Origin of the sequence: Paraburkholderia sediminicola, from assembly GCF_046026855.1 — a bacterium.
Classification (GTDB): domain Bacteria; phylum Pseudomonadota; class Gammaproteobacteria; order Burkholderiales; family Burkholderiaceae; genus Paraburkholderia; species Paraburkholderia sediminicola_A.
Map to the genome: position 1 here is coordinate 1 of NZ_JAQQET010000006.1, position 230,686 is coordinate 230,686.

At 61.6% G+C, this 230,686-nt stretch carries 211 protein-coding genes, 1 tRNA gene and 2 pseudogenes (1 of these 214 cut by a window edge); 103 read left to right on the forward strand and 111 right to left on the reverse strand.

Annotation, left to right across the window (positions count from 1 at the left end; translation table 11 throughout):
• Nucleotides 1–525: 525 nt before the first annotated feature.
• Entirely contained in the window at nt 526–2,166 is a 1,641-nt protein-coding gene (locus tag PQR40_RS08120; RefSeq protein ID WP_408239675.1) for a methyl-accepting chemotaxis protein, read from the reverse strand.
• 304 nt (nt 2,167–2,470) lie between these two features.
• Here PQR40_RS08120 and PQR40_RS08125 point away from each other — a divergent pair, with 304 nt between their 5' ends.
• Entirely contained in the window at nt 2,471–3,271 is an 801-nt protein-coding gene (locus tag PQR40_RS08125) for a bestrophin-like domain (RefSeq protein WP_408239672.1), read from the forward strand.
• An 83-nt stretch (nt 3,272–3,354) separates the two neighbouring features.
• Here PQR40_RS08125 and PQR40_RS08130 read toward each other — a convergent pair whose 3' ends face one another.
• Entirely contained in the window at nt 3,355–3,897 is a 543-nt protein-coding gene (locus tag PQR40_RS08130; RefSeq protein ID WP_408508748.1) for a single-stranded DNA-binding protein, read from the reverse strand.
• A gap of 203 nt (nt 3,898–4,100) precedes the next feature.
• Entirely contained in the window at nt 4,101–5,291 is a 1,191-nt protein-coding gene (locus PQR40_RS08135; RefSeq protein ID WP_408239666.1) for an MFS transporter, read from the reverse strand.
• Between the two features lie 354 nt (nt 5,292–5,645).
• On the opposite strand from PQR40_RS08135, the gene uvrA reads away from it, so the two are divergent.
• A complete protein-coding gene (uvrA, locus tag PQR40_RS08140; RefSeq protein WP_408239663.1) occupies nt 5,646–8,519 on the forward strand; it encodes an excinuclease ABC subunit UvrA in 2,874 nt (957 codons plus the stop codon).
• 34 nt (nt 8,520–8,553) lie between these two features.
• A complete protein-coding gene (locus PQR40_RS08145) occupies nt 8,554–9,639 on the forward strand; it encodes an AI-2E family transporter (RefSeq protein ID WP_408239660.1) in 1,086 nt (361 codons plus the stop codon).
• Between the two features lie 78 nt (nt 9,640–9,717).
• Here PQR40_RS08145 and PQR40_RS08150 read toward each other — a convergent pair whose 3' ends face one another.
• Nucleotides 9,718–11,886 carry a TonB-dependent siderophore receptor gene (locus PQR40_RS08150; protein ID WP_408508749.1) on the reverse strand — a complete coding sequence of 723 codons (2,169 nt, stop codon included), beginning with the start codon at nt 11,884–11,886 and terminating at the stop codon, nt 9,718–9,720.
• A 325-nt stretch (nt 11,887–12,211) separates the two neighbouring features.
• Between PQR40_RS08150 and PQR40_RS08155 the strand changes: the two genes are divergently transcribed.
• A complete protein-coding gene (locus PQR40_RS08155; RefSeq protein ID WP_408508750.1) occupies nt 12,212–13,447 on the forward strand; it encodes a PepSY-associated TM helix domain-containing protein in 1,236 nt (411 codons plus the stop codon).
• A 101-nt stretch (nt 13,448–13,548) separates the two neighbouring features.
• Here PQR40_RS08155 and purU read toward each other — a convergent pair whose 3' ends face one another.
• The 5 genes from purU to PQR40_RS08180 form a co-directional block, all read right to left on the reverse strand.
• Nucleotides 13,549–14,418, reverse strand: a complete 870-nt coding sequence (gene purU / locus PQR40_RS08160; RefSeq protein WP_408508751.1) for a formyltetrahydrofolate deformylase — start codon at nt 14,416–14,418, stop codon at nt 13,549–13,551.
• 110 nt (nt 14,419–14,528) lie between these two features.
• Nucleotides 14,529–15,377, reverse strand: coding sequence for an NUDIX hydrolase (locus PQR40_RS08165; protein WP_408239648.1), 849 nt, complete (start codon nt 15,375–15,377; stop codon nt 14,529–14,531).
• Between the two features lie 67 nt (nt 15,378–15,444).
• Nucleotides 15,445–16,059, reverse strand: coding sequence for a LysE family translocator (locus PQR40_RS08170; RefSeq protein WP_408404139.1), 615 nt, complete (start codon nt 16,057–16,059; stop codon nt 15,445–15,447).
• 45 nt (nt 16,060–16,104) lie between these two features.
• Complete coding sequence (locus PQR40_RS08175; protein WP_325047558.1) at nt 16,105–16,671, reverse strand: adenine phosphoribosyltransferase; 567 nt, start codon at nt 16,669–16,671, stop codon at nt 16,105–16,107.
• A gap of 132 nt (nt 16,672–16,803) precedes the next feature.
• Nucleotides 16,804–18,807 carry a monovalent cation:proton antiporter family protein gene (locus tag PQR40_RS08180; protein ID WP_408239746.1) on the reverse strand — a complete coding sequence of 668 codons (2,004 nt, stop codon included), beginning with the start codon at nt 18,805–18,807 and terminating at the stop codon, nt 16,804–16,806.
• 149 nt (nt 18,808–18,956) lie between these two features.
• Between PQR40_RS08180 and kdsD the strand changes: the two genes are divergently transcribed.
• The 11 genes from kdsD (at nt 18,957) to PQR40_RS08235 (ending at nt 28,400) form a co-directional block, all read left to right on the forward strand.
• Nucleotides 18,957–19,940 carry an arabinose 5-phosphate isomerase KdsD gene (gene kdsD, locus PQR40_RS08185; protein ID WP_408239639.1) on the forward strand — a complete coding sequence of 328 codons (984 nt, stop codon included), beginning with the start codon at nt 18,957–18,959 and terminating at the stop codon, nt 19,938–19,940.
• Entirely contained in the window at nt 19,940–20,500 is a 561-nt protein-coding gene (locus tag PQR40_RS08190; RefSeq protein WP_408388204.1) for a KdsC family phosphatase, read from the forward strand. The genes kdsD and PQR40_RS08190 overlap by 1 nt, the downstream gene beginning before the upstream one ends.
• The gene (gene lptC / locus PQR40_RS08195; RefSeq protein ID WP_325047561.1) at nt 20,497–21,105 is read left to right on the forward strand and encodes an LPS export ABC transporter periplasmic protein LptC; all 609 of its coding nucleotides are present in this window, start codon (nt 20,497–20,499) and stop codon (nt 21,103–21,105) included. The genes PQR40_RS08190 and lptC overlap by 4 nt, the downstream gene beginning before the upstream one ends.
• A 20-nt stretch (nt 21,106–21,125) precedes the next feature.
• Nucleotides 21,126–21,797 carry a lipopolysaccharide transport periplasmic protein LptA gene (gene lptA, locus PQR40_RS08200; RefSeq protein WP_408239633.1) on the forward strand — a complete coding sequence of 224 codons (672 nt, stop codon included), beginning with the start codon at nt 21,126–21,128 and terminating at the stop codon, nt 21,795–21,797.
• Complete coding sequence (gene lptB, locus PQR40_RS08205) at nt 21,794–22,579, forward strand: LPS export ABC transporter ATP-binding protein (RefSeq protein WP_074285507.1); 786 nt, start codon at nt 21,794–21,796, stop codon at nt 22,577–22,579. The genes lptA and lptB overlap by 4 nt, the downstream gene beginning before the upstream one ends.
• Nucleotides 22,580–22,765: 186 nt before the next feature.
• Nucleotides 22,766–24,283: an RNA polymerase factor sigma-54 gene (locus PQR40_RS08210; protein WP_408239630.1), complete on the forward strand. Its 1,518-nt coding sequence runs from the start codon at nt 22,766–22,768 to the stop codon at nt 24,281–24,283.
• A 170-nt stretch (nt 24,284–24,453) separates the two neighbouring features.
• Nucleotides 24,454–24,810: a ribosome hibernation-promoting factor, HPF/YfiA family gene (gene hpf / locus PQR40_RS08215; RefSeq protein WP_168792503.1), complete on the forward strand. Its 357-nt coding sequence runs from the start codon at nt 24,454–24,456 to the stop codon at nt 24,808–24,810.
• Between the two features lie 288 nt (nt 24,811–25,098).
• Entirely contained in the window at nt 25,099–25,614 is a 516-nt protein-coding gene (locus tag PQR40_RS08220) for a PTS sugar transporter subunit IIA (RefSeq protein ID WP_408214054.1), read from the forward strand.
• Nucleotides 25,615–25,756: 142 nt separating this feature from the next.
• Complete coding sequence (gene hprK / locus PQR40_RS08225) at nt 25,757–26,725, forward strand: HPr(Ser) kinase/phosphatase (protein WP_007179412.1); 969 nt, start codon at nt 25,757–25,759, stop codon at nt 26,723–26,725.
• A gap of 112 nt (nt 26,726–26,837) precedes the next feature.
• A complete protein-coding gene (gene rapZ, locus PQR40_RS08230; RefSeq protein ID WP_408214057.1) occupies nt 26,838–27,731 on the forward strand; it encodes an RNase adapter RapZ in 894 nt (297 codons plus the stop codon).
• Between the two features lie 39 nt (nt 27,732–27,770).
• A complete protein-coding gene (locus tag PQR40_RS08235) occupies nt 27,771–28,400 on the forward strand; it encodes an LON peptidase substrate-binding domain-containing protein (protein ID WP_408508752.1) in 630 nt (209 codons plus the stop codon).
• Nucleotides 28,401–28,428: 28 nt separating this feature from the next.
• On the opposite strand, the gene mutY is transcribed toward PQR40_RS08235, so the two are convergent.
• Nucleotides 28,429–29,490 (reverse strand): A/G-specific adenine glycosylase, encoded by a 1,062-nt coding sequence (mutY, locus tag PQR40_RS08240; RefSeq protein ID WP_408239624.1) that lies wholly within the window; start codon nt 29,488–29,490, stop codon nt 28,429–28,431.
• Between the two features lie 61 nt (nt 29,491–29,551).
• Nucleotides 29,552–30,382, reverse strand: a complete 831-nt coding sequence (mutM, locus tag PQR40_RS08245; protein ID WP_408508753.1) for a bifunctional DNA-formamidopyrimidine glycosylase/DNA-(apurinic or apyrimidinic site) lyase — start codon at nt 30,380–30,382, stop codon at nt 29,552–29,554.
• Between the two features lie 87 nt (nt 30,383–30,469).
• On the opposite strand from mutM, the gene PQR40_RS08250 reads away from it, so the two are divergent.
• From PQR40_RS08250 to hisC, 8 genes are all read left to right on the forward strand, one after another.
• A complete protein-coding gene (locus PQR40_RS08250; RefSeq protein WP_408239619.1) occupies nt 30,470–32,311 on the forward strand; it encodes a tetratricopeptide repeat protein in 1,842 nt (613 codons plus the stop codon).
• Nucleotides 32,311–32,943: a lipoprotein insertase outer membrane protein LolB gene (gene lolB / locus PQR40_RS08255; protein ID WP_408239616.1), complete on the forward strand. Its 633-nt coding sequence runs from the start codon at nt 32,311–32,313 to the stop codon at nt 32,941–32,943. The genes PQR40_RS08250 and lolB overlap by 1 nt, the downstream gene beginning before the upstream one ends.
• A 65-nt stretch (nt 32,944–33,008) precedes the next feature.
• Nucleotides 33,009–33,890, forward strand: coding sequence for a 4-(cytidine 5'-diphospho)-2-C-methyl-D-erythritol kinase (ispE, locus tag PQR40_RS08260; protein ID WP_408388200.1), 882 nt, complete (start codon nt 33,009–33,011; stop codon nt 33,888–33,890).
• A gap of 50 nt (nt 33,891–33,940) precedes the next feature.
• A tRNA-Gln gene (locus tag PQR40_RS08265) sits at nt 33,941–34,017 on the forward strand.
• A gap of 45 nt (nt 34,018–34,062) precedes the next feature.
• Nucleotides 34,063–35,019 (forward strand): ribose-phosphate pyrophosphokinase, encoded by a 957-nt coding sequence (locus PQR40_RS08270; RefSeq protein ID WP_006048037.1) that lies wholly within the window; start codon nt 34,063–34,065, stop codon nt 35,017–35,019.
• Between the two features lie 164 nt (nt 35,020–35,183).
• Nucleotides 35,184–35,810 carry a 50S ribosomal protein L25/general stress protein Ctc gene (locus PQR40_RS08275; RefSeq protein ID WP_408508754.1) on the forward strand — a complete coding sequence of 209 codons (627 nt, stop codon included), beginning with the start codon at nt 35,184–35,186 and terminating at the stop codon, nt 35,808–35,810.
• A 142-nt stretch (nt 35,811–35,952) separates the two neighbouring features.
• Nucleotides 35,953–36,555: an aminoacyl-tRNA hydrolase gene (pth, locus tag PQR40_RS08280; RefSeq protein WP_091796808.1), complete on the forward strand. Its 603-nt coding sequence runs from the start codon at nt 35,953–35,955 to the stop codon at nt 36,553–36,555.
• A 74-nt stretch (nt 36,556–36,629) separates the two neighbouring features.
• Entirely contained in the window at nt 36,630–37,709 is a 1,080-nt protein-coding gene (gene hisC, locus PQR40_RS08285) for a histidinol-phosphate transaminase (protein WP_408508755.1), read from the forward strand.
• Nucleotides 37,710–37,809: 100 nt separating this feature from the next.
• On the opposite strand, the gene PQR40_RS08290 is transcribed toward hisC, so the two are convergent.
• From PQR40_RS08290 to rsmD, 3 genes are all read right to left on the reverse strand, one after another.
• Entirely contained in the window at nt 37,810–38,067 is a 258-nt protein-coding gene (locus PQR40_RS08290) for a YfhL family 4Fe-4S dicluster ferredoxin (RefSeq protein WP_325044733.1), read from the reverse strand.
• Between the two features lie 63 nt (nt 38,068–38,130).
• A complete protein-coding gene (coaD, locus tag PQR40_RS08295; RefSeq protein WP_408231932.1) occupies nt 38,131–38,646 on the reverse strand; it encodes a pantetheine-phosphate adenylyltransferase in 516 nt (171 codons plus the stop codon).
• Nucleotides 38,647–38,758: 112 nt separating this feature from the next.
• Nucleotides 38,759–39,373 (reverse strand): 16S rRNA (guanine(966)-N(2))-methyltransferase RsmD, encoded by a 615-nt coding sequence (gene rsmD, locus PQR40_RS08300; protein ID WP_408339541.1) that lies wholly within the window; start codon nt 39,371–39,373, stop codon nt 38,759–38,761.
• Between the two features lie 241 nt (nt 39,374–39,614).
• Here rsmD and ftsY point away from each other — a divergent pair, with 241 nt between their 5' ends.
• On the forward strand, nt 39,615–40,781 hold the full coding sequence (gene ftsY / locus PQR40_RS08305; RefSeq protein ID WP_408508756.1) for a signal recognition particle-docking protein FtsY: 1,167 nt from the start codon (nt 39,615–39,617) through the stop codon (nt 40,779–40,781).
• Between the two features lie 80 nt (nt 40,782–40,861).
• On the opposite strand, the gene maiA is transcribed toward ftsY, so the two are convergent.
• Both maiA and PQR40_RS08315 read right to left on the reverse strand, forming a co-directional pair.
• Nucleotides 40,862–41,506, reverse strand: a complete 645-nt coding sequence (gene maiA, locus PQR40_RS08310; RefSeq protein ID WP_408231923.1) for a maleylacetoacetate isomerase — start codon at nt 41,504–41,506, stop codon at nt 40,862–40,864.
• Between the two features lie 25 nt (nt 41,507–41,531).
• Nucleotides 41,532–42,230 carry a fumarylacetoacetate hydrolase family protein gene (locus tag PQR40_RS08315; protein ID WP_408231920.1) on the reverse strand — a complete coding sequence of 233 codons (699 nt, stop codon included), beginning with the start codon at nt 42,228–42,230 and terminating at the stop codon, nt 41,532–41,534.
• A 229-nt stretch (nt 42,231–42,459) separates the two neighbouring features.
• Between PQR40_RS08315 and ybiB the strand changes: the two genes are divergently transcribed.
• Both ybiB and PQR40_RS08325 read left to right on the forward strand, forming a co-directional pair.
• Complete coding sequence (ybiB, locus tag PQR40_RS08320; protein ID WP_408231917.1) at nt 42,460–43,422, forward strand: DNA-binding protein YbiB; 963 nt, start codon at nt 42,460–42,462, stop codon at nt 43,420–43,422.
• 512 nt (nt 43,423–43,934) lie between these two features.
• Nucleotides 43,935–44,915: pseudogene (locus PQR40_RS08325) on the forward strand (2-isopropylmalate synthase); the annotation flags it as partial.
• Nucleotides 44,916–45,017: 102 nt separating this feature from the next.
• Here the strand turns inward: PQR40_RS08325 and PQR40_RS08330 are convergent.
• Entirely contained in the window at nt 45,018–45,401 is a 384-nt protein-coding gene (locus PQR40_RS08330) for a nuclear transport factor 2 family protein (RefSeq protein ID WP_408231914.1), read from the reverse strand.
• Between the two features lie 43 nt (nt 45,402–45,444).
• Nucleotides 45,445–46,008 carry an acyloxyacyl hydrolase gene (locus PQR40_RS08335; protein WP_408231911.1) on the reverse strand — a complete coding sequence of 188 codons (564 nt, stop codon included), beginning with the start codon at nt 46,006–46,008 and terminating at the stop codon, nt 45,445–45,447.
• 363 nt (nt 46,009–46,371) lie between these two features.
• Between PQR40_RS08335 and rpoH the strand changes: the two genes are divergently transcribed.
• The 5 genes from rpoH (at nt 46,372) to cydX (ending at nt 50,812) form a co-directional block, all read left to right on the forward strand.
• Complete coding sequence (gene rpoH, locus PQR40_RS08340; RefSeq protein ID WP_408231908.1) at nt 46,372–47,307, forward strand: RNA polymerase sigma factor RpoH; 936 nt, start codon at nt 46,372–46,374, stop codon at nt 47,305–47,307.
• 349 nt (nt 47,308–47,656) lie between these two features.
• Nucleotides 47,657–47,917, forward strand: coding sequence for a cytochrome oxidase putative small subunit CydP (gene cydP, locus PQR40_RS08345; RefSeq protein ID WP_408231905.1), 261 nt, complete (start codon nt 47,657–47,659; stop codon nt 47,915–47,917).
• A complete protein-coding gene (locus PQR40_RS08350) occupies nt 47,907–49,496 on the forward strand; it encodes a cytochrome ubiquinol oxidase subunit I (RefSeq protein WP_408231902.1) in 1,590 nt (529 codons plus the stop codon). The genes cydP and PQR40_RS08350 overlap by 11 nt, the downstream gene beginning before the upstream one ends.
• 34 nt (nt 49,497–49,530) lie before the next feature.
• Nucleotides 49,531–50,667 carry a cytochrome d ubiquinol oxidase subunit II gene (cydB, locus tag PQR40_RS08355; RefSeq protein WP_408339549.1) on the forward strand — a complete coding sequence of 379 codons (1,137 nt, stop codon included), beginning with the start codon at nt 49,531–49,533 and terminating at the stop codon, nt 50,665–50,667.
• A 28-nt stretch (nt 50,668–50,695) separates the two neighbouring features.
• Nucleotides 50,696–50,812 (forward strand): cytochrome bd-I oxidase subunit CydX, encoded by a 117-nt coding sequence (gene cydX / locus PQR40_RS08360; RefSeq protein ID WP_325046259.1) that lies wholly within the window; start codon nt 50,696–50,698, stop codon nt 50,810–50,812.
• A gap of 132 nt (nt 50,813–50,944) precedes the next feature.
• On the opposite strand, the gene nagE is transcribed toward cydX, so the two are convergent.
• The 5 genes from nagE to PQR40_RS08385 all read right to left on the reverse strand — a co-directional run bounded on the left by nagE (nt 50,945) and on the right by PQR40_RS08385 (nt 58,367).
• Entirely contained in the window at nt 50,945–52,720 is a 1,776-nt protein-coding gene (gene nagE / locus PQR40_RS08365; protein ID WP_408508757.1) for an N-acetylglucosamine-specific PTS transporter subunit IIBC, read from the reverse strand.
• 95 nt (nt 52,721–52,815) lie between these two features.
• Nucleotides 52,816–55,380: a phosphoenolpyruvate--protein phosphotransferase gene (gene ptsP / locus PQR40_RS08370; protein ID WP_408508758.1), complete on the reverse strand. Its 2,565-nt coding sequence runs from the start codon at nt 55,378–55,380 to the stop codon at nt 52,816–52,818.
• A gap of 38 nt (nt 55,381–55,418) precedes the next feature.
• Entirely contained in the window at nt 55,419–56,426 is a 1,008-nt protein-coding gene (locus PQR40_RS08375; protein WP_408484338.1) for an SIS domain-containing protein, read from the reverse strand.
• Nucleotides 56,419–57,522, reverse strand: coding sequence for an N-acetylglucosamine-6-phosphate deacetylase (gene nagA, locus PQR40_RS08380; RefSeq protein WP_325046262.1), 1,104 nt, complete (start codon nt 57,520–57,522; stop codon nt 56,419–56,421). Before nagA ends, PQR40_RS08375 begins: the two co-directional genes overlap by 8 nt.
• Before the next feature lie 110 nt (nt 57,523–57,632).
• On the reverse strand, nt 57,633–58,367 hold the full coding sequence (locus tag PQR40_RS08385) for a GntR family transcriptional regulator (protein ID WP_408231890.1): 735 nt from the start codon (nt 58,365–58,367) through the stop codon (nt 57,633–57,635).
• A 370-nt stretch (nt 58,368–58,737) separates the two neighbouring features.
• On the opposite strand from PQR40_RS08385, the gene PQR40_RS08390 reads away from it, so the two are divergent.
• Nucleotides 58,738–59,703, forward strand: a complete 966-nt coding sequence (locus tag PQR40_RS08390) for a bifunctional helix-turn-helix transcriptional regulator/GNAT family N-acetyltransferase (protein WP_408484320.1) — start codon at nt 58,738–58,740, stop codon at nt 59,701–59,703.
• On the opposite strand, the gene PQR40_RS08395 is transcribed toward PQR40_RS08390, so the two are convergent.
• Nucleotides 59,675–60,487 carry a MetQ/NlpA family ABC transporter substrate-binding protein gene (locus tag PQR40_RS08395; RefSeq protein WP_408508759.1) on the reverse strand — a complete coding sequence of 271 codons (813 nt, stop codon included), beginning with the start codon at nt 60,485–60,487 and terminating at the stop codon, nt 59,675–59,677. The two genes, PQR40_RS08390 and PQR40_RS08395, sit on opposite strands and share 29 nt — an antisense overlap.
• Before the next feature lie 266 nt (nt 60,488–60,753).
• On the opposite strand from PQR40_RS08395, the gene PQR40_RS08400 reads away from it, so the two are divergent.
• On the forward strand, nt 60,754–61,044 hold the full coding sequence (locus PQR40_RS08400) for a YciI family protein (RefSeq protein WP_408231881.1): 291 nt from the start codon (nt 60,754–60,756) through the stop codon (nt 61,042–61,044).
• Nucleotides 61,045–61,109: 65 nt separating this feature from the next.
• Here PQR40_RS08400 and PQR40_RS08405 read toward each other — a convergent pair whose 3' ends face one another.
• The 5 genes from PQR40_RS08405 to PQR40_RS08425 form a co-directional block, all read right to left on the reverse strand.
• Nucleotides 61,110–61,739: an SCO family protein gene (locus PQR40_RS08405; protein WP_408508760.1), complete on the reverse strand. Its 630-nt coding sequence runs from the start codon at nt 61,737–61,739 to the stop codon at nt 61,110–61,112.
• Between the two features lie 5 nt (nt 61,740–61,744).
• Nucleotides 61,745–62,650 carry a heme o synthase gene (cyoE, locus tag PQR40_RS08410; protein ID WP_408231875.1) on the reverse strand — a complete coding sequence of 302 codons (906 nt, stop codon included), beginning with the start codon at nt 62,648–62,650 and terminating at the stop codon, nt 61,745–61,747.
• 6 nt (nt 62,651–62,656) lie between these two features.
• A complete protein-coding gene (locus PQR40_RS08415) occupies nt 62,657–63,766 on the reverse strand; it encodes a COX15/CtaA family protein (RefSeq protein ID WP_408388185.1) in 1,110 nt (369 codons plus the stop codon).
• A 22-nt stretch (nt 63,767–63,788) separates the two neighbouring features.
• Nucleotides 63,789–64,451 carry an SCO family protein gene (locus tag PQR40_RS08420; RefSeq protein ID WP_408231869.1) on the reverse strand — a complete coding sequence of 221 codons (663 nt, stop codon included), beginning with the start codon at nt 64,449–64,451 and terminating at the stop codon, nt 63,789–63,791.
• A 70-nt stretch (nt 64,452–64,521) separates the two neighbouring features.
• Nucleotides 64,522–65,238 (reverse strand): SURF1 family protein, encoded by a 717-nt coding sequence (locus tag PQR40_RS08425; protein ID WP_408388182.1) that lies wholly within the window; start codon nt 65,236–65,238, stop codon nt 64,522–64,524.
• Nucleotides 65,239–65,352: 114 nt separating this feature from the next.
• On the opposite strand from PQR40_RS08425, the gene PQR40_RS08430 reads away from it, so the two are divergent.
• Complete coding sequence (locus PQR40_RS08430) at nt 65,353–65,562, forward strand: twin transmembrane helix small protein (RefSeq protein ID WP_007179452.1); 210 nt, start codon at nt 65,353–65,355, stop codon at nt 65,560–65,562.
• 177 nt (nt 65,563–65,739) lie between these two features.
• On the opposite strand, the gene PQR40_RS08435 is transcribed toward PQR40_RS08430, so the two are convergent.
• The 8 genes from PQR40_RS08435 to PQR40_RS08470 form a co-directional block, all read right to left on the reverse strand.
• Nucleotides 65,740–66,597 carry a cytochrome c oxidase subunit 3 gene (locus PQR40_RS08435; protein WP_408231863.1) on the reverse strand — a complete coding sequence of 286 codons (858 nt, stop codon included), beginning with the start codon at nt 66,595–66,597 and terminating at the stop codon, nt 65,740–65,742.
• A 141-nt stretch (nt 66,598–66,738) separates the two neighbouring features.
• On the reverse strand, nt 66,739–66,948 hold the full coding sequence (locus PQR40_RS08440; RefSeq protein WP_408231860.1) for a DUF2970 domain-containing protein: 210 nt from the start codon (nt 66,946–66,948) through the stop codon (nt 66,739–66,741).
• A gap of 33 nt (nt 66,949–66,981) precedes the next feature.
• Nucleotides 66,982–67,596 carry a cytochrome c oxidase assembly protein gene (locus tag PQR40_RS08445; RefSeq protein ID WP_408231857.1) on the reverse strand — a complete coding sequence of 205 codons (615 nt, stop codon included), beginning with the start codon at nt 67,594–67,596 and terminating at the stop codon, nt 66,982–66,984.
• Between the two features lie 42 nt (nt 67,597–67,638).
• On the reverse strand, nt 67,639–67,773 hold the full coding sequence (locus tag PQR40_RS08450; protein ID WP_211607278.1) for a cytochrome oxidase small assembly protein: 135 nt from the start codon (nt 67,771–67,773) through the stop codon (nt 67,639–67,641).
• A gap of 120 nt (nt 67,774–67,893) precedes the next feature.
• Nucleotides 67,894–69,507 carry a cytochrome c oxidase subunit I gene (ctaD, locus tag PQR40_RS08455; protein WP_408214149.1) on the reverse strand — a complete coding sequence of 538 codons (1,614 nt, stop codon included), beginning with the start codon at nt 69,505–69,507 and terminating at the stop codon, nt 67,894–67,896.
• 44 nt (nt 69,508–69,551) lie between these two features.
• Nucleotides 69,552–71,195: a cytochrome c oxidase subunit II gene (coxB, locus tag PQR40_RS08460; RefSeq protein WP_408508761.1), complete on the reverse strand. Its 1,644-nt coding sequence runs from the start codon at nt 71,193–71,195 to the stop codon at nt 69,552–69,554.
• Nucleotides 71,196–71,262: 67 nt separating this feature from the next.
• Nucleotides 71,263–71,736, reverse strand: a complete 474-nt coding sequence (locus PQR40_RS08465; protein WP_408508855.1) for a DUF2244 domain-containing protein — start codon at nt 71,734–71,736, stop codon at nt 71,263–71,265.
• Between the two features lie 323 nt (nt 71,737–72,059).
• On the reverse strand, nt 72,060–73,025 hold the full coding sequence (locus tag PQR40_RS08470; RefSeq protein ID WP_408231848.1) for a methyltransferase domain-containing protein: 966 nt from the start codon (nt 73,023–73,025) through the stop codon (nt 72,060–72,062).
• Nucleotides 73,026–73,109: 84 nt separating this feature from the next.
• Between PQR40_RS08470 and PQR40_RS08475 the strand changes: the two genes are divergently transcribed.
• Together PQR40_RS08475 and trmL are read left to right on the forward strand one after the other, a co-directional pair.
• Nucleotides 73,110–73,904: a ComF family protein gene (locus PQR40_RS08475; protein WP_408231845.1), complete on the forward strand. Its 795-nt coding sequence runs from the start codon at nt 73,110–73,112 to the stop codon at nt 73,902–73,904.
• 18 nt (nt 73,905–73,922) lie between these two features.
• Nucleotides 73,923–74,393, forward strand: a complete 471-nt coding sequence (gene trmL / locus PQR40_RS08480) for a tRNA (uridine(34)/cytosine(34)/5-carboxymethylaminomethyluridine(34)-2'-O)-methyltransferase TrmL (protein ID WP_408339568.1) — start codon at nt 73,923–73,925, stop codon at nt 74,391–74,393.
• On the opposite strand, the gene PQR40_RS08485 is transcribed toward trmL, so the two are convergent.
• The 5 genes from PQR40_RS08485 to PQR40_RS08505 all read right to left on the reverse strand — a co-directional run bounded on the left by PQR40_RS08485 (nt 74,366) and on the right by PQR40_RS08505 (nt 77,350).
• Nucleotides 74,366–74,914, reverse strand: a complete 549-nt coding sequence (locus tag PQR40_RS08485) for an O-acetyl-ADP-ribose deacetylase (RefSeq protein ID WP_408388177.1) — start codon at nt 74,912–74,914, stop codon at nt 74,366–74,368. The genes trmL and PQR40_RS08485 overlap by 28 nt on opposite strands.
• A gap of 100 nt (nt 74,915–75,014) precedes the next feature.
• Complete coding sequence (locus PQR40_RS08490) at nt 75,015–76,013, reverse strand: NAD(P)H-dependent glycerol-3-phosphate dehydrogenase (protein WP_408231837.1); 999 nt, start codon at nt 76,011–76,013, stop codon at nt 75,015–75,017.
• Between the two features lie 21 nt (nt 76,014–76,034).
• Complete coding sequence (secB, locus tag PQR40_RS08495; RefSeq protein ID WP_054035743.1) at nt 76,035–76,505, reverse strand: protein-export chaperone SecB; 471 nt, start codon at nt 76,503–76,505, stop codon at nt 76,035–76,037.
• A 162-nt stretch (nt 76,506–76,667) separates the two neighbouring features.
• Nucleotides 76,668–76,928, reverse strand: coding sequence for a glutaredoxin 3 (gene grxC, locus PQR40_RS08500; RefSeq protein WP_028199035.1), 261 nt, complete (start codon nt 76,926–76,928; stop codon nt 76,668–76,670).
• Nucleotides 76,925–77,350 carry a rhodanese-like domain-containing protein gene (locus PQR40_RS08505; RefSeq protein ID WP_408231834.1) on the reverse strand — a complete coding sequence of 142 codons (426 nt, stop codon included), beginning with the start codon at nt 77,348–77,350 and terminating at the stop codon, nt 76,925–76,927. Before PQR40_RS08505 ends, grxC begins: the two co-directional genes overlap by 4 nt.
• Before the next feature lie 137 nt (nt 77,351–77,487).
• Between PQR40_RS08505 and gpmA the strand changes: the two genes are divergently transcribed.
• The 3 genes from gpmA to PQR40_RS08520 all read left to right on the forward strand — a co-directional run bounded on the left by gpmA (nt 77,488) and on the right by PQR40_RS08520 (nt 81,058).
• Entirely contained in the window at nt 77,488–78,234 is a 747-nt protein-coding gene (gene gpmA, locus PQR40_RS08510) for a 2,3-diphosphoglycerate-dependent phosphoglycerate mutase (RefSeq protein ID WP_408231831.1), read from the forward strand.
• 302 nt (nt 78,235–78,536) lie between these two features.
• On the forward strand, nt 78,537–80,123 hold the full coding sequence (gene ctpA / locus PQR40_RS08515) for a carboxyl-terminal processing protease CtpA (RefSeq protein ID WP_408231828.1): 1,587 nt from the start codon (nt 78,537–78,539) through the stop codon (nt 80,121–80,123).
• 176 nt (nt 80,124–80,299) lie between these two features.
• On the forward strand, nt 80,300–81,058 hold the full coding sequence (locus tag PQR40_RS08520; RefSeq protein ID WP_408508762.1) for a HesA/MoeB/ThiF family protein: 759 nt from the start codon (nt 80,300–80,302) through the stop codon (nt 81,056–81,058).
• 77 nt (nt 81,059–81,135) lie between these two features.
• On the opposite strand, the gene ptsP (PQR40_RS08525) is transcribed toward PQR40_RS08520, so the two are convergent.
• The 7 genes from ptsP (PQR40_RS08525) to PQR40_RS08555 form a co-directional block, all read right to left on the reverse strand.
• Nucleotides 81,136–82,884, reverse strand: coding sequence for a phosphoenolpyruvate--protein phosphotransferase (ptsP, locus tag PQR40_RS08525; protein ID WP_408231822.1), 1,749 nt, complete (start codon nt 82,882–82,884; stop codon nt 81,136–81,138).
• Nucleotides 82,885–83,174: 290 nt separating this feature from the next.
• Nucleotides 83,175–83,444, reverse strand: coding sequence for an HPr family phosphocarrier protein (locus PQR40_RS08530; RefSeq protein WP_133650007.1), 270 nt, complete (start codon nt 83,442–83,444; stop codon nt 83,175–83,177).
• 110 nt (nt 83,445–83,554) lie between these two features.
• Nucleotides 83,555–84,082: a PTS sugar transporter subunit IIA gene (locus PQR40_RS08535; RefSeq protein ID WP_408231818.1), complete on the reverse strand. Its 528-nt coding sequence runs from the start codon at nt 84,080–84,082 to the stop codon at nt 83,555–83,557.
• A 331-nt stretch (nt 84,083–84,413) separates the two neighbouring features.
• The gene (gshB, locus tag PQR40_RS08540; protein WP_408508763.1) at nt 84,414–85,370 is read right to left on the reverse strand and encodes a glutathione synthase; all 957 of its coding nucleotides are present in this window, start codon (nt 85,368–85,370) and stop codon (nt 84,414–84,416) included.
• A 100-nt stretch (nt 85,371–85,470) separates the two neighbouring features.
• A complete protein-coding gene (gene gshA / locus PQR40_RS08545; RefSeq protein ID WP_325043265.1) occupies nt 85,471–86,760 on the reverse strand; it encodes a glutamate--cysteine ligase in 1,290 nt (429 codons plus the stop codon).
• A gap of 239 nt (nt 86,761–86,999) precedes the next feature.
• Nucleotides 87,000–88,508, reverse strand: a complete 1,509-nt coding sequence (locus tag PQR40_RS08550; RefSeq protein WP_408231812.1) for an ammonium transporter — start codon at nt 88,506–88,508, stop codon at nt 87,000–87,002.
• Between the two features lie 43 nt (nt 88,509–88,551).
• Nucleotides 88,552–88,890: a P-II family nitrogen regulator gene (locus tag PQR40_RS08555; RefSeq protein ID WP_144111091.1), complete on the reverse strand. Its 339-nt coding sequence runs from the start codon at nt 88,888–88,890 to the stop codon at nt 88,552–88,554.
• A gap of 399 nt (nt 88,891–89,289) precedes the next feature.
• On the opposite strand from PQR40_RS08555, the gene PQR40_RS08560 reads away from it, so the two are divergent.
• Complete coding sequence (locus PQR40_RS08560; RefSeq protein ID WP_408231809.1) at nt 89,290–89,547, forward strand: accessory factor UbiK family protein; 258 nt, start codon at nt 89,290–89,292, stop codon at nt 89,545–89,547.
• 121 nt (nt 89,548–89,668) lie between these two features.
• Nucleotides 89,669–91,288, forward strand: a complete 1,620-nt coding sequence (locus PQR40_RS08565) for a YifB family Mg chelatase-like AAA ATPase (protein ID WP_408388171.1) — start codon at nt 89,669–89,671, stop codon at nt 91,286–91,288.
• 332 nt (nt 91,289–91,620) lie between these two features.
• Here PQR40_RS08565 and PQR40_RS08570 read toward each other — a convergent pair whose 3' ends face one another.
• Nucleotides 91,621–92,205 carry a hypothetical protein gene (locus PQR40_RS08570; protein ID WP_408231803.1) on the reverse strand — a complete coding sequence of 195 codons (585 nt, stop codon included), beginning with the start codon at nt 92,203–92,205 and terminating at the stop codon, nt 91,621–91,623.
• A 256-nt stretch (nt 92,206–92,461) separates the two neighbouring features.
• On the opposite strand from PQR40_RS08570, the gene PQR40_RS08575 reads away from it, so the two are divergent.
• Nucleotides 92,462–92,992, forward strand: coding sequence for a TlpA disulfide reductase family protein (locus PQR40_RS08575; protein ID WP_408231800.1), 531 nt, complete (start codon nt 92,462–92,464; stop codon nt 92,990–92,992).
• A gap of 89 nt (nt 92,993–93,081) precedes the next feature.
• Here the strand turns inward: PQR40_RS08575 and PQR40_RS08580 are convergent, their stop codons facing one another.
• The 8 genes from PQR40_RS08580 to ugpQ all read right to left on the reverse strand — a co-directional run bounded on the left by PQR40_RS08580 (nt 93,082) and on the right by ugpQ (nt 103,283).
• Nucleotides 93,082–94,434, reverse strand: a complete 1,353-nt coding sequence (locus PQR40_RS08580; protein WP_408231797.1) for a sigma-54-dependent transcriptional regulator — start codon at nt 94,432–94,434, stop codon at nt 93,082–93,084.
• A gap of 17 nt (nt 94,435–94,451) precedes the next feature.
• Entirely contained in the window at nt 94,452–96,488 is a 2,037-nt protein-coding gene (locus PQR40_RS08585; protein WP_408508764.1) for a sensor histidine kinase, read from the reverse strand.
• Between the two features lie 46 nt (nt 96,489–96,534).
• On the reverse strand, nt 96,535–97,815 hold the full coding sequence (locus PQR40_RS08590) for a dicarboxylate/amino acid:cation symporter (protein WP_408508765.1): 1,281 nt from the start codon (nt 97,813–97,815) through the stop codon (nt 96,535–96,537).
• Between the two features lie 483 nt (nt 97,816–98,298).
• Nucleotides 98,299–99,369 carry an ABC transporter ATP-binding protein gene (locus tag PQR40_RS08595; protein WP_408231788.1) on the reverse strand — a complete coding sequence of 357 codons (1,071 nt, stop codon included), beginning with the start codon at nt 99,367–99,369 and terminating at the stop codon, nt 98,299–98,301.
• Nucleotides 99,370–99,401: 32 nt separating this feature from the next.
• Nucleotides 99,402–100,193, reverse strand: coding sequence for an ABC transporter permease (locus PQR40_RS08600; RefSeq protein WP_408214207.1), 792 nt, complete (start codon nt 100,191–100,193; stop codon nt 99,402–99,404).
• Nucleotides 100,190–101,128: an ABC transporter permease gene (locus PQR40_RS08605; protein WP_408231785.1), complete on the reverse strand. Its 939-nt coding sequence runs from the start codon at nt 101,126–101,128 to the stop codon at nt 100,190–100,192. The genes PQR40_RS08600 and PQR40_RS08605 overlap by 4 nt, the downstream gene beginning before the upstream one ends.
• 158 nt (nt 101,129–101,286) lie before the next feature.
• A complete protein-coding gene (locus tag PQR40_RS08610) occupies nt 101,287–102,399 on the reverse strand; it encodes an ABC transporter substrate-binding protein (RefSeq protein ID WP_408338754.1) in 1,113 nt (370 codons plus the stop codon).
• A gap of 98 nt (nt 102,400–102,497) precedes the next feature.
• Nucleotides 102,498–103,283 carry a glycerophosphodiester phosphodiesterase gene (gene ugpQ, locus PQR40_RS08615; RefSeq protein WP_408231779.1) on the reverse strand — a complete coding sequence of 262 codons (786 nt, stop codon included), beginning with the start codon at nt 103,281–103,283 and terminating at the stop codon, nt 102,498–102,500.
• Nucleotides 103,284–103,847: 564 nt separating this feature from the next.
• Here ugpQ and PQR40_RS08620 point away from each other — a divergent pair.
• Nucleotides 103,848–104,618, forward strand: a complete 771-nt coding sequence (locus tag PQR40_RS08620) for a DeoR/GlpR family DNA-binding transcription regulator (protein ID WP_169485360.1) — start codon at nt 103,848–103,850, stop codon at nt 104,616–104,618.
• Between the two features lie 34 nt (nt 104,619–104,652).
• On the opposite strand, the gene PQR40_RS08625 is transcribed toward PQR40_RS08620, so the two are convergent.
• Nucleotides 104,653–106,320 (reverse strand): Na/Pi cotransporter family protein, encoded by a 1,668-nt coding sequence (locus tag PQR40_RS08625; RefSeq protein WP_408231776.1) that lies wholly within the window; start codon nt 106,318–106,320, stop codon nt 104,653–104,655.
• 249 nt (nt 106,321–106,569) lie between these two features.
• On the opposite strand from PQR40_RS08625, the gene PQR40_RS08630 reads away from it, so the two are divergent.
• Entirely contained in the window at nt 106,570–107,253 is a 684-nt protein-coding gene (locus tag PQR40_RS08630; RefSeq protein WP_408508766.1) for a histidinol-phosphatase, read from the forward strand.
• A 109-nt stretch (nt 107,254–107,362) separates the two neighbouring features.
• Here the strand turns inward: PQR40_RS08630 and PQR40_RS08635 are convergent, their stop codons facing one another.
• The 6 genes from PQR40_RS08635 to PQR40_RS08660 form a co-directional block, all read right to left on the reverse strand.
• Nucleotides 107,363–108,232, reverse strand: coding sequence for an ABC transporter permease subunit (locus tag PQR40_RS08635; RefSeq protein ID WP_408231770.1), 870 nt, complete (start codon nt 108,230–108,232; stop codon nt 107,363–107,365).
• Nucleotides 108,229–109,035, reverse strand: coding sequence for a taurine ABC transporter ATP-binding protein (locus PQR40_RS08640; RefSeq protein ID WP_408388167.1), 807 nt, complete (start codon nt 109,033–109,035; stop codon nt 108,229–108,231). Before PQR40_RS08640 ends, PQR40_RS08635 begins: the two co-directional genes overlap by 4 nt.
• Nucleotides 109,036–109,076: 41 nt before the next feature.
• Nucleotides 109,077–110,099 (reverse strand): taurine ABC transporter substrate-binding protein, encoded by a 1,023-nt coding sequence (gene tauA, locus PQR40_RS08645; protein ID WP_408508767.1) that lies wholly within the window; start codon nt 110,097–110,099, stop codon nt 109,077–109,079.
• A gap of 379 nt (nt 110,100–110,478) precedes the next feature.
• Nucleotides 110,479–111,486 (reverse strand): lipoyl synthase, encoded by a 1,008-nt coding sequence (gene lipA, locus PQR40_RS08650; protein WP_408508768.1) that lies wholly within the window; start codon nt 111,484–111,486, stop codon nt 110,479–110,481.
• A gap of 13 nt (nt 111,487–111,499) precedes the next feature.
• Complete coding sequence (gene lipB / locus PQR40_RS08655) at nt 111,500–112,225, reverse strand: lipoyl(octanoyl) transferase LipB (RefSeq protein ID WP_408508769.1); 726 nt, start codon at nt 112,223–112,225, stop codon at nt 111,500–111,502.
• Between the two features lie 74 nt (nt 112,226–112,299).
• Nucleotides 112,300–112,626 (reverse strand): DUF2917 domain-containing protein, encoded by a 327-nt coding sequence (locus tag PQR40_RS08660; RefSeq protein ID WP_408508770.1) that lies wholly within the window; start codon nt 112,624–112,626, stop codon nt 112,300–112,302.
• A 98-nt stretch (nt 112,627–112,724) separates the two neighbouring features.
• Here PQR40_RS08660 and gcvA point away from each other — a divergent pair, with 98 nt between their 5' ends.
• Complete coding sequence (gene gcvA / locus PQR40_RS08665) at nt 112,725–113,693, forward strand: transcriptional regulator GcvA (protein ID WP_408231752.1); 969 nt, start codon at nt 112,725–112,727, stop codon at nt 113,691–113,693.
• Nucleotides 113,694–113,715: 22 nt separating this feature from the next.
• On the opposite strand, the gene PQR40_RS08670 is transcribed toward gcvA, so the two are convergent.
• The 10 genes from PQR40_RS08670 to PQR40_RS08715 all read right to left on the reverse strand — a co-directional run bounded on the left by PQR40_RS08670 (nt 113,716) and on the right by PQR40_RS08715 (nt 122,477).
• Nucleotides 113,716–113,985, reverse strand: coding sequence for a DUF493 family protein (locus PQR40_RS08670; protein WP_408231749.1), 270 nt, complete (start codon nt 113,983–113,985; stop codon nt 113,716–113,718).
• Entirely contained in the window at nt 113,957–114,913 is a 957-nt protein-coding gene (locus PQR40_RS08675) for a D-amino acid aminotransferase (protein ID WP_408508771.1), read from the reverse strand. Before PQR40_RS08675 ends, PQR40_RS08670 begins: the two co-directional genes overlap by 29 nt.
• Before the next feature lie 13 nt (nt 114,914–114,926).
• Nucleotides 114,927–116,156: a D-alanyl-D-alanine carboxypeptidase family protein gene (locus PQR40_RS08680; protein WP_408231743.1), complete on the reverse strand. Its 1,230-nt coding sequence runs from the start codon at nt 116,154–116,156 to the stop codon at nt 114,927–114,929.
• A gap of 356 nt (nt 116,157–116,512) precedes the next feature.
• Entirely contained in the window at nt 116,513–117,157 is a 645-nt protein-coding gene (locus PQR40_RS08685) for an alpha/beta hydrolase (RefSeq protein WP_408508772.1), read from the reverse strand.
• An 8-nt stretch (nt 117,158–117,165) separates the two neighbouring features.
• Complete coding sequence (locus PQR40_RS08690; RefSeq protein WP_074285591.1) at nt 117,166–117,489, reverse strand: (2Fe-2S) ferredoxin domain-containing protein; 324 nt, start codon at nt 117,487–117,489, stop codon at nt 117,166–117,168.
• 143 nt (nt 117,490–117,632) lie between these two features.
• Complete coding sequence (locus PQR40_RS08695; RefSeq protein WP_408231737.1) at nt 117,633–118,790, reverse strand: VanZ family protein; 1,158 nt, start codon at nt 118,788–118,790, stop codon at nt 117,633–117,635.
• A gap of 31 nt (nt 118,791–118,821) precedes the next feature.
• Nucleotides 118,822–119,448, reverse strand: coding sequence for an ABC-type transport auxiliary lipoprotein family protein (locus PQR40_RS08700; protein WP_408338760.1), 627 nt, complete (start codon nt 119,446–119,448; stop codon nt 118,822–118,824).
• Nucleotides 119,449–119,477: 29 nt separating this feature from the next.
• Nucleotides 119,478–120,452: an MlaD family protein gene (locus tag PQR40_RS08705; RefSeq protein WP_408231731.1), complete on the reverse strand. Its 975-nt coding sequence runs from the start codon at nt 120,450–120,452 to the stop codon at nt 119,478–119,480.
• A gap of 16 nt (nt 120,453–120,468) precedes the next feature.
• Nucleotides 120,469–121,347, reverse strand: a complete 879-nt coding sequence (locus PQR40_RS08710; RefSeq protein ID WP_179735751.1) for an ABC transporter ATP-binding protein — start codon at nt 121,345–121,347, stop codon at nt 120,469–120,471.
• Complete coding sequence (locus PQR40_RS08715) at nt 121,344–122,477, reverse strand: MlaE family ABC transporter permease (RefSeq protein WP_408231727.1); 1,134 nt, start codon at nt 122,475–122,477, stop codon at nt 121,344–121,346. Before PQR40_RS08715 ends, PQR40_RS08710 begins: the two co-directional genes overlap by 4 nt.
• A 106-nt stretch (nt 122,478–122,583) precedes the next feature.
• On the opposite strand from PQR40_RS08715, the gene PQR40_RS08720 reads away from it, so the two are divergent.
• The 3 genes from PQR40_RS08720 to PQR40_RS08730 are packed head-to-tail and all read left to right on the forward strand — an operon-like array spanning nt 122,584 to nt 124,593.
• Nucleotides 122,584–123,489: a biotin--[acetyl-CoA-carboxylase] ligase gene (locus PQR40_RS08720; protein WP_408508773.1), complete on the forward strand. Its 906-nt coding sequence runs from the start codon at nt 122,584–122,586 to the stop codon at nt 123,487–123,489.
• Nucleotides 123,486–124,301 (forward strand): type III pantothenate kinase, encoded by an 816-nt coding sequence (locus PQR40_RS08725; protein ID WP_408508774.1) that lies wholly within the window; start codon nt 123,486–123,488, stop codon nt 124,299–124,301. The genes PQR40_RS08720 and PQR40_RS08725 overlap by 4 nt, the downstream gene beginning before the upstream one ends.
• 52 nt (nt 124,302–124,353) lie before the next feature.
• On the forward strand, nt 124,354–124,593 hold the full coding sequence (locus PQR40_RS08730; RefSeq protein ID WP_408194412.1) for a hypothetical protein: 240 nt from the start codon (nt 124,354–124,356) through the stop codon (nt 124,591–124,593).
• 89 nt (nt 124,594–124,682) lie between these two features.
• On the opposite strand, the gene rfaE2 is transcribed toward PQR40_RS08730, so the two are convergent.
• From rfaE2 to PQR40_RS08760, 6 genes are all read right to left on the reverse strand, one after another.
• The gene (rfaE2, locus tag PQR40_RS08735; RefSeq protein ID WP_408231719.1) at nt 124,683–125,165 is read right to left on the reverse strand and encodes a D-glycero-beta-D-manno-heptose 1-phosphate adenylyltransferase; all 483 of its coding nucleotides are present in this window, start codon (nt 125,163–125,165) and stop codon (nt 124,683–124,685) included.
• Nucleotides 125,166–125,365: 200 nt separating this feature from the next.
• Entirely contained in the window at nt 125,366–126,238 is an 873-nt protein-coding gene (locus PQR40_RS08740; RefSeq protein WP_408231716.1) for a ferritin family protein, read from the reverse strand.
• Nucleotides 126,239–126,823: 585 nt separating this feature from the next.
• Nucleotides 126,824–127,618 carry a PhaM family polyhydroxyalkanoate granule multifunctional regulatory protein gene (locus PQR40_RS08745; RefSeq protein ID WP_408508775.1) on the reverse strand — a complete coding sequence of 265 codons (795 nt, stop codon included), beginning with the start codon at nt 127,616–127,618 and terminating at the stop codon, nt 126,824–126,826.
• A 178-nt stretch (nt 127,619–127,796) separates the two neighbouring features.
• Complete coding sequence (locus PQR40_RS08750) at nt 127,797–128,693, reverse strand: enoyl-CoA hydratase/isomerase family protein (RefSeq protein ID WP_408338769.1); 897 nt, start codon at nt 128,691–128,693, stop codon at nt 127,797–127,799.
• An 86-nt stretch (nt 128,694–128,779) separates the two neighbouring features.
• Nucleotides 128,780–130,000: an ABC transporter substrate-binding protein gene (locus PQR40_RS08755; RefSeq protein WP_408338771.1), complete on the reverse strand. Its 1,221-nt coding sequence runs from the start codon at nt 129,998–130,000 to the stop codon at nt 128,780–128,782.
• A gap of 261 nt (nt 130,001–130,261) precedes the next feature.
• Nucleotides 130,262–131,245 carry a fumarylacetoacetate hydrolase family protein gene (locus PQR40_RS08760; protein ID WP_408231704.1) on the reverse strand — a complete coding sequence of 328 codons (984 nt, stop codon included), beginning with the start codon at nt 131,243–131,245 and terminating at the stop codon, nt 130,262–130,264.
• A 170-nt stretch (nt 131,246–131,415) separates the two neighbouring features.
• Here PQR40_RS08760 and PQR40_RS08765 point away from each other — a divergent pair, with 170 nt between their 5' ends.
• From PQR40_RS08765 to PQR40_RS08790, 6 genes are all read left to right on the forward strand, one after another.
• Nucleotides 131,416–132,303 carry an IclR family transcriptional regulator gene (locus PQR40_RS08765; RefSeq protein WP_408231701.1) on the forward strand — a complete coding sequence of 296 codons (888 nt, stop codon included), beginning with the start codon at nt 131,416–131,418 and terminating at the stop codon, nt 132,301–132,303.
• A 170-nt stretch (nt 132,304–132,473) separates the two neighbouring features.
• Entirely contained in the window at nt 132,474–133,760 is a 1,287-nt protein-coding gene (locus tag PQR40_RS08770) for a DUF3108 domain-containing protein (protein WP_408231698.1), read from the forward strand.
• A 533-nt stretch (nt 133,761–134,293) separates the two neighbouring features.
• The gene (locus tag PQR40_RS08775; protein WP_120344435.1) at nt 134,294–134,551 is read left to right on the forward strand and encodes a BTH_I0359 family protein; all 258 of its coding nucleotides are present in this window, start codon (nt 134,294–134,296) and stop codon (nt 134,549–134,551) included.
• Nucleotides 134,552–134,813: 262 nt separating this feature from the next.
• The gene (locus tag PQR40_RS08780; RefSeq protein WP_408231695.1) at nt 134,814–135,884 is read left to right on the forward strand and encodes a homocysteine S-methyltransferase family protein; all 1,071 of its coding nucleotides are present in this window, start codon (nt 134,814–134,816) and stop codon (nt 135,882–135,884) included.
• A gap of 91 nt (nt 135,885–135,975) precedes the next feature.
• Nucleotides 135,976–138,693 (forward strand): methionine synthase, encoded by a 2,718-nt coding sequence (gene metH, locus PQR40_RS08785; protein WP_408388159.1) that lies wholly within the window; start codon nt 135,976–135,978, stop codon nt 138,691–138,693.
• Between the two features lie 157 nt (nt 138,694–138,850).
• Nucleotides 138,851–139,060 (forward strand): acid-shock protein, encoded by a 210-nt coding sequence (locus PQR40_RS08790; RefSeq protein ID WP_408214292.1) that lies wholly within the window; start codon nt 138,851–138,853, stop codon nt 139,058–139,060.
• 131 nt (nt 139,061–139,191) lie between these two features.
• On the opposite strand, the gene PQR40_RS08795 is transcribed toward PQR40_RS08790, so the two are convergent.
• Nucleotides 139,192–139,518 (reverse strand): DUF1840 domain-containing protein, encoded by a 327-nt coding sequence (locus tag PQR40_RS08795; protein ID WP_325044450.1) that lies wholly within the window; start codon nt 139,516–139,518, stop codon nt 139,192–139,194.
• Between the two features lie 448 nt (nt 139,519–139,966).
• Here PQR40_RS08795 and argS point away from each other — a divergent pair, with 448 nt between their 5' ends.
• From argS to PQR40_RS08825, 6 genes are all read left to right on the forward strand, one after another.
• The gene (gene argS / locus PQR40_RS08800) at nt 139,967–141,757 is read left to right on the forward strand and encodes an arginine--tRNA ligase (RefSeq protein ID WP_408508776.1); all 1,791 of its coding nucleotides are present in this window, start codon (nt 139,967–139,969) and stop codon (nt 141,755–141,757) included.
• Between the two features lie 61 nt (nt 141,758–141,818).
• Nucleotides 141,819–142,631 (forward strand): SPOR domain-containing protein, encoded by an 813-nt coding sequence (locus PQR40_RS08805; protein WP_408231686.1) that lies wholly within the window; start codon nt 141,819–141,821, stop codon nt 142,629–142,631.
• A gap of 161 nt (nt 142,632–142,792) precedes the next feature.
• Nucleotides 142,793–143,431 carry a thiol:disulfide interchange protein DsbA/DsbL gene (locus PQR40_RS08810; RefSeq protein WP_408231683.1) on the forward strand — a complete coding sequence of 213 codons (639 nt, stop codon included), beginning with the start codon at nt 142,793–142,795 and terminating at the stop codon, nt 143,429–143,431.
• 15 nt (nt 143,432–143,446) lie between these two features.
• Entirely contained in the window at nt 143,447–144,220 is a 774-nt protein-coding gene (locus PQR40_RS08815) for an SDR family oxidoreductase (protein ID WP_408508777.1), read from the forward strand.
• Between the two features lie 3 nt (nt 144,221–144,223).
• The gene (locus PQR40_RS08820; RefSeq protein ID WP_408231677.1) at nt 144,224–145,057 is read left to right on the forward strand and encodes a helical backbone metal receptor; all 834 of its coding nucleotides are present in this window, start codon (nt 144,224–144,226) and stop codon (nt 145,055–145,057) included.
• Between the two features lie 347 nt (nt 145,058–145,404).
• Nucleotides 145,405–146,991 (forward strand): ABC transporter substrate-binding protein, encoded by a 1,587-nt coding sequence (locus PQR40_RS08825; RefSeq protein WP_408508778.1) that lies wholly within the window; start codon nt 145,405–145,407, stop codon nt 146,989–146,991.
• Between the two features lie 82 nt (nt 146,992–147,073).
• Here the strand turns inward: PQR40_RS08825 and PQR40_RS08830 are convergent, their stop codons facing one another.
• Nucleotides 147,074–148,144: an MBL fold metallo-hydrolase gene (locus PQR40_RS08830; RefSeq protein WP_408508856.1), complete on the reverse strand. Its 1,071-nt coding sequence runs from the start codon at nt 148,142–148,144 to the stop codon at nt 147,074–147,076.
• Between the two features lie 188 nt (nt 148,145–148,332).
• Here PQR40_RS08830 and PQR40_RS08835 point away from each other — a divergent pair, with 188 nt between their 5' ends.
• The 12 genes from PQR40_RS08835 (at nt 148,333) to bioB (ending at nt 162,915) form a co-directional block, all read left to right on the forward strand.
• On the forward strand, nt 148,333–148,737 hold the full coding sequence (locus tag PQR40_RS08835; RefSeq protein WP_408388147.1) for a MerR family transcriptional regulator: 405 nt from the start codon (nt 148,333–148,335) through the stop codon (nt 148,735–148,737).
• A 211-nt stretch (nt 148,738–148,948) separates the two neighbouring features.
• On the forward strand, nt 148,949–150,778 hold the full coding sequence (gene aceK / locus PQR40_RS08840; protein ID WP_408508779.1) for a bifunctional isocitrate dehydrogenase kinase/phosphatase: 1,830 nt from the start codon (nt 148,949–148,951) through the stop codon (nt 150,776–150,778).
• A gap of 103 nt (nt 150,779–150,881) precedes the next feature.
• Nucleotides 150,882–151,658: a carbonate dehydratase gene (can, locus tag PQR40_RS08845; RefSeq protein ID WP_408231662.1), complete on the forward strand. Its 777-nt coding sequence runs from the start codon at nt 150,882–150,884 to the stop codon at nt 151,656–151,658.
• Nucleotides 151,651–152,859 carry an acetyl-CoA C-acetyltransferase gene (locus PQR40_RS08850; protein WP_408508780.1) on the forward strand — a complete coding sequence of 403 codons (1,209 nt, stop codon included), beginning with the start codon at nt 151,651–151,653 and terminating at the stop codon, nt 152,857–152,859. Before can ends, PQR40_RS08850 begins: the two co-directional genes overlap by 8 nt.
• A gap of 39 nt (nt 152,860–152,898) precedes the next feature.
• On the forward strand, nt 152,899–153,576 hold the full coding sequence (locus PQR40_RS08855) for an SDR family oxidoreductase (RefSeq protein ID WP_408508781.1): 678 nt from the start codon (nt 152,899–152,901) through the stop codon (nt 153,574–153,576).
• 36 nt (nt 153,577–153,612) lie between these two features.
• A complete protein-coding gene (locus tag PQR40_RS08860) occupies nt 153,613–154,743 on the forward strand; it encodes an acyl-CoA dehydrogenase family protein (RefSeq protein WP_408508782.1) in 1,131 nt (376 codons plus the stop codon).
• 7 nt (nt 154,744–154,750) lie between these two features.
• A complete protein-coding gene (locus PQR40_RS08865; protein ID WP_408231650.1) occupies nt 154,751–155,200 on the forward strand; it encodes a YchJ family protein in 450 nt (149 codons plus the stop codon).
• 588 nt (nt 155,201–155,788) lie between these two features.
• Nucleotides 155,789–157,063, forward strand: a complete 1,275-nt coding sequence (locus PQR40_RS08870; protein ID WP_408508783.1) for a dienelactone hydrolase family protein — start codon at nt 155,789–155,791, stop codon at nt 157,061–157,063.
• A 1,464-nt stretch (nt 157,064–158,527) separates the two neighbouring features.
• Nucleotides 158,528–159,877, forward strand: a complete 1,350-nt coding sequence (bioA, locus tag PQR40_RS08875) for an adenosylmethionine--8-amino-7-oxononanoate transaminase (RefSeq protein ID WP_408484310.1) — start codon at nt 158,528–158,530, stop codon at nt 159,875–159,877.
• Nucleotides 159,877–161,061 (forward strand): 8-amino-7-oxononanoate synthase, encoded by a 1,185-nt coding sequence (gene bioF, locus PQR40_RS08880; protein WP_408508784.1) that lies wholly within the window; start codon nt 159,877–159,879, stop codon nt 161,059–161,061. The genes bioA and bioF overlap by 1 nt, the downstream gene beginning before the upstream one ends.
• A complete protein-coding gene (gene bioD / locus PQR40_RS08885; RefSeq protein WP_408484306.1) occupies nt 161,058–161,789 on the forward strand; it encodes a dethiobiotin synthase in 732 nt (243 codons plus the stop codon). The genes bioF and bioD overlap by 4 nt, the downstream gene beginning before the upstream one ends.
• Nucleotides 161,790–161,823: 34 nt before the next feature.
• A complete protein-coding gene (bioB, locus tag PQR40_RS08890; RefSeq protein WP_408338793.1) occupies nt 161,824–162,915 on the forward strand; it encodes a biotin synthase BioB in 1,092 nt (363 codons plus the stop codon).
• Nucleotides 162,916–163,062: 147 nt separating this feature from the next.
• On the opposite strand, the gene PQR40_RS08895 is transcribed toward bioB, so the two are convergent.
• Both PQR40_RS08895 and PQR40_RS08900 read right to left on the reverse strand, forming a co-directional pair.
• The gene (locus PQR40_RS08895) at nt 163,063–164,088 is read right to left on the reverse strand and encodes a sulfate ABC transporter substrate-binding protein (protein ID WP_408484304.1); all 1,026 of its coding nucleotides are present in this window, start codon (nt 164,086–164,088) and stop codon (nt 163,063–163,065) included.
• 182 nt (nt 164,089–164,270) lie between these two features.
• Nucleotides 164,271–164,873: an RBBP9/YdeN family alpha/beta hydrolase gene (locus PQR40_RS08900; protein ID WP_408231629.1), complete on the reverse strand. Its 603-nt coding sequence runs from the start codon at nt 164,871–164,873 to the stop codon at nt 164,271–164,273.
• 376 nt (nt 164,874–165,249) lie between these two features.
• On the opposite strand from PQR40_RS08900, the gene PQR40_RS08905 reads away from it, so the two are divergent.
• From PQR40_RS08905 to PQR40_RS08930, 6 genes are all read left to right on the forward strand, one after another.
• On the forward strand, nt 165,250–166,191 hold the full coding sequence (locus tag PQR40_RS08905; protein WP_408388129.1) for a 2-hydroxyacid dehydrogenase: 942 nt from the start codon (nt 165,250–165,252) through the stop codon (nt 166,189–166,191).
• Nucleotides 166,192–166,397: 206 nt separating this feature from the next.
• Nucleotides 166,398–167,324, forward strand: coding sequence for a hydroxymethylglutaryl-CoA lyase (locus PQR40_RS08910; RefSeq protein ID WP_408231623.1), 927 nt, complete (start codon nt 166,398–166,400; stop codon nt 167,322–167,324).
• Between the two features lie 43 nt (nt 167,325–167,367).
• Complete coding sequence (locus PQR40_RS08915) at nt 167,368–167,889, forward strand: YbaK/EbsC family protein (protein ID WP_408231620.1); 522 nt, start codon at nt 167,368–167,370, stop codon at nt 167,887–167,889.
• A gap of 4 nt (nt 167,890–167,893) precedes the next feature.
• Nucleotides 167,894–168,139, forward strand: a complete 246-nt coding sequence (locus PQR40_RS08920) for a DUF1289 domain-containing protein (protein ID WP_408388127.1) — start codon at nt 167,894–167,896, stop codon at nt 168,137–168,139.
• Nucleotides 168,136–168,609, forward strand: a complete 474-nt coding sequence (locus PQR40_RS08925; RefSeq protein ID WP_408231614.1) for a MaoC family dehydratase — start codon at nt 168,136–168,138, stop codon at nt 168,607–168,609. Before PQR40_RS08920 ends, PQR40_RS08925 begins: the two co-directional genes overlap by 4 nt.
• Complete coding sequence (locus PQR40_RS08930) at nt 168,606–169,526, forward strand: MBL fold metallo-hydrolase (RefSeq protein ID WP_408388125.1); 921 nt, start codon at nt 168,606–168,608, stop codon at nt 169,524–169,526. Before PQR40_RS08925 ends, PQR40_RS08930 begins: the two co-directional genes overlap by 4 nt.
• Before the next feature lie 337 nt (nt 169,527–169,863).
• On the opposite strand, the gene PQR40_RS08935 is transcribed toward PQR40_RS08930, so the two are convergent.
• Entirely contained in the window at nt 169,864–170,763 is a 900-nt protein-coding gene (locus PQR40_RS08935; protein WP_408508785.1) for a DMT family transporter, read from the reverse strand.
• Between the two features lie 114 nt (nt 170,764–170,877).
• On the opposite strand from PQR40_RS08935, the gene PQR40_RS08940 reads away from it, so the two are divergent.
• Nucleotides 170,878–171,348: an Lrp/AsnC family transcriptional regulator gene (locus tag PQR40_RS08940; RefSeq protein ID WP_408231605.1), complete on the forward strand. Its 471-nt coding sequence runs from the start codon at nt 170,878–170,880 to the stop codon at nt 171,346–171,348.
• Nucleotides 171,349–171,468: 120 nt separating this feature from the next.
• Here the strand turns inward: PQR40_RS08940 and PQR40_RS08945 are convergent, their stop codons facing one another.
• Nucleotides 171,469–172,359 carry an alpha/beta fold hydrolase gene (locus PQR40_RS08945; protein ID WP_408231602.1) on the reverse strand — a complete coding sequence of 297 codons (891 nt, stop codon included), beginning with the start codon at nt 172,357–172,359 and terminating at the stop codon, nt 171,469–171,471.
• Between the two features lie 311 nt (nt 172,360–172,670).
• Here PQR40_RS08945 and PQR40_RS08950 point away from each other — a divergent pair, with 311 nt between their 5' ends.
• A complete protein-coding gene (locus PQR40_RS08950) occupies nt 172,671–173,630 on the forward strand; it encodes an NAD(P)H-dependent flavin oxidoreductase (RefSeq protein WP_408231599.1) in 960 nt (319 codons plus the stop codon).
• Between the two features lie 74 nt (nt 173,631–173,704).
• Here the strand turns inward: PQR40_RS08950 and PQR40_RS08955 are convergent, their stop codons facing one another.
• From PQR40_RS08955 to PQR40_RS08970, 4 genes are all read right to left on the reverse strand, one after another.
• Nucleotides 173,705–177,295 (reverse strand): methylmalonyl-CoA mutase family protein, encoded by a 3,591-nt coding sequence (locus PQR40_RS08955; protein ID WP_408508786.1) that lies wholly within the window; start codon nt 177,293–177,295, stop codon nt 173,705–173,707.
• A 184-nt stretch (nt 177,296–177,479) separates the two neighbouring features.
• On the reverse strand, nt 177,480–178,424 hold the full coding sequence (locus PQR40_RS08960; protein ID WP_408231593.1) for a LysR family transcriptional regulator: 945 nt from the start codon (nt 178,422–178,424) through the stop codon (nt 177,480–177,482).
• Nucleotides 178,425–178,627: 203 nt separating this feature from the next.
• Nucleotides 178,628–179,719: a porin gene (locus tag PQR40_RS08965; RefSeq protein WP_408231590.1), complete on the reverse strand. Its 1,092-nt coding sequence runs from the start codon at nt 179,717–179,719 to the stop codon at nt 178,628–178,630.
• 510 nt (nt 179,720–180,229) lie between these two features.
• Nucleotides 180,230–180,772 (reverse strand): hypothetical protein, encoded by a 543-nt coding sequence (locus tag PQR40_RS08970; protein ID WP_408231935.1) that lies wholly within the window; start codon nt 180,770–180,772, stop codon nt 180,230–180,232.
• A gap of 557 nt (nt 180,773–181,329) precedes the next feature.
• On the opposite strand from PQR40_RS08970, the gene PQR40_RS08975 reads away from it, so the two are divergent.
• The 9 genes from PQR40_RS08975 to PQR40_RS09015 all read left to right on the forward strand — a co-directional run bounded on the left by PQR40_RS08975 (nt 181,330) and on the right by PQR40_RS09015 (nt 193,653).
• Nucleotides 181,330–182,358 (forward strand): bile acid:sodium symporter family protein, encoded by a 1,029-nt coding sequence (locus tag PQR40_RS08975; RefSeq protein ID WP_408338807.1) that lies wholly within the window; start codon nt 181,330–181,332, stop codon nt 182,356–182,358.
• Nucleotides 182,359–182,634: 276 nt separating this feature from the next.
• Nucleotides 182,635–184,488 (forward strand): EAL domain-containing protein, encoded by a 1,854-nt coding sequence (locus tag PQR40_RS08980; protein WP_408508787.1) that lies wholly within the window; start codon nt 182,635–182,637, stop codon nt 184,486–184,488.
• Nucleotides 184,489–184,709: 221 nt separating this feature from the next.
• Nucleotides 184,710–185,696 carry a LacI family DNA-binding transcriptional regulator gene (locus tag PQR40_RS08985; RefSeq protein WP_408231581.1) on the forward strand — a complete coding sequence of 329 codons (987 nt, stop codon included), beginning with the start codon at nt 184,710–184,712 and terminating at the stop codon, nt 185,694–185,696.
• Complete coding sequence (locus PQR40_RS08990; RefSeq protein ID WP_408508788.1) at nt 185,693–186,967, forward strand: AGE family epimerase/isomerase; 1,275 nt, start codon at nt 185,693–185,695, stop codon at nt 186,965–186,967. The genes PQR40_RS08985 and PQR40_RS08990 overlap by 4 nt, the downstream gene beginning before the upstream one ends.
• Before the next feature lie 5 nt (nt 186,968–186,972).
• Complete coding sequence (locus tag PQR40_RS08995; RefSeq protein ID WP_408338813.1) at nt 186,973–187,881, forward strand: carbohydrate kinase family protein; 909 nt, start codon at nt 186,973–186,975, stop codon at nt 187,879–187,881.
• Between the two features lie 134 nt (nt 187,882–188,015).
• Nucleotides 188,016–188,246 carry a hypothetical protein gene (locus PQR40_RS09000; protein ID WP_408388117.1) on the forward strand — a complete coding sequence of 77 codons (231 nt, stop codon included), beginning with the start codon at nt 188,016–188,018 and terminating at the stop codon, nt 188,244–188,246.
• Nucleotides 188,247–188,307: 61 nt separating this feature from the next.
• Nucleotides 188,308–188,553 (forward strand): hypothetical protein, encoded by a 246-nt coding sequence (locus PQR40_RS09005; protein WP_408214390.1) that lies wholly within the window; start codon nt 188,308–188,310, stop codon nt 188,551–188,553.
• Between the two features lie 235 nt (nt 188,554–188,788).
• The gene (locus tag PQR40_RS09010) at nt 188,789–189,757 is read left to right on the forward strand and encodes an ion channel (RefSeq protein ID WP_408231567.1); all 969 of its coding nucleotides are present in this window, start codon (nt 188,789–188,791) and stop codon (nt 189,755–189,757) included.
• Nucleotides 189,758–190,065: 308 nt separating this feature from the next.
• Nucleotides 190,066–193,653, forward strand: a complete 3,588-nt coding sequence (locus tag PQR40_RS09015) for an indolepyruvate ferredoxin oxidoreductase family protein (RefSeq protein ID WP_408508789.1) — start codon at nt 190,066–190,068, stop codon at nt 193,651–193,653.
• Nucleotides 193,654–193,769: 116 nt separating this feature from the next.
• On the opposite strand, the gene PQR40_RS09020 is transcribed toward PQR40_RS09015, so the two are convergent.
• Together PQR40_RS09020 and PQR40_RS09025 are read right to left on the reverse strand one after the other, a co-directional pair.
• Complete coding sequence (locus PQR40_RS09020; RefSeq protein WP_408508790.1) at nt 193,770–194,486, reverse strand: copper homeostasis protein CutC; 717 nt, start codon at nt 194,484–194,486, stop codon at nt 193,770–193,772.
• A 177-nt stretch (nt 194,487–194,663) separates the two neighbouring features.
• On the reverse strand, nt 194,664–195,932 hold the full coding sequence (locus PQR40_RS09025; protein WP_408508791.1) for a sensor domain-containing phosphodiesterase: 1,269 nt from the start codon (nt 195,930–195,932) through the stop codon (nt 194,664–194,666).
• A 405-nt stretch (nt 195,933–196,337) separates the two neighbouring features.
• Between PQR40_RS09025 and PQR40_RS09030 the strand changes: the two genes are divergently transcribed.
• The gene (locus PQR40_RS09030; RefSeq protein WP_408231555.1) at nt 196,338–197,993 is read left to right on the forward strand and encodes a Na+/H+ antiporter; all 1,656 of its coding nucleotides are present in this window, start codon (nt 196,338–196,340) and stop codon (nt 197,991–197,993) included.
• Between the two features lie 1,096 nt (nt 197,994–199,089).
• Here the strand turns inward: PQR40_RS09030 and PQR40_RS09035 are convergent.
• From PQR40_RS09035 to PQR40_RS09065, 7 genes are all read right to left on the reverse strand, one after another.
• Nucleotides 199,090–200,397, reverse strand: a complete 1,308-nt coding sequence (locus PQR40_RS09035; RefSeq protein WP_408508792.1) for a solute carrier family 23 protein — start codon at nt 200,395–200,397, stop codon at nt 199,090–199,092.
• A gap of 317 nt (nt 200,398–200,714) precedes the next feature.
• The gene (locus PQR40_RS09040; RefSeq protein WP_408508793.1) at nt 200,715–202,280 is read right to left on the reverse strand and encodes a methyl-accepting chemotaxis protein; all 1,566 of its coding nucleotides are present in this window, start codon (nt 202,278–202,280) and stop codon (nt 200,715–200,717) included.
• Between the two features lie 415 nt (nt 202,281–202,695).
• Nucleotides 202,696–203,310: a DUF2239 family protein gene (locus tag PQR40_RS09045; RefSeq protein WP_408508794.1), complete on the reverse strand. Its 615-nt coding sequence runs from the start codon at nt 203,308–203,310 to the stop codon at nt 202,696–202,698.
• 106 nt (nt 203,311–203,416) lie between these two features.
• Nucleotides 203,417–204,928: a sensor domain-containing diguanylate cyclase gene (locus tag PQR40_RS09050; RefSeq protein ID WP_408508795.1), complete on the reverse strand. Its 1,512-nt coding sequence runs from the start codon at nt 204,926–204,928 to the stop codon at nt 203,417–203,419.
• Between the two features lie 285 nt (nt 204,929–205,213).
• A complete protein-coding gene (locus PQR40_RS09055) occupies nt 205,214–205,915 on the reverse strand; it encodes an NAD(P)H-binding protein (RefSeq protein ID WP_408508796.1) in 702 nt (233 codons plus the stop codon).
• Between the two features lie 109 nt (nt 205,916–206,024).
• A complete protein-coding gene (locus tag PQR40_RS09060) occupies nt 206,025–206,900 on the reverse strand; it encodes an SDR family NAD(P)-dependent oxidoreductase (RefSeq protein ID WP_408508797.1) in 876 nt (291 codons plus the stop codon).
• A 55-nt stretch (nt 206,901–206,955) separates the two neighbouring features.
• Nucleotides 206,956–207,528 carry a TetR/AcrR family transcriptional regulator gene (locus tag PQR40_RS09065; protein ID WP_408240326.1) on the reverse strand — a complete coding sequence of 191 codons (573 nt, stop codon included), beginning with the start codon at nt 207,526–207,528 and terminating at the stop codon, nt 206,956–206,958.
• A 526-nt stretch (nt 207,529–208,054) separates the two neighbouring features.
• Here PQR40_RS09065 and PQR40_RS09070 point away from each other — a divergent pair.
• A complete protein-coding gene (locus PQR40_RS09070; RefSeq protein ID WP_408508857.1) occupies nt 208,055–209,728 on the forward strand; it encodes a methyl-accepting chemotaxis protein in 1,674 nt (557 codons plus the stop codon).
• Between the two features lie 77 nt (nt 209,729–209,805).
• On the opposite strand, the gene PQR40_RS09075 is transcribed toward PQR40_RS09070, so the two are convergent.
• Together PQR40_RS09075 and PQR40_RS09080 are read right to left on the reverse strand one after the other, a co-directional pair.
• Complete coding sequence (locus PQR40_RS09075; RefSeq protein ID WP_408508798.1) at nt 209,806–212,016, reverse strand: xanthine dehydrogenase family protein molybdopterin-binding subunit; 2,211 nt, start codon at nt 212,014–212,016, stop codon at nt 209,806–209,808.
• Nucleotides 212,017–212,018: 2 nt separating this feature from the next.
• A complete protein-coding gene (locus PQR40_RS09080) occupies nt 212,019–212,480 on the reverse strand; it encodes a (2Fe-2S)-binding protein (protein WP_408338835.1) in 462 nt (153 codons plus the stop codon).
• Between the two features lie 185 nt (nt 212,481–212,665).
• On the opposite strand from PQR40_RS09080, the gene PQR40_RS09085 reads away from it, so the two are divergent.
• From PQR40_RS09085 to PQR40_RS09100, 4 genes are all read left to right on the forward strand, one after another.
• Nucleotides 212,666–213,610, forward strand: a complete 945-nt coding sequence (locus PQR40_RS09085) for an AraC family transcriptional regulator (RefSeq protein WP_408240335.1) — start codon at nt 212,666–212,668, stop codon at nt 213,608–213,610.
• A gap of 296 nt (nt 213,611–213,906) precedes the next feature.
• Nucleotides 213,907–215,265 (forward strand): tyrosine-type recombinase/integrase, encoded by a 1,359-nt coding sequence (locus PQR40_RS09090; RefSeq protein ID WP_408508799.1) that lies wholly within the window; start codon nt 213,907–213,909, stop codon nt 215,263–215,265.
• 633 nt (nt 215,266–215,898) lie between these two features.
• Nucleotides 215,899–216,810, forward strand: coding sequence for a DUF4747 family protein (locus PQR40_RS09095; protein WP_408508800.1), 912 nt, complete (start codon nt 215,899–215,901; stop codon nt 216,808–216,810).
• A gap of 3 nt (nt 216,811–216,813) precedes the next feature.
• Entirely contained in the window at nt 216,814–217,473 is a 660-nt protein-coding gene (locus tag PQR40_RS09100; protein ID WP_408508801.1) for a hypothetical protein, read from the forward strand.
• Nucleotides 217,474–217,952: 479 nt separating this feature from the next.
• Here PQR40_RS09100 and PQR40_RS09105 read toward each other — a convergent pair whose 3' ends face one another.
• From PQR40_RS09105 to PQR40_RS09115, 3 genes are all read right to left on the reverse strand, one after another.
• Nucleotides 217,953–218,345: a hypothetical protein gene (locus tag PQR40_RS09105; RefSeq protein WP_408508802.1), complete on the reverse strand. Its 393-nt coding sequence runs from the start codon at nt 218,343–218,345 to the stop codon at nt 217,953–217,955.
• A 208-nt stretch (nt 218,346–218,553) separates the two neighbouring features.
• The gene (locus PQR40_RS09110; RefSeq protein WP_408508803.1) at nt 218,554–219,423 is read right to left on the reverse strand and encodes a PDDEXK family nuclease; all 870 of its coding nucleotides are present in this window, start codon (nt 219,421–219,423) and stop codon (nt 218,554–218,556) included.
• Between the two features lie 250 nt (nt 219,424–219,673).
• Entirely contained in the window at nt 219,674–220,693 is a 1,020-nt protein-coding gene (locus PQR40_RS09115; RefSeq protein ID WP_408508804.1) for a DNA-methyltransferase, read from the reverse strand.
• 409 nt (nt 220,694–221,102) lie between these two features.
• Here PQR40_RS09115 and PQR40_RS39070 point away from each other — a divergent pair.
• The 7 genes and pseudogenes from PQR40_RS39070 to PQR40_RS09145 form a co-directional block, all read left to right on the forward strand.
• Nucleotides 221,103–221,231: pseudogene (locus tag PQR40_RS39070) on the forward strand (PAAR domain-containing protein); the annotation flags it as partial.
• Between the two features lie 75 nt (nt 221,232–221,306).
• On the forward strand, nt 221,307–221,456 hold the full coding sequence (locus PQR40_RS09120) for a hypothetical protein (RefSeq protein ID WP_408508805.1): 150 nt from the start codon (nt 221,307–221,309) through the stop codon (nt 221,454–221,456).
• Nucleotides 221,457–221,588: 132 nt separating this feature from the next.
• On the forward strand, nt 221,589–221,870 hold the full coding sequence (locus PQR40_RS09125; protein WP_408508806.1) for a hypothetical protein: 282 nt from the start codon (nt 221,589–221,591) through the stop codon (nt 221,868–221,870).
• The gene (gene relB / locus PQR40_RS09130) at nt 221,867–222,241 is read left to right on the forward strand and encodes a type II toxin-antitoxin system RelB family anti-toxin (RefSeq protein WP_408508807.1); all 375 of its coding nucleotides are present in this window, start codon (nt 221,867–221,869) and stop codon (nt 222,239–222,241) included. Before PQR40_RS09125 ends, relB begins: the two co-directional genes overlap by 4 nt.
• Complete coding sequence (locus tag PQR40_RS09135) at nt 222,238–223,272, forward strand: ImmA/IrrE family metallo-endopeptidase (protein ID WP_408508808.1); 1,035 nt, start codon at nt 222,238–222,240, stop codon at nt 223,270–223,272. The genes relB and PQR40_RS09135 overlap by 4 nt, the downstream gene beginning before the upstream one ends.
• On the forward strand, nt 223,272–223,922 hold the full coding sequence (locus tag PQR40_RS09140; protein ID WP_408508809.1) for a C1 family peptidase: 651 nt from the start codon (nt 223,272–223,274) through the stop codon (nt 223,920–223,922). Before PQR40_RS09135 ends, PQR40_RS09140 begins: the two co-directional genes overlap by 1 nt.
• 2 nt (nt 223,923–223,924) lie before the next feature.
• Nucleotides 223,925–224,761 carry a thymidylate synthase family protein gene (locus PQR40_RS09145; RefSeq protein WP_408508810.1) on the forward strand — a complete coding sequence of 279 codons (837 nt, stop codon included), beginning with the start codon at nt 223,925–223,927 and terminating at the stop codon, nt 224,759–224,761.
• Here the strand turns inward: PQR40_RS09145 and PQR40_RS09150 are convergent.
• Genes PQR40_RS09150 through PQR40_RS09170 form a run of 5 tightly spaced genes read right to left on the reverse strand, consistent with a single transcriptional unit; the run spans nt 224,758 to nt 228,265 of the window.
• Nucleotides 224,758–225,432 (reverse strand): uracil-DNA glycosylase family protein, encoded by a 675-nt coding sequence (locus PQR40_RS09150; protein WP_408508811.1) that lies wholly within the window; start codon nt 225,430–225,432, stop codon nt 224,758–224,760. The two genes, PQR40_RS09145 and PQR40_RS09150, sit on opposite strands and share 4 nt — an antisense overlap.
• The gene (locus PQR40_RS09155; protein WP_408508812.1) at nt 225,429–226,700 is read right to left on the reverse strand and encodes a MazG C-terminal domain-containing protein; all 1,272 of its coding nucleotides are present in this window, start codon (nt 226,698–226,700) and stop codon (nt 225,429–225,431) included. Before PQR40_RS09155 ends, PQR40_RS09150 begins: the two co-directional genes overlap by 4 nt.
• 21 nt (nt 226,701–226,721) lie before the next feature.
• Nucleotides 226,722–227,234 carry a DUF4031 domain-containing protein gene (locus tag PQR40_RS09160; RefSeq protein ID WP_408508858.1) on the reverse strand — a complete coding sequence of 171 codons (513 nt, stop codon included), beginning with the start codon at nt 227,232–227,234 and terminating at the stop codon, nt 226,722–226,724.
• Nucleotides 227,209–227,706, reverse strand: a complete 498-nt coding sequence (locus tag PQR40_RS09165) for an SLATT domain-containing protein (protein ID WP_408508813.1) — start codon at nt 227,704–227,706, stop codon at nt 227,209–227,211. The genes PQR40_RS09160 and PQR40_RS09165 overlap by 26 nt, the downstream gene beginning before the upstream one ends.
• A gap of 43 nt (nt 227,707–227,749) precedes the next feature.
• Nucleotides 227,750–228,265: a hypothetical protein gene (locus PQR40_RS09170; protein ID WP_408508814.1), complete on the reverse strand. Its 516-nt coding sequence runs from the start codon at nt 228,263–228,265 to the stop codon at nt 227,750–227,752.
• 78 nt (nt 228,266–228,343) lie between these two features.
• Here PQR40_RS09170 and PQR40_RS09175 point away from each other — a divergent pair, with 78 nt between their 5' ends.
• Entirely contained in the window at nt 228,344–228,478 is a 135-nt protein-coding gene (locus PQR40_RS09175) for a hypothetical protein (protein ID WP_408508815.1), read from the forward strand.
• A 7-nt stretch (nt 228,479–228,485) separates the two neighbouring features.
• Here the strand turns inward: PQR40_RS09175 and PQR40_RS09180 are convergent, their stop codons facing one another.
• Nucleotides 228,486–230,686: the 3' portion of a UvrD-helicase domain-containing protein gene (locus tag PQR40_RS09180; RefSeq protein WP_408508816.1), read on the reverse strand. It continues 409 nt past the right edge of the window; 2,201 of the gene's 2,610 nt are visible here — the last part of the coding sequence; the start codon falls outside the window, past its right edge; it ends in the stop codon at nt 228,486–228,488.

The following is a 230,686-nucleotide window of genomic DNA, read 5'->3' on the forward strand; positions in this document are numbered from 1 at the left end:
CCCGCCAGCTCATAAGCGGGTCCCTCGTACAGTCGCGGTAGTGGTGCATCTGGAATCTGTGTTCCCGCGCATTCGGCGTGAGTGACAAGGGCGTCATACTTCCGGCGGCGCTGCGCGCGCCGAAACGCACTTCTTAAAACCGATTGCTGTGTTTTCGCACTCGTGCTCCCTTCGGCATTTCGCCGAGGCAAAGCCGATGGCTCCCACCGTACCCAAGCGGAGCCCATGTTTCCTGATGAACCCTTCCGGCGAGCGCGTAGTGCGAGGCGGGAAGTATGACTGCCTTGTCACAGGGCTGAATGTGCGGGAGCACGGATTCCAGATGCACCACTACCGCAACTGCGCGGGGGACCCGCTTAAGAATTAGCGGTTTGAGCCGCTTTCTCTTGCTTACTTCTCTTTGCGGCAGCAAAGAGAAGTAAGTGCCCGCCCCGCACAGGGGCGACGCTAATCAACCAATAACAATTCAAGGAAAGGCCAAGCCGTAGGCAAACAGACAAAACCCGCCGCGCAAGCAGAAAAACATCAAACCGTGACAGGCCCACCCAAGTCACCCATCGCAGGCACAGCCGCAAATCCACCCCGCCGAACGGCAGAAGAAGAAACCCCATTCCCCGTCTGAAACACAGCCACCGCCGAAGTCAACCTGCGAGCCTGCTCCTCCAGCGAACTAGCCGCAGCAGCAGCCTGCTCAACCAGCGCAGCATTCTGTTGAGTCACCTCGTCCATCTGCGCAACAGCCAGGTTCACCTGATCAATCCCGGTACTCTGCTCGATCGCCGCCGCCGCAATCTCACCCATAATCGAACTCACGCGGGAAATCGCCTCGACAATCTCGGTCATCGTCGAGCCCGAGCGTTCGACCAGTTGCGAGCCAGCCTGCACCCGCGCCGTCGAAGCATCGATCAACCCTTTGATCTCCTTGGCCGCCGCCGCGCTTCGCTGCGCCAACGACCGCACTTCGCTCGCCACCACCGCGAACCCACGCCCCTGCTCGCCCGCGCGCGCCGCTTCGACCGCAGCATTGAGCGCCAGAATATTGGTCTGGAAAGCAATGCCCTCGATCACGCCGACAATGTCAGCAATCCGCCGTGAATCGTCGACGATGCCATGCATCGTGCCCACCACCTGCTCGGTCAAATCACCGCCCTGCGCAGCAAGACTCGATGCACCCTGCGCCAGCGAGCTCGCCTGCTTCGCGTTGTCTGCCGTCTGCTTGACCGTCGAGGTCAGCTCTTCGATGCTGGCCGCCGTTTCTTCAAGCGATGCGGCCTGCTCTTCGGTACGTTGCGACAGATCGGTATTGCCCGCCGCGATCTCGCTCACGCCGGTATCGATGGATTCCGTGCCGTGACGCACGGCATTCACCGTCTCGATCAACGAGTTCTGCATCTTGCGCAATGCGTCAGCCAGGCGGCCCATTTCGTTATTGCTCGTCACGTCGATCTGGCTAGTCAGATCGCCATTGGCTATCCGCTGAAACTGCGCAATGGTCGCATTGACCGGGTTGACAATTGCCCGCACCATGACCGCCCGCCCGATCAAGGAGCCCAGCAGCGAGAGCGCCATACCGATCGCCACCGCAACGCAGATCGCGTAGAACAGATCCTGCGCATCCTGATAGCGCTGGGCACCGTGATCGAGTTGCAATTGCTCGAGCGTGAGCATGGCCTTTTCGTACGCGCTGTAGAGCGAAGGCAGTTTGTGCGCCTGCAACTGTTCGAATGCGGTCTTGTCTCCGGACTTGAGCGCAGCCAGTGCCGGATCAATGCCCTCGTGCAGGAAGGTGTCGCGCTTGTCCTGCATGTCCTTGATCAGGCGCTGTTCGTCAGCATCCGTGCTCGCACGGCTCACATAGTGGGCAAGACGGTCGTTCGATGATTTCTGGTACTGATCAAAGCGCTTGAGTACCGCGTTCGCGCCGTCCTGATCGTTCAGATCGACCAACGATGCGTAGGTCGCCAAAGCCAGACGCAGACGCAGCAGTTGTCCGGCACTCCCTTCGAGGTCGGCGACTGCGGGCGTATCCACGGTGTACATCTGCTGGAGCGACGCGTTGCTCGAACGCAACGACAACAGTCCGGCGGCGGCGCCGAACAGCAGCACGGCGCCGAAGAACATGATCATCAGGGTAAGGCTGGTTCGAATCGACAGATTTTTCAGCATCGGGCTTGTCTCCATTGGGCTGCCTGACCGACTGTTCAAAAAATTAGCCTCGGCCACGCGTGCTGCGCCCAAGCCCATCGGCCAGGTCCGCAACCCTTGTTTAAAAATTAAGCGAACGCCACACAGATGGTCTACGGCGGGATTACAGAAAACTTTATGGTTGATGGCGCATACGTTTGCGATACATCAACATACGAGACGAAGTCAGCGACCACTCGCGCAAGTACATTTGCGGGACTACCCGGGTCGTCGGCGGGCGGCGGTTGGTAGAAAGTGACGAAGCACGCGTCTCCGGAGCATTTCTATGTCAGAAATAGGCTCGGCTCTGCTGGTTTTCGCCTTATTGCTTGTTGGGACGGGCCTGGGCGTGTGGGTGCGGCCGTTGCTGCCTGAAGAGCACAAGGCGCACGAAACCGTGCAACTCATCCAACTGGTTATGGGCATGCTTGTGACGTTTGCCGCTTTGGTGCTCGGGTTGATGACGGCATCCGCGAAATCCAGTTTCGATACCGAATCGAACGATTTACGTACCTTTGCGGCTGACCTGATCGAGTTCGACACGACCTTGCGGGAATACGGCGGCGATACCAATGAGGCCCGGCACCTGCTGCGCGTGTACACGGCGGCGGCGATTGCGTCGACTTGGCCTGGCGAATTCGCTCCAGCCGGTGATTATCCGAGGGACATCGGGTCGCAGGACAACTCGCAGAAGCTGGAGAACGTGCGACTCGGCGATATGCTGACTGCGGTAGGCAGGCAGTTGCGGCAATTGCAGGCGCACGATCCGTTACAACAGCGCGCGCTCGATGACGCGTTGACGCAATATCGGCGGACTGTGGATGCTCGATGGAAAATCATCGAGGAAGCGCACAGTTCAATTTCCCAGCCGTTCTTCATGACACTGACGTTCTGGTTGTGCGTGATTTTTCTCAGCTTTGGATTGATCGCGCCGCGCAACGCGTTGGCGTTGGTCACCATTTCGCTTGGGGCAGTGTCGATTGCTTCTGCGATCTATGTGATCGTCGACCTGGATACGCCGTTTACCGGGCCGATTGTCATTTCCAGTGTGCCGATGAGAGATGCGCTGGAGCACCTCAGGCGGTGATGGTTTTTTGCCTTTGGGTGCTGAAGGCAAAAAAACCCCGCTCGAAAGCGGGGTTCTGGGTACTAACTCGGCGATAGCCGGGGTTAGAACGGAATATCGTCGTCCATCTCATCGAAGCCACCGCCGGCCGGCGCGCTCGGGCGGCTCGAACCACCACCAGCGCCACCACCGCTGCCGCCACGCGAGGCGCCGCCGCCCGAAACCGCACGACCGCCGCCACCACCGCCGCCGCTACGCTCCGACGGTTCGCCGCGGCTGTAACCACCTTCGTCGCCACCGCCCATCGCGCCGCCACGGCCACCCAGCATTTGCATCTGCTCGGCGACGATTTCGGTCGAGTAACGGTCGGTGCCGTCCTGAGCCTGCCACTTGCGGGTGCGGATGCGCCCTTCCAGGTACACGGACGAGCCCTTCTTCAGATATTCCGACACGATTTCCGCAAGTCGGCCGAAGAACGACACTCGGTGCCATTCGGTTGCTTCCTTCATTTCGCCGGACGTTTTGTCCTTGTACCGATCCGTCGTCGCAAGGCGGATGTTCGCCACTGCGTCGCCGCTCGGAAGATAACGGACTTCCGGATCGGCTCCGAGATTGCCGACGAGAATGACCTTGTTCACGGATGCCATGAGTTTCTCCTGTTAATTCCGTTGCGGGCGGCGCAGCAATGCGCGATTCACGTCTCAAGCCAGCGGGCCGGAGACCGGAACTGCGCCTCAGCCCGCCGCCGGGTGAGTTCTGTCAAGAAAGCGCCTGGCCGCCCCAGGTTTTCCGCACCGAAGGAAGTCCCCCTCGGGGGACCTGGTGCGAAGTGCCAGGGTTGGGGGCGCTGTTACGCCTTCCTGCGCGGCGGCTGTTTCATATTTGCCGCGATTATAAGCCAGCAAAACACCAGCCCCGAGCAAGTGAAAAAGACCGCGCTCTGGCCGTCCACCTTGAGCAGCCAGCCGCCAACCACGCCGCCCAGCGCAAGACCGATCGACTGGGTGGTGTTGTACACGCCGGCCGCCGCGCCCTTGCGGGTGCCCGGCGCCAGTTTCGACACCAGCGAAGGCTGCGACGCTTCAAGAATATTGAAGCCCAGAAAGTAGACAAAGAGGATCGCCGCCACACTCAGAATCGTATGCGGTGCGACGCCCAACAACAACTGTCCGATCAGGATAAGACCGATCGCCGACAGCAGCACGATTTTCATTTTTCCGCGCTTTTCCGCGGCGATGATCGCCGGGACCATCATCACGAACGAGAGGCCCATCACCGGCAAATACACCTTCCAGTGCGACGCGACCGGCAGGCCGCCGGCTTCGAGAATGCGCGGCACGACAAGGAACAATGCGGTCTGCGTCGCGTGCAGCACGAGCACGCCGAAGTTCAGGCGCAGCAGTTCGACGTTATGCAGCACCTCGGCGAACGGCGCGCGCACGTGCACAGGCTTGGGTGCATCGGGTACGACCCACAGCACCAGGCCGACCGCCAGAATCGAGAAGATACCGACCAGTGTGAACAGGCCGCTCATGCCGACCCACTGGAACACGATCGGCGCACCGACAATCGCCACTGCGAACGAAATGCCGATACTGCCGCCGACCATCGCCATCGCCTTGGTGCGATGCTCTTCAGAGGTAAGGTCGGCAATAAACGCGATCACCGCGGACGACACCGCGCCCATGCCCTGAATCACCCGGCCCACAATGATCCACGTCATGTCGTGCGCGCCTGCCGCGACGAAACTGCCTAGCGCGAAGATCAGGAGGCCGGTCGCAATGACCGGTTTGCGGCCGATCTTGTCGGAGACCCAGCCATAGAAGATGTACAGCATCGACTGCGTCACGCCGTACGCACCGAGCGCGATCCCCACCAGCAGCACGTTGTCGCCGCCGGGGATGGTCTTCGCGTAGATCGAGAACACCGGCATGATCATGAAGAGACCGAGCATGCGCAACGCGAAGATAGCGGCAAGCGACACGGTCGCGCGCATTTCAGGCGCGCTCATGCGTGAGGATGTAGCGGACGGATTGGACATCGGGAGCGTTCTTTGAATGATCGGGGCGGCACACCGCGGGCGGACCTTCCCCGCAGGACGGCCACACCCAGGCGGCTTACCACGGGACGGCAGGACGGCGGCAAGCATGCGACGCGGCATTCGGGCCAGCGGCCTTGCTGCACACGGCCCGCACGCCTCGCGGCGCCTTGTACTCGCGGAAAACGGCCCCAGTTAGACCTCTTCCCCACGGCGCTGGACTGCTGCCTTACAGCTTGCCTTGATGCCCGTTCAGGCTGTCAGGAAGCCGTAACAGCGGTCTTGAAAAGTCGTTATAGTAGCAGGTTTAGCCTCCTCCTCTTTCCGCCAGCTAATGGCCAGGTGATGGAATAACGCGTGGAACAAATCCGTATCCGTGGGGCTCGCACCCACAACCTGAAGAACGTCAATCTCGACCTCCCACGTCACAAGCTCGTCGTGATTACGGGCCTGTCCGGCTCGGGTAAATCGTCGCTGGCGTTCGACACGCTCTATGCGGAAGGACAGCGGCGCTACGTCGAAAGTCTCTCCGCTTACGCCCGCCAGTTCCTGCAATTGATGGAGAAGCCGGACGTCGATCTGATTGAAGGCCTGTCGCCGGCGATCTCGATCGAACAGAAAGCGACCTCGCACAATCCGCGTTCCACGGTCGGCACTGTCACCGAAATTCACGATTATCTGCGGCTGCTGTTCGCACGGGTCGGCACGCCGTACTGTCCGGACCACGAAATTCCGCTGGAAGCGCAAAGCGTCTCGCAGATGGTCGACGCGGCGCTCGCTTTGCCGGAAGAAACCAGGCTAATGATCCTCGCGCCAGTGGTGGCGAACCGCAAAGGCGAGCACGTCGAACTGTTCGAGGAAATGCAGGCACAGGGCTTCATCCGTTTCCGGGTGCGCTCAGGTGGCGGCACGGCCAACGAAGGCGTCGCGAAGATCTATGACGTCGACTCGCTGCCGAAGCTCAAGAAAAACGACAAGCACACGATCGACGTCGTCGTCGACCGGCTGAAAGTGCGCCCCGATATGAAGCAGCGCCTCGCCGAATCGTTCGAAACGGCACTGCGTCTCGCCGACGGCCGCGCGATTGCGCTGGAAATGGATACCGACAAGGAGAAGCTGTTCAGCTCGAAGTTCGCCTGCCCGATCTGCTCATATTCGCTGCAGGAGCTCGAGCCGCGCCTCTTCTCGTTCAACAACCCGATGGGCGCGTGCCCGGAATGCGACGGCCTCGGCCAGATCACCTTCTTCGATCCGAAGCGGGTGGTGGCGCATCCGTCGCTGTCGCTGGCGGCAGGCGCGGTGAAGGGCTGGGACCGGCGTAACCAGTTCTACTTCCAGATGCTGCAAAGTCTTGCGGCATTCTACGAGTTCGACATCGACACAGCCGTCGAAGATCTGCCGGAGAAAGTCCGCAAGATTCTGCTGTTCGGTTCGGGCAAGCAGGAAATTCCGTTCTCGTACATCAATGAACGCGGCCGCACTTCCGTGCGCGAGCATGTGTTCGAGGGGATCATCCCGAATCTGGAGCGGCGTTACCGCGAGACCGATTCGGTCGCGGTGCGCGAAGAGCTCGCGAAGTATCAGAACAACCAGTCTTGCCCCGCTTGCGCCGGCACGCGGCTGCGCCGGGAAGCGCGCTTCGTGCGGATCGGCACGGACAGCGACGCGCGCGGCATCTTCGAAATCAGCGGCTGGCCGTTGCGCGATGCGCTTGGCTATTTCCAGACGCTGCGGCTCGAAGGCTCGAAGCGTGAGATCGCCGACAAGGTCGTCAAGGAAATCGTCGCGCGCCTCATGTTCCTGAATAACGTCGGCCTCGACTACCTGTCGCTCGAGCGCAGCGCGGAAACGCTGTCGGGCGGCGAGGCGCAGCGGATTCGCCTCGCATCGCAGATCGGCTCCGGTTTGACCGGCGTGATGTACGTACTGGACGAACCATCGATCGGTCTGCATCAGCGCGACAACGACCGGCTGATCGCCACGCTCAAGCATCTGCGCGACCTGGGCAACTCGGTGATCGTCGTCGAACACGACGAAGACATGATCCGCATGGCCGACTACGTGGTCGACATGGGCCCCGGCGCAGGCGAGCACGGCGGCATGGTGATCGCCGAAGGCACGCCCAAGCAGGTGGAGGCGAACGCGGCGTCAATGACCGGGCAGTACATGTCCGGCGCCCGCAACATCGAATTCCCGGACGAGCGCAAGGCGCCGGACGAACGCCGTCTGCGCATCGTCGAGGCGTACGGCAATAATCTGCAGCATGTCTCGCTCGATCTGCCGGTCGGCCTGCTGACCTGCGTGACCGGCGTATCCGGTTCGGGCAAGTCCACGCTGATCAATGACACGCTGTACCACGCGGTCGCGCATCACCTGTATGGCTCGTCCGCTGAGCCGGCGCCGTACGAATCGATCGAAGGTCTGGAGCACTTCGACAAGGTCATCAACGTCGACCAGTCGCCGATCGGCCGCACGCCGCGCTCGAATCCCGCCACCTACACGGGCCTGTTTACGCCGATCCGCGAACTGTTCGCGGGCGTGCCTGCGTCGAAGGAACGCGGCTACGAAGCCGGCCGCTTCTCGTTCAACGTGAAGGGTGGCCGCTGCGAATCCTGCCAGGGCGACGGCGTGCTGAAGGTGGAAATGCACTTTTTGCCGGACGTGTACGTTCCCTGCGACGTCTGCCACGGCAAGCGCTACAACCGCGAAACGCTGGACGTCCAATACAAAGGCAAGAACATCAGCGAAGTGCTCGACATGACGGTGGAGAACGCCTACCAGTTCTTCAAGCCGGTACCGGTCGTCGCGCGCAAGCTGAAAACCTTGCTGGACGTGGGTCTGGGCTATATCCGGCTGGGCCAGTCGGCCACTACGCTGTCGGGCGGCGAGGCGCAGCGGGTCAAACTATCTTTGGAACTGAGCAAGCGCGACACCGGTCGCACTCTATACATTCTGGACGAGCCGACCACCGGTCTGCACTTTCACGACATCGCATTGCTGCTGGAAGTCATTCATCGTTTGCGAGACCAGGGTAATACCGTCGTGATCATCGAGCATAATCTCGATGTAATAAAGACTGCCGACTGGGTGATCGATCTCGGTCCCGAAGGCGGAGCCGGCGGCGGTCAGATCATCGCGCAAGGCACGCCGGAGCAGGTTGCCAAGTCGAAGGCAAGTTTTACCGGTAAGTATCTGGCGCCTCTGCTGAAACGCATTGCCAGCAAAAAGTAACGCTGCACAACACGGGTTGGAGACGGAATAAGCCATGGCCAAGCGGAATCAGGCGCGCGACGACGGGCAAGTGCAGGACCTACGCCCACGCCCGGTCAGGCTGACTAGCGACATGAGCCTGCCGAGACTGTCGGCGGTCGAAATCGGCAGTTACGTGCTGATGCTGTTCGGAATGTGGGCGGTCATCGAACTGAAGCTGCTCGGTGCCTTGCTGGCCGGGCTGCTGGTGTTCCAACTGGTGCACACCATCGCGCCGCGCATCGAGCGGCACATGTCGAGTCAGCGCGCGCGCTGGCTCGCGGTGGTGATCCTGTCGGTGGTGATAGTCGGCGCGCTGACAGGGCTGACGCTCGGCATCATCGAACATTTCGAGAACGACGTGCCGAGCGTGCAGAAGCTGCTCGACCAGGCAATGCAGCTGATCGACCAGGCGCGCGGCCGGATTCCGCAATTCGTCGCGAACTATCTGCCGGTCGATACCGAGCAGATGAAGGCGAAGGCGGCCGAACTGATGCAGACGCACGCGAACATGCTGCAGCAAAGCGGCAAGACCGCGGCGCGCGGCTTCACGCACATCCTGATCGGCATGATCATCGGCGCGATCATCGCGGTCGGGGCGCAGAAGCATATGCAACGGCTGCCGCTGTCCACGGCGTTCGTCACGCGCGTGACCCGTTTCGCCGATGCCTTCCGCCGCATCGTATTCGCGCAGGTCAAGATCTCGGCGATCAATGCGGTCTTTACCGGCATCTTCCTGCTGGTGATCCTGCCGATCTTTCACGACACGCTGCCGCTCTCCAAAACGCTGGTGCTGGTGACGTTTATCGTTGGGTTGCTGCCGGTGATCGGCAATCTGATCTCGAACACGATCATCGTCGCGGTGGCGCTCTCGGTGAGCTTTCCGGCGGCGATCATGTCGCTGGTATTCCTGATCCTGATTCACAAGCTGGAGTACTTCCTGAACGCGCGCATCGTCGGTGGTCAGATCGAGGCGCGCGCCTGGGAATTGCTGATCGCGATGCTCGTGATGGAAGCCGCGTTCGGCATCCCCGGCGTGGTCGCGGCACCGATCTTCTATGCGTACATCAAGCGGGAATTGATTTATCTGCGGCTGGTGTAAGGGACAACGGCCCACGCCCCGAAAAACGTGGGATTAGTCAGCAGTCTGAAGCGGCACCTGGTGCCGCTTTTTTTATGCTCAGAAGTCGATGCGCGCGTTCAGTGACAGCGTGCGTGGATCGCCCGGCGTCACGTAGTCCGCGTACTGATACTCCCAGTAACGGCGATTGAGCAGGTTGTCGATCGCCGCGCGGAACGTCACGTCGTAACCGCCTATGCGCGTGGCGTAACTCGCACCGAGGTTGACCAGCATGTAGCCCGGCGCGTTGAGATTGGCCGTGGGGCGCACGTTGGTATTGCCCGTGAACTTCGCGTCGGCACCGATGCGCAACCCCGGCACATACGGCACCGAGTACGTCGCATGGCCCGCTACGACGAACTGCGGCGCACCGGCCACGCGGTTGCCGTTGTTGGCCGCGCCCTTCTCGTATTGGGTGTTGATCCACATGAGGTCGCCGCCGACATTCCAGCTCGCGCCCAGACGTACGTCGCCGCCAAGTTCCACGCCCTGAAAGATCGACTCGCCGTCCTGCGTGAAGACGTTCGCACTGTTCGCATACGCCGAGCCGCGTTCGATCCGGAACAGCGCGGCCGTCGCGCTCCAGCGCGCATGCTCGCTCTTGATCCCCACTTCGTACTGCTTGCTGCGCAACGGCTTGAGCAATTCGCCCCGGTTCGCGTACGTGTCGCCCACCACGGTGCCCGCTTCCAGCGATTCGACGTAACTGGTGTACAGCGTGGTGGTCGGCGCCAGCTTGAACATCAGTGCGACGGCCGGCGTCACGACACCATTCTGGCTGTATGTCGACGTGGTCGCACCGGTGGTCGAGTAGCCGTGCTGTTCGTAGTTCGTGTAACGCACCCCGCCGAGTACCGACCAGCGCTGCGTCAGCTGGATCGTATCGCTCGCGAACAAGGCCTTTTGCGTGATGTCGCTGTCGCGATAGGTGGTGTAGTTGGGCGCACCGTCGAAGGTATTGGTGTTCGGCAGGTAGAGGTTGCCGGTGCCGATCTGACCGAAGAAACTGTTCGCGCCGTAGTCGTTGGTTTGCCGTTGATAAGCCGCGCCGAACACGAGCTGATGCTCGAACGGCCCGGTTTTGACGTTGCCTTGCGCCGACACCTGCCACAAGCTCAACTGGTGCCCCTCCTTGCCGGCGAAACGGCTATCCGTGTAATCGCCGGCGCCGTTCTGCAGATAGTACGTACTCTCGTTGCGATCGCGCGAGCTTTTGCTGTAGCTGTAGTTTGCGTTGACTGTCCAGTCCTGGCCGAGGTTGTATTGCACGCCTGCGGTGTAGAGCTGAACGTTCGTGTTCAGATGCTGGTCGGGACCGGAGAGATCGCCCGTCCCACCGCTTAAGGTGCGTGGAAGGCTCGTGCCGGTGTATTGCGCCGTCGAGATCGCCCCAGTGATGCCACTCGAATGACGCTCCTGATACAACGCGCCAAAAGTGGCCTTGAGGTCGCGGGTGATGCGGGCGTCGAGCGCCAGCGACACTGCATCGCGCCGCACATTACCTTCGTTATAGGTCTTGCCTTCTTCGTGCGTCGCATTCAGGCGGTAGCCGAACATGCCGTTCGGGCCGACACGTCCACCGAGATCCGCGTGCTCGGCCCACACACCATCGGTCTGATAGCCGATGTCGACGCTGCGCACCGGCGTGGCCGACACCGGCGGTTTTTTCGTCACGTAGTTGACCACGCCGCCCGGCGCGCCGAAGCCGTACATAAAGCCGGTCAGTCCCTTCAGCAGTTCTACTTTTTCGAGCTGCTCGTACGGCATCGTGATGCCATAGCTGTTGAAGGGCATGCCGTCGATCTTGAAGCCCGACTGCCAGTCGAGTTGCATGCCGCGCACTGTCACGTAGGTGGCCCATGCGTTGTAGGCGTTGCCGTTGTCGGATACGGAAGCGTCCGTGGCGAACACGGCGCCGAGTTTGGACGGCTGACGATCCTGCAATTCTTCGCTGGTGACCACGGTGGTGGAAAACGGCGTGTCGAGTTGTGAGCGCGCGCCGAGGGCCCCGCTGCTGACGTCTTCCCTCAGATGCTGTTCCGTGTCTTGCGCCGCCGTGACCTTGACCGTCGGCAGTGCTTTTTCGCTTGCGTCCGACACCGCCTGTGTCGTGGACGCCTGTTGCGCCCAAGCCCCGTGACTTGCTACAAATGCCAGACACGCAGCCATGTGGAATGGCCGCACCGACAGCCGTTTCTTCGGCTGTTTTACCCCGCTATTTACGCTCATCGCTAATCTCGATTTTTCTTAAACCCATCAAATGAGAATAATTCCCATTCACACAGGGTGCGATGATGCCGAAAAATTTATGCTAACTGTAAGCTTTGAGCTGCGACATTTTGCCGCATGCATCACATCTACCATGGCTCAAAGCCATACCAGATAGGAATCCGCTGGGTGCACGCAGACAGGTTGCCTCAGCGGCACCGCGTCGCACTTACGAGAAACTTGCAGCCGATGGCACGATTCCATAAGATGAGAACAATTCCCATTTGCACTACGTCTTTGCCGTGACATCCCGTCAGAATTCCCGCCGCCTTTCGCCGGCCTGCCGATGAGGCAGCAACTCGTTCGCCTGCACCGCTGGTTCGGTGTCGCCATTGCGTTGTTTCTGTTCGTCGCCGGCTTGACCGGCGCGATCATCGCGTGGGATCACGAACTCGATGCAGCGCTAAATCCGTCATTCTTCAAAGCGCGCACCGCCGGCCCCGCACTGTCGGGGCTCGAGTTGGCACGCCGCGTCGAAGCGGCTGATCCGCGCCTGCAAGTGACATATCTGCCGCTCTCGGCTGAACCCAGCCACACGTTGCAGATGATGGTGCTGCCGCGCATCAACCCCGCGACGCAGCAGCCCTACCCGCTCGACTTCAACCAGATCGCCGTCGATCCCGCCACCGGCGATGTCCAGGGGCGGCGCGAATGGGGCGCCGTTTCGCTCGCGCGGCTCAATCTGATTCCGTTCATCTACAAGCTGCACTACACGCTGCAATTGCCATTCACCGGCGGTGTCGATATCGGCACCTGGCTGATGGGCATCGTCGGGATCGTGTGGCTGTTCGATAGCATGATCGCGCTGTGGCTGTCGTTTCCGAGCTTCAAGGCATGGCGCAAGTCGTTTGCGTTTCGCCTGGGGCGCGGCGGCTATACGCTCACCTTCGATCTGCACCGCTCGGGCGGCGTGTGGATCTGGGGCTTGCTGGTGATCGTCGCGCTGACGTCGGTATCGATGAATCTCTCAGCGCCGGTCGTTCGGCCAATCGTGTCGCTGTTCTCGACGCTCACGCCCAATCCAGTCAACAACCCCGAAATCCTGCGCGCGCCGCGGCCCGGCGACCAGGTAGTGAGTCGCGAGCGCATCGTGCAATTAGCAGAGCAAACCGGTAAAGCGCAGAACCTGAAGGTGCCGCCGGGCGGCCTCTACTACGCGGAGTACCTGCACGCCTACGGTGTCGGCTTCTACGCAACCGGCAACGATCATGGCGATATCGGCCTCGGCAATCCCTGGATGTATTGGGACGCGGCCACCGGCAAGCTGCTCGGCGCGCAGATTCCCGGCAAGGGCACGGCGGGCGACATCTTCATGCAGGTGCAATTCCCGCTGCACTCGGGACGCATCCTCGGTCTCGGTGGACGGATTCTGATTAGTGCGATGGGGATTGCGGTCGCCGTGCTGAGCGCAACGGGACTGCTGATCTGGCTGAAGAAACTGAATGCGCGCCGCCGTTCGGCGCAAAACGCGCGGCTCGCACAGAACGCACGGGATGCGGGCGGGTCCGCCATGCGGTTCTGATCTGACGAGAGCACGCCAGACAGGCAGAGCCGAAGCAGGCTTGCAGCGGGGTCATGCGGCGGCGATTTGCCCGCCCCCACTGCAAAGCGCATCAACTACCCTTAACGAAACACCACCGTCTTGCTGCCGTTCAACACGACACGATGCTCAACGTGCCACTTCACCGCGCGCGCGAGCGTTACGCATTCGACGTCACGGCCGATCGCCGTCAGTTGCTCCGGCGTCATGCTGTGGTCGACACGCTCCACTTCCTGCTCGATGATCGGACCTTCGTCGAGGTCCGTCGTCACGTAGTGCGCGGTTGCGCCGATCAGTTTCACGCCGCGGTCGAACGCCTGGTAATAAGGCTTTGCGCCCTTGAAGCTCGGCAGGAACGAGTGGTGGATATTGATTGCGCGGCCGGCCAGGGATTCGCACAACTGCGGCGACAGAATCTGCATGTAGCGCGCGAGCACCACCAGATCGGCTTGATGCTCTTCGATTACTTCGAGCACACGTGCTTCCTGCGCAGCCTTCGCTTCCGACGTGGCGCCCATCAGCGGGAAGTGATTGAACGGAATGTCGTAGCTGGCTGCGAGCTGATAGAACTCCTTGTGGTTCGAGATGATCGCCGGAATCTCAATACCCAATTGACCGGTGCGATAGCGGAACAGCAGGTCGTTCAGGCAATGGCCGATCTTCGACACCATTATGACGACGCGCGGCTTCACCGACGCATCGTGCAATTCCCAGCGCATCCCGAACTGCTCAGCGAGCGTTGTGAACGAGGTACGCAATGCGTCCAGGCCCGGATCGCCGCCTACCTGCTGGAAATGCACGCGCATGAAGAACTCGCCGGTGCGGCTGTCGCCGAACTGCGCGGAGTCGAGAATATTGCTGCCACGCTCGAACAGAAAGCCCGAAACCGCGTGGACGATGCCGGGCCGGTCGGCGCACGACAGTTTGAGGATAAAGCTGTGATCGGTCGACATGACCTGGATGACTCCCTTCTTCAGTGCGTAGTTTGTTCGGTGTGTCCTGCCCGATGCAGCGTGCTACGGCATGACCCGGTTCGCTCGTCGCACCCGCGCCTCACTAGCGCTTATGCAAGCACCGGCGGCGCGAACAGCGTCTCGATGCCCGGACACGCGTCTTCGTCGATCCAGCGCCGGCGCAGCAGGCAATCCAGCGTAGCGAGACTCGCATCTACGGTCATCGCGCCTTCTTCAATCCAGCGCGCCACTTCGTCGATGCGCGCAAGCCGATGTTCACCCACTTCGCCGTCCTGATTGCGCGGCACGAAATCGGCCGGCAGCGCGAGATCGTAGATAAAAATCTGTTCGGCCTGCGTGCCTTCCGGCAACGATTGCAGCACGTGCGCGGTGCGGCCGGCCGTGGCGCGCGCGGCGATCTCCTCGGGAATGCCGGCTTCCTCCCAGCACTCCTTGATGATCGTCGCCTCGATGCCGAAGCCCCAGCCGATCCCGCCTGCCACGACATTGTCGAGCATGCCCGGGTCGGTCGCCTTGGTGTCGCTGCGGCGCGCAATCCACAATTGCGGGGCGCCATCCGCATATTCTACGACGCCGTTCAGATGCACCGCGTAGGTCATCGTCCCGAAGAAGCGCGACGCCGCGCGTTCGATGTACGCGAGCGGAGGTGCATCGAACGCATTGCGGATCGCGTAGGTCTCGTTGCGCCAACCGGGAATACGGCCCTCGGCGGCAAGCGCACCGATCACGGAACCGAGCGCCGCACTGCGCAGTTCGACGGTGTTCAACACGGTCGTGAGCGACACGCGCGTGCCATCGATTTCAAACACATCGGGCCAGCGCGCGAGCAACGGCACATCGGCTGAGCGAATCCAGCCGACCTGCTCGGCGTCGATCCAGAACGGCCGATGCGCGTGAACGTCGAAACGGCGCGCAGCGGTGATGCAAGGCAAAGTCATTTAAAGCTCCAAACTGGTCTTCAACCGCGCGCGGTTGTTGTCCGTCGGGTCAATCGGGTCAACCGCCTCAATCCCGCAAGGCGACGCGAATCCCAATCGCGATGAACGTCGCGCCGGCGAGTCGATCGAGCCACACGCCCACGCGCGGCCGGCGCTTCAGCCAGCCGCCAATCAATCCCGCGCACACCCCGAACAGCGAAAACACCACCACGGTCTGCAACATGAACAACACGCCGAGTTCGAGCATTTGCACCGTGACGCTTTGCGTGCCGTGCGGCTGCACGAATTGAGGCAGGAACACGACGAAGAACAGCGTCACCTTCGGATTCAGCAGATTGCCGAGAACGCTCTGACGAAACACCGCCATCAACGGTTGCGGCGCGCGTTCGTGCGCGGTGGCGAGGCCCTGGCTGCGCAGCGCCTTGATGCCGATCCAGATCAGATACGCGGCGCCGGCCAGCTTGATCACTTCAAACGCGACCGGCGACGAACGCAGCAATGCAGCCACGCCAAGCGCGGCCAACGTGGTGTGGAACGTGATGCCGGCCGCAAAGCCAAGCGCCGCGACGAGGCCCGCCGCGCGGCCTTGCGAGATGCCGCGCGCGAGCACTTGCAGATTGTCGGGGCCGGGCGCCATCGTGATAGCGATCGAAGTCGCGAGAAACAACAGGAAGTTGGGCATCTTTCTTACCTTCGTTGTGTGCGGGAAAAAGTTCGCATCCGGCGCTCAATGGCCGCCGAATTCAGTCACCGTATAGAGCGGCAAGCCCGCTTTGCGCAGCAGGGCCGAGCCGCCGAGTTCAGGCAGGTCGATAATTGCCGCACCTTCGACCACCACCGCGCCGAGCCGCTCGAGCAGAATTTTGCCGGCCATCATCGTGCCGCCGGTGGCGATCAGATCGTCGATGATCACGACGCGATCCCCCGGTTTGCAGGCATCCTCGTGGATCTCGACGGTCGCAGTGCCATATTCGAGCTCGTAGGATTGCGCGACACGCTTGTACGGCAGCTTGCCCTGCTTACGGATCGGGATAAAGCCGAGGTTCAGCTCATAAGCCAGAATCGGCCCGATGATAAAACCGCGCGCATCCAGCCCGGCGACGTAGTCGAGCTTCGCATCGATATAGCGCTGGACGAACAGGTCGATCAGTACGCGCAGCGACTTCGGTTCCTGCAGGAGCGGCGTGATGTCGCGAAACTGCACGCCCGGTTGCGGCCAGTCGGGCACCGTACGGATGTGGCTTTTGATGTAGTCGGCCGCATCGAGCGGCGCGCTCGTGAGCGCGTTGGACATGATGTCTCCGGATGGACCTCGACAGGTCCGATGAAAGGCTAAATCAGGCGCGGCCACACCGAATGCGCCGGGGCCGGGGCCGGCGCCGCGCCGCCCGGCCTGCCACACCGGCCGGCAGCGCCACGGCACGCATCACGCCGCAGCGGCTCCCGCACGGCGATGCTTGGAAAGCCGCTCTTCGGCTTCGGCCAACTGTTCGGGCAAACCGCGCAACACCACGATGTCGCTCGCGCGCAGCTTGGTAGACGGGTCCGGCTCGACGCCGCGAATCCCGTGGCGTCGAATGGCCGTCACCTCGACGCCCAGATCGAACAGGCCCAGATCCGCCAGCGTTCGGCCCACCGCGTCCGAGTTTTCGTCGACCGGCACCGATTGTAGCCGCACCTGTTCGTGGCCGTCGTCGTCTTCCATGTCATCCGCGCCGTGGAAATAGCCGCGCAGCAGTGCGTAGCGCTCGTCGCGCATTTCCTCGACTCGCCGCACCACACGCCGCATCGGCACGCCCATCAGCACCAGCGTATGTGAAGCCAGCATCAGGCTGCCCTCGACGATTTCAGGAATCACCTCGGTCGCGCCGGCGGCCAGCAGCTTTTCCAGATCGGCGTCGTCGACGGTACGAACGATCACCGGCAGCGTGGGCTCCAGTTCGTGAATATTGTGTAGCACGCGTAAAGCCGACGGCGTATTCGCGTAGGTAATCGCAATCGCCGCTGCGCGATGGATACCGGCGGCAAGCAGCGATTCGCGCCGCCCCGCATCGCCGAACACGACCGACTCACCCGCCGCCGCCGCGGCCTGCACGCGATCGGGGTCCAGGTCCAATGCGACGTACGACAAACCTTCATGCTCCAGCATGCGCGCCAGATTCTGACCGGCACGGCCATAACCGCAAATGATCACGTGGCCGCTCTGCTTCAGGCTCTGCGTCGCAATGCGCGTCATCTGCAAGGACTGCATCATCCATTCAGTCGACGACAGCCGCAGCACGATTCGATCCGCGTTCTGGATCATGAACGGCGCGGCCAGCATCGACAGCAGCATCGCCGCGAGAATCGCCTGCAACAGGGTGGCGTCGACGAGGTGCTTATCGAGAATCAGGTTCAGCAACACAAATCCGAACTCGCCGGCTTGCGCGAGACCGATACCGGTGCGCATCGCGACGCCCGGCGACGCACCGAACAGACGCGAAAGCCCCGTCACCATCACCGCCTTCAGCAGGATCGGGCCGACCAGGAAGCCGAGCACGATAAACGGGTGTTCCCAGATCACGCGCGGATTCAGCAGCATGCCAGTCGTGACGAAGAAGAGACCCAGCAGCACGTCGCGAAACGGCTTGATGTCCTCTTCCACCTGATGCCGGTAAGGCGTTTCAGCGATCAGCATGCCGGCGATGAACGCACCGAGCGCGAGCGACAGGCCGAATTTGTCCGTGATGAACGCCGCGCCGAGCGTCACCAGCAGCAGATTGAGAATGAACAGTTCCTGCGAGCGGCGCCGCGCCACCACGTTGAACCAGCGCGTCATGAAGCGCTGACCCACTATTAACAATAAGGCCAACGCCACAACGATCTTGATCGCGGCCACGCCGAGCGAGCTGACGAGATCTTTCGAATCACCGCCCAGCGCGGCGATGACGATCAACAACGGCACCACCGCCAGATCCTGGAACAGCAGCACGCCAAAAATGTTGCGGCCGTGCTCGGTTTCGATCTCGAGCCGCTCGGCCAGCATCTTGCTGACGATCGCCGTCGACGACATGGCGAGCGCGCCGCCCAGCGCCACGCTGGCTTGCCACGTGATGTGCACCCAGCGCTCAAGCACAAAACCGAGCGTGACCGCGACGACAATCGTACCGATCACCTGTAACAGCCCGAGGCCGAACACGAGCCGGCGCATGGAGCGCAATTTGGAGAGCGAAAACTCCAGCCCGATGGAAAACATCAGGAACACGACGCCAAACTCGGCGAGGTTCTGCGCGCCCGCCGAGTCGGGAATCAAACCGAACGCGTGCGGCCCGACGACGATGCCGACCGTCAGATAGCCGAGCATCGGTGGAAGATTCAGAAAGCGAAAGAGCACCACGCCTGCCACTGAAGCCAGTAGCAGGAATAGCGTCATTTCCAGCGGGGAAATCATCGGCAAAAACGCATCGGTAAAGCGTCCTCGTTCGTCAGCGGAACCGCGCACGCAAAAGGCCGTGCGACAAGGTTAAGGAGCCGGTTAAGGCAGCGGCTTGGCACAGCAGGCCCGGCGCGGCGAACAAGCGCCTTTGCTATACTCCGCGAATGATAGCGAAAATCAATGGCGACCGGGCACTCGCGCTCGCTCGTGACGTGCTCGACATCGAAGCGGACGCTGTACGCGCGCTTCGCGACCAACTCGACGATGGCTTCGTCGGGGCGATCGACTTCATCCTGGGCTGCCGTGGGCGCGTCGTCGTTTCCGGCATCGGCAAATCCGGCCACGTGGCCCGCAAGCTCGCGGCCACGCTCGCCAGCACCGGCACACCAGCGTTCTTCGTTCACCCGGCGGAAGCCAGTCATGGCGACCTCGGCATGGTCACGGCAGACGACGTGTTCCTCGCCCTGTCCAATTCCGGTGAAACTGAAGAACTCGTGGCGATCCTGCCGCTCATCAAGCGGATCGGCGCGAAGCTGATTGCAATGACGGGGCGTCCGTCGTCGAGTCTCGCACAACTGGCCGACGTGCATCTGAATTCCGGCGTGTCGAAAGAAGCCTGTCCGATGAATCTTGCGCCGACCGCCAGCACCACCGCCGCGCTCGCGCTCGGCGATGCGCTCGCGGTCGCGGTGCTGGACGCGCGCGGTTTTGGGCGGGACGACTTCGCCCGCTCGCATCCGGGTGGCGCGCTGGGCCGCCGCCTGCTCACTTATGTTCGCGACGTGATGCGCACCGGCGACCAGGTGCCGAAGGTAACGCCTGACGCGACCGTGCGCGACGCGCTGTTCCAGTTGACCGCCAAGCGCATGGGCATGACGGCGATCGTCGATCACAACGATCACGTGGCCGGCATTTTCACCGACGGCGACTTGCGCCGCGTGCTCGAACGCGACGGCGATTTCCGCGAACTCTCGATTGCCTCGGTCATGACCGCCGGCCCGCGTACCATCGGTCCGGATCACCTTGCTGTTGAAGCCGTGGAACTGATGGAGCGCCACCGCATCAATCAGATGCTGGTCGTCGACGAAGCAGGCAAGCTGATCGGCGCACTCAACATGCACGACCTGTTCTCGAAGAAGGTGATCTGATGGCCGTCGCCCCCCTTACCGCCACTGAACGCGCAAGCCGCGTCAAGCTGATGATTTTCGACGTCGACGGCGTGCTGACCGACGGCGGCCTGCTGTTCACGGCGGAAGGCGACACGATGAAAGCGTTCAACTCGATGGACGGCCACGGCATGAAGTTGCTGCGCCAGGCCGGCATCGAAACGGCGATCATCACCGGGCGCAAGTCGGGCATCGTCGCGGCGCGGGTCAAGGAAATGAACATCGCCCACGTCTACCAGGGCGTGCAAGACAAACCCCAGGCGTTCGCCGACCTGCTGAAGCAAACCGGCTTGACGGCCGAGGAATGCGGCTATATGGGCGACGACTGGGTCGATCTCGGCGTGATGCTGAAGGTCGGCTTCGCAGCGGCGCCGGCCAACTCGCATCCTGAAGTGATCGCGCGCGCCCACTGGGTCAGCGAGGCGCGCGGCGGCCATGGCGCGGCGCGTGAAGTCTGCGACACCCTGCTGCGCGCGCAGCACAAATATGAAGCGCTGCTCGCGGCAGCCTGTAGTGGCGAACAGCGAGGCCTCGTCGGATGAATCAGTTTCGCTGGACCTCGCTGATTCCGCTCGTCGCGATGGCGGCGCTCGCCGGCATTACGTGGTGGCTGCTGCAAGCCACGTTGCCGCGGCAGAACGAAGGCGTGGTGCGCCCCAAGGAGCACACGCCCGACTACTTCGCGGACAACTTCTCGGTCTCCGAACTCGATCAGTCGGGCTCGACACAATACCGCCTGACCGCCCAGTCCCTGATCCATTACGAGGACGACGAACTGAGCGACCTGGTCAAGCCGGCCATGCGCGCGTTCCAGCCCGGCAAGCCGATCGTCACCGCGACTGGCGACACCGGCAAGGTGAACGGCGACGCCTCGATCGTCGATCTGTACGACAATGCGCGCATCCTGCGGGCCGCCGGCAACGGCGATCCGCCGATGCAAGCGGATTCGCAGCATTTTAGGGTGCTGGTCAACGACGATGTGATCGAGACTGAAAAGCCGGTTAAACTTCAGCGCGGCATGTCTGTAATGACTGCCAGCGGCATGAACTACAACAACGTCACCCGGGTAATGCAGCTGTTCGGCAATGTGAAGGGCGCGATTGCCGCGTCCGAAGGCTCCGCCAGCTCGCCCAAGCAACCCGGGTAATCCATTCCAGGCGTGACTGCATGAACGAATCGTTCCCCCGTTTTGATACCGGCCGCTCGCGCACCCTGTCCGCGTGCCGCGCCGGACTCGCTGCGCTAATCGTCGCGCTGCCGCTCGCCGGCTTCGCGCCGCTTGCGCACGCCGACCGCGCCGACAAGGACAAGCCGCTGAACATCGAAGCGGACAACATGACTTACGACGACCTGAAACAGGTCAACATCTTCACCGGCCACGTGGTCGCCACCAAAGGCACGATCGTGATCAAGGCCGATCGGGTCGAAGTGACGCAAGACCCGCAAGGCTATCAATACGCCACCGGGACGTCGAGCGGCGGCAATCTGTCGTATTTCCGCCAGAAACGCGAAGGCCTCGACGAATACATCGAAGGCACGGCAATTCGTATCGACTACGACGGCAAGCAGGATCTGACCACGCTCACCACCAACGCCACCGTAAAGCGCCTGCAAGGCCTCTCGACAGTAATGGACCAGGTGCACGGCAGCGTTATCACGTATGACGGAGAGAACGACTTCTACACCGCGAAGGCAGGCAAGGACGTCGCCGGCCCGGGCAACCCGACCGGCCGCGTGCGCGCGATGCTGGCACCGCGCAACGGCGGCGCTGCGCCGCTGAACGGCGCGTCGGCTACGCTGGCGCCGTCCACCACGATCCAGGGAGCACCGAACCAGTGAGTTCCTCCGCGTCCCTCCCCAATCGCAAACCGGCCGGCACCAGCAGTTCGCTAGTGGTCCGCAACCTGAAGAAGCGTTACGGCTCGCGCACGGTCGTCAAAGACGTCTCGCTCGACGTGAAAAGCGGCGAAGTGGTCGGCCTGCTCGGCCCGAACGGCGCAGGCAAAACCACGTCGTTCTATATGATCGTCGGCCTCGTGCCCCTCGATGCGGGTGAAATCGATCTGGACGGCAAATCGATCAGCTTGCTGCCGATTCACAAGCGCGCGTCGCTGGGCCTGTCGTATCTGCCGCAGGAAGCTTCCGTGTTCCGCAAGCTCAGCGTCGAAGAAAATATTCGCGCGGTGCTGGAATTGCAGCATGAGGACAACGGCAAGCGGCTCAGCAAAGACACCATCACGAGCCGCACCGAGGCGTTGCTCGACGAACTGCAGATCGCTCACCTGCGTGAAAATCCGGCGCTGTCGCTGTCAGGCGGCGAGCGGCGACGGGTTGAAATTGCACGTGCGCTGGCCACCAATCCGAGCTTCATTCTGCTCGACGAACCGTTCGCGGGCGTCGATCCGATCGCGGTGCTGGAAATCCAGAAGATCGTCAAATTTCTGAAGCAGCGCAATATCGGCGTGCTAATCACCGACCACAACGTGCGCGAAACCCTCGGCATCTGTGACCACGCCTACATCATCAGCGACGGCAGCGTGCTGGCCGCCGGTGCGCCGAGCGACATCATCGAAAACGAAAGCGTGCGGCGCGTCTATCTGGGCGAGCACTTCCGCATGTAAGTGCACAAGGGATTGCCGGCGGTGCGAGCGCGCACCCGCCGGACCCTTTGCGGCATCCGCACATCAGCATTTTTGACCTGGGCCGTCCCGCGCCCAGCGCCGCCGGAAAACGGGCGCACGCGTAATTGCGAATGTCGCAAGGTATCGCGGTCGTGGCAAACTCTCTACAATGAATCTCAACTTGCCATGAAAGCCAGCCTCCAACTCCGCCTATCGCAGCATCTTGCGCTGACCCCACAACTGCAGCAGTCCATCCGGCTGCTTCAGCTGTCTACGCTCGAACTGCAGCAGGAAGTCTCCATGGCGATCTCGCAGAATCCGCTCCTCGAGAATGAGGATGACTGGATCGCGAGTCCCCTGCGCGTGGCGGCCGACGGTTCGCTGATCGCCCAGTCGCCCAATTCCTCCCCACCGCCCGACCAGATGGGCGGCAATACCTCGTCTTCGTCCACCAGCAGCAGCGAGCGCGCCGAGAACGGCGAGCCTCAGGGTGTCGACGAATACAACGGCCTCTCGAACGACAGCAACGGCGACGCGTCGCAATGGGATCTCGGCGACTACGGCCGCTCCGGCAATGCTTCCGACGACGACGATCTGCCGCCGCTGCAAATTCACGAATCGAGCACCTCGCTGCGCGATCACCTGATGGCGCAACTTCGCGTCACTCAGGCGAGCCAGCGCGACCGTGCACTGATCACCTTTCTGATCGAATCACTCGACGACGACGGCTATCTCGCCGCCACACTCGACGAAGTGCTGACCGACCTGCCTGAAGAGCTCGAAGTCGATCTCGACGAAATGAATGCCGCGCTTGCGCTCCTGCATAGCTTCGACCCTGCGGGGGTCGGCGCGCGCTCCGCGTCGGAATGTCTCAAGCTGCAATTGCTGCGGCTCGAACGGACGCCCACGCGCACGCTGGCGCTCGACATTGTTGCCCATCATCTGGAACTGCTCGCGGCACGCGACTTCACGCGCCTGCGCAAGCATCTGAAAGCAAATGACGACGATTTGCGCGATGCGCACATCCTGATCCGCTCGCTCGAGCCGTTTCCCGGCGCCGCTTACGGCAAGGCGGAAGCGGACTACGTTGTGCCGGACATCATGGTGCGCAAAACGGCACAGGGATGGCAGGCCGAGCTGAACCCGGAAGTGGTGCCGAAACTGCGCATCAACCATTTGTACGCGAATATTCTGCGCAATAACCGTGGCGATCCGGGCAGCGGATCGTTGCGCCAGCAACTGCAGGAAGCACGCTGGCTGATCAAAAATATCCAGCAACGTTTCGAGACGATCCTCAGAGTTGCGCAAGCCATTGTCGAGCGTCAAAAGAGCTTTTTTGTGCACGGCGAAATTGCCATGCGCCCCTTGGTTTTGCGAGAAATTGCTGATACGCTGGGCCTACACGAGTCAACTGTCTCGCGTGTGACAACCGGTAAATACATGCTGACCCCATTCGGGACGCTTGAATTTAAGTACTTCTTCGGATCACACGTTTCGACTGACACGGGCGGCGCGGCCTCTTCCACGGCCATTCGCGCGCTCATCAAGCAATTGATAGGAGCGGAAAACCCGAAATCTCCTCTTTCAGACAGCCGCATAGCCGAACTGCTGGCGGAACAGGGCTTCGTGGTCGCACGGCGTACCGTTGCGAAGTATCGCGAAGCGCTCAAGATTCCGGCAGTCAACCTGCGCAAGTCTCTGTAGCCCGCCGCCTCCCGCGACGGGCATTTACCGGCCGCTCCGCAGTTGGCGGACAGGCCGGCCGATGCGACCTGCCAGAAGTCAGTCACCGGGGGGCGACTCAGGCAAGCCGACAGATCGACCGGACCTTCGTCATCGTGCGGACCAAGCGGCCTTTAGCTTGGAGAAGCACTATGAATCTGCAGATCAGTGGACACCACCTCGAAGTAACGCCTGCGTTGCGCGAATACGTGATCACCAAACTGGATAGGGTGCTAAGACATTTTGATCAGGTAATTGACGGCAGTGTGGTCCTCTCGGTCGACAACCACAAGGAAAAGGAAAAGCGTCAAAAGGTTGAAATCAACCTGCATCTCAAGGGCAAAGATATCTTTGTCGAGAGCTGTGACAGCGATCTCTACGCTGCGATCGATCTGATGATCGACAAGCTCGACCGGCAAGTGATACGCCACAAGGATCGCCTGCAAGGCCATGCGCACGATGCGATCAAGTACCAGCCGGCGCCGCAACTGGACGTGCCGCCGCAATAAGGGAAATTAGAAGGTTTTCTTTTATTTTCCTGCAGTTTCCCTTATCCAGCCAAACCGCCCGAGACCGGGCGGTTTTTTGTTTCCCGGCACCCTTCCCGCGCGCCAGCGCCGCATGGCTCATGATTCAAATAAACCCATAATGCATCGATGGCGCGCCGCACCATCAGCGGCTACCCTGTTCTATAATGTTCCGGTTACCATCGGGGTCAAGTTAGCTCAAACGGAGATCGGTTGGCCGGGGTCCTGCGCTTTCGGACTCCAACGCACGTCGCCGTGAGCATCAAACGAATGGAATCCCAATCAAACGCCCCAGCGAGGAGAATCCAGGCCACGTTTTCGCCTGTCAACATGAATCGTTTAGCCAAATTTCTTCCCCTCGAGAACGTCGTCGTCGGACTATCGGTCACCAGCAAGAAGCGCGTATTCGAGCAAGCGGGCCTGATCTTCGAGAACCAGAACGGCATCGCCCGTAGCACGGTCACTGACAATCTGTTCGCGCGTGAGCGCCTCGGATCGACGGGGCTCGGCGAAGGTGTCGCGATTCCGCACGGCCGGATCAAAGGCTTGAAGCAGCCGCTCGCCGCGTTCGTTCGCCTCGCCGAACCTATCCCCTTCGAATCGCCTGACGGCCAGCCGGTCTCCCTGCTGATCTTCCTGCTCGTGCCCGAGCAGGCCACCCAGCAGCACCTTGAAATCCTTTCGGAAATCGCCCAATTGCTGTCCGATCGCGAGGCCCGCGAGCGGCTGCACACGGAAGAAGACCGCGAATCGTTGCATCGCCTGCTCACTCAGTGGCAACCTTGATGCATCGGCGGTTATCCGCACGCCGCTTATCCGCATGCCCGGTACCCGTCCGCATGCGGATACCGCCTGGCAAAATAAACGGCCCACATTAGCGCGACCACCCCTTTGCCCGGCAAGCGGCCCACACTGGAGTCACTGACTCATGGATACGTCCAGCATCAACGCCCAGAGCATTTTCGACGACAACGCCGCCACGCTGAAACTGAGCTGGCTGACGGGGCATGAAGGCTGGGAGCGCGGCTTTTCTTCGGAATCGGTCGCCAATGCCACGTCGAGCGCCGATCTCGTCGGCCACTTGAACCTGATCCACCCGAACCGGATTCAGGTGCTCGGCGACGCCGAAATCGACTACTACAAGCGCCAAACCGACGAAGACCGCTCACGCCACATGGCTGAGCTCATCGCGTTGGAACCGCCGTTTCTGGTGGTGGCGGGCGGTGTCGCCGCGCCGCCGGAACTGGTGCTGCGCTGCACGCGCTCGTCCACGCCGCTCTTCACCACGCCCATGTCCGCCGCCGCGGTGATCGACAGCCTGCGCCTCTACATGTCGCGCATTCTCGCGCCGCGCGCCACGCTGCACGGCGTATTTCTCGACATTCTCGGCATGGGCGTGCTGCTCACCGGCGATTCCGGCCTCGGCAAGAGCGAACTTGGGCTGGAATTGATCAGTCGCGGCCACGGCCTCGTCGCCGATGACGCGGTGGATTTCGTACGCCTGGGCCCGGATTTCGTTGAAGGGCGCTGCCCGCCGCTGCTGCAAAACCTGCTCGAAGTGCGTGGTCTCGGCCTGCTCGACATCAAGACGATCTTCGGTGAAACCGCGGTGCGCCGCAAAATGAAGCTGAAGCTGATCGTGCAACTGGTGCGTCGCCCCGACGGCGAGTTCCAACGCTTGCCGCTGGAAAGCCAAACCGTCGACGTGCTCGGCTTGCCAATCAGCAAGGTCACGATTCAGGTGGCGGCTGGCCGCAACCTCGCGGTTCTGGTCGAAGCGGCTGTTCGCAACACGATCCTGCAACTGCGCGGCATCGATACGCTGCGCGACTTCATGGATCGCCAGCGTCTGGCAATGCAGGATCCGGACAGCCAGTTTCCCGGCAAATTAATCTGAGTCCGCGACACCCCGCGGCACAGTGTCACGCCCGCAGCCAACGGCAGGCTGCGGCGGTGGCACACGTACGGGGACCAGATGCTATGATGAACTGTACGGATTTCACGACTCCATGCGCATAATTCTGATCACCGGTATTTCCGGCTCCGGCAAATCAGTTGCCCTGAACGCGCTTGAAGACGCAGGCTATTATTGCGTCGACAATCTACCGCCGCGTTTTTTGCCGCAACTGGCCAACTATCTCGCCGACGACGGCCAGGAACGCCTCGCGGTCGCGATCGACGCGCGCTCGAGTGCTTCGCTCGACGAAATGCCCGCGATGATCCGCGACCTGTCACGCGCCCACGACGTGCGCGTGCTTTTCCTGAACGCAAGTACGCAGTCGCTGATTCAACGCTTCTCCGAAACGCGCCGGCGCCATCCCTTGTCCGGCTCCACCGCGCATGATGCCGACGTCGGCTTGTTGACGTCGCTCGCCGAAGCGATCGAACGCGAACGCGAACTCGTGGCGGGCCTCGCCGAATTCGGCCATCAAATCGACACCAGCAATCTGCGCGCGAACGTGCTGCGTGCGTGGGTCAAACGGTTTATCGAACAGAAAGATGCTGGGCTCGTGCTGATGTTCGAGTCCTTCGGCTTTAAACGCGGCGTACCGCTCGACGCCGATTTTGTTTTCGACGTACGCACGCTGCCGAACCCGTACTACGATCATGAATTGCGGCCGCTCACGGGCCTCGACAAACCGGTAATGGATTTTCTCGATGCGCTGCCGGTCGTGCATGAAATGATCGGCGACATCGAAAAGTTTCTCGTCAAATGGCTGCCGCATTTCCGTGACGACAACCGCAGTTATCTGACGGTCGCGATCGGTTGCACGGGCGGCCAGCACCGCTCGGTGTTCATTGCGGAGACGCTTGCCGCGCGTCTCGCAACTTCGGCAAATGTCATTGTGCGGCACCGCGATGCGCCAGTTCATGCCGGCGAATCATCGAAGTTAGTGGCTTAACCGGCCGCTCCGCGCGGCCTCAACTCGAAGCGTTGCGCCATGCCTTCTACTGTGCTTGCCGATGTGCCGCTGTTTCCGCTGCATACGGTGCTGTTTCCCGGCGGACTGCTGCCGCTGAAAATCTTCGAAGCGCGCTACCTTGATATGGCGCGCGACTGTCTGCGTGAAAAAACGCCGTTCGGTGTGTGTCTGCTGAAAAGCGGCGCAGAAGTGGCGCGCGAAGAAGAGCCTTCGGTGCCCGAAACAATTGGTTGTCTCGCCGAAATCGAAGAGTGCGACGTCGAAGCCTTCGGCATGCTGTTGATTCGAGCGCGCGGCACGCGGCGGTTTCGCCTGCTGTCGCATCGCGTGGAAAGCAGCGGCTTGCTGGTCGGCATGGCCGAACCCCTCGGAGAAGACATACCGCTTGAGGGCAATGAACAACTGGCCAAATTCGGCGCGTGCGCGGAAGTACTTGAGCGGATCATCGCGACGATCCGTGAACGCGACCCGGACAGCTTGCCGTTCGCGGAGCCGTTCAGGCTGGAAGATCCGTCATGGGTGTCGAACCGGCTCGCGGAAGTACTGCCGATCGCCCTTCGTGCAAGGCAAAAACTGATGGAATTGCAGGACGCCGGCGCGCGAATCGACGTGGTTCATCACTATATGCAGCAGCATCAGCTGCTCTGATTTCGACGTGCTTTTTGCCCGGGATCTGCTACAACAGCGAACCGTGCAGACTATTCAACAGTTTGCGCACCGGTGCGGGCACACCGAACGAATCGAGATCGCTTAACGCGACCCACGCCGTGTCCGCATCGCCTAGCGCGGCCAATGCGCCGACACCGCGATCCAGTTCAGCGAGGCGCGGCTCGATATCCAGCTTGAAATGCGTGAAGACGTGCGTAAGCGGCGCGAGCGGCGAGACCGCTCCGTCGCCACCAAACGCGCGCGCACGCTCGGCGAGCGTGGCTTCGTCGGTGGCTTCGGGCAGGCTCCACAAGCCGCCCCAGATACCCGAAGGCGGACGCTTTTCCAGCATCACGGCGTTACCATCGCGCAGCACCAGCATCCATGTGCGGCGCGTCGGCACAGCTTTCTTCGGCCGTGCGGCGGGCAGTTCACGCTGACGCCCCGTGACGTTCGCCACGCAGTCGACGGCGAACGGGCAGCGCAGGCAGTCCGGCTTGCCGCGCACACACAACGTTGCACCGAGGTCCATCAGGCCTTGCGTGTACGCGCTGACACCGTCGTCCGATACGTTCGACGGCAGCAGCGATTCCGCCAGCGTCCACATCGCGTTCTCGACTTTCTTTTCACCCGGAAAGCCTTCGACGCCGAATACACGCGCCAACACGCGCTTCACGTTGCCATCGAGAATCGTGGCGCGCGCGCCGAACGCGAATGAGGCGATCGCCGCCGCCGTCGAGCGGCCGATGCCAGGCAATTCAGCGAGTTCGTCCGCCGAGGCGGGAAATGCGCCGCCATGCTGCTCGACCACCACCTGCGCGCAGCGGTGCAGATTGCGTGCGCGCGAGTAATAGCCGAGGCCTGCCCACAACGCCATCACATCGTCTGCCGGCGCGGCGGCGAGCGAGGCAACATCCGGGCAACGTGCAAGAAACTTTGCGTAGTACGGAATCACCGTCGATACCTGAGTCTGCTGCAGCATGATTTCCGACAGCCAGATGCGATATGGATCACGCGTGTTCTGCCATGGCAGGTCGTGACGGCCATGCTGGCGCTGCCACGCAATCAGTCGCGCGGAAAAATCGGACATGACCGGGAAAGCAGGCACAGCGGACGGGGCAGATGGGCTTAAACGAGAAGGCATTGAAAAGTTAGCGCTGGCAGGTGGGACAGAAATACGTAGAACGCTGCCCCTGCACGATCTGTTTGATCGACGTTCCACACACGCGGCATGGCAGCCCCGCGCGATCATAGACGAAATAGTCGAGCTGGAAGTAACCACTTTCGCCATCGCTGCCGACGAAATCGCGCAGCGTGCTGCCCCCCTTCTCGATCGCGGCGGCGAGCGTGACGCGCACTGCGTCCGCCAGCAGACCGTAGCGCACGAGCGAGACGCGGCCCGCTGCGGTGGTGGGCCGGATACCGGCGCGAAAGAGGCTTTCGGACGCGTAGATATTACCCACGCCGACCACGATCTCGCCCGCCAGCAACGCCTGCTTCACTGACACCTTGCGCCCACGCGTGAGCCTGTGCATCAACGCGCCGGAGAATGCCGGCGAAAACGGCTCAACACCGAGGCCCGCGAGCAGCGGGTGCTCGAGCACGTCGCCGGCTTCACGCGCGTGCCACAGCACAGCACCAAAGCGCCGCGGATCGCGATAGCGCAAAATGAATTCGTCGAAAATCCAGTCGACGTGATCGTGTTTCGCCGCGGCCGGCGGCTGCGGCAGATGGCGCAGCACACGCAGCGTGCCGGTCATGCCCAGATGCACAATGAACCAGCCGGCGTCGACTTCGAACAGCAGATACTTGCCGCGCCGCTCAACCTTGCGCACCACGCTGCCGCGCAAGGTTTTCGCAAGGTCCGCCGGAATCGGCCAACGCAGCGTGGGCGTACGCACATCGACGCGTTCAACCTTGCGGCCGGACACATACGGTTCGATTCCCCTTCGGGTAACCTCAACTTCTGGCAACTCTGGCATGTCTAACTGGTCTGCAACTTGCGTGAGTGGTTGTGCGCTTATTGTAGCGAGCGCGTTACAATCGTCCGAAACATTGAACGGATTTCCATGAACTTGTCCTTCGTGAAGCTGTTTTCGAAGCGCCCGGCTAGCGCATCCCGCGTGCCGCACGCCGTATCCGCTCGACGCATGCTCGGTGCCGCCGCACTCGCCGTCTGGGCGATGGCCGCCGTGCCCGCGCACGCGCAGGATCCATCGCCAGACTCGGATGACACCTCCGTCACCCTGCCGGACCCGCTCGGCCCGGCGACGGCAGAAGACCAGAAGTCTCTGCCGGGCGTGCCGCTGTCCAGCCAGATCGTATTCCAGGTGCTCGCCGCTGAAGTCGCCCTGCAACGCGACCAGCCGGCACCCGCCTACCAGACCTATCTCGCGCTAGCGCGCGACACGCACGATCCACGCATGGCGCAACGCGCCACGGAGATCGCGCTGGCCGCGCAAAGCCCGTCGGACGCTCTAGCCGCTGCGCAATTGTGGCAGCAGTATGCGCCGGATTCGGAACGCGCGGCGCAACTCGACGCGTCGCTGCTGGTGCTGTCCGGTAAGCCTGACGACGCCGAGCCGATCCTTGCTCGTGAACTCTCGAAAGTGCCCGCGGACAATCGCGGCAGCGCAATTCTGGCCCTGCAGTTGCTGCTCTCACGTGGTCCGAACCGGATCGGCGGCTTGCATGTGTTGCAAGACCTGCTGAAAGACGACCTGAACCGGCCGGAAGCGCAACTGGCCATCGCGCGCCAGCAGCTCGTTTCCGACGACGCGCCGGGCGCGCGGAAGTCGCTCGAGCAGGCGCTCACGCTCAAGCCGGATTATTTGCCGGCCGCGCTGATGCTGTCGCAAATGGGCCCGGAGGAGCGCAAGGAAGGCATTGCGTCGCTCGAAAAGTACGTGCAACAGAATCCGAAATCGCATGACGCGCGTCTCGCGCTCGCGCAGATGTACCTCGCGAGCGACCGTCTGGACGACGCGCAGAAGCAGTTCGAGATCATGCACAAGAACAACGCGGCCGACCTCACGCCGCTGATGGCGCTCGCGCTAATCAAGATCCAGCAGAAGAATTTCAACGAGGCGCAAACTTACCTCACCCAGTATGCGCAGCAAGCCGAAAAAACGCCGGGCGCCGATCCGGGCCAGGCGTATATCTATCTTGCGCAACTCTCGCTCGAGCAGAAGAACGAAGCGGCGGCGGGCGACTGGTTGAACAAGGTTTCGCCGTCGAGCCAGCAATACGTGCCGGCGCAGATCACGCGTGCGCAATTGCTCGCCAAGCAAGGCAAGTCTGAAGACGCGCGCAAGCTGCTGGCCGGCTTGCAGGCACCCGATCCGCGCGACCAGGCGCTGATTGCACGCACCGACGCGGCCATTCTGTTCGACGCGAAACGCTACCCGGAGGCGGAAACACGCTTGCAACAAGCAACCGCGAATTTCCCGGACGATCCCGATCTGACCTACGACTACGCCATGGCCGCCGAAAAGACCGGCCATTACGATGTCATGGAAGCGCAACTGCGCAAGCTGATTCAGACGCAGCCCGACAACCCGCAGGCATACAACGCGCTCGGCTATTCGCTGGCCGATCGTAATCAGCGCCTGCCGGAAGCGGACAAGCTGGTCGAGAAGGCCTCGTCGCTGGCGCCGAACGACGCCTTCATCATGGACAGCGTGGGCTGGGTCAAGTACCGGATGGGCGATACGTCGGACGCAATCAAGCTGCTGCGCAAAGCTTACGATCTCCAGCCGAACGCCGAAATCGGCGCGCACCTCGGGGAAGTGTTGTGGAAAACCGGAGCGCAGGATCAGGCTCGCGCCGCCTTCCGCGACGCGCGCAAGCTCGAACCGGACAACGACACGCTGGTTAAAACGCTGCAACGACTTCAGGTGAACGATCTTTGATGCGTCTTTCCCGCTTGATCTCCTATCCCCGGGTGCCGCGTGGCGCGGCGCTCGGATTCGTAGCGGCGGCGGTTGTCGCGTTGGCCGGTTGTGCATCGGTGAAGCCGCAAGGGCCGTCCACGTCGAACGCGGCGACGTCCGTCACTGCACAGACCACACGCGCTTATCAGGGCCGTTTCGCGATCCAGTACAACGATCAGAACGGCCAGCAGCGCAATGCCTACGGCAACTTCACCTGGCAGGAAACGGGTGACACAGTCACCCTGCAATTGCGCAATCCGCTCGGCCAGACGCTGGCGGTCGTGACTTCGTCGCCGGCTTCGGCCACGCTCGAACTGCCGAACCGTCAACCGCTCACCGCCGACAATGTCTCCACGCTGATGCAGAACGCGCTCGGCTTCTCGCTGCCGGTTGAAGGGCTGCGCTACTGGTTGCAGCCTTCGCCGGCGCCGACTTCGCGCGCCAGGACCGAGAAAGATCCGGAACAGCCCTCGCGTCTGAAGCAGATCACGCAGGACGGCTGGACGATCGATTACCTGGCCTATGCCGACGCGCCGGCCACTGGCGTGAAGCGCTTGAATCTGAGCCGCTCGGAACCGCCGCTCGACATCAAGCTCGTACTGGATCAGTAGTCGCGTCTGTTCGCGCAACCCTTGCCGCTTCTTCGGCGCCGCTATGGCGCATGTAGCCCTGACTCATGATTGAAACCACCGATTCGCTGCGCGATTGCCTCGCGCCAGCGAAACTCAACCTCTTCCTGCACATCACCGGCCGCCGGCCAGATGGCTATCACACGCTGCAAACCGTCTTCCAGTTGCTCGACTGGGGCGACACCCTGCACTTCAAGCGGCGCGACGACGGCCTCATTACGCGCAGCACCGAAATCGCCGACGTGCCGCCGGAGCACGATCTCACCGTACGCGCAGCAGCGCTCCTGAAGGCGCACACGGGTTCGCCCGAGGGCGTCGATATCGAAATCGACAAACGCCTGCCAATGGGTGCGGGCCTCGGCGGGGGCAGCTCCGACGCGGCCACCACGCTGCTCGCGCTGAATCGCCTCTGGAAGCTCGATTTGCCGCGCCTGGAGTTGCAGGCGCTGGCGTTGAAACTCGGCGCGGACGTGCCATTTTTTATTTTTGGGAAAAATGCATTCGCCCAGGGTGTTGGAGAAGCATTAGACGTTGTACAATTGCCGCCGCGTCATTTCCTGGTAGTGACGCCGAGGGTTCACGTTCCGACTGCAGCGATTTTCTCCGAAAAAACGTTGACAAGAGACTCGAAACCCCTCATAATTACGGACTTTCCTGCAGAACTTAGCTGCAACACTGAATGGCCAGAAAGTTTTGGCCGGAATGACATGCAGCAGGTTGTCGTGGGAAAATACGCGGAAGTAGCGCAAGTGCTGCGATGGTTTGAGAACATTGCACCAGCGCGGATGTCTGGATCAGGTGCAAGTGTATTTGCAGCGTTCCGTAGCAAAGCTGAAGCAGAAGCGGCGCAAGCCAAACTGCCCGGCGAATGGAGCAGCGCAGTAACTGCAAGTCTCGATCAGCATCCACTCTTTACTTTCGCGTCATAAGTTTTGCATCGTCGAACGGTCCCTCGTCCGGTGAAGCTCAAAGTTAGTGTAGGGGAGTCGCCAAGTTGGTTAAGGCACCGGATTTTGATTCCGGCATTCGAAGGTTCGACTCCTTCCTCCCCTGCCAAAAATTCTCGCATTTCCCTCGCCCCCAGCCTGAAGTAGGTGCACGATGAGCAGCCATGACGGCCTGATGGTTTTTACTGGCAACGCAAATCCCGCGCTTGCACAGGAAGTCGTCAAAATCCTCGGTATTCCCCTCGGCAAAGCAATGGTTAGCCGTTTCTCGGACGGCGAAATCCAGGTCGAGATTCAGGAAAACGTGCGTGGCAAGGATGTCTTCGTCCTTCAGTCCACCTGCGCGCCGGCGAATGACAATCTGATGGAACTGATGATCATGGTCGATGCGCTCAAGCGCGCATCCGCTGGCCGGATCACCGCAGCCATCCCCTACTTCGGTTATGCCCGTCAAGATCGACGCCCGCGTTCGGCGCGCGTCGCCATCTCGGCGAAGATCGTGGCGAACATGCTGGAAATCGCCGGCGTCGAGCGGATCATTACGATGGATCTGCACGCCGACCAGATTCAAGGCTTCTTCGACATTCCGGTCGATAATATCTACGCTACGCCCGTGCTGCTCGGCGATCTGCGCAAGCAGAACTACGAGAACCTGCTGGTCGTTTCGCCGGACGTCGGCGGCGTGGTGCGTGCCCGTGCATTGGCCAAGCAACTGAATTGCGATCTCGCGATCATCGACAAACGCCGCCCGAAGGCGAACGTTGCCGAAGTGATGAACATCATCGGTGAAGTCGAAGGCCGCACCTGCGTGATCATGGACGACATGGTCGACACCGCCGGCACGCTTTGCAAGGCAGCTCAGGTTTTGAAGGAACGCGGTGCGAAGCAGGTATTCGCTTACGCCACCCACCCGGTTCTGTCGGGCGGTGCAGGCGAGCGTATTGCAGCTTCGGCACTCGACGAACTCGTTGTTACCGATACGATCCCGCTCGGCGAAGAAGCCCGCTCGTGCGCCAAGATCCGTTCGTTGACCAGTGCCGGCCTGCTTGCCGAAACGTTCTCGCGGATTCGCCGCGGTGATTCGGTGATGTCGCTGTTCGCTGAAAGTTAAGTATTTGCGAAGGCGCAACGTGCATTGCAGTACCGCACGCTGCGCTTTTGCACAATTGGCATGAACGAACGAAGGTTCGTGCCATCGCTCTGGGGCCTCAGCCATAACGGCTTGGAGGCCCCGTTTTTACTGCCTGGTCGCGGGCAGTGCATTGGAGATTCAACATGAAAGTAGTCGCTTTCGAGCGTTCCCTGCAAGGTACGGGTGCGAGCCGCCGCCTGCGTATCTCGGGCAAGACCCCGGGCATCGTATATGGCGCTGGTGCTGACACGCAATTGGTCGAACTGGACCACAACGCACTGTGGCACGCGCTGAAGAAAGAAGTTTTCCATTCGTCGATCCTCGAACTGGAAGTGGCCGGCAAGTCGCAACAGGTTCTGCTGCGCGACGTGCAATACCACCCGTTCCGTCAGCTCGTGCTGCACGTGGACTTCCAACGTGTCGACGCGAAGAAGAAGCTGCACACCAAGGTGCCGCTGCACTTCATGAACCAGGAAACCAACCCGGCAGTGAAGCTGTCGAGCGCGGTGATCTCGCACGTCCTCAACGAAATCGAAATCGAGTGCCTGCCGTCGGCACTGCCGGAATTCCTCGAAGTCGACCTCGCGACGATCGAAGCTGGTCACTCGTTGCATGCCAAGGACATCGTCCTGCCGGCAGGCGTCGCACTGGTTGCTCACGTTGAAGCAGAAAACCCGGTCGTCGCAGCTGCAACGATCCCGGCTGGCGCAATCGCTGAAGGCGACGCTGCTGCTGCTGCTGCAAGCGAAGGCGAAACGCCGGCTGCTTAAGCTGCACTGAGCGAGCAATCCTCTCGATCCGTTTCAATGAAACGGTCGATGTGACCCGCCGAGGTTCGCCCCGGCGGGTTTTTTTTCGGTTTTTTTCGGCTCGGCTGCGTTCGGCTCCCGGGCCAGACGGACCTACGAAATCATGATCAAGCTGATCGTCGGGCTCGGCAATCCGGGCGCCGAATATACCGCGACGCGCCACAATGCTGGCTTCTGGCTAGTCGATCAATTGGCGCGCGAAGCAGGTACGACGCTGCGCGATGAACGGCGCTTCCACGGTTTCTACGCGAAGGCACGGCTTCACGGCGAAGAAGTGCATCTGCTGGAACCACAAACGTATATGAACCGCTCGGGACAATCGGTCGTAGCGGTGGCGCAGTTCTTCAAGATTCTTCCGGACGAAATTCTGGTCGCACACGACGAACTCGACATGCCGCCCGGCAGCGTCAAGCTGAAGCTAGGCGGAGGCAGCGGCGGCCATAATGGGCTGAAGGACATCACCGCGCATCTTTCATCGCAACAGTATTGGCGGCTGCGAATCGGCATCGGCCATCCGCGCGACCTGATTCCCGAAAGCGCGCGCGCCGGCGCCAAGCCGGACGTCGCCAATTACGTGCTGAAGCCGCCGCGGCGGGAAGAACAGGATGTGATCGACGCGTCGATCGAGCGTGCGCTGGCTGTGATGCCGCAGATCATCAAAGGCGAGCTCGAGCGGGCGATGATGCAGTTGCATCGCAATCCCTGAACGCCCCGCGTCCACACCCACGCACCCGGGTCCGTTTCGCCGTTTCGCCGTTTCGCCATCGACAGGAGATTCGCTTGAGCCGCTACTGGAGTGACATCGTTCACCGTCTGACGCCGTATGTGCCGGGCGAGCAGCCCGTCGCTGCGCATCCGGTGAAGCTGAATACCAACGAGAATCCGTATCCCCCGTCGCCGCGCGTGCTTGAGGCGATCCGGCGAGAACTGGGCGACGCGGGCGAGTCGCTGCGGCGCTATCCCGACCCGACGGCGCGCAAATTGCGCGAAACGGTTGCCGCGTACCACGGCATTCGCCCGGAACAGGTGTTCGCAGGCAACGGCTCGGACGAAGTGCTCGCGCTCACATTTCAGGCCTTGCTGAAACACGATAAACCGCTGCTGTTCCCGGATATCACGTACAGCTTCTACCCAACCTACGCGCGGCTCTTTGAAGTCGGCTATCGGGCCATCGCGCTCGACAACAGCTTCGCCATCCATGTCGACGACTACACAGCACCTAACGGCGGTGTACTGTTCCCCAACCCGAACGCGCCGACTGGACGACCGCTGCCGCTCGCCGATATCGAACGTCTGGTGGCGAGAAACACCGAATCGGTCGTGGTGATCGATGAGGCCTATGTCGATTTCGGCGCCGAATCGGCCATCACGCTGATCGACCGCTATCCCAACCTATTGGTCATTCAAACGGTATCGAAGTCGCGCTCGCTGGCCGGTATGCGCATCGGCCTTGCGTTCGGCAATCCGGAGTTGATCGACGCCCTGAACCGCGTGAAGGACAGCTTCAACTCGTATCCGCTCGACCGGCTGGCGCAAGTCGCGGCCGTCGCGGCATACGAGGACGATGCATGGTTCCGCGACAACTGCGCCAAAGTGATTGCTAGCCGTGAGCGGCTGGCGGCAGGGCTGACGGCACTGGGCTTCGAGGTGGTGCCGTCGGCGGCGAATCTGCTGTTCGCGCGCCACGAAGGCTACGATGCAGCGACGCTCGTGGCACGGCTAAGGGAAAAGGCAATCTTCGTGCGCCACTTCAAGGCGGCGCGAATCGAGCAGCATCTGCGAATCTCGGTCGGCACCGACGCCGAATGCGACATTCTGCTGGATGCACTGCGCGACATCTTCAGCGCTTACATCGGGTGACGATCGGATAACGATCGGGATAACTTCGCGCGCAATACAAAACGGCGCGGCAAAAGAAAACGGCGAGGCAAGCGCCTCGCCGTTTTCTATCATTCAACGCTCACGCGCCCTTCGCAACCTGCAATGCGTGGTACTTCGCCATCAAACCTTCCGCCGTCTCCAGGTGTTCAGGGTCGCGTGGAATGCACTCGACCGGGCAGACCTGAATACACTGAGGTTCATCAAAATGGCCGACACACTCGGTGCATTTCTTCGGGTCGATCACGTAGATTTCCGGGCCCATCGAAATCGCGTCGTTCGGACACTCGGGCTCGCACACGTCGCAATTGATGCACTCGTCGGTAATCATCAAGGCCATACTTCTCTCACTTCGCGCCGGCCAAAGCCAGCTTTGATCCGTCAATCCGACAGTTTACGCCGGTTACGGTTGCCCCGCCGAGACACCGTCATCCGGATCCAGCGCAGCAACCTTCTCCTTCAGCCATTGTTCGACCGACGGGAACACGAACTTGCTGACGTCGCCGCCCAGTTGCGCGATTTCACGCACGATGGTGCCGGAGATGAACTGATATTGATCGGACGGCGTCATAAACATGGTTTCGACGTCCGGCAGCAGATAGCGGTTCATGCCAGCCATCTGGAACTCATATTCGAAGTCCGAGACAGCGCGCAGGCCACGTACGATCACCCGAGCGTTATTGCTGCGGACAAAGTCCTTCAATAGCCCTTTGAAGCTCATCACCTGAACGTTCGGGTAGTGCCCGAGCACTTCATGAGCGATATCGAGACGCTCTTTCAGTGTGAAGAACGGCTTCTTGTTGCGGCTGTCGGCAACACCCACCACCAGCGTGTCAAAAATGCTCGACGCGCGTCGAACGAGGTCTTCGTGACCGCGCGTCAGCGGGTCGAACGTGCCCGGGTACACGGCGACTACCATGAGACTTCTCCTCTCTTCAGACAAAGGGGCACGTCAAAGCGTCCACGCGACGCATTTGGCACCGACCGCACGCGTGACGGTAACCCGCCCGCTGCTTGTTTTGGAACGCGCATTATTCCTTATTTTCGCGCTGCAGCAAATGAAAGTGGACAGCGCCCGCTTTGCCTTGCCGCACGATTTCCCAGCCGGCGAGAGTCTCGTTCCCATCTAGCTCGAGTGCGTCACCTGCTTCTACATACAGAAAGCCTTCAGGGCTCAGCAACGGAACGGCCAGCGCAAGCGCCTTGTCGAGCAGATCGCCACCGAACGGCGGATCGAGGAAAACCACGTCAAACGACCCAGGTGCGAGACTCGCCGCGAGGCGCAAGCCGTCGGCTTCCGCGATTTCGATCGTACGCGCCGACAGGCGTTCCTGGTTCGCACGCAACTGTTTGGCGGCCCGCGCATTGCGCTCGACCATCAACACTCGCGCTGCGCCGCGCGAGGCGGCCTCGAAGCCGAGCGCGCCACTACCGGCGAACAGATCGAGGCAGCGCTGGCCCTCCAGCCGTTGGCCGAGCCAGTTGAACAGCGTTTCGCGGACGCGGTCGGGCGTGGGGCGCAGGCCGTCGAGGTCGAGCACGGGCAACGGCGTGCGCTTCCAGTCGCCGCCGATGATACGGATGGCGTGCGGCTTGCCGCCTTTGGACGAAGCGCCATGGGCGCGTGAAGGAGCAGAACGGGGCATGCAGTTTCGATTACGTTATAGGGGCGCCCGCGACGCCGATGCATGCGGGCTGGAGCGCCAACGTTACCACAGGGGCGCACGGCGTCCAGCCTGGCCGTTCGGCCAATACGACGGGCGGCGGCGCGCCTGATAAAATGTGCGGCTTCCAGCGCCTTGCATCCCGCATCGCAACGCTGCCTGCCGCTCCCACCGGGCCCGTCCCGGCTACGCGCATCGGCGCGCGCTCTCACCATGCCAGATCATGTTCAGCTTTTTCAAACGATTCAAGGGTTCGAAAGAGTCCGATAACGCGCCAGAAGAATCGCAGACGGCGCCAGAAGCCTTGGCGCCTGAACCCGCAGTTGAGGTGCCGGCAGAGCCCGTCGCGCCGTCGGCGCCACGGCCGGCTGCTCCGGTTAGTGCCAATACGCAGCCGGCTACCGCCCAGCCCGCCAATGAGCCGGAACCCGAAGCGCCCGCGCCCGAAACGGTTGAAATCGTCCCCCCGCCCATGCAGGACGCGAGCGCGAAGCGCTCATGGCTGACTCGCCTGAAAACCGGTCTGTCGAAAACGAGCTCGAGCCTGACGGGCATTTTCGTCGGCGCGAAGATTGACGAGGATCTGTACGAAGAACTCGAAACCGCGCTGCTGATGTCGGATGCAGGCGTCGAAGCCACCGAGTTTCTGCTCGAATCGCTGCGCGAGAAAGTGCGCAGCGAGCGCCTCACCGATCCCCAGCAGGTGAAAGCGGCGCTGCGCACGCTGCTGATCGACCTGCTCAAACCACTGGAAAAATCGCTCATGCTCGGCCGCGCGCAACCGCTGGTCATGATGATCGCAGGCGTCAACGGGGCGGGCAAAACCACCAGCATCGGCAAGCTCGCCAAGCATCTGCAAAGCTTTGATCAGTCGGTGCTGCTGGCTGCGGGCGACACCTTCCGCGCCGCCGCGCGCGAGCAACTGGCGATCTGGGGCCAGCGCAACAACGTGACGGTGGTGTCGCAGGAAAGCGGCGACCCGGCGGCCGTAATTTTCGACGCGGTCGGCGCCGCGCGTGCACGCAAGATCGACGTCATGATGGCGGACACGGCCGGCCGCCTGCCGACCCAGCTGCATCTTATGGAAGAGCTGCGCAAGGTGAAGCGCGTGATCGGCAAGGCGCAAGATGGCGCGCCGCATGAGGTGCTGCTGGTGATCGATGCGAACACCGGCCAGAATGCCCTCACGCAAGTGAAAGCCTTCGACGACGCGCTCGGCCTCACCGGCCTGATCGTCACCAAGCTCGACGGCACAGCGAAGGGCGGCATTCTCGCGGCGATTGCGCGTCAGCGCCCGGTCCCGGTGTACTTCATCGGCGTCGGCGAAAAGGTCGAGGACCTTCAGCCGTTCAGCGCAGAAGAGTTTTCGGACGCGTTGCTGGGCGGTTGAACACCGCAGCGGTTGTCGCGGGACAAGCAAAAAGGGTGCTCTTCACTTCCGAGCGCCCTTTTTTCATTCAAATCACAGCATCATTCCGCGTCGGGCTGCGCACCAGGTGCCGCATGAGCAAACGCATCGAGTTGCATCGCATGATCATAGATGCGCTGAATCGTCGGAAACTTCGCTGTGTCGACCTTGAAGCGCTGCGCGTTGAACACCTGAGGAATCAGACATGCGTCGGCCAACGTGGGAGTGTCGCCGAAGCACAGCTTGCCGGTGCGCGGATCGCCCGCCAGATGCGCCTCGAGCGTCGCAAAGCCTGCTTCGATCCAATGCCTGTACCACGCGTCTTTCGCATCGTCGTCGACACGCAGCGTATGTTTCAGGTATTTCAGCACGCGCAGATTGTTGATCGGGTGGATCTCGCACGCCACTTGCAACGCCACCGAGCGCACATACGCGCGGTCGGCCGGCGTGCCGGGCAATAGCGGCGGCTCGGGATGCGTTTCCTCCAGATACTCGATGATCGCGAGCGACTGCGGCATCACTTCGTTGCCGTCGACGAATGTGGGCACGATACCGTCCACATTCACCTTGCGGTACTCGGACTTCAACTGCTCACCGCCATTGCGCACGAGGTGCACCGGCACGTACTCGTACGGCAGATTTTTCACGTTCAGCGCGATGCGCACGCGATAGGACGCCGAGCTACGGAAATAGCTGTAAAGCTTCATGTTGTGTGTCTCCTCCAACCGCGCTTCAGACGACGCGTACGCTGAGCTCGCCGAGCCCGTCTACGCCGCCTTTCATGAGGTCGCCCTGCACCACCGCGCCGACACCTTCCGGCGTGCCAGTGAAAATCAGATCGCCCGGTTGCAGTTCGAACAGCGTCGACAGATAGGCGATCGTCTCGGCCACCGACCAGATCAGTTGCGACACGTCAGAATTCTGCTTTTCCTCACCGTTCACCAACAACCAGATCGCACCCTTCCCGACATGGCCGACCGTCGTTGCCGGATGAATCGGGCCGAGCGGCGCAGAGTGATCGAAACCCTTCGCGGTATCCCACGGACGGCCCAGCTTCTTCGCTTCGGCCTGCAGATCGCGGCGCGTCATGTCGAGACCGAGCGCATAGCCGTACACGTGGTCGAGCGCGCTTTCCGCAGGAATGTTCTTGCCGCCTTTTCCGATCGCCGCCACCAGCTCCATCTCGAAGTGAACGTTCTTCGATTGCGTCGGATAGGGAAATTCGCCGGTCGCGCCAGGCGCGACGTACAGCACGGCATCGGCGGGCTTGGCGAAGAAGAACGGCGGTTCGCGGTCGGGATCGTGCCCCATCTCGCGCGCGTGCGCCTCGTAATTGCGACCCACGCAGTAGATGCGACGCACCGCGAACTGCTCGCTGGACCCCACGACCGGCACCGCGACCACCGGTGCGGGTGCAAATACGTAACTCATCCCGTTCTCCGTTTCCTGAATTGTGCCGCGCCCGCGCGGCGATAAAACGTTGAGTGTAACGCGCAGCAAAGCGCGGTGCAGCCAATCGGCACCGGCCCGCGCGGCCCGGCGGTTCCGGCACGTCATCTCGCGGGATTGCTATAGATGCGATACTCACACCAAATAGTGCCCTTTGAATACCGTGGCCAATCGCCCAAAGGCGGCACGCCACCCCGTCCCACTGCGCCCGATGACTGACTCTGCCAACCCTTTCCCCTGCGCCCGCTATATCAAGGAAATCGGCCGCGGCCCGAACGGCGCCCGCGCCCTGACCGCTGAAGATACGCGCGCGCTCTACACCGCGATGCTCGACGGCCGCGTGGCCGATCTCGAACTCGGCGCCGTGCTGCTCGCGTATCGCGTGAAGGGCGAAACCGCCGACGAACTCGCCGCCATGCTGGCTGGCGCGCATGCGTCGTTCGAACCGATTCATTTGCCGCGCGCGGCGTTCCGGCCCGTGTCGATACCCACGTACAACGGCGCGCGCAAACAGCCCAACCTGGTGCCGCTGCTCGCGCTACTGCTGGCACGCGAGGGTGTACCCGTGCTGGTGCATGGCGTCACCGAAGATCCGGGTCGCGTGACGAGCGCTGAAATCTTCACGCATCTGCAGATTCCGCACGCGCAATCGCACGCCGATATCGAGGACGGCCTCGCCGAGCGGCGTCTTGCGTTCGCGCCAATCGACGTGCTCGCGCCAAAGCTCGCGCGCCTTCTCTCGCTACGTCGGCGGATGGGCGTGCGCAATTCAACGCATACGCTCGTGAAAATCCTGCAACCGTTCGCGCCTGCGGGGCTGCGGCTCGTGAACTACACGCATCCTCCGTATCGCGACAGTCTCACGCAGTTGTTCAATACGCACCCGGACGCCGCAGACGGCGGCGCCCTGCTCGCGCGCGGCACCGAAGGCGAAGCGGTGGCCGACACGCGGCGCCAGGTGCAGGTCGACTGGCTGCACGACGGCATCTGCGAAACGCGCGTGCCGCATGAACGCTCGTCGCTCGACGCGCCTGAAGTCGACTTGCCTGAAGCTCGCGACGCCGCCACTACGGCCGCGTGGATCAGCGCCGTATTGCGCGGCGAAGCGCCCGTCCCGAGCGCGATCGAACGGCAGGTGGAGTTGATCGTGGATGTCGCGAAAACGCCCATGTAACCTGTGCGGCGGGAGTGCGGTACGGCGCTTACGGCGTCGCACGCCCGCCCCGAATAGGGCGGCCGCGGGTTGACACGCTACTGCGAGCCGTCATACATTAGACCTATGCGTTCCCTTCCGAACACCCTCCGAATTACCTTCGGCCGCCTGGCGCGGCCTCTATCGCTACGTCTAGCGTAAATCAGGCGTAGCGCCGCGCGCTGTCAACTTTCGTTGACCAAAGCGCGGTCCTCAAAAGCAGTTCCGCAGTTCCCGTTTCACCCCCGACCGTAGTTCTTCACAACCTGTAGTCGTTTGCATTCGTCCGTTTACCGTTCGGACGAAGCGCGAGGGTCAAATGCACGTTGCATGGGCATTATCCACGTTCGTTTTCGCCGTCACCATGACGTTGTTCGTTCGCGCCCGTTCGTTGTTACCGCTAGCCACCGGCTGGCGGGCCGTGCATCCGTGGCAGCCCGCCAGCCGCTCGAGGCCACACCCTTTCGCATACGACACAACGAACGAGGTTCATCATGTTGCGCAATCCCGCTGAAAAATACCGTCCCTTCCCCGCTGTGCGCCTCACCGGCCGCAAATGGCCAAGCCGCACGATCAACCAGGCACCCATCTGGATGAGCACCGATCTGCGTGACGGCAATCAGGCGCTGATCGAGCCGATGAATGCCGCGCAAAAGCTCGAATTCTTCGAAATGCTGGTGGCGATCGGCTTCAAGGAGATCGAAGTCGGTTTCCCGTCGGCCTCGCAAACCGATTTCGATTTCGTCCGCAAACTGATCGAAGAAAAGCGCATTCCCGATGACGTGACGATCGAAGTGTTCGTGCCGTCGCGCGCTGAACTGATTGCGCGCACGTTCGACTCGCTGGAGGGCGCACCGCGCGCCATCGTGCACCTGTACAACGCGATCTGCCCGTCGTTTCGCAAGATCGTCTTCAACCAGTCGAAGGACGAAATCAAGGCGCTGGCGGTAGAAGGCACGCGCCTCATCAAGGAACACGCCCAAGCGCGGCCCGATACGCGCTGGACCTTCCAGTATTCGCCCGAAACCTTCAATACGACCGAGCTCCCGTACGCGCGCGAAGTATGCGATGCGGTCGCGCAGACGTGGCAGCCCACACGCGATCACAAGATGATCGTCAACCTGCCCGCGAGCGTGGAGGCCGCGACACCGAACGTGTTCGCCGACCAGATCGAATGGATGGACCGCAATCTCGGCTATCGCGACAGCATCGTGCTGTCGGTGCATCCGCATAATGATCGCGGCACCGCCGTGGCCGCCACGGAACTGGCGCTGCTGGCGGGCGCGGATCGCGTCGAAGGATGTCTGTTCGGCAGCGGCGAGCGCACGGGCAACGTGGACCTCGTGACGGTCGCGATGAACCTTCACGCGCAGGGCATCGACCCGGGTCTCGACTTCTCCGATATCGACGCAGTGCGACACGTGGTGGAACGTTGCAATCAGATTCCGGTGCATCCGCGGCATCCGTACGCGGGTGTTGCGGCGCAGCGGCCAGTGCGGAGCGATGAGGATCTGCAGCGCGTAGCAGCTTGAGCGTTCACCAAACGCAAGCAGCGAAACGGAGTGAGCTCAAAAGGCTCACTCGATCGCGCAACGCGTCGCCTGCCAGGCGATCAGACGCCATTGCCCGTCTTCCTGCACATGAATCGCCGTATACGCAATTGGAAACAGCAGCGCCCCGTTATTCGCTTCCATTTCGATCAACGCGCGCCCGGTGACGACGCAGGTCTCACGCCCCACCGGCAACACTTCTTGCGACTGCACCTCGATCTGCCGATAGCGGCGGCGCCCGGCCGTAATACCGTCGATGAACTGCCGCTTCGTTTCGCGCTTGCCATTCGTATGGACATAGCTCACGTTGTCCGCGAGCAAGGTATCGAGCGACGGCCCGTCGCCGTCGACCATCGCACGAAAGCGCTCCCGCTCGAGCCCGCGAATCGCTTCGATTATCTTTGCCGCCATTGCTCAGCCCCTCGCACCGGTGAGCCGAACGTGGCCACGGTCGTCAGAAGTTATATTGCAAATATAGCTGGTGGAAATTTATACCAGGATTCGGCTCTTTGATACCGCCGTTGGAAATATGCTGGAAGCGGTAGCCCGCTTCGTACTGCTGGCGGCTGCCAAATTGCAGGCCGACGCCCGCCATGGGGGCGAATTGGAACGCTGTGGCGAGTGTGAGGTCAGAAGATATCCTCGGACTCGAAAGAAGCCGGATTCCGGCGCCCGCTTCGATATACGGGCGAATCGCACCCGCTCCGTCAATGAAGCGAATGATCGGCGTCACGCCGATTTCGCCGATATTTTCGTGCACAGTCCCTTCGTTGGTATGCCACCAGGCCACGTGTGCTTCGCCGATCAGCGAGAAATGCCAATCGCCGATCTGCCACCATGTCAGATTCGGATCCCAAACCAGGCCGAGATCGAGCTTTTTGATGTGGTGATCCCCGATGCCGCCAGCAATCTGCACGCCGAACTGGTCGGCTGCGGCCAGTCCTGAAGCGCTAAACAGAATAGCCGCCGAAGCACCTTTTAGAGCCAGACCACGCAACGCGCTTTTTTTGTTCTTCATTGAGCACCCGAGCTAGCCGAACGTTGATCAGCGGATCACTGTCCCGTTTATTTTAAAGATAATCTACATCCGGCGGATCGTATGAAGAAACCTAAATTCTCGCAATTAGTCACTTCAATTTTAGAAAAAATCGGTCACTTATAAGAATGGAGGCGCTTTGTCAGGTAAATCCTACGGCCCGCACGTGGCCGTTTGCAGAGGCATCACATGGCTATCAAAACCTAAATTTCAATAGGAATATGTGGAACTTGGATGCCCCTACAGCCTCTAAGTATTAGCACTCGGCAAATCAGAGTGCTAACATCCAACGCTGGAGTCGTTTAACTGAATACGCTTTTGTCTGATTCCAAAGGAGTTTCCTACGTGAGCCATGCAATGACCCTTCCGAGTACTCTGAGCCCGTCGTCGGCTAAGGCCGCTTCGGCAGGTGCACTGGCGCTCTCGCATTCCTCGCTGCTGCCCGGCCAACTGGGCAATATCGACGCCTACATCCAGGCCGTAAATCGGATTCCGATGCTGACGCCGGCGGAAGAACGCCAGTTCGCCACTGAATTTCGCGAGCAGGACAACCTCGAGTCCGCGCGCCGTCTCGTCCTGTCGCACCTGCGGCTGGTCGTCTCGATCGCGCGCAATTACCTTGGTTATGGACTGCCGCATGCCGACCTGATCCAGGAAGGCAATATCGGCCTGATGAAGGCCGTGAAGCGCTTCGACCCGGAGCAGAACGTACGGCTCGTGTCGTACGCCATGCACTGGATCAAGGCAGAGATCCACGAATACATCCTGCGCAATTGGCGGATGGTGAAGGTTGCCACCACCAAAGCGCAGCGCAAGCTGTTCTTCAACCTGCGCAGCCACAAGCAGGGCCTGGGCGCGTTCACGCCTGACGAGATCGAAGGTCTTGCCAAAGAGCTGAACGTGAAGCGCGAAGAAGTGGCCGAGATGGAAACGCGCTTGTCCGGCGGCGATATTGCGCTGGAAGGCCAGGTCGAAGACGGTGAAGAGTCGTACGCGCCGATCGCCTACCTCGCCGACTCGCATAGCGAACCGACTGCCGTGCTGGCTTCGCGTCAGCGCGACAAGCTGCAAAGCGACGGTATCGCGAGCGCGCTGGAAGCGCTGGACGCCCGCAGCCGCCGCATCATCGAAGCCCGCTGGCTGAAGGTGGAAGACGACGGCTCTGGTGGTTCGACGCTGCACGAACTAGCCGACGAATTCGGCGTCTCGGCCGAACGTATTCGTCAGATCGAGGCGAGCGCAATGAAGAAAATGCGCGGCGCTTTGGCCGAATATGCGTAAGGCTTAAAACCTTTAGTTGTGCCGGCTCGTCCGGCGTGCGCTGTTTAGTCGCAGAGCCCTGCCCTCGCAAGAAGGCAGGGCTTTTTTGTGCCCACTCGACGATGCATGCGCTCAATCGCAGACGCATGCGCACTCACTCAAGAACATACCCGCCCTGCACGCGTTTCTTGACGTATCACAAACCTCATAGCAATACTGTTCGCACAGGACAATGTTCGCGACCCAATGTCGCAGTGCCGAACTTACGCGTGCGAGGTCCTTGCTTCTAGAATCGGGATGCACTTGCCAGATCGCTCAGGCGACCTGGATCCAGCCGGAATCACCGGTATGAAGTCGCCTTCGACCGATCATGACCATAGCCTTGAATCCCGATAACAACCCTCGCTCGAGCCTACGCAAACGGTTCGGCGCCTGGGTGCGCGGTCCGACGCTGGCGCGGGATATCGCCATCGTGCTCGTCATCAAGTTCGCACTGCTGATGGCGCTCAAATACACATTCTTCAACCATCCGCAGGCGGAGCATATGTCGCTGCCGCCTGAACAAGTTGCGCAGGCGCTGCTGTCCGTGCCTGCCTCGCATCCGTCCCAAGGTGATCAACATGCCCGTTAGCGAAGTCGTAGAACTGTCGCGCCTCCAGTTCGCCATCACGGCGCTTTATCACTTTCTATTCGTGCCGCTTACGCTTGGTCTGTCGTGGTTGCTCGTCATCATGGAGTCCGTTTATGTGATGACCGGCAAGCAGATCTACAAGGACATGACCCAGTTCTGGGGGAAGCTGTTCGGCATCAATTTTGCGATGGGCGTTACCACCGGTCTCACGCTGGAGTTCCAGTTCGGCACCAACTGGTCGTACTACTCGCACTATGTCGGTGACATTTTCGGCGTGCCGCTGGCCGTCGAGGGTTTGATGGCGTTCTTCCTCGAATCGACCTTCGTCGGCTTGTTCTTCTTCGGATGGAACCGGCTCTCGAAAGTGCAACACGTGACCGTTACGTTCCTCGTCGCGCTCGGCTCGAACCTGTCGGCCCTGTGGATTCTGGTAGCCAACGGCTGGATGAACAATCCGGTCGGCGCCACCTTCAACTACCAGACCATGCGCATGGAACTCGACAGCATCTTCTCGGTGCTGTTCAATCCGGTCGCGCAAGTGAAGTTCGTGCACACCGTATCGGCCGGTTACGTGACCGCTTCGATGTTCGTGCTCGGTGTGTCGTCGTGGTATCTGTTGAAGCGCCGCGACACCGAGTTTGCCTTGCGCTCGTTCGCCATCGCCGCCGGCTTCGGTCTGGCGTCGACATTGTGCGTGATCGTGCTCGGCGACGAATCTGGTTACCGCACCGGAGAAGTTCAGCAGGTCAAACTGGCCGCCATCGAATCCGAATGGGAAACGGCGCCTGCACCCGCACCATTTACGATCATCGGCATTCCGAACCAGAAGGAAGAACGCACCGACTATGCGATTCGCATTCCGTATGCGCTCGGCCTGATCGCCACGCGCTCGATCGACGAACCGGTAGTCGGCCTGAAAGACCTGATGGCGCAAAACGAAGTGCGCATCAAGAACGGCATGCTCGCCTACGCCGCGCTGCAAAAGCTGAAGCTAGGGGATGCCACGGACGAAGCCAAAGCGGCCTTCGACGCACACAAGCAAGACCTCGGCTACGGCCTGTTACTCAAGCAGTTCACTCCGAACGTCACCGACGCCACGCCGGATCAGATCGTGCAGGCCGCCAAGAAGACGATTCCGCCGGTGGCGCCCGTGTTCTTCTCGTTCCGCCTGATGGTCGGCCTCGGCATCCTGTTCCTCGCGACCTTTGTACTGGCGTTCTGGTTCTGCGCACAACGCTCCTTACTGCTGGAGAAACGCCGCTGGTTCCTGCGCTGGGCCGTATGGGCGATCCCGTTGCCGTGGCTTGCTGCTGAATTCGGCTGGATCGTCGCTGAGGTGGGTCGCCAACCGTGGACCATCGCCGGTATTCTGCCGACCGCGTTGTCCGCTTCGAGTCTGACGCCGGGGGATCTCTACTTGAGCATTGGCGGCTTCGTTGTGTTCTACACGGTGCTGTTCATCATCGAAATCATGCTGATGTTCAAGTACGCGCGACTCGGACCTTCGTCGCTGCACACCGGGCGCTATCACCACGAACAGCCGCTGAATCAGCCGCTGCCGACCAACACGGCCGCATGATTCGCCGCCACTCTGTTCCAAGGGAAGGATCATCATGGATTACGCAACCCTCAAACTGATCTGGTGGGTATTGATCGGCGTACTGCTGATCGGCTTCGCCCTCACCGATGGCTTCGACATGGGCGCGGCGATTCTGCTGCCGTTCATCGCCAGGACCGACGCGGAGCGGCGCATCGTCGTGAACACGGTCGGCGCGACGTGGGAAGGCAATCAGGTGTGGCTCATCACAGCGGGCGGTGCGATGTTCGCCGCGTGGCCGCTGGTGTATGCCGCGTCGTTCTCCGGCTTCTACTTCGCGATGCTGCTGGTACTGTTTTCGCTATTCTTCCGGCCGGTCGGTTTCGACTACCGCAGCAAGCGTGAAGACCCGCGCTGGCGCAGCGCGTGGGACTGGGCTTTGTTTGTCGGCGGCTTCGTACCCGCGCTGGTGTTCGGCGTGGCATTCGGCAACCTGCTGCAAGGCGTGCCATTCTCGTTCGACACCGATCTGCGTGTCACGTATCACGGCAGTTTCTTCGCGCTGCTCAACCCGTTTGCCGTGCTGTGCGGGCTCGTGAGCGTGTCGATGCTGGCCGCGCACGGCGCAGCCTTCGTGAAGATGAAGGCAGACGACATCGTCGCCGAGCGTGCTTCGTTGGCGCTGCGGATCGCGTCGCTCGCCACCGTGGTGCTGTTCCTGCTTGCCGGCGCGCTGATCGCCACGATGATCGGCGGCTATCAGATCGTCGATGCCGCGCCGCTCGATACGGTTGCCAATCCGCTGCTGAAGAACGTGATCGGTGCGCCCGGCCTGTGGCTCACCAACTACGCAAACTATCCGTGGATGGTGATCGCGCCGGTGGCCGGCCTGGTCGGTGGCGTACTCGCCTTGTTGCTGGCACGCTCGCGCTTTGAAAAAAGCGCCTTTCTGTCGACCTCGCTAATGATCATCGGCGTGATCCTGACGGCGGGCTTCTCAATGTTCCCGTTCATCATGCCCTCCTCGCTCGACGGCCGCAGCAGCCTGACCGTGTGGGATTCGACCTCGAGCCGCCTGACGTTGCAGATCATGCTGATCGCCGTGATCATCTTCCTGCCGATCGTCCTGATCTACACGAGCTGGGTATATCGCGTGATGCGAGGCAAGGTAACCGCCGCGGCGCTCAAAGAAAATCACCATTCGATGTATTGATCAGGAATACGATTAACAGGAGTTTGTGATGTGGTATTTCAGTTGGCTTCTCGGCATTGGCGTAGCGTTGGCGTTCGGCATTATCAACGTGATGTGGCTGGAATCGCGCCGGCCTTTGGAAGCAGGCAAGCATAAGACGCATTGATGTAACCGTTGCCGGCCACGCGCTGGTAAACGCAAAAGCGGCACCTTGAATCAAGGTGCCGCTTTTTTATTGCCGTGCCGTCAGACGAGAAGCGCGGCAATGGAGCGGCGCAGGCCGCTCCTTAACCTTACATCACGCGGGCAGAGGCGTTGCGCCGCCGCCCGTTGACGACAGACGCGTCGCCATTTGTGCAGCGTAGCGTTGGGCTGCGTCGCCAACTACGATGTGGAACGTGTCCGCCGAGACCCACGCCGTATCGAGCGTAGCCATACGTTGACGGTCGACCGCCGACGGATCGCGAACCACAATACGCAGACGCGTTGCCGCCACAGCGTCCAGCGACACGACGTTGCCCGCGCCGCCGAATACGGCGAGCCAACGCAGCGGATCCGGGTCGAGCGGACCGCCTTCAGCACCGCTTACAGCCGCCACAGGCGCTGCAACGACAGCGGGCGCGGCAGCAGCCACCGGCTTCACCGCATCGCCACCGCCTTGCGCGATCACCGTGCGAATTTCATCGGCGATGATGTCCGCTTCCGGTCCGATGATCACCTGCACATTGGTCGAGCCGCGCTTGAGCACGCCGCGCGCGCCGATCGTCTTCAGTTCGCTTTCGGAGACCTTGTTCGTGTCGACCACCGACAGACGCAGACGCGTCGTGCAGGCATCTACCAGCGACAGATTCGACGCACCACCCAGCGCAGCAATATAACGCTGCGCGCGCGGCACGGCTGCACCGGCAACCGGCGAAACGAAACCGCCTTCCGTGAACGACTCGATCTGTTCGTCTTCGGCTGCGGGTTCGCGGCCTGGCGTCGCCATGTTGAACTTGCGGATGAAGAAGCGGAACAGTCCGTAATACACCACCGAATACACGAGACCGATCGGAATCGCCCACCAGCCCTTGGTCGACAGGCCGTAGTTCAGCACGTAGTCGATTGCGCCGGCGGAGAACGTGAAGCCGAGGTGAATGCCTAGCGCCGAGCAGATCGCGAGCGACAGACCGGTCAGCAACGCGTGGATCACATACAGCACCGGTGCGAGGAACATGAAGCTGAACTCGATCGGCTCGGTCACGCCCGTCAGGAACGACGTGAGGGCCATCGAGAACAGCAGGCCGCCAACAAGGGCGCGGCGCTCCTTCGGCGCTTCATGGAACATCGCCAGACACGCGGCCGGCAGGCCGAACATCATGACCGGGAAGAAGCCCGTCATGAACGTGCCCGCGGTGGGGTCGCCCGCGAAGAAACGGTGCAGGTCGCCCGTCACCGCGACGCCGCCCGGCGGCGTGAAGGTACCGAACACGAACCACGTCAGCGAATTGAGAATGTGATGCAGACCCGTGACGAGCAGCAAACGGTTCAGCACGCCGAACACGAACGCGCCGAGCGCACCCGCGGTGGTCAGCCAATGACCGGCCGTATCGATCACGCCTTGTACCGGCTGCCACACGTAGCCGAACACAATGCCTATCACCAGACAAACCACGCCGGTGACAATTGGCACGAAGCGTTTCCCTCCGAAGAATGCGAGGTAGTCGGGCAGCTTGATATCTTTGTACTTGTTGTACAGCAAGCCCGCGACGATACCCGCCACGATCCCGGACAACACGCCCATGTTGAGCTTGTCGTTGATGTCCTTCATCACCGCGATTTCGATCAGATAACCGATCGCACCCGCGAGACCTGCCACGCCGTTGTTATCTTTCGCGAAACCTACCGCCACGCCGATTGCGAACAGCAACGGCAGGTTGTCGAAGATCGCGCCGCCGGCGTCGGCAATCATCTTGATGTTGAACACATCGGGCTGGCCCAGTCGCAGCAGCAGGCCGGCAACCGGCAGCACTGCAATCGGCAGCATCAGCGCGCGTCCCAGGCGCTGAATCTTCAGAAACGGATTCCCATCCATTGATACCTCCAATCCTTGTCTCGTTGTCGACAGTCGTCGTTGAGTTCTAGCTTTACGTGGTTACTGAGCGAAGCTGGTTGCGAACTGTGTGGGGTTCAGTCCAAAGGCCAGGTTTCGCGGCTCACTGCTCTTACCGCCTGCGCCGACTCCAGCGCCAGGGCATCCTGGGCGCGTTGGCGGCACAGTTGATAATCGAGGTTGCGCACTCGCGCCTTGATGCCCGGCACCGACACCGGATCCACCGAGAGCTCGGTCACGCCGAGGCCGACGAGCAACGGCATTGCGACCGGATCACCGGCCAGTGCGCCGCATACGCCGACCCATTTGCCGTGCTTGTTCGCGCCCTGCACGGTCGCCGCGATCAGGCGCAGCACGGCCGGGTGCAAGCCGTCCGCTTGGGCCGCGAGATCGGCCTGGCAACGGTCCATGGCAAGTGTGTATTGCGTCAGATCGTTGGTGCCGATCGACAGAAAATCCGCGTGTTGCGACAGTTGATCGGCGAGCAACGCAGCCGATGGCACTTCGATCATCACGCCGACTTCGATCGGTTCGGTCCGGCCCGATTCAAGGGCGAATTCGTCGATGCGTTTGCGGATGCGGATCAATTCACCGACATCCGTGACCATCGGCAGCAGGATCCGTACGGCGCCGAGCGGTTGCACAGCCAGCAGACCGCGCAATTGATCGTCGAGCAGATCCGGGCGCACCTGTGCGAGGCGGATGCCACGCAGGCCGAGCGCAGGATTCGGTTCGGGCGGCAATGTCAGGTAATCGACTTCCTTGTCTGCGCCGACGTCGAGCGTACGAATGATCGCCGTGCGGCCATTCAGTGCGTCGACGATGGCCTGATAGCTCTGACGGTGTTCGTCGGTGGTCGGCGCCGCAGCGCGGTGAATGAACAGCAGTTCGGTGCGCAGCAAGCCGACGGAATCGGCGCCGTTGTCGACGGCGGTTTTCGCGTCGTCGAGCGTGGCAATGTTCGCGGCGACTTCGATCGCACGGCCATCGGAAGTCACCGCCACCTGTTGCGACGTGCGTCGGTTCGCTTCGCGCACGCCTGCAAGGCGGCTACGCTCAAGACGCGCACGTTCGACATCGAGATCGGTCGGAGCAAATTCGAGACGCCCGGTGGTAGCGTTCACCACGACCTGCGTGCCTTCCGGAATCGCGAGCAAGGTATCGCCGACTGCCACCAGCGCCGGAATGCCCGCTTGCCGCGCGAGAATCGCCGCATGCGAAGTGGCACCGCCACGCGCCATCACGAGTGCAGTGACGCGCGTGCGATCCAGCGACGAGAGATCCGACGGCGTGAACTCTTCGGCCGCCAGCACCGCTTCTTCCGGCAGCGTGCGGGCCGCGGCATTCGTATAACCGAGCGCGCGCAATACGCGCTTTTCGATGTCGCGCAGATCGGCGGCACGTTCGGCGAGCAACGCATCTTCGATATTCATCAGGATGGCGATCTGTGCGCGGATCGCTTCGCGCCATGCAAAGCCGGCGCTCTTGCCGAGGCTGATCAGATCGCGCGCGGCGTCGACGAGCGTGGGATCTTCGAGCAGTACGCGATGCACCGCGAAAATGCCCGCCTCACCCACCGCGCCGCGTTGCGACGCATCGCGCACTGTCGTACCGAGGTCGGCGTCGACGGTGGCAATCGCCTTGTCGAGCAGACGGCTTTCAGCCGCCGACGTGCCATTCGCCTTTTCTGGCGGATCGATGTCCGCATCGTCCCAGCGCACCAGCTTACCGACCGCGACGCCTGGCGACGCACACACACCCGCGAGCGTATTCGGCGCAAGCGCTTCGCCCACAGCGCGCGCAACTGCTTGCGGCGCCGGCGAGCTTTGCCGCGCCGGCTTTTCTTCGACTTCACCGTGCGCTTCACGTGTCAATTCGTGAGCGATGGCCTCGATCGCGGCTTTGGCTTGCGGGCCGACACCGAGCAACTCGACAGTCGCACCTTCACCAGCGCCGAGACCGAGCAAACCGACCACGCTTTCGATCGCCGCCTTGCGCCCTTCATAACGCACTTCGACGCGCGCATCGAAACCACGCGCAGCTTCACGAGCGCGCGCGGCTGGCCGCGCATGCAAACCACCGGCGTGAACCAACGTGACTTGCTGACGGGATTCTTCGGTTACGTTGGTAGCACTCGCCTGCCGCGATGCATGCGCCGCATCGCCATCGCGAGCGCGGAGCACCAGCAAAGGCGTTTCGCCTGCCTTCAGCATGCCGCCCGGCGCACGCTCGACAATCTCGAACGCGTCCGAATTGGCAATCGCAATCACCGAGACGAGACTCGGCGCATTCAGCGCGACCTGATCCTGATCGAACTCGATCAGGACGTCGCCAGTGCGCACCTGTGCGCCTTGCGCGACCATCGGCGCAAAGCCCTTGCCATTCAACTCGACCGTATCGATGCCGATGTGCAGCAGAATCTCCACGCCCTCGGCCGTCGCGAGCGTGACCGCGTGACCGGTACGCGCGAGATGGGTGATGATGCCGTCGCACGGCGCGACGAGTCGCCCCTCGATCGGATCGATGCCGATGCCGTCGCCGAACATGCCGCCCGAAAACACAGGGTCGGGCACATTCGCCAGCGGCACGACCGGACCGGTCATCGGCGCGAGCAAAACAATATGGCCTGCAGAATGGCTCATCAAGCGGGACTCCTCGACACGTCGCATCTGATTTCTCGTCAGTGAGTTTCGGTGACTTTGTTGAGATGGCGTGGCGCGTCAGGATTGCGCCCGCGTGCGGCGGCAAGGCCGGCGGCCATCACGTAAAAGGACAGGATCGCGGCGATCGGGTCGAGCGCCGCATGAGCGGTAGTGGCGAGCGGCAAGCTCGCTTCGGGCACGTCGTCCGGCGCGGCGAGCAGCACGCGGGCGCCGCGTGCCTGCATGTCGCGCGCGAGTTGCAGCAAGCCGGCCTGCTCCGGACCGCGCGGTGCAAAGACCAGTAGCGGGTAGTCGCGATCGATCAATTCCATCGGACCGTGCCGCACTTCCGCGCTCGAAAACGCTTCGGCCTGGATGCCGGAGGTTTCCTTCAATTTCAGCGCGGCTTCCTGCGCGATCGCGAGGCCCAGACCGCGGCCGATCACGATCATGCGTTCGATGCCACGCAATTCGTCCACCGCTTTCGACCAGTCCAGCTTGCCCGCGACGTGCAGCGCCTCGGGCAGCGTGTTCAACGCGCCGAGCAGCGCATTGTCTTTCTGCCAGTGCGCGACCAGTTGCGCGGAAATCGACAGCATCGCAATGTAGCTCTTGGTGGCCGCGACACTCAGTTCCGGACCCGCGACGAGCGGCAGGTGAAATTCGCATGCGTCCGCCAGCGGCGAACTCGGTGCATTCACTGCGGCCACCGTCAACGCGCCGGCATTGCGCAACGCTTCCATCGTGCCAACCAGATCAGGACTCTTGCCCGATTGCGAGAACGCCAGCGCGAGCTGACCGCGCACCTGCAGCGGCGCTTGCTGGAGCGTCGCAACCGACATCGGCAGCGAGGCGACCGGCACGCCGAGGCGGCTCATCGTCAGGCTTGCGAAGTAACTCGCTGCATGGTCCGAGCTGCCGCGCGCGACCGTCAGCGCGACATGGCGCGGCTGCTGGGCGAGCTTCGCCGCCAACGCCTCGACGCGCGAGGTATCCGTGAGTTGCGCGGCGACCGTTTCAGCGGACGCCAGCGCCTCTTTAAGCATATTCGACAATTGCTTCTCCTTCGACGTAAGTCGCGGTCAACGCCAGTTCACGATCGAACACGACCACATCGGCCCACGCACCGCGCGCAATACGGCCGCGGTCTTCGATGCCGAGGTAGTCGGCGGCGTAGCGCGACAAACGGTTTGAAACATCGGCGATCGGCAAACCGATCGATACGAGATTGCGCAGCGCCTGATCCATGGTCAGGGTGCTGCCGGCGAGCGTGCCGTCGGCAAGACGCACGCCGCCGAGGCACTTCGTCACATGCTGGCTGCCGAGGCGGTACTCACCGTCGGGCATGCCGGTAGCCGAGGTGCTGTCCGTCACCACATAGAGGCGCGGAATCGCGCGCAACGCGGCGCGGATCGCGCCCGGATGGACGTGCAGCAAGTCGGGAATGATTTCGGCGAATTCGGCGTGCGCGAGCGCGGCGCCGACGAGACCGGGATTGCGGTGATGCAGCGGCGACATCGCGTTGAAAAGATGCGTGAAGCCGCAAGCACCGTGCTTGAGTGCGGCGACGGCGTCGTCGTAAGTGCCGAGCGAATGGCCGAGTTGCACGCGCACGCCGCGCGCCGCCATCTCGGAGATGATCTCCATGTGGCCGGCGATTTCCGGCGCCAGTGTGACCACGCGGATCGGTGCGATCGACAGATACTTCAGTACTTCGTCCATGACCGCCGATACGGCGGCGTCCGGCTGCGCGCCGAGCTTGCCAGGGTTGATATACGGACCTTCCAGATGGACGCCGAGCACGCGCGAACCACCTGGTGTGCGAATGCGGGCGTTGTTGCCCAGACCCGCGACGACGCTCATCAGTTCGTCGCGCGGTGCGGTCATCGTGGTGGCGAGCAGACTGGTCGTGCCGTAACGCGCATGCGTGCGGGTGATGGTTTCGATCGCATCATCGCCTTCCATCACGTCGGAGCCACCGCCCCCATGCACGTGCAGATCGATGAAGCCGGGCAGGATGTACGGCGCGTCGTTCTTCGACGGATCGGCGCGTTCGCCGGTCAGTGCCGTGATGCGGCCGTTTTCATATTCGAGCGTGCCGTGAATCCACCCATCGGTGGTGAGTATGTTTCCGGTCAGCATGATTCTCTCTGGTGAGGCGTAATGCGGGGTGTGACTGAATTGCGTGCGGTGGCGCCGCACGTGACGGCGGGCCGCGCGGCCTGCTCAGATGTGCCAATCAGGCACGCTATTCAGGTGCGCAATTCAGCGACAAAGTCGTAGTAATCGTCGCGGCAATAGGTGTCGGTCAGTTCGATCGCACGCTGGTCCGCGCTATACCCGATACGGGTAATGACCAGCAGCGCCGAGCGGGGTTCGATATCCATCAACGAAGCGATCTCGCTCGAAGCGTTGACCGCGCGAAAGTGCTGCAAGGCGCGCACGACGGCGGCGCCACGTTGTTCGAGGTAGCTGTAAAGCGAGACGCCGATGGCCTGCGGATCGGGCACGATCGCCGCCGGCAGCGCCGAATGCTCGACCGCCATCACGATGCCGTCCGCGCGCCGCAGTCGCCGCAGACTCGTCACCGCCGCGCCGGGCGACAGGCCAAGGTGCACCAGTTCGTCACGGTTGGCGGCGCGGATATCGCGCTCAAGCCATACCGAATCCGCTCGGAAACCGCGTTGCTGCATCTTTTTCGTGAAGCCGGTAAGCCGCGACAGCGGATCTTCTACGCGCGGCGTGATGAAGCTGCCCGCGCCTCGCGCCCGCCGGATCAGACCCTGCTCGACCAGCAGCTCGATCGCTTTGCGCGCGGTAATGCGCGACACGCCGATCGCATCAGAGAGCGTGCGCTCCGAAGGCAGCGCCTCACCCGCCGACCACACGCCGCAGTGGATTGCCGTCGCCAGATTGCGCGCAAGCTGCAGATAGAGCGGCGTGACGTTGCGAGCGTCAGGCATCAGTGCGGACCAGCGAGTTTCCATGGGGCTCCGGCGGTCGTCTCGAAGAATGCGGCCTACGAAAATGAGAGCCCATTATATAACCAACATAATACCAGTCAATTGATTGGTACCATGCTGGTATGATCTCGTGAAAAGCCTTGCTGGGTAAGCCTCAGAAGGTGGTTTACGGGCGTTGGAGGGCTGATTTCAGGGATCGGGATTTACCCCTATCCGGCATACCGGCGGGCATCCATACGGTCCGCACTGGTCCTCATTGCTCGAGTGGGCTTGCGAGAATCAATACCTTTCTGATACCAGTCGAATATGTCTCGTCGCCGTACGGCTTTTTTAATGAGATACGTTCCAATATAGTGCTGGCTAGGAAGCCATAAAATTCCCCGGGGAGCAGCATTTGACCGATTCCGAGGCGCTGCGGCGCGCTCAGGCCGTCCGCCATTTCAACCGCTTCTATACCCAGCACATTGGCGCGCTACATGAGCATTTGGCAAAGAGCGCCTTCTCGCTGACGGAAGTGCGTGTTCTGCATGAACTGTCTCGCGGACGCGCGCAGACGGCCTCGGTGCTCGGACGCAACCTCGGCCTCGACAGCGGCTACCTCAGCCGCCTTCTGACCAGCTTCGAACGACGCAATCTGATTACGCGGCGCCCGTCCGACACGGACGCGCGCCAGTCGCTGATCGCCCTCACCGACAACGGCCACGCCGCCTACGCCCCGCTCGACAAGGCTGCGATCGAAGAAGTGTCGGCGTTGCTGAACAGCCTCACGACACTCTCCCAGGAACAGTTGATCGCCGCGATGAAGGTGATCGAGCGGCTGCTCGACAGCAAGCCGCAGCACGAACTCGTGATCCTTCGGCAACCGCGCGCCGGCGAGTGCGGCTGGCTCGTGCATCGGCAGGCGCAGTGGTTTGCCGCGCAATACGGCTGGGATCAATCGTTCGAAGGTGTGCTTGCGCGCGTCGTCGCCGATTACGCGCAACGCAGGGACCCGGTGCGCGAGATGTGCTGGGTCGCCGATCAGGAGGGTATGGTGGTCGGCTCGGTGTGCATTGTCGGGGTGTCGACGACGGTAGCCGGCGTGCGGCTGTTGTGGGTCGAACCGGACGTCCAGCGTCTTGGCATCGGCACGCAGTTGATGAGCGAATGCGTGCGGTTCGCCAGACGCGCGGGATACACCAAACTCACGCTGACCACTGCCAGCACGCTCGAAGAGCCGCGACGGCTATGCGAACGCGCCGGCTTCCAGCTCGCCTGCACGACAGCGGAGCAGCGCTTCGGCAAGGATCTGACGATCGAGCGATGGGAGCTGGAGTTGGAGGATCGATCGCCTAGAACGACGGCACTACCGAACCCTTGAACTGCGTCTTGATGAACTGGCGCACGTCTTCCGACTGGTAAGCCGCAACCAGCTTCTTGACCCACGGCTTGTCCTTATCTTGCGCGCGCACGGCGATCAGATTCGCGTACGGGCTGCGGATATCTTCGAGCGCGATCGCATCTTTGGTCGGCTGCAGACCGGCGGCCAGCGCGAAGTTCGTGTTGATCGCGGCAGCGTCGACATCCGACAGCGAGCGCGGCAGTTGTGCTGCGTCGAGTTCGAGCAGCTTGATCTGCTTCGGATTCTCGGCGACGTCGAGCGGCGTTGCGTTATTGCCGTTCGTGCCCGCGCCGGCCTTCAGCTTGATCACGCCTTGCGCCTGCAATAGCAACAGCGCGCGATTCTCGTTCGACGGGTCGTTCGGCACCGCGATCTTCGCGCCTGGCGCCAGATCCTTCAGCGACTTCAGCTTCTTCGAATAGATGCCGAGCGGCGAAATGTACGTCAGACCGGCATTGACGATCTTGTAGCCACGCTGCTTGACCTGGCTATCAAGGTACGGCTGATGCTGGAAGCTATTGGCGTCCAGGTCACCCGCGTCCAGTGCTGCGTTTGGCTGCACATAGTCGTTGAATTCGATGACCTTCACGTTCAGGCCTTCGCGTTTCGCCACTTTCGTGACGACTTCCCAGATTTGCGCATCCGGGCCGCCGATGGTGCCGACTTTGATGACCTTGTCGTCGGCATGTGCGCCGAAGCTGGTGACGATCGCCGCGCTGGCGACTACGGCCGAGAGGGCTTTAAGGATGTTTCTGCGCTGCATGTGATTCTCTCTTTTTCTGATCGATGTCAGATTCGGGTGGAAGCCGGTAGCAAACGTCTTGTGAACGCGCCGCCAACTGGACCGTAAATGGTCTCATATGCCCGGCGAGATGTGAAATATCACGATCGCATATGGTTATACCTCTGCAACCGCGCGCAGAGAGATTTACCGACGTTGACCGTGCGCAACGAATCATCTGGTGACCGATAATTGAAGGCCAACGCCGCGAACCCTGGTGGCCCATTCACTCGCTTACGAGAACGCCCATGTACGTCATCAATCTCACCTACACCGCATCGCTCGAACGCGTCGACGATACGCTGGAAGCACACCGCGCGTTTCTGACCAAACAGTTCGAAGCAGGCGTATTCGTCGCGGCCGGGCCGAAAGTGCCGCGCGACGGCGGCATCATTCTGGCGGTGCGCATCGAGCGCGATAAGCTGGATGAGATTCTCGCCAGCGACCCGTTCGCCGAACAGAAGCTCGCGCGTTACGAGGTAACGGAGTTCAAGGCAACGCGGCTAGCGCCGGGAATGAATTTGCCGATGCCGGCTTGAGGATTGCAGCGAGGGAAATTGAATACGGGCGCGCGGCAAACGCACACGCCCGTTGCATCGCTACATCAATCGAGCAGCAGCTTGATATCGTGCACCCACGGCGTGGCGCCCTGGCCATCGCGCGCGAACAGCCGCAACTTGCCGTCCGGGTCGAACACATAGCTCGCGGCCGTGTGGTCCATCGTGTAGCTATCAGGCGTCTTGCCCGGCACTTTCGCGTAGTAGACGCGGAAGTCTTTCGTGATCTTGGTGAGCTGCGCCTGGTCCGCCGGACGCAAGCCGACGAACGTCGGGTTGAACGCCGGCACGTATTGCGCGAGCAGGGCTGGCGTGTCGCGGTCGGGATCGACGGTGACGAACAGTACCTGAACGCGTTTCGCGTCTTCCGGACCGAGTTGCTGGAGCGCCTGCGAGAGCTCGGCCATGGTGGTCGGGCAGACATCCGGGCAGTGTGTGTAGCCGAAGAACAGCACCACTACCTTGCCCTTGTAGTCCGCCATCGTGCGGACTTTGCCGGACGTATCGGGCAGCGAGAAGTTGCTCCCGAATTGCGTGTTGCCGGTAATGTCGAGGTTCTGGAACGCCGGCGGCTGCTTGCCGCAGCCCGCCACCAGCAACGCGCCGCCGAGTGCGCAAGCGATCAGGGTGACACGCGCGGCGACACGCGCCGCGCGCACAAAGCGTTGTGTAAGCATGGGTGTTACGCGCCGATCACGACGCGCGCATAGTGGTCGATCAACAGCGCGGCGAACAGCAGCGACAGATAAACGATCGAGTAACGGAAGGTCTTGCGTGCCAGGTCGTCGGAATATTCCCGATAGATCCTCCACGCATACGCGAGGAACACGGCGCCGAGCAACACAGCCGCCGCGAGGTACACCACGCCGCTCATGCCGGAGATGAACGGCATCATCGTGACTGCGAACAGGATCACGGTGTACAGCAGAATATGCAGGCGCGTGTACTTTTCGCCGTGCGTATTCGGCAGCATCGGCAGACCGGCATTTTCGTAGTCTTTGCGGCGATACAGTGCGAGCGCCCAGAAATGTGGCGGCGTCCACACGAAAATGATCAGCACGAGAATCCACGCGTCGCCCGGCAAGTGACCGGTGACGGCGGCCCAACCGAGCGCCGGCGGCATCGCACCCGACGCCCCGCCGATTACGATGTTCTGCGGCGTGGCGGGCTTCAACAGCAGCGTATAGATAACTGCATAGCCGACGAAGGTGGCGAGCGTGAGCCACATGGTCAGCGGATTGGCGAACGTGTAAAGCGTCCACATGCCGAGTCCGCCGAGCACGGCCGAAAACAGCAGGATTTGGGGAGTAGTGATTTCGCCGCGCGCGGACGGCCGCCACGAGGTACGACGCATCTTCGCGTCGATCTTCTGTTCCATCAGGCAATTGATGGCGAACGCCGCACCGGCCAACAGCCAGATGCCAACCGTGCCGCCGATCAGGACGGTCCACGGCACCATGCCAGGCGTCGACAGAAACATGCCGATGACTGCGCAAAACACAGCGAGCTGCGTGACACGCGGCTTCGTCAGGGCGATGTACTGGGAGACCCGGCTACCGGGCGTTTGGGAGAGAGTTGTGCTGTCCATGTGGGGTCACGCTGGCGCGGCATCGCGCGCAGGCAACACGGCGCGGCCGGGACGGCTATAAGCGATCCGAAAGTTTAACATAACGAGCAGAAGCAGCAGGATCGCGGCTCCCCCGTTATGCGCGACCGCAATGGGCAACGGCCATTGCAGGACGATGTTCGACAGGCCGGTAATGAACTGGATCAGCACCACCAGCAACACGCCGTTCGCCGGCCGCCGCAATGACTCGAATCTGCGCAGTTTCAGCGCAAACCAGACCAGATAGGCGACCACGACGATCGCGAAGGTGCGGTGCGTCCAGTGAATCGCGACCAGCGCATCTTGCGTAATCATGTCGCCGTCGCCGGTCATGCCGAGGGCGCGCCACAGGTGAAAGCCGTGCGCGAAGTCCATCGGCGGGACCCATTGGCCGTTGCAGGTCGGGAAGTCCGTGCAGGCGAGCACCGCGTAGTTGGTGCTGACCCAACCGCCCAATGCGATTTGCACGACAAGCAGCACGAGACCGGCGATCGCCGCCGCGCGCCAACGCGCGGCTTCGGGCTCATAAGCCGGCAGCGGCGTTTGGCGTGCGGCCAGCCAGCCGAGCGTGCCAAGCAACGCGAGGCCGAGCAACAAATGGGTTGTCACGATGATCGGTTGCAACTTCATGGTCACGGTCCACGCGCCGAATGCGCCCTGCACGAGAATCAGCAGCAGCAGCGAAGTCGGCCACCATGGCGACACATGCAGTGGACGGCGCTTGATACGTGCAGTCCACGCAATCACCGTCTGCGCAATGATCAGCACGCCGATCGCCATCGCGAAGTAACGGTGAATCATCTCGATCCAGGCCTTGGTCATGCTGACCGGACCGGTCGGCATCAACTGATGCGCCGCGGTGATCGCGGCGTGAGCGATGAACGGCGACGACGTGCCATAGCAACCAGGCCAGTCCGGGCAACCGAGACCGGAATCGGTGAGACGCGTGAAGCCGCCGAACATCACCAGGTCCAGCGTCAGGAAAGTGGTGAGCCACACCAGCTTGCGGAATTTGTTGTCGTCGGCCTTGACCCATACATAGGAGAGCGGCAACAACGCGATACACAAGCCGATCAAGGCCAGTTGCAATACGAACATCTTTCTTACCCTTGTTGCGGCATCAGCCGATGCTCGACCATTTGAGCAGCTTGGTCACGTCACCCTTGATCTTGCTGGGGTTCGGATCTTTCGGGAAACGCATCATCAGATTGCCGTTCGGATCGACCATATAGATGTGGTCGGTGAGTTGGGTGCCGGTGTCGGTCGGCAGCCATGCGGACACCTGCGCCGGATTGGCGATCAGCATGTTGGTGTCGGGGTAGGCCTTTTGTATCACGTCGGACACGTTGCCTGCATCGGTGCGCAGCCACACTTCGACGACGCGCTCGCGTTCCGGGCCTTGAGCTGCGCGGATTTGTCGCATGAAGTACAGCTTGGTGGCGCAGGCTTTGTCGCATGCGCTGTTGTCGACGGAGATCAGCAGCCAGCGGCCGCGTAGCGACGCGAGCTTGATCGGCTTGCCATCTTCACCCGTGACGACGAGCGAATCGGGAATCGGCCGCTGCGGTTCAACCAGCGTGCCGTAGCTCGTGCTGCCGCCGGTCGGCTTGACCACGTAGTAAACGAAATACGATACGACGATCGGCGCGGCGCAGATGACCGCCAGCAACAGGAGCATCCAGCGGCCACGCTTCCACGATCCCTCGCCATTGGGTTGACCAGGCATCACTTTCGAAGCTGCGGGTTTGCCGGCTTGCGGCGAACGGGGAGATTGCGTCGACACTACAGGACCTCTTTCAATGATTGCGCGGCTTCGAGCCCCTTACTCAGGGCACGAAACCGCAGGCGATGCGTTACACGCCCGGGGCGTGCTCTTTCTTCGCGGCGCGGCGCGCGGCGTACAGGCCGAAGATCAGCGCCGCGGCCGCCATGCCCCACCACTGGAACATGTAGCCGTAGTTGGTTTCGACGCCGGTGGTTGGCGCCGGCCAGTCGCGCACCAGTTTGTCGCCATCGTCGCTCAATTGCTGGATCACGAACGATTGCAACGGCAGCCCGGTTTCCGCAGCGTAGGCCGCCGTATCCAGATTCTGACGGATCTTCTGATGTGCGGCCGATCCGCCCTGTCCCAATTCGAAAGCACGCGAGGCATCGGCACGCGCAATGCCTTCGATTTCGATCTCGCCTTGCGGCGTGGCGTACGGCGCGATGGTTTCGCGATTGTTCACGTTGCGCGGCAGCCAGCCGCGATTGACCAGCACATAACCGCCGTCGGTCAGTTTAAAAGGCATCACGACGTAAAAGCCCGGCTGATCGTTATACGGGCGATTATCCAGATAGACAACTTTATCCGCGACGAAACTGCCGCGTGCTTTCACGCGATGGAATTCGATGTCCTTCAGTGCGACCGGCGTAGCGCTTATGGGCAGCGCGGGCGCGTTTTCGAACTGCGTGATGTGCGCTTCGAGCGCTTCCTTCTGATGTGCGCGGTCGCGCTGCCAGAAACCGAGCCGTACCGTCACCACGATCACCAGCAGAATGAGCAGCGCGGGAATGAGGCGGAACTTCATCGAACGCACTCCGGCATCACCGCTTGCGCCCACGTCTGGAACCTACGGCAGACGCCGACGCGCGGTGCGATAATAAACGTCTTGCCTCTGCGCTTTCTGGTTTCAGTTGGTTCCATGCACATTCTCGTTCCCATCGCCTTCGTCCTGATCATCGCCAGTATGGTGTCGGCGCTGTATTTCATGATGCATGACAAGGGCAAAACCAAGCGGATGGTCTGGTCGCTCGCCACGCGGGTGGGTCTGTCGATCTCACTGTTCCTGTTCATCCTGTTCGCTCACTGGATGGGCTGGATTCAGTCGACCGGTATTCCTTACGGGCGTTAAGCTCGGCGGAAAAACTTTTCACGCCGCCAAATAAAACGCCGCCCTGACAGGGTCGAGGGCGGCGCTGCATAACTTGCGTACTGCTCGTGCGCCGCGCCTTGAATGGCGATGCGCGAACGGCCTGCATACGTACTGGAAACCGGCCGGTTTCCGGAACGGTGCGCAGGCCAGACTGCGTTACAGCCAGTACACGACGATGTACAGCCCAAGCCACACGACGTCCACAAAGTGCCAGTACCAGGCGGCGCCTTCGAACGCGAAGTGGTGTTCCGCCGTGAAGTGACCGCGGATCATCCGCACCAGCACCACGGCCAGCATCGTGCCGCCGAGGAACACGTGGAAACCGTGGAAGCCCGTCAGCAGGAAGAACGTCGAACCGTACACACCCGAGGACAGCGTCAGGTTGAGTTCGTTGTACGCGTGGAAATACTCGAAGGCTTGCAGGAACAGGAAGCAGACACCGAGCACCAGTGTAGCCGCCAGCCAGATGATCGCCTTCTTGCGATGATCTTCACGCAGTGCGTGGTGCGAAACCGTCAACGTAGCGCCCGACGAAAGCAGCAGTGCCGTGTTGATGGTCGGCACAGGCCACGGCTGCATCGACTTGAAGGTTGAGACCAGCGCTGCCGGACCGTTGTTCGGCCATACCGCCGAGAAATCCGGCCAGATCAGCTTGTAGTCGAGGCTGCCGAGTTGATGCAGCGCGATTTCACGCGCATAGAACAGCGCACCGAAGAAAGCACCGAAGAACATCACCTCGGAGAAGATGAACCAGCTCATGCTCCAGCGGTACGACTTGTCGACATTCTTGCCGTACATACCGCCTTCCGACTCGGCGATTGCGTCGCCGAACCAGTGCCACAAGGTATAGAGCAGCCACAGCAGACCCACGGCGACGCCGAGCGGCGCCCAGTCATGGTCGTTGATCCAGGCCGCAAGCGATCCGAGCATGACCAGCAACCCAGCGGCGGCGCTGATCGGATGCCGCGACGGATGCGGCACGAAATAGTACGGGCTCTCGTTTTGACCGCTCATTCTTGATTCTCCACTTCAGTCCAGTTGTTCCGGAATCTCCGGCTGTATCTTCGGCGGCGCGTCGATACCGCACCGCTTCACTCTAATTCGTGGGCTCTGCTTCGCCCCGTACTACGCGTGCGCCTGCCGGCCCAACCTACTTCAACCGACTACGGCGCGCACGATCAGGATCAGCACACCGATGAAAATGGCCGCACTGATTAACGCTGCTGCAACCACATGCAGCGGGTTCAACTGCGTTGCGTCCGCTTCCAGATCCCGGCGCTTGCGCACCCCGAAAAACGACCAGAACACGGCTTTCATCGACTGGCCGAAACTGCTCTTGCGTGGGCTGCCGCTGTTATCGCTCATTACGTCTTCTTCCTTCGCCTGCGGCCAAAACCATCAGGCGGGATTCGCGGCGGTTGCCGCCGTCCTGGCCGTGGGTGCTTCGCTCCCGGCCGTCGCCGCTAGCGGCGTATTCAATTCAAAGAACGTGTACGACAACGTGATCGTTTTCACATCCTTCGGCAACTTCGGATCGACCACGAACACCACCGGCAGCCGCTTCGTTTGATTCGCAGTCAAAGTCTGCTGCGTAAAGCAAAAACACTCGATCTTCTTGAAGTACTCGGTTGCCTGCTTCGGCGCGTAGCTCGGAATGGCTTGCGCCTGAATCGTGCGCGCCTGCTCGTTGCTGACCTCGTACATCACTGTCGTCACTTCGCCCGGATGCACGTCGAGACTACGCTGCTCCGGTTTGAAACCCAGCGGGCCGCGCGCGTTCGCATCGAATTCGATCGAAATCGTGCGGCTCATGTCGACCTGCGTATTCTTCGCCTCACGCGCCGTGGCATCACGCTGCACGAGGTTGTTGATGCCGGTGATCTGGCAGATCGCGCGGTACATCGGCACCAGCGCAAAACCGAAACCGAACATCATCAACGCGACGACGAACAGCTTGATCAGCATCGAACGGTTAAAAGAGCGATCGGCCTGAGCCGGCGGTTGCGTCGACATCTCAATCCTCAACAATCCTGCACACAGACTCGAACCACAGCGTCAGGTGAACCACTTCTGATGGATGATGACGCTCGCAAAAAAAGCCGCGGCGATGACAAACATCACAATACCGATCCGCCGGTTGCCCGCGCGAACCTGCTCGGGCGTACGTCTTTCTTGAGGATTGCGCGTCATGCTCGACTTTCTGAATACTTTCGTGACTACATGTGCCGCCACTGCTCGTGTGGCTGCCCGGTTCCGGCGGCGACTTGCTACAACCTCGCCGCCGGGACCGGCAACCTCACTGAACGCCGATTACTCGACAGTCGGCGGGTTTTCGAACGTGTGGAACGGTGCCGGGCTCGGCACAGTCCATTCGAGGCCCGTTGCGCCGTCCCACGGCTTGTCGCCAGCTTTTTCGAGTTCGCCGCCACCACGGTAGGCCGGCAGTGCAACCGCGAACAGGAAGTAGACCTGTGCCAGACCGAAGCCGAATGCGCCGATCGAAATGACCTGGTTCCAGTCCGTGAACTGTGCCGGGTAGTCAGCGTAACGACGCGGCATACCTGCGAGACCGACGAAGTGCATCGGCAGGAACGCGAGGTTGAAGAAGAACATCGACGCCCAGAAGTGGATCTTGCCGCGCGTTTCGTTGTACATCCAGCCTGTCCACTTCGGCGCCCAGTAGTACCACCCGGAGAAAAGCGCGAATAGAGAACCCGCAACAAGCACGTAGTGGAAATGCGCCACCACGAAATAAGTACCGTGATACTGGATGTCGAGCGGCGCCATAGCGAGCATCAGGCCCGACAGACCGCCGAACGTAAACACCAGCAGGAAGCCGACCGCGAACAGCATAGGCGTTTCGAAGGACAGCGAACCACGCCACATCGTCGCGACCCAGTTGAACACCTTCACACCCGTCGGCACGGCGATCAACATCGTCGCGTACATGAAGAACAGCTGGCCCGTCACCGGCATGCCGGTCGCGAACATGTGGTGCGCCCAGACCATGAACGACAGAATCGCGATCGACGAGGTTGCGTACACCATCGAGCTATAACCGAACAGCGGCTTACGCGAGAACGCCGGGATCACCTGCGACACGATCCCGAACGCCGGCAAAATCATGATGTACACCTCGGGGTGCCCGAAGAACCAGAAGATATGCTGGTACATCACCGGGTCGCCGCCACCTGCCGCATTGAAGAACGACGTACCAAAGTGGCGATCGAACAGCACCATGGTGATCGCGCCCGCCAGAACCGGCATCACGGCAATCAGCAGGTACGCGGTGATCAGCCATGTCCAGACGAACATCGGCATCTTCATCAGCGTGAGGCCAGGCGCGCGCATGTTCAGGATCGTCACAACGATGTTGATCCCGCCCATGATCGACGAAGCACCCATCAAGTGGATCGCGAAAATCGCGAAGTCCATGCCCGGGCCCATCTGCGTCGACAGCGGCGCGTACAAAGTCCAGCCCGCGGCGGTCGCGCCGCCCGGTGCGAAGAACGAACCGACCAGCAACACCGCAGCCACCGGCAGCAGCCAGAAGCTGAAGTTGTTCATCCGCGCAAAAGCCATGTCAGATGCGCCGATCTGCAGCGGCACCATCCAGTTCGCGAAGCCGACGAAGGCCGGCATGATCGCGCCGAACACCATGATCAGGCCGTGCATGGTGGTCAACTGGTTGAAGAACTCGGGACGCATGATCTGCAGACCCGGCTCGAACAGTTCGGCACGGATCATCAGCGCCATCACGCCCCCGGAGAGGAACATGGTGAACGAGAAGATCAGGTACAGCGTACCGATGTCCTTGTGATTGGTTGCGAACAGCCAACGACGCCAGCCATGCGGCGTTTCGTGGGCATGGTCGCCGTGCACGTGCTCGTGGCCCGCGGTTACATCGTGTCCGATGCTAGACATGACAATCTCCTAATGCGAATACTGCGGTGCTGACCATGAACACGTCAGGCAGCCGGGCTGATCTGGACACGCCGGGCTTCTTTCGCGTCGCCGCCGCCCGTGATCGTTTCCGGCTTCTTCAAAATGATGTGATCTTCGGCAATGCCGGCTGCTTTCAGCGCGTCGCGCACGGCTTCGGCACGGGTCTTCGCGAGCTTCGCGTTGACTTCGGCAGAACCGGTGGCGTCAGTGAAACCCGACAGCGTGAACTTTGCGTCCGGGTGCGCTTTCGCGTAGGCCGCGGCCGCGTCGACCGCCGCTTTCGCGTCAGCCGGCAGCACGCTCTTGCCGGTATCGAAGTAGACGTTTGCCGGGAGAGCTGCCTGCGATGCTGCCGCGCTATCCGAACCGGCCGCAGCCGCAGCCGCTTCCGCGCCTGAGGCACCCGAGGCTGCCGCTGCGCCCGAAGCCGCTGTTGCGCCGCTAGCTGCCGCACCTGCGTCCGCCAGATGATTGCCGCCTTCCGGCAGCTTGCCGTTGCGGGCGTCCAGCACTTGCTTCGGCTGGAGAATGTCGCCGGTGTGGTTGCCCCACGAGTTACGTTCGTATGTGATGACCGAAGCGATTTCAACGTCGTTCAGCGTCGGCGCCCAGGAAGGCATCGCGTTCTTGCCCTTCAGCACCAGGCTTACGTGTTCGGCGATCGGACCGTTGGCGATCTTGCTGCCGTCCAGCGCCGGGAATGCGCCTGCGCCCTTACCCGTCGGCTGGTGGCAGACCGCGCAGTTCGACGCGTACACCTTGCCGCCGCGTTCCATCAGCTCGGCCATCGTGTAGGTCTTGTTCGGATCATCCTGGCCAGCGGCCATTTTCTTCTTCTGCGCATCGACCCACTTCGCGTAGTCGTCTGCCGACAACACTTCGACCACTACCGGCATGAACGCGTGTTCCTTGCCGCACAGTTCGGTACAGAAGCCGCGGAACGTACCGATCTTATCGGCCTTGAACCACGTGTCGCGCACGAAACCCGGAATCGCGTCTTGCTTCACGCCGAAAGCCGGCACGTACCAGGAGTGGACCACGTCGTTCGCGGTGGTGATGATGCGGATTTTCTTGTCGACCGGCACGACGAGCGGATTGTCGACTTCCTGCAGATACGTAGTGGAAATCGGCTCACGGCCATCGGTTTCCGCACGCGGCGTGGCCAGCGTGGACAGGAAGTTGATGCCCTCGCCCGGCCCCTTCACGTAGTCGTAGCCCCATTTCCACTGGTAGCCGGTGACCTTGACGGTGAGGTCGGCGTTCGTGGTGTCCTTCATTGCCACCACGGTCTTGGTGGCGGGGAGCGCCATCAGCACGACGATGACGAACGGCACGATCGTCCAGATGATTTCGACGGTAGTGCTTTCGTGGAAATTCGAAGCCTTGTGACCTTTCGATTTGCGGTGAGCAAAGATCGAATAGAACATCACACCGAACACGCCGACGAAGATCACCAGGCAGAGAACCAGCATGAACATGTGGAGGCTGAAAAGCTCCTCAGCGATTTTTGTCGCAGGCGGCTGGAGATTGATCTCGTTGACGGCAGGGCCGCCCGGAACATCGCCCACTGCCAGGGCGGCACCGGCGAAAAGCAGTCCGCTCATCGCCAGCACACCCATGAGGGCTCGCTTGATTGTTTTCATAGCTTCCTTACCCAAAATTTCCATTCAAACCCTCGACCCCGCTGGCAGGCTGTCTCGCGCGCCCCCGTGAACGCCGCGCGTCCCAACACGTCTAACAACGCGTGAGCCACATACGCAATTCGCCTGCGAACTGCGCGCGCCGATACTGCGCGAGATGTTGCCCGATCATGATCGCCTGGCCGCGCGAGACCAGTTTGATCTGGTCACGCGGCGTTGCACCCGGTTCAATCCGCACCCAGCGCGGATTGAATTCGAACTGCGTGAGCCGCTCGGCGCTGACCTGCTCGATCACGAGCCGGTTCTGAAACAGCCGGACACGCTCGTAATCGACAGCATGACGCGCATATATGGCAAACGCGATGCCCACCGCCAGCAATTCGATACCGGTGAACGGCAACACCAGCCAGGCGCCGACCAGTACCAGCATGAAAGCAATTGCCAACGAGAACAACGCAAGCGACACGTAGAAACCTACAAACTGCCGCGGCGATATCGAACAGTTGCGTTTCATCGTCCAGTCTTTGAGAACTGGTTCTGAATCCGCCAGCAGATCTGATGCTTCCATCGCTGCCCCCTGCAGACCGCCACCAATCGCCGCTTGCGGCCATTGCTCGCGACCGCTGAAGGCCACTCAATCACCGCCGCGTCACTTCAGTCACTTCATCATATTGCAGCCCTGCGCCTCGGGCCTGCCGCCCCAAATGTGGGAACTCCGGGCGACAAACTGACGCATTATAGGCGCGATCCATAGCATCCACAAGCAAGCCTCAATCGGCTCACAAGCCAGGTGCGACAAGCCTCCGCGCCGTTTCGACGCAGCTTTCGCGCGTCTTCTGAAGCGGTAATTTCAGACATAACAGATGCCCTCTTTACCGCTTCGTTGATTCCTCATCGACTCCTCGACGAACCTCGTCCGATATCCTCGATCCGCACGATCCCATGACCTTCAGCGGTGGTGCGCGGCACGGCTTTCCACGCGTGACCATAAATCACTTCGAAGGTCAGCGCGATCGTGCCGTCGGCGCGCCGACGGGCTTCGAGCGCCGCCAGCAAAGCCTTGTGCAGCCTACGCGCGACCGCATTCGAAGTGGCCTCGCGCTCGAACGGATACGCGCCCCAGCGGCGCACGTCTGCGAGCAGCGACTCGGGCGACTTATACGTAATAGTGAGTGTTTCCTGATCCATCACAGGAATCTCGAAACCGCTCTCGACCAGCATATCCCCAAGGTCATGCATGTCGACAAAGTCGATCACATGCTTGCGCGAGGGGACGCCATGCGCGGCCTCGACCTCGGCGTAGGCGCCGCGCAATTCCTTCAGCGAATCGGGGCCGAGCGTGCTGAACATCAGCAGGCCGCTCACCTTCAGCACGCGTTGCCACTCAGGAAACACGAGGTCGGGCCGCGAGTGCCAGTGGAGAGCAAGATTGGACCAGATGAATTCGAAGGCGCCGGCCGCGAACGGCAGCACCGAGAAGTCGGCCTGCGCAAAACGCGGACCGCGGGCGCCGAGCGCCTTGCCAAGTGTGGCCGGCAGAAAGCGCCGCCAGCTCGTGTCGCCGGAATCGTGACGCAGCGCGCGACCGAGCATCCCATGCGACAGATCGGTGCCGAACACCGGCGCCTCGGGAAAGCGTTCGCGCAAGGCGGGGACGTCTTCGCCCGCGCCGCAACCGGCGTCGAGCACGCTTGCGGGCGTGACCTTGATGTAGTCGAGACGCTCGCGCATACGCTGCGCGATTTCGCGCGGCAGGAACGCGACGGTGTCGAAGGTCGCCGCACGGCGGTCGAAAATCTGCCGGAGGCGCCGGGAATCATAGGCCGGACGGCCAGATTGAGACGAAGTTGGGGGCATGAGTGTCGTACTGGCGTAGAGCACGAAGTATACTCGTTCGCTCCCGTCCATTCAGTCTGAAAGGCCTTCGCGGGCGGTCCAATCATGCCATTCCGAAAAAATTCCTCGTCTCCCGGCGGCTCGAACGCACGTTTTGCACACTTCAAGCGCGGCGTGTATTCGGCATGGCCACATGTGTTGCACGCGGCGCTGCCGAACCTGTGCGCACTGTGCGGCAATTTGTCGCATAAAACGCTGTGTGCCGGTTGCGACGAGACATATTGGAACGAAGGCATGTTGCGTTGCACGGCGTGCGCGGTTCCTTTGTCCGGAACGCGCTGGGCGGGTCGTGCGCAATATCGCTGCGCGGATTGCATCGGCGAGCCGCCGCCCTTCGAGGCGACCTTTGCTTTGGCCGATTACCGCCAGCCGCTCGACGCCCTGGCGCTCGGCCTGAAATTCCGCGCGCGGCTGATGCTGGCGCGCGAGTTTGCGCAGCGCCTTGCGCGTCTCGCTGAAGACACCTGGCAAGAAGCGTCTGAGCGGCCCGATGTGCTCGCGCCGGTACCGCTGGCCAACAAACGTCTTACCGAGCGCGGCTACAACCAGGCCTGGCAGATTGCCAGGCCATTGGCCCGCACGCTGAATGTGCGCAGCGACGCCACCTTGCTGCATCGCGTGATCCACACCGCGCCGCAATCACGGCTCGACCTGGACGCGCGCCGGCTGAACGTGGGCCGCGCATTCGAAGTCGTCAAACCGGTGCAAGGTCTGCATGTCGGCATCGTCGACGATGTGATGACGACCGGCGCGACACTCGAAGCGCTGGCGCGCACGCTCAAAGCTGCCGGTGCGCGGCGCGTCACCAACTTCGTCGCGCTGCGTACGCCGAAAAACTAGTCTCTACCTGAAGCCATCATGTTCAATGTCGTTCTCGTCGAACCGGAAATCCCGCCGAATACCGGCAACGTCATCCGCCTGTGCGCCAACACCGGCGCACGGCTGCATCTGATCGAACCACTCGGTTTTCCGCTCGACGACACCAAGTTGCGCCGCGCCGGTCTCGACTATCACGAGTATGCGCAGATGAACGTGCATGCCGATTGGGCAGCGTTCGTCGCCAAGGAAGTGCCCGATCCGGCGCGGATGTTCGCCTTCACCACCCGTGGCTCGGGCCGGTTTCACGAGCATGCGTTTCAATCCGGCGACTGGTTCGTGTTCGGCGCCGAAACGCGCGGCCTGCCTGACGCAGTGCTCGATCAGTTCGCCAATGAACAACGCGTGCGCCTGCCGATGCGACCGGGCAACCGCAGCTTGAATCTGTCGAATACGGTCGCCGTGGTCGTCTTCGAAGCGTGGCGTCAGACCGGCTTCGACGGCGGCGCCTGACGGCGTTCCAATTCGGCTTCGTAGCGCGCGAGCATGGCGTCGTCGAAACAGGCGAACACCACACGCTCGATGTTCGGCGTACGCGGCAGGGTTTCGAGCACGGTGCCGACGGCAATCTGCACGGCCTCGTCAGCGGGGAAATGGTAGATCCCGCAACTAATCGCGGGAAATGCAACGCTCGTGCAATGCGCCTGATGCGCCACCTCGAGTGAACGCTGATAGCAAGATGCGAGAAGGTCGGCTTCGCCATGCGCGCCACCCCGCCACACCGGGCCGACCGAGTGAATCACATGTTTGGCCGGCAGGTGGTAGCCGCCGGTGACCTTTGCGTCGCCGGTCGCGCAGCCGCCGAGCGCCTCGCATTCACGCACCAGCTCCTTGCCGGCCGCGCGGTGAATCGCGCCATCCACGCCGCCCCCGCCCAACAACGAAGTATTCGCGGCGTTGACGATCGCGTCTACGGCGAGCGTCGTGATGTCGACCACGCGCGCTTCTAACGTGCAATTGTTGAAACTGAGCATGGGAGGAACCTCGCTGTGGTCCGAAGCGTCGATAAAACGTGGACAGCGATGGTGGGCAGCCGTTCAGCGCTTTTCGCGCTAAACGGCTGAAAGACAAGACTTATTCTGCTTTCGAATCGCGCCGCAGCAGCGCGCTGACGGCGTCGCGGGGCGCCACACCGTCGAACAGCACAGCACAGACCGCCTGCGTGATCGGCATTTCGATCGCATGAGCGCGAGCGATCGCCAACACAGCTTGCGCACAACGCACGCCTTCGGCCACGTGACCAAGGCCGCCGAGGATATCGTCGAGCGTACGGCCCGCGGCGAGCTGCACGCCGACCGTGCGATTGCGCGACAGATCGCCCGTGGCGGTCAGGATCAGATCGCCAAGCCCGGTCAAACCGGTGAACGTCTCGGCCCGTCCGCCAAGCGTCACGCCGAGGCGCGACATTTCAGCGAGGCCACGCGTAATCAGCGCAGCGCGCGCATTCAAACCGAGGCCAAGGCCATCGGCAATACCCGTGGCAATCGCCAGCACGTTCTTCACCGCGCCACCCACTTCCACGCCGACGATGTCGTCGCCGGTATAGATGCGCATGGCGCCATGATGGAACGCGGCAACCGTACGCTCCCGGCATGTCTGTGAAGTGCTGGCGATCGTCAACGCGACCGGCAAGCCCTGCCCGACTTCACGAGCGAAACTCGGACCCGACAGCACGCCGTTACTGCCATGCCCCGGCAATTCAGCCGCGACCACCTGATGCGGCAACAACTGCGAGTCCGCTTCGAAACCTTTGCACAACCACACCACATGCGCCGGCACCTTGCCCGCGTCGCGCATCGCCCGGAACAGACCGCGCAGACCGGCGACGGGCGTCGCCACGACGCATAACGCGTTGTCGGCGAGCGCATGGTCGAGCGCTGCGTTCAGATCGGCTTCGTAGCGAAGGGACGGCGGCAAAGCAACGCCCGCCAGATAGCGGGCGTTTTCGTGCGATCCGGAGAGATCGGCAATGAGCGCGGGTTCGCGCGCCCACAGTACCGCGTCGTGCCGCGCGGCCAGATGGCCGGCGAGGGCTGTGCCCCATGCACCGGCGCCGAGGACAGCAACCTTCATAGCCGGCACCGAACGGACGCGTTAATGCGTGACGCCGTTTTGCGCCGCGCCTTCCTGGCCGCCCATTTGCGCGAGACGTTGCTCGTACAGCGCCTGGAAGTTGATCTCGGCGAGGTGGATCGGCGGGAAGCCTGCGCGGGTGATCGCATCGGCGATGTTCGAGCGCAGGTACGGGAACAGGATCGTCGGGCAGGCAATGCCGACCAGCGGATCGATCTGTTCAGCCGGAATGTTGCGGATGTCGAAAATGCCGGCTTGCTTGGCTTCGATCAGGAACGCAACTTTGTCCGACACCTTGGCCGTGACCGTGCCCGTGACCAGGATTTCGAACACGGTGTCGGCGAGGCGCTCGGCCTTCACGTCGACCTCGACTTCGACCGACGGCATTTCCTGCTCGAGGAAGATGCCCGGCGAATTCGGTTGCTCGAGCGACATGTCCTTCAGGTAGATGCGCTGGATGTTGAAGAACGGCTGGTTATTCTCGTCGGACATGATTGAATGATTCCCTGATAGGTATGCATGGCGGCGGCCCATGGTTTCACGGGCGCCAGATCGTTGCGGCGCATCGCCCCGCCCTGAAAGAGACGAAACGCCGGCTTGTATTTCACCTGCCTCACTCACGCGCCGGCCGGCGCATAAGTCAGGCAACTTCGTTCAGGCAGCTTCGAGCAGAGGCATCAAACCGCCCGCGCGATCGAGCGCGGACAGGTCATCGTACCCACCGACATGCGTCTCGCCGATGAACACCTGCGGCACCGTGCGGCGACCGGTCCGGGTCATCATTTCTTCACGACGGGCCGGGTCTTTGTCGATCAGTACCTTTTCAACGTGCTCGACGCCGCGCGACTTTAAAAGACGTTCGGCCATCTGGCAATACGGGCACACCTGGGTGCTGTACATGATGACTTTGTTCACTTGGCTGCTCCTTGTTTCACAACCGGCATACCGGCTTTCTGCCAGGCGTCGACACCGCCTTCGAGAACATGGACTTCCGCGTATCCGGCATCTTGCACGATACGCGCAGCCTTGTTCGACTGCAGGCCGGTCTGACATACCAGCAGCACCGGGTTGTTCTTGTTCTTCACGAGTTGCGCGACTTTCGCCTGCAATTCAGCAAATTCAAGGTTCCGCGCCGCGGGCAGATGGCCCTTGGCAAAATCGGCGGACGAACGCAGATCGATGACCGCCGCATTGCGCCGGTTGATCAGTTGGGTCGCCTCGGCGGCCGACAGGCCCCCGCGGCCACGCCGGCTGATCGTTGGCCACAGCAGCAGCCCACCGGAGATGAGGACGACTGCGATCAGTACAAGGTTTGTGTAATCAGTGAAAAACTTCACGGAAAATCCGCCGAAAAAGAGAGAAATCGAAAAGGGCAATCCACCCATTATAAAATAACCGTCTGACGCGATGGCGACGCTCCTCTAGAGGACCCTCGCAACGCTTTACCGCTTCCTTACTACCGACCGGCAATCTCATGTACAAACTCGTTCTCATCCGCCACGGCGAATCGACATGGAACAAGGAAAACCGCTTCACGGGCTGGGTCGACGTCGACCTGACCGAGCAGGGCAATCGTGAAGCGCAGCAAGCGGGCGTGCTGCTGAAGGAATCGGGCTACACGTTCGACATCGCCTACACGTCGGTGCTCAAGCGCGCGATCCGCACCTTGTGGCACGTGCAGGATCAGATGGATCTGATGTATCTGCCGGTGGTGCATTCCTGGCGTCTGAACGAACGCCATTACGGCGCGCTGTCGGGTCTGAACAAGGCGGAAACCGCCGCCAAATTCGGTGACGAACAGGTGCTGGTCTGGCGCCGCAGCTACGACACGCCGCCGCCGGCGCTCGATCCGTCGGACGAACGCGCGCCCTATAACGATCCGCGCTACGCCAAGGTGCCGCGCGAACAATTGCCGCTCACCGAGTGCCTGAAGGATACCGTTGCGCGCGTTCTGCCGTTGTGGAACGAGTCGATTGCGCCGGCCATCAAGTCGGGCCGCAAGGTCGTGATCGCCGCGCACGGCAACTCGATCCGCGCCATGGTGAAGTACCTCGACAATATTTCGGACGACGACATCGTCGGCCTGAATATCCCGAACGGCGTGCCGCTCGTCTATGAACTCGACGAAAACCTGAAGCCGATCAAGCACTACTATCTGGGCGACCAGGACGCGATTGCAAAGGCGCAAGCCGCTGTGGCCAAGCAAGGCAAGGCGGGCTAAACCCCTCCTGCACCCGCGCCCTGCGGCAAAAATGCAGCAGGGTCGCGGCAAACGGGCCGCGCCGACCGGCAAGACATACCGGCCGGCGCGGCCCGCATCCCCCGGGCGCGCCTTCTGGCCGCCATCCTACTGTTACCGCACATTACTTCACCACCCCAACGCCGATCTCACGAACCAGGCCCGGCCCGTGCTGTCGAATCACGATTGCCTGTGCTGCGCCCTGACAGGGCGGGTGTGCAGTTATACTTGTCCGTCCCCATCTCTATCGACGCTGCCACGCGCTTCCGACCGCAACAGACTCTATGCGAAAGAACCTGAAAAATATCGGCCTGATTGCCGCGGGCCTTGCTACTGGCGTATTCGCCACCCTGCAACTCTCCGCCTCGGCCCAGCAACCCGCCAGCGCCGCCTCGAGCGCCGTTGCGCCGCTGCCGCTGGACCAGCTCAGGCTCTTTGCCGAAGTCTTCGGGCAAATCAAGCATGAGTACGTCGAACCGGTCGACGACAAGAAACTCCTCACCGCGGCGATCAAGGGCATGGTGTCGAGCCTCGACCCGCACTCGTCGTATCTCGACAAAACCGATTACGAAGAACTGCAGGAGCAGACCAAGGGTCGCTTCGCGGGTCTCGGCATCGAAATTTCGTCTGAAGACGGCCTGATCAAGGTGATCTCGCCGATTGAAGATACACCTGCATTCCGCGCCGGCATCCGTCCGGGCGACCTGATCACCCGCATCAACGACAAACCGGTGCGCGGCATGACGCTCGACCAGGCCGTCAAGCAGATGCGCGGCGATCCGGGCACCAAGGTCACGCTGACCATCTTCCGCAAGACCGACGACCGTACGTTCCCGCTCACGGTGACGCGCGCGATCATCAAGGTCCAGTCGGTCAAGATGAAGATCCTTGCTCCGGGCTACGCGTATATCCGCGTCACCAGCTTCCAGGAACGCACCACGCCTGATCTGGCCGCCAAGCTGCAAGACATCGCACGTCAGCAGCCGAATCTGAAGGGTCTCGTGCTCGACCTGCGCAATAACGGCGGCGGTCTGCTGCAAAGCGCGGTCGGCGTTGCCGGCGCGTTCCTGCCGGCGAACTCGGTGGTGGTGTCGACCAACGGCCAGATTCCGGATTCGAAGCAGGTCTATCGCGATACGTACGACAACTACCGCCTGCAATCCTTCGACAGCGATCCGCTGAAGGACGAAGCACCGATCTTCAAGACCGTGCCGATGGTCGTGCTGACCAACGCCTACTCGGCGTCGGCTTCGGAAATCGTCGCGGGCGCGCTGCAGGATCAGCATCGTGCGCTGATCGTCGGCAAGACCACTTTCGGCAAGGGCTCCGTGCAAACCGTCCGGCCGATGACTGCGGACACAGCGCTGCGCCTGACCACGGCTTACTACTACACGCCGAGCGGCCGTTCGATCCAGAACAAGGGCATCCGTCCTGACATCGCGGTCGATCAATACGCGGAAGGCGATCCGGACGACGCACTGGTTACCCGCGAAGTCGACTACTCGAACCACCTTGCGAACACGCAAGACCCGAACGAGAAGAAGGAAGCGGACCAGCGCGAACAGGAGCGCATGGACCAACTGCGCCAGCTTGAAGAGCAGAACGACAAGAAGACGCCGGAACAGCGTCAGAAGGATCGTGAGCGCAAGCCGGTCGAGTTCGGTTCGGCCGACGACTACATGCTGCAACAGGCTCTGAACAAGCTGGAAGGCAAGCCGGTTCAGGAATCGAAGTCGCTGACCGAGCGCCGTCTGGCGCAGAACAAGCCGGCAACGTCGGCGTCCGCGCCGGTCGCGGTGAAGCCGACGCAACCGGTGCCGGGTGCATCGGGCCCGGTTCCGGCCTCGGCGCCGGCTACGCAAAGCAACTAAGCAGCAAACCTGACGTGTCTTCGCAGCCGAACATGCTGCGAAGACACGTAGCAGCACTCGCTGTAATACCCAGCACCAGCACGAACATCCACTCCCCGCGCGATTAAAATAACGAAACCGCGCACGGCAGGCCACCGGTCCTGCATCTCATTGCGCGACACTCCATGCGCCCCGCCATGAATGACGATCAACTCCTCCGCTATTCCCGCCACATCCTCGTCGACGAAATCGGCATCGAGGCGCAGCAACGCTTTATCGACGCGCACGCGATCATCGTCGGCGCCGGTGGACTAGGTTCGCCTGCAGCGATGTATCTGGCGGCGGCAGGCGTCGGCCGCTTGACGCTGGTCGATGCCGACACGGTCGACCTGACCAATCTGCAGCGGCAGATTCTGCACGTGAGCGCGTCGGTCGGGCGCAAGAAGGTGGAGTCCGGGCGCGACGCAATCGCCCAAATCAATCCCGAGGTGGCGGTGGACGCGGTTGCTAAACGCGTCGACGACGCATGGCTCGATCGCGAGGTGCCGCGCGCCACCGTCGTGCTCGATTGCACGGATAACTTTGCCACGCGCCACGCGATCAATCGGGCGTGCGTGAAACATGGCGTGCCGCTGGTGTCGGGCGCGGCACTGCGCTTTGACGGCCAGATCAGCACCTTTGATTTTCGCGATGCAGCGTCGCCCTGTTACGCGTGCGTGTTCCCGGAAGATCAACCGTTCGAGGAAGTCGCGTGCTCGACCATGGGCGTGTTCGCACCCACGGTTGGCATCATCGGTTCGATGCAAGCGGCTGAAGCGCTGAAAGTAATCGGCGAAATCGGCACGCCGCTGGTGGGCCGCCTCACGATGCTCGATTCGCTGCGAATGGAATGGAACACGATGCGCATTGCACGCCAGCCGGATTGCCCCGTATGCGGGCAACGGCATCAGGCCTGAGCCCATGCAAGACGCTGAATAGAAAACGCCGCACATGTGCGGCGTTTTCTATTTGAACCCGATCCTGACTTTCAGTTTCAGGCCAGCACCACGCGTTTGAGCGCCGCCTGCACTTCTTCCGGTTCGAATGAAGCCAGCACGTCGGCCACCGGCTTCTCCAGTGTCTTCAGATGTGAGCGCAGGACTTCCTGCTTGACCACCAGCAACTGGCTCGGGTGCATCGAGAACTCGGTGAGGCCCATGCCGAGCAACAGTCGCGTCAACGCCGGATCGCCCGCCATCTCGCCGCACACCGACACCGGCACACCCGCCCGCTTCGCCTCGCGCAGCGTGAAGGCGATCAGATGCAGCACTGCAGGATGCAGCGGGTCGTACAGATGCGCGACCGCGTTATCCGCGCGATCGATCGCCAGCGTGTACTGGATCAGATCATTGGTGCCGATCGACAGGAAATCCAGCCGCTTGAGAAACAGCGGCAACGCAATCGCGGCGGCCGGAATCTCGATCATCGCGCCGACCTGCACGTTCGTGTCGTAGGCGATGCCGGCATCGTCCAGCTGACGCTTGGCTTCGCGAATCAGATCGAGCGTCTGATCGATTTCCTGCGCGTGCGCGAGCATCGGAATCAGAATCTTCACCGTACCGAACGCCGACGCGCGAAGAATAGCGCGCAGTTGCGTCAGGAACATTTGCGGCTCCGAGAGGCTCCAGCGAATCGCTCTCAGCCCCAAGGCGGGGTTCGCGGCGGTTTCGTAGCCGTCGCCCCCACCCATCGAATCGAGCGGCTTGTCGGCGCCGACGTCGATCGTACGGATCGTCACCGGCAAGCCGTTCATCAACTCGACCGCGCGGCGATAGGCGGCAAACTGCTCCTCCTCTTCCGGCAAATGGTGTTTGTGATTCATGAACAGGAACTCGGTGCGGAACAGGCCCACACCGGTTGCGCCCGAATCGACCGCGGCGCGCGCATCTTCCGGCAGTTCGATGTTCGCGCAGAGTTCGATGCGCGTGCCGCAGAGTGTTTGCGTCGGCGAGAACTTGAGCCGCTGCAGCTTGCGCTGCTCCAACGCCTTTTCGCTTTGGCGGTATGAATACTCCTCCAGCACGATCGGTGCGGGATCGACAATCACAATGCCATGATCACCGTCGACAATGATCAGGTCGTCCTGACGGATCAGCTGGCTCGCATGCTGCACGCCGACCGCAGCCGGAATGCCGAGGCTGCGCGCGACGATCGCCGTATGCGAAGTACGCCCGCCGAGATCGGTGACGAAACCCTGAAACGTTTGCGTTTTGAACTGCATCATGTCGGCCGGCGCGATGTCGTGCGCGACCACGATCATCTCCTCGCAGGTACCGTGCACACCGTCCACCAGCGCCACCGATGCACCGGCAAGCGCCTTCAGCACGCGCTCCACCACCTGCTCGATGTCGGCTTTGCGCTCGCGCAGGTATTCGTCTTCGATATCGTCGAAATGGCGCGACAGGCGCTCAAGTTGTTCGGTCAGCGCCCACTCGACGTTGTAGCGGCGCGTGCGGATCAGGTCGATGGTTTCCTGCACGAGCATTGCATCGTTCAGGATCATTGAATGAACGTTGATAAACGCGCCCATTTCGCTGGGCGCATCTGCCGCGAGATCGGCGCGCAACGCGTCCAGCTCCTGATGCACCAGTTGCTGGGCCGTGCGAAAACGCTCGACCTCGCCCTCGATCTGGGCGGGTTCGATCAGATAGTGGTCTACGTCAAGTGCAGCCGGGGCGATCAGATAAGCCCGCCCGATGGCAATACCGCGTGACACGGGAATTCCATGCAGCGTGAAGGACACGCGCACCTCCTCTAGTTGTGTGATGCCGCGGCAAACCGCTGCAATGCTCTCAGACTCTCTTCGTCATTATAAATTCCGCGCCCTTTTCAAGTACGCCAGGCCTGTGTGCACCGCAGCACGAAATATCGTAAGCGACCACAACAATGCGCCTTCGTCGAGCTTGCATTCCGGCAACGCGAATCCTTCACGCGTCGCGTGAACTAGCGGCTCGTGCGCCGATTGTCACGCGCTAAAAAAAAATGCCGCGGACGGCCGCGGCATTTTGCTCCAGGCAAGGGGGATGCGCGACTTCACTGACCTTCGCCGAATTTATCGGCTATCAGTTTCAACAATGCGTCCATCGCGTCTTTTTCGTCAGTGCCTTCCGTTTCGATCAGCACCGTGCTGCCTATACCCGCGGCCAGCATCATCACACCCATGATGCTTTTGGCATTGATACGGCGGCCATTGCGGCTCATCCAGATTTCCGCCTGGTAGTTGCCCGCGAGTTGCGTCAACTTGGCCGACGCGCGCGCGTGCAGCCCCAGCTTGTTCACAATAGTCGTTTCCTGTTGCAGCATGTGATGGTCCGAAGCGCGGGTAAGTGTTGTGGTGAAAGGTGAAACTGCAAACCAGTGGCAAACGGGTTGCATGCAACCCGATCGCAACCGTTTAAAGCTGTGCTATCTGCTTACAATCCGCTCGAACCGGCCTTCTGAGTCAGGTCGGCCTCGGGCGGCAAGGCAGGCAAACAGTCTGCGGAAGCTGCAGCGGGCGGCAAAGCCGGCAAACAGTCGCCGGACCCAGCGGGAGGCGCAACCGGCGCCGGCGTGGCAGGCCCGATTGCATGCACGCCCTTAGTGGCCCCGGCAAGCGCCTTGTCGACCAGGGTATCGAGCGGTGTCGCTCGATAACAGACCGCGCGCACCAGCATCGGCAAATTGACGCCGCACAGCACGCGGACGTTCGGCAACGAAGCGAGCCGACCGGCGATATTCGCCGGCGTGGCGCCGAACATGTCGGTGAGCACGAGTGCGCCGTTTTCTTCCTTGAGCCGCTCGATTTCCGAATGCGCGAACGCGACCTGTTGTGCGGGATCGCAATCCGGCGATACGTCGATCACGCCGATACGAGCCGGCAAGCCACCGTAGATGTGCGAAATACAATCGCGCAACGCGGTGGCGAACGGAGCGTGCGCAATGATCAGAATGCCTGCCATGTCAGCCTTACTGCAAAAGAACGGCCCCGAACCGTGGACCGGGACAAAACCCGGTTCGTAAGCGCCCTCGACCGGCCGTGGATCGTGAGGACCGGAACGCATCATTTGACGAGCGGCCCGCAGTGCCCGATATCGCAGCGGCACCAGCGGAAAACGGCTCGCTTACAGTCCGCAATCCATGCCTGTGGCGTCCGGCAGACGTCATCGATTCGGCTTAGCACGGGAGAGCGGGCATTGTATCAGGCCCATTTTCGCGCCAAAGCCGGTGTTTCGCTTGATGCGGATTTACTACACAGTTTGGGGGTCATGGCACCCATTCAAGGGCTGCGCCTCACGCTGCCGTGCGCTCCAGCGCGTCGATAAACATCGCTGCGACGTCGAAGCCGGTCTGATCCATGATCTCGCGAAAACACGTCGGGCTCGTCACGTTCACCTCGGTGAGCCAGTCGCCGATCGCATCCAGCCCGACCAGCAGCAGGCCGCGCGCAGCAAGCACCGGCGCGAGTGTGTCGGCGATCTTGCGGTCATGCTCGGTGAGCGGGCGCGCCACGCCGAGGCCGCCGGCAGCCAGATTGCCGCGCACTTCATTGCCCTGAGGAATCCGCGCGAGCGAAAACGGCACCGGTTCGCCGCCGATCAGCAGGATGCGCTTGTCGCCGTCCTTGATCTCGGGGATGAATTTTTGCGCCATGACCGAGCGCGCGCCATCGTGGCTCAGCATCTCGATGATCGAGCCGAGATTCATGCCATCGGCCTTCACGCGGAACACGCCCATGCCGCCCATGCCGTCGAGCGGCTTCAGAATCACGTCGCCGTGTTCTTCGTGGAAGGCGCGCAAACGGGTGGCGTCGCGCGTCACCAGAGTCGGCGTGACAAACTGCGCGAACTCGCCGATCGCCAGCTTTTCCGAATGATCGCGAATGGCCTGCGGCTTGTTGAAGATGCGCGCGCCACCGCGCTCGGCCATTTCCAGCAGCCACGTCGACGTCACGTATTCCATGTCGAACGGCGGGTCTTTGCGCATCACCACCGCGCTGAAGTGCTTCAGCGATTTCGGCGCGGCCGCTTCAGCGGCGTACCAGGTGTCGCGATGCAGGTCCGTCACGTCGCCGACGATAGCAAAGCGCTGTACGTTCGCCTCGACATCGCCACCCGTCCACGCCAGATGTTTCGGCTCGCACGTGTAAAGCGTGTGACCGCGGCGCGCGGCTTCGGCCATCATCGCGTAGGTCGAATCTTTGTAGATCTTGAACTGCGTAAGCGGATCGGCGATGAAAAGAATGTCCATGGGGATTCCGGTGCGCCCAGCGGGCTTGGCATTGATCGTAATATAGTCGCTGAAAATGGCGATGGCGGCACGCATGCCGCCATCGACCACCTCGCGAGGCTTAAACCTGAATCGCTTCCGGATCGGTCTTTTCCAGTTCGACCGATGCGGCCAGCAAGCCAAGCCGAGCCACCACGCCGTACATATAGAAGCGGTTCGGCACCGCCGCGCCGGGCTTGGCGTGCGCATCCGGCAGCGCCGTATGCTCGAAACCGAGCGGCACGAAGTGCATGCCGGGCGCATTCAGATTCTGATCGCGCTCGCGGCTGCCGTGCACGCGGTAGAAACCGCCCACCACGTAACGGTCGATCATGTACACCACCGGTTCGGCGACTTCCTCGCCAATCCGCTCGAAGGTGTACACGCCTTCCTGCACGATTACGTCATGCACTTCGAGGCCGTCTTTGGTGGCGGCCATCTTGGCGCGCTCGCGCTTGGTCAGCGCGGCCACCTCCGACGCGTCGTGCACGGTCATCACGCCCATGCCATACGTGCCCGCATCCGACTTGATGACAACATACGGTTTCTCCGAGATGCCGTACTCGCGATACTTCTTGGCGATCTTCTTCAGCACGCCGTCGATCGCATCCGTCAGCGCTTCTTCGCCGGTGCGCTCCTGGAAATCGACCCCTTCGACATGCGCGAAGTACGGATTGATCATCCACGGATCGATCTCGACCATCTTCGCGAACTTCTTGGCGACGTCGTCATAGCACGAGAAGTGCGTCGATTTGCGGCGAACGGCCCAGCCGGCATGCAGCGGCGGCAACAGATACTGCTCGTGCAGATTTTCCAGTATGGGCGGAATGCCGCCAGACAGATCATTGTTCAGCAGAATGGAGCACGGGTCGAAATTCTTCAGGCCGAGGCGTCGCGGCGAACGTTCGAGCGGTTCGAGCACCAGCTTCTGCCCGTCGGACAGCGCGATCGTGACCGGCCCGACGATGCTTTCGTCGAGCGTGCCGAAACGCACGTTCAAGCCCGCCTGACGCATGATCGCGGCCAAACGGGCGACATTCTCGAGATAAAACGCATTGCGCGTATGGCGCTCCGGAATCACCAGCAGATTCTTCGCGTCCGGGCAGATCTTCTCGATCGACGCCATCGCGGCCTGCACGGCGAGCGGCAACACTTCTTGCGGCAGGTTGTTGAATGCGCCGGGAAACAGATTGGTATCGACCGGCGCGAGCTTGAAGCCCGCGTTACGCAGGTCGACTGAACAGTAGAACGGCGGCGTGTGCTCCTGCCATTCGAGCCGGAACCAGCGTTCGATGGCGGGCGTAGCGTCGAGGATCTTCCGCTCGAGATCAAGCAGCGGGCCGTTTAACGCCGTAACTAGGTGCGGAACCATTGATCACTCGCAGACTGGAGAAAAAAGATTGTAGTGCAAATGCTTTGTCCATTTGGGGACGGTTTCTCCATTCGCAAGCCGATGCGAATGCATTCTCGCTATCGCCATGATAGGCAGGAAAAACGACTGTTAACAAGATAGGCAGCAAGAAAAAAGCCCGCCATAAAGGCGGGCCAAAGTCGCTGCGCTTGATTCTGATCCGTCAAGCCTTGGAGCTCGACTTTGCGTACAAAAAGTCCTTATTCGACGTGTTCGCCGTGCAGGCTCACGTCCAGGCCTTCGCGTTCCTGTTCTTCCGTCACGCGGATGCCCATCACCATATCGATGCCCTTCAGCAGGATGTAGCTCACCACGCCGCTGTAGACCAGCGTCGTCAGCACGCCCTTGGCTTGCAGAATGACGCTGCCGTCCGCGCCGCCGATGTCCTTGACCGCGAACACGCCGGTCAGGATCGCACCCACGATACCGCCGATGCAGTGCACGCCGAACGCGTCGAGCGAATCGTCGTAACCGAGCTTGTGCTTGAGCCACGTTGCCGACCAGAAGCAGATCACGCCTGCCGCGATGCCGATCACGAGCGAGCCCGTCATACCGACGAAGCCCGAAGCCGGCGTAATCGCCACCAGACCTGCCACGGCACCCGACACGATACCGAGTACCGACGGCTTACCCTTGGTTGCCCATTCGGCGAACATCCATGCGAGTGCTGCTGCTGCGGTTGCCACTTGCGTTGCGAACATCGCGAAACCGGCACGGCCGTCTGCCGCCACTGCCGAACCCGCGTTGAAGCCGAACCAGCCTACCCACAGCATGGCGCCACCGATCAGCGTGAGCGTCAGGTTGTGCGGCGCCATCGCTTCCTTGCCGTAGCCAACACGCTTGCCCAGCACCAGAGCACAGACCAGCGCCGCGATACCGGCGTTGATGTGCACCACCGTGCCGCCCGCGAAGTCGAGGATGCCCGCGCTAGCCAGCCAGCCGGTCGGTTCCCAGACCATGTGCGCGATCGGCGAGTAGACGATGATCGACCACAGCGTCATGAACACCAGCATTGCCGAGAACTTCATACGGTCGGCAAACGCGCCCGTGATCAGTGCCGGGGTGATGATCGCGAAGGTCATCTGATAGACGACATAGACCGTTTCCGGGATCGTCGGTGCGAGGTGGCTGACGGTCAGCGTCGTAGCCTTGTCGCCCTTGATGTAGTTCATGCCCGACATGAAGAAGCGCGAGAAGCCGCCGATGAACGAGTTGCCCGGCGTGAAGGCGAGACTGTAGCCCACCACGACCCAGACGATCGACACAAGGCAGGTGATCGCGAAGCTTTGCATCAGGATCGCGAGCACGCTCTTCTTGCGGACCATGCCGCCGTAGAACAATGCCAGACCCGGGATCGTCATGAACAGCACGAGCGCGGTGGAGGTCAGCATCCAGGCGGTGTCGCCCGAATTGATCTTCGACGAATCGACCGAGAACGGCGCGGTCGGAGCTGCCGGTGCGGCGTCCGATGCTGCCGGCGCGGCTGCGGCAGCGCTGGCAGCCGGTGCGGCGGACGCGTCAGCGGCCGGTGCCGAAGCCGCGGCGGCAGCAGGGGCCGCCGAAGCGTCCGGCGCCGGCGCACTTGCCGTCGTATCGGAAGCCGCTGCCGAGGCGGCTGCGGGGGCGGAAGCGTCGTCCGCGAGGGCGGCGCCGATACCGCCCGCGAGCAGCGAACCGGCCATCAGCAAGGACATCAATAATTTGCGCATCTTCATTTCCTCTTGTCGCTATCTGTGTCGCTATCTTTTGGTATTACAGAGCGTCCGCGCCGGTCTCCCCGGTGCGAATCCGAATCACTTGCTCGATCGCGGTGACAAAAATCTTGCCGTCGCCGATCTTGCCGGTGCGTGCCGCGCGCTCGAGCGCCTCAATCGCCTGGTCGACGATGTCGTCCGAGACAGCGGCCTCGATCTTCACCTTCGGCAGGAAATCGACGACGTACTCAGCGCCCCGATACAGTTCCGTGTGGCCCTTCTGGCGGCCGAAACCCTTGACTTCGGTCACCGTGATGCCTGAGACGCCGATGGCCGACAAGGCTTCGCGTGCCTCATCGAGCTTGAACGGCTTGATGATTGCGGTAATGAGTTTCATGAAATCCCTCGCTAAGTTGCGTAACCCGTTGCGTAACCCTGTTTGCGTACCTGTAACCCGTTCGCGTGGTCTCGTTCCGCTGCCGGTAAAAAGCACCTGGCAGTGCGCGCGGGGCAGTAACAGCAACTCGCGTGCCATGTTGTGTCAGACTTCGCCTCCCGGCATGCTGCAAAAGGGGCGCAAGCGGCCCTGGCCGGATGGCCAACGTTGGCGGGGCATGCTGGCGCGGCGCATGGATCGTTGCTAGAGTGTTCGAAGGCTTTTAACGTTTGAGCGCGCACCAAACGGGCTCATGTTGCAGCGGCACTCAATCGGTCATGCACCAAGACGGCCCATTCAACGTAACAAAGCACAGACGCAACGAAACATGCACATTTTTTGTGCACCAAAGGAAACGCAATGAAACAACCGAACGATGTCTTTAACGATTTTCAGGCCCGCATGAGCGAGCTGTTCAAGAACTCGCCGGCCAAAGATGTTGAACGCAACGTGAAAGCCATGCTGTCGCAAGGCTTTTCCAAGCTCGACCTGGTCACGCGTGAGGAATTCGATACGCAGACCCAGGTGCTGGTGCGCACTCGCGCGCGCCTCGAAGAGCTGGAGCGCCGCGTCGCCGAGCTCGAACAGAAGCTGCCGGTCACAACACAATCGTCCTGAGGCTTTGCTCGCAGCGCCTTAGCTGCGTAGTGCTGCACATCACTGGCAAGCGAGCCGTGACGTCATCAGCGTTTTAGGGGACTCGAGCGCGCCCTCGGCGCGCCGTCCGACGGGAGAAAACATGTCGCTTGCCGTGGTGCGCAGTCGCGCGCCGGCCTCTGGCCGCGCGCCCGAAGTAACCGTCGAGGTTCACCTCGCGAACGGATTACCCTCTTTTTCGATCGTCGGCCTTCCAGATCTGGAAGTGCGCGAAAGCCGCGAGCGCGTGCGCGCGGCGCTGCAAAACTGCAGCTTCGATTTCCCTGTGCGGCGCATCACTGTCAACCTCGCGCCCGCCGATTTGCCAAAGGAATCCGGCCGCTTCGATCTGCCGATCGCCTTAGGCATTCTGGCGGCGAGCGGGCAGATTCCGGCCGAGTCGCTCCTGCATCGTGAGTTCGCCGGCGAACTGTCACTGACCGGGGCGCTGCGACCAATGCGCGGCGCTTTCGCGATGGCCTGCGGGACGGCTCGCAGCGGCGCGTCTCACGGCAGCCTGGGCGGCGTTTCTGCTCCTGCCAGTGCGTCTACTCGTATTACTTCGGGTGAACCCACGATGTCCGAGACGTCCGCTCAGTCCACCCCGCAGCTCTACCTGCCTGCGGCAAGTGCGGCCGAGGCGGCGCTCGTGCCCGGTGTCGATGTCTACGGCGCCACCGACTTGCCATCGCTGTGCGCGCATCTGGCCGGCGCGCCCGACGCCCGGCTCTACCCAGTCGCAGCACCCGACCTCAGCGAGACCACGGCGGCCGCGACTCCCGACATGAGCGACGTGATCGGCCAGCGCGGCGCACGCCGCGCACTTGAAGTGGCCGCGGCCGGCGGACACCATGTCTTGCTGGTCGGGCCACCTGGCGCGGGCAAATCGATGCTCGCTGCTCGCCTGCCAGGCCTGCTCCCGCCCATGACCGACGACGAAGCACTCAGTTCGGCAGCATTGCTGTCCGCCAGCCGGACCGGCTTTACGCCCTCGCAATGGCGGCAACGGCCGTTTCGCGCACCCCATCATTCGTCGAGCGCACCCGCACTGGTCGGCGGGCGCAATCCGCCGCAACCCGGCGAGATCACCCTGGCGCATCTGGGCGTGCTGTTTCTGGACGAGCTGCCGGAATTCGACCGCCATGTGCTGGAAACCCTGCGCGAACCCCTCGAAGCCGGTCGCATCACAATCTCGCGCGCCGCCTTGCAAGCGGATTTTCCAGCAGCCTGCCAGTTGATCGCCGCGATGAACCCTTGCCCATGCGGATGGCGGGGCGACCCCAACGGCCGCTGCCGCTGCACGCCGGAGATCGCGGCGCGCTATCTGCGCAAGCTGTCCGGGCCGCTGCTCGACCGGATCGATATCCAGATCGAGATTCCGGCGCTCACGCCGGCGGAGTTATCGGCACGCTCCACCGCCACCGGTGAGGCCAGCGCGACGATCGCACAGCGGGTGAATGCCGCTCGTGAGCGGCAACTGGCAAGGCAGGGCAAAACCAACCGGGAACTGGGCGGACGAGAAGTGGACGAGGTCTGCCGTCCCGACGCAGCCGGTGAAGCATTGCTGCGCCAGGCTGGCGAACGCTTCGGCTGGTCGGCGCGTGCTTATTACAGGGTTCTGAAGGTGGCGCGGACCATCGCTGACCTCGCCGGCACCGCCATGCCGAGCGCCGCGCAGATCGGTGAAGCCGTTCAATATCGCCGGGCTTTTGGGTCGGTATAAGGCGAAAAATCTACTGTCAAGACTTGACTTATGCACATATGCGCGTTCCAGATAAATTTTGAAACATCTGAAAGGCGCACGGAAGCGTAGGTCAAAAAGGCATTGATTTGATTGAGTTTTTTCGACGACCCTAAGTTGGCTCAATCTGACAGAATGCCCACGGGATGGGCATCTGAGGCAAAAAATGCGAAGTTCTCAACAGAGTTATCCACAGGCTTTGTGAGTAACCGAAAAACTTCAACGTAAACCGGGAATTAGCGCGCGATCCTGCGAAGGAACTTTCACTGTGCACCGTGATCTCGCGTGCACTGAATCGCCCTAAACTACTGCTCTCAATACAGTTGGAACGACGTAAAAAACTGGTCGATCTGCTCCTGTTGCAGCGGCTTGGAAGCGATGATCGCCGCCTGATACACATGCCGGCCGCGCGCAACCAGCCGCGCATAGACGGTTCGCGTTTCGTGCTGCGAACCGGCCTCGCCGGTCAGCTTCATTTCCAGACCCAGCACCTGACCGCCGGCGGCGAGCGGGATTTGCACCGCGTGCGCGTCCGGCGGGGCGCCGACATTGCGGGCGAGGCCCGTGCGCAAGAATTCGAGGGCGGCGCGCTGTGTCGCTTCGTTGTCGTTCGGCAGCATGACTGTGCCGACCGCGAACACGGCATCTCCGGCTTCGGCTGTCTGCATCGCCATCTGCATCGGCGTGCCGTCGATCTGGACCGCGCGCTGATCGTTGCCGGGCTTGGCCGGCAGGTCGACGGTGTAGCCGTTGTCGTTATTCATGATGGTGCGCCAGTCAAAGGTCGGCGAACACGCAGCCAATGCGCCGCCCAACACCAGCGCGCAAGCCACCGTGCCGAGTACGGCATGCGCACGCTGCAAGCCAGAAGCGGCGCCGGCCGGACGGCCGCCGGTCAAGGAGAAACTTGAGAATTGGCTAACGGGGCAGTCAAACGGGATTGTCGAGATGCGGGTGAGGAAACGAAAAGCGGTTCGGAGCATGGGGACAGAAGATCGGGCTGACAGGAACGTAAAGCTCCATTATCCCCTCCTGGGCCGCCCTCTGCCGCGCGACCGGAATGGGGCTACAATAGCGACGCCAAGCAGTACCGGGTTTAAAGCCCAAGCCGAAGCACTGTTCCGCGCCTTCTGCGCGACTCTCGAGGTTCCGTTCATGAGTTCCACCCCGTCCACCGCCGCACGGCGCGCGAATCCGATTCGCACCATCATTATTGCCGTGGTGGCCATCGCGATTGCGATTGCCGGCTATTTCGCGTTCGCCGGTCAGCAGCGCGTGCCCGATGCGACCTTTACGTTGCTGTCGGGCCAGAAAGTCTCGACCGCCGACCTGAAAGGCAAGGTCTATCTGGTCAATTTCTGGGCGACCAGTTGCGACACCTGCATGAAAGAAATGCCGCAGATGGTCCAGACCTATAACCGCTTCAAGGGCAAAGGGCTCGAGTTCGTCGCCGTTGCGATGAACTACGACGCGCCAATGTACGTGGCCAACTACACGCAAACGCGCCAGTTACCGTTCAAGGTTGCGATGGACGACGGCTCGGCCGCCAAGCAGTTCGGCAATGTCCAGCTCACGCCGACCACCTTTCTGGTCGACAAGGACGGCAGGATTCTGAAGCGCTACGTCGGCGAGCCCCAATTCGCGGAACTCGACCAGTTGCTGGAAAAAGCGCTGAACGCGGCCTGATTGCCGCCCGATTGCTACGTAACGCCTGAAGTAAAGCGCTCTGACTCGAACACGCCGGCGTCGCATCTCGCCGCCGGCGCTTCAAATTCTCACCGTTCCCCCTCTCCTTTGGCCGCAAGGCCATATCGCTTGATCTTCTCGTAGAGCGTCGCCTTTCCAAGCTGCAGCTTGTCTGCCGCGACCGCGACTACACCGCCGGCCTGCGCCAACGCCTCCGCGATCACCGCCCGCTCGAACTGCTCGACACGTTCCTTCAACGGCTGGGTCGCTGCGCCATCATCGGAGAAAGACATGACCGGATCGTCGGCCACGCCGAGCACGAAGCGGTCGGCGGCATTGCGCAGTTCGCGCACATTCCCCGGCCATTCGCGCTGCATCAGGCTCGCGCGCTGCCGGTCCGTGAGAATCGGCGCGGGGCGTTGGTAACGCACCGCTGCATCCAGCAGGAAGTGTTCGAACAACGGCACGATGTCCTCGCGACGCTCGCTCAACGGCGGCAACGCGATCGTCACCACGTTCAGCCGATACAGCAAATCGCGACGGAACGAGCCGTCCGCGACATGCTCCACCATGTCGCCCTTCGCGGCAGCCACCACGCGGCAATTCACGCGAATCGGCTGATTCGAGCCGAGCCGTTCCAGCACGCCGTCCTGCAACACGCGCAGCAGCTTGACCTGCAACGCGAGCGGCATGCTCTCGATTTCGTCGAGGAACAGTGTGCCGCCCGAGGCATATTCGAGCTTGCCGATCCGCCGTTTTGCCGCACCGGTGAATGCACCGGGTTCGTAGCCGAACATTTCCGATTCGAACATCGGCTCCGGTAACGCGCCGCAATTCACCGCGATAAACGGTTTGTCACGCCGCGGCGACAGTTCATGCAGACTACGCGCGATCAACTCCTTGCCCGCGCCGGTGTCGCCGTTGATCAGCACCGACGCGTCGGTCGGCGCGATATTCGCGATCAGACGGCGCACCTGTTCGATCGCCGGACTATGGCCGATGATGCGCGGCGCCACCGTGTTCTGCCCGGCCAGCTCGCGGCGCAGCGCGAGGTTCTCCAGCACCAGCTTGCGCCGCTCCAGTGCGCGTCGCACGGTTTCGATCAGACGCTCGGATGCGAACGGCTTTTCGATGAAATCGTACGCACCGTCACGCATTGCCTGCACTGCCATCGAAATATCGCCGTGACCGGTGACCAGGATCACCGGCACGTCGGGCGCGCGCTCGTGGCACTGCGCGAGCAGCTCGAGTCCGCTCGCGCCAGGCAAGCGAATATCGCTGACGATCACTCCGGAGAAATCCGCGCTGATCATCTTCGCCGCGGATTCCGCCGAGGCATGGCCGATCACGTCGAAGCCCGCCAGTTGCAAACTCTGCACGCTAGCGCGCCGCACCAGTTCATCGTCTTCGATATACAGCACTTGCAAGCCGTGATTCAGCATGGGGTTCTCGTCTTGATTCAGGAGCCCGTGGTGAGCGGGTCCGATGTGTGGCTCGTCTGCACGCGCGCGCGGCGCAGCGTCAACACGAATAATGCACCGCCGCCCGGTGCGTTGCGCGCCACCAGTGTGCCGCCGCAGTCGCGCGCAATCGACGATGAAATCGCAAGGCCAAGCCCTAACCCGTGACCCATTTCCTTCGTCGTGAAGAACGGTTCGAACAGGCGTGGCAGCACGTCGTCGGGAATGCCTGGGCCATTGTCGCGCACGGCGAACGACAAGCTCGACTCAGTGGCTTCGATGTCGATCGAAATGCGCGGCGGTGTCATCCCCTCCGTTGCGTCGAGCGCATTGCCGAGCAGATTGATCAGCACCTGTTCGAGGCGCAGATCGTCGCAATGGGCAATCAGATCGGGATGATCGTCGGCCAGATTCAGAGGCGTGCGCGCGCCGGCATCGGCATCGGCATCGACATCGACATCGACATCGACATCGACATCGAGCAAAGCGAACTCGACCTCAACGCCTTGCAGGCGCTTTTGCAGCAGCGCGATGACGTTGCGCAACGCTCGCATGATCGGCGCACGCGCGCTGCGCGGCCGCGCGCGCCCGACGAACAGCTTCAACTGATTGGTGATCTTGCCCATGCGCTCGGTGAGCGCCGCGATCGCTTCAAGATTTTCGCGCGCTGAGGCCTGGTCGCCGCGATCGAGCAGCACGCGCGTGTTGTCGGAGAAACCGCGCAGCGCAGCGAGCGGCTGATTCAATTCATGCGTGATGCCAGCCGCCATCTGACCCAGCGCAGCGAGCTTGCTGGCCTGGATCAGTTCATCGTGCGCTGCGCGCAGTTCCTGTTCGGCGCGCGTACGCTCGGCGACTTCCTTCTGCAATTGTTCATTCGCCTGGGACAGATCGGCCGTGCGCTCCGCCACCCGCTGGTTCAGCTCCGCGTAGGCTTTTTGCAGTAACGCCCGACTGCGCATCACTTCGCGCACCCGGGCGCGGCGCATTCTCCAGTAGAACGCGAACAACACTAGCGACACGTATCCGAGACCGGTAACGATGGTTGTATTGCGCGCGTCGGCGTCGACCGGATCGACAGGCGACATGGTGATCAGATGCCAGTCCGGCTCGCCCATGCCGCGCCGCGACGCCAGATAGCGCGGTGCATAACGGCCACCGCCGATACGCACGATCTGCGCATTGCCTTCGAGCGTGCGCTCGATCGTCACCGGCAGCGGCGCGATCGGCTGCTGCGCGTACTGGCGCGCCTGATAGATCGAATCGGCGACCGGTCCCGACAACGGCCGGATCGTGTGATATTTCCACGCCGGCACCGACGACAGAAAGATCACGCCGTGATCGTCGGTGACAACCAGGGGCTCGGACGCATCCGCGCCCTGAAACCATTCGAGATCGAGTTTAACAACCGCCACGCCGACGATCTTGCCGTCACGCCGCACCGGCTGCGAGATGTAGTAACCCGGCGCCTGCGAAATCGTGCCGATGCCGAAGAAGCGGCCCACGCCACCCTTCACCGCATCGAGAAAATACGGCCGGAATTGATAACCCGCGCCGATGAAACTGCCCGGCCCGTGCCAATTGCTCGCGGCGACGCAATAGCCGTCGAGGGGAATGATGTAGGTGACCGTTGCCCGCGCATGGCGGTTGAGGTCCTCGAGATAGAGATTAGCGCGCTCGACGTTGCCCGGGCTGGGATTGACCAGCACGTCTTGCACAATGGGATGTTCGGCCAGCAGATAAGGCAGCGATTCATAACGCTCGAGCGTACTTTTCAGCGCGCTGGCGGTGCGATCGACTCGCACCGCGGCGTTGTGCCGCAAATTGTCGATGCCGCGCTGCCACGCGATGCTGTACGTGAGCCCGCACGCCGCCACGAGCCCGGCAACGAGCGCGAAGAGAATCAGCAGGCGGCGCGTCACGTTGGCAATTCCCGATCGGAGAGGATCGGACATTGTGGCATAAGGCGACGCGCCGTCGGCGCGAGCTTCGTCGGCCGACGGCGCGGGATCACGGCGCGCGGCCGCCGTTTTCATACGTAGACCTCCGCGGCCGTAATCGGAGTCGTGTGGCAGGTCCGGCTTAAACCCCAGCCGGCTCTTTGACCGCCACGTCTCCCCGCAACGCGGCGTTCAGCTTGTTGCGGTCCAGTTCCTTTTCCCATGCCGACACCACGACCGTCGCCACGCCGTTGCCGACGATGTTCGTCAGCGCGCGGCATTCGCTCATGAAACGGTCGATACCGAGAATCAGCACCATGCCCGACAACGGAATGGTCGGCACCACGGCGAGCGTTGCGGCCAGCGTGATGAAGCCTGCACCCGTCACACCGCTCGCGCCTTTCGACGTCAGCATCGTGACCGCCAGCAGCGTGAGCTGCTGCATCCATGTGAGGTCGGTGTTCGTCGCCTGAGCGATGAACAGCACGGCCATCGTCATATAAATGTTGGTGCCGTCGAGGTTGAACGAGTAACCGGTCGGCACCACGAGGCCCACCACCGAGCGCGAGCAGCCGAGCTTTTCGAGCTTCAGCATCAGTTGCGGCAGCGCGGCTTCCGACGAACTCGTGCCCAGCACGATCAGCATCTCTTCCTTGATGTACGCGACAAAACGCAGAATGTTGAAGCCCACCGCACGCGCGATGATGCCGAGCACGACTACCACGAACACGATCGAAGTCAGATAGAACGTGCCGATCAGCTTGAGCATCGGCAGCAGCGAGCCGATGCCGTACTTGCCGATCGTGAACGCCATCGCGCCGAACGCGCCGATCGGCGCCAGCTTCGTGATGATGCGCACAATGCCGAACAACACATGCGAGAGTCCGTCGATGAAGTTCGTGACGACCTTGCCCTTCTCACCGGCCGTGGCCAGCACTGCACCGAACAGCAGCGCAATCAGCAGGATCTGCAGGATTTCACCCTGAGCGAAGGCCGACACGAGCGTGTCGGGAATGATGTGCATCAGGAAGTCGACCGTGGTCTGGCCGTGCGCCTTCGCGGCATACGAAGCGACAGCCTTGCCGTCGAGCGTGGCCGGATCGATATTGAAGCCGACTCCCGGCTTCAGCACATGCGTCGCGATCAGGCCAAGCACCAGTGCGAACGTCGAGACGATTTCGAAGTACAGCAGCGCCTTACCGCCGACGCGCCCGACCTTCTTCATGTCTTCCATGCCGGCGATACCCGTCACCACCGTACAGAAGATGATCGGCCCGATCACCATCTTGATCAGCTTGATGAAGCCGTCGCCGAGCGGCTTCATGTCGACGGCGAAGTCCGGCGAATAATGGCCGAGCGCGATGCCGATGATGATCGCCACGATCACCTGGACGTACAGCACTTTGTGGATAGGTTTCTTCACGATATTTCCTGCGATGTGGGTGAGCTCAAGGCCTGCCACGCTGCGCATCATGCGAACGAATACTCGTCACGCCTGTGCACGGCATTAGGCCGCGACAAGACGACGAATTCAGAAATACCGGGAAGGGAAATCAGCCATCGTTGTCTCCTTGCTTTAGTTGTCGGACCGTTGCGGCCGCGTGATCTAAATTGCAAGGTCGATGCCAGCTTGATGCACGGCGAATCGCTTTGATTTTTATAGATTTTTTTGGATGTCACTGCATACCCCGTCCGGGATTCCGGAAATCCGGACAAGAGGTGTCGGGGAATCCGGAATCCCTCGAGGCGCTGAGTTCGGGAAAACCCGGAGAGCCTTTGGGGCTGCGGCTTTCGCCTGGTTCAGCCGAAACTGCTCAGCCTGCGTGCAGGGCTTTCGCACGCGTCAGCAGAAACCACCCAGCCGTACGCGCGGCTTTCGCCCACGCCTGGCACTGCTGTTCGGTTTCTATGCCCCGCCCTCTTCGAGTACCAACAAGTTCTCGTGTGAGAAACCGAGCGACACCGGCTGTCCCCGTTCGGGCAAGCCGCGATTCGGGTCGTTGAACACATCGAGTGAAATGACTGCATCCTTCACGCGCGTTCTGATGCGCACCACCGCGCCGAGGAAATTCACTTCTTCGACCGTTGCGTTCAGCGTGTTGCGGCCCGGTGCGGCCGGCTCCAGCACAATGGCTTCAGGCCGCAGCGCGAGCATGCGTTTCTTGCCCGCGTCGTCTGCCGGAAGTTCCTGCGTGGTGGTCAACTCCTGACCGTCGACGGCCATCTTGCCGGTTTTCGGGTCGATCACATGCCCCGCCAGGATGTTCAACGTGCCGACAAACGATGCGACAAAACGCGTGCGCGGATAGTTGTAGATCTCCGAAGGCGTGCCGACCTGTTCGACACGCCCCTCGTTCATCACCACGATGCGGTCGGAGATCGACAGCGCCTCTTCCTGATCGTGCGTCACGAAAATCGACGTGATACCCAGTTCACGCTGCAACGCGCGAATATCCTGGCGCAGCGAAATGCGGATCTTCGCGTCGAGCGCCGAAAGCGGCTCGTCAAGCAACAGCACCTGCGGCTTGCCGGCCAATGCGCGCGCTAACGCCACGCGTTGCTGCTGACCACCCGACAATTGCCACGGGTAACGCTCACCCAGATGCGGCAGCTTGATCAGTTGCAACATCTCTTCGACGCGCTTGCTGATCTCCGCCTGCGGACGATGCGTGATCTTCAGCCCGAAGCCGATGTTGTCGGCCACCGTCATGTTCGGAAACAGCGCGTACGACTGAAACACCATGCCGACCTTGCGTTGCCGGGTCCGAAGGTGCGTCACGTCCTTGTTGTCCAGCCGGATGATGCCGCGCGTCGGCGTTTCGAAGCCGGCGATCATTCGCAGCACCGTGGTCTTGCCACAACCCGACGGCCCAAGGAACGTGATGAATTCGCCACGTTCGATCTTCATGTCGAAGTGATGCAACGCCGTGTTCGCCCCGAAGGACTTGTGCAGATTTTCGATCTCAAGGAATGCCATGATTCGCTACCTTAGTCGGTCAAATGAGTCCGTCAAATTTTCTGGCCGCTAAGCGCGCGGGCCGAGCCGAATACCTGAATCAAACCCATCGACGCCCACGTAATCACGAACGCGATGATCGCAAGCGCCGACGGTTCGTACGCGCGGTTCGCACCGATCAATTGCAGATACGGGCCGAATGCGGGCCGGTCGAGCAGACTCGCCAGCGTGAACTCGCCGATCACCACCGCAAAGGTGAGAAACGCGCCAGACAGAATGCCCGAGCGGATATTCGGGAAGATCACCTTGAACAGAATCGTCGGCCAGTTCGCCCCGAGACATTCGGCGGCTTCGGTCAGCGAGCGCACGTCAACCGCGCGCAAACCGGCGTCGACCGCGCGATACATGTACGGCAGCGAGAGCGTCACGTAGCCGAACACCAGTAACAGGTCGGTCGCGCGTTCGTTGCCGGTGAGCGGCAGAATCGAGCTGCTGTTATAGATACGCAGATAGCCGAACACGATCACGATCGCAGGCACCACCAACGGCAACAGCGTGATGAATTCGACGACCGGCCGCAGCTTCGGCAGGCGCAACTGCACGTAGTACGCGGTCGGCACCACGAGCAGCACACCGACGATAATCGTCAGCACCGCCATCAGGATCGAATAACCAAATGAAGCCTGAAAACGCGGATCGCTCAGCACGACGCTATACGCTTCGAAGCTGTAGACCCCGCGCTTCATGCGCAGGCTGAATTCGAAGGTGGCGAGCAACGGAATCAGAAAGTACAGCGACCCGACGATCATCGCGGTCCACGCGCCCACACGCGACTGGCTTTTCATCGACGGCCCCTTTCGGCGCGTGAACGCAACCAGATGTAGCCGCCGTTCGACAGCCCGGTTACAAGCACCATGCCGAGCGCGAGTGCGTAGCCGAGATTCTGGTTGTGCATCACGTCGCCGCGAATCTGCGCGTACAGCAGGATCGTGACGATGTTCAGCGAACTGCCGGTCAACGCATAAGCCGTGGCGACCGCGCCGAAAGAGTTGGCGAACAGCAACAGCGTCGCGCCAAGCACGCTCGGCCACAACACCGGCAACGCAACGTGGCGCCAGTATTGGAAGGCCGTGCCGCCGAGGCAGTCGCAGGCCTCACGCCATTCGCGCTTCAGGCCGTCGAGCGCGGGCGTGACGATCAGCACCATCAAAGGAATCTGGAAATACAGGTAAGTCAGCGTCAAGCCGGAGAAACTCAGAACGCTGAAGCCCGTCGAGTATAGATTGAGGCCGAGGTACTTCTTCAGCAATACGGTCACCAGACCGACGCGTCCCAGCGTACAGATGAAGGCGAACGCGAGCGGCACGCCGGCAAAATTGGAAGCGACCCCGGAGAACGTCATCAAGGTAGGACGAATCCAGCCGGGCAATTTGCCTTGCACCGCTGCCCATGCGAGCAGCGAGCCGATCAATGCGCCGCCGATCGCGGAAGCGGCGCTTACCTTGAAGCTGATCCAGTAGGCGTCCATCACCGTGGGCTGGAGCAGGTCGCGAAAGTTGCCGAGCGTAAAGTGACCTTGCGAATCCTGAAATGCGCCGACCATCAGAAAGCCGGTTGGCAAAATCAGAAACAATAGCGCGAAGGTAAAAAACGGCACCACACCGATCCAGGCGAGGAACTGCGACGCGCGGCGCGGACCGTCGACGCGAGGCGTTGGCGTGGGCACAGGCGGAACCAGCAATTCCGGCGGCACCGCTCCAGCATCCGATGAAGCGCTCATAGCTCACCCTTGGGGCTTTCTGGCTAACGCCTGACGCGCCGCTCTCGTCGAGCGGCGCGTCAGCTTTGAATCTGCATATTGCGGTTAGCAACGGCAGCGTGTGCAGCATGCGATTGATCGCTGCTCCGCTGCCGCCGCAACCGCTTGCGTCGAGACGATTACTTGACGTTCGCGCCGACCGCTTCGTCCCAGTGCTTCGTGATGGTGTCCTTGTAGGCGTCCTGTTGGGACAGCGTCGGGAACACCACATTCTTGTATGACGACGGCGGTGGCAGCTTGTCGAGAAGAGCCTGTGGCACTTTTTTCGCCGCCACCAGTTCGGTGTAGCGCATCGGATGGCAATAGCCGGTCAGCCAGCCGATCTGGCCTTCATCCGAGTACAGGTATTCCATCCACAGCTTGGCGGCATTCGGATGGGGTGCGTAGGCGCTGATCGCCTGAACGTACACACCGGCGACAACGCCCGTCTTCGGAATCACCACCTGCACCTTCGGATTACCCTTCAGCGTGTCACGGTCAGCCAGCGCGTTGTAGTCCCAACGCACGACGATCGGCGTGGTGCCTTGCGCGAGCGATGCGGCCTTGCCGATCACCGGTACGAAGTTGCCGTTCTTGTTCAGGTCGGCGAAATACTTAAGTCCGGCCTTGTCGGCCTTGCTCACGTCGCCCTTGCTTTGCGACAGGCCCGCGGCGAACACAGCCTGGATTGCCTGATTGGCCGTGCGCGGGTCGCCTGCCAGCGAAACGGCATTCTTATAGTCTGGCTTGAGCAGATCGCTCCAGTCGGACGGCGCCTTGTCGATCATGTCGGCGTTCACTTCAAACGACAGCACGCCGTAGTAATCGCCATACCAATAGCCGTCGGCATCTTTCGACTCTTTCGGAATCGAGTTCCACGAAGCGACCTTGTACGGCTGCAGCAAACCTTCGGCTTTCGCGGTCGGACCGAACGACAGACCCACATCGATCACGTCAGGCGCTTGCGGACCCTTGTTGCCTTTGTTCGCCTTGATGGCTTCGACTTCGTCGCCCGAACCCGCATCCGGATTCAGCTCGTTGATCTTGATGCCGTACTTCTTCTGAAAGCCGGCCACCAGTTGGCCGTAGTTGCACCAGTCGTGCGGCAACGCGATCACGGTGAGTTGACCTTCCTGCTTGGCGGCGGCAACCAGTGCATCGAGCGGCGCGGCCGAAGCGCTGCTCACGCCGGCTGCGGCAACACCCGCAGCGGCCGACATCGAAAGTAAACGAGCTAACGCGGTGCGCTTCATAGTCTTCCCCATCCTCTGCCGAAATTGCTACGTTTGGAAAATTTCTAATTTCTAGCTCTATGGGCGCACGCCTGTGCAAGCTCGCGCCCGCGCCATGCTCAGTCTGGTTTCGCCCGCGCCGAAAACATGTCGTGCTCCAGTCTATCGATGCGATCTGTACAAATCATGTCGACGCCCCATTGCGCAAGCAACTGCGCACGCGCCGGGTCATTCACCGTGTAGGCCAGCACGCGCAGCCCGGCTGCCTTGATTTCGGCGACCAGCGGCTCGGTCAGATGCCGGTGGCTCGCGTGCAACGACACGCAATCCAGTTCCCGCACGATGCGCAACCAGTCAGCCGGGACCTCTTCGAACAGCATGCCGCGCGACAGGGAGGGCGCCGCGTCGCGCGCTGCGGCGAGCGCCTCGAACGAAAACGATGATAGGAGCGGCGGCGTTTGCCCTTGCCACAAAGTCAGTGCGCCGCTTGCGACCAGGCGCCCGGTGATCTCGTCGCGACCCGGGCACGGTTTGATTTCGACGTTGGCGGCAATGCCATCCCGCGCGCAACGCCCAGCGGCCTCGGCGAGCGTCGGCAGGTGCGTGCCGGCGAACTGCGGCCCAAACCACGCGCCGGCGTCGAGCGCGGCCAGTTGTTCCCACGTGTGTTCAGCAGCGGCGCCATGGCCGTTGGTCGTGCGTTCCAGCGTGTCGTCGTGCAACAGAAAGAGCTGGTTGTCGGCGGAGAGCTTGGCGTCGAATTCAACCATGCGGTAGCCGTAGCGCACGCAAGCGTCGAAACCGGCCAGCGTGTTTTCCGGCGCCAGCGTGCCGCCACAGCGATGCGCAATCAGCCTCGGATACGGCCAGTCTGCGGATAAGGTGCGATCAATCCCGTTTCCCACGTCTCGTTACCTTCCAGATAGAGCGGACTAGTATGCTCTCGACACGTTCCCGGCTGCCACTGCCTCCATGCCACAACTGCGCCTTGCAGCCTTTACGCGTGAGCCCCGCGCGTAGTATCGCGCCAATGGGCAGCGCTGCGGTAGCTGGCCACACGGCCAATGCCGTGCGCCATCCGGGTCGCAACGGCCCTGCAATCCTATTGTCAGGATGCCGAACCGTGTGACTTCCAGGCAGCGGCGCATACAGCAGCAAATTGATCAGGCGGCAAATCCCCGGATCCATTATGGCAACGATATGGGTCAATCAAATTGCCAAAAAACGCCGCGAAATGCTCGAAATGAGACATTTCAATTCCTTTTCGAACATTTGATGTTCGAAATAGGCGCCACGCTTTGATCTGCGAAGGCTAAGATGAAATACACAAACTTGCAAGCTGCCAAAAAAATACAACACAATTCGGCTAAGGTAGTACGCTTGACATCGTCCGGACACACATCCGTGCCCACGATGGCATCATTAAAAACAAGCCCTGTGAACGCGCGTTCGCATCCAAGGAAAAATGCATGTGGCAGGAAGACCGTCATCAGAGAATTCGCGCGTTGCTGTCGACGCTTCAACGCGTGTCGACCGAACGGATCATGGCGGACCTCGGGGTGTCGCGCGAAACCGTGCGGCGCGATCTGCTCGACCTGGAAGCGCTCGGTGAATTGCGGCGCGTGCATGGCGGCGCGATCAAACCCGCCGACGAGGCACCCATCGCCGAACGCGCCCACATGCGCGTCAAATCCAAAACGGCGATTGCCAAGGCGGCCATTGGTTTGATTGCGAGCGGTCAGACACTTTTCATCGACGCGGGCACTACCACGGCGGCACTCGCTGAAGAGCTGGCGAAACTGGCGAACCTGACGATCGTCACCAACTCCATCGACGTCGCGCTGAAAATGCGCGGCGCCGTTGACCAAACGGAGGCGGCCAACGAAGTGATCCTGCTGGGCGGCTCGATCAGCGACCGCGCAATGGCGACTACCGGCGCCACCACCGTGCTCGACATCCAGCGTTATCGTGCGGACATGGCCTTGCTCTCGCCTGTCGGCATCGACCACCGGCATGGCGCGACCAATTACGATCACGCTGAAACCGAAGTGGCGCGCGCCATGGTCGCTAACGCAGACCGCGTGGTGATCCTCGCCGACTACAGCAAGATCGGTCAGCGCAGCCGGATCTCGTACTGTCCGGTCGATCGGATCGATGTGCTCGTCACCAACAAAAAGGCGGCCGAAGCCGCCGACTTTGCATCGCTCAAAAAGAAGCTGGAAGAGATCGTTCTGGCTTAGGGCGCCGGCATGTTCGGGGCCGTGCGCGAACGCCTCATTCCTTCACATGTATTGTGTCGAGCACGCGCTTGCGCAAACGCGTGTCGTGCAGCGCGCCGGCTGCGTCGAGTACCGGATAGGCCGTCGAACAGAACAGCGAATTGAGCCGCTTCATGTCGCTGATCAGATCCAGATGCAACGCGCTGGTCTCGATGCTGCGCAAGGTTTGCCCGGCGAGCCGGTCCAGGTGTTTGTATGAATACGCCCGCTCGAGATCACGAAAGCGCTCTTTTTCCGCCAGCAGTTGCTCGGCGCAACGCAGATCGTTATTCAGAAACACCGACAGGCCGAGCTGCAGGTTGCTGACGAGCCGTGCCTGCAGATCGTCCAGTTCACCGAGCCCCTCCTCCGAAAACGACAGCCGGTGCGCGATCTTCTTTTCCTCGATATCGCGGACGATTCGTTCGATGATGTCGCCCGCGTGCTCCAGGTTGATCGTCAACGAGATGATGTCGGTCCAGCGGCGGCTATCGGCCTCGTCGAGCTGCTCGCGCGAGATCAGCGTCAGATAGGTTTTGACCGCCGCATACAGTTCGTCCACGTCGTCGTCCATACGGACCGTTTCGCGCGCCTTCTCGAGGCTGTTGTCATGAATCAGGTCCGCGACGTTATCGAGCATGGTGCGCACGATGTCGCCAATGCGCAGCACCTCGCGGGCGGCGTGCGCGAGTGCGAGCGTAGGCGTGGAAAGCGCGGCGGCATCCAGATGCAACGGCCGCAATTCGCCGTTGGGCAGCGGCCGGTCCGGCAACACCCGTGTGCAGATGCGCGCCACCGGGTCGATCAGCGAAAGGCATGCGCAGCAACGCAGCGTGTTGTAGATCACATGAAAGCCGACCACCGCTTCGCGAGGATTCGCGATCAGCACCGGCAGCCCGCGTGCAAGCAGCGGCGCGAACGGCAGGATCAGCAACGCGCCAGCCAGCTTGAATGCCAGGCTGCCCATGGCGAGACGCCGCGCCGCCGTGTTCTGCGCAAGCGTGCCCATCAGCGCCAGCAAGCCGCTGCCGAGGTTCGCGCCGATCACGAGACACAGCGCCACCTTCAGCGAAATCACGCCGGACGAGGCGAGCGTCGCCGTCAGCAGGACCGCCGCGAGGCTCGAATAGGACAGCACCGCAAATGCCGCGCCGACCAGCGCGTCGAGCATCGTATCGCCGGTCAGCGCGCCGAACATCACACGCACGCCGGCGCCTTGCGTCATTGGCTGAGCGGCTTCGACGATCAGGTGCAGCGCCAGCAGGATCAAGCCCAGTCCGATCAGCGTGCGGCCAAGCTGACCGAGGCGCGTTTGCTTGCGCGACAGAAAGAGCGGCACGCCGAACAGAATCAGGATCGGCGACAGCCATGACAAATCGAGCGTGAGCAACCGTGCCATCAGCGCGGTGCCGACATCGGCGCCAAGCATGATCGCGAGGCCGCTGGTGAGCGGCAGGAGACCCTGCGCAGCGAACGACGTGACGATCACCGCCGTTGCATTGCTGCTCTGCACGAGGCTCGTAACGCCAACGCCTGCGAAGAAGGCCCGCCAGCGACTACTGGTGCTGCGCCCAAGGACGCTGCGCAGGTCGGCGCCGAGCACACGCAGGATGCCGGTACGTACGATGTGCGATCCCCACACGAGGAGCGCCACACCAGCCAGAAGGTTAAGGAGAATCAACATAAGGCACTGCGCATCCGTTCCTGCTGCCATGACCCGAACCGCATGCCGCACGAACCGGCACCCGGGCTGTTTATGACAGTAGTGTTGCACATTTTTGCCTTATTGTAATTTTGTGCTTTTAAATATACGCTCGTGCCAAACTGTGAATGGCTATGTTGCTATGTGCCGGATCATCGCCCGCGACGCGACTCGCTCGATCACCTGGTTTGCCCACTTCATCACGACATCACGACATCACGAGGACTCTGGATGAGCCGCAACCTTGCGCTGTTCGACCTGGACCATACGCTGCTGCCGCTCGACAGCGATCAGGCGTGGGCTCACTTCATTGCCGGGTTGGGTATAGAAGGCGCCGCGCAGCATGCGGAAGAAATCGACGATTACTACCGGCAGTATGTGGCCGGCACGCTCGACATGGCCGCCTATCTGAACTACACATTGGCGCCGCTGGCTCGCCATTCGCGCGAGCAGCTCGACGCGTGGCATGCGCAATTCATGGAGGATGTGATTGCGCCGGCAATCCTGCCGGCCGCGCGCGAACTCGTGCAACGTCATATCGAAGCAGGCGACCTGTGCTGCATTGTCACTGCCACCAATGTGTTCATCACGAAGCCGATCGGCAAGGCGCTTGGCTTCGAACATCTGCTGGGCATCGACCTCGGCACCGAAGGCGGCGATCCTTTGGCGCGCTTTACTGGAAACGCCGTCGGCGTGCCGACTTTCCGCGAAGGCAAGATCACACGCACCGAGGATTGGCTGGCTTCGCTCGGTCATCGTCTGCAGGATTTTCCGCAGAGCTGGTTCTATAGCGATTCGATCAACGACGTGCCTTTGCTTGAGCGTGTTACGCATCCGGTCGCGACCAATCCCGACCCGCGTCTGCGCGCCATTGCCACGGAACGCGGCTGGCCGGTGATTGAATTATTTCGCTGAAAGCTGGCTGCGGCCTGCCTGAGCGTCGGGCGGAAGGCGGCTTCCACTTGCCGCTGATATCAGAGGCGCTTCCTGTCACTTACGACTGGTGCCGCCTGGACCGCACCAACTACACACGCCCCTTCCACGGCACCAGCCGCCGCTCCAGCGCACGCATGCCGAGATCGAACAACCACGCGATCAGTCCGATCAGCACGATGCCCATCACCACCACGTCGGTACGCAGAAAGCTCGACGCATTGAGCACCATCTGACCGAGACCGGCGGTGGCTGCGACCATCTCGGCGGCCACCAGGGTGGTCCAGCCAAAGCCGATCGCAATCCGCAAGCCGGTCAGGATCTCAGGCAACGCCGCCGGCAGGACCACAAAGCGCACGATCTGTGTGAAACGGCCGCCCAGCGAATACGCCGCATGAATCTGCTCGATGGTTGCACTGCGCACGCCGGCACGTGCCGCCATTGCAATCGGCGCGAAACAGGCGAGGTAGATCACGACGATCTTCGCCGTCTCGTCGATACCGAACCAGATCACCACCAGCGGCAAATACGCAAGCGGCGGCAACGGCCTGTAGAACTCCAGCGGCGGATCGAGCAAGCCGCGTACAACCCGGCTCACACCCATCAAGATTCCGACCGGCACCGCCGTGACCGCGGCTAGCGCAAACGCGCCGAACACGCGCAGCGCACTCCATGCGAGATGCTCGGAGAGCGGCAGGCCGCCTTGAATGCGTCCGTGCCACGCGTCCAGAAACGCCGCCCAAACGGCCTCGGGCGTTGGCAGAAATAGCGGCGGCAGCCAGTGCAAATGCGTAGCGAACCACCACAGCGCCGCAAGCGTCGTTACCGAGACCGCGCTCAGCGCCGCAGTCGGACCTTCGCCCGGTAAGCGCCAGCCGCGCACCGGGCGCGCGTTACGTCGCGGCGGCTCGCTTGCCTGGGTCAGAGGCACATTGCCCAAAGATTCGCGCGAAGCTGTCACGACAGCACCTCTTCCTGATTTTGTTCAGTCCGTTCGTGCAGACGGCGCACCAACCGCTCACGCCATTCGATGAACTCTGGCGACGACTTGACCTCGCGTGCATCGCGAGTCTCGAGAAAGCGCCGCGCGAAGGGCAGCTCATAGCTCTCGGCGATACGGCCCGGGCCTGGCGTCATCACGACGAGGCGGGTCGCCAGAAACAGTGCTTCCTCCACGCTGTGCGTAATGAAGAACACCGTCTTGCGTGTACGGCCCCAGACGTCCAGCACGAGTTCCTGCATCGATTCGCGCGTCATCGCGTCAAGCGCGCCCATCGGCTCGTCCATCAGCAACACTTGCGGATCGCTTGCCAACGCGCGCGCAATGCCCACGCGCTGCTGCATGCCGCCCGATAGCGCATAGACCCGCGAACGCGCATGCGTCTCAAGCCCAACCAGCGCCAGCATCTTCAGTGCGATGCGCTCGCGCTCCGCCTTCGGCACACGTTGAAACCGCAAGCCGAGCGCGACGTTACCGAGCACATCGAGCCACGGCATCAGCGCGTACTTCTGGAACACGACGCCACGGTCCGCACCGGGCCCAAGCACGGGCTCACCGTTCAGACGCACTTCGCCTTCGGTCGGTTGAATGAAGCCAGCGATGCAGTTCAGCAAGGTTGTCTTGCCACAGCCCGATGCACCCAGCGCGACGACGAACTCACCCGGTTCGATGCGCAGATCGACGTCAGCGAGCGCGATGTGCGGCGCCGCACCGCGTGCGCCTTCGTAGGCGACGTGCAGCCGCCGGATCTCAAGACCGCTCATCGCCGTGCCTCATGGTGCTGATGGATAACCATGCTCAAAAGTTAATGCGCCGCACGCTGCACGAACTGCGGATCGACGCCGGTCGAGTAATCGGCCAGCACGTTCTGAATCGTGCCTTGCGTCTTCAGGAACGTGGCGGTCGCGGCCAGCGATTTAGCCGCGCCCGATTGCGCACCGCCGCCAAGCCATGCATTCGAGGCCTGCTGGGCCGGTGTCGGGAACGCATACAGCGCGAGGCTCGCCGGCACTTCCTGTGCGGTGGCGCCGGATTCCTTCGCAACCGCTTCAACCTGCGGCGACGTCGCGGTCCATGCCGACGTGTGATCGCGGTAGCTTGCGTCAGTCGCGGCCAGCACCTTCACGAAACGCGCCACGAACTCCGCGTTCTGGCTAGCGAACTTGCGGTCGACGACAAAGCCGTCGAACGTCGCCTTCCCGGTTTGCTGTGCAACCTGACCCGACGTGATCAGCACCTTGCCGTTTTTCTTCACCTTCGCCAGAACAGGATCCCAGATGTAAGTCGCGTCGATGTCGCCGCGCGCCCACGCTGCCGCGACTTCAGGCGGACGAAGATTCACGATCTTCACATCGGACGGATTCACGCCGGCGTTCTGCAGTGCGACCAGTGTGTGAAAGTGTGAAGTGGACACGAACGGCACGCCAATTTTCTTGCCCTTCAGACCGGCGACACTGGTGACATTCGAACCGTCTCGCGCGACCAGCGCTTCGGCGTCGTTGATATTGTCCAGAATCCAGAACAGCGAAATATCGACGCCCTGCGACAGCCCCGCTGCGATCGGGCTCGACCCTGCTTCGCCGAGTTGCACCGAGCCGGAAGCCAGCGCGCGAATCACGTCAGCGCCGCTGCCGAGCTTGCGATAGGTGACCTTATAGCCAGTGGCTTTTTCCACTTCGCCGGTTGCCTGCGCATAGCGCCACGGCACGACCATGTCCTGATACGCGATCACGACCTCTTTGGTGTCGGCGTGTGCAGCGGAAGAAAATGGCGCGGACAGCGCGAGCAGCGTAGCAAACGCGGCGAGCGGACGAAGCAAGCGGTTCATCGGGAAGCCCCTTTAGTGTGTGTTGTCTGGGAGGCTTTCGACTATAGGGAGTTTGTCCGGGGACGGTTCCAATTAATCCGCGATTGCTAATTACGCTGTTCGAGCATTGCTTTTCACGTTGAGCTGGATCGGTGTGACTGTTGCGGCGGGCAGTGGGCGGGTTCTAGCGAATGATGACGGCGAGGGATGCCTTGGCGCAAGCTGGCCGTTCGGCGGCGTGATGTCCACGACTTGCAGCTGCTCGCGCGTTGTTACGGCCAGGCAACGCCAGCAGATTTCCGGGCAGCGCGGCTGAACCGCCCACTCCCACACCCCAAAAAAACAAAGCCCGCAACACGTGCGGGCTTTGCATTTTCAAACTGACAACACACTGAACCGTTCAGACCACCCCCGCTCCATGCGCCTGCAAATCGGCGTGGTAGCTCGAGCGAACCATCGCGCCTACCGCTGCGTGCGTGAAGCCCATCTTGTACGCTTCTTCCTCGTACATCTTGAACGTGTCCGGATGCACATACGAGCGCACCGGCAGATGGTGTTCCGACGGTTGCAGATACTGGCCAATCGTCAGCATGTCAACGTCGTGCTCGCGCAGATCGCGCATCACTTGCAGGATCTCTTCTTCGGTTTCGCCAAGGCCGACCATCAGGCCTGACTTGGTCGCAACATTCGGATGCAGCGCCTTGAAGTCCTTCAGCAGCTTCAGCGAATGCGCATAGTCCGAACCGGGGCGCGCTTCCTTGTACAGACGCGGCACCGTTTCGAGGTTGTGGTTCATCACATCAGGCGGTGCGGCGTTCAGAATGCCGAGCGCGCGATCCAGACGGCCACGGAAGTCCGGCGTCAGAATTTCAATGCGTGTTTCCGGCGACAGCTCGCGCGTCTCACGGATACATTCCACGAAGTGAGCCGCGCCACCGTCGCGCAAATCGTCACGGTCGACGCTCGTGATCACCACATACTTCAGCTTCAGCGCGGCGATGGTGCGAGCCAGGTTGCCCGGTTCATCCACATCGAGCGGATCGGGGCGGCCGTGGCCGACGTCGCAGAACGGACAGCGGCGCGTGCACTTGTCGCCCATGATCATGAACGTCGCGGTGCCCTTGCCGAAGCATTCGCCAATGTTCGGGCAACTCGCTTCTTCACACACCGTGTGCAGGTTGTGCTCACGCAGGATCTGCTTGATTTCGTAGAAGCGCGAATTGCCGGTGGCCGCCTTGACGCGAATCCAGTCTGGCTTCTTCAGCTTTTCGATCGGGATGATCTTGATGGGAATACGAGCGGTTTTGGCTTGCGCTTTCTGCTTCGCGGTGGCGTCATAGGCTGCAACGGTAGCCGGCACGGCATCAGGAACAGGAGAAGCTGCGAGGTTCGCGGTAACGTCAGTCATTCGTTCGGTCCAGTCAGGCGGTGAGAGCACCGGCCTGCGGTTGGGCGACGGCCGCGGGACTGCCGTCGAGGTTTGCGGTGAGGCGTGCTGCAAAGGTACGGGCCACGTCGTCCCAGCCTGCGGCAACACCCAGCGTTGCCATATCGACTGTCTCGAGCCCCGCGTAGCCGCATGGATTGATGGCCAGAAACGGCCGCAAGTCCATGTTCACATTCAGGCTCACGCCGTGATAGCTGCAGCCATTGCGGATTTTCAGACCCAGCGCGGCAATCTTGGCACCGGCATGCAGCCCGGCGTCCGGCCCGGGCGTCACGTAGATACCAGGGGCGCCCGCCTTGCGTTCTCCGCCGAGATTATACGCCGCGAGGGTATCGATCACGGCCTGCTCGATCCGCGTGACCATCTCGCGCACCATCAGCTTGCGTCGGCGCAGGTCCAGCAGCAGGTAGGCAACCACCTGTCCGGGTCCGTGATACGTGATCTGTCCGCCCCGGTCGACCTTGACAAGCGGAATACCGCTGTCGGCGGCCAATAGATGCGCCGGGTCGCCGGCCTGGCCGAGCGTGAATACGGGGGGGTGTTCGACCAGCCAGATTTCGTCGGGTGTATCGGCGGTGCGCTCGTCGGTGAACGCGCGCATCGCTTCGAAACTGGCTTCGTAAGGTTCGTTGCCGAGCCAGCGCAGCGTAAGCGGCGCCGTGGCGGGCAAGGGAGACGGAGAAACCGGGGTGGCGCACATGATCCCGACAGTTTACCGAAATCTGGAAATTCCCGCCGGAACTGCCAGCTTTAGGGAACAGCGCCCTCCCGCGCTCAAATCGTGCGCCAACCGCCACGCATGCGGGCCGCCAGCCGTTCGCCGACCCGCGCGAACCAGTTCAGCGCACGTTCATCGCAGCGCGTCGGCACCGAAAACGCCACCTTCGCCTGCGCACTGCCTTCGGCGCTCAACCACAACCGTTCGCCACGCCGCAGCCGCAGCGTATGACCGGGTTGCAGCCAGTAGTCTTCCGTATCGTCGCTGCGCGTGACCCACACCGCGCCGCCGTGCACGACCAGCTTGGTGCTGCGTGCTACCTTCATGGGAATGGTTTCGCCGCTGCGGATTTCAAAAGCGATACTAGAGGAAATTTCTCGCATGATGCCCTCGCCAAAATTCGTTTCGTGACTACAATCCTAGGCGTAGCAAGGGTTTACGCAAAACGATCTATTTTCACCTCTATGTGAGAAATATTGCGATGGACCTCCGGCAATTACCTCCGCTGAACGCCGTCAAGGCGTTCGAAGCCGCCGCCCGCCACGAGAGCTTCTCGCGTGCCGCGGACGAACTATTCGTCACGCACGGCGCCGTCAGTCACCAGATTCGCGCGCTGGAGGCCGAACTGGGCGTCACGCTATTTGCCCGCGACGGCAAGCGTGTACGGCTCACGGACACGGGCCGCCGCTATGCCACGCGCGTGCGCACCGCGCTGATGGCGCTTGCTGACGCCACCCTCGAAATCCGCGCCGGCGACCGCGAGCGGCGCCTTGTCGTTTCCATGCTGTCCTCGTTTGCGGCGCGCTGGGTAACGCCGCGCATCGGCAGCTTTATCGAGGCGCATCCGCAGTGGGACCTCGAACTGCTGTCCACCAACGCGCTCACGGACTTCGCGCGCGACGACGTCGACGTGGCGATCCGCTTCGGCTACGGAAAATATTCGGGGCTGCATGCCGAGTTGCTGCTGGAGGAGATCTTCTTTCCGGCCTGTGCGCCGAATTTCAACGGCGGCAAGCTGCCGCAAACGCCGGCCGATCTGGCCAAGGTCCCGCTGCTGCGTTCGGATGACGAGCTCTGGCGCCCGTGGTTCGACGCCGCCGGCCTCACCGATTGGCAAGAACCGAAGCGCGGCGTGCTGTATCAGGATTCGTCGAATCTGCTGCAGGCGGCCATCGACGGCCAGGGGATTGCGCTTACGCGCCGTTCGCTGGCAATGCACGAGATCGCAGCAGGCCGCCTTGTGCGGCTATTCGATGTGGATGGACCGAGCCCATGGCAGTACTACTTCATCTGTCCGCCGCAGATGCTCGAAACCGCGCGAGTCAAGGCGTTCCGCGATTGGGTATTCGCAGAAGTGGGACGGTTCAAGCAGCTTTTCGAGCGGGCTTGCGAGGCGGGGCCTGCGGCAAGCGCCGATCTGGCGGCGGACGCATTGCGCGTCACGCCGTAAACCAGAGACACAAAGCCAGGCTTTAAAGGACCACTTTCACCATTGGATGGCCGGTGAGCGCGCGGTAGATATCGTCGAGCTGCGCCTGGCTGGTGGCACGCACCGTAACCGTCAAACCGGTGTAATTGCCGCCGCTGGACGGCCGCGTTTCCACACGAGCGGGATCGACTTCGTTATCGAACTGCCGAACCACCGTGACGATCGTCTCGGCGAATTCGGGGTGCGACTTGCCCATGATCTTGATGGGAAAATCGCACGGAAACTCAAGCAATGATTCTTTCGCGGGATCCACTTTCCACTCCTTGCTGCGCGTCTTGCGCTTCCTTGGCCTTGGCACGCTGATAGGCCGCGTACAACGCCGCAAACACCGCGCCCGGCTTGCCGTCGCCCACCGGCTGGCCGTCGAGTTGCGTAACCGGCAGCACTTCCTTGGTGGCGGAACTGACCAGAATCTCGTCCGCCGCACGCAACTCTGCTTCGGCGATCTCGCGCGCTTCGAAGCGAATGCCGCACTCGCTCGTCAACTCCTCGATCAGACCGTAGCGAATTCCTTCGAGAATCTTGTGACTGCGCGGCGGCGCATACAACACGTTGTCTTTCGCCATCCAGATATTCGACGACGAACCTTCGGTCAGCATGCCGTCGCGAAACTGGATCGTCTCGAACGCATCGTTTTCGGCTGCGTACTGGGCCATCAGAACATTGCCGAGCAACGACACCGATTTGATGTCGCAATTGAGCCAGCGACGGTCTTCAGCAGTGACGCAGCGCACGCCCTGCGCGCGCTGCGCGGCGTCCGGCAGGTTCAGCGGCGTGACCATCACGAACACGGTCGGCTGGATGCCGGCCGGGAACGCGTGACCGCGCTTCGCGACGCCCCGTGTGATCTGAACGTAGGCAATCGCGTCCTGATCGGCGCGCAGGCCGGCGTCCGCTTCATTCGCCTCGACCACGCGCTCGATCAGTTCGCGCCAGCCGGCAGCGTCGAACGGATTGACGATGCCGATCTTGTCCAGCGAACGCCAGAGGCGCGCCAGATGATGCCCGAAGCGAAACGCGCTACGGCCGTCCGCGTGGGCGTACAACGGCGCGACTTCGTAAATCCCGTCGCCGAAAATAAAGCCGCGGTCGAGAACCGGCACGCGCGCTTCGGACAAGGCCACCAGCTCGCCGTTCAGATAAACAATCGGGTCGAGCGAAACATCGGAAGCAGTAGTCATCGCAATCGGACTCTTATTTCTTCTTGTTGAACATCAGCATCAGCGAATCCCACACGCGGCCGACCACGCCGGCTTGCGGCACGGCTTGCAACGCGACGATCGGGAATTGCGCCAGCACCTTGCCGTCGGCCACGAGCTTCGCCGTGCCGACCTGCTGACCGTTCGCGATTGGCGCAATCAGCGGATCGATCTGTTCGATCTGCGGCTTCGCCTTGTCGCCCATGCCCTTCGGCACGGTGATGTACTGATCGGTCTTCACACCGATCTGCACGGTGTCCTGCGCACCCTTGTAGACGCGCGGCGTGCCCACCACCTGATTCGCCTTGTACAGGCGCACCGTGTCATACGCGGTGTAGCCGTAGTTCAGCATCTTCAGGCTGTCCTGCACGCGGTCGTGTTCCTTGGTCTCGCCCATCATCACTGAAACGAGGCGGCGCGACCCGTCGGTCGTGCCCGGCAGCGAACGCTTTGCGCTCGCGATCAGGCAATAACCCGCGGCTTGCGTGTGACCGGTCTTCAGGCCATCCACGGTCGGATCGATCCACAGCAGACGATTGCGGTTCGGCTGCTTGATCTTGTTGTATGTGAATTCCTTGACCGAGAAGATGTTGTAGTAGTCGGGGAAGTCACGAATCAGACGGGCCGACAGCACCGCGAGGTCGCCCGCCGTGGTGTAGTGCTGCGGATCGGGCATGCCGTTCACGTCGGCGAAATGCGTGTGCTTCATGCCGAGGCGCTGCGCTTCGGTGTTCATCATGTTGACGAACTGCGCTTCGCTGCCGCCCACCAGTTCGGCCAGCGCGATCGCCGCGTCGTTGCCCGACTGGACGATCATGCCGTACACCAGATCGTGCACGGTCACCGGCTTGTTCGCTTCGATAAACATGCGCGATTCGTCGGTTTTCACGCGGCGCACCGCTTCGCTCGGCATCACCGTCTGGTCCATCGTGATCTTCTTCGTCTGCAGTGCTTCGAAGACGAGGTATGCGGTCATCAGCTTGGTCAGCGAGGCCGGTTCGACGCGTTCGTCGGCATTGCCCGACGCGAGCACCTGATTGCTGGTCGCATCGACGAGCACCCACGAGCGTGCATTCACCGCGGGCGGCGGCACTTGCGCGAACGCCGTGCTGGCAACGAGCGTTGCCGGCAACACGATGCCGAGGGTCACGGCGCGGCTAAGCGTATGGGGAACGAAAGAAGAAACTGACGGGAATGACGTGCGGCCGGAGGTGGAGAAACGCATAGGGTCGATTCGTGCGGAAAAATACATCGCGCGCAGGGCGCATAGTTTGGAGGAGCCGGTCGGCGAGCGTCAGGCCGTAAAAAACGGCGCGGCGCCCATTGGACTTCCGGCCACGCGATCGGTTCGCGCAGCACGCCTCTCATCCAGCACCGCTGCGCGCGCAGAGAAGCTACGCGTCGCGCGAACTGCCGGGTGGGCGATGTGCTGCGCCCAAAAAAGAGCGCTCATTATACGCGCGCTATCCCGGTATCTCTGACCAAAGGGCGGCGATTAATTTGCGTTTGCACGTACCTGTACCCCGGAAAACACGCGCGGGGCGTCCCGCATGTGCCCCGCATGTCCCCCGCGTGTGCCCACTAACGCCACGCGTCGACGATGATCCGCTTCAGAATGTGCAGTTTGCGATGCAGAAAATGTTCTGCCCCCGGAATCACGACAACCGGTAATTCCTGCGGCCGTGCCCAGTCGAAAACCGACTGAATAGGCACGGTATCGTCGGTTTCGCCGTGAATCACGAGCGTGTTTTCCGGGACGGGTGCGACTTCCCAACGGCTCGCCGCAGTGCCGACGAATACGATTCGCTCGATCGCCTGGCCTTCTTCGCGTAGCTTTGCGGCCACATGCGACAACACAAAAGTGCCGAACGAAAAACCCGCGAGCACGAGAGGCAGATCGCCCTGTCCTGCTTGCGCGCGCATGTGATCGAGCACAGCGCGCAGATCATCGCGCTCGCCGATGCCACCGTCATGCTCGCCTTGCGTTTCGCCGACACCCCGGAAATTCGAGCGGTAGGTCACGTAGTTCAACTGCACAAGCGTACGCGCGAGCGTCTGCGCGACCTTGTTATCCATCGTGCCGCCGAACAGCGGATGCGGGTGCGCGACCAGCGCGATGCCACGCGGCGCGGCGCCGTTCTCGCGCATTTCGTCCGGCAGATCCAGCGCCACTTCGATCTTGCCGACCGGGCCGTCGATCAGATATTTCTTTGTATGTACATTCATGGCGAGGCTTATTGATCGATTTTCAGACGCTCGACGATCTTGCCGTTCACGAGATGCGAATCGACAATTTCATCGATGTCGCTCTCGTCGACGTACGTGTACCAGACACCTTCCGGATACACGACCAGCGTCGGGCCGAGTTCGCAACGATCCAGACAACCAGCCTTGTTGATACGCACCTGGCCGGGGCCGGCAAGGCCGAGTTGCTTCACGCGTTTCTTCGCGTGTTCCTGCATCGCCTGCGCGTTGCAATTCGCGCAGCTCGGGCGCTCCGCGCCGGGATCGCGTTGATTGAGACAGAAGAAGACGTGGTGCTTGTAGAAGGAGTCCATGATGTCCGGAGACGAGGCTGTAAGAGTGGGGAATGGCGCTGGAAGCTGCGGCGTGCCTGTTGTGCGGACGATTATAACGAGCAGGGCTGGCGGTCGCTGAGCGGCGGATAAACGGCGGCTTGCAGGCCGGCGTCGCCCTCGCGTCATACGTGCTTCACACGCCGTTTGAGCCACACCTGTTCGACGAGATAGGCGAGCCACACCAGCGCCGCATACGGCCAGATCCACGCGATCCAGTGGGCGAGACCGTTGAAGTGCAGATACCTGCCCTGGCGCCAGTCGGCCAGCACGGCATCGAAATACGGATTCACCGGCAGCAGATTGACGAATACCAGCGCGACCGTGAGCGCACAGGCCGCAAGCGCCGCGCGCGACCTGCGCCGCAACCGCAGCGCCAGCAGTGCCGCGACGGTGCCGCACACGAGGCCCGCCAGCGCGCCGGGCGTCGCCCAGTCGAACGCAAGTCCGGATTGCGATTGCAGAAACGTCGCGCCCGCCTTGACACACAAGGTCGTGACGATAAACACGATCAACAGGCGCACGAGCGGCGCATGGCGGCGCACCGGCAGCGAAGCCAGCGCGAGTGCGGCGAACAGATTGAGCGTGGTGATGACGGCTTCCCAGGCATCATCCGGCAGCCAGGCGGCAACCAGGGCCGGCCAGGCGCCGACGTGCCAGCCAGACGGCGCCCATGCGAGCAAAGCGTCTTGCGTCGTCGAATCGAACCGTAGCCACAGCTCACGTGGCCAGTTGCCGAGACCGAACAGGCGTGGCGCCGGGTACATCGTTGCGAACGGCCACAAGGCGACAAGACACACGAGCGCCGCAGTGTCGCGCTCGAACCAGAGAAGCCGCAAACGCCGCAGCAAACCGCGATCAAGCAACGCGCCGGTGGCGGGCGACATGATCGCCGCGCCGAGCAGCGCGCCGAGCGCATTGGCAGCGAGGTCGAGGTTCGAGGCAACGCGCGTCGGCAGATAGGTTTGCACCGCTTCCATCACGCCTGACAGCAAGCCACCGAGCAGGAACGCTAACGCGACAGCCAGCGTGCCCCGCCAGCGCGGATACACAGCGAGCACCACCAGCGCGCCGAACGGCATATAGCCGAGCACGTTAGTGACGACGTCGAACGCCGTCAGGTACTGCGGCATGGGATCGGACAGGTAGGCAAACGGAGCGAGGCCGAGCGAACGCCAGCCGGAAAACGGATACCACGAACCGTAGACGATCAGCGCCGCATATAGCGCCAGTGCCTGCCGGGCGAGCGCCGAAGGACGGCGCTGCCAGGGTTTAACGCTCATGCAGCGCTCCGTTGCGTGCGCTGCAGCCCGCTCATTGCGCGGCGACCAGCGCCTGCACGCCGAGCCACGCGCTGATCTGCGAGACGAGGTCGTCGCTGGCGGCGGCGAGCGCCTGCGCACCGCCGGCGGCGTCCGCGGAACTGGACGGCGCGCGTGCGATGAACGTGCGCTGGCCGATCACCTTGCCGTTTTGCGTCAGCGTGGCGCGCGCGGTGACCGCAGCGTGGCTTTCCGACTGGCTATCGAAAACCTGTTCGAACTCGCTCAGATCGACCTTCAGCACCGGAGCGCGTACGCCGTCCGCGCCTGTCAGCACGGTGCCGCGCGAACTGAGCGCGCTGCGCAGCCGCTGCGTCAGCAACTGCGACGGCGCCATGGTCCAGTGACTATTCGCGTACGACGCCGTCTGCTGCGCGTCGGCGTAGCTGAGCCGGTAAATCAGTTTGTCGGATTCGAGCGTGTCGGGCGCGCTGACATCGAGCACCTTCACCGCCGGCAGCGTACCGGCCGAGGCCGCCGGATTCGGCGGCCCGAGGTCGTAGCGGATGTCCGAAATCGCCGCGGGGTTTCCTGCGCATCCCGCAGCCAGCACGCCGAACGCGAGCAGCATCGCAAGCGCGGCGCTCGAGGACAGCAATCGATGAGTCAAGCGTGACATGACAATCTTCCTTTCTTCAAACCTTCAATTCATTTAGCAGCGGGCGCAGCAGCACGGCCGGCAGGCCACGAGAAACCAGCCTCGCCAGGGCCCGGCGCCGCGCTCGGCGCACCGAACAGCACGCTGCGCGGATTGGTGCTGAACGTGTCGGCAGCGCGGTCCACCGAACGGGCCGCGGAGCGCACGTCTTCGGCGAGCGAATTGACACGCGGCAGCGTGTCGTACCCGACGCGTGCCGACAACTCCTGGATCGAGCTATCCATCGACACCAGCGCGTCACCCGCTTGCTGAGCCGCCGTCCCGACTTTGTTCAGGTTGGTCTCGAACGGCCCGTCCGGGCGGTTCAGACTGGTGATCAACTGATTGGTCGACGCAAGCGTGCGATCCAGTTCGTTGATCGTAGCGGGCAGCTTGCCGGCTGCCGGTGCCATCTGCTGGGTCAGCGTGGAGACGCCGTCGGCGGCCTTCTGAATGCTCGCCGCCGTGCCTTGCAACTGGTTGACCATTGCCGGCGACAACAGATTGTCGACGTCGTCGGTGACTCTTTCGAGTTTGCGCAGCAAAATGTCGCCGCGCTGCTGCAACTGATCGAGCAAGCCGGGACGCATCGGCAATTGCGCCACCGCTTTCGGCGACGAGGCGAGCGGCGTCGGATCGCGCCCATTGTCATCCAGCTGGATGAACGCGATACCCGTCACGCCCTGGAAACCCAGGCTGCCGAACGTGGAGTGCGTAATCGGCGCGTGCGTGTCGACGAGGATGCGGATCAGAATTTGACCCGGATGATCCCGATCGAATTTGATCGACTGCACCTTGCCGACGTCGAGCCCGCGATAGCGCACCGCCGCGTCGGTATAAAGCCCCGTCACGTTGGTGCGCGCAATCAGATCGTACGGCACCCGCACGGAACGGTCGACGTTGAACAAAAAAGCCGCCACTGCGATTGCAGCCAGCAGGGCCACCGTGAAGAGCCCTGCCCAGAAGGCATGTGATTTGTTTTCCATTGTCAGGTTCCCTGGTTCACAGCGGCAATTCGGACGATGCCGATTCGAGCGCCGCGCGCGGCAATTTCGCGCGGCGTTCCGGCGGCAGCGCCTGCAGCGCGCGACGCCCGCGCAGGCCGAGGAAATATTCGCGGATAAAAGGATGATCGACGCCCGCCGCCTCTTCGACCGGCGCGGCGACCAGCACCTTGCGATCCGCCAGCACGGCGACGCGGGTGGACAGCGCGATCATCGTGTCGAGATCGTGCGTGACCATCACCACCGTCAACCCGAGCGCGCGATGCAGTGCGGAGATCAGCTCGACGAATTCGTCGGACGCCTGCGGATCGAGGCCGGCGGTCGGTTCGTCGAGAAATAGCAACTCGGGCTCGAGTGCGATGGCGCGCGCAATACCCACGCGCTTGATCATCCCGCCCGAGAGCGCCGACGGCATCTTCGACGCGTGCTTGCACGGCAGACCGACCATCTCGAGCTTAAGCATCACGATGTCGCGCAGCAGGTCTTCCGGCACCTTGCCGAGTTCGCGCAACGGCTGTGCGATGTTGTCGAACACCGAAAGTGACGAGAACAGCGCGCCGCGCTGAAACAGCATTCCGGAGCGGCTGCGCATGAGCAGCGCGGTTTCAGGCGAAATGGTGGCAATGTCCTCACCAAACAGCTTGATGGTTCCCGACGACGGCCGCTCCAATCCGAGAATTTGCCGCACCAGCGTGGTCTTGCCCGAGCCCGACCCGCCGACGATCGAGACGATCTCGCCACGTCGCACGTCGAAATTCAGATGCTGATGCACGATGTTGCGACCGTAGCGCTTGGTGATGTCGATGACCTCGATCACCGGCTCGGCAATCTCGGGCACAGGTTGGCCGCGTACGGCCTGAGTGAGTGGCGCGATCATCCGAGCCCCACGTTCTGAAAGAGGATCGCGAACACCGCGTCCGCGAGAATCACGATGGTGATCGAAGTCACCACCGAGGTCGTCGTGCCTTCGCCGAGGCTTTGCGAATTGGCCTTGATACGGAAACCGAAGTGACAGCCGACGATCGCGATCAGCATGCCGAACGCAACGCCCTTTCCGAGACCGATCCACAGATTCGCGACCGGCACGACGCCGGGCAATGCGCGCGCGAAATAACTCATGTCGATGCCGAGCACGATCTTCGCGGCGAGCGCGCCGCCGGTCAACGCGATGATATTGGTCCACATTACGAGGAGCGGCATGGCCACGCCCAGCGCGATCACGCGCGGCAGGATCAACCGCAGCCCGTGCGGGATACCCATCACGCGCATGGCGTCGAGTTCTTCAGTGACGCGCATCACGCCGATCTGTGCAGTGATCGCCGAGCCCGAGCGGCCCGCCACCAGAATCGCCGAAAGCACGGGCCCCAGTTCGCGAATCACCGATAACCCAAGAATATTGACGATGTACTGATTCGCGCCAAAAAGCCGCAGTTGTTGCGCCGACAGATAGCTCAGCACGATACCGATCAGGAAAGCGACCAGCGCAGTGATCGGCAACGCCTTGGTGCCGGCGTTATAAATGTTTGCTGAGATTTCGGTCCACGGCGTGATTTTCGGTTTGCGCAGGATCGCGAGGAGATCGAGCACGACCTGCCCGAGCATGCCGAATCCGCCGTACATGTGTTCGAAGAACGAGAAGATTGCAAGGCCCAGCCGTGTGAACGGATCGAACCTTGTCACCGGCTCGGCCTTTTCACGCACCGTGTCGAGCAACGCGATGCGCTCGAAAATGTCGCGTTGCGTATCGGTGAGCGTGGTGTCGGGGGGCATCTTGTGGCCCCACACGCGCCACAATGCCTGACCGCCAACGTGGTCCATCCGGTCGATACGCGACAGATCCCACTGGCGGATGCCTTCAGCACCGACCAGCGAGCGCAACAGCGGGATCACGTGGCCAGTGGCCTTGTCGCGCGCGAGCGCGAGCGCCGTCCACTGGCCCGAAAGCCGGACGATCTTGCCTTGGCTGCCTGCCGCGACTTCAAGGCCGGGCGGAGTGTCGTAGTTCAAGGATCGCTGCAATCTGGTTATCGGATTAGGGGCCATTGTAGCGAACACGCGCCGGATGAACCGTGCTTGCGGGCTCGCAGCGTTCGCTGTCGCTACAATATGAGACATGAACGCTTCCAAGACCCCACCCCAAGCCGCTGCGGCTTCCGACTGGCGCATCGACCGCGAGCGCGCCGTCGCGCTGTTCGGTCAGCACGCGCATGACTGGCCGATCGAGATTGTCGAGGAAACCGGCTCGACCAACGCCGACCTGATGACACGCGTAAAAGCATTGCCGCGTAAAGCCAATGCGCTGCCGCGGCCGATCGTGCGGGTCGCGTATCTGCAAACCGCGGGCCGCGGCCGCCGTGGCCGTCCGTGGTATGCGGAGCCGGGCAATGCGCTGCTGTTTTCGGTGGCATGCGTATTGCCGCGTCCCCTCGAAGGGCTGGCGGGTTTGAGTCTCGCGGTGGGTGTGGCGCTGGTCGACGGGCTGCGCTCGTTGCCGGTCGCAGGGCCTGGACAGATCGCGCTGAAGTGGCCCAACGACGTTCTGCTCGAAGGCGACAAACTGGCCGGCATCCTGATCGAAACCGCGTGGAGCACGGATGACGCGAGCGCCGTGGTGATCGGCATCGGCACCAATGTGAAGGGTGCAGACGAGCTCGCCGCCAAGGTCGGCGCGCTGAACGCGGACGTGCCGGCGCAAGCGCGCGGCACCGTGCCGACCGCACTGCAACGCACGCTGCCGAATGCGAACCTCACCGACACACTGGCGGCGGAACTGAACGCGCTCGAACCCGCTTTGCAGCGCTTTGGCGCTGAAGGCTTCGCGCCGTTCCAGGCGCGCTGGAACGCCGTGCATGCCTACGCAGGCCGTGAAGTCGTGCTGCTGGAGCAAGGCAAAGAGCTCGCGCGCGGCCTGGCGGCGGGTGTCGACGAACGCGGGCAACTGCTGCTCAATACGGCGGCGGGCCGTCTGATCGTCGCGACCGGTGACGTTTCGCTGCGTCTGGCCGACGGTGCTGCATGACGAGCGGCGCGCCTTATCTGCTGATCGACGCGGGCAATAGCCGCATCAAATGGGCGCTGGTGCAGCCCGACGGTACGCAAATTGCGGCCGGTGCGCTCGCGCACGGCGGCGCTGACCAACCCGACTGGTCGAATTTGCCGGCGCCGGGCGGCGCATGGTTATCGAACGTCGCCGGTGAACGGGTCGCGGCGCGGATTGCCGCACTGCTCGACGCTCACTGGCCGCAACTGCCGCTCACGACGATCCGCGCCTGCGCGCAGCAATGCGGTGTGACCAATAGCTACACGACACCGCATGCGCTCGGCAGCGATCGTTGGGCTGGCCTGGTGGGGGCGCACGCGGCGTTTCCCGGCGAGAATCTGCTCATTGCGACGTTCGGCACGGCGACCACGCTTGAAGCGCTGCGTGCGGACGGCTGCTTTGTCGGCGGCCTGATTGCGCCGGGCTGGACCTTGATGATGCGCTCGCTAGGCGAGCACACCGCGCAACTGCCAACGCTCGACGCCAACGCGGCGCGCGGCTTGCTCGACGCAGGCGCCACGTCTGATCGACAACGGCCGGGCCCCTTCTTCGCGACCGATACGCCGCACTCGCTGTCAGCCGGGTGCACGTTGGCGCAAGCCGGTCTGATCGAGCGCATGTGGCGTGACTTGCAGGACGAATGGCAGGTGCCGGTGCGCCTGGTGGTGAGCGGCGGCGCGGTGGACGAAGTGACAAGTGCGTTAAAAGTGCCGCATACTCGCCACGATTCGCTGGTGCTGTCCGGGCTTGCGCTGATTGCTGCCGAACGCGTAACGGAACGCGACGCCTGAGTCGTGCCATACGGATAACGACGGTTGAACTTATGGACGGGGAATACTAACGATGCTGCGCTGGCTGATCGCCATATTATTTCTTGCCAACATGCTGGCATTCGTTGCGATGCGTGGCGTATTCGGCCCGACGCCCACAGCCGGCGGCCGCGAGCCGAATCATCTGAACCGCCAGTTCCATGCGGAGTGGTTGAAGGTGCAACCCGTCACAGCCGCCGAAGCCGCTGATCAGGCGGTCGTAGGCGGCCCGGCGCCAGCAGCGCCGATAGCGGCATCGGCGCTGCCGCAGTAAAAGCGGCGGAGGGTGCTAGAGGTACCGCCAGGCGCCAGCATCCCGCTTGGCGTAGATGAATAGAAGAAAGTGCCGCGCACGCAAAAACATTACCCTTGCGCTCGAACCTTCTTCAGCAGTGCGGTGGTCGAACGGTCGTGCTCGAAGGGAATCGCCAAAGCCTTACCGCCCCAGGCCCGCACAATGGCCGATTCAGGCAAAGCATCCATGTCGTAGTCACCACCTTTGACGAGTACATCTGGCCGCAACGCCGAGATCAGCTCCACGGGCGTTTTCTCGCCAAAGCAAACCACATAATCCACGCTCTCCAGAGCCGCCAGCAAAGCCATCCGATCAGATTCGTTATTGATCGGCCGGTCATCCCCTTTGCCTAGCATGCGCACTGAAGCATCGCTATTGACGCCGACAATCAGGCAAGCGCCGAGCGCTTTGGCATCGGCAAGATAAGTCACATGCCCGCGATGCAGGATGTCGAACACCCCGTTGGTAAATACAACCGGCGCGGACATCGAAGCACGAAGCTTCACCAGTGCATCGCGCGTCAACATCTTGCGTTCAAAAGTGGCAGCCATAACGGAGTCGCAAAGAAAAAAGAAGTGCCGCCACGATACACGGCGAACGGCATGAAGCAAAACGGCCCAGCAAGCTCACGCCTGCCGGGCCGTTCTTAAAAACCTTACACCGGTTCGCGATGCTAACGCCTGATCGGACTCAACCTCGCGAACCTGGATCCACGAATTTAAGCCAGTGACTCAACGCGAACCAGAACCCATCATGCCGGCTGTTCAGCCGACTTCTGAGCGGCCTGCAAGCGCGCGACGACTTCCTTGCGATAGCGGTTCAATTCCTGCGCCGTATTGAACGTGCGCTCAAACAGTATCGACAGGTTGTGCAGAATCCGTTCGACCACTTTCTTTTCCCAGCCGTCGTCGAAACGGATCTGCTCGTCGAGCCAGCGTTCGAGCCATTCCGGATCCGGCAGACGCGATTGAATCGTGTCACGCGGGAACAGCGCCTGATTCACGTGCAGGTTGGTCGGATGCAGCGGCTTTTCCGTACGGCGTGCCGATGCCATCAGGACACCGATCTTGGCGAACGCAGCACGCGCGATGTCGCCGGTTTGCACCATCGCTTTCTTCATGTAGCGCAGATACGCGCCGCCATGACGCGCTTCGTCGCGCGAAATGGTTTCGTAGATGGCCTTGATGACCGGCTCGGTGTGCCATTCGGCAGCACGGCGATACCAGTGATTCAGACGGATTTCGCCGCAGAAGTGCAGCATCAGCGTTTCGAGCGGCGGCGCCGGGTCGAATTCGAAGCGCACCGCGTGCAGTTCTTCTTCGGTCGGGCACATTTCCGGCTTGAAGCGCCGCAGATATTCCATCAGCACCAGCGAATGCTTCTGTTCTTCGAAGAACCACACGCTCATGAATGCGGAGAAATCGCTGTCGTGATGGTTGTCACGCAGGAACATTTCCGTGGCGGGCAACGCCGACCATTCGGTGATCGCATTCATCTTGATCGTCGCGGCCTGCTCGTCGGTCAATAGCGATGCATCGAACTTGTCCCAGGGAATGTCTTTCTCCATGTCCCATCGAACGGATTCGAGCGATTTATAAAGTTCCGGATAAAGCATGGTGTTCATAGTCCCACCCCTGTTCTGCGCATACTGTCTGTGTCTGTAACTACTACGTGTAGCACTTTTGCTTATGACGAACGAAACGCACCGTTTGGTGCCTCGTTTATCGGCCAAGCATTCAATTTTACGCGGTAATCCGCCGCCTAGATGCACCGGGCAGCAAAGAAGTCCAGGCGATTGCGCGGCGCTGCTAACCAGAAGTTACGCGCTACGCGGCCAACCGTGGGTGAGGGATACCCTATGCCTGAGGTCGAGCCAGTCTGCGATGAATCCGCACCGTCCAGCCCTGCGCCGGTGGTACCGGCGGCGAATGGAGCAAGGGCGGCCGGATTGGTTGTTTTCAGCGCACGCCCAAAAGCCAAATGAAGCTTACACAATGATAGCACGCTGAATTTACGGTTCCCGTGCCTTGGCAGACGCAAATCCGGCGCCTGATTGACCACTCTCAATAAATCAGCAGATTCGCGGAGTGTGGCCGACGATCGGGGTCAAAACCATGACAGGTGGCAAATTCACCTGGTTTGCCTCGCCCGCCCGTCTGGCTCTGCGCCCTCGTCGCATGGATCGCGCCGCCCGGTGTCGTTCTTGCCGCTAAAGAGACTTTTTCGGCGCTCGCGGCGCGGCGCTCGAACTACCGGCGCGTTTCGCGGACGTTGAAGTTGACGTCGCTGCCCGTTTCGCTGCTGGCCGTTTGGTCGCGGCCCCTGCGTCCGCTGCGCTCGCGTCCGGCGCGTCAGCCGTTTTCCCCGCCGACGCCGAGGCGCTGCTTGTCGCACCCTCCGGCGAACCCGTGGCCGAACCGTCTGCCGTACCTGGCTGCGTCGTCGCAAACTGGGCGATCTGGTTGAACTGTGATTGCAGCAGATTCCACCAGGCAGAGGCGTCGAACGGCGGCGTCGCGGCGGCCCCGCCTTCGCCGGTTGCCGGCTCGGCTGTAGCCGATGAGCTCGCATTGCTCGAAGCCGACGAAGTCTCCGGATGCGGCCAGCCGGTCGGCGCGGGGCTCGGCGCAGCAGCGCCGGAAGCCGGCTGCGCCATCGACGACTGCGCGAAGGCGCCGAACGCACGCAGCGTCGCAAGCGTTGCGCGCTGCACTTCGAGCGCCTGAATGGCGGACTGCAGCATATTCAGATTCAGCTTGAGCCACTGCTCGACCGCTCGCATGTCGGTGATGCGTTTGTCGAGTTCTTCGACGTTGGTCAGCGGCGCCATCATGTCGGACATCATCGACAGCGACGGCCCGAGGCTGCTGCCAGGCTGTGCGCCGGAAAACGCCGAGTTGAACGGCGAGAGGCGCATCATGCCCCACATGCGTTCGAGCATTTCAGCGGGCGGAAAACCGGGAAAGCCGGGAAAGGGCGGCGTGGTGCCAGGTGTATCGGTCATGCTTGTCGCCTCGCTGCATAAGGGGAAGGAAATAGCGCCATCCCGCGCGCGTCTGATTCGATCATACCGCGCGTGGCGCTGCGAACCGCGCTTAGTTTGGGCTGCTGTCTACCCCACCCACGCAGCACCTCAAGGGCCGGCCGGCGGGGCTTTGCCCAATACGCGCCCGCCTCCGGTTTCAGGAGCGCTCACCGCCCGCAGCGCCGCCGCCCGGCGTCTGCTGCGGCTGCCCGCTCCACGGGTCCGCGCCGCCAAAATCCGGCGCGCGGCGCTCGCGCAGCGAGTTCACGCCTTCGCGCACATCCGGACCGGCGAAACCCATGAACTCCAGTGCCAGCGACGTATCGAACGCCGGCCCCGCCGAGCGCAGCCAGTTGTTCAGCGCGTACTTGGTCCAACGAATTGCCGTTTGCGAGCCGTTGGCTAGTTTCTGCGCGACTTCGAATGCTTTGGGCAGCAGATCGTTTTCGTCGACGGCAAGCGACACGAGGCCGATCCGCTCGGCCTCTTCGCCGCTCACCGGCTCGCACAGCAGCAGGTAATACTTGGCCTTCGCCATCCCGCACAGGAGCGGCCAGACGATAGCCGCGTGATCGCCGGCGGCGACACCCAGACGCGTATGACCGTCGATAATCCGTGCCGACTTCGTCGCGATCGAGATATCGGCGAGCAGTCCGGCCACGAGCCCCGCGCCAACGGCCGGGCCATGCATCGCCGAAACAATCGGTTTGCTGCAATTGATCACGTTGTAGACCAGATCCCGCGCCTCGCGCCACACGCGTGCGCGGACGTCGAAATCAGTCGCCATGTCTTCCACCAGTTGCAGGTCGCCGCCGGCCGAAAAGCCCTTGCCCTCGCCGCGAATGATCGCGACACGCGTTTCGGGGTCCCGATCGATATCGCGCCAGATTTCGGCGAGTTCGAAGTGCATCCGCGCGTTAGCGGTGGCAAGCCCGCTTTTGTTCGCGCCCTCGCCGCTCATCACGACTTCGAGCACACCGTGCGGGTGGCGGTGCAATTGCAGCGACTGGTAGTGCGCATAAAACGCGTCGTTACTATGGGGTGCCTGAGACATGGTGAGCAATCCGTCTATCGGTGTATCTGTTGAAACCGTCGCCTTAAGGGCACGTTCGGCACCTTCGGCGCTACGTCAGCGCAAACTCAATGCGGCTGATAAACCCACTTCGCATTCTTGATTTCGACCATCACACGCGCCCGTTGATCGAGTCCGAGGTGATCTGTCGCGCTCATGTTGACCACGCCGTTGGTGTCCGCGAGACCACGCGTCGCTTCCAGCGCGTCGCGCAACGCACGGCGAAATTCCGGCGTGCCGGGCGCGGCCGCTTTAAGCGCGATCGGTATCGCGTTGCTCAGCAGCATGCCGGCGTCCCACGTGTACGAACCGAACGCCGACACGCTGCCCGGTCCGCGCAATGCCTCGAAGCGCGCGATGTAGTCGAGCGCGAGACGTTTGGCCGGATGGTCCGCCGGCAATTGCGCGGCGACCAGCACCGGGCTCGCGGGCAGGAACGTGCCGTTGCAGTCGGCGCCGCACACGCGCAGGAAGTCGTTATTGCCGACCCCATGATTGTGATAGATCAGCCCTTTGTAGCCGCGCTCTCTGAGCGTCTTCGGCGGCAGCGCGGCGGGCGTGCCGGCCGCGCCGACCACCACCGCATCCGGGTGGGTCGCGAGAATCTTCAGGACCTGCCCGGTCACGCTCGGATCGGTCCGATTGAAGCGCTCGCTCGCCACCATGTTGATGTGATGCAGTTGCGCGAACTTCGCGACTTCGGTGTAGAAGGTTTCGCCAAGCGCGTCGGCCTGGCCGATGAACGCGATCGTTTTGACGCCGTGTGCACTGGCGTGCTCGGCAATCGCCGAGGCCATCATCGCGTCGGTCTGCGGGGTCTTGAAGACCCAGTGGCGTTTCGCATCCACAGGTTCGATGATTTTCGCCGACGAGGCCAGCGAGATCATCGGTGTTTCGCCATCGGCAACCACGTCGATCATCGAGAGCGAATTCGGCGTGATCGACGAGCCGATGATCGCGTCGACGTGATTTTCGGAGATCAGCTTCTTGGTGTCCTGCACGGCCTGCGTGGTGTCGGACGCGTCGTCGAGCACGATATATTCGACGCTCTGCCCCCCGATCTGCCTGGGCAGCAGCGTGGCGGTGTCGCGTGCCGGAATGCCGAGCGACGCGGCCGGCCCGGTTAGCGACAGCACGAGACCAATCTTCACCTGTGCGAGGGCGACCGCCGGTAGCGCGGCACACAGCGCGGCGGCAAGACGGGCGAGCCCACGCCGCGCTGGTGCTGCGCGTACGCTCGATGCGCGAGCGCGCTGGGTGACTCGTTCAAAAGATTCAAATCGCGGCATGCTGTCTCCTCACGTCGTTTTTTCGTTTTGATGTACCGCCGATGTGCTGCTTGTGCTCTGCTCACGTGCCGGTGCGCGTTCGGGTTTGCGTTGATTTCGCGTTGGCTTCACGATCAGCGGACAGCCGCTACCCCGAGGCCGGCGCCGCGCCAGTCAGTGTAGCGGCGCGTCGTGGTGCCGGTATCGGGCGAAACCCTTTCGCAGACGACGAAACGCGTACGGACTCAGCCTTGGTGCCGCGTCCCGCACAAAACCGGTGCCTCAATCCAGCGGCGCGATGCCCTGATCGATCGCGCCGAAAATCGACTTGCCTGCTTCGTCGAACATCTCGATCTTCACGGTATCGCCGAACTTCATAAACTCGGTTTGCGGCGCACCGTGCTCGATAGTCTCGAGGCAGCGCTTTTCAGCGATACAGCAATAGCCGCGCTTCGCATCCTTGTTCGATACCGTGCCCGAGCCGACAATCGCGCCGGCGCGCAGGTTACGCGTTTTAGCCGCGTGCGAGATCAATTGGCCGAAGTGGAACACCATGTCGGTGCCGGCATCCGGCTGGCCTACCTTCTTGTTATTCCAGTGAACGATCATCGGCCGGTGCACACGCCCTTCGCGCCAGCTCTCGCCGAGTTCGTCGGGCGTCACCGCCACCGGCGCGAACGAGGTGGCCGGCTTGCTCTGGAAAAAGCCAAAGCCCTTCGCAAGTTCGGCGGGGATCAGATTGCGCAGCGAGACATCGTTGACGAGCGTCACCAGACGCACGCTTCTCAGCGCCTGGTCGGGGCTGGCGCCCATTGGTACGTCGGTGGTGATCACAGCGACTTCCGCTTCGAAGTCGATGCCGAATTCCTCGGATGCGCACAGCACATCGTCTTTCGGGCCGATGAAGTCGTCGCTGCCGCCCTGGTACATCAGCGGATCGGTCCAGAATTCCGGTGGCATTTCCGCGCCACGCGCGCGGCGCACCAGCTCCACATGATTCACATACGACGAACCGTCGGCCCACTGGAACGCGCGCGGCAGCGGCGCCATGCACTCCCTGGCGTCGAACGGGAAGGTATTGCGCGCGCGGCCCTGGTTGAGCGAGTCATACAGATCCTGCAGTTGCGGCGCATAGAAGGCCCAGTCGTCGAGCACGCGCTGCATGGTGGGCGCGATCGCGTCGGCGACGGCCGCGGTGTGCAGGTCGCGGGACACAACGATCAGCTGACCGTCGCGCGTGCCGTCCTTCAGCGTGGCAAGTTTCATAGAGGAGTGAACCGTTAGTGACGATAGAAGGAATCTATTCTACGATGGTGAATCGGCTCGGCCCAAGTGCCGTTGCCCGGCGGCAGTTTGCGCAACGTGGCGGCACGGCTGTGGGGTCCAACCCGCCTCCTTTATCACTTTCTTTAAAACGCGCTCCATGCGCCTCGCTCATGCCTCCAATTGCCCGCTCCGGCGCGATCCGTACCGACTCCGACTCAGCTGAGCCGCTCGAATCGCCCGAGTCAGACGACGAAAACGTCGAGACCGGCGAGGAAAAGCTACGCTCAGGCATCCAGTCGATCGAAGTCGGGTTCAGACTGCTTGAGGTGCTGACTCACGAACCGCGCGCGATGATGCTGCGCGATCTGGCGCAGCGTGCGGGCATGAGTCCGGCGAAAGCGCACCGCTATCTGGTGAGTTTCCTGCGCCTCGGCGTCGTGGCACAGGATCCGCTGTCGGGCCGTTACGAACTGGGCGGCTTCGCGTTGCAATTGGGTCTCGCGCGGCTTGCCCGCGTCGACGGCGTGAAGCTCGCGCGCATTGCGCTTGCCGAACTGCGCGACCGGCTCGATCTAACGGTGGGCATCGCGGTATGGGGTAATCAGGGTCCGACGATGGTTCACTGGATGGAGTCGAGCCACCCGGCCAAGGCGTCGCTTAAGCTCGGTGACGTGATGCCGCTGCTCAGTTCCGCCACCGGCCTGCTGTTTGCCGCCTATCTGCCGTCGAGCAGGACCGCCGCGATGCTGGAGCGCGAACTGGCCGATTCGCGCCGCTCGTCGCACATGGGCGGCCCGCGCACGCGGGATGAGGTCGAGCGGGTGCTAGCGGAGGTACGGCAGCACGAAGCGGCGCGTGTGGAAGGCATGTTGCTGCCAACCATCCACGCGTTCTGCATGCCGGTGTTCGACTCGACCGGCGATCTGGCGCTGGGCCTGATCGCGCTCGGTCATGAAGGCGCATTCGATATCCGCTGGGGCGGCGAGATCGATACGGCGCTGCGTGAATGTGCGCAAAAGCTCTCGTACGAGCTCGGGTATAGTGCGGCGCCACGCTGATGCGCCAATGAGTTGAGTCCAGGAACATCGTTCACCGGTGTGTAGTCGAACCCGTTCGCTGTCCATTCAGCTCCAGGCTTGGCGCCTTTCACCGTTGCCGCCAAGCCGGGACTTTGGGCGTGCTGCCCCACCTATTCCCTTACCGTCCGCCCGTTCGAATTCATTCGCCAATGTCCTCACCTTCCGCCGCAAGCCGCACTGATCGCACGCCGCCCGTCAGGCCGCGCGCCGGTTTGCGGGTATGGCGATGGATTGCGGTTCTGCTGGTAGTGGCCATCCTGCACTGGATTGCGGCGCAATGGGTCGAGCGCAACCGCGCGACGCTGAATCCATCTGACAATGAGCATGTCCCCGTACAGGTTGCACTGCTGACACCCGAACGTGTCGAGCGCAAACCCGCGGCCGACACACCGCAAGCAACAGCGCCGGCGCACAAGATAGCCGCGAGCAAGCCGCGCGAACACGTGCTGACTGCGACGCAACCGGCAAAGCAGGCACCCGCGGTCACGGCCGCATCGGATGCAGCAGCGAGTGCACCGAGCGCCGCGAACACCCCCAATGTCAATGCCAATGCGAGTGCATCCGCCACCGGCATGGCCAGTGCGCCCGCCACCGCCAGCGCGCCTCAAGCTTCAGCAGGCGTGAAATTCTCCGTTCCACCTTCCGGGGAACTTCAGTACGACACGTTCTACAACGGCGTGCGTAACCAGCCCGGCACAATTCACTGGGCCAGTAACGCACAGAGCTACGAGATGGTCGTCTCCGTACCACTGCCGTTCGTCGGCACGTTCGTGTATTCGAGCCATGGCCACATCGACGCATTCGGCCTCGCACCGGATCAATACATCGAAAAGCGCGGCCGCCGTCCAGACGACGTGGCAATCTTCAATCGCACCGACAAAAAGATCGCCTTCACGCGCACCCCGACCACGCTGCCGCTGCCCGATGGCGCGCAAGACCGTTTCAGCATGGTGATGCAACTCGCCGCCCTCGTGCGCGGCGACCCTGCCACTTATAAGCCAGGCGTGACGCGGCAATTCTTCGTGGTCGATAACGACAGTGGCGAGAACTGGCCAGTCGAGACGATCGGCGACGAGACCATTCGCACCGCGCAGGGTTACCTCGAGACGCGCCACTTCAAGCGCTTGCCTCGGCACGATGGCGATCTGCGCCGCATCGACGTATGGCTCGCGCCGTCGCTCGGCTGGTTGCCCGCGCGAATCATGCAGACCGAGCCGAACGGCACGCAATTTGAACTGGTGTGGCGCGGCAAGCTCAATCCGGAGAATGCAGGCAGTCCGCTTAACAGCACCGGGGACGCCGGCAGTAACGGCAATACTTCGCCTGACAATTCGACAAGCCAGCCACCTTCCAGCGCACCGGCAGTGATGCCCGAAGCCGCCCCCTCTTCACCAGTCGATTCAACCGCCCCCGACAACCTGCCCGAAAAGCCCTGAACCTGAATAGGGACTCGACCAGATCCGCGAAACTTCCACGACACGGCGGACCCGCGGGACGGCAACACAGGTGCGGCATTGAGCCGCTGGCCGACGCCCGCTTTTCAGGCAACGCACCCCGAAGCGCTCGAGCAGATCCGGGAGGTGCCAATCCATACGTTGCCAGAAGGCTACGCCATGGCATGCGAAGCCCTGCGCGTTTTCGATCTACGCGGTAAGCTGGCAACAATACGTCGCCCGACGTTGGCCATGGGGGCCGCCACGACACGGGCACGCCACCTGCTGCTACGCAGGCAATAACAGACGCCATCGAAGGCGCACAGTCCGAAATGCGCGATGCCGCTCGTCTTGCGACCATCGGGCAATCTCACCGTTTTGCTGCACTGCTTGAAACGTTTCTTGGAAAGCCGGTCTAACCGGTAGGTTCGGAACATTACAAGCGTCAATCCGGACCCACCCCTTGAATTCCACACCACTAGCTCCACCTATGGCGCAGGAATGGCCAGGAGCCAACGGAAATAAGGAGTGTCGCCATGCAAATGATCTACAACAGCCCCAATTATTGTGTCGTCGAATTTCCGCCGCAAGAAGGTCCGCTGGCCATGAAGTCGGGTGGCTACGAGATCGTCGACAAAAACATGCAGCGCGAAATTTACATAGACGGTGCAATGGCGGCGAGTTTCCGCGAGCACGTGCAAAAGCTGATCGAAGAGGAACCGTCGTTGGATGAAGTAGACGAATTCCTTGGGCAATTTGACAGCCTGATGCATCAACCGGTGATTCTTCACTAAGCGAAGGGTTTAGCGTCACGGTTTGGCGACATACATCGACCGCGCCGACCGGCTCAGCCGGCGGCCCTGACAAGACGGTCAGCATCGATATAACGGCCCAGCAGGCTTTTGCCTCACTGGGCCGTTTTCTTTGCGGCGCGCCCATAGCGGCTGTTCCCTAGGCATACACACCCCGTCCGCTCGGTCCACGCCCGGCGGCACCGCTCCACAGCGGCTACAATGACAGGTTTCCCGAAAAAGCCGGCGCAAGCCCACGTCCGCCATGAACCAGCCTGCTCAAACCGCCACGCCAGTCCGTCCCGACGCCGCCTACACGCGCGGCACGGCGCTGCCCGCGCTGCTCAAGTCGCGCATCCTGATTCTGGACGGCGCAATGGGCACGATGATCCAGCGCTACAAGCTCGACGAAGCCCGCTATCGTGGCGAGCGCTTCAAAGACTACGGGCGCGACATCAAGGGCAACAACGAGTTGCTGTCGATCACGCAACCGCAGATCATCGGCGAGATTCACGAGCAGTATCTTGCGGCGGGCGCGGATATCATCGAAACCAATACGTTCGGCGCCACCACGGTTGCGCAGTCCGACTACGGGATGGAAGACCTCGCGATCGAGATGAATCTCGAATCGGCGAAGCTGGCGCGCGCCGCCTGCGACAAGTACTCGACGCCCGACAAGCCGCGCTTCGTCGCCGGCGCGATCGGACCGACGCCGAAGACGGCCAGTATTTCCCCTGACGTGAACGATCCGGGCGCACGCAACGTAACGTTCGACGAACTGCGTACCGCGTACTACGAGCAGGCGAAGGCATTGCTCGACGGCGGCTGCGATCTGTTTCTCGTCGAAACGATCTTCGACACGCTCAACGCAAAGGCTGCGCTATTCGCGCTAGACGAGCTGTTCGAAAACACCGGCGAGCGTCTGCCGATCATGATCTCGGGCACCGTCACGGATGCATCGGGCCGGATTCTCTCGGGACAGACCGTCGAAGCTTTCTGGAACTCACTGCGCCACGCCAAACCGCTCACCTTCGGTTTGAACTGCGCGTTGGGCGCGGCGCTGATGCGCCCGTACATCGCCGAACTGGCGAAGCTGTGCGACACCTATGTGTCGTGCTATCCGAACGCCGGTTTGCCGAATCCGATGAGCGATACGGGCTTCGACGAATTGCCGGCGGATACGTCGGGATTGCTGAAGGAGTTCGCGCAGGCAGGCCTCGTGAATATCGCCGGCGGGTGCTGTGGCACCACGCCGGAGCATATTGCGGCGATTGCCAGGGCGCTGGCCGAAGTGAAGCCGCGCCAATGGCCGACTCAATACCGCGACGCAGCCTGAGTCCGGCGGCCTGGTCCTACTCCACCGCGGCCGCCCTCTCGCTATCGAACCCGACGCACGCAACCGTACGTAACCGAACCGCACCTACGCCATGACCGATCACACCATGCGCCTTTCCGGCCTCGAGCCGTTCAACGTCACGTCCGGGACGCTCTTCATCAACGTCGGTGAACGCACCAACGTGACCGGCTCGAAGGCGTTCGCGCGAATGATCCTGAACGACCAGTTCGACGACGCGGTCGCGGTCGCGCGGCAGCAGGTCGAAAACGGCGCCCAGATCATCGACGTCAACATGGACGAGGCCATGCTCGATTCAAAAGCGGCGATGGTCCGCTTCATGAATCTGATCGCGTCGGAGCCTGACATCGCGCGCGTACCGATCATGATCGACTCGTCGAAGTGGGACGTGATCGAAGCGGGCCTGAAGTGCGTGCAAGGCAAGGCGATCGTCAATTCGATCTCGCTGAAGGAAGGCGAAGAAGCGTTCCGCCATCACGCGAACCTGATCCGCCGTTACGGTGCAGCCGCGGTCGTGATGGCCTTCGACGAGAAAGGCCAGGCCGATACGTTCGAACGCAAGACGCAGATCTGCAAGCGCTCCTACGATTTCCTCGTGAACGAAGTCGGCTTCCCGCCGGAAGACATCATCTTCGACCCGAACATCTTCGCGATTGCGACCGGGATCGAAGAGCACAACAACTACGCGGTCGACTTCATCAACGCGACGCGCTGGATCAAGGAACACCTGCCATACGCGAAGATCAGCGGCGGCGTGTCGAACGTATCGTTCTCGTTCCGCGGTAACGACCCGGTGCGCGAGGCAATCCACACCGTGTTCCTCTATCACGCGATTCAGGCGGGGATGGACATGGGCATCGTCAACGCGGGGCAGCTCGGCGTGTATGCCGATCTTGATCCGGAGTTGCGCGAGCGTGTCGAAGACGTCGTGTTGAACCGTCGTGAAGACGGCACCGATCGCCTGCTCGAAATCGCCGACAAGTTCAAGACCGGCGCCGCGAAGAAGGAAGAAAACCTCGAATGGCGTAACCAGCCCGTCGAGAAGCGTCTCGCGCACGCGCTGGTGCTGGGCATCACCAACTTCATCGTCGAAGATACTGAAGAAGTGCGCGCGAAGATCACCGCGGCCGGCGGCCGTCCGATCAACGTGATCGAAGGCCCGCTGATGGACGGCATGAATATCGTCGGCGACCTGTTCGGTCAGGGCAAGATGTTCCTGCCGCAAGTCGTCAAATCGGCACGGGTGATGAAGCAGGCGGTCGCGCATCTGATCCCGTACATCGAAGAAGAAAAGAAGCTGATGGCCGAAGCCGGCGCCGATGTGCGCGCCAAGGGCAAGATCGTCATCGCCACGGTCAAGGGCGACGTGCACGACATCGGCAAGAACATCGTTTCGGTGGTGCTTCAGTGCAATAACTTCGAAGTGGTCAACATGGGCGTGATGGTGTCGTGCAACGACATTCTCGCCAGGGCAAAAGTCGAGGGCGCGGACATCATCGGCTTGTCCGGACTGATTACGCCGAGCCTCGAAGAGATGGCCTATGTCGCGTCGGAAATGCAGCGCGACGACTACTTCCGCATAAAGAAGATCCCGCTGCTGATCGGTGGCGCGACCACCTCGCGCGTGCACACTGCCGTGAAGATCGCGCCGCATTACGAAGGCCCGGTGGTGTACGTGCCGGACGCATCGCGCTCGGTCTCGGTGGCCTCGAGCCTGCTGTCCGATGAAGGCGCGGCCAGGTACGTTGACGAACTGAAGGCCGACTACGACCGCATCCGCGATCAGCACGCCAACAAGAAAGCCCTGCCGATGGTCACGCTCGCCGAAGCCCGTGCGAACAAGACGAAGGTCGATTGGGCGGCCTACCACCCGGTCAAGCCGAAGTTTATCGGCCGCCGCGTATTCAAGAACTTCGATCTGAACGAGCTGGCGAGCTACATCGACTGGGCTCCGTTCTTCCAGACATGGGACCTGGCGGGCCCGTACCCGGCGATCCTGAACGACGAGATCGTCGGCGAATCGGCCCGCCGCGTGTTCTCGGACGGCAAGTCGATGCTCGCGCGCCTGATTCAGGGCCGCTGGCTGCAGGCCAACGGCGTGATCGCGCTGCTGCCGGCCAACACGGTGAACGACGACGACATCGAAATCTACACCGACGAATCGCGTAGCGAAGTCGCGCTGACATGGCGCAACCTGCGCCAGCAAAGCGTGCGGCCGGTGGTGAACGGCGTGATGCGGCCGAACCGCTCGCTCGCCGACTTCATCGCGCCGAAGGATTCGGGCGTGGCTGACTATATCGGCATGTTCGCGGTCACGGCGGGTCTGGGCGTGGACGTGAAGGAAAAGCAGTTCGAAAAGGATCTCGACGACTACAGCGCGATCATGCTCAAGGCGCTCGCCGATCGCTTTGCCGAAGCCTTTGCCGAAGCGATGCATGCCCGCGTGCGCCGCGATCTCTGGGGCTACGCGAACGCCGAAACCCTCTCGAACGACGACCTGATCGCCGAAAAGTACCACGGCATCCGCCCGGCGCCGGGTTACCCAGCCTGCCCGGATCACCTCGTGAAGCGCGACATGTTCGACGTGCTGCAAGCCACTGAAATCGGCATGAGCGTGACCGAATCGCTGGCCATGCTGCCGGCGGCCAGCGTCTCCGGTTTCTATCTGGCGCACCCGGACAGCACCTATTTCTCGGTTGGCAAGATCGGCCAGGACCAGCTGGAAGACTACGCAAAACGCATGTCGTTGTCGAAAACAGACGCTGAACGGGCCTTGGCGCCTTTGCTGTAAGCCTTTCGGGGCGGGAAAGCCACTATATCGGGCACGATAGGCTGAATATTTGCGGCAGTGCAATTTTCGGCTTTGTAAACTGAAATGGCATCAACCCGCCAGACGCGGCCAAAACGCGTCGGCTTATCTAATTGCAATCGTCAACGGAGAGAATCGTATGAAGAAGCTGACGCTGTTATTGGCTGCTGTTTCGCTCGCTGCCAGCACCTCGGTGGCGCTGGCTCAGCCTGCAGCCCCCGGCGCTGCGAGTTCGGTGAGTTCGTATTCGCCGCCTACGCAAAAGCACGTCAAGAAGCCCAAGAAGCAAAAAATGAAGAAGGGTGCGTCGGCACCGATGGCCGCCCCGGCGGACGCCGCCAGCCAGTAAGCAGGTTCGGCGGACGGGCCGTTAAGGCCGTGAAAGACAAAGAGCCCGCTCATGCGGGCTCTTTTCATTGGCGCGTCGCAGTCTTCACCGCCAGGCGCTGCGAACGCCACAGCCGGTAGACCGCTCCGGAATCAGAGACCCCAGACGATATCCGCGTTTTCCTTCTGCGCGGCGCGCAGCATGTCGAGGAACGGATACGCGCGCTGGGCGAGTCCCGGCGGAATCTCATGATGCTCGTGGCCGTCTTCGCCTTCGTGGAAATGGCCGTCGTGCTCGGCACGCTCCTGCTTGTCGGTACTAATGGCCGATTCGAGTTTCGCGATCGCAGGGCCGGTTTCGTCGTGGGTGATAACACCACGCTCACCAAGGCGCTTCCCGACGATGCCGACGAGGTACTGGGCAAGATTCTCCAGCATCATCACGTCCGGGCTGGCGCGACATTTGAAAGTAATCAGCATGACTGTTCCCTTTTTCGTTATGTTGGATTGACGCGCAAGCAGCTCGAAACCGGCCCTCGGCGCGCGTTACGTTGACACGCCGATCAGGCACGGCGGCCACGGCCCTTGGTGGGCATCTCATTGAACATATTAGCACCTGCTAAAATCCGTCTGGACGGAAAAGCGCGCCGCAATGCGCCGCGCGCGGCATAACGCAGGTGGCGTGGCTGGGCCGGTTGGCCGTAACCCGCTTGCTGCCGCGCCAGGCCGCAGCAGCAGGCGTCCCGGCATGTCGCCGCGCACCGCACTAACCGCGTTGCAGACAACGTGCCTGATGGCGCCCCGATGTGCCCGGCGCATCTGGCGGGTGCATCGCCGCTTTCCACGCTTCTGACGAATCGGCTGCGCCCGCCGCGCAGCCGGCGCCTCTTCCGCATCACCGGATTGCCTCACTGGACTCGCAACAAGCATGCTGCCTGCACATAAACAAACCCTCGAAACACTGCTCGCCGACACGGTGAAGCAAGTTGCGCAAGCGTCCCAGGGCGCGAGCGAAGCCACTTTCGTTTCGCCAACGATCACGCTGGAACGCCCCAAAGTCGCCGCGCACGGCGACGTCGCGTGCAATGTGGCGATGCAACTCGCCAAGCCCTTGCGCGCCAACCCGCGCCAGCTGGCGCAACAGATCGTCGACGCGCTGCTCGCGCAGCCGCGAGCCAAGGGCCTCGTGGATGCCGCCGAAGTGGCCGGCCCCGGCTTCATCAACCTACGCCTTGCTGCCGCCGCCAAGCAGGCGGTAATCGCCGCCGTATTCGCTGAAAAGGACGCCTTCGGCCGTTCGCAGCGCGACGCCGGCAAGCATGTGCTGATCGAATTCGTCTCGGCCAACCCGACCGGCCCGCTGCATGTCGGCCACGGCCGCCAGGCCGCGCTCGGCGACGCGCTCTCTAACGTGCTGGCCTCGCAAGGCTATGACGTGCACCGCGAGTTCTATTACAACGACGCCGGTGTGCAGATCCACACGCTCGCCGTATCGACGCAGGCACGCGCCCGCGGTCTCGCTCCCGGCGACGAAGGCTGGCCGGCTTCGGCGTACAACGGCGAGTACATTGCCGACATCGCGAAAGACTATCTGAACGGCGCCACCGTGGCCGCGAGCGACGGCGAACCCGTCACGGGCGCAGGCGACGTCGAAGACCTCGACGCGATCCGCCGTTTCGCGGTCGCCTATCTGCGCCGCGAGCAGGACATGGACTTGCAGGCCTTCGGCGTGAAGTTCGACCAGTACTACCTCGAGTCGTCGCTGTACAAGGAAGGCCGGGTCGAGAAGACCGTCGCGGCGCTGATCGCCGCCGGCAAGACCTATGAACAGGAGGGCGCGCTGTGGCTGCGCACCACCGACGACGGCGACGACAAAGACCGCGTGATGCGCAAGACCGACGGCACCTACACCTACTTCGTGCCCGACGTCGCCTATCACGTCGCCAAGTGGGAACGCGGCTTCACCAAGGTCATCAACGTCCAGGGTTCGGACCACCACGGCACGATCGCGCGGGTTCGCGCCGGCCTGCAGGGTCTCGGCATCGGCATTCCGAAGGGCTATCCCGACTACATCCTTCACAAGATGGTCACGGTGATGCGCAACGGCGAAGAGGTGAAGATCTCCAAGCGCGCGGGCAGCTATGTGACGGTGCGCGACCTGATCGAATGGTCGGGCGGCGCGACGCCGGGCTCAGAAGCCGCCGTCGATCTGATCGACGAAGAGACGATTCGCCGCGGCCGCGACGCCGTGCGCTTCTTCCTGATTTCGCGCAAGGCGGATACGGAATTCGTGTTCGACATCGATCTCGCGTTGAAGCAGAACGACGAAAACCCGGTGCATTACGTGCAGTATGCGCATGCGCGGATCTGCTCGGTCATCACCGAATGCAAGGCCCGCTACAGCACGGACGAGAGCACGCTGGCGCAAATGGACGTGTCGCCGCTCACCAGCGAACGCGCCATGGCCTTGCTGAACAAGCTCGCCGAGTTCCCGGACATGCTGGAGCACGCCGCCGACGAACTCGCGCCGCACGCGGTCGCGTTCTATCTGCGCGACCTCGCCGGGGAATTCCACTCGTTCTACAATGACAGAGCCGAACGCGTGCTGGTCGACGACGCAGTCGAGCGCAATGCGCGCGTCGCGCTGCTTGCGGCCACGCGTCAAGTGTTGGCCAACGGTCTCGCGACGATCGGCGTCTCCGCTCCCGTCAAGATGTAAGTCCTCCGGCGCAACATGCACGCGGCCGTCGTTATAATCGACGGTCGTTCCAGGATTCTTTTTGCAGGTGATTTATACGATGGCAAAACCACGCCGCACAACAAAGCAATCGCAATCGAAACAAACCGGGGGGACTTTTCTCGGCATCGTGCTGGGCCTGATCGTCGGTCTCGCGATCGCGGTAGTGGTGGCGCTGTATATCACCCGTGCGCCCACGCCGTTCGTCTCGAAGGTCGCGCCGCCCGCGGTGCCTGACACCGGCGCGAGCCAGGCGCAGCAGTACGACCCGAACCGTCCGCTGCAAGGCAAGACGCCGGGCCAGCCCGTGCCGCAAGCCGCGCAACCGGCGCCGCCGAACACCGCACCGGGCCAGACCAACTCGCAGACCCAGTCGGGCATGCTGGAAGAACCGCAGATCGTCGAAGTGCCACCGTCGAACGGCAATCCGAACGGTACGGCAGTCGCACCGAAGCCCGCGCAGGATAACGGCAACGGCACGGCCACCGCACCGGCGAAGAAGCCGCAAGGCGCCAGCGCACCGGCCACCACCGCGGCAAGCTCGGCGCCGAAGAGCACGTCGTCCAGCACGGCTGCTAACGCCAAGCCCGGTTCGGGCGTGGCGCCGGGTGACGCGAACACGGGCTATTTCCTGCAAGTGGGCGCCTACAAGACCTCGGCCGACGCCGAGCAGCAGCGTGCGCGTCTCGCCTTCCAGGGCTTCGAATCGAAGGTCACGCAGCGCGATGCGGGCGGTGTGACCTACTACCGTGTGCGTATCGGACCGTTCTCGAAGTTCGAGGACATGAATTCGAGCCGTCAGCGTCTGTCCGACGCGGGCGTGGATACAGCCGTAATCCGCTTTACGAAACAATAAACAAACGGTGATTTGCCGGAGCGCGCCGCCGCCGAACTATCGGCGTGCGGCGCGTGTCACAAGCACAACGGACGACTAGAGCGTCTAACGCCGACATTGAAAACGGTGACGGGCATTTGCGTGGCGCCACCGCTTTACCGCCTACCTTGGGTCAACAAAACATGAAAAAACTGCTGAGCATTCTGTTCCTCTCGCTGGGCCTGGTTGCCGCCACGGCGCATGCATCGCCGGCTGCGCCGGTGTCCGGCAAGGACTACACCGTGCTACCCACGCCGCAACCTACGGACGTGCCGGCCGGCAAAATCGAAGTCACGGAATTCTTCTGGTACGGCTGCCCGCACTGCAATGAATTCAACCCGTACCTCGAGGCATGGGTGAAGAAGCAAGGTCCGGACGTGGTGTTCAAGCGCGTGCCGGTCGCGTTCCGCGACGACTTCATTCCGCATTCGAAGATGTATCACGCGCTCGACGCACTCGGCCTCGCTACGCAGCTTACGCCGAAGGTTTTCAATGAAATCCACGTCAACAAGGACTACCTGCTGACGCCGGAAGACCAGACCAAATTCCTCGCGAAGAACGGCGTCGATCCGAAGAAGTACATGGATGCGTACAACTCGTTCTCGACGCAAAGCGCGTTGCAAAAAGACAAGAAGCTGCTCGACGACTACAAGATCGACGGTGTGCCGACGCTGGCCGTGCAGGGCAAGTATGAAACGGGTCCGGCTGCGACCAACAGCCTGCCTGGCACGATCCAGGTGCTGGACTACCTGGTCGCCCAGGTCCGCGCCAAAAAGATGTAAAGCCGAGGCGCCGGAATGAGTTCAACCCTGAAGGTTTTCATTACCGGCGCCTCAAGTGGCATCGGCCTCGCGCTCGCCGCCGAATATGCGCGGCGCGGCGCGATTCTCGGCCTCGTTGCCCGCCGCGGCGACGCCCTCGCCGCCTTCCAGCAGTCCCATCCGCAGAATTCCATCTCCATCTATTCCGTCGACGTCCGCGACGCCGAGGCGCTCGCCGAAGCCGCCGCGCAATTCATCGCGCAGCACGGTTTGCCGGACGTCGTAATCGCCAATGCCGGCATCAGCCGCGGCGCGGTCACCGGGCACGGCGATCTGCGCACGTTCCGCGAAGTGATGGACATCAACTACTTCGGTATGGTCGCCACCTTTGAGCCGTTCGCCGCCGCGATGGTCGCCGCGAAGAAAGGTACGCTGGTCGGCATCGCCAGCGTCGCCGGCGTACGTGGCTTGCCGGGGTCGGGCGCGTACAGTGCGTCGAAGTCAGCCGCGCTCAAATATCTGGAAGCGTTGCGCGTCGAGATGCGGCCGCTGGGCGTCGGCGTGGTCACCATCGCGCCCGGCTATATCCGCACGCCGATGACCGAGCACAACCCGTACAGCATGCCGTTCCTGATGGACGCCGATCGCTTCGCGGTGAAGGTCGCCGGGGCGGTCGAGCGGCAGACGGCCTTCGCCGTGTTCCCGTGGCAGATGCGTATCGCGGCGATGTTGCTGCATGTGCTGCCGCGCTGGCTCTACGACCGCGCCTTCGAACGCGCGCCGCGCAAGCCCCGCGCCGTCGCCGAATAAATCATGCAGCCACGCGCGGTCGATGCAGCCGGCGTCGCGCACGAAATGGCGGGCGTCGCTACGCGGGGCGCCCATACCCGCATCGTCTCGCTGGTGCCGAGCATCACCGAATTGCTGTTCGCTCTGGGGCTCGACAGGCAGATCGTCGGGCGCACCGGTTTTTGCGTGCATCCACACGACAAGGTGCGGCACGTACGCAAGGTCGGCGGCACCAAGGCCGTCAATGTTGACGCGATTCGTGCGTTGCGGCCTACCCATCTGATCGTCAATATCGACGAAAACGAACGCGATACCGTCGAGCAATTGCGCGCGTTCGTACCGCATATCGTCGTCACCCATCCGCAGACGCCGCAGGACAATCTCTCGCTGTACTCGCTGCTGGGCGCGAGATTCGACCGCGTACAGGAAGCGCAGCGTCTAAGCGAGGCGCTCGAAGCGCGTCTGCACGAGGCCGCCACACGCGTGTTTCCTACGCAAAACGTGCTGTACCTGATCTGGCGCGAACCATGGATAACGGTCGCACGCGATACCTATATCGCCGCGATGCTGAGGCTCGTGAACTGGCAAACGCTGCCTGACGTAGAAGGTGGAGCGGCAGGCGCGGCACGCTACCCCACGCTCGACTTCGACCACGCACCGTGGCTTGCCGGCGTCGATCGCATATTGCTCTCAAGCGAGCCGTATCGCTTCACGCAGGTCCACTGCGACGCACTGAAACGCGATCCGCGTCTCGCGGGCAAAAGCGTTGAGTTGATCGACGGAGAGTTGGTGTCGTGGTACGGCGTGCGCGCCATCGAAGGCATCGGATATCTGCTGCAGCGCGCGGCTGCGTCGTGAGCGCAGGCACCTGGCGCCCGCACTGAGTTGAGCCGTTGCTCCACACCGCTCAGCGCTGCCATCAAACCGAGCCGCTGCTTTCCAACGAATGGGCTCCATATGGATATGCGGATTAAATTGTTGTCGCCGCAACCACCCTTCGATAAGCTTTCGCGAAGGCGAGGACGTGCAAGGACGTGCGTATAACGCAACATCCAGACCATGCGCCAGTGCCGGAAACGTATCACAATAAAGACGACGGTCACGCTGCCCCCGGATATCGGACGGCCAGTTCCCCGTCCCTCGTCAACGGAATACAACCACACAACCAGACGCACTGCCTGACTGCGCTTGTTATGGGAGATCCTATGCGCTTCAAACTGCTCGCAGCCGCCGTACTGCTCACGGCGCCCGCGCTCGTGCTCGCCAAACCGCTGACCGTCTGTACCGAGTCGAGCCCCGACGGCTTCGATGTCGTGCAGTTCAATTCGCTCGTCACGACCAATGCGTCGGCCGACGTGATCTTCAATTCGCTGGTCTCGTACGACGAGGCCGCGAAGAAAGTCGTGCCCTCGCTGGCCGACAAGTGGGACGTGAGCGCCGACGGCCTCACCTACACGTTCCATCTGCGTCCGAACGTGCAGTTCCAGACCACCGACTACTTCAAGCCCACCCGTGCGCTGAATGCCGACGACGTCGTCTTCACGTTCGACCGCATGCTCAACGACAGCAATCCGTGGCACAAGGTGGCGGGCGCGAGCGGCTTCCCGCACGCGCAATCGATGGGCTTGCCGAAGCTCATCAAGTCGATCAGCAAAGTCGACGACAACACCGTCAAGTTCGAACTGAACGCACCGGACTCGACCTTCGTGTCGATCCTGACCATGGGTTTCGCCTCGATCTATTCGGCTGAATACGCCGACCAGTTGCTCAAGGCCGGCAAACAGGTCGACCTGAATTCGAAGCCGATCGGCACCGGTCCGTTCGAATTGAAGAGCTACACCAAAGACGCGGTGATCCGCTACGACGTGAACCCGGCGTACTGGGGCGCGAAGCCGAAGATCGACCGCCTGATCTACGCGATCACGCCGGACGCCACGGTGCGCGCGCAAAAGGTGAAGGCCGGCGAATGCCAGATCGCGCTATCGCCGAAGCCGCAGGACCTCGCCGAAGCGAAGGGTGACAAGTCGCTCGCCATCGTGCAGACACCCGCGTTCATGACCGCGTTCGTCGCACTGAACACGCAGAAGAAACCGCTCGATAACCAGAAGGTGCGCGCCGCACTGAACATGGCGTTCGACCGCACCACCTATTTGAAGGCGATCTTCGACAACACCGCGACACCGGCCGTCAACCCGTATCCGCCGAACACGTGGAGCTACGACAAGGCTGTGAAGCCGTGGCCGTACGATCCGGTGAAGGCGAAGAAGCTGCTCGCGGAAGCGGGTTATCCGAGCGGCTTCGAAACGACGATCTGGGTGCGTCCGAACGGCAGTGTGCTGAATCCGAACCCGAAGGCCGGCGCCGAACTGCTGCAAGCCGACTTTGCCAAGATCGGCGTGAAGGCGGAGGTGAAGGTGATCGAATGGGGCGAGCTGATCAAGCAGGCCAAACAAGGCCAGCATGACACGCTGTTCATGGGCTGGGCCGGCGACAATGGCGATCCGGACAACTATCTGTCGCCGCTCTTCAGCTGCAATGCCGTGAAGTCGGGGATCAATTTCGCGCGCTTCTGCGATCAGGATCTGGACAAGCTGATCGCCGACGGCAAAGCGACGCCCGATCAGGCCAAACGCGCGAAGGCGTATGAGCAGGCGCAACAGATCATTCACGATCAGGCGCTGTGGATTCCTCTGGGTTACCCGACCGCAGCGGCCATCACGCGTACGAACGTGAGCGGCTATCACGTGAGTCCGTTCGGACGGCAGAACTTTGGAACGGTGGCGGTGCAGTAAGCTTTTGCCACGCCGCTCAAAAAAAGCCCGGTTGCGAAAAGCAATCGGGCTTTTTTATCGACGTATCAACCTATCGACCCGTTCAGGCCGAGAACCGGATCACCCCATCCGCATCCTGCGTGCGCTTCAACTCACCGGCCAACCAGAGCAGATGCAAGTGCGCCAACGCCTCGCCCATCGCGAATGTCATCTGATGGATGTCGAGTTGGCGCTTGAACATGAGCGGCACGATATCCGCGGCGCTTTGCGGCTTCTCCGCACAGGCCTCGCGCACTTCCGCCAGACGCGCATCATGATGCTCACGCAATTGCTTGATGCGCGTACGCGCGCCGCGAAACGGCTTGCCATGCGACGGCAGGACGAGCGTGTCTTCGGGCATCGTCTCGTAGCGGCCGAGCGATTCCAGATACAGCGCGAGCGGCGTGCCTTCCGGCTCCATGTCGAACACCGAGACGTTGGTCGAAATACGCGGCAGCACCATGTCGCCGGAGATCAGCGTGCCCGTCTCTTCACAATGCAACGCGCAGTGTTCCGGCGAATGGCCGAAACCGGTCACCACCCGCCACGTCCTGCCGCCGATCTTCACGCCATCGGCTTCGCGCAGGCGGCGATACTGACCGGGAATCGCCGGCACAAGACTCGCGTAGTAGCTCGTGCGATTACGCAGCTTTTCAAGCGACACCTGATCGTTCAGGCCATGACGCGCGAAGTGCCGCGCCGCGCCCTCGCCACCCGCATTGGAGCCGTCGCCCGCCGCCATCACCCGTGCCTGCATATATTCGCCGAGCGTCATCCACAAGCGCACGTCCCAGCGCTTCTTGTCGCCGCCGGTGCAAATCCAGTGCGCGAGGCCGATGTGATCCGGATGGCAATGCGTGACGATCACGCGCAGCACCGGCAGGCCGTCGAGCACGGAGTCGAACACTTTCTCCCAGTTCTCCTTGATCGTGTCCGACGTAATGCCGCAGTCGACTACCGTCCACCCCTGCTGACTGTCGATTTCATCGCGTAGCAGCCACAGATTGATGTGGTCGAGTGCGAACGGCAGCGGCATACGCAGCCAGAACACGCCGGGCGCGACTTCCATCGCGTGGCCCGCTTCGGGCAGGGTGTCGTTGAAGGGATAGTCGAGTTGATGTTCGAGTGCATTCATTGTGGGTGTCTTCCTCCGTCGGCCGTCCGGCATGGCGAGGTATGCGATGCCGCACGGCGTGGTTGCGGCCCGGTCGTGACATACCGGTGCCGTATTGCGCCGTAGTTGCGTTTCGATCAAGTTGACGATAACGTAAACGTCGATTCTATCGTTCAATCCGATTTTCTGCCCGGCCACGGGATGCCCCGATGAACACGCAATACACGATCACCGAGCTCGCGCGGGAATTCGACGTCACGCCGCGGGCGATCCGCTTCTACGAAGATCAGGGTTTACTCTCGCCCAGCCGCGAAGGTTCAAGTGGCTTACGGCGCGTCTATTCGGGCCGCGATCGAACCCGCCTGAAACTCACGCTGCGCGGCAAGCGGCTTGGCTTCACGCTGTCGGAAATCCGTGATCTGCTCGACGTCTACGAGTCGCCGACCGACACCGTGCCGCAATTGCACGCTTTCCTTGCCACGGTGGCGCGCCATCGGGAAGTGCTCGAACGTCAACTGGAAGACCTGAACGCGACGCTCGAAGACCTCGCGCAATACGAAACCCAGGCGCGCACGCTGCTGGAGAACGGCGCACGCGAGACCAAGTCCGCCTAAGCGGTGATCGCACAAATATTTTTGCAGAAAGTTGTGCCGCTTAAGACATGCCAAACTGAGGCATTGAGCGGAGATAGTCTGAAAGTCGGCTAACGCCTGGCAACTTCCAGGAGGCGCCAAGGCACGAGTCGAGCGGCGCGATGCGTCGCGGGCCCACCCGGACGATACAATCGCGGGTGTCTTCACGACATGGGACGAATGCACGGTCGACATGAATCACTTCCCCAAACTGTTGTCGTCGCAGATCGGCTTTGACGTCGCCCAGACGATGCTCGAAGGATTCGATCGGCACTACCGGATCTTCCGCGACGCCGCGATCCATGCCAAAACGCTCTTCGAAGCTGCCGACTGGCACGGCCTGCAAACGCTGGCGCGCGAGCGCATTACCTCCTATGACGATCGCGTCGAGGAATGCGTCGAACTGCTCGAAGACGAATACGACGCCGAGAATATCGACGACGAAGTGTGGCAGCAGATCAAGCTGCACTACATCGGCCTCCTGACTACGCACCGCCAGCCCGAGTGCGCGGAGACGTTCTTCAACTCCGTGTGCTGCAAGATCCTGCACCGTTCGTATTTCAACAACGACTTCATTTTTGTGCGCCCGGCGATCTCGACCGAATACATTGAGAACGACGAACCCGCCGCGAAGCCGACCTATCGTGCGTATTACCCCGGCAAGGATGGTCTTGCCGCGACGCTCGAGCGCATCGTCACCAACTTCCAGCTGGAGCCGCCGTTTGAGGATCTGAAGCGCGACGTCGCGTGTGTCATGCAGACGATCCACGATGCGTTCGGCGTGTTCGACGAAGCGCCCAACTTCCAGATTCACGTGCTGTCTTCGCTGTTTTATCGGAACAAGTCGGCGTATATCGTCGGACGAATCATCAACGGCGACTTGCTATTGCCGTTCGCAGTGCCGCTGCGCCATGTGAAGCCGGGCGTGCTGGCGCTCGATACGGTGCTGCTCAAGCGCGATCAGTTGCAGATCATCTTCAGCTTTTCGCATTCGTATTTCCTGGTGGACATGGAAGTGCCGTCCGCTTACGTCGAATTTCTCGGCACGATCATGCAGGGCAAACCGAAGGCGGAAATCTATACCTCAGTGGGCTTGCAGAAGCAGGGCAAGAATCTGTTCTATCGCGATCTGCTGCACCATCTGAAGCATTCCAGCGATCACTTCATCATCGCGCCCGGCATCAAGGGACTCGTGATGCTGGTGTTCACGTTGCCGTCGTTTCCGTATGTATTCAAGCTGATCAAAGATTATTTTCCACCGCCGAAGGAAACCACCCGCGAGCAGATCAAGGGAAAGTATCAGCTCGTCAAACGGCATGACCGTTTGGGCCGCATGGCCGACACGCTCGAATATTCGAGCGTCGCGCTGCCGGTTTCGCGGCTCGACGAAGCGCTGGTGCGGGAACTCGAAAAGGAAGTGCCGTCGTTGATCGAATACGACGGCGACAACCTGGTGATTCGCCACATGTATATCGAACGCCGGATGGTGCCGCTCAATCTGTTCCTGCAAAACGGCAGCGACGACGACGTCGATCACGGCATCAAGGAATACGGCAACGCGATCAAGGAATTGATGCAGGCGAACATCTTCCCCGGCGACATGCTGTACAAGAACTTCGGCGTGACGCGTCACGGCCGCGTCGTGTTCTACGACTACGATGAAATCGAATATCTGACGGAATGCAACGTGCGCGCCGTGCCGGCGCCCCGTAACGAGGAAGACGAAATGTCGGGGGAGCCGTGGTACTCGGTCGGCCCGCACGACATTTTCCCGGAGACATACGGCACATTTTTGCTCGGCGACCCACGCGTGCGCCGGTCCTTCATGCAGCATCACGCGGACTTCTTCGATCCAGCGCTGTGGCAACGGCACAAGGATCATCTATTGAAAGGCGAACTGCCCGACTTTTTCCCGTACGACAGCAGCGTGCGCTTCTGCATCCGCTATCCGGAACGATTCGCCGATGTGGCGTCCGGCATCCCGGAGAACCAGGCAGACGAGCGCACCGTGCGCGCGGCTTGAACCTCATGCGCATCATGCGCCGCCCGCATCGTTGAATGCATCGTCCGAACCTTATGTAACGACATCGACCGGTCAATCGGTCGAGCAACCGCCCAGACTCACCATGACCATGAACGCTTCTCCCGCTGCCAATCCGCTGGCCCATCTGTTCGATAACAACGACGCGTGGGTGGCCCGCAAGCTGTCCGAAGATCCGGAGTACTTCTCGCGTCTCGCGCACCAGCAGACACCCGAGTATCTGTGGATCGGCTGTTCCGATTCGCGCGTGCCGGCCAACCAGATCATCGGCCTGCCGCCAGGCGAAGTATTCGTGCACAGAAATATCGCCAACGTGGTGGTGCATACGGATCTGAACTGCCTGTCGGTGATCCAGTTCGCCGTCGATCTGCTCAAGGTCAAGCACATCATGGTGGTAGGTCACTATGGTTGCTCGGGCGTCGGTGCGGCACTGCACGGCCGTCGCGTGGGTCTGGCGGATAACTGGCTGCATCACGTGCAGGACGTGCGCACCAAGCACGCCGCGTTGATTGAAGAGTGGCCGCTTGGCGAGGCGCGCCATCGGCGTCTGGTCGAACTGAATGCGATCGAACAGGTCATGAACGTATGCCGGACCACCATCATCAACGACGCGTGGGCACGCGGCCAGGAACTCACGGTTCATGGCTGGGTGTATGGCGTGCATGACGGCAAGGTGCGCAACCTCGGCATGACAATCAACGACCCAGCGTCACTCGATGCAACCTACAGGAGCTGCGTAGCGGCGGTATCAGCCGGCCGCGCGCACGAAGCGGACAACGACATGGTCGCCGCCGATGCGGCCCAGCTCGGTGATGTGCCGGCCATCGTCGAAGGTGTGATCAAGGAGCTTAAACATGAGTGAGACAAACATGAGCGAGACAAAGTCTGATCCGATCGTGATCGTAGGTGTAGCCCGCACGCCGATGGCGGCATTTCAGGGCGATTTCGCAACGCTAACCGCGCCGCAGTTGGGCTCGGTCGCAATCGAAGCCGCTGTGCAACGCGCCGGTCTGAAGCCTGAGCAGATCGACGAAGTGGTAATGGGTTGCGTGCTGCCCGCCGGCCTCGGCCAGGCGCCCGCGCGTCAGGCCGCGCTCGGCGCCGGCTTGCCGCTGAGCACCGGCAGCACGACCGTCAACAAGATGTGCGGCTCCGGCATGCGCGCGGCGATGTTCGCGCACGACATGCTGGCCGCGGGTTCGGTCGATGTGATCGTCGCCGGCGGCATGGAGAGCATGACCAACGCGCCGTACCTTTTGCCGAAGGCGCGTAACGGCATGCGCATGGGCCACGGCCAGGTGATCGACCACATGTTCTACGACGGTCTAGAAGACGCCTACGAAAAAGGCCGCCTGATGGGCACCTTCGCGGAGGAATGCGCGGCGTCGTTCGACTTCACGCGCGAAGCGCAGGATGCGTTCGCCATCGAGTCCCTGAATCGGGCAAAGCGCGCGAATGAAGACGGCTCGTTTGCATGGGAAATCGCGCCGGTGAAGGTGGAAAGCCGCAAGGACGACGTGACCATCGATCACGACGAGCAGCCGTTCAAAGCGAACCTCGACAAGATCCCGACACTCAAGCCCGCGTTCAGTAAAACCGGCACGGTAACGGCGGCGAACTCGTCATCGATTTCCGACGGCGCCGCGGCGCTCGTGATGATGCGCGAATCGACCGCAAAGCGTCTCGGTGTCGAGCCGCTTGCTCGCGTGGTCGGCCACTCCACCTTCGCACAGGAACCGGCGAAGTTCACCACCGCGCCGGTCGGTGCGATCCGCAAGTTGTTCGAGAAGAATGGCTGGCGCGCCGACGAAGTGGATCTGTATGAGGTCAACGAAGCGTTCGCGGTGGTCACGATGGCCGCGATGAAGGAGCATCATCTGCCGCACAACAAGGTCAACGTGAACGGCGGTGCCTGTGCACTCGGTCATCCGATCGGTGCGTCGGGCGCACGGATTCTCGTCACGTTGATCGGCGCGTTGAAAAAGCGCGGTCTGAAGCGTGGCGTTGCGACGCTGTGTATCGGCGGCGGCGAAGCGACCGCGATGGGCATTGAACTGGTTTAACACGCTGTTTCCAGGTGTTTAAGGGCTTGAGGTGATTCGATGAAGACAGTGTTGATCGTCGGTGCATCGCGCGGCATCGGCCAGGAATTCGTGCGGCAGTACAAAAAGAGCGGCTGGCGTGTGCTCGCCACCGCGCGCGACGGCGCCGCACTCGACGCGTTGAAGGCGCTCGGCGCGGAGACCTTTTCACTCGACGTCACCGCGCCCGAGGAAATCGCTGCGCTCGGCTGGAAGCTCGACGGCGAACGGCTCGACGCGGCGGTGCTGGTGTCGGGCGTGTACGGCCCGCGCACCGAAGGCCTCGAGACGATCACCGCCGATGATTTCGACCAGGTCATGCATACCAACGTGCGCGGCCCGATGCAGCTGATCCCGATCCTGCTGCCGCTCGTCGAAGAGGCCGGCGGTGTGTTTGCGGTGATTTCAAGCAAGATGGGCAGCATCGGCGACGCAAGCGGCACGACCGGCTGGCTGTATCGGGCGAGTAAGGCGGCGCTGAACGACGCGCTGAAGATCGCCTCGCTCGAAACAACCCGCGCAACGTGTATTTCGCTGCACCCCGGCTGGGTGCGCACCGACATGGGTGGCGCGCAGGCGGCGATCGATCCGGCGCGTAGCGTCACCGGCATGCGTGACGTGCTTGCGCAGGCAGCGGCGGCACCCGAAACGTTCAACGGCCGCTTCTATCAATACGACGGCACGGCGCTCGACTGGTGAGGAGACACATGAGGAGACTAACGAGGAGACCGAGCCATGGTGCTTGATCAGGATCACCAGATGATCCGCGATGCGGTGCGCACGTTCGTCCGCGACGCGGTCACCCCGCACGCAGCGCAATGGGACCGTGAGCGCATCTTTCCGAAGGACGTGCATCGCCAGCTCGCCGAACTCGGCGCGTATGGCGTGCTGGTGCCCGAGGCGTACGGCGGCGCCGGCATGGACGCACTGGCGCTCGCGCTAATCCTCGAAGAAATCGCTGCGGGCGACGGCGGCACCTCGACCGCAATTTCCGTCAACAACTGCCCGGTGTGCAGCATTCTGCTGACCTATGGCAACGACGCGCAGAAACGCGACTGGCTCACGCCGCTCGCGCGCGGCGAGATGCTGGGCGCGTTTTGTCTGACCGAACCGCAAGCGGGCTCGGACGCATCCGCGCTGCTCACTACCGCAACACGCGATGGCGACACGTACGTGTTGAACGGTGTCAAACAATTCATCACGAGTGGCAAGAACGGCAACGTCGCAATCGCCATGGCCGTGACCGACAAGGCGGCGGGTAAGCGTGGCATCAGCGCGTTTATCGTGCCGACCGATACGAAAGGCTATGTCGTTGCGCGAGTCGAAGAAAAGCTCGGCCAGCATTCGTCGGACACGGCACAGATTATTTTCGAAGATTGCCGCGTGCCGGCTGCGAATCTGATCGGCGCGGAAGGCGAAGGCTATCGGATTGCGCTGTCAGGGCTAGAAGGCGGGCGCATCGGTATCGCGGCGCAAAGCGTCGGCATGGCGCGCGCCGCGTTCGAGGCGGCCTTGAGCTATGCGAAAGAGCGGGAGAGCTTCGGCCAGCCGCTGTTTTCGCACCAGGCCGTACAGTTCCGCCTCGCCGATATGGCGACCCAGCTCGAAGCCGCGCGCCAGTTGATCTGGCACGCCGCGTCGCTAAAAGATGCCGGGCAACCGTGCCTGACCGAAGCCGCGATGGCCAAGCTGTTCGCTTCCGAAGCCGCGGAGCGCATCTGCTCGGCGGCCTTGCAGATTCATGGCGGCTACGGCTATCTGAGCGACTTCCCCGTCGAACGCATCTACCGCGATGTGCGCGTGTGCCAGATCTATGAAGGCACCAGCGACATCCAGAAAATTTTGATCGCGCGCGGTCTTGTCTGAAAATCTGATGAATAGACCATTGTTGTCAACGCAACGACCGTCCGACTGCCCCTGCGGCGGCGCTGCACCCGATCAGCGCGGCGGCGCCAAACCGCCGCGCTTCGCGCAATGCTGTGGCCGCTATATCGATGGCGGAGAAACCGCGCCGCGCGCGCTCGAACTGATGCGCTCGCGTTACAGCGCATATGTTGTGGGCGCAACGGATTATTTGCGCGCGACCTGGGCACCGCACACCTGCCCCACGGATCTCGACGCCGACCCTGCCGCTCCTGACGCGCCGCGTTGGCTCGGACTGCAGATCAAGGCCTTCGCTGAAACCAACGCCGACCATGCGACAGTCGAATTCGTCGCACGATACAAGGTAGGCGGCCGCGCCCACCGGCTGCACGAACTGAGCCGCTTCGTACGTGGTGAAGATGGTTGCTGGCGCTATGTCGACGGCGACGTGAGCGAATAAGCCGCACCTTCCAAAGCCTTACACAACTCAGCTACGCAGCTCCCAGCGTGATCACATATGGCCCTCAAACGAGGGCTTTTTTTTCGTGTTGGCTCGGCACCACAGCGCACGTGATGCGACGAATTGCTTCGTGCAGCCAAGCACCGCGAGCTGGGCGCTTTGCGGGCCTCCCGGTAGGCGAAAGTGCCCTGATCTACATGCGGCAATTTTTTCGTCGCGGGTTCTCCTTGATTGCACAAAACAAAATTGTCGTGCCAGGATGAGGCCGTAGGTTTGTGACGTCACGTTGCGAGAACAGGTCCATACCGATTCCGCAAAATGCGCAGACGCCCAGCCGGGAGCCCGTCAACAAGGGTTCGACGGCGGTTCTGGGCAGCGTGTGTGGCGCTCATCATCGGCGCGTGGGGTCGCGTCGGCCGTTTGGGTTTATCCCGTGCGATCTCGATTAGCGTGCGTGCGCTTGGCGCACTACGTACGCGAGTGTGTTTTTGTTTGTCGAAAACGCCGATGAAAGGCAATTGTTAGTGATGGCATTCGACCGACAAAGCGTCACGGTGTTCAGGGCAGGTTTTTGAGGCAGGTGCGTCAATGGTGTTCAGCAAGGTTCTGACGAAGTGTGCGGTGATGTGTGCAACGGCGATCTGCGCTGTCGCACTCGCGCATGCCGACCCCCTCGCCGACACCCAGACGGGGCCGCTCACCCGCGCACACGTGCCGCGCATCGCGCTCGACGACGATGTTTATCTGCCCACCGCCGGCCTCAACGAACAGATCATCCGCGTGCCGGTCAACGCTGACGGCACGGTCACGCTCGAAACGACGATCTACAAACCGGACGGCGCAGGCCCGTTTCCGATGATCGTTTTCAACCACGGCAAGATCCCCGGCGATCCGCGCACGCAGGAACGCAGCGACCCGTTGCCGTTCGCGCGCGAATTCGTGCGCCGCGGCTACGTGGTGGTGGCGCCGAACCGTCAGGGCTTCGGCCGTTCGGACGGCACTTATCAGCAGGATGGTTGCGACGTCGAACGCAACGGTATCGGCCAGGCCGGCGACGTCGCCGCGACGATCGATTTCATGTCGAAGCAGCCGTACGTGGACGCGATGCACATTGTGGTGGCCGGTACCTCGCACGGCGGCCTTGCGACGATAGCTTATGGTCCCGAGGCTGCGCCGGGCGTGCGGGCCTTGATCAATTTCTCTGGCGGTTTGCGCCAGGACGCATGTGCCGACTGGCAGGGCAACCTGACGCACGCATTCGGCGCGTATGGCGAGAAAACGAAGGTGCCGTCGCTGTGGTTGTATGGCGATAACGATTCAGTATGGACGGCGCCGCTGGTGGCCGGCATGTATGCCGCGTATACCGCACACGGTGCGAGCGCCAAGATGGTGGATTTCGGCAACTACAAGAATGACGCACATCGGCTTGTGGGCGATCGCGATGGCGTGCATGTGTGGTGGCCGGCGGTCGAAGCGTTTCTTGCTCGAGTGGGGATGCCTACCGGCGTGCAATATCGGGTCGAAGATCCTTCAACGCCGAAGGCGAGTGGGTTTGCTGCGGTCGATGCAGTCGACTCTGTGCCGTTTGTCGATGAAGCGGGCCGTAGTGGATATCGTAATTTCCTGCATCAGTATCCTAGCCGGGCTTTTGCTGTGTCGGATTCGGGAGCCTGGTCGTGGGCGGAAGGCGGCGACAATCCGATGTCGGTCGCTATTGCGAATTGCCAGAAGCAGAGTTCGGCGCCTTGCCGGTTGTATGCGGTGGATAACTCCGTTGTATGGGGGGCTCAGTCTTCGCAGACGGCGGAGTCTTCTTCGTCTGGGTCTGATAGTGGGCGGCCGGCTATTGCTAGTCGGTATTAAGGTTTGGGGTTTTGCCTGATCGGCGCTTGTTTGTCTGTTGGCCTTTCCTTGATCTGTTTGCCTGCTCGGCGCTTGTTCGTCTGAACGCCTGTGGCGTTGGCCTTTCCTTTGTCTGTTTGCCTGCTCGGCGCTTGTTCGTCTGAACGCCTATGGCGTTGGCCTTTCCTTGAATTGTTGTTGGTTTATTAGTGTCGCCCCTGTGCGGGGCAGGCACTTACTTCTCTTTGCCGCCGCAAAGAGAAGTAAGCAAGAGAAAGCGGCTCAAACCGCTAATTCTTAAGCGGGTCCCCCGCGCAGCCACGATAGTGGTGCATCTGGAATCTGCGCCCTCGCACATTCGACGCCAGTGACAAGGGCGTCATACTTCCGGCGGCGCTGCGCGCGCCGACGCGCACTTCATAAAACCGATGGCTGCGTTTCGCGCTCGCGCTCCATTCGGCGCTACGCCGAGGCGGCGTCGATGGCTCCCACCGCCCCTCCACGAAGCCTCTTGGCTTCCCACGCAATTCCGTCGTCGCCAAGGCAAAGCCGACGGCCCCCACCGCCCCTCAACGAAGCCCTTGGCTTCCCATGCAACTCCGTCATCGCCAAGGCGAAGCCGACGGCCCCACCGCCCCTCAACGAAGCCCTTGGCTTCCCATGCAATTCCGTCGTCGCCGAGGCGAAGCCGATGGCCCCCACCGCCCCTCAACGAAGCCCTTCTCCGCCCGCGCCGAGGCCAAGCCGACGGCCCCACCACGCGCAACCGAAGCCCCGGGTTTCCCTGGCAGACCCATCCGCGACGCACGCAGTGCGGAGTGGGAGCGGAAGAGCCCTTTGTCACTCACGCCGAATGTGCGAGGGCACGGATTCCAGATGCGCCACTACCGTGGCTGTGCGGGGGACCCGCTTAAGAATTAGCGGTGTGAGCCGCTTTCTCTTGCTTACTTCTCTTTGCGGCGGCAAAGAGAAGTAAGTGCCCGCCCCGCACAGGGGCGACACTAATAAACCAATAACAATTCAAGGAAAGGCCAAAGACCAAACAATCCAGATCAACGCAAGACCAACGCCAAAAGCGCACAGAAAACCGCGCCGAGCAGGCAAACAAATCAAAGAAATCCCACCGCCGTAGGCAACCAGACAAAACCCACAGCGAAACCAAAAACCCCACCGCCGGAGGCAAATCCCCACCTTAGCCTCAAATTCCCGCCCACAACGTCCAACTACTTTGCCGTCGTTAACTCCGTCGATTAGCGACCTTCAGAACGAATCTGAAACCACCTGCAGCGAACAGCCCCAAACCCCAGCACCGCAGGCAAAAACCCATCTCCCGCCCCAGGTGCGCAGCATGAAATAAACCGCTAATCTCGACCCCGCACGCCTTCCCAAGGCCGCGCGCAGCGCAAAGAAAAACAGCAGCGCGACTGAAACGGCCCTAAAAAAGCCAGCCGAGCAGCAGGCAAAAAAGCACTCTGGAGTACCTTTTTGGAAAACTCAGCATCCCCTGAAGACTGGATCACCCGCAGCCTGCGTGCCGTCTGGCACCCCTGCACCCAGATGAAGCACCACGAGCGCCTACCGCTAATCCCCATCGCGCGAGGCCAGGGCGCGTGGCTCTACGACCGCGCGAACAACCGTTATCTGGACGCGATCAGCTCCTGGTGGGTCAACCTGTTCGGCCACGCCAACCCAAGCATCAATGCAGCACTGAAAGACCAGCTCGACACGCTCGAACACGCCATGCTCGCCGGCTGCACGCATGAACCGGCCATCGAACTCGCGGAGCGCCTCGGCGCGCTCACCGACAACACGCTCGGTCACGCGTTCTTCGCGTCCGATGGCGCGTCGGCGGTCGAAATCGCGCTGAAGATGAGCTTCCACTCGTGGCGCAATCGCGGCTTCGCCGACAAGCAGGAATTCGTCTGCATCGCCAACAGCTATCACGGCGAAACCATCGGCGCGCTCGGCGTCACCGATGTCGCGCTCTTCAAAGACGCCTACGATCCGCTGATCCGCCATGCGCACGTCGTTGCATCGCCCGATGCGCGCCTCGCACAAGCCGGTGAAACCGCCGCCGACGTTGCGCGCCGCGCACTCGATCAGGTTCGCTCGTTGTTCGAAGCACGCGCCACGAAAATCTCCGCGTTGATCGTCGAGCCGCTCGTGCAATGCGCAGCCGGTATGGCGATGCACGATGCGTCGTATATCGCCGGCTTGCGCGCGCTCTGCGATCAGTACGGCGTGCATCTGATCGCCGATGAAATCGCCGTGGGTTGTGGACGCACGGGTACCTTCTTCGCATGCGAACAAGCCGGCATCTGGCCAGACTTCCTGTGTCTGTCGAAAGGCATCAGCGGTGGGTATCTGCCGCTGTCGATCGTGCTGTCGCGCGATGAAATTTTCGAAGCCTTCTATCACGACGATACCGCGCGCGGCTTCCTGCACTCGCATTCGTACACGGGCAATCCGCTCGCGTGCCGCGCGGCGCTCGCCACGCTCGATCTCTTTGCAAGCGACAACGTGCTCGCCGTCAACGCGCAGAAATCCGCGAAGCTGAAGTCGGCGCTCGCGCCGCTGGCCGAACACAAGCACGTGCGCAATCTGCGCCAGTGCGGCACGATCTTCGCATTCGACGCAATCATCGACGACGCTCAGCAAGCCAAAACATTTTCGCGCCGCTTCTTCGAAAACGCGTTGCAGCGCGAACTGCTGCTGCGCCCGATTTCGACCACGGTGTATCTGATGCCCCCTTATATCCTCGACGACGAAGAAATCGCGCTGCTCGCCTCGCGCACACGCGAGACCTTTGAAGCGACGCTTGCGGAGACCCGCTAATGCAATTGCTCGACACGCTCACACAAGGCCTGAAGGAAATCGATGAACGCGGCCTGCGCCGCCGTCGCCGCATCGCCGACACGCCGTGCGCCGCGCACATGACGGTCGACGGCCGCGAAATCATCGGCTTCGCCAGTAACGACTATCTCGGCCTCGCCGCGCATCCGCAACTGATTGCGGCGATCGCGGAGGGCGCGCAGCGCTATGGCGCGGGCAGTGGCGGCTCGCATCTGCTCGGCGGCCACTCGCGCGCGCATGCGCAACTGGAAGACGATCTCGCCGAATTCGTCGGTGGATTCGTGGATACGCCGCGCGCGCTCTATTTCAGCACCGGCTATATGGCGAATCTCGCGACGCTCACCGCGCTCGCGGGCCGTGGCACGACACTCTTCTCCGATGCGCTGAATCACGCATCCCTGATCGACGGTGCGCGCCTGTCTCGTGCGGATGTGCAGATCTATCCGCACTGCGATATGGAAGCATTGAGCGCGATGCTCGACGCGTCGGACGCCGAAGTCAAAGTGATCGTCTCCGATACGGTATTCAGCATGGATGGCGATATCGCGCCCTTGCCACGCCTGCTCGAACTCGCGGAACAGCACGGCGCGTGGTTGATCGTCGACGATGCACACGGCTTCGGTGTGCTCGGTCCGCAAGGCCGCGGCGCAATCGCCCAGGCCGCACTGCGCTCGCCGAATCTGATTTCGATCGGCACGCTTGGCAAGGCCGCAGGTGTTTCAGGCGCTTTTGTCACCGCTCACGAGACCGTGATCGAATGGCTCGTGCAGCGCGCGCGTCCGTACATCTTCACGACCGCTTCGGTTCCCGCTGCGGCGCATGCGGTGTCGGCGAGTCTGCGCATCATCGGCGGCGAAGAAGGTGACGCGCGGCGCGCCCATCTCCAGCGACTGATCGAACGCACGCGCGCGATGCTAAACGCCACGCCGTGGCTGCCGGTGGATTCGCACACTGCCGTGCAACCGCTGATCATCGGCGCGAACGATGCCACGCTCGATATCGCGGCTACGCTCGATCGCGCCGGTCTCTGGGTGCCGGCGATCCGTCCGCCGACCGTGCCAGCAGGGACGTCGCGACTGCGCATTTCGCTTTCCGCCGCGCATTCGCAAGCGGATCTCGATCGGCTCGAAGCGGGCTTGCAACAACTCGGGGCGAAGGCAGCATGATTGGCTCGAGTCAAAGCGCGCTGTCCCTATTCGTCACCGGCACCGATACGGAAATCGGCAAGACATTCGTCTCCGCAGCGCTTCTGCGCGGCTTCGTTCGCGAAGGCCTGCAAGCCGCCGCGATGAAGCCGATCGCCGCGGGCGCATTCGAAGTCGACGGCGTCTTGCATAACGAAGACGCGGATCAACTCGACGCAGCGTCGAGCGTCCTGCTGCCGCCTGCGATTCGCACACCGTATCTGTTGAAGGAACCCGCCGCCCCACATATTGCCGCCGCACTGGAAAACGTCACGTTCGATCTCGACCACATCGTCGATTGCCATGCGCAAGCGCTGGCGAAAGCGGATGTGGTCGTAGTCGAAGGCGTCGGTGGTTTTCGCGTGCCGCTGACCGCAACGCAAGACACCGCCGACCTCGCCGTCGCGCTGAACCTGCCGGTCGTTCTGGTGGTCGGCATGCGCCTTGGCTGCATCAGCCATGCGTTGCTCACCGCTGAAGCGATCGCCGCGCGTGGGCTGACGCTTGCCGGCTGGGTGGCAAATCGCATCGATCCCGACATGACGTTCCCCGATGAAAACATCGCATCAATTCGCGAGCATCTTGCGCGCGAACACGACGCGCCTCTGCTCGGCATCGTGCCGCATTTGAACCCGGCTTCGCCCGAGCTCGCGGCGGATCAACTCGACATCAACCGGCTCCTGCAGACGCTGCGTCAAGCGCAGCGCTGAAAAACCATCACATCCATCCATGAGGATTGACGACATGACGCAATTGAACATCGCTCCGGCGCAAGCCGACACGGCCGCCGCCAACAACAACGCCGCAGCGGGCGCCAAGCCGGTTGCCAAGTGGCGCGTCGCCGACATCGTCGCGTTGTACGAACTGCCGTTCAACGACCTGATGTTCCGCGCGCAGCAAACCCACCGCGAACATTTCGACGCCAACACAGTGCAACTGTCGACGCTGCTGTCCATCAAGACAGGCGGTTGCGAAGAAGATTGCGCGTACTGTCCGCAGTCGGTGCATCACGACACGGGCCTGCAGGCCGACAAGCTGATGCCGGTCGATGAAGTCCTGGCCGCCGCCAAGGTCGCCAAGGAAAACGGCGCGACGCGCTTCTGCATGGGCGCGGCCTGGCGCAATCCCAAGGACCGCCACCTCGAGCCGATCAAGGACATGATCCGCGGTGTGAAAGCGATGGGGCTCGAGACCTGCGTGACGCTCGGCATGCTCGAAACGCATCAGGCGCAAGGTCTGCGCGAAGCGGGTCTCGACTACTACAACCACAACCTCGACACGTCGCCGGAGTTCTACGGCCAGATCATTTCGACGCGCACGTATCAGGACCGTCTCGACACGCTGGAGCGCGTGCGCGATGCGGGCATCAACGTGTGCTGCGGCGGAATTGTCGGTTTGGGCGAATCGCGCCGTGAGCGCGCCGGCCTGATCGCGCAACTGGCGAACATGGAGCCGTATCCGGAATCGGTGCCCATCAACAACCTGGTGCAAGTAGAAGGCACGCCGCTGAGCGGCACCGAAGCAATCGATCCGTTCGAATTTGTACGTACCATTGCGATTGCACGCATCACAATGCCGCGCGCGATGGTGCGTCTGTCAGCAGGCCGCGAGCAGATGGACGAAGCGTTGCAGGCCTTGTGTTTTCTGGCTGGCGCGAACTCGATTTTCTACGGCGACCAGTTGCTGACCACCAGCAACCCGCAAGCCGAAGCGGACCGCAAGCTGCTCGAACGCCTCGGCATTCGCGCGGAAGCGGCGCAGCAAATGCCGCTGGATCAGAGCAGTTGCGAGCATAGCTGCGCGCATGATCAGAACGCGCACGCTGCGCCGAACTGAAGAACCACATGCACCCGGCGCATGATAAGCATGCGCAATAAAAAAGGCCGCCTCGCAAAGAACTGCCCCCTCGAAGTTGGACATTCGTCCAGCGATCTGGAGGGCCGTTCGGAAACGAGGCGGCCTTTCTACTTCTGAGGCGGAGATTTACTTCCTATCCACAATGATCTGATCGAACGTCCCGCCATCAGAGAAATGCGCTTGCTGCGCTTTCTGCCAGCTGCCGAACATCTCTTCAACGGTGAACGTCCTGATCGGCTTGAACTCCGTCGCATGCTTCACGAGTACGTTCTTGTCACGCGGACGCAGATGATGCTCAGCAATGATTTCCTGCGCAGCCGGCGACCAGAGATAGTCGAGATACGCCTGCGCTTCCTTGCGCGTGCCACGCTTGTCGACCACCTTGTCGACGATCGACACCGGCGGCGCAGCCAGCAGGCTCACCGACGGATACACCGCTTCGAAATTGCCCGCGCCCACACCCGTGTCGATCAACGACACTTCGTTTTCGAACGTCACCAGCACGTCGCCAATCCCGCGCTGCGTAAACGTGGTCGTCGCGCCGCGGCCGCCCGTGTCGAGCACCGGCACATTTTTGAAAATCGCCTTTTCGAAGTCGAGCGCCTGTGCATCGGTGCCGCCGTGTTGCTTGCGATAACCCCATGCCGCCAGATACGCGTAGCGGCCGTTACCCGACGTCTTCGGATTCGCGATCACCACTTGCACGCCAGGTTTGGCAAGATCGTCCCAGTCCTTGATGTGCTTCGGATTACCCTTGCGCACGAGGAACACCATCGTCGTGGTGTACGGGGCGCTGTCGTCCGGCAAACGCGTGCGCCAGTTGGCGGGCACCAGTTGGCCCTTTTCGGCAAGCAGGTCGATGTCGTTCGGCTGGTTCATCGTCACGACGTCGGCCTGCAGTCCTTGCAATACCGACAGCGCCTGAGCGCTCGACGCACCATGCGACTGGCGAATCGACACAGTCTCGCCGCTCTTCTGCTTGTATGCCGTGATGAAGCCGGCGTTGATGTCCTTGTACAACTCGCGCGTCACGTCGTACGACACGTTGAGCAGCGACGTGTCCGCGTGCGCCGTCGAGATGCCGCCGAGCGCGAGCGTCATTGCCGTCACGCCGGCTGCGAACCAGCGCGATGTCCCCGTCTTGCCTGCCATCTTGTCCCCGCCTTTCGATGATAAAAATCTGTGGCCGCACAAACGTGCAGCGTGAAGCGGGATTCTAACGGATCGCTTACTTGTTCACTCGCGCTCAATTGGGCGCTCAGTTGTGCATCTGACTACGCAATCACCTCATCCGCAATCGACACCCAAACGCCGGACGCAGCACTCACACCCACTCAAACGAACGCGTGCTGTGCGACTTCGAATGTCTCCTCGCGAAAGCGCAGCGGCGCCGCGCAATGCACCAGCGTGTCGACAAAATACTTGGCACGCGGCCACGGTCCGAATCCCGCCGCGGTATTGATGTGTCCCGCGTCGCCGAGATTGACGAATGCGCTGCCGAAACGCTGTGCGAGATCGCGCGAACCCGCGAGCGGCATCCACGGGTCGGTTTCGCTGCCGATCAGAATCGACGGCACGCCGAGACGCCGTGCGTCGAATGGTCCGGCGAAGGCGAATTTCTCCGGGCTCGCAGGCGCGACGAACAGCACGCCGACCACATCGTTCGCATACGAGGCCTGCTGCAGCGCATACGCGGTCGCAAGGCAACCGAAGCTGTGAGCGGCCAGCACGAACGGCCCCCGTTCGCGCGCAATCAGATCGCGCAGCGACTTCGCCCAGAGGGCGATGTCCGGGGCGTCCCAGTCAGCCTGTTCGACGCGCAGGGAGCGCGCGAATTGCCGCTCAAGCCATGTTTGCCAGTGCGCGCCCTCGCTGCCGTGCAGGCCGGGAACGGTGACGAGCCGCGGCGGCCATGTCGATTTGGTGCATGAAAGCATGTCTGTCCCTCGCTGCCGGAATCCGGAAAATGATTGTCCCGCCAGGCGCCGCAAGGGTGAACCAAGTTTTTGTGCTTTGGTTATGGGGTGAATGCGCGGCCAGATCGCTTCGCCCTGCCCCGCCGTGGTCGTAGCCGTGGTCCGCGGCTCGATGCGAGCCAGGCCAGGGAACGTGGGCGGGCCAGAGGCTCAGGCCAAAACAGCACGCCCGTGCGCAAACGCACGCGATTCGCGTCGAAAAAGTAGAATGAAGCCTATCCATAAAAGGAGGAGGCCCCATGCCGCAAGCGTCGTCTGAAGCGCCACGGGCATTGCCGCCGTACTTTCGGGCCTTTCCCGCCATCAGACTCGACAACGCACGCGCCTTCCGGACCGTATGAAAATCCTCTTCTACATGCCGCATGCCGACGCCGCCGCGTGGCTTCACGATTTCGCCCGTGCGCTACCGGAAGCCGATCTGCGCGAATGGCAGACGGGCGACACCGAACCGGCCGACTTCGCGGTCGTTTGGCGGCCGCCACGTGAGATGCTGGCCGGCCGCGACGATCTGCGCGCGATCTTCAATCTCGGCGCAGGCGTCGATGCGATCCTCGCGCTCGAACACAAGCAACCCGGCACGCTGCCGCGCAACGCCCAGTTGATCAGGCTCGAAGACACCGGCATGGCGCCGCAAATGGCCGAATATGTGACGCATGCGGTGCTGCGCTACCTGCGCCGTTTCGACGAATACCAGACGCTGCAAGGCGAGCGCCGCTGGGAAGTGCTCGATCCGCATCCGCGCGAGACCTTCACTATCGGCGTGCTCGGTCTCGGCGTGCTCGGTGCGCATGTCGCACAAGCGGTCGCGGCGTTCGGCATGCCGGTGCGCGGGTATAGCCGCAGCGCGCGGCAAATCGACGGCATCACGACTTTCGCAGGCGTTGCGCAGCTCGATGCTTTCCTCGACGGCGTGAAAGTGCTGGTGAATTTGCTGCCGCATACGCCTGATACGGGCGACGTGCTGAACAAACACACCTTTTCGAAGCTCGCGAAGGGTGCGTATCTGATCAACGTCGCACGCGGCGGCCATCTGGTCGAACAGGATCTGCTCGAAGCGCTCGCAAGCGGCCAGCTCGCCGCCGCGACGCTGGACGTGTTCCGCGAAGAACCGTTGCCAGCCGATCATCTGTTCTGGCAGGAGCCGCGCATCACGATTACGCCGCACGTGTCCGCGCTCACATTGCGCGAAGAAAGCGTCGCGCAGGTCGCACGGAAAATGGCGGCGCTGATGCACGGCGAAACGGTGACCGGCGTGGTCGATATCGAGCGTGGATACTGAGCGCGGAGACTGAACACATCTATCGAGCACGGGTTTTGAACACTACCACCGAAGCCAACTGAGCAACTTGAAGGAGCGCCGCCACGCGCGGGCTTATTGCATGGGACCGGAGTAGCGCGCTAAAGCGCAAACTCCGGTCGACAGCTTTGCATGGGACCGGAGTAGCGCGCTAAAGCGCAAACTCCGGTCGACACAGGAGACACATCATGGCATTGCCCCAACACGTCAAAATCGTCGAAGTCGGTCCGCGTGACGGACTGCAGAACGAGAAAGAATTTGTCCCCACCGCGATCAAGATCGAGTTGATCAACCGCTTGTCCGCAGCGGGTATCCGCAACGTCGAAGCCGCGTCGTTCGTATCGCCGAAATGGGTGCCGCAGATGGCCGACGGCGCCGACGTCATGGCCGGCATCGAGCGTCGCCCCGGCACGATCTACTCGGTGCTGACGCCGAATCTGCGCGGTTTCGAAGGCGCACTCGCCGCGCGCGCGGACGAGATCGTGATCTTCGGCGCCGCCAGCGAAGCGTTCTCGCAGAAGAACATCAATTGCAGCATCGCGGAAAGCATCGATCGATTCGCGCCGGTCGCGCAAGCGGCCAAGGAACACGGCCTGCGGATTCGCGGCAGCGTGTCGTGTGCGCTCGGGTGTCCGTATCAAGGCGAAGTGCCGGTGGCGTCTGTGGTCGATGTGGTCGAACGTTTCGCGGCCCTCGGCTGCGATGAGATCGATATCGCGGATACGATCGGCGTCGGCACGCCGAAACGCACACGTGAAGTGTTCGAAGCGGTCACCAAGGTATTCCCGCGTGAACGACTGTCGGGTCACTTCCACGACACCTACGGTCAGGCGCTAGCGAACATCTACGCCGCGTTGCAGGAGGGGATCGAGATTTATCACGCTTCAGTCGCGGGACTCGGCGGCTGCCCGTATGCGAAGGGCGCGACCGGCAACGTCGCGACCGAAGACGTGCTGTACCTGATGAACGGCCTCGGCATCGAAACCGGTATCGACCTCGCGCAAGTTGTCGCGATCGGCGATTTCATTTCGACGTCGATCGGCCGGCCTAACGTCTCCCGGGCCGGCAAGGCCTTGCTTGCCAAAGCGCGCAGCGAACAGGCCAACTGCGTTTGATTGCCGCTACTCATCTCGCCAATCTTTGAGGACCTGAAAAACAATGACGGACCACGCTTCCCCCGATTCCGACGATCTCGCCGCGTTGCCTGACTCCGCACGCCGCGTCGCACTGTTGTTGCGCGAGCGCGGCCACGCGGGACGGATCGTGATGCTGCCGGAAACCGGCAAGACCTCCGCGGAAGCCGCAGCCGGTCTCAGTTGCTCGGTTGCACAGATCGCCAAGTCGATCCTGTTTCGCCGCCGCGAAGACGACGCACCGGTACTGGTGATCGCGAGCGGCGCAAATCGCGTCGACGAAAAAAAGGTCGCGGCGCAAGTCGGCGAGATTGGCCGTGCGGATGCGAAGTTCGTCCGCGAGAAAACCGGTTATGCGATCGGCGGTGTGTGCCCGATCGGCCACGCCACGGAACCGGTCACGCTGATCGATGCCGATCTGCTGGAACTCGACAGCCTGTGGGCCGCAGCAGGTCATCCGCATGCGGTGTTCAATCTGACGGCGCAGGAATTGATCGCGTTGACGGGTGCGCCGGTGATCGACGTGGCGTTGCGCGAGACGGTGTGAAGCCATGACAGCGGGTATCGATAACGAAGACGACGAGGCTGCCGTGCCATCACCCTGCATCAGTGTGTGCAAGATGGACGCTTCGACCGGTTGGTGCGAAGGCTGCTTGCGCACGATCGACGAAATCGCCGGCTGGTCCTCGTTCGACGACGACGCGAAGCGCACGATCTGGGACGCGATCGAGGAACGTCACGCAGAGTTCATGGCAAAGCAGGCCAATCCGGCAAACCCGCCTGGGGTGCAACGATGAACGCAGCCCCGCGTATCGTGACGATCGGCGAGACGTTCAGTTCAACGCTGGAACTTTCGGCCGAATCGGTGAAATCGTTCGCCACGCTCGTCAACGACTTCAACCCGTTGCATCACGACGATGCATACGCCGCGCAAAGCCGCTTCGGCGGTTTGATCGCGTCTGGCACGCAACCCAGCGCGTATTTCATGGCGCTGCTGGCGACGCATTTTTCGACCTACGCGCAACCGCTCGGACTCGAGTTCGATATCAAGCTGAAAAAAGCCGTCCACGCGAACGATACGCTGACGATCACCTGGCAAGTGCGCGACGCTTACTGGAAGCCGAGTCTGAACGGCGATCTGACGCATCTCGAAGGGACCGTGGTGAATCAGCGCGGCGACACCATGTTGATCGGCACGTCGACGATCCTGGTGATGCCGAAACCGGACACGCCGGCACATTCAAGCGCGGACACAAGCACACCATGATCACGCTACCTGAATCGATCCGGGTCTTCGAACGCGGCTGGCTGTCGTCGAACAACGTGCTGCTGGTCGACGACACGTGTGCCGCACTCGTCGATACCGGTTACGCGACGCACGCGCCGCAAACCCTCGCGCTGGTCAAGCAAACGCTCGGCGCGCGGCCACTCGATCTGATCGTCAACACACATCTGCATTCGGATCACTGCGGCGGCAATGCGCTATTGCAGTCGACCTGGCCATGCCGTACCGCAATTCCCGCCTCCGAAGCCGACGCGGTGCGCGAGTGGGACGAAGCCCGTCTGACGTTTCGCGCCACCGGCCAGCATTGCGAGCGCTTCACCTTCACCGGGACGATCGCGCCCGGCGCGCAACTGCGGCTCGGTGCGCTCGATTGGCAAGTGCTCGGCGCACCGGGCCACGATCCGCATTCGTTGATGCTGTATTGTCCGGACGAGCGCATTCTGATTAGCGCGGACGCTCTGTGGGAAAACGGCTTTGGCGTGATTTTTCCTGAGCTGGAAGGTGAAAGCGGTTTCGCCGAAGAACAGGCGGTGCTCGAAGCCATTGTGAAGCTCGACGTGCGGCTCGTGATCCCCGGCCATGGCGCGCCCTTCACGAACGTCGAGCAGGCGCTTGAACGAGCGTTTTCGCGCGTCGCGTGGCTGCGCACCGATCCGGCGCGTAATGCGAAGAATGCGTTGAAGGTGTTGATCGTGTTCAAGCTGCTCGAAGTCCGCGCGATGCGCTTCGACACTTTGCTGCAGATGCTCGACGATGCCGCCGTGATGCGCGCCGCCGCCGCAATGCTCAAGCCGCGTGGTGAATGGCCCACCTTGGTGCACACGATCGTCGAGGAGCTGGCGGCGAAAAACGGGCCATTGGAAATCGATGGCGAGCGCGTCGTAGCGCGCCCGGCGTGACATGCACGGGGCGGTGGCAAGCGGCGTACGACACACGAAAACACTAAAACCGTCACCACAAAAAGAAAGCCGCTCGACTATCAAGGCGAGCGGCGGAAATTCTGTCGGACGTGATCAGCGTCGATGTGAATCATACGCGCGCCGGTTTTTTGACCGCATCAGTGATTTCCCTACAGAAGCTTGACGCCGCCTTGTAAACCCGCATACAGACCACGTTACGAAGCCCCGTAGTTGCGCAAGTTCGGCGTCATTGGTCCGTCTATATGAACAAAGCAGCGCTGCGGTTGCTCCGGAATCCATATTATCGGCGGCCGATCCATCGGCACCGCCCCTTGCATCAGGTCGAAGATAAACGTTTCTGGGGCACAATCCGCCAGCCGAGATTGACGCCGGCGGCCGCGACCAGAATCAGCACCGCACCGAGCACCTGAATCCACGCGAGCTTCTGCCCGAACGCAACCCGGTCAACAATGATCGCCACCACCGGATAGATGAACGACAACGCGCCGGTCATCGAGGTCGGCAGCTTCTGGATCGCACCGTAGAGCAGCACGTACATGAGCCCGGTGTTGACGATCCCGAGCACGATCAGCTCGAGCCACTGCGCGCCGCTAGTCGGCAGCGCATCGAAGCGCGCGAACGGCGCCAGCATCACGACGCCGAGCGACACCTGGATCAGCGCAATCAGATGCGGCGGCGTGCCCTTCAGGCGCTTTGTGATGATCGATGAGACCGCATACATCGCCGCGGCACCCACGGCATAGGCGACACCGACCAGATACTGCCCCGGCACCGCCAATACCGCCGGCTCGACCTTCACCACGAACACGAGGCCAATAAACGCGACCACGAGCCAGGCCACCGTCGACGCGCTGACGCGCTCGCGAAACACCAGCGCGCCGAGCGCGACCAGCATGAAAGGTTGTGTGTTGTAGACGGCGGTTGCCATCGAAATCGAAGCGCGCGAATAGGCTGCGAACAGCAACACCCAGTTGATGACGATAGCCGCGCCGCCGAGTAGCGCGAGGCCGAGCATCTTCCAGGAAAAGAGCTTGCGCCTGAACAGGCCGAGCACGGCGCATACGAGCGCCAGCGTCGCCCCGCCGAAGATGCAGCGAAAGAACACCACGTTGAACGGGCCCTGCTGCGACGACACCACCAGCCAGCCGATGGTGCCGGACATCAGCATGGCCATGGTCATTTCCGCCGCGCCGCGGCGAATTTCGTTTGACGCCATGATTCGATCCTCGAATTGATTCCTGCATGAGAAGCAGTGTAATTAATCCAATCGCCCGAATACATGGCTAAACTTAAGACTTCCTGCAAAGGAACCTAATAATCGAAGGCCATCATGACCAAACGCCTTGCCCCCGCCACACCTGCGACACTCGATGAAACCGACCGCGCGCTGCTCGCCGCGCTCGCGCTCGACGCCCGTCAGCCGGTCAGCGAACTGGCCCGTCTGGTTGGCCTTTCGGCACCGAGTACGGCGGAACGCGTCCGAAGGCTCGAAGCGCAAGGTGTGATCGAGGGCTTCACCGTGCAGATCGATCCGCGCGCGCTCGGCTTCACGTTACAGGCAATCGTGCGCGTGAAGCCCTTGCCTGGGCAGTTGCATCTGGTGGAAGACGTGATCCGGCGAATTCCGGAGTTTGTCGAATGCGACAAGGTGACCGGCGACGATTGCTTCATCTGCCGCCTGGTTCTGCATTCGATCGAGCAACTCGACGAGATTCTGTCGAAGGTCACCGAGCGCGCGGAGACCAGCACCGCAATCGTCAAGTCGACGCCGGTCGCGCGCCGCTTGCCGCCGCTAGGCTGAGCGATACACGCGGCCGCGTCGCCTTCGCCTCACGCTCGAGCAAAACTGTGGCCGCATCGCGCGGTGAATGAAACGGCGGCCGAGTCGCGCATGGGCGAGCCGGCCGCCGCATTGCGTATGCTACTGTTCGACCGCTTCGAAAAACGACAGCATTTCCGCGACCAGTTCGTCCGACGCCTCTTCGGGGATGTAGTGCCCGCACGGCAATGACCGCCCGCTCACGTCCCGCGCTACGTGACGCCATTCCGCCAGCGCGTCGAAGCACTTCTCGATCACACCCTTGTCGCCCCACAGCACGCGCAGCGGACAGCCGATCTTGTGGCCGCGCTCGATGTCGGCACGGTCGTGTTCGAGGTCGATGCTCGCCGACGCCCGGTAGTCCTCGCACATCGCATGCACCGCGCCGGGTTGCGCCAGCGCGCTGCGATAGGCGTCAAGCGCTTCGGGCGAGAATGGTGCCAGGCCCGCGTGACGGCTGCCCATCACTGCGTCAACATAAGCGGCCGGGTTCGCGCCGATCAGCGTCTCCGGCAGCGGTTCGGGCTGGATCAGGAAGAACCAGTGGAAGTAATACGTCGCGAAGGCGCGGTCGGTGGCTTCGTACATCGCGAGCGTCGGCGCAATGTCGAGCAGCATCAGACGCTCGACGGCGTCGGCATGATCGAGCGCCATCCGGTGGGCGACCCGGGCGCCGCGATCATGTGCGCACACCAGGAAACGTTCGAAGCCGAAATGGCGCATCACAGCGACCTGATCGGCCGCCATCGCGCGTTTGGAATACGGTGTGTGGTCAGCGTCGCTCGGCGGTTTGCCCGAGGCGCCGTAGCCGCGCAAGTCGGTCGCGATGACGGTGAAGTGCTCGGCCAGTTGCGCCGCGCACCGTTGCCAGATCAGATGCGACTGCGGATGGCCGTGCAGCAACAGAAGGGGCGGCCCTGCCCCGCCCTTCACTCCGAAAATATCGACGTCGCCCACGGCGACACGAAAGGGCGTGAAATCCTCGAAGGCCATAGCGGGTCTCTTGTCGTTTGGGAGTCAAAGCATTGTAGAAGCGCAATGTGTCGACGCGGGGTGGGATAGCCCACGCAAGCGTAGAACCTGAACACTCCTTCCAACTGTTCTAAACGGACATGACGCGGCAGCTTCGCCTATAATCGAACGATCGTTCTTAAATTTTTGGGCGACCTTGGCAGATGCGTGGTGAGATCGCGGCGGCGGCATGATGCCGGTCAGCCTCGACGCACCCCCGGCCATGTGCCGCTAAACTCACAATCGCCGGGCGCTCTACAGCGCACCGGTCCGCTCATCAGGAGACTCGCACCATGGCATTGCCCGCCGTCCTGCAAAAACTCGCACTGCCCGTCGTCGCTTCGCCGATGTTCATCGTCAGCTATCCCGAACTCGTGTTGGCTCAATGTAAGGCTGGCATCGTCGGCTCGTTCCCCGCGCTGAACGCTCGCCCGGCCGAACTGCTCGACGAATGGCTCACGCAGATTCAGGCACAGCTCGCCGAGCACAAGGCGGCCAACCCCGACGCGATCATCGGACCAATCGCCGTCAACCAGATCGTCCATCAGTCGAATACGCGGCTCGAGCACGACGTGCGGGTGTGCGTCGAACACAAGGTGCCGATTTTCATTACCAGCCTGCGCGCACCGGCGCGTGAAATCGTCGACGCGGTGCATAGCTACGGCGGCATCGTGCTGCACGACGTGATTAACCTTCGGCATGCGCAGAAGGCGCTGGAAGCGGGCGTCGATGGGCTGATCCTGGTGGCGTCGGGCGCCGGCGGCCATGCGGGCACGATTTCGCCGTTCGCGCTGGTTGGCGAAGTGCGGCGCATGTTCGACGGCCCGATCGTGCTGTCCGGCTCGATCGCCAACGGCGGTTCGATTCTCGCCGCGCAGGCGATGGGCGCGGACCTCGCCTACATGGGTACGCGTTTCATCGCGACCAAAGAAGCGCATGCGGTCGACAGCTACAAGCAGGCGATCGTCAATTCCACGGCGTCAGACATCATCTACACGAACCTGTTCACCGGCGTGCACGGCAACTACATCCGCGAAAGCATCCTGAACGCGGGGCTGGACCCCGAAGCGCTGCCGGAATCGGACAAGACGGCGATGAACTTCGGCAGCGACAAAGCAAAGGCGTGGAAAGACATCTGGGGCGCAGGCCAGGGCGTCGGCTTGATGGATGATGTGCCGAGTGTTGGCGAGCTGGTCGAGCGCCTGTCAAAGGAATATAACGACGCGAAAGCGCGTCTGGGGATCACGCGGTAAGGCCTTGCCCATGATCGGGTAACGGCATGCTGCGGCTCCGCCTGAAGCAACGCCGCAGCGCAGCAAGCAACGGCCTACATATTGCGGCGGTACTGTCCGCCTACTTCAAACAACGCGTGCGTGATTTGCCCAAGCGAGCAGACACGCACGACGTCCATCAGCACCGCGAACACGTTGTCATCGTCGATCACTGCGCGCTTCAAGCGCTCAAGCGCCGCGGGGGTGTCATCCCGGTGCCGCGCCTGAAAATCGCGTAGACGCTTCAACTGGCTTTGCTTTTCTTCGTCGGTGGAACGGGCCAGCGCGATCGGCTGCGGCGCTTCGTGCGGATGCGTGCTCAAAAACGTGTTCACGCCGACGATCGGATACGAGCCGTCATGCTTGCGATGCTCATACAGCATCGACTCGTCCTGAATGCGCCCGCGCTGGTAGCCGGTTTCCATCGCGCCGAGCACGCCGCCGCGCTCAGTGAGTCGATCGAATTCCGCCAGCACCGCTTCTTCCACCAGATCGGTCAGTTCCTCGATCACGAAGCTGCCCTGATTCGGATTCTGATTCTTCGCGAGGCCCCATTCGCGATTGATGATCAACTGGATCGCCACCGCTCGGCGCACTGAATCTTCAGTGGGCGTGGTGATCGCTTCGTCGAATGCGTTGGTGTGCAACGAATTGCAGTTGTCGTAGATCGCGATCAGCGCCTGCAGCGTGGTACGGATATCGTTGAAGTCGATTTCCTGCGCATGCAGGCTGCGGCCCGACGTTTGCACGTGGTACTTGAGTTTCTGGCTGCGTTCGTTCGCGTCGTAGCGTTCGCGCATTGCAATCGCCCAGATGCGTCGCGCGACACGGCCGAGCACCGTGTACTCCGGGTCCATGCCGTTCGAAAAGAAGAACGACAGATTCGGCGCGAAGTCGTCGATCGACATGCCGCGCGCGAGATAGGCCTCGACATACGTGAAGCCGTTCGCGAGCGTGTAGGCCAGTTGCGAGATCGGATTCGCGCCGGCCTCGGCGATGTGATAGCCGGAGATCGACACCGAATAGAAATTGCGCACGCCGTGATCGACAAAATACGCCTGAATATCGCCCATGACTTTCAGGCTGAACTCGGTCGAAAAGATGCACGTGTTCTGACCCTGGTCTTCCTTCAGGATGTCGGCTTGTACCGTGCCGCGCACATTTTCCAGCGCGGTACGGCGAGCGGCGGCGAGTTCGTCTTCTGTGAGCGGACGGCTTTGCTGCTGCGTCATGCGCGCGATCTGCTGATCGATCGCGACGTTGAAGAACATTGCGAGAATCGTCGGCGCCGGGCCGTTGATCGTCATCGATACCGACGTTTCAGGCGCGCATAGATCGAAGCCGTCGTAGAGCGTTTTCATGTCGTCGAGCGTTGCGACGGAGACGCCCGAGTTCCCCACCTTGCCGTAGATGTCCGGCCGCTCGTGCGGCTCTTCACCGTAGAGAGTGACCGAGTCGAACGCCGTCGAAAGACGTTTGGCCGGCATGCCTTCAGAGAGCAATTTGAAACGGCGGTTGGTGCGGAACGGATCGCCTTCGCCGGCAAACATCCGTGTCGGGTCTTCGTTTTCGCGACGGAATGGGAACACACCGGCGGTGAACGGAAAGTAGCCGGGAAGATTGTCGAGCATCAGCCAGCGCAGGATTTCGCCGTGGTCGACGAATTTCGGTAGCGCGACTTTGCGGACCTCGGAACCGGATAGTGTCGTGACGGTGAGTGCCGTGCGGATTTCGCGATCGCGAATGCAGACGATATGTTCGTCGCCGGAATAGGCGGCCACGGTTTGCGGCCACGCTTCGAGCAGCTTGCGCTCGCGCTCGCCGAGGGCGGCGGTGCGTTGGGCGATGAGGGTGTCAAGTTGGGTTGGTGCGTGTTTCGCTGACTCTGTATCGGCTGCTGCAACAACGCCTGCAGCACCTTGACCTGCTGCCTTTGCAACCGCGCTTGCGTCTCCGTCACCTGTTTTTAGGCCTGCGCTCGCACCTGCGTTCGCGTTCGCTTCGCCGAGCATCCGCCGCGTTTCGGTGAGTTGCCAGCGCTCACGGGCCACGCGTGCTTGCGCGTCGGCACGCTCGCGGTACGCGTGAACGGTCTGCGCAACGTCCGCCAGATAGCGCACGCGCGCCGGCGGCACGATGGCGTTGCGACCGCTCGAAAAGCGCAGATCGTCGAGCACCGGTAGACGGCCCCCGCCTGAACGCAGACCGTGCGTGCGCAGCGCCTCGACAACGCGCTGATAAAGCGCGGTCACGCCGTCGTCGTTAAAGCGTGAGGCGATCGTGCCGAACACCGGCATCGCATCGGGCGCCTTCGCGAAGTCGCCTCGATTGCGCTGCACCTGCTTGGCCACGTCGCGCAACGCGTCCGACGCACCTTTACGGTCGAACTTGTTGATCGCGACGAAGCTGGCAAAGTCGAGCATATCGATCTTTTCCAACTGGCTCGCAGCCCCGAATTCGGGCGTCATCACATACAGCGATTCGTCGACGAACGGCACGATCGCCGCATCGCCCTGCCCGATCCCGGACGTCTCGACAACGATCAGATCGAAGCCCGCGGCCTTGCACAGCGTGAGCACGTCAGACAATGAGTCGGTGATTTCACTCGATGCGTCGCGTGTTGCCATCGAACGCATGTAGACGCGCGCGCCGCCGCCCCAATTACCGATTGCGTTCATGCGAATGCGGTCGCCGAGCAACGCGCCACCGGATTTGCGGCGCGACGGGTCGATAGCCAGCACGACGATGGTGAGGGCGTCGCCATAGTCGAGGCGAAAGCGGCGGATCAGCTCGTCGGTGAGTGAGGATTTACCCGCGCCGCCGGTGCCGGTGATGCCGAGGACCGGAACCTCGATCGCTTCTGCGAGGGTCGATAGTATTTCCTGCTCGGCCGATTTGACGCGGCCCGCTTCGTACGCGCTGATCAGTTGCGCAAGGCGGCGGAAAGTGAAAGCGGCTGGGTCTGGCTGTTCGGAGGTACTGGCGGTGTTGGTGGTCTGATTGACATAGCCTGCCCCGGCCGCTTGCCTCGCCTTACCGGAACGATCGCGCGCGTTAGCGTGATCGCCGACACGTGCTTCGACGTGCGGCTCTGCGCGCGCCTCAAAACGCGGCAACCCATTCGCCGACAAATCGGCCACCCACTCGCCGACCGGACTCTCCCGTACGGCGGCAGCAGCACGCGCAACTTCAGCGCAGCGCGCAATCATGTCGTCGATCATGCCTTGCAGGCCGAGTCGCTGGCCGTCATGCGGCGAATAGATCTTCTCGACGCCGTAACGTTCGAGCTCGGCAATTTCTTCAGGGACGATCACGCCGCCACCGCCGCCGAACACCTTGATGCGCTCGCCGCCACGCGCACGCAGCAGATCGACGAGATAGCGGAAGTATTCGTTGTGGCCGCCCTGGTAGCTCGACACGGCAACGCCATCGGCGTCTTCTTGCAGTGCGGCGGTGGCGACTTCATCGACCGAGCGGTTGTGGCCGAGGTGGATCACCTCTACGCCGCTCGCTTGCAGAATGCGCCGCATGATGTTGATCGACGCGTCATGGCCGTCGAACAAGGCGGCGGCGGTGACAAAGCGCAGGCGCCGGCCCGCTGGCAGCTTGTGGCCGCCAGCGCGCTGCGGCGTGGACAGATCGGTCATGTCTCCCCCAGATCGTTACGCGTATGGGTGCTGGCAACCAGTATAGCTAAACGGGTGGGAGCGCTTCGACCGGCCTGGCTGCGCAACTCGGCGCGTCGGCCGCTCGGAGCGCACCGCTTGCTACATTGGGTGACTGAGCCCTGCACTGCTTGCCCCTTCTGCCCGGCTGCGCGTCTCAGCCCGCCTATCGCACCGCCAGCGCCTTGATCTGTTCGAGCGAAGGCCAGAGCGATTCGTTCGCAAACCGGTCGGCCAGGAAGTCGACAAACGAGCGCACCTTGGCCGACAGATGCCGGCGGCTCGCGTAGACCACATGGATCGGTAACTCGCGCGGCGGCACGTCGTCCACTAGTAGCGGCACAAGGCGCCCCGCGGCCAGATCGTCGCCGATCACTTCGGTGCCGAGCATCGCGATGCCCGCGCCTTGCAGCACGATCACACGCTGCGCCTCCAGGTGATTGACGATCAGATTGCCGGACAGACGCACGCGCGGCGCGGCATCGCCGGTCGCGGATGCGGACGCGATTTCGAGCGCGGACACACCCGCGTACTGCAGATAGTTGTGGCGCGCCAGATCGGCAACGGTCTTCGGCGTGCCATGCCGGCGCAGATAGGCCGGCGACGCGCACAGCACCAGATGGGCGGTCGCAATCTGCCGCGCGATCAGCGAAGACGACTTCAGCCCGCTTGGCGAGGCCCGGATTGCGACGTCGAAACCTTCGTCGATCAGTTCGACCACGCGATCCGACAGGGTCATGTCGACGGTGACCTGCGGATACTGCGCGGCGTAATCGGCCACCGCGGCCATCACGTGGCTCAAGCCGAATGCCGACAGCGACGACACCCGCAAGCGCCCTTGCGGCACGACGCTCGCCGCGCCGACCACCTGCTCGGCTTCTTCGAGTTCGGTGAGCACCTGGCTCAGGCGTTCGTAGTATTCGCGCCCCGCCTCGGTCGGCGCGACACGCCGCGTGGTGCGGTTCAGCAAACGCGCGCCGAGCTGTTGTTCGAGGTGCATCACGTGCTTGCTCGCCATGGCTGCGGACATCTCCATCCGTTCCGCCGCGCCGACAAAACTGCCGACTTCGACCACATGGCGGAATACTTTCATGCTGACGAGGGTATCCATGTCAATCACTCGCTTCAGGAATTAATCGACGTCATTTTGCCGGGTTTATCAAAAACTGGTCGGCAAATCGGGGAGAAGGCAGCGCCAGAAGCGACAAAGCCCACCTTCCGAAGAAAGTGGGCTTTGCAGGAGTTGCCGGTTTCGACAGAGTTGGCGTCACGCGGCACCTGCTCGCGGGCGCCGCTCGCCTCAAACCCAAACGCCTAGAACTTCGCGCGCAGGCCTACGCCGTACGTGTCGCCGCTCGACTGGCTGCTGATTTTGTCGTACATGTAAGCCGCATAGATATCCGTGCGCTTGGACAGCGGATAGTCGTAGCCGACCGAAGCCGTTTGACGGGTCTGGTTGAGGCCGCCGCCGTCGCGCGAATAGGCGTACGACGCCATCACCGAGCCCGGGCCGGCCGGAATCGTCACGCCGCCCTGCCCCGTATTCACGTGCCAGCTCGAAATGGTCTGCTGGTTATACGTGTACATGTACTGGCCATAGAACTTCACGAATTTCATGTCGTACGACACGCCGGCTTGCGCCACGCTCTGGCTCTTCAGCCCCGGAACGCCCGAGGTATCGAAGCTGCCCAGGTCGCCCGGCACGCTGTTGAAGTTCACGTACTGGTACACCGCGGTCGCCGCAAACGGGCCGTGGAAATACAGCACCTGGCCGCTCCACTTCTTCGAGCCGTTCTCACCCGCCGTGTTGCCGAGCGCGTACATCGCCGTCGCGGACAGGCCGTTGAAGTTCGGCGATGCGTACGACACCGCGTTGCTCCAGCCCGAATCGCCGGTCACACCCTGATCGGTCGAGTAGGTCGGGAACGTGCCGAGACCGAGATACGTATGAGCGATCATCGGCGAGAACACGTACGAGTCGACGAACGGGTTGAACAGAATCGTCGACACGAACAGCGGCGTGGTCAAACGGCCTGCCGTCACCGTGCCGTACGGCGATTCGATACCGACGTACGCGTTACGCGAGAACATCGTGTCGCCCGTGAAGCGGCCGTACTGGCCGTTCTGCGCGAGGAAGAAGCCTTCCAGCGCGAAGATCGCCTTGTAGCCGTTGCCCAGATCCTCTGCCCCCTTCAAACCCCAGTACGACGTCGACATGCCGCCGCCGGACACCTGGACGGCCGTCTTGCCGCCCGGGAATTTCTGCGCGCCGACCCATTCGTCGACCTGACCGTAGAGTTGCACGCTCGATTGCGCAAAAGCAGACGATGCACTGGCGGCCAGCAGGGCGGCACACGCGGTTGCCTTGAGGGTGGTCTTCAGCACACTGCTGATGCTTGTTTTCATGGGTTCTCCTGTCTTTGTCAAAAAGGTGTGGCTGTGCGAAAGGGGGAGCTCGCGCGAATTGTTGTTGTCCGTTCGATCATCGAGCCAATCTGGGCGGGACCATCTTTGCGGACCATTTTTATGGACAAAAATATCGTGGGTTATTGCGGGTATAGCGGTCTGATTAGTTTTGTCACTTATCGGCCTGATAAAGCACCGGCCGCGTCAGTACTCACCGCATTGCCGTAGACCTCGCAGTCAGGCGCAAAGCGTTACTGACATTGCGCCTGACCGGGTGATAACGCTTCAGATGACATGCGGATGACGCGTCGCGGCAAATACGACCAAATTTGACGACGGGAGACGGTTTGTTGCCGAATGTTTTCAAAAAAGTGTGGCGTCGAAACGTCACATTGACAGAGGCTTTGGGATGGCAACGACGTGAGACGCCGCAGCAAGCCGGCTTGAATGCCGGAAAAGCGGATTCGGCGAAGCGTGGGAGGGGGTTTCGGTGAGACGAGGAGGGGGTGTTTAGTTACGGTACGGCAAACCTTCCGGCTGACGCGGATCGTCCGTCTGGCGCTGCATGGCACGCGAGGAGCCGCGCTCTTCGTTGTAGCGGGCGACATCGGCGCGAATCGAGCCGGCGCGAACCGGTGCGTTGGGTGGCGGCCGCGGCACTGCGCGCGCTTCGGCGCTGACAGGGGTGATAGCGCCAGCGTACTGCATCCCGCCGCGGCCCTCGTCAGGATATCCGCCTGCGCCGGCAACCCGGCGCATACCTGGGTTGTAGCCAGCAAAGCCGTTGCCGTAGGCGAAGTTCGCGCCGCCGTGCGGCAAACGCGCGTTGCTGCCGGCCAGGTTGTTGCGAGCCGGCCTTACATTGGCGGCGCCATAGTAATTGCCGCCGTTGCGCGCATCACCGCGCATTGCGTGGCCCCCAGCGGCATGCGAGTAACCGCCCCCACCACCGCCGCCGTGCGGCATGCCCGGCACTTTCGCGTAGGCGAACGAACACAGCGCAGCGATAACCGCGCCCAACGCCCAGTGCTTCGTTCTCGACAACCCGTCCACCAAGTGACTCACATGCCCGAAGACCTGCCTGAAGCCCACCGTTCGAGCTGCGATGGACTTGTTCTGGGACCGGCACGAGCGCTGCGTATCTGTCGCGGCGCGGGGCATCCCGATGGCCTTTGAGCAGTAATTTATGGGTGCGGGCAAAGGGTGTCGAGCCAAAAAGTGTTAGGCCTCGACCGCTGTTGTAACACCTTGTTACTGCGACGTTTTTCCGCGACAGGCCCCTTGCGCGAAAGCCTTGAAACAGCTTGGTTCCGCGGCTATATCGAGACCCGCTAAACGTGCTTGCGTATGATGAATTTCAGGCGAATTTTTCGCCAGATTGTCAAAACGGCAGTGGACCAAACAGAGGCGGTCGCCAATACTGGAACTGGCCGTGGGCGTCAGTTGAAGGCAGTCGATGCAACAAGTTAATGCGTGAAGCTCATTAATCGATTCGGCAAATGAATTTGTATATTCAATCGGTTTTCAACAACAATAGTCGTTTCCCATAGCCTAGGGCGGCCCCATTCGCGCACGCCCTGCTTTCCGCATCACCGAATCGAGATTCCGCCATGGCTCGCCCGAAACTGCTTCCCGACAATTTCACCTTGTGCCTCGTGAGCACCGTGATCCTTGCCAGCCTCCTGCCGGTTCACGGGCAAGCCGCCGTCGGATTCAACTGGGTGACGAACGTAGCGGTCGGCCTGCTGTTTTTCCTGCACGGCGCCAAACTCTCACGCGAAGCGATTGTTGCGGGCGCGACGCACTGGCGTCTGCATCTGGTAGTGCTGCTCAGCACGTTCGCGCTGTTTCCGCTGCTCGGCCTCGCGCTTAAGCCGCTCCTTTCGCCACTTGTCACGCCGGCGCTCTACGCGGGGGTCCTCTTCCTCTGCACGCTGCCGTCGACGGTTCAATCGTCGATCGCGTTCACGTCCATTGCTAAAGGCAACGTGCCCGCCGCGGTGTGCAGCGCGTCGGCTTCGAGCCTGCTGGGTATCTTCATCACCCCCGCACTCGTCAGCCTCGTCGTCACCAATCAGGCTGCGAGCGGCGGCGCCTCGCCGTGGCATACGGTGGGCAACATCGTTTTGCAACTGCTGGTGCCGTTCGTGGCCGGGCAATTGCTGCGGCCGCTGATCGGCAAGTGGATCGAGCGTAATCGCGGCGTGCTGAAGTTCGTCGACCAAGGCTCGATCCTGCTGGTGGTGTACGGCGCGTTCAGCGAGGCCGTCAATGAGGGCCTGTGGCACCAGATCCCGCTGTCCGCCCTCGCCGGCCTGCTGTTGATCTGCGTTGTGCTGCTCGCACTCGCGCTGGCCGTGACGATCTTCGTCAGCAAACGGCTCGGCTTTAGCCGCGCCGATCAGATCACGATCATCTTCTGCGGTTCGAAGAAAAGCCTCGCCGCCGGCGTGCCGATGGCCAAGGTGATTTTCGCCACGCACGCGGTGGGCGCCGTGGTCTTGCCGCTGATGCTGTTCCATCAGATCCAGTTGATGGTGTGCGCCGCGCTCGCCCAACGCTGGGGTGCCCGCGACACCAGTGGCGAAACCCACGTCGCCTCGCGCGAGCGGCCCGCCGCCGCTGTCGCGCGTCATTGAATACGCGCGCAATGCAAACAGGACATTCATAAGCGCCCTCCCTGAGCGTCATTTGAAAAAAGCCGCCTCGTGCGGCTTTTTGTTATTTCACGCTCAAACGCCGCCGCTGTCGCCTCGGCCAGATGGCATAGGCAAAGTCCTGGACGTGGCAAAGCCAGCCGGCGGCGAACCCAAGACCACGACGCACCACCCCGGTGCGTCGCTTCACCAAAAATTCACTTAATCCCAGGCAGGATGGGTCGATAAGACGGAGGTCGATCGCTACGCCTAACTGCCATGCAACCTCGTTCGCCCTCCCGGTCCGCTACGCCGCGTATCGATGAGTTGATCGCCCGGCGTGACTTGTCCGCCGTATTCCAGCCAATCATCGATTTCGACGACGGCGCGGTCCTCGGTTACGAAGGGTTGATCCGTGGGCCGGCCGGCACACCGCTCGAAGCGCCGTTCGCCCTGTTTTCGCAGGCACTCGCCGAGGGCTGCGCGCTCGAGCTCGAACAGGCCGCCGCGCGCACCTGCATCGAGGCATTCGCGAGACTCGATTTCGACGGCAAGCTATTTCTCAATTTCAGCGCGGGCGCGATCCGCCAGTTGGCCGGCGCGCTCGACGACACGCTCGCGCTACTGCGTCATCGCGGCGTCGATCCGCAACGAATCGTGATCGAGCTGACCGAGCAAAGCACGATTCTGGATGTCGCCAGCTTCCTGCCGGTAATTTCGTCGCTGCGCATGGCGGGCGCGCAATTCGCGCTCGACGACTACGGCACCGCGAACGCGAGCATGAATCTTTGGGTGCGCCTGCAACCGGATGTCGTGAAGATCGACCGCTTCTTTATTCACGGCATCTCCAGCGATTCGCTCAAGTTCGAAGCCGTGCGCGCCATGCAGCACTTCGCCAGCGCAAGCGGCGCAAGGCTGGTGGCCGAAGGCATCGAAGACGAAGCGGATCTGATCGTGGTGCGCGACATGGGGATCGGCTGCGGGCAGGGCTATTTCTTCGGCCGCCCCCACGCTCAGCCGGCCCGCAACGTCACCGACGACGCCCGCGACGCACTACGCGCCGGCCACATCGCCGTGTTCCCGGAGAACACGCGCACGGTGAGCAGCGCGTCGCCGTCGGGCGGCATGGCGTCGGCGAAAATGATGGTGCATGCGCCGGCGCTGCCGCGCCACGCGACCAACAACGACGTCTTCGAACTGTTCAACCGCCTGCCCGATCTGCACGCGGTGGCGGTGGTCGAGCACGATGAACCGATCGCGCTGATCAATCGCCGCAGTTTCATGGACCGCTACGCGCTGCCTTACCATCGCGAGCTATTCGGCAAGCGGCCATGCCTGCTGTTTGCGAACGCATCGCCGGTGATCATCGAGCAATCGATGACCGTCGAACAGATGGCCAAGCTGCTCGCGAGCGACGACCAGCGTTATCTCGCCGACGGCTTTGTCATCACCGACAACGACGGCAAATACGCCGGTCTCGGCACCGGCGAGAAGCTGGTGCGCGCGGTCACCGAGGTGCGCATTGAAGCGGCGCGCTACGCGAACCCGCTGACCTTCCTGCCCGGCAACATTCCGATCAGTTCGCACATCGGCCGCCTGTTGGGGAACGACGCGGGTTTCTGCGCCTGCTATGTCGATCTGAACCACTTCAAACCCTTCAACGATCAGTACGGCTATTGGCAAGGCGATGAAGTCCTGAAATTCGCCGCCGCCGTGCTCGCCGACGTCTGCGACCCGACCCGCGATTTTTTGGGTCACGTCGGCGGCGACGACTTCCTGATCCTGTTCCAGAGCGATGACTGGCAGGACCGCGTACTGCGCGCGATCTACCTGTTCAACGAAGGCGCGCAGCGCTTCTACGCACCGGCAGACCGGCTGGCCGGCGGCATCCACGGTGAAGACCGGCGCGGCAATCCGACCTTCTTCGGCTTCGTGACGATGGCGATCGGCTGCGTGCGCGTCGAGTCGGACGGCGGCCCGTCGCTTTACAGCAGCGAGGAAATTGCGTCCGTCGCGGCGCTGGCGAAGCGGCGCGCAAAACACGAGACGAGCGGATTCGTGCTGATCGATGCGGATGAGAGCGTGGCGTTGCTGCGGGGACAGGCGGACGTGGCGGCGATGCCCTTCGACTAAGCGCGTGGGCGCGCCAACAACGCCAACGCCAACGCCAACGCCAACGCCAACGCGTTGTTTAGCATATTTTACTAAACAACATAAAACACACCAGTGTCAATATCTACGGGTATTTCCGGGTGTTGATCACGTGCTCTCAAGGCTGACTCAACCACGTTTTACTATACAATCGCCCGAATCCAAACACCGTGCGGCCGCCCCTCTTGCGGCCGCTTCATTCGATGGCCACAACCATCCGCGACGTCGCCCGTGCAGCCAGCGTGTCGATCGGCACCGTCTCACGCGCATTGAAGAATCAGCCCGGCCTTTCCGAAGCCACCCGCGAACGCGTCGTCGAAGCGGCGCGGCAGCTGGGCTATGACGCCGCACAATTGCGTCCGCGTATCCGCCGTCTCACCTTTCTGTTGCACCGTCAGCACAACAACTTCGCCGTCAGTCCGTTCTTTTCACACGTGCTGCACGGTGTGGAAGACGCGTGCCGCGAACGCGGCATCGTCCCTTCCGTGCTGACCGCCGGTCCGACCGAAGACGTGATCCAGCAGATGCGCCTGCATGCACCGGATGCGGTGGCGATCGCCGGTTTCGTCGAGCCTGAAACGCTGACTACGCTGGTGGCGATGCAACGCCCGCTCGTGCTGATCGACCTGTGGGCGCCCGGCCTGCGCTCGGTGAATCTCGACAACATCGCGGGCGCCACGCTCGCCATGCGGCACCTGTTCGAACAGCAGCGCAAGCGCGTCGCGTTCATCGGCGGCTCGCTCGCGCACTTCAGCATCGCCCAGCGCGCGCTCGGTTACCGGCGCGCGTTTTTCGAAGCGGGGTTGCTGTTCGACCCATCGCTTGAAGTCCCCATCGACGCCGGCCTCGATCCCGCCAGCGGCGCCGCGCGCGCAATGCACCAGTTGCTCGACGCGCCCGGCCCGCGGCCCGACGCCGTATTTGCCTACAACGACGCCGCCGCGCTTGCCGCGCTGCGCGCGTGTCTCGCGCGCGGCATCCGCGTACCCGAGGACATCGCGATCATCGGCTTCGACGACATTCCCGCCGCCGCTCATGCCACGCCGCCGCTGTCGACCATTTCGGTCGACAAGGAAGCGCTCGGCCGGCGCGGCGTCGAATTGCTGCTTGAAGACTCACCCGCAGAACTCGAAGTCCGCTTGCCCGTCCATCTCATTGCCCGTGCCAGTACTTTGGTAAAAACGCCATGACGCAATCCGATCTGCTTCACCCCGCCAACAACGTCGCCGCGGCGCCGCCCGTCGAGAGCTTTCGCACCCGCGACTTTCTACTCTCTCACGTACGGGACACGCTGCATTTTTACGCGCCGAACGTGCTCGATCCGAGCGGCGGCTTCTTCCATTTCTTTCGCGACGACGGTTCGGTCTACGACAAGACCACGCGGCATCTGGTAAGCACGTGCCGCTACATCTTCAACTACGCGATGGCGTACCGCCAGTTCGGCGACCCGCAGCATCTCGAGTACGCACGCCACGGCTTGCGCTTCCTGCGCGAAGCGCATTGGGACGCTGAGCACGAAGGCTACGACTGGGAGCTCGAGTGGCACGACGGCCGCAAACGCACGCTCGACGCGACGCGCCACTGCTACGGCCTCGCGTTCGTCCTGCTCGCGTATTCGCATGCGGCGATGGCCGGCATCGAGGAAGCCAAACCGATGATCGGCGCGACCTTCGAGTTAATGGAACATCGCTTCTGGGACGCCGCCGCCGGCCTCTACGCCGACGAAGCGACACCCGACTGGCGCGTCAGCTCGTACCGTGGCCAGAACGCGAACATGCACACCACCGAGGCGTTGCTGACCGCCCACGAGGCAACCGGTCACCTGGTTTATCTCGATCGCGCGGAACGGGTAGCGTCGAACATCACGCTGCGCCAGGCGAAGCTGTCGCAAGGCCTCGTGTGGGAGCACTTTCATGCGGACTGGTCGGTCGACTGGCATTACAACGAGGAAGACAGCTCGAACATCTTCCGTCCGTGGGGCTTCCAGCCTGGGCACCAGACCGAATGGGCCAAGCTGCTGCTGATTCTGGAGCGCTATCGTCCGTTGCCGTGGCTGCTGCCGCGCGCCATCGAGCTATTCGACGCCGCAATGACCCACGCCTGGGACGAAGACCACGGTGGCCTCTACTACGGCTTCGGCCCGGACGGCACCGTGTGCGACCACGACAAGTATTTCTGGGTCCAGGCGGAGACGTTCGCGACCGCGGCGCTGCTCGGCAAGCGCACCGGCAACGAACGCTTCTGGGATTGGTACGACGAGATCTGGCGCTATAGCTGGACGCATTTCGTCGATCACAAGTACGGCGCGTGGTACCGCATTCTCACGTGCGACAACCGTAAGTACAGCGACGAAAAGAGTCCCGCCGGCAAGACCGACTATCACACGATGGGCGCGTGCTATGAGGTACTGGCGCACGCACTGCCTGACGGCGCGGCCGCTGCGCCCGAATCCGCGGAGTAAGCAAAATGAGCGCGAATAACGAATTCCCCTTCTTCGTTTCAGCCGGCGACATCCTGACCGATCTCGTCCGGACCGGCACCTCGCAATGGCTCTCGCGCCCAGGCGGCGCCGGCTGGAACGTTGCGCGCTGCGTCGCGCAGCTCGGCTTGCCGACGGCGTGTGCCGGATCGCTGGGCGTCGACAATTTCTCCGATGAACTGTGGAGCGCAAGCGTCGCAGCAGGCCTCGACATGCGCTTCATGCAACGCGTGGAACGTCCGCCCTTGCTGGCGATCGTTCATCAAACGCATCCGCCTGCGTACTTTTTCATGGGTGAGAACGGCGCCGATCTGGCGTTCGATCCGGCGCGCTTGCCGGCGGGCTGGATCGGGCAGGTGAAGTGGGCGCATTTCGGTTGCATCAGCCTGGTGCGTCAGCCTCTTGGCGATACGCTTGCTGCGTTGGCCGCCGAGTTACGCTCGCGTGGTGTGAAGATCAGTTTCGATCCGAATTACCGGAACCTGATGGAACACGGGTACGAACCCACGTTGCGAAAGATGGCTGCGCTGGCGGATCTGATCAAGGTGTCGGATGAGGATTTGCGGATGCTCTTCAAAACAGACGACGAGGCCGCCGCACTGGCTCAGTTGCGGGCTATGAATCCTGCTGCCACCGTGCTGGTGACGCGCGGGCCGGAAACGTCCATGTTGATCGACGGCGCCATGGTTGTGGAGGCTCAGCCGCCCAGAGTTGAGGTTGTCGATACCGTTGGTGCCGGAGATGCGTCTATTGGCGGTCTGCTGTTCAGCTTGATGACCGCGCCGCAACGAGCGTGGCCGGAGCATCTTGCCTTTTCTTTGGCTGCCGGCGCGGCGGCTTGCCGCCACGCCGGAGCGCATGCGCCTTCGCTGGATGAGGTTGTAGCGTTGCTGTAGTTTTTTTGCCTTGTGCGGCGCGTATTGTTGTAGACGTCGGTTGCAGACTTCTAGCGCCGCGCAGGCAGAAAACCGAACCTCGATCATCGTGCTAGGATGAAAAATTCCAACCCGTTGGAAGAAGGAGCGTCGCCATGGATGACATCACCTACACCAAGGGCATCTACACGGCCACCGCCTCGGCAAGAGAAGTACGAAGCGACACGTGGCAGGGCATCGTTACCCTTTCCCGCGACGAAGGCGGCGCAAGCGCCGACCAGGAAACCACGGTCTACGAAGTTGAAGCCACCTCGTCTACACCCGAGGAAGCGCTCGAGGAAGCCAAGGCCCTCGCGCACCGCATCCTCGGGGAAATCGAACTTTAGGCAACCCGGCGCGCGCGCCATCGCACTGCGCCATTCCTGAATCAACCGGCTGGAGGCGATCATGGCTGAACAGCTCTTCCTCTACGGCGTGTACTCGATTCACGTCCGCCCTCTCGAACTCAACGGCGCACGCTGGGACGCGGAATACGAGATCCGGCATCGTGAGAAAGCCGTCAAGTCGTGGACCACGGTTGGCGGCGACAACGGCTACGCGGACGAAGCTGAAGCAGTCGTCGCAGCACACCTGCAAGCCGTCGACGACATCGAACACGGTGCCGGTATTCCGAAACCGCGGGCCTTTCCGTAGCCTCTCGGCGAGCCCATTGATGGGGGCGGGTGCATCGTCGAGCGGACGGAATCGCTGTATCCCCCGCGCGCTCGTTCGACGCGCCGCAACCCACACCTTGAAAGCGTCACTTCTACGCCCCTGCAGCACGCCTTAGCAGCGCCACGTCCAACGCCGCTGCGGCGCGCCGGAAATCACATTCCGCGCGCTAACCGGCGTGCTACGCTTTGCGCGTTTTCATCTCCACGAGCACGCGATGGCTACTGAACCATCAGACCGCTTTTCCAGCGTCGCCGACGACGAGGCGCGTGCGCAGAAACGTCGTGCGCGCGGCAGCCGGGAATTGCGCCTGGACGATCGCGTAGTCATTGCACACGGCATGCCGACGCCGCTCTGGCAGGATCTCTATCACCGCGCGCTCGTCGTCCGCTGGCCGACGTTCTTTGTCTCGCTCGGGGTTTTGTTCCTGCTGCTCAACACCGTATTTGCATCGCTCTACATGCTTGGCCGGGCACCGATCGCCAATCAGTTTCCATCGGGTTTCGGCGGCGCATTTTTCTTCAGCGTCGAAACACTCGCGACGGTCGGCTATGGCGATATGCATCCGCAAACGGTCTACGCCCACTGGATCGCGACGCTGGAGATCTTTGTCGGCATGTCCAGTATCGCGTTGGCGACGGGGCTGATCTTCGCACGCTTTTCACGGCCTCACGCAAAGATCATGTTTGCCCGCTACGCGGTCGTGCGGCCGCTCGAGGGCCGCATGACGCTGATGGTGCGCGCCGCCAACGCACGTCAGAATGTGATCGCCGAAGCGCGTGCGAAGCTGCGCATCATGCGGCTGGAGACCACCGACGGTTATACGCTGCGCAAGCTCTACGATCTGACGCTGGTGCGCGACCAGCATCCCGTGTTTAAACTGGGCTGGGTGATGATGCACGTCATCGACGAAAATAGCCCGCTGTTCGGCGAAACCGCTGAAACGCTCATAGGTCGTGATGCGTCGCTGTGGCTCACGCTCGAAGGGGTCGACGAATCGACTTCGCAGACCATGCAAGCGCGCCATATGTGGGCTTGTGAGCAGATCCGCTGGCAACACCGCTTCGTTGACGTCATGCGCGAGGAAGACGGTGTGAGTCACATCGATTACTCGCATTTCGACGAGGTCGTACCGCTCGACTCAACGCCGGTCGCCACACCGATGGCAAAAGCGCCCGCGCCGTAGCGCACTCAACGGTAGGCCACCCGCGTTGAATGGTATTCGCCCGCCGGTCGCCAAAAGGCCAGGCCCGCGCCAAGGCTGATTTCACCCTCGCGCCACGCACCAGGGCATACCCGAACCCGCCAGTCGCGTGGCAGATCCACCTCAAAACTTCATTAAAACGCGCGACCCGTCGCGCTGTTTCGTTGAACGCCTCGCCAAGTAGAAAAAATTCACTCCAATTGGCGCTAAAAAATAGAGTCTCTTTCGCCGCGTCACCTCTTGTGGTCCCCACCCACGGCGCGCGGATGCAAAACAATGGAGACTCACCCATGACCGCTCGCCTGCCCATCGACGGCACGCCCGCTCTCGCTGAATACAAGCTTTCAGACAACCTCACCGCCACGCGGGGCCGGATCTTCCTGACTGGCACCCAGGCGCTGGTGCGCCTCGTGCTGATGCAGCGCACGCTGGATAAGGCGCACGGCATGAACACGGCCGGCTTCGTCAGCGGTTACCGCGGCTCGCCGCTCGGGATGGTCGACCAGCAGTTGTGGAAAGCCAAGAAACTGCTCGCGGCGAGTGATATTCGCTTTTTGCCGGCAATCAACGAAGAACTCGGCGGCACCGCCGTGCTCGGTACGCAGCGGGTGGAATCGGACCCGGAGCGCACCGTCGAAGGCGTATTCGCGATGTGGTACGGCAAGGGCCCCGGCGTGGATCGTGCGGGCGACGCGCTGAAGCACGGCAACGCGTACGGCTCGTCGCCGCACGGTGGGGTGCTGGTGGTGGCGGGCGACGATCACGGCTGCGTGTCGTCGTCGATGCCGCATCAGAGCGATTTCGCGTTGATGGCATGGCATATGCCGGTGGTCAATCCGTCGAACATTGCCGACATGCTTGAGTTCGGCCTGTATGGCTGGGCGCTGTCGCGTTTCTCGGGCGCGTGGGTCGGCTACAAGGCGATTTCGGAAACGGTCGAATCCGGCTCGACGGTCGACCTCGATGCGCTGCAAACCGAATGGACGATTCCACAGGGTTTCGAAACGCCCACCGGCGGCCTCCATAACCGCTGGCCCGATCTGCCGAGCCTGACGATCGAATCGCGGATGCACGCGAAGCTCGATGCGGTGCGTCACTTCGCACGCAGCAACAGCATCGATAAATGGATTGCGCCGAGTCCGCATGCGAATGTGGGTATCGTCACGTGCGGCAAGGCTCATCTGGACTTGATGGAAACGCTGCGGCGGCTCGATCTGACAGTCGCAGATCTGGAAGCGGCCGGTGTGCGGATCTATAAGGTCGGCCTGTCTTTCCCGCTGGAAATGACGCGCATCGACGCGTTCGTCTCCGGCCTGTCTGAAGTACTGGTGATCGAAGAGAAAGGCCCGGTCATCGAACAGCAGATCAAAGACTACCTGTACAACCGCACGCAAGGCACGCGCCCGATCTTGGTCGGCAAGAATGCTGAAGACGGCACGATGCTGCTGTCCTCGCTCGGTGAATTGCGCCCGTCGCGTATTCTGCCGGTGTTCGCGAACTGGCTCGCGAAGCACAAGCCGGCGTTGGATCGCCGCGAGCGTGTGGTCGACCTGGTTGCGCCGCAGATCCTCTCGAATGCTGCAGATAGCGTGAAACGTACGCCGTATTTCTGCTCGGGCTGCCCGCACAACACGTCGACCAAGGTGCCTGAAGGTTCGATCGCGCATGCAGGGATCGGCTGCCACTTTATGGCGTCGTGGATGGAGCGCGACACCACCGGCCTGATTCAGATGGGCGGTGAAGGCGTCGACTGGGCCTCGCATTCGATGTTCACGAAAACGCGCCACGTATTCCAGAATCTCGGCGACGGTACCTACTTTCACTCCGGCATTCTCGCGATCCGTCAGGCGGTGGCCGCGAAAACCACCATCACGTACAAGATTCTCTACAACGATGCAGTCGCGATGACGGGCGGCCAACCGGTCGACGGCAGCATCTCGGTGCCGCAGATCGCACGTCAGGTGGAAGCTGAAGGCGTGTCGCGCTTTGTCGTGGTCAGCGATGAGCCGGAGAAATACGACGGTCACCACGACCTCTTCCCGAAGGGCACGACGTTCCACCATCGCAGCGAAATGGACACCGTGCAGCGGGAATTGCGCGACACCGACGGCGTGACCGTCCTGATCTACGACCAGACCTGTGCAGCGGAAAAACGGCGTCGCAGGAAAAAAGGCGAGTTTCCCGACCCGGACAAGCGTCTCTTCATCAACGAGGAAGTTTGCGAAGGCTGCGGCGATTGTGGTGTGCAATCGAACTGTCTATCGGTCGAACCGGTTGAGACCGCGTTGGGGCGCAAGCGCCGCATCGATCAATCGTCGTGCAATAAAGACTATTCCTGCGTGAACGGCTTCTGCCCGAGCTTCGTCACGGTGGAAGGCGGCAAGCTGAAGAAAGCCGCAGGCGCCGCGTTCGATCCGGTAGCGCTCGCCGCACGCGTCGAAGCGTTGCCGATTCCCGCGACGCATCTCGATGCCGCGCCGTACGACATTCTGGTGACGGGCGTTGGCGGCACGGGCGTCGTGACGGTCGGCGCATTGATCAGCATGGCGGCGCACCTGGAAGGCAAGAGCGCGTCGGTGCTCGACTTCATGGGCTTCGCGCAAAAGGGCGGCTCGGTGTTGTCGTTCGTGCGCTTCGCCGCGCGCGACGAGTGGCTCAATCAGGTGCGTATCGACACGCAACAGGCCGACGTGCTGCTCGCCTGCGATATGGTAGTAGGCGCGAGCGCCGATGCCTTGCAAACGGTGCGCCACGGCCGCACGCGCATCGTCGTCAACACGCATGCGATTCCGAACGCGACCTTCGTGCAGAACCCGGACGCGACGCTGCATGCCGATGCGTTGATCGACAAGATGCGTCATGCCGCAGGTGAAGACCGCATGTCGACGTGCGATGCCCAGGCGCTCGCCACGCGTTTTCTCGGCGATACCATCGGCGCGAACATTCTGATGCTCGGTTATGCCTGGCAACTCGGTCTGGTGCCGGTGTCGTTTGGCGCGATGATGCGCGCGATCGAGTTGAACAACGTCGCGGTACAGATGAATCAACTGGCATTTTCGATTGGGCGTGTTGCTGCGGAAGACCCTGCCGCCCTGGAATCGCTGTGGCAAGCACGGCATCTGGCGAAGCCGGCGGTGCGCGTCGATACGCTCGACGAACTGATCGCACATCGCGAGGGCCGTCTGCAAACCTACGGTGGTTCGAGCTACGTGAAGCGTTATCGCGCGCTGGTCGACGCCGCGCGTCGTGCCGAAACCGCGATCGATGCAAAGAGCGAGCGCATCACACGTGCAGTGGCGACGACGTTCTATCGTCTGCTCGCGGTGAAGGATGAATACGAAGTGGCGCGCCTGCATACGGATAGCGCATTCCGTGAAGCACTGGAGGCGCAATTCGAAGGTGTCGCAGGCAAGGACTTCGGCATCAAGTTCAACCTCGCGCCGCCGACGCTCACGCGTGGGCAACCGGGCGTGAATCCGACCAAGAAGACCTTCGGTCAATGGATGTGGCCGGTGCTCGGCGTGATGGCGAAATTCAGCCGTCTGCGTGGCACGATGCTCGATCCGTTCGGCCGCACGCTTGAACGAAAAATGGAACGCGAACTCGCCGACGACTACGAAACCACGCTGCAACGCGCGTTCCCGAAGCTCAACGCGGACAATCTGGAAGACGTCGCGAAGCTCGCCGATCTGCACGCTCGGGTACGCGGCTATGGTCACGTGAAGCTGGCGAATCTGGCAGGTGTGAAGCGCGGTGAACGCGATCTCGTTGCACGCTTGCAGATCGAAGCGGCGACGAGCGCTTCAGTGAAGAAGTCGTTGGAAGAGGTGAAGGGTGCCGGGCAGTTGCGCGGGATTCCGGTGGTCGTCGCGAAGTAATTTCTTCGCCTGTCGATGAAAAATGCCGCTTCGGGTTGAACCTCGAAGCGGCATTTTTTCGCCTGATGGCTTGGCTACGCGTTGCGTTCAGTAGCGTTGATTTTTCGCCTGCGGAATCAGCTATGGTTTGCGTCCAGCAGCGCTCGCACCTGCGCGACTTTTGCCGCATCGACGGGCGCGAGGCCGTTGCCGCCAACGCGTACGCCCGAGCCGAAGTGAACCGCTTGAACATGCGTCGCGCTCACGAAGCCGCCCACTGCATCGATCGTCAATCCCGCACCCGCCAGTACCGTGCAATGTGAGCCGGACGCTTGCCGCACCAGAGCATGCATGATCGACTCGGCCTGCAATACCGACGGCTTACCGCCCGAGGTCAACACGTTCGTCACCGCATCGAAACCGAGCAGCACATCGAGCGCCTTTTGCAGATCACGTGTTTCGTCGAACGCACGATGGAAGGTGATCGCCAGACCATCGGCCGCATCGATTGCGCGCGCGAGGCCTTCGCGATCGATCTCACCGTCCGCCGTCAGCATGCCGATCACCACGCCGTTCGCGCCGGCCGCTTTGATTGCACGCACGTCGCGCAGCATCACGGCATAGTCGTCGGCGTCGTACACGAACGAGCGGCTATGCGGACGGACGATCACGTTGACCGGTACGCCGGCCGCGGGATTTTCCACCGCCGCAACCACCGCTTCGATCAACCCAAGGCTCGGCGTCAGACCGCCCTCGCCCATCGCGGTGACGAGTTCAAGGCGGTTCGCACCCGCTTGCGCGGCGAGCCGGGCGTCGGCAACGGTCGTGGCGATGACTTCAAGTAAGACGGACATAAGCGCGGCTGAGTATCGTTGAAAACGACATGATCTCAGAACCGCCGGTCCGCCTCTTAATCCGAACCACCAGAACTACTGCTCACCCACTCAATGTGAACCACCGGAAGCATTACCTCGCCCTCCCAATCTGAACCACCAGAGCCGCCCCTCCCTCCCAATCAGCCATCGGAACCGCTACTCCTCGATCCAATCAATATCGCCGCACAGCACGCACGTCTGCTCACCGACACGCGTCGCCACCGACAGCGTCACGCACGGCAACGCCTCGTTGATCGACAGATACGGACGCGTCACATGCACACGCTCCGGCGCATTGATCGCCGCGCGAAAATACGGACGACGCAACCAGTTCGCCCCTTGCGCATCGGCAAGCGGCAAAAAGCGCGTTTCATGCGCCGCGCGATCGGCGCGCAACACGACGTTGCGGCCCGCCTGCCTGCCCTTCGCATCGAGCAGGAAACAGCGCGCGGCATGGTCGAGCGCGAGGAAATTCCAGCACACTTCCTCAAGCGGTTCGCCGGCGGCGAGCCGTTCCGCCGCGCGCTCGAACGCCCGCAGGTACGGTATGAGACGGCTCGCATTGCGGCGCTCGCGCGCTTCGGCCTGATCGCGATAGCGGTCAGTCACTTCGCTGATGCAAGTCGCGGCGTGTGCGGCGTCCGCCGCGCCGGGATTCGGTCGGCCGAAGAAAAAACCCTGTACGAAGTCCGCGTCGCAGGCTAGCGCCATCTGCGCTTCATGCTCCGTTTCGACGCCCTCAATCAGCACCAGCTTGCCCGCTTCATGCAGCAGCGCGACCAACCCCGGCAGGATCGTCGCCATATCCGCACGATGCGCAGCGTGCGACAGCATGATGCGGTCGAGCTTCACGATATCGGGATTCAATTGCCAGATCCGTTCGACATTCGAGTGGCCCGCGCCGAAGTCGTCGAGTGCGATCAGGAAACCGCGCTCACGGAACTGGCGCACCGCGTCGGCGAGACGTTCGAGATCTTCCGCGCGCTGTTCGAGCACCTCGAGCACGATGCGCCGCGGTGGCAGATCGAGGCGCTTCAGCGTGGCCAGCAAGGCGGCGGCGAGATACGGATCGGTCAGCGCGCCGGGGTGGACGTTCAGGAACAGCCATTCGCGCTCGGCGCCGAGCACCTTGAAATTCTCCAGATGCAGCGTCTGGGCGAGCCGGTCGACTTGCAACACGTCACCCAGACGCGCCGCCTCGCCGAAGACGTCGAGCGGCGACACGGGCCGGTCGAGCGCATCGTGGGCGCGCAGCAGCCCCTCGTAGCCGACCGCCCGCATATGCGACAGGCTGAAAATCGGTTGAAATACGCTGGTCAGCGTCAGCTCGCCATGCTGCGCAGAAAAACGTTCGAGCCCCGACGTCACCTCGACGTCGAAGCCATGCGGCGCGCTGGCCGTCCTTTCCTGTTGCGCAATCGTCATGCAATCCTCTCACGCGAGAGCCGGTCCGGTCCGAACGCGGAAGCGAACAACCTCGGCACCGTTTCTCAAAATGTGCGTCATCGATATTCCTTAAGCAAGCTCCATGCGCACGCTGGCGCACATTCGAATGAAATTTGCATGAAAGATTGCACCGGCGAAAGAGAAGATGCGCCGCCCGCGGGCGTGACGCGCACCGTTTAGGTGCAAATCCTTACCGGGACGCTTGGCTGCCGCTCCTGCGGAGCGTTGCCGTGCGTTCACTGGAGTCTTGCGGGGTTGACCATGACGCGAGGCATCGTCGGGCTAAACTTCGGCCTTGTGCCTCATGCGCGCCTCGTGACCGATATGCGGCGGCATCGCCGGCTGTCGTAGAGGAAGCGCCGTTATATCTTCAGAAATAGACCGATGGATATTGTCTTTACCGTACTGATTCTTTTGCTCGCTGTCGCCGCTTCCGGCGTCGTTACCCGGATGCTGCCGATCGCCTTGCCACTGCCACTCGTCCAGATCGCGATCGGCGCGTTGCTCGCATGGCCCAGGCTCGGGTTGCACGTCACCTTCGATCCGGAAATTTTCATGATGCTGTTCATTCCGCCGCTGTTGTTCGCGGATGGATGGCGCATTCCCAAGCGCGAATTGTTCATGGCGCGCCGCTCCGTTCTGATGCTTGCGCTCGGCCTGGTTTTCATGACGGTGCTGGCGGTCGGCTACTTCGTGCATGCACTCGTGCCGTCGATCTCGCTGCCGGTCGCATTCGCGCTTGCTGCGGTGTTGTCACCGACGGATGCGGTGGCGCTGTCCGGCATCGCCGGCAAGGGCAAGATTCCTGGACGGCTGATGCACATCCTTGAAGGCGAGGCATTGATGAATGATGCGTCGGGCCTTGTCGCGTTGAAGTTCGCGATTGCCGCGGCGCTGACGGGTGTGTTCTCGCTGCGCGATGCGTCGATCAGCTTCGTCATCATCGCGGTGGGCGGCCTCGCTACGGGCGCAGCGGTGAGCTGGGTGTTCAGTTTTGTGTCGGCGCGCTTTCTGAGTCTTAACGAAGAAGGTGATCCGGCACCGGGTGTGGTGATGACCCTGCTGATTCCATTCGCCGCTTATCTGATCGCCGAGCGCTTCGAGTTGTCGGGCATTCTGGCTGCGGTCTCGGCCGGCATGATGATGAATTACGCGAGCATTGTGAATGTTGGACCGGTTTCGTCGCGAGTGCGCGCGAACAGCACGTGGACGATGATCGAGTTCGTCTTCAATGGCATGGTGTTCATTCTCCTGGGATTGCAGTTTCCGCACATTCTTGGCCGGGCGTTGCTCGACGCGCACGAAACCAGCAACGCACAGGTGTGGCTGCTGATCGGCTACATCGCCGCTGTGGCGGCGGCGCTTTACGCGCTGCGCTTCGTGTGGGTCTGGCTGTTGCGCTGGTTCGCGAGCCGCGGCGCGGCGAAGCATGGCGTGGTGAACGCCGTGCCGGGGTTGCGCACGGTCACGGTGACGACGGTGGCCGGCGTGCGTGGCGCGGTAACGCTGGCGGGTGTGTTGTCGCTGCCTGAGGTGTTGCCGGGAGGTGCGCCGCTGCCGGGGCGGGACCTGGCGATTTTCATTGCCTCGGGGGTGATTCTGCTATCGCTGCTGGTGGCGGTGGTGGCGTTGCCGTTGTTGTTGCGGGGCTGGCGGCGTAGCAAGGATCCGCATGCCGCGGAGGAAGCGCTGGCGCGCACGGCAGCGGCGCAAGCGGCGATTCGTGCCGTCGATGAGTTGCACGATGTCGAATGTGCGGATCTCGATGAGTCGGCATCGGCTTATGCCGTGGATGTCACCGCGAGGGTGATGGATGTTTATCGGCGCCGGCTTGCCACGCTTGGAGACGAACAGGAGCCGCGGGAGTTGGCGCGCCGTGCCGATGCACTGGAATTCCGGATGAAGTTGGCGGCGATGAGGGCCGAGCGGAAGGCGCTGCTTGCGCTGCGCAATAGTCAGGCGATCAATGATGAGACTTTGAATAAGCTCATGCGGGAGGTGGATTTGTCGGAGACGGCGCTTACTGTTCGGAAGAAGTGAAGGTTTGGGTTATGGATTTGCCTTTGGCGGGTTTTGTTTGTTTGCCTGCGGCGGTGGGATTTTCTTGAATTGTTTGCCTGCTCGGCGCTTGTTTGGCTGTTGGCCTATGGCGTTGGCCTTTCCTTGATCTGTTTGTTTGCTCGGCGCGTCTTGTCTGGTTGCCTATGGCGTTGGCCTTTCCTTGAATTCTTATTGGTTTATTAGCGTCGCCCCTGTGCGGGGCAGGCACTTACTTCTCTTTGCCGCCGCAAAGAGAAGTAAGCAAGAGAAAGCGGCTCACACCGCTAATTCTTAAGCGGGTCTCTCGCGCAGTTGCGGTAGTGGTGCATCTGGAATCTGTACTTTTGCGCATTCGGCTTTAGTGACAAGGCAGTCATGCTTCCCGCCTCGCACTACGTGCTCGCCGGAAGGGGCCGTCAGAAATCCGGGCTTCGTTTGGAGGCGGTGGAAGCCATCGGCTTTCGGCAACGTGCCAAAATTTGTCTACTTCGGCTGTGCGACTCGGTGCCCGCGCGGCCGAAATGTTGCGAGTGGATGCAGGCGTCAATTCGCATTTCGAACGGAGTGCAGAGGCCGTACCTAACTCGACAGACGGTAGCTGACGAATCGAATCCCGGCGAATACAAGCGAAGCGCTGGCACATTGCAGAAACGCTGAAGATGATGCGGTGGGCCGCGGCATCGAGTAAAGCTCGCGCGCGAAAACGAACCGATGGTTCTATGAAGTACGCGTCGGCGCGCGCAGCGCCGCCTGAAGTATGACGGCCTTGTCACTCACGCCGAATGTGCAAGAACACAGATTCCAGATGCACCACTACCGCAACTGTGCGAGGGACCCGCTTAAGAATTAGCGGTGTGAGCCGCTTTCTCTTGCTTACTTCTCTTTGCGGCGGCAAAGAGAAGTAAGTGCCTGCCCCGCACAGGGGCGAACGCTAATAAACCACTAACAAAACAAGGAAAGGCCAACGCCACAAACAATCGGACAATACGCGCCGAGCAGGCAAACAGATCAAGAAAAGACCACCGCCATAGGCATTCCGACGAACAAGCGCGCGCAGGCAAACAAACAAAACCCGCCAACGGCAAAAAACCACCCCTTAAGCCACCGGCCCCTGCGCCGGCTTCCTCCTCAGGAGAGCATAAAGAATAATCGCTCCGAAGGTAGCAGTACCGATCCCGCCAAGCCCAAATCCACCGAGCTTCAACGAAAAGTCCCCAGCGCCCAGCACGAGCGTCACCGCCGCAACGATCAGATTCCGGTTGTCGGAGAAATCGACCTTATTCACGACCCAGATGCGCGCGCCGGTCACGGCGATCAGGCCGAACACCACGATCGACACGCCACCCAGCACCGGTCCCGGAATGGTCTGAATCACGGCACCGAACTTTGGCGAGAAGCCAAGCACAAGAGCAATAAGCGCGGCAATAACAAACACCAGGGTCGAATAAATCTTGGTCACCGCCATCACGCCAATGTTCTCGGCGTAAGTTGTCACCCCAGTGCCGCCGGCAAAGCCAGACAGAATCGTCGCGAGTCCATCGCCGAGAAATGCGCGGCCGACATAGCGGTCGAGATTCTGACCGGTCATCGCGCTCACGGCCTTGATGTGCCCAAGATTCTCAGCAACAAGAATCACCGCGATCGGGGCAAGCAAGGTCATCGCCTGCAGGTTGAAAACCGGCGCGGTGAAGTGCGGCATACCGAACCACGCAGCGTTCGCCACAATCACGAAATCGATCGGCTTACCCATGCCGAGACCATTCGTGACGATCGCGTAAATCACGTACGCCATCAGCAAGCCAACCAGAATCAGCAGACGCTGCAGCATGCCGCGCGCAAACACCGCGACCGCGCCGACGCACAGCACCGTCACGAGTGCCATCCACGAATCGAAGTTGCTGCCGCTCACGCCATGCACCGCAATCGGCGCAAGATTCAGCCCGATCACGCAGACGATTGCACCCGTCACCACGGGTGGCATCAGCGTTTCAATCCATCGGGTGCCAACCGCCGACACGATCAGGCCAATGACCGCGTACACCACCCCGCACGCGATGATCCCGCCCAACGCAACCGGAATGTTCATGTTCGGACCGTGGCCGCCATACCCCGTCACCGCGATCACCAGACCGATGAATGCAAAACTCGAGCCGAGATAGCTCGGCACACGTCCGCCCACCAGCACGAAGAACAACAGCGTGCCGATCCCCGACATGAAGATGCACAGGTTCGGATCGAAGCCCATCAGCAACGGCGCAAGCACGGTCGAACCGAACATCGCAACGACGTGCTGAATGCCCATCGCAAACATCTGCGGCCACGCGAGGCGCTCGTCGCTGCCGACAATGCGGCCCTCGGCAGCGTCCGGCTGGGCGCGCCAGCGTGGGAAATAGGAATCGGCCATGGCGGGGGTTCTCCTCTGTCGGCGTTTTAGTGGACGGCGCAGCGAATCGGCGCCGTCTGGGAATTACGCGCGAGTGTACGGAGAGCGATCAGGCCTGGCAAGGGCAGCAAAAGCCGCGCAAAGCGCGCTACGCACGCGTCGCCCTTGAATGTCACAGAGGTAACCCGTCACCGCCCTGATCTATCACCGGCGCGAGCGGCCATGCCCCCGACGATCACCGGCGCGAGCCGTAGGTCCCTCATCCATCACCGGCGCAAGCAGTCACGCCCAAACGATGACCTGCGCTGTCGGCCGCACCCTCATCAGCGCCCACTCCATTAGCCCTGCCGCACCCCCAGCGAGAACACGGTGACCGCCGCTTGCAACTGCCTTGCCTGGTCCGCCATCGACGCCGCCGCCGCCGCAGCCTGCTCGACCAGCGCCGCGTTCTGCTGGGTCACGTCGTCCATCTGCGCGACGGCACGGTTCACTTCCTCGATGCCGGTGCTCTGCTCCTGCGACGCCGACGAAATCTCACCCATGATGTCGGTCACACGTTTCACCGCATGCGTCACTTCCGCCATCGTCTGACCGGCCCGCTCGGCCAGTTCGGCACCGCTGCCCACGCGCGCCGTCGAGCTCTCGATCAGCTCCTTGATCTCCTTGGCCGAGACCGCGCTGCGTTGGGCCAGTGAACGCACTTCCCCCGCCACCACCGCAAAGCCGCGACCCTGTTCACCGGCACGCGCCGCTTCCACCGCTGCGTTCAGCGCGAGAATGTTGGTCTGGAACGCGATCCCTTCGATCACCGCGATGATGTCGGTCATGCGCTTCGAGCCGGCCGCCAGTTCGCGCATCGTTTCGACCACGTCGCCGACCAGGCTGCTGCCGCGCGCGGCCACTTCCGACGCGCCATGCGCGACACCGCCCGCCTGCTGCGCATTTTCGGCATTCATCTTCACCGTCGAAGTCAATTCCTGCATGCTCGACGCGGTTTGCTGCAACGCGGCGGCCTGCTCTTCAGTGCGTTGCGACAGGTCGGTGTTGCCCTGCGCGATCTCGCCCGAGGCCATCAGGATCGATTCGCTCGACTCGCTAATGCCCGACACGATACCCGCCAACCGCTCACGCATGTTGTGCAGTGCGAACAGCATGCTGTCGGTGTCGCCCGCACGGGTATCGACGCGCACGCTCAGGTCGCCATCGGCGATACGGTTGGCGATGTGCATCGCGTAGTCTGGTTCGCCGCCGAGCTGGCGGGCGAGGCGTCGCGCAATCATCGTCGCGAGCAGCGTGCCCGCCGCGATCGCGCCCAACACCAACGCAAGCATCACGACGCGCATGTGCCGATACTGAGCGCTCGCCTCCTGCTGGGCTTCGTTGGCTTGTTGACGGCGATAGTCGATCAGTGCCGTGATGCGATCACGCAACGCCTCGCTCGACGCAATCGCGCGGCGCACGAGTTCGTTGTTGTCGACGCCAGCCGGAATCGGTTCGAGTCCGATCTGCTGATGCACGATGCCCTCCCACACGGCCGACTTGCGAAGCACTTCGTCGAACATCTCCTGACCCTTGCTGGTCGCGATGGTCGCGCGATACTGGTCGTAGGCGCCATGCATCTCCTTGAGCGAGGCGACAATGCTGTCCTTCAATTTTTGACGGCCGGCGTCGTCGGCGGCATAGCCGAGGTTCGCGGCGGCAAGATCGGAATCGATCTTGTGGCGGTTCGCCTCTTCCATCCAGTAGAGGCCGTTCATGTGCTGGTCGCAGATGGCGTCGGTAATGTCATGCATCGACGACAACGTCTTCAGCGAAGTCCCGCCGATCACGACGCAGAACCCGATCACAACGGCAAACGCCAACAGCAACTTCCTGAATACGGTCATGCGGTCGAACCACTTCATCTCACCATCCTTCATAAGTACTGAGGGGACGCTCGCGCCGCTGGGCCATGGCGAAACATTTCGCGTTTTTTTAGGATACGTGGCGACGCTGCCCTCTCTTTTACGGCGGCGATATCAGAGACTGAAGCAAAAAATGGCGGGAATAACCGGGACAGGATGATGTAAGCAATGCCTGGCAAACGGCGCCGGATCGCTCAGTCAACCTGCTTTGCGCGTCAGCGCAGTGATTGGGATTTGTCTGATATATAGGGGCGAGTCGAACTCTTAAACTTTGTTTGCTGCGCTCATCTCCATGAGTAAGCGCACGCGCTGTTGTTGTAACTCTCCGACTTTCCGCTCACGCTCCCCCGGTGTGAGCGGCTTTTTTTTGTCCATACGTTTCGTTGGACTGCGCACTCGCCGGTGCGCAGCCGAATTACGGATGCGTGCCGAATGCGCCTTCGGCAAGACACAGCGTGTGATAGCGCACGTCCTCTGGCCATGCCGCGACGATATCCTCAAACCGTTCCCGATCGTCGGCGTAGAGCGTGCGCGTTGCGTCTTCATAGTCAGGCAGATTGCCGGCGAGCGCGGTCATGAAGCGATACACCGCTTCTTGCGCTGCGCGCTTGCGGCCCTTGTCCTCGCCCGCAAGCCGCGCCGCCTCGACCAGTTTGCGCAGCGCAACCGAAGCGCCGCCCGATTGCCCGTTGAGCCAATCCCAATGGCGCGGCAGCAACGTGACCTCTCTTGCCACCACACCGAGCCGGGGACGGCCGCGGCCACGCGGCGCATCGTCTTCTTCGGCGCTCGCGGTTGATTCGGGTTGCTCGCCGGGTGCCTGGCTTGCCAGCCGCACGAGAATCTCTTCAGGTGAGCCGCGCAAATCAAACTCGACCGGACGGCTCGTGATGTCGTCAAAAATCAGCACAGGCGCCTGTTCTCCGCGCGCCAGCACCTCTCGTACAGCGAGCGCCACCTCGGACAAAGCGCCCGAGGCAATGCGGCGGTATCCCTCGAAGGCAGTGCAGGTAGCAGGATGGGTGGTCATGACAAACTCCAGAAAGGTGAATTTGTCGAATTATACCCGGGTGTAAATTGGACGCAACATATTACCCGGGTTAAATTTCAGGAAGGACTCAACCCCTTCGCAGCTCTCATCGCGCCGGCGACACCACGACGCTCTGCCGATGCGTCCGCGCCGCCACCGGATAACACAGCACGCGATTGCGGCCGGCGTCCTTGGCCTCGTAGAGCGCCTCGTCCGCTGCGTTGACAAGTGCCCGGCTCGTTGCGAATACCTGGGTCTTCGTGCACGCAATGCCGATACTGACCGTCAGCACATGGTGCGAGCTCGCGACATGGCGAAGCTCGAGCGCCTGAACCTCGGTGCGGATTTTCTCGGCGATGTTCAGCGCCCCGGCTTCGTCGGTATCCGGCAGTAGCACGGCGAACTCTTCGCCGCCGTAGCGCGCTGCGGTATCGCCTGGGCGCCGCACGCTCTGCCCGATGCAGCGCGCCACGGCGATGAGCGCATCGTCGCCGGCCGAATGGCCGTAGAGATCGTTGAAGCCCTTGAACGTGTCGACGTCGATCAGCAGCATCGACAGCGGCCACCCGTTGCGTTGCGCGCGGCGCCACTCCTCCTCCGCATGTTCCTCGAAAGTACGGCGATTGTTCAGGCCGGTCAGCCCGTCAGTGCACGCCAGCACGTGCAATTCTTCTTCGGCCGCGCGGCGCTGCCGCAGTTGTTGCGAGAAGAGGACCGCGAGCGCGATGATCGCCAGGTCGAGCGCCGCGATCAGCGTGCCGATGATCCACGCGCGACGCCGCCATTCGATATAGATATCGTGCGTCGAGAGCGCGACATCGAGAATCAGCGGATACATGTCGATATGGCGGAACGCGTACCAGCGCTCGACACCATCGATCGCCGCCGTGCCGAAGAAATCCCCGCTCGGCTGGTCAGTAAAGCGCGAATAGTTCGACGTGCCGGTCAGATTGAGACCAATGATCTTCGCATCGTAGGGACGCCGCATCAGCATCGTGCCGTCGCTCAGCATCAGCGCCATCGAACCACCCGCGCCGAGATTCATACCGGCGAACAGATGCCTGAAGTAAGTGAGTCGCATCGTGCCGACCACCACGCCGCCGAAGCTGCCGTCCGGACGCGAGATACGGCGGCTCAACGCAATACTCACGTCCTTGCCGGTTATCTTGGGCGTGAACGGATGGCTGACGTACAGGCCGACATTGGGGGAGTCGCGCTGAACCTTGAAGTAATCGCGATCGGCGAGATTGACTGGGCGTGGAGGCGTTGATTGCGAATCGAACAGGACGTTACCGGCTACATCGACGACGAGAAGCGAACCCAGGTCTTTTGCACTGGCCGAGCCATCGAACAGCACCATCTGACGAATCGCCGGTGGCAATTCCAGCACACCAGGTTGTTTCAGGCCGTCGATTACCGCCCGTAGCGACAGGTCGTAGATCTCGAGATTGCGCGACACGTCGCGTTCGACCAGCAACGAGACGTTGAAAACGGAGTCCTGTGCGCGCCTTAGCGCGTCATCACGCATCTGCGCCAATACCCACACCGCAATCGCGAGGATCGCGCTGGCCAGCACGATACTGATGGCAATCACGATGTTCGGTCGGCGCGTCACCATGAGCTTTTCATTCGAGCATGCGCTGACCCACGCGCGTGAAGAAAGTGGCCGCGTCTGGAAGGCGCGTCCCGTGAACCGGTAGCCTACCAGACGCTGAGGTGCGTCAAACGAGGGAAAAGACCCGTTTTTGGGCGGCCTGCGCGAAAGTTTCGACGATGGCATGCCTCATATCGTAGCCGCTAGCACTGGCGCGGCGCCGGCGGCCTGTTTCAAGGGCGGCACGGGGCACCGAGGACGCGCCCACAAGCGTGCCCGAGAGTGCGGCCGTCACGCCGGCCTCGGCGCTCAATGGGCGTGCAGATCGAGCGCCGGCTGGGAAGCGGCTCGGCTGAGCCCGCGGATATCGGCGATTTCGAGCACTGCTTTGGCGGCGCCATGACGCGCGACCTCCAGCATCGCCAGGCCGATGTCTTCGGTGCTCAGAATGTAGTTGGGGAAAAGCGCGCGCAGCGTCGACAGGAGAGGTTTGGCCGCGGTGTAGAACAAGCGGTACGAGCGGGTCTTCGAACTGGCACCATTCAGCGGTTCGATCACACCGGGACGAAACAGGTAGACCGCCTTGAACGGCAGCCGCTGCAGCGCGTTCTCGGTCTTGCCCTTGACCCGCGCCCACATGCTGCGGCCACGTTCGGTACTGTCGGTACTCGCACCGGACACGTAGACGAAGGTCATTTGCGGATTGAGACGGGCAAGCGTCTGCGCCGCCGCCAGCGTCAGGTCATAAGTGAGGCGCGCATAGTCGGCCTCCTGCATGCCTGCGGATGAGACGCCCAAACAGAAAAAGCACGCGTCGAAACCCTTCAGCGACGCTTCCACTGCCCGGTAGTCCATCAGGTCCGGCTGAACCAGTTCGACGAGGCGCGGATCGAGCTGGCCAGTGCGAGTGCGGCCCACGGTCTGAACCGCCTCGACATCGGGCGCGCGCAGGCATTCACGCAATACGCCCTGGCCGACCATGCCAGTCGCTCCAAATATCAAAACTTTCATGATGCATGCTCCATGATCGTGGCCGGCCTAACGCGGAATGTCCGCAACGCCCCAATTTGCCATATCGCTCGTCCTTCGGTTGCCTTTAGCCGCGTTGCCTGATCAGTACTCAGGCTTTCGCCGGTGCGGCAGGAAACGCCGGCAACGGCGTAGGCGCGGAAAAATCGGTCGCTGTACTGATCGCTCGCCACGCTTCGGCGCTTGCAGCACGCGCCTTGTCGCCTTCACCCGCGTAATGCAATGCGTCACTCCCCAGCAGGAGATGGGCCGGCAACGAATCGTGATACGCCAGTTTCAGGACGACTTGGGCAACCTTCGCCGGATCGCTGGTTTCGTGACCGATGTGTTGGGACAGCATATCCACTATCACGCCCACCGAGGGCACATAATCCGGCAACAACTCCGGCATCGCGCCGCTCGCCTCAGTGCCCCAGTCTGTTTTCATGCCACCTGGCTCGAGCGCAGTCACGTGAACGCCGAACGGCGCGAGCTCCTGGCTGATCACCTCCGTGAAACCGCCGACCGCCCACTTCGCCGCCTGATAGGCGCTCAATCCCGCAATCCCGACACGACCGCCCACCGACGAAATCTGGATCACGTGGCCGGATCGCTGCTTCCGCAGCACCGGGAGCGCCGCACGCGTGACGTTAACCACACCATAGAAGTTGGTGTCGATCTGCGCGCGGAAATCGTCCTCGGTGGCTTGCTCGAACGGCGCCAGGTGACCAAAACCCGCATTGTTCACAACCACATCGAGCCGACCGAATGCATCGACCGCAGCCTGTACCGCATTGCGTGCCGCAGCCTGATCCGTGACATCCAGCGCAACCGCCCGGACCTGCTCGCCATAGCGTGTCAGCAGATCTTCCAACTGACGCGGATTGCGTGCTGTCGCCACGACGCGCTCACCGGCGCGCAATGCTGCTTCGACAATTTCACGCCCAAGCCCGCGGGCACTTCCCGTAACCAACCAGACCTTTGACATCGTGTGCTCCTTAATTTAAATGAGCAAGTAGGCGCTCATTAATTGGACAAAAAATTTAGTTCTGGGCAATCGCGTGCCAGAACGCTTCAAAGCCGGCCTTGCGATAACGGTCGGCGTCGCCCGGTTCGCGAGCGATGAAATCCATGGTGGTTTCCGCCAGCGCCGCCATGATCGCCGATAGGAAAGCCGGCGGATGATCACGTAACGCGCCGCTCGCCACGCTTTCCTGAATCATCGTGTTGATGTCTGCGAAAGACTCCATGCCGGTCGCGCGCGTGCAGTCGGTCAGACGCTCCGACACGGACAGCTGCGCCATCGCCCGGCGTTTTTGCGGCTGCGCCACGCCCCAGTCGACGAACTTGTCCCACACGTATTGGGCGCGATCGCGCACGCTGGCTTGCTTCGGGTACGTCGTCATCATTACTTCGCGCAGCTCCGCCTTGATGTCCAGGTAGAGCTGGTTCAGCAACTCGTCCTTATTGTCGAAGTAGGTGAACAGCGTTCCTTCAGCCACACCCGCGAGTTTTGCGATGCGTGCGGTCGGCGCGCCCAAGCCCTGCTCGGCAACGACCTCGGTGGCAGCTGCAAGGATGGCGTTGCGTTTGTCTTCACTTTTCGGACGGGCCATACGCGGTTCGCTTCGACAGCACATAATAAATGAGTGATTGCTCAATCATATCCAGGAATGCCGACTTGTTCAAGCCATTTTATTTGTGCTGCTCGGGGCACACCAAAAGGCCATTTGTTCAGGCGGCAGGCACCGGAAGATGAAATGAAACTGCAATTAAATGTTTTCATGCTGCGCCCAAATATATTCGAATTCCTGGGAAGTGACGTTTTCTTCGCGCATCGTGTGCAAGCTTGGTAGAGAAATACCCGCGATTCCTTAAGTACAGGGGGACCCGATCCGATAACTGGTAAATGGGATACCCATTTGTTGCCCGACATTCGACGCGTTTTTAGCCATGCGTTTGATGGAAGGCTCGAAGGGTAAACCGCGCGGGGCTGCCGGGATGATCGGCAGCCAGATAGACGCTCCCATACCCGGACCTGAGAGTCCATTGCGAACGCTTTAACGTTTCGTTATTGGAGAAGAAAAAATCGTGGCACTCAAAAACCTCACCATCAAGACCAAACTCATCGGCGGCTTCGGCATGCTGTCTCTCATTGTCGTCGCGGTTTCCGGCCTTTCCCTGAAGGCGCTGAGCGATTCGACAGATGGGTTTTCCAACTTCGTACGCGGAATCAACGCACGCGCCGACATGGCAGTGCAGGTTCGAACCGCTGTCGACCGCAGGGCGATCGCGGCGCGCAACCTTGTGCTCGTGACCAAGCCCCAGGACCTCGAAATAGAAAAAGCCGATGTGACGCGCGCACACGAAGACGTGCAAGCCGACCTGAAAAAGCTCAACGACATGATCGCTAACGCGACTGATACGACCGAGAAAGCACGCAGTCTTGTGGCCGAGATCAATCGGGTCGAGTCGGCTTATGGTCCGGTCGCCACCAACATCGTCAATCTCGCGCTCACCAACAAGCGTGACGAGGCGATCGTCGAAATGGACGATCATTGCCGGCCGCTGCTCGCCGCGCTGATTCGTGCGACCGACGCGTATGCCGACTACACGCACACTCGTCAGGAACAACTTATCAACGAATACGCGGCGCATTACGAGAACCAGCGCAATCTGCTGATCGCGATCTGCCTCATCGCGTTGGCGCTCGCCGTCAGCGCGTGCGTGGTGATCACGCGCGCGGTGACCGGGCCGCTGCGTTTTGCGATCGACGTCGCGCGTACCGTATCGGAAGGCGATCTGCGCACGCGCATCACCGTCGATGGCCGCGACGAAACCAGCAAGTTGCTGACCGCCCTGCGCGAAATGAACGAGCGATTGACGGCGATCGTTGGACGGGTGCGCGACAGCAGCACCAGCATCGCCGGCGCGGCGCGCCAGATCGCAGCGGGCAATATGGACCTGAGTCAGCGCACTGAACAGCAGGCTGCTTCGCTGCAGGAAACCGCTTCCAGCATGGAGGAACTCACCTCCACCGTTAAGCAGAACGCCGACAACGCGCAGCAAGGCAGCGCGCTGGCTGCGAATGCATCGTCGGTGGCGCAAAAGGGCAGCGAGGTCGTGGGTCAGGTGATGAACACGATGCATGACATCAGCGACAGTTCGGCCAAGATCGCGGACATCACGGGCATCATTGAAGGCATTGCGTTCCAGACGAACATCCTGGCGTTGAACGCGGCAGTTGAAGCCGCGCGGGCGGGCGAACAAGGGCGGGGTTTCGCGGTGGTTGCGAGCGAAGTCAGAAGCCTGGCTCAACGGTCTTCGAGCGCGGCAAAGGAGATCAAGGATCTGATCGCCAACTCCGTGGACAGGATCCGCGACGGCTCGGCGCTTGCCGGCGAGGCGGGCAAGACGATGGCCGAAGTGACTCAGGCTGTAGCTCGAGTGACCGACATCATGTCGGAGATCGCGGCGGCATCGACTGAACAGAGCCGCGGGATCGAACAGGTCAATCTTGCGATTACCCAGATGGACAACGTCACGCAACAGAATGCTGCTTTGGTGGAGGAGGCCGCGGCTGCTTCGCGGTCGATGGAAGATCAGGGGCAACAGCTGAACGAAGCCGTGGCGTTTTTTCAGTTGAAGGATACTGCGTCTGCAGTAGCGGCTGTTCCTGCCTGGCGTGAAGCACCGCGGCGCGAGGCGGCGGCTGCTGTTGCAGTTACCCCGAAGCGCGTTGCGCGGGCGCCGGCAGTTACGCCGGTTGCGGCGCTTGCGGCTGCGGGCGCGGATGACGGGTGGGATAAGTTCTGATCGGAGTTTTCCGATGACGCGTCGCTCACCTCACGGGCGACGCGTGAGCAAAGTCAGCGTCGCCTTCGGTCAGTCCGTCAGGCGGTCTTTTCCGAAGCGGCAGGAAACGGCAACGATTGAACCCGCCTGCCGGTGGCCGCGAAGATCGCGTTCGCTACCGCCGGCCCGACCGGTGCGACACCCGGCTCACCGACACCCGTCGGCGCTTCGCCCGACTGCACGATATACACCTCGACCTTGGGCATCTCGGCGAACCGCAGCACCTGGTAGCCGTCGAAGTTGTTCTGCTCGACCTTGCCGTCCTTCAGCGTGATCGCGCTGTGCAACGCCGCACCCAGACCAAAGCCAATACCGCCCTCCATCTGTGCGGCGATGACGTCAGGATTGATCGGTGTGCCGCAATCCACCGCACAGACGACGCGCTCCACTTTCACGTTCCCGTCCTTATCGACAGAGACTTCCGCGACCTGCGCAACGAACGTCTTGAACGCCTCGGCCACCGCGATGCCGCGCCCGCGACCTTTCGGTAACGGTTTGGCCGGGTCCCAGCCCGCTTTCTCCGCAGCGAGTTCGAGCACGCCCCGCATGCGCGGTTCGTGCGCGAGCAGATCGCGACGGAAGACGAACGGGTCCTTGCCCGCGGCGTGTGCGGCTTCGTCGATGAACGCCTCGACCGCGAATGCCGTGTGCGAGCTGCCGACCACCCGCCACCACAACACGGGCACGCCGGTCTGCGTGGTCGTCAGTTCGACCGAGATGTTCGGAATCGCGTAGGCCACGTTGGCGGCCCCCTCGACGGACGTCCCGTCGATTCCGTTCTTGACCATCACGCTCGCGAACGGCGTGCCGGCAAGAATCGACTGACCGACGATGCGATGCCGCCAGCCGACGAGCTTGCCGTCGGCAGTCAGGCCCGCGTCGAGCTTGTGGAAATACATCGGCCGGTAGAGGCCGCCGTGGATGTCGTCCTCGCGGGTCCACTGCAGCTTGACCGGCGTGCCGTTCGCACCCAGCGCCTTCGCGATCGACACGGCCTCGACGATATAGTCCGACTGGGTGTTCGCGCGACGCCCGAAGCTGCCGCCCGCATACAGCGTGTGAATCTTCACCTGCTGCGGATCGAGCCCGGCCGTGCGCGCGGCGTTGCCCTGGTCGACCGTCTGGAACTGATCGCCAGCCCAGATCTCGCAGCTGTCAGCAGTGAGCTTGACGACCGCGTCGAGCGGCTCCATCGGCGCATGAGCGAGATATGGAAACGAGTAGGTAGCGGAAATCTTCTTCGCCGCGCCCGCAAGCGCCTGTGCCGCATTGCCGTCCTTACGGGCAGACACGCCGGGCTGCTCGGCGAGTTGTCGGTACTCGGCCATGATCGCGTCCGAGCTGCGCTTTTCGGCCGTCGAATCGTCCCATTCGATCTTCAGCGCGTCGCGGCCCTGCTTCGCCGCCCAGAAACCCTTCGCGACCACCGCAACGCCGCCCGGCACCTGCACGATCGAGACAACGCCCGGCACCGCTTTCGCGGCGGACGCATCGAACGACCTGACCGTCGCGCCGAAAAGCGGTGGACGCTGCAGCAGCGCGACCAGCATGCCGGGAAACGTCACGTCGAGCGTGAACTGGGCGGTGCCATTGGTTTTCGACGGCACGTCGACGCGCGGCAGTGGATGGCCGATCAAACGAAAATCCTTCGGCGACTTGAGCGTGACCTTGTCCGGCACTGGCAGGCGGGCCGCAGCCGACGCGAGCGAGCCATAGGTCGCGGTGCGGTTCGTGGCCGCGTGATGAATGCTGCCGTCACGCGTCGTCAGCTCGGACGCGGGCACCTGCCACTGCGCAGCGGCGGCGGAGACCAGCATCGCGCGTGCTTTCGCGCCGGCGTCGCGCAATTGCATCCACGAGTTGGCCATCGCCGAACTGCCGCCCGTGCCCTGGATCGTACCGAACGCGAGATTCGCGTAGCGCTTCGCATCGGCGGGCGCGCTTTCAACACGCACGTCCTGCCAGTTCGCATCCAGTTCTTCCGCGACGATCGTCGCGATGCCGGTGTACGCGCCCTGGCCCATCTCGACGTGCTTCGCGATGACCGTGACGCTGTTGTCCGGCGCGACGCGCAGGAACGCATTGGGGGCGAACGCGGCGTCGGGAATGGTGGCCGCGAGTGCGCGGCGGCCCATGCCCGCCCATTCGAAGCCGATGGTGAGACCGACTGCCGCGACGGCGCCGGCTGCTTTCAGGAAGGTCCGGCGCGACGGGCGTACCGCATCCGTGAGATCGAGATCGGTCGTCATAGTCAGGCCTTAAGGGTCGCAGCGGCTTCGTGGATGGCCGCGCGGATGCGGGTGTAGGTCGCACAGCGGCAGAGATTGCCGTCCATCGCGGCGTCGATGTCGGCGTCGGTAGGCGTGGCGTTATGTTCGAGCAAGGCTGTCGCGGACATGATCTGTCCGGACTGACAGTACCCGCACTGCGGCACCTGCAGCCTGACCCATGCGGCCTGGATGGCTTTCGCGGGCCGGCTTTCAATGCCTTCGATGGTCGTGATGCGCTTGCCCGCGACGGCCGCGAGCGGCAGCACGCATGAGCGGGTGGCTTCGCCTTCCAGATGAACCGTGCAGGCGCCGCATTGCGCCATGCCGCAGCCGAACTTCGTGCCGTGCAGGCCTGCGTTCTCGCGGATCGCCCAAAGCAGCGGCGTGGTGGGATCGGCATCGAGCGTAACGTTCTTGCCGTTGAGAACAAGCGATGTAGACATGAAACCTCTCCGAGGGGAAAGCCCGGACTTGGCGCCGGGTGTACGCGGCAGTTTGACCGACCGGCTGCCATTACGCTTTACACAATCCTGCAAGAATATTGAACAATGCTGCAAATCGGGCAGGCTAGCTGCGATTGCCAGGCAGCTGTTGGTATGCTCGATTCCGTCAACGGATTTCAATGCACATGAAACAGCATTCCTCCCGGCTCGACCCTTCGGCGGCGCGCGAAACCGCGCGCCGTGAACTCGCCGCGCTTATCAGCCGCTTCGCGCCGGCGGACGGTGCATATCAGACCGTAATCCCCTCGCTGACGTTCTACCGGCACTCACAGCCCGCCGATCTCGGCTGCGGCGTGACGCACTCCGCATTCGTGTTCGCGGCGCAGGGCGCCAAGCGGGTCATGGTCGCCGGGCAGGCGTACGACTACGATCATCTGCATTGCCTCGTGACGTCCGTCGATCTGCCGATGATGTCGCAGGTGACGCGGGCGTCCCCCGACGCGCCTTATCTGTGTGTGAAGCTCACGCTCGATCCACAGCGCATCGTCGAACTGGCGACGCAACTGCGCCTGCCAGAACCGGATGCCGTGTCGGCAGGCGAAGGCATCGCCGTGGGCTCATTGTCGACACCGGTTTTCGACGCGGCGCTGCGACTCGTACGATTGCTCGATACTCCAGGTGACATACCCGTGCTCGCGCCGCTCATCGAGAAAGAACTGCTCTACCGGCTGATGACGAGCGAGCAGGGGAAACGGCTGCGGCACGTCGCGGTGAACGGGAGCCAGACGTACCGGATCGCACGGGCGATCGAGTGGATCCAGAATCACTACACCGAGCTTTTGCGGGTGGAGACGCTGGCACAGGCGGTGAACATGAGCGTGTCGTCGCTCCATCATCACTTCAAGAACGTCACGACGCTGACTCCGCTGCAGTATCAGAAACAATTGCGGCTGCACGAAGCGCGGAGATTGCTGCTCCGGCACAGCGGAGATGTCGGGTCGGTGGCGACCCGGGTCGGCTATGACAGCCCTTCGCAGTTCAGCCGCGAATATAGCCGGCTCTTCGGCGCGCCGCCGCTGCGCGACGTCTCGCAGTTGAGGCGCTGGGATGCAGTGGAGTTTCGGGAGTAGGAAACAAAAACCCCGCGAGCCTTTTTAGCTGCGGGGTTTCCGGACTTTCTTGGACAACCTTGGATGTGATCCTGGTGGGAGGAGGAGGATCGAACTCCCGACCTTCGCATTGCGAATACGAACAAGTCGACATTCATCAGGATAGATCGACATATCCAAACACACGCAACCGATTGTATTTTAAAGAATATTTTCCAGCCAACTAATCATTCACGTTGATCCAAATACCTTCGCTACCGCATAATCCGGTTACACAGCGGTTACACGGGATTGCCGACTCACAAACAGGAGGCTGGGTGGCAAAGGTCAATTTCACTGCGGCGCGGGTAGAAGCCCATCGCTGCGCCGAAGGTAAATCACAGTCGTTTCTTTGGGACAGCAAGACTCCGGGGCTAGGTTTGCGTGCCACAGCTGGCGGTGCAAAAGCTTACATTTTCCAAGGGAAGATCCATGGTTCGACGGTGCGGATGACGATCGGTGATCCGAGAAGTTGGACGATTGATGTCGCGCAGGAACGAGCGCGTAGCCTCCAGACGCTCATCGATGGCGGTATCGATCCGCGAGAACAAGAGGCTGAGCAGAAGGCAGCACACGAGGCCCGACAGGCTGCAAAGCGCCGTCAGGATGTGACGGTCGGCGAAGCGTGGGAACAGTATCTCGAGCATCTGCGAACGAAGATTTCACCGAAGACGAAGAAGCCTAGGTCAGAGAGATACATCCTCGACCACATCAACCTCTCGTCGCCCGGTGGAGGCATTGCAAAACGTGGCGGCAAAGAAAAAGTGCGTGGTCCGTTGGCACCTCTTATGTCGCGCAGGTTGAATGAAATAACGGCAACATCCGTGTCCCAGTGGCTCGAGGCCGAAATACCCCGGGGGCCAACGAATGCCGGTCATGCATTCGGTCTTTTCAAGGCGTTCATTCGATGGTGCGACACTCACGAGACGTATGCAGGCATCATCCCGCACGAGGCCTATACTTCGCCAAAGGTCAAGGGCATTCTCCCTCGTAGCGCCGCAAAGGATGACTGCCTTCAGCGCGAACAGCTGTCTGTTTGGTTTAGCGCAGTACGTGGCATCGCTAACCCGGTAATTAGCGCATACCTCCAAGGACTCCTAATCACAGGTGCCCGTCGGGAAGAACTGGCCGCGCTACGTTGGGAGGACGTGGACTTCCGCTGGCGCAGCTTGACCATGAACGACAAAGTTGAAGGCACTGGCGGCCGGACCATTCCGCTCACCCCTTATCTTGCGAGTCTATTGCGACATCTTCAGCGCCTAAACGAGATGCCTCCGAATAAACGGCAAACCACTCGCCTCGCTGAAAGAGGCGAGCAGTGGGAACCATCTGAGTGGGTGTTCACCAGCAAAACGGCATCGGACGGAAAAATAGCGGAGCCGCGTCACGCGCACAATCGCGCGTTGGAACCAACGGGTTTGCCCCATATTTCTCTCCATGGCCTGCGCCGATCATTCGGCACGCTGTCGGAGTGGGTAGAGGTCCCCGTCGGCGTTGTCGCGCAAATCCAAGGGCATAAGCCGTCGGCAATTGCCGAAAAACACTATCGTCGGCGTCCCCTCGACTTGCTGCGCATGTGGCATGACAAGATTGAAGGCTGGATGCTTGAGCAGGCGAAAATCAAGGTTGAGACCTAAAGCTCACGCGGGGCGTCCGCCCGCTCGCCCACAACCGGCTCCTGCAGAAAAGTGATAGAAACGGACAAGCGGAATCGGTGTTGCCTCGCCAGCAACCGTTGTCGTCCATTCGCGCCAAGGTATGTGTTCCGTCAGATGCGAGGATCGAACTCCTGACCGCAAAACGAATATCCCCTCGAATTTACAAGGCAGAGATGCCCCAAAAGTTGCCCCAACTTTGATTCTCTGCCCGAACTTATCCACTAATTCGTTCCACTACCTGCGAGCACATGGAACGTTTCCACATGCCGCCGGCGTCATGGCCGCTGTCGCCGAGGCGAAATACGTCGGATCTTAATCCGTAGGTCGAGTGTTCGAGTCACTCACGCCCCACCAAAGAATTCAAAGGGTTACAGGCAATACGCTTGTAACCCTTTTTCTTTTCTCAAAGCGTGTAACCGCCCTGTAACCACAGCCCTCCATTTCGCGAGATGCAGGCTGCAACCTGTTGCACGACTGCGCCTCTCAGCAGCCCGCCTGTTCTTAATCTTTGCTGATTTTCCCGCCTGCAGTTAGTATTTCTGCGCCACGAAGAATTGGATGCGGCAAAACCGGCGGTCCGCATCTGCCCAACAACGAAAAAGACAGCGAGAGATGGCCAATTACCTACGGACGTTGCACCTCGGCGCACTGAACATCGTGCTGCAACCTCACTCTTCGAAAATCTACGTCGACCGTTTCCAGAAATGTATCGCTTTGACGCGAAAGGACTTTGCGGCCGGCCAATTCTTCGGACGCGCGAACGACGGCTTTCTGATTACAAGCGTCCACCCAATTGACAAAACCAACCTTACCGAAGGTTTTCAGGGCGAAGTGGCACGCTTTCTAAAATTCGACCCGTCCGTCGCCAGCCAATGGCTAAAGCTTTCCGACGGGAAGCAAGCAGAAAAGCAAGACATTATCGACGTGCGCGTGCCCGCCGACCTGAAGCCGAACCTTGGAATATTTCGATTCGCGTTTTACCCGAAGAACCACCGGCTCGTTTTCGAAAGCAAGGCTGAGAGCCGTTCGATATCGCACCGCTCGATGGCGGCTGTCTTTGAACACTTTTTCAATCATCCTAAGCTGCCCGCCGGTGAGCCACGGGCCCGCGTCACCGTCGAGCAAAGCCATCAAATGGTCAGCCGAATCCTGAAGCTGGAAGACTTGGCACACCTCGACATGCGTTTCGCTCGGCCGAATGACCTAATTACCGCCGAGGACGAAGAGGAAGCAATCGCGGAGCTTTCGGCGGCTGGAATCGAAGAAATCCAGATTTCGCTCCAGCGTACCCATGAGAGGCCCATTTCCCTATGGGCGTGGTTGAGGAAGCTCGCGGGCTGGACCGCCTCAAATGGTTCATTGACGGCCACCGGTTACGAAAACGGCAAGAAAGTGACGCTGTCCACGGAAGACAAGCCGCTCGTAAGCAAGCCCCGTTACGACAGCCGCGAAATGCTTGCGAGCGACGCCTTTTCTGCGGAAGCGGTGGAATTCGGTAATCAGCTGGACCGCCGGAGACCGTAGTACATGACGCAACCGGCATCAAAGCCTGTAGCACCAGCCCTTCCCGGCTATTGGAAGGCGTATGGCGGCATAAAAGCGCTGCTGAAGTCCCCGTTCCCCTACTTGGCCGCAGTCGTCACGGGGCTTTGCTACCCATTTTGGATGAAGGACGGTTGGTGGAATCTCGTTACTACAGTGCTCCCGTGCATTTTGGGCTTCACCATCGCAGCGTTCACGTTGGTGCTCGGCCTTGGCGGAGACGTTTTTCGAAGGCAGCTCCATCGCCCAAATAGCCGCACGGGCGTTCCACTGTATCTAAAAATCTCCGCCATTTTTGCTCATCAGATAATCGTGCAGACGTTGGCTGTTGTTTTTGCTATCGTCCTTGCCGGCGTGTGGATGTGGCCTGCTCCAGACAGCGATCCATGGGCGGAAATCAACCATTGGGCCTTACAAGTCAGTTGGGGCCTCGGATTTTTTCTCTTTGTGTACAGCGTGCTGCTAGTCTTCGCTGGCGCCTTGAACATCTTCACGCTGGCAAAAATGATACAGCGCGCTGCGCTAAAAGAATCGCGAACGAAGACCTGTCCTCATTGCCGCGAAGAGATAAATCCTGAGGCGACCAAATGCAAGCATTGTGGCTCACGATTGCCCGACGAGGCGAAGCAACCGGCTTCGGCTTAGCAGATTTCCCGCGCCCGATGGAGTCGCGACATGAACATGAGTATCGACGACAAATCAATCGGCGAGATGCATCAACGCGCGGGACCCCGCGAGAGGACGCAGCAATCTCATTTAAACCGGTTGCAATTGCGTGCGCTTGGACGGCCAATTCTCCCCGATTCCCGCAGATTCTTCTATTCCGATATCGCCTGCCATGCGCGTTGCATAGCTGGAGCGCGGCAAATTCTCACCGATTCGCATAGATTATTAACATCTATCCAGCGACGCGGGACTGTCGCATCTCCGAAACCACGCAGCGATGCCTTGCCCGCGCTGGTTTGCAAAACGTCTAGGCTTAGAGTGGCGTGAAACCGGTTGCAAAATATGCGATTTTCGCACTCCCGTTTCTTCTCGATTCTCACCGTTTTATCGGATAGTCGGGAGATATTCTTCCTCCTCATGCGCGCGAATAGGGGTCCCCAATCATGCCGAGATGAGAGCTAGTATCCGACGACTAGAATGCCTTTCAGGGGCAGTCGCATCCGGTTACTGGCAAAAAGCGTATCAAAGAAGGTAACAACGCGGTCAAAATCCGGGTTATTGACGCCTGCTGCCGCGTAGACGTTTCGGACGGCGATAGCAAGATAATCGACGTCGTCCATCATACAAGCTTGAAACAGGTCTTTAAGAAACTGGTTGTTGATGACCGCGCGGCCGGCTTCCACTTCTACGACGAACTTTCCATCGCTGTGGTATGCGTCTGCCTCGAAGGCCTTGGCGACGTGACCGTTGTTTCCATACAGCACAGGAACACGGATTTTTTGCGCATGCTTCTTCCCCGCTTCCACTGCGAAGCCGAGCTGGGTAAGCAATGGCGCGAGATGAGAAAGCACTGCATTGCTCGACAGAAAGTGCTCGCTAGATGATATGGAGGAGTGCCCCTCTTGGAACGCTCGAACAACCGCCATCGCAAGAAGCGTCGGTTTGTCCGACCGAGGAAAATACGCCCAATTCAGCATATAAGCGCCCAAGCAGTATCGGAGAAAATGACGAATCAACAAGCGCGAAGCATGTCGCGGAGTTCGTCTTCTGTGAAAAGATTCAGTTCCCGGCAGCGTCTTTAGGGCGACGGCGAGACGAGCGCGCGCCCGGTGACAAGGGCTGGAAATCGGGCCACCAGTCGCTCAAACGAGAGCGAATGGTCGTCAGCACCGAATCCTTGCTCTGGATTGCATGCAGGATATGATTTGGCACTTGAGTGAAGGCATGATGCGCAAGACGCTCGGGAGATACGCGAACGAAGTACTCAATTTGCAACGGCGAAACTGACGATTCAGACGAAGCGTCTAGGTCGAATACGCATATGAATGCGTTCAGAGGCTCTTCTTCGATGCCGCCGTCATCAATTCGAAAACGCTTAACATCCGTCGTCTCGTCTTCTAGCGCCGGTGCACCCAAGAAGGGCTGCCAACTATCCCACACGGATTTTGGAAGCGCCAGTACCGTGCCAGCAGCCGCGGAGCCTTGCCCACTCAACTTGAACTTAACCATCACCTGGTAGAAGGTGCGCTTAAATACGTTCGCGATGTTCGGCCCTTCAACTTTCTCTCCAGCCCAGTTGGGGTTATTTTGTAACTCTGTGGGGAAATTTTTGGGGTGTAGGCGCAACGCATCGCGAAGGTTACCGACAGCATTCTTATAGGTGCCATGGAAATCCATCGTCTGTATTTCGAGAATCCCATAGCGAGATACGGCGAATCCATCGCCAGAAGTCGGTACGATTTCTACGAGGGTCACGTCAAACGCCATTTCTGGCGAGTGAGACGTGCCAGTAATGGAAATCTCGCCGCCAAGTTTGTCTTGGAAAAAGAGATAGCCGGCGCCATGACTACGAACAGAAGCCTTGAAAGCATCCAGCTCCCCTTCCCGCTGAAGGATCGATACAGGCAACGGTAATACGTCGCGGTCCAAGCCAAAGATGCGCCGACAGCTCTTGCGAACGATATCCGAATCTATGACTCGATATGGGCAAACCAGCCAATCCTGACGCGGGCCATTGCTAACGCTGCTGATTGCGCATACGCCAGAGGAATTCTCACTTTTTACGCACGGCGTTCGCGCCCTGAGTATGTCACTGAGGAATGGACATTTTCCGGCGCTGGCGCCGCCTATCTCAGAGACATTCAACCGCACTTCCGGATAAATGCGTTGCCCGAACCATTCACTTACGAAGTTTCCGCGCTTTACCGTTGCCATTCTTTTTCCCGCCGGGGCGCAAACCCCCGAGTTTTGTTTTTGTCAGTTCGATGAATTTTTTCTGCGCGTCGAATCCGATTGCGCGCCGCCCGAGTTCTCTCGCGACTTCGAGCGCTCGACCAGTGCCACAAAACGGATCAAGAACCATACCGCCGGGAGGCGAGGAAGACAGAATCCGCGGCGCAATCAAGTCATGCGGAAAGGTCGCGCTGTGCCCACCTTCACCCGGTGCGACGTTAACGCTGACCACGTCGCTGCTCCGCTCCTCCGCCTGAGCCACTTCGTAATAATATTTAGCCCGTCCAGCAGAGGGCTTTTTTACGAAATGGAAGAAATGCTCATGCGCGTTTCGGAGGCGGTCACCTTCCGGCCGCGGGACAGCATTCGGTTTGTGCCAGATGAGATCGTTCCGCAGAATCCATCCCTTTTCCTGCATCGCGATGGCGAAGCGCGCGGGTATGAGTAGCAACTGTTTCTCTTGCCGAACGTCACCAAGCGGCGTCTTCCGGCGATTTCGCGTGTCACTGCCTAGGCCTTGACGACCGCTATCGCGAATACTTGACCAGCGCGCGAAATAAGTGTCGCCCAAGTTAATCCACAGGCTGCCCGAAGGCTTGAGGGATTTACGAGCTCGCGTCAATATCTCCGCGAGATGCGAAACGTACCATTCAGGATATGGCTCCAGCCCCAAGATTCCCCCCGCGCTGCGGTACCAGTCATAACCCGGAGTCTGAGGGCCAATTTTCTTCACGGATGGAATGTCGTTGAAGAGGTCCCAGTTATGGTCGAGACCATAGTCTCGGTGCCCCCAATAGGGAGGGCTGGTCAGCACTAAATCAATGGAGTCCGGAGTAAGTCGCTCGAACAAATCAAAGGCATCGCCGTGCAGGACCTCACCCGCGGAATCATGTCCGGCGTTATCGTCCGTCGACGGCACTTCATCCGAGCGTGTCATCGGCGGAGGGGTTCGGGTAGATTTTTCCATTGCGTATGTGATTGCAAAACCGCGGCGCGCAAAGTGCGAGAAACTGGTCCGCACGGGGTTACGAGGCCAAGCATGAAGGACCAAACGTTCCTGGTTCAGACGGACCGGTGCGGCGCCGCAGCCATTGTAGCTCACGAGTGCGCGAGCCGAATCCTGGCCTTGGGCCAAGCGCTGAATGCTCGACCGCCTGGCCGGCGGAGTCGTTACGACACTTCTTTTTGGGTAAGCGCGGTGGGGCATAGCGTTCGCCGGTTTGCCCTCTTTCTGCCTTGCCTTTCTGCCTTGCAACTCGTTGCAAAATAATGTGAAAAACCGATCGCGATTTTTCCCGACTCTTACCGTTTTTGAACGTTCGGGACACGGAAACGGCTTCCTGAAATTTCCCGCCCCGTATACCCAAATACGGGGCATTCGGGAAGCTCCCTCCCTTCATCATTGTGGCTGCGAGCGCCATGACACGACCTCGCACGGCGGTCGAGTGCTTGCGTGTTTGCCGAAGAATAAATCGGACGGCGTCCCCCTCGCACTCTTGGGCGACAACGGGGCCGCGAGGTCCCGTTGTCATGTGCGCGTTGGCCGCTCCGAGCCTGCCACCTGAGCACCGACTGGTCAGATGGCAGCCTCCCACCTCGGCCCTTGCAGCGGCGGTGTGACGGGCAATCCTCGCGCGAGTACGCCGTACAATCAGTCGTTCGTCGTGCCAGACGACGCACTCAATGGATACTGGGTCGAGCTGCATAAGACGCCGAAGCTGGCCATCTAAATTTTTGGTCGCTGTTTCAGAAGTTGTGGTCCGACAGCAAAACGAGCCAAACAACCCTTGACTTGACGATCCGCTCGATGTGGCGTACGATTTTCGTACCATCCATCGTTTGATTTTCAAACAAGGACTCGTATGAATGCAGATCAACTTAAGTCAACCATCGAGACGTGTCTGCGGGAGTTCTGGGACACCCACTCGCTGGCCGTGGACGGAGCATCAGAGACTGTTGATGGTCTGATTGATCCACTCGACTCGCTCACCGCAGTAGACGCACTGATCGAACTGGAAGAAATTGTCGGCACGGAGCTTCCAGAAGGGCGCGTGATACGGCGAGGCGGATACGACAGCAAGGAACAGTTCATCGAAGACCTCACCAGACGAGTGCTGGAGTACGTGGTGGAGCAAACCAAATGACTCCCGCCCCAGACCCTGCCAAGCAACGGGAAGCGATGGCAGCACGGCTGAAAGACGCTAGAGAGTATCTAGGGCTTTCACAAGACGATGTTGCGACAGCGCTTGGTATCTCTCGTCCTGCCGTCACAAACATTGAATCCGGCAATCGCAAGGTGGAGGCCATCGAACTTGATCAGTTGGCAAAGCTCTACGGTCGACCCGTGAATTACTTTTTGTCGGGGGAGAACGAAGAGGTGGAGGGAAAAGTTGCGTTCTACGCACGGACCTTCAAGGATCTGTCGAAAAAGGACTTGGACGAAGTCGCTCGGTTCGCCGAGTTCCTTCGCGCTAGTGGGACGGGCAAGAAGGCCACGACAAGGAAGCCAAAATGATCGCCCGCGGGGTCGCTCTCAAGGTTGCTCGTCTCGCCGCCGAAGTGCTGGCGAATCCGCACACGCGTGCTCGCTTGGCCGACGGATATACCCGGGTTGATCCAGTCGCGATTGCGGAAGATCAGGGCATCGACGTGATGGTACGTCCTCTCGATAAGTTGCTCGGAGCGTTCCTTCGCGAGGATAGCGTCGGCATCTTGCTGAACCAACTGAGGCCAGCAGGCATGTTTCACATGACATGCGCCCATGAACTAGGGCACTACTTCCTGGGGCATGGGAGCAACACGGACGATCAACTTGACTACCGGTCCGGAGCAAACGAGGTCGAGCTTGAGGCAGATCAGTTCGCGTATTCGTTGATGGCACCGCTCTCGTTGGTTGTGAAGGTGCTGAAGGCACAACAATGGAGTTGGGTGTCGGTTCACGACCCTGCGACGCTTTATCAGTTGTCCCTCCGCCTTGGCCTCAGCTACTCCGCGACGGTGTGGTCGCTGTTCCGGCTCGGAAAGCTCGATGCAGAAAGCGCCAAATCACTGGCACGCATCGCGCCGGCCAGACTCAAACGATCACTTGCCCCCCCAGGCACAACTTTCGAGGCTAGCCAGGATGTATGGCGGATTGGCCCCCACGATAAAGACTCGATACTTGAGCCTCGCCCAGGCGACCACATCGTGATGGAACTTCCCAGCCATACGGCCGGCGGCTATCTATGGTCTGTCACGGAAGCACAAAGCGAGGGCTACACGCTCAAGCCTCTTCTCATCGATAGCCGGACACAACCCGCTACGGATACAGGTCAAGACGTCTCTGTTGGAAACAGTGCGCCCATCAACTACTCGCTGGAGTTTCCACAAGATGGAGCCACGGCGCCGGTGACGGTTGAGTTCGACGAAGTTCAGCCTTGGAGTGGAGCTCGCCGACAGTCGGCCGCTGGCAGTGCAGCTTTCTCACTCCGCACCCAATTAGAGGCAGTGGAGATGGGGCTCAGTGCTTCTACGCGTCAACGCTTGGTCGACGGGGCGAAAACGTAATGACCGTGATTTCTAGTATTGATCTCGCGGCGACGTGGGGACCTACGCGGGTTCAAGGAGATCGCCCTACCTGCCTTGCTTTCGTGGCTTCAGAACTCAACCGCAATCTGAGTGGCTCCAACTCAGCATTGAGCGCTGAGTACATCTACCGTGTCGCCGCGCGTAAATCCGTGACATGGACCGCTGGAGCAGGCCTGCACATGGCGCATTTGTCTGAGGCGCTCGTCCGGCATGGACAGCCCGCCGATGTGGACTGTCCGTACCTCGCACATGAGCCACTGGAGACGCCACCGGACGTGCCGAACCTGCCGGAATCAGCGATGCTTTATACGGCGACTGTTCAGTTAATTTCCACGGCGCCGCAGATCATCGAAGCCGAGCTTCAGCAAGGAAAACCCGTGGGCTTGATTCTCAAACTCACAGACACTTTTCTGAAACCGATACAGGGAAAGATCGATTTCTCGCACATGCTCCTGAGTATCAATATGCACCACGCCGTGGTCGCAACGGGCCTCGGGAAACATAGTCACACTGGCGAGCCCCACTTCCGCATCCGGAACACTTGGGGGGAAACTTGGGGCGACCAAGGCTGCGCCTGGCTTCCCCATTCCTATGTGCAGTCTCACGTCGTAACGGCATTCAAGGTATAGCGATGGCGAAGCTTCTCCCTGGTGACCGCATCGTTCCGGTGTGGATCGACGCCCTAAATTATCTCGAAGGCAACGATCGTGAAGGCCGAAACCTTGTGCTGGAAATTGAAGATCCTACGCGGATCACTGCCGCAGACCGCACCGTCATTGCAGTTGTGGATGCAGCGTTAAGGCAGCGCTCGCAAGACGCCCGTCAACCCGACTTGAGCATCAATACAGTTGCGGCGACCATTTTTCCGCAATCAATGTATCAACGCCATGGACGCCCGGCGCTCTACGATGCTTTCGTGGAAAAAATGGCCAAGGCGCAGAAGGACAATACCTGGGGCACGTATGCGCTTCGGATTATGAGGCGCCGCGCGAAAGATCCAACGAAGTGGGTCGTGCCCATTGAGCAAGTCATCGACAAGCTGACAAGAGCTACAACGGGAGGCCATCCGTACCAAGCCGTTTATGAGCTTGGCGTGGTCGAACCATCGGAAGACCTTGATCCCGCTGATGCGTTCGGCTGCGAAGTTCCCACCTTCGACGTGAAATTGGATGGCAAGCTGGTACGCAACATGCCCTGCCTGAGCCACCTGAGTTTCAAGCTAACCAATCGGGATCAGGTCGATCTGACCGCCATCTATCGGTATCACTACTACTGCCAGCGGGGTCTCGGCAATTTGATTGGCTTATCGCAGTTGCTTCAGTTCGTGGCCAAAGAAAGTAAGCTGAAGGTGGGGCCGCTTACCTGCATCTCGACCCAAGCAGCCCTAGATCTTGAGAGCTGGCGCAAGTCCATTCCCGCCGCCAAGCAGGTCCTAGCGGCAGTGAAGGCTGCGGCTGGGGCCGCTTAAAACAGGACCGCTTGATTTATCGAAGACGTGCGTTTGCGAACATCGATCCCATGGAGGCGGCTAATGCCATCACGGAACTCCGTCACACCGCCATAGCTTGGATGCCGAACACTTTGAACCTCAACGCGGAACTTCGCAGCATAGGAAGCGGCATCCTGCCCAATGGACACGATGCGGCGGATGCCAAGCCAGCGGATCAAAGACGCGTTGAGTTCGTCCACTTCACGCAGCTCCCTGCTGGTGAACTTTCGGTTGGTAAAGGGGGCACCAGCCTCATGAGGATGCAGAGGAAAAACATTCCACAGCAGCGGAGGTTTATCCAGCAGGGAGAGGACTGCCCAGATCTCGGCTGCGGTCCGCTCGGCGACCTCTGGCCCCACGGTCGTCCGCAACGACTCGGTCCCTGGATAGATCTGGCTCATCGCTGGGAGGTGTCGTTCATCAGTGAGGGCCAAACCCGTTCGACGCCCCCCTCGGTAGCCCAGGTCTCGCCCCATCCAGATGGTGTCGATGCCTAGGCGCTCTGCAGCCGTGAGGAGCGTACGAAGATTGCGGCGGCGCACTGCCGGCGCATCGCCTTGATCATAGACCTCGCAGGTGTCGGCATAGGGATTGAATACGTTGGGGAGGCGAACCGCCGCCAGAGCGCGAACGAATGTTGTGGGGGTCATAGTTTCGAGGCCGCAGGCGGCTTGTAAGTTAGCGAGCGCCGCCGCAGATCGGCGATCACGGTCCCACCCTTGTTTTCAAATAAGAGACGGAAAGCACGGAAGCCATCCAAGATGGCTCGCTCCCATTGCCACAAGGGAAGCTCGGCGACTTCGAACCCCGAGACCATCCCGCGCACCGTCTTCAGCAGAGCATAGTCAAGGCGTCCTGTCTCAACAGCAGCATAGTGCTTCGGTGACTGACGCGCCGAATGATTGAAGATCCAAGTGGCGATGCCTTCTTCAATGATGATGGCACGAGCCCCATCTTCGTTTTCATCAATCCGCGGGTCAGATTTTCGTTTGAGCTTTAGCAGTGCCCTGATCACCGGTGACCATCCCAAATGCACCGCATAGGCCAGGTGGAAAACGTCGTGAAACCGATATCCATCTGGCCGGTGGCTGTTGTCCGTAAGGGGGTCTCCAATATTCACCCCCTTCATCTGTTGAACAACCACGATTCGGCCGCCGACTTTTCGCTGGGTGAACACCACTTCCATTGTCATGGGAAGTTGCTCATGAGTCTCGCCATATGTCCGAAGACTTACGTGGCGTGGGTTGTCTCCCGGCCAGCGATCAACAATTTTTTTCAAATTTTCTTGGGCGACGAGTTCAAGCCGGAGGCCGTGAGTTGCGCTCACGAGCGCTAGCTCCCCGAGCAGACGTCCAAACGCCTGGCCATGGTCAAACCCTTTGCCCGCCAACACGGTATGTAGATCATGGACGACAATTTCGCCGCTGTCCTTGGCCAGCATTCTGAGCGGAGCATCTCGCTGACGAGACAGTTGCAAGTGATGCTGCGCGGCAATGCCATCCAAGGACTTAAAGGTTAGCCCAGCCGGCGGCGCTTTTGGCTGCTCGTCGAAGTGCTGACGCAGGAACTGCAGTCCTGCCTTAGCAAGGTCCTCCACATCCAACCCAGACAAGACCGCCATGTTCACGAGGTACCAAAGCGCGTCGCCCAGTTCTTCGCCGACAACCTGCGCTTGGGGCGGTGTAAGCTGATCCCGCTTGCCCTTCTTCAGCGCAGACAAAAGCCCACCGACCTCACCAAAAAAGCCAAATCCGAGCTCGCGGTAGTGGTCGCCGCGCTCACTGGTCTTGAACCGATCGGTGCGGGACGCCTGCCAGTAGTAGTCGAGAATAGAAAGCGCAGGGGACGAAGGAGCCCCAGCAGGCACCGTTGCGGAACGGCTACGCGCATTACGCGGGGCACGCTTCGAGGTCGTCATAGGCTCAACGCATTTCAGGGTTCAAGTGTCAAATAGCGATTGCTGAGAGGGGGTGTTAACTGGGATGTCCCCTGCACAAGTAGCCGCGCGCCGAGGCTTCCTAGCTGGCGGCCCGATGTGGATATCACGGCTGAGTTCGACTCGGAGCCGCTTGGCGCAAGCTACAATTGTTCTCTTGTCACCCACTTGAGCGCCCAAAGCGAGAGCCCGACGCTGAACGCTCAGGGTCACATCGTAGTGAGGATACATCGTCCGGTCCTGGAACCACTCTTTGCGAAGCCCCAACTCTGCGGCGAATGCATGCAACTCGGCTACCGAGTCAGCGACGAGGTGGCACCAACTGCTTCCGCGCCACGATAGTCGAGAGTGATCGACGTAAACGGTCATGGGAATTCGAAAAAATTTCGCACATGATACTCGCAAATGGCGCCGGGCTATAGGCAGCCTCGCCGCCGCACCAGGCAACAGGTCCGACTCACCCGTCAAACAAGAGGGATGGGCTGCCGAGCTACGTCGTCTGCGTTGCATCCCCATAAAGCGGCTGCCCAAACTTGACCTCCCGCTCGATCCGCCTCCAGACGGTCGAAGACAGCGATGGGCTCTCCTCGCGGAGCCTAGCCCAAGCCTCTTCGATGATCACTAACTGAGACGCAACCTCGGGCCCATCCGGCTGAGTCATCAACAACTCGATACGATGCTTGAGGTTGGCAAATCGGGCGCCAGCAATCCGATGCTTGTCCGCTAGCTCTCCATACCTCAGAAATGTCTGTAGCCCCGTCAAGACGGCAGCCAAAACGCTGAGCAGCCCCACCAAGATTTGAAGCGTGATATTTGCAGACTTCTCCAACGAAGAGAAGACCGCTGTTCCGACGAGCGTGCTGAGCGCGATCGCTGGCAACCCAAGCCATAGGTGAAGCCTCTCGCACCTTCTGGCGCACTCATAGTGCGCCAGTTGTACTCGGTGGCTTCTGAACCTCCACTGCTCGATAAGTTCTGAAACTGTCATGTCCGTTGGCCTCCCCGCGAAAGTCTAATGCGCCCCAAATCGCTTAAGGTCGCTCCTCGTCCCCACCCCGGGCGACGAACTCTTGATGAAGATCATAGACGATCGCCAAGAACAGTTCGGCTAACAGCCATCTGTTCAGCAAACACAAAGGGCCTCCCGATCTCAGTTCCACAAGCCCGTTCTTTATTCCCTCGGAGTAATCCGTGAACGCAACCGCCGCGGCGGAGAACAAGGTCGTGATTTCAGAAACCTCGGGATCGTAACGGATAGCGTGTGCGTACCGATTCCGGAGCGCATTAACCAGGGCGAGTACATGCGCGCGCTCAGGAGACAGAACTCCCACGTCATGGCAGAGCGCGACAAGCCGAGCGTGTGATAGGTCATCTACGTGCGCGGCGAGCTTCGGATCATATTGGCTCAGAAGCCTTCGCATTAGAAATTCGATGGCGAGATGCCCAGCCAGAACCTGACCAACCATCTCCGTAGGGGCAGCGACGTAGTGATACAGCTCCTCAAACAGTTCCACCGATTGTGAAGTCCCGTGCCGCTTCTGTCCCATCAACTCCTCCCTGAATCAAAGCCTGGCGCCAACTGAAGACTGCGTGCCCAGCGTGAAACCCGACCTAACGACCTCGTCGTGAAGGTCTTCTCGCAAGTTATCGAAGACGTGCTGGCGAAATTTTCGCGTGCTTTGCTTCCGCAGTTCATCGCCGAATTGATCCTCAGTCGCTCGCCTCTGATCGGAAAAGCACGAGATTTGCGGATTTTGTAATCCGCGCCTACCCAACGCGCCGGGCAATGGCGGCTGGCCCAGCTTGACTCGTGGGCTTACCCTCGGCATCACATTTCGCTACGAAGGGTCTTCCCAGTGGCAAGCTTGCTACCGCGCCCCCCGGCTCTTGAACGGCAAACCAGTAGCAACGCTCCATCGCGCGCGTCATACCCACGTACGCAAGGCGTCGCGCTTCCGCTTGCTGTGCCGCATCGTAGCTTCCGAGACCGGCCTGCCCATACAAAAAGTTCTTCAACGGATTAACGCTCTCATACGCGCAGTCGCCCAGCAATACGACGCAACGCGCCTCCAGTCCTTTTGCACCGTGGAACGTCATGAATTTAACGGCTTTCCCCCACGTGGTGCGCTTTGATTTGCTCTTAAGCTCCTCGTACGCCCACGCCTTCCGCGCGAGGACAAACACAGGATGCTCTGGCGTCGCGCCGATCCGCTTGACCTCGGAAGCAAGCAGCTTGAGGATCGACTCGTAGGGCAACTTGTCCTTTGCCACATGAACGAGCACCGGCGTCGGTTCATCCGCCCACTCCTCACTCATTGCCTCGCATGTCTTCCAAACCACGCCGGGGACGTCGACCAGCACCGACTCTGCGCACCGCAATATGTGATCGCTACTTCGGAAATTCTCCTCGAGCTTCACGTAACCGTGCGAAACAGCGGGAAAATGATGCTTGAAACGCACGAAAAAATCAGGAGAACTGCCGCGCCAACCGTAAATGGACTGCCAGTCGTCGCCGACGCACGTGAGCGACCCACCCAAGCCCCGCCGGACAAGCTCGCGCTGGCAGCCATGCACCCATTTGACGATTTGCGGCGAAATGTCTTGGAATTCGTCGATCAGCAAGTGTTGCATGGGGCCCAGCACCGGCGTCAGCACCGACTCGAAGTGCTCCGGGTGGTCTTCCGAGAAATGCGCGAATAACTGATTGAAAGTATGCACGCCCCGCTCTTTGAGTAAATCTTCGAAGAACGGCCAGAATCGCGATGCTGCTTGCGCCAGGAGCCTCTCGGCCTCGGTAAGCTGCGCCGGATGTGCGTCCTCAACAGCCAACACCAGTGTCCGTGCGACGGGCAACCCAAGATTTTCGACGAACTGTGCCAGCTCGTAAAAGGTGTCGAGCACTGGCTTACGCTTGCGGTCACCAGGAGCAATCCACTTGAACATCGGGACGGTTGCACGCTTCTCTAGGTAGTCTCTCTGCCACGTAAGGAGAGTATTCAGTTCCGCCAGATCATCGACGGTATCGATCCAGATCAGTGGTCTATCGCTATATGCGGCAAGCAGCTTGCGCTTCGAGTTGATGAGCTTCCCTATCTGCTCGTCATTAACCGCCATCCCATCAAAATGCTTAGCGCCACCCAAGATCACAAATGCATCGAGCTCTCGTATGTAACCATGAACACGAAAAAGGTCTTTTTTTGCTCCTGATAGCTGAACAGGTGCTTCAACGCGCGAGATTCCGGTTGCGGGCCATCCGGTAGGCGCAATTCGTTCGCTCCATACTTTTTCGACGGCGGAGCTAAGTGCTCTGTCATGCTCCTGTATGTACTTGAACAACGAATCTTTGATCTCATCCCTCGAGCGCCGTGCCTGATACAGGCTTCGTCTGTATATCGCCGCAATGATCGGGGCGAATCCCGGATCCCTTGTGAAGGCGCGCTCGTAAGCCTCGCGCAAAAACCGATCTCGCTCACGCTGCGGCGGACGCCGGTCATCATCGTCGGAAGCAGCCCCTACAGCCGCTGCGCCGTTCGCAGATACAGGCTCTGAAGCCTCATCGTCGGAAAGATGGTCTGTGCCGACTGCCAGCAAATTGTCAACGTCAATGTCGCGAATCGGGCCGGCCTTTTCCTTATCAAGCAGTTCGAGAACCTGCAACGACGAATCGATCGAAGCGCGGGCCATGCGCAGGACCATCGAGTGGAACGTCCTGACGACACTTCGCGCCTCGTCCAGCGGCAGCTCTTGCCCCCACTGCGCCATCCGCTTTCGCAACTTCGAGATGAAGTCGAGCCGGCTTTCCTTGGTGAAGGTAAAAACGGAAATGCGCCCGCGATCTATACCACGGTACAAATTGAGTGCAATCACGCGCAGAACAAGGGAGGTCGACTTGCCTGACCCAGCACCAGCGACAACGTAAGTCGCCGGGTCGTTCGACAAGATCATGTCCCATTGCCGATCTCTGGCAT

Bases quoted from the DNA above. Each gene is read 5' to 3' on its own strand.
- PQR40_RS08475 (WP_408231845.1), top strand. From the start codon at position 73,110: ATGCCATTCCGAAAAAATTCCTCGTCTCCCGGCGGCTCGAACGCACGT.
- PQR40_RS08275 (WP_408508754.1), top strand. From the start codon at position 35,184: ATGAAAGTAGTCGCTTTCGAGCGTTCCCTGCAAGGTACGGGTGCGAGC.
- PQR40_RS08910 (WP_408231623.1), top strand. From the start codon at position 166,398: ATGGCATTGCCCCAACACGTCAAAATCGTCGAAGTCGGTCCGCGTGAC.
- PQR40_RS08445 (WP_408231857.1), bottom strand. From the start codon at position 67,596: ATGTCGACGCAACCGCCGGCTCAGGCCGATCGCTCTTTTAACCGTTCG.
- PQR40_RS08335 (WP_408231911.1), bottom strand. From the start codon at position 46,008: ATGAAGAACAAAAAAAGCGCGTTGCGTGGTCTGGCTCTAAAAGGTGCT.
- PQR40_RS08165 (WP_408239648.1), bottom strand. From the start codon at position 15,377: ATGACTTTGCCTTGCATCACCGCTGCGCGCCGTTTCGACGTTCACGCG.
- ctaD (WP_408214149.1), bottom strand. From the start codon at position 69,507: ATGTCTAGCATCGGACACGATGTAACCGCGGGCCACGAGCACGTGCAC.
- bioD (WP_408484306.1), top strand. From the start codon at position 161,058: ATGATTGGCTCGAGTCAAAGCGCGCTGTCCCTATTCGTCACCGGCACC.
- PQR40_RS08830 (WP_408508856.1), bottom strand. From the start codon at position 148,144: ATGAATGCACTCGAACATCAACTCGACTATCCCTTCAACGACACCCTG.
- PQR40_RS08905 (WP_408388129.1), top strand. From the start codon at position 165,250: ATGAAAATCCTCTTCTACATGCCGCATGCCGACGCCGCCGCGTGGCTT.
- PQR40_RS08980 (WP_408508787.1), top strand. From the start codon at position 182,635: ATGCAACCTCGTTCGCCCTCCCGGTCCGCTACGCCGCGTATCGATGAG.
- PQR40_RS08725 (WP_408508774.1), top strand. From the start codon at position 123,486: ATGACGAGCGGCGCGCCTTATCTGCTGATCGACGCGGGCAATAGCCGC.
- lptC (WP_325047561.1), top strand. From the start codon at position 20,497: ATGAATCAGTTTCGCTGGACCTCGCTGATTCCGCTCGTCGCGATGGCG.
- PQR40_RS08520 (WP_408508762.1), top strand. From the start codon at position 80,300: ATGAATGACGATCAACTCCTCCGCTATTCCCGCCACATCCTCGTCGAC.
- PQR40_RS09150 (WP_408508811.1), bottom strand. From the start codon at position 225,432: ATGACCCCCACAACATTCGTTCGCGCTCTGGCGGCGGTTCGCCTCCCC.
- PQR40_RS08930 (WP_408388125.1), top strand. From the start codon at position 168,606: ATGATCACGCTACCTGAATCGATCCGGGTCTTCGAACGCGGCTGGCTG.
- PQR40_RS09085 (WP_408240335.1), top strand. From the start codon at position 212,666: ATGAAACAGCATTCCTCCCGGCTCGACCCTTCGGCGGCGCGCGAAACC.
- PQR40_RS09120 (WP_408508805.1), top strand. From the start codon at position 221,307: ATGGCAGCCTCCCACCTCGGCCCTTGCAGCGGCGGTGTGACGGGCAAT.
- PQR40_RS08935 (WP_408508785.1), bottom strand. From the start codon at position 170,763: ATGGCGTCAAACGAAATTCGCCGCGGCGCGGCGGAAATGACCATGGCC.
- PQR40_RS09155 (WP_408508812.1), bottom strand. From the start codon at position 226,700: ATGACGACCTCGAAGCGTGCCCCGCGTAATGCGCGTAGCCGTTCCGCA.
- PQR40_RS09125 (WP_408508806.1), top strand. From the start codon at position 221,589: ATGAATGCAGATCAACTTAAGTCAACCATCGAGACGTGTCTGCGGGAG.
- PQR40_RS09075 (WP_408508798.1), bottom strand. From the start codon at position 212,016: ATGACGACCGATCTCGATCTCACGGATGCGGTACGCCCGTCGCGCCGG.
- PQR40_RS08375 (WP_408484338.1), bottom strand. From the start codon at position 56,426: ATGCTTAAAGAGGCGCTGGCGTCCGCTGAAACGGTCGCCGCGCAACTC.
- PQR40_RS08925 (WP_408231614.1), top strand. From the start codon at position 168,136: ATGAACGCAGCCCCGCGTATCGTGACGATCGGCGAGACGTTCAGTTCA.
- gcvA (WP_408231752.1), top strand. From the start codon at position 112,725: ATGGACCTCCGGCAATTACCTCCGCTGAACGCCGTCAAGGCGTTCGAA.
- PQR40_RS08175 (WP_325047558.1), bottom strand. From the start codon at position 16,671: ATGTCCAACGCGCTCACGAGCGCGCCGCTCGATGCGGCCGACTACATC.
- nagE (WP_408508757.1), bottom strand. From the start codon at position 52,720: ATGGATGGGAATCCGTTTCTGAAGATTCAGCGCCTGGGACGCGCGCTG.
- PQR40_RS08850 (WP_408508780.1), top strand. From the start codon at position 151,651: ATGAGTGAGACAAACATGAGCGAGACAAAGTCTGATCCGATCGTGATC.
- PQR40_RS08820 (WP_408231677.1), top strand. From the start codon at position 144,224: ATGCAGCCACGCGCGGTCGATGCAGCCGGCGTCGCGCACGAAATGGCG.
- PQR40_RS08290 (WP_325044733.1), bottom strand. From the start codon at position 38,067: ATGGCCTTGATGATTACCGACGAGTGCATCAATTGCGACGTGTGCGAG.
- PQR40_RS08210 (WP_408239630.1), top strand. From the start codon at position 22,766: ATGAAAGCCAGCCTCCAACTCCGCCTATCGCAGCATCTTGCGCTGACC.
- PQR40_RS08150 (WP_408508749.1), bottom strand. From the start codon at position 11,886: ATGAGCGTAAATAGCGGGGTAAAACAGCCGAAGAAACGGCTGTCGGTG.
- PQR40_RS08660 (WP_408508770.1), bottom strand. From the start codon at position 112,626: ATGCGAGAAATTTCCTCTAGTATCGCTTTTGAAATCCGCAGCGGCGAA.
- aceK (WP_408508779.1), top strand. From the start codon at position 148,949: ATGAATCACTTCCCCAAACTGTTGTCGTCGCAGATCGGCTTTGACGTC.
- PQR40_RS09030 (WP_408231555.1), top strand. From the start codon at position 196,338: ATGGATATTGTCTTTACCGTACTGATTCTTTTGCTCGCTGTCGCCGCT.
- PQR40_RS08940 (WP_408231605.1), top strand. From the start codon at position 170,878: ATGACCAAACGCCTTGCCCCCGCCACACCTGCGACACTCGATGAAACC.
- PQR40_RS09055 (WP_408508796.1), bottom strand. From the start codon at position 205,915: ATGAAAGTTTTGATATTTGGAGCGACTGGCATGGTCGGCCAGGGCGTA.
- PQR40_RS08130 (WP_408508748.1), bottom strand. From the start codon at position 3,897: ATGGCATCCGTGAACAAGGTCATTCTCGTCGGCAATCTCGGAGCCGAT.
- bioF (WP_408508784.1), top strand. From the start codon at position 159,877: ATGCAATTGCTCGACACGCTCACACAAGGCCTGAAGGAAATCGATGAA.
- PQR40_RS09005 (WP_408214390.1), top strand. From the start codon at position 188,308: ATGGCTGAACAGCTCTTCCTCTACGGCGTGTACTCGATTCACGTCCGC.
- cydX (WP_325046259.1), top strand. From the start codon at position 50,696: ATGTGGTATTTCAGTTGGCTTCTCGGCATTGGCGTAGCGTTGGCGTTC.
- tauA (WP_408508767.1), bottom strand. From the start codon at position 110,099: ATGAACCGCTTGCTTCGTCCGCTCGCCGCGTTTGCTACGCTGCTCGCG.
- PQR40_RS09045 (WP_408508794.1), bottom strand. From the start codon at position 203,310: ATGACCACCCATCCTGCTACCTGCACTGCCTTCGAGGGATACCGCCGC.
- lolB (WP_408239616.1), top strand. From the start codon at position 32,311: ATGCGTCTTTCCCGCTTGATCTCCTATCCCCGGGTGCCGCGTGGCGCG.
- PQR40_RS09000 (WP_408388117.1), top strand. From the start codon at position 188,016: ATGGATGACATCACCTACACCAAGGGCATCTACACGGCCACCGCCTCG.
- PQR40_RS08135 (WP_408239666.1), bottom strand. From the start codon at position 5,291: ATGTCCAATCCGTCCGCTACATCCTCACGCATGAGCGCGCCTGAAATG.
- mutM (WP_408508753.1), bottom strand. From the start codon at position 30,382: ATGCCAGAGTTGCCAGAAGTTGAGGTTACCCGAAGGGGAATCGAACCG.
- PQR40_RS08155 (WP_408508750.1), top strand. From the start codon at position 12,212: ATGAGGCAGCAACTCGTTCGCCTGCACCGCTGGTTCGGTGTCGCCATT.
- PQR40_RS08535 (WP_408231818.1), bottom strand. From the start codon at position 84,082: ATGGCAGGCATTCTGATCATTGCGCACGCTCCGTTCGCCACCGCGTTG.
- PQR40_RS08795 (WP_325044450.1), bottom strand. From the start codon at position 139,518: ATGCTGATTACTTTCAAATGTCGCGCCAGCCCGGACGTGATGATGCTG.
- PQR40_RS08870 (WP_408508783.1), top strand. From the start codon at position 155,789: ATGGTGTTCAGCAAGGTTCTGACGAAGTGTGCGGTGATGTGTGCAACG.
- purU (WP_408508751.1), bottom strand. From the start codon at position 14,418: ATGTCGACCGATCACAGCTTTATCCTCAAACTGTCGTGCGCCGACCGG.
- PQR40_RS09015 (WP_408508789.1), top strand. From the start codon at position 190,066: ATGACCGCTCGCCTGCCCATCGACGGCACGCCCGCTCTCGCTGAATAC.
- metH (WP_408388159.1), top strand. From the start codon at position 135,976: ATGACCGATCACACCATGCGCCTTTCCGGCCTCGAGCCGTTCAACGTC.
- bioB (WP_408338793.1), top strand. From the start codon at position 161,824: ATGACGCAATTGAACATCGCTCCGGCGCAAGCCGACACGGCCGCCGCC.
- hprK (WP_007179412.1), top strand. From the start codon at position 25,757: ATGGATACGTCCAGCATCAACGCCCAGAGCATTTTCGACGACAACGCC.
- PQR40_RS08865 (WP_408231650.1), top strand. From the start codon at position 154,751: ATGAATAGACCATTGTTGTCAACGCAACGACCGTCCGACTGCCCCTGC.
- PQR40_RS08270 (WP_006048037.1), top strand. From the start codon at position 34,063: ATGAGCAGCCATGACGGCCTGATGGTTTTTACTGGCAACGCAAATCCC.
- PQR40_RS09060 (WP_408508797.1), bottom strand. From the start codon at position 206,900: ATGTCAAAGGTCTGGTTGGTTACGGGAAGTGCCCGCGGGCTTGGGCGT.
- PQR40_RS08385 (WP_408231890.1), bottom strand. From the start codon at position 58,367: ATGGAAACTCGCTGGTCCGCACTGATGCCTGACGCTCGCAACGTCACG.
- ftsY (WP_408508756.1), top strand. From the start codon at position 39,615: ATGTTCAGCTTTTTCAAACGATTCAAGGGTTCGAAAGAGTCCGATAAC.
- PQR40_RS08965 (WP_408231590.1), bottom strand. From the start codon at position 179,719: ATGAAAACAAGCATCAGCAGTGTGCTGAAGACCACCCTCAAGGCAACC.
- kdsD (WP_408239639.1), top strand. From the start codon at position 18,957: ATGATAGCGAAAATCAATGGCGACCGGGCACTCGCGCTCGCTCGTGAC.
- relB (WP_408508807.1), top strand. From the start codon at position 221,867: ATGACTCCCGCCCCAGACCCTGCCAAGCAACGGGAAGCGATGGCAGCA.
- rfaE2 (WP_408231719.1), bottom strand. From the start codon at position 125,165: ATGGCTGCCACTTTTGAACGCAAGATGTTGACGCGCGATGCACTGGTG.
- PQR40_RS08895 (WP_408484304.1), bottom strand. From the start codon at position 164,088: ATGGCAGGCAAGACGGGGACATCGCGCTGGTTCGCAGCCGGCGTGACG.
- PQR40_RS08235 (WP_408508752.1), top strand. From the start codon at position 27,771: ATGCCTTCTACTGTGCTTGCCGATGTGCCGCTGTTTCCGCTGCATACG.
- PQR40_RS09050 (WP_408508795.1), bottom strand. From the start codon at position 204,928: ATGGTGACGCGCCGACCGAACATCGTGATTGCCATCAGTATCGTGCTG.
- PQR40_RS08485 (WP_408388177.1), bottom strand. From the start codon at position 74,914: ATGCTCAGTTTCAACAATTGCACGTTAGAAGCGCGCGTGGTCGACATC.
- PQR40_RS08960 (WP_408231593.1), bottom strand. From the start codon at position 178,424: ATGGATACCCTCGTCAGCATGAAAGTATTCCGCCATGTGGTCGAAGTC.
- PQR40_RS09010 (WP_408231567.1), top strand. From the start codon at position 188,789: ATGGCTACTGAACCATCAGACCGCTTTTCCAGCGTCGCCGACGACGAG.
- PQR40_RS08705 (WP_408231731.1), bottom strand. From the start codon at position 120,452: ATGGAAAACAAATCACATGCCTTCTGGGCAGGGCTCTTCACGGTGGCC.
- PQR40_RS08425 (WP_408388182.1), bottom strand. From the start codon at position 65,238: ATGAAGTTCCGCCTCATTCCCGCGCTGCTCATTCTGCTGGTGATCGTG.
- PQR40_RS08560 (WP_408231809.1), top strand. From the start codon at position 89,290: ATGAAACAACCGAACGATGTCTTTAACGATTTTCAGGCCCGCATGAGC.
- PQR40_RS08770 (WP_408231698.1), top strand. From the start codon at position 132,474: ATGTCCTCACCTTCCGCCGCAAGCCGCACTGATCGCACGCCGCCCGTC.
- PQR40_RS08760 (WP_408231704.1), bottom strand. From the start codon at position 131,245: ATGAAACTTGCCACGCTGAAGGACGGCACGCGCGACGGTCAGCTGATC.
- PQR40_RS09040 (WP_408508793.1), bottom strand. From the start codon at position 202,280: ATGAAGTGGTTCGACCGCATGACCGTATTCAGGAAGTTGCTGTTGGCG.
- PQR40_RS08680 (WP_408231743.1), bottom strand. From the start codon at position 116,156: ATGCGTTTCTCCACCTCCGGCCGCACGTCATTCCCGTCAGTTTCTTCT.
- PQR40_RS09165 (WP_408508813.1), bottom strand. From the start codon at position 227,706: ATGACAGTTTCAGAACTTATCGAGCAGTGGAGGTTCAGAAGCCACCGA.
- PQR40_RS08330 (WP_408231914.1), bottom strand. From the start codon at position 45,401: ATGGCGGCAAAGATAATCGAAGCGATTCGCGGGCTCGAGCGGGAGCGC.
- gpmA (WP_408231831.1), top strand. From the start codon at position 77,488: ATGTACAAACTCGTTCTCATCCGCCACGGCGAATCGACATGGAACAAG.
- PQR40_RS08695 (WP_408231737.1), bottom strand. From the start codon at position 118,790: ATGAGCGTTAAACCCTGGCAGCGCCGTCCTTCGGCGCTCGCCCGGCAG.
- lipB (WP_408508769.1), bottom strand. From the start codon at position 112,225: ATGTGCGCCACCCCGGTTTCTCCGTCTCCCTTGCCCGCCACGGCGCCG.
- PQR40_RS08985 (WP_408231581.1), top strand. From the start codon at position 184,710: ATGGCCACAACCATCCGCGACGTCGCCCGTGCAGCCAGCGTGTCGATC.
- PQR40_RS09025 (WP_408508791.1), bottom strand. From the start codon at position 195,932: ATGACGATTGCGCAACAGGAAAGGACGGCCAGCGCGCCGCATGGCTTC.
- PQR40_RS08775 (WP_120344435.1), top strand. From the start codon at position 134,294: ATGCAAATGATCTACAACAGCCCCAATTATTGTGTCGTCGAATTTCCG.
- PQR40_RS08220 (WP_408214054.1), top strand. From the start codon at position 25,099: ATGGAATCCCAATCAAACGCCCCAGCGAGGAGAATCCAGGCCACGTTT.
- ybiB (WP_408231917.1), top strand. From the start codon at position 42,460: ATGACTGACTCTGCCAACCCTTTCCCCTGCGCCCGCTATATCAAGGAA.
- PQR40_RS09065 (WP_408240326.1), bottom strand. From the start codon at position 207,528: ATGGCCCGTCCGAAAAGTGAAGACAAACGCAACGCCATCCTTGCAGCT.
- ptsP (WP_408508758.1), bottom strand. From the start codon at position 55,380: ATGAGCCATTCTGCAGGCCATATTGTTTTGCTCGCGCCGATGACCGGT.
- PQR40_RS08990 (WP_408508788.1), top strand. From the start codon at position 185,693: ATGACGCAATCCGATCTGCTTCACCCCGCCAACAACGTCGCCGCGGCG.
- PQR40_RS08350 (WP_408231902.1), top strand. From the start codon at position 47,907: ATGCCCGTTAGCGAAGTCGTAGAACTGTCGCGCCTCCAGTTCGCCATC.
- PQR40_RS08440 (WP_408231860.1), bottom strand. From the start codon at position 66,948: ATGAGCGATAACAGCGGCAGCCCACGCAAGAGCAGTTTCGGCCAGTCG.
- PQR40_RS08730 (WP_408194412.1), top strand. From the start codon at position 124,354: ATGCTGCGCTGGCTGATCGCCATATTATTTCTTGCCAACATGCTGGCA.
- PQR40_RS08405 (WP_408508760.1), bottom strand. From the start codon at position 61,739: ATGCTTACACAACGCTTTGTGCGCGCGGCGCGTGTCGCCGCGCGTGTC.
- secB (WP_054035743.1), bottom strand. From the start codon at position 76,505: ATGTCCGACGAGAATAACCAGCCGTTCTTCAACATCCAGCGCATCTAC.
- PQR40_RS08530 (WP_133650007.1), bottom strand. From the start codon at position 83,444: ATGCTGCAACAGGAAACGACTATTGTGAACAAGCTGGGGCTGCACGCG.
- PQR40_RS08855 (WP_408508781.1), top strand. From the start codon at position 152,899: ATGAAGACAGTGTTGATCGTCGGTGCATCGCGCGGCATCGGCCAGGAA.
- lptA (WP_408239633.1), top strand. From the start codon at position 21,126: ATGAACGAATCGTTCCCCCGTTTTGATACCGGCCGCTCGCGCACCCTG.
- PQR40_RS09145 (WP_408508810.1), top strand. From the start codon at position 223,925: ATGGCGAAGCTTCTCCCTGGTGACCGCATCGTTCCGGTGTGGATCGAC.
- PQR40_RS08180 (WP_408239746.1), bottom strand. From the start codon at position 18,807: ATGATTTCCCCGCTGGAAATGACGCTATTCCTGCTACTGGCTTCAGTG.
- PQR40_RS08810 (WP_408231683.1), top strand. From the start codon at position 142,793: ATGAAAAAACTGCTGAGCATTCTGTTCCTCTCGCTGGGCCTGGTTGCC.
- PQR40_RS08565 (WP_408388171.1), top strand. From the start codon at position 89,669: ATGTCGCTTGCCGTGGTGCGCAGTCGCGCGCCGGCCTCTGGCCGCGCG.
- PQR40_RS08400 (WP_408231881.1), top strand. From the start codon at position 60,754: ATGTACGTCATCAATCTCACCTACACCGCATCGCTCGAACGCGTCGAC.
- PQR40_RS08700 (WP_408338760.1), bottom strand. From the start codon at position 119,448: ATGTCACGCTTGACTCATCGATTGCTGTCCTCGAGCGCCGCGCTTGCG.
- argS (WP_408508776.1), top strand. From the start codon at position 139,967: ATGCTGCCTGCACATAAACAAACCCTCGAAACACTGCTCGCCGACACG.
- PQR40_RS08790 (WP_408214292.1), top strand. From the start codon at position 138,851: ATGAAGAAGCTGACGCTGTTATTGGCTGCTGTTTCGCTCGCTGCCAGC.
- lipA (WP_408508768.1), bottom strand. From the start codon at position 111,486: ATGACTGACGTTACCGCGAACCTCGCAGCTTCTCCTGTTCCTGATGCC.
- PQR40_RS08755 (WP_408338771.1), bottom strand. From the start codon at position 130,000: ATGCCGCGATTTGAATCTTTTGAACGAGTCACCCAGCGCGCTCGCGCA.
- PQR40_RS08835 (WP_408388147.1), top strand. From the start codon at position 148,333: ATGAACACGCAATACACGATCACCGAGCTCGCGCGGGAATTCGACGTC.
- PQR40_RS08595 (WP_408231788.1), bottom strand. From the start codon at position 99,369: ATGGCATTCCTTGAGATCGAAAATCTGCACAAGTCCTTCGGGGCGAAC.
- cydB (WP_408339549.1), top strand. From the start codon at position 49,531: ATGGATTACGCAACCCTCAAACTGATCTGGTGGGTATTGATCGGCGTA.
- rapZ (WP_408214057.1), top strand. From the start codon at position 26,838: ATGCGCATAATTCTGATCACCGGTATTTCCGGCTCCGGCAAATCAGTT.
- PQR40_RS08625 (WP_408231776.1), bottom strand. From the start codon at position 106,320: ATGTTGATTCTCCTTAACCTTCTGGCTGGTGTGGCGCTCCTCGTGTGG.
- PQR40_RS08610 (WP_408338754.1), bottom strand. From the start codon at position 102,399: ATGAAGCGCACCGCGTTAGCTCGTTTACTTTCGATGTCGGCCGCTGCG.
- PQR40_RS08575 (WP_408231800.1), top strand. From the start codon at position 92,462: ATGAGTTCCACCCCGTCCACCGCCGCACGGCGCGCGAATCCGATTCGC.
- PQR40_RS08170 (WP_408404139.1), bottom strand. From the start codon at position 16,059: ATGCCCAACTTCCTGTTGTTTCTCGCGACTTCGATCGCTATCACGATG.
- PQR40_RS08920 (WP_408388127.1), top strand. From the start codon at position 167,894: ATGACAGCGGGTATCGATAACGAAGACGACGAGGCTGCCGTGCCATCA.
- PQR40_RS09095 (WP_408508800.1), top strand. From the start codon at position 215,899: ATGGCCAATTACCTACGGACGTTGCACCTCGGCGCACTGAACATCGTG.
- PQR40_RS08825 (WP_408508778.1), top strand. From the start codon at position 145,405: ATGCGCTTCAAACTGCTCGCAGCCGCCGTACTGCTCACGGCGCCCGCG.
- pth (WP_091796808.1), top strand. From the start codon at position 35,953: ATGATCAAGCTGATCGTCGGGCTCGGCAATCCGGGCGCCGAATATACC.
- PQR40_RS08685 (WP_408508772.1), bottom strand. From the start codon at position 117,157: ATGAATGTACATACAAAGAAATATCTGATCGACGGCCCGGTCGGCAAG.
- cydP (WP_408231905.1), top strand. From the start codon at position 47,657: ATGACCATAGCCTTGAATCCCGATAACAACCCTCGCTCGAGCCTACGC.
- PQR40_RS08125 (WP_408239672.1), top strand. From the start codon at position 2,471: ATGTCAGAAATAGGCTCGGCTCTGCTGGTTTTCGCCTTATTGCTTGTT.
- PQR40_RS09070 (WP_408508857.1), top strand. From the start codon at position 208,055: ATGCTGTCTCTCATTGTCGTCGCGGTTTCCGGCCTTTCCCTGAAGGCG.
- ispE (WP_408388200.1), top strand. From the start codon at position 33,009: ATGATTGAAACCACCGATTCGCTGCGCGATTGCCTCGCGCCAGCGAAA.
- PQR40_RS08415 (WP_408388185.1), bottom strand. From the start codon at position 63,766: ATGTTCGTATTGCAACTGGCCTTGATCGGCTTGTGTATCGCGTTGTTG.
- PQR40_RS08120 (WP_408239675.1), bottom strand. From the start codon at position 2,166: ATGCTGAAAAATCTGTCGATTCGAACCAGCCTTACCCTGATGATCATG.
- PQR40_RS08740 (WP_408231716.1), bottom strand. From the start codon at position 126,238: ATGAACACCATGCTTTATCCGGAACTTTATAAATCGCTCGAATCCGTT.
- PQR40_RS08720 (WP_408508773.1), top strand. From the start codon at position 122,584: ATGAACGCTTCCAAGACCCCACCCCAAGCCGCTGCGGCTTCCGACTGG.
- PQR40_RS08395 (WP_408508759.1), bottom strand. From the start codon at position 60,487: ATGCAGCGCAGAAACATCCTTAAAGCCCTCTCGGCCGTAGTCGCCAGC.
- PQR40_RS08620 (WP_169485360.1), top strand. From the start codon at position 103,848: ATGTGGCAGGAAGACCGTCATCAGAGAATTCGCGCGTTGCTGTCGACG.
- PQR40_RS08145 (WP_408239660.1), top strand. From the start codon at position 8,554: ATGGCCAAGCGGAATCAGGCGCGCGACGACGGGCAAGTGCAGGACCTA.
- PQR40_RS08435 (WP_408231863.1), bottom strand. From the start codon at position 66,597: ATGAGCGGTCAAAACGAGAGCCCGTACTATTTCGTGCCGCATCCGTCG.
- PQR40_RS09115 (WP_408508804.1), bottom strand. From the start codon at position 220,693: ATGGAAAAATCTACCCGAACCCCTCCGCCGATGACACGCTCGGATGAA.
- PQR40_RS09035 (WP_408508792.1), bottom strand. From the start codon at position 200,397: ATGGCCGATTCCTATTTCCCACGCTGGCGCGCCCAGCCGGACGCTGCC.
- PQR40_RS08315 (WP_408231920.1), bottom strand. From the start codon at position 42,230: ATGAGTTACGTATTTGCACCCGCACCGGTGGTCGCGGTGCCGGTCGTG.
- PQR40_RS08250 (WP_408239619.1), top strand. From the start codon at position 30,470: ATGAACTTGTCCTTCGTGAAGCTGTTTTCGAAGCGCCCGGCTAGCGCA.
- PQR40_RS08430 (WP_007179452.1), top strand. From the start codon at position 65,353: ATGCACATTCTCGTTCCCATCGCCTTCGTCCTGATCATCGCCAGTATG.
- PQR40_RS08550 (WP_408231812.1), bottom strand. From the start codon at position 88,508: ATGCGCAAATTATTGATGTCCTTGCTGATGGCCGGTTCGCTGCTCGCG.
- PQR40_RS08555 (WP_144111091.1), bottom strand. From the start codon at position 88,890: ATGAAACTCATTACCGCAATCATCAAGCCGTTCAAGCTCGATGAGGCA.
- cyoE (WP_408231875.1), bottom strand. From the start codon at position 62,650: ATGGACAGCACAACTCTCTCCCAAACGCCCGGTAGCCGGGTCTCCCAG.
- PQR40_RS08585 (WP_408508764.1), bottom strand. From the start codon at position 96,488: ATGAAAACGGCGGCCGCGCGCCGTGATCCCGCGCCGTCGGCCGACGAA.
- PQR40_RS08630 (WP_408508766.1), top strand. From the start codon at position 106,570: ATGAGCCGCAACCTTGCGCTGTTCGACCTGGACCATACGCTGCTGCCG.
- PQR40_RS08750 (WP_408338769.1), bottom strand. From the start codon at position 128,693: ATGTCTCAGGCACCCCATAGTAACGACGCGTTTTATGCGCACTACCAG.
- PQR40_RS08605 (WP_408231785.1), bottom strand. From the start codon at position 101,128: ATGAGCGCTTCATCGGATGCTGGAGCGGTGCCGCCGGAATTGCTGGTT.
- PQR40_RS08580 (WP_408231797.1), bottom strand. From the start codon at position 94,434: ATGCTGAATCACGGCTTGCAAGTGCTGTATATCGAAGACGATGAACTG.
- PQR40_RS08765 (WP_408231701.1), top strand. From the start codon at position 131,416: ATGCCTCCAATTGCCCGCTCCGGCGCGATCCGTACCGACTCCGACTCA.
- can (WP_408231662.1), top strand. From the start codon at position 150,882: ATGACCATGAACGCTTCTCCCGCTGCCAATCCGCTGGCCCATCTGTTC.
- PQR40_RS08675 (WP_408508771.1), bottom strand. From the start codon at position 114,913: ATGACTACTGCTTCCGATGTTTCGCTCGACCCGATTGTTTATCTGAAC.
- gshA (WP_325043265.1), bottom strand. From the start codon at position 86,760: ATGGTTCCGCACCTAGTTACGGCGTTAAACGGCCCGCTGCTTGATCTC.
- PQR40_RS09140 (WP_408508809.1), top strand. From the start codon at position 223,272: ATGACCGTGATTTCTAGTATTGATCTCGCGGCGACGTGGGGACCTACG.
- coaD (WP_408231932.1), bottom strand. From the start codon at position 38,646: ATGGTAGTCGCCGTGTACCCGGGCACGTTCGACCCGCTGACGCGCGGT.
- PQR40_RS08950 (WP_408231599.1), top strand. From the start codon at position 172,671: ATGGCATTGCCCGCCGTCCTGCAAAAACTCGCACTGCCCGTCGTCGCT.
- maiA (WP_408231923.1), bottom strand. From the start codon at position 41,506: ATGAAGCTTTACAGCTATTTCCGTAGCTCGGCGTCCTATCGCGTGCGC.
- PQR40_RS08815 (WP_408508777.1), top strand. From the start codon at position 143,447: ATGAGTTCAACCCTGAAGGTTTTCATTACCGGCGCCTCAAGTGGCATC.
- PQR40_RS08690 (WP_074285591.1), bottom strand. From the start codon at position 117,489: ATGGACTCCTTCTACAAGCACCACGTCTTCTTCTGTCTCAATCAACGC.
- PQR40_RS08745 (WP_408508775.1), bottom strand. From the start codon at position 127,618: ATGACCGATACACCTGGCACCACGCCGCCCTTTCCCGGCTTTCCCGGT.
- PQR40_RS08780 (WP_408231695.1), top strand. From the start codon at position 134,814: ATGAACCAGCCTGCTCAAACCGCCACGCCAGTCCGTCCCGACGCCGCC.
- PQR40_RS08945 (WP_408231602.1), bottom strand. From the start codon at position 172,359: ATGGCCTTCGAGGATTTCACGCCCTTTCGTGTCGCCGTGGGCGACGTC.
- PQR40_RS08915 (WP_408231620.1), top strand. From the start codon at position 167,368: ATGACGGACCACGCTTCCCCCGATTCCGACGATCTCGCCGCGTTGCCT.
- PQR40_RS08860 (WP_408508782.1), top strand. From the start codon at position 153,613: ATGGTGCTTGATCAGGATCACCAGATGATCCGCGATGCGGTGCGCACG.
- trmL (WP_408339568.1), top strand. From the start codon at position 73,923: ATGTTCAATGTCGTTCTCGTCGAACCGGAAATCCCGCCGAATACCGGC.
- mutY (WP_408239624.1), bottom strand. From the start codon at position 29,490: ATGTCCGATTTTTCCGCGCGACTGATTGCGTGGCAGCGCCAGCATGGC.
- nagA (WP_325046262.1), bottom strand. From the start codon at position 57,522: ATGCTGACCGGAAACATACTCACCACCGATGGGTGGATTCACGGCACG.
- PQR40_RS08975 (WP_408338807.1), top strand. From the start codon at position 181,330: ATGGCTCGCCCGAAACTGCTTCCCGACAATTTCACCTTGTGCCTCGTG.
- coxB (WP_408508761.1), bottom strand. From the start codon at position 71,195: ATGGAAATTTTGGGTAAGGAAGCTATGAAAACAATCAAGCGAGCCCTC.
- PQR40_RS08995 (WP_408338813.1), top strand. From the start codon at position 186,973: ATGAGCGCGAATAACGAATTCCCCTTCTTCGTTTCAGCCGGCGACATC.
- rsmD (WP_408339541.1), bottom strand. From the start codon at position 39,373: ATGCCCCGTTCTGCTCCTTCACGCGCCCATGGCGCTTCGTCCAAAGGC.
- PQR40_RS08450 (WP_211607278.1), bottom strand. From the start codon at position 67,773: ATGACGCGCAATCCTCAAGAAAGACGTACGCCCGAGCAGGTTCGCGCG.
- PQR40_RS08470 (WP_408231848.1), bottom strand. From the start codon at position 73,025: ATGCCCCCAACTTCGTCTCAATCTGGCCGTCCGGCCTATGATTCCCGG.
- PQR40_RS08190 (WP_408388204.1), top strand. From the start codon at position 19,940: ATGGCCGTCGCCCCCCTTACCGCCACTGAACGCGCAAGCCGCGTCAAG.
- PQR40_RS09080 (WP_408338835.1), bottom strand. From the start codon at position 212,480: ATGTCTACATCGCTTGTTCTCAACGGCAAGAACGTTACGCTCGATGCC.
- PQR40_RS08600 (WP_408214207.1), bottom strand. From the start codon at position 100,193: ATGAAAAGCCAGTCGCGTGTGGGCGCGTGGACCGCGATGATCGTCGGG.
- PQR40_RS08710 (WP_179735751.1), bottom strand. From the start codon at position 121,347: ATGATCGCGCCACTCACTCAGGCCGTACGCGGCCAACCTGTGCCCGAG.
- PQR40_RS08640 (WP_408388167.1), bottom strand. From the start codon at position 109,035: ATGAGCGGTCTTGAGATCCGGCGGCTGCACGTCGCCTACGAAGGCGCA.
- PQR40_RS08955 (WP_408508786.1), bottom strand. From the start codon at position 177,295: ATGACCGATCTGTCCACGCCGCAGCGCGCTGGCGGCCACAAGCTGCCA.
- hpf (WP_168792503.1), top strand. From the start codon at position 24,454: ATGAATCTGCAGATCAGTGGACACCACCTCGAAGTAACGCCTGCGTTG.
- PQR40_RS08490 (WP_408231837.1), bottom strand. From the start codon at position 76,013: ATGAAGGTTGCTGTCCTCGGCGCCGGTGCATGGGGCACAGCCCTCGCC.
- gshB (WP_408508763.1), bottom strand. From the start codon at position 85,370: ATGGACATTCTTTTCATCGCCGATCCGCTTACGCAGTTCAAGATCTAC.
- PQR40_RS09135 (WP_408508808.1), top strand. From the start codon at position 222,238: ATGATCGCCCGCGGGGTCGCTCTCAAGGTTGCTCGTCTCGCCGCCGAA.
- PQR40_RS08900 (WP_408231629.1), bottom strand. From the start codon at position 164,873: ATGCTTTCATGCACCAAATCGACATGGCCGCCGCGGCTCGTCACCGTT.
- PQR40_RS09100 (WP_408508801.1), top strand. From the start codon at position 216,814: ATGACGCAACCGGCATCAAAGCCTGTAGCACCAGCCCTTCCCGGCTAT.
- PQR40_RS09170 (WP_408508814.1), bottom strand. From the start codon at position 228,265: ATGGGACAGAAGCGGCACGGGACTTCACAATCGGTGGAACTGTTTGAG.
- PQR40_RS09160 (WP_408508858.1), bottom strand. From the start codon at position 227,234: ATGGGGATGCAACGCAGACGACGTAGCTCGGCAGCCCATCCCTCTTGT.
- PQR40_RS08465 (WP_408508855.1), bottom strand. From the start codon at position 71,736: ATGGAAGCATCAGATCTGCTGGCGGATTCAGAACCAGTTCTCAAAGAC.
- PQR40_RS09020 (WP_408508790.1), bottom strand. From the start codon at position 194,486: ATGTCCGTCTTACTTGAAGTCATCGCCACGACCGTTGCCGACGCCCGG.
- ctpA (WP_408231828.1), top strand. From the start codon at position 78,537: ATGCGAAAGAACCTGAAAAATATCGGCCTGATTGCCGCGGGCCTTGCT.